The following is a 221531-nucleotide window of genomic DNA, read 5'->3' as shown; positions in this document are numbered from 1 at the left end:
TGGCGACGACCAGGTCGGCGCAGTCCCGGAGCCCGTGCCAGGCGCCGGGGCGGAGCACGATGACCTGCCCGCGCCGCAGCGGGTGCTCGCCCTGGCTGGTCACGTGCCGGCCGCGGCCGGTTCCGATCACCGCGATCTCGAGGAAGTCGTGCGCGTGCGACTCGATGTCGAGATCCAAGCGGTGGACACCTGCCAAGACCGGGCCCCCGGCGAACAGCGCGTGCTCGTGCAGCGTGGCAGGCATGTCGGGATCGTACGACTGCTCGCCGGGATCGGCCTAGCCCGGAGCGGCACGCCTCGACGAGGCTTGCAGTGTCCCAACGGCAAGAACCTTGGAGGTCAGCGATGGCTACGACCACGACCGAGCAGTCCGGCAGCGACGTCGATGCCGACGGCCGGGTGCCGGAGGAGCTTGTGGCGGCGTACCGCGAATACGGTTTCGTCCGAGTACGAGGCGTTCTTGAGCCCGACCAGGTCGAGCGCTTCCGGGCGAGCGCCGAGGCGTTCCTGGAGGCGCATCGCTCGGAGAGCCTGGAGAAGCAAGGCGTCTTCAGCCAGCTGGTCAACGTCTGGCAACGCGACCAGACGCTGCGGGAGCTCACGTTCGATCGGCGGCTCGGCCGGATCGCCGAACAGCTCGCCGGGTTCCCGCTGCGGCTGTGGCACGACCAGATGCTGGTCAAGGAGCCGCACAACAACGCCGCCACGGAGTTCCACCAGGATCGTCCGTACTGGCCGCATGCGGGCGACCGGCTCCCGCTGTCGGCGTGGACAGCGCTGGTCGACGTTCCGCCGGAGCGGGGCTGCATGACTTTCCTGCCCGGCACCCAGGATCGCACCGGCCTGCGCCCGCAGGACCTCCACCACGAGGACGACCTGTTCGGGATGGACCCGTCTTTGCGCTGGATCCCTCGGGTCACCGTGCCGCTCCGCGCCGGCGACTGCACCTTCCACAGCGGCTACACCGGTCACATGGCGCTGCCCAACCGCACCGACCAGGCCCGGCTCGCGCACGTCACGATCTACATGGACGAGGCGACCCGCTACAGCGGGACCCGGCACATCGTGACCGATCCTCTCGGACTCGCCGCGGGCGATCGGTTGGATGGCGACACATTCCCCCGCCCCTGGGCTTAGGTGGCTGACGTTGAGCTTGTTCCGCTTTGACGGACACTGCCAGATCGGCATCGACGGTCAGGAGGAGCTGGATCACGGGTGCCCACCTGGGGAAACGCCCCGTGATCCATCCCGCGCATGATCGTGAGGCCATAACGTACCGGCTCCTACTCCCCTGCAGCGGCTCGTCCAGATAGGGGCCTCTTCGCGCGGTTGGCCACAAGCTTCGCCTAAGAAAGCTGCCAGGAGCCTCGGAAGATCCCCTCCGGGTCGTAACGGTTCCATAGGCGGCCGACCCGATCGCCCGTCGCGTCCGGGTAGATCCGTTCGAAGGCGCTCTTGTCCGGGCGGCTCTCGAAGCCGGTATACGCACCGTCGACCCGTTCGGCCAGCGGACGCCAGGCCGCGTCCAGTTCCACACCGCGCCGCGGCGGGAACGTCGAGGCGATCACCAACGTGCCGTGGTGCCGGTGCGCGTACGCGGTCGCGTCCGCCGGCATGTCGTTGACCGCCCCACCCATGGAACGCATTTGGATCAACGGCTGGTGCGGCCCGGTTGCGGCGGCCGTGATCGCCGCCGCGTCGTCGTCGGTCATGGACGTCAGCAGGCCGTTGGTGGTCGTGCTGGGCTGCTGGCCGACGTTGGCGTGCAGGTGTGCGGTGGAGACCAGGGCAGGGTACGGGGCCAGCCGGGCGTGATGGTCGAGCAGCCCGCTGCCGATGGACAGCAGCGGCTCGATCGCCGCCCGCACGCGCTGCTCGCTCGCATCGGCGACCACGGCGGTGATCGAGGCCACCAGAGCGCGGCCGTGCGGCAGCAGGGTGACGGCGGTGGACAGTTCGCGCGGGGCGGAGGCCATGTAGTCGGCCCATTGCCGCAGTGCGCGGCCGCCCCGGTCGACCTGCACGGCGATTTGCGCGTATCCCACATCGCGCAGTTCGATCGCCTCGATCTCGAAGGCCACCACGATGCCGACTCCGGCGCCGGCACCGCGCACGGCCCACAGCAGCTCGGGTTCGTGGTCGGCGCCGGCGCGCACGACGGTGCCGTCGGCCAGGACGACCTCGGCCGCACGGATGTGGTCGATGGTCAAACCGTAGTGGCGGACCAGCCAGCCGATGCCGCCTCCGGTCGCCAGGCCGCCGACGCCGACGTTGCCGTGGTCGCCGGAACTGATCGCCAATCCGTACGGCGCGAGCGCCTGCGCGACCTGTGCCCACCGCGCGCCCGCCTCCACCCGGACGATCCGCGCTGCCCGGTCGATCACTTCGACGTGGTTCATCGTGGACAGGTCGATGACCACGCCGCCGTCGTTGGTGGAACGCCCGGACAGGCCGTGGCCTCCGCTCCGGACGGACAGGGGCAGGCCCTGCTCGCGAGCGAAGCGCAGCGCGGCGACCACCTGCTCGGTGTTCTCGGGAAGCAGCACGGCAGCGGGACTGGCCACAGTCGTGTACGTGGACCGCAGGAGACGGTAGCGGCGGTCTCCGGGAACGACGATCTTGTCCTGGAGCGCGGTCGGGGCCGGGGACAGCTTGAGTGTCATCGCTGCCCCCGAATCCGGCCGACCCGCTCGCGGACCGCCGGGACGACCTCGGCGGCGAACACGTCGAGCTGGGCTCGCTGTGCAGTTACCGGCCAGAAGATGAACGTGTCGAAGCCCAGGTCGACCGCCCACTCGGTGAGCGTGTCCGTCCACAGGCGCACGTCGCCGACCAGTCCGGGGCCGCCGCGGAGATCACCGATCGCGCCGATCACGTTGTAGATCCGCCGGATCTCGGCCGGGTCGCGCCCCGCCGCCCGAGCGGAGTCGTCGATGATCTTCTGCTTGGCGGGAACCTCGTCCGGCGGGACGTAGATGTTGAGGGGTGAGATCCAGCCGTCGCTGGAGCGGCCGGCGACGGCGAGCATCCTGGGCCCCTGGCCGCCGAGCCACAGCGGGATGGGAGCGGGCGGCACGGGACCTGCCGCATAGCCCTCGATCGTGTGCTGGTCGCTGTGCAGCCGCACGCCGCCACCGCTCAACGCAGCACGCATGACATGCAGGGACTGCTCGGTGTACGCGACCATCTCGCCACCGTTACGCCGTCGGCCGCCCATGCCGGCTATGGCGTCGGCGAACGCCCCTCCACCCACCCCGAGGACGACCCGCCCCTCGGCCAAAACCCCGAGCGAGGCCGCGGCCTTGGCCAGCATGGCCGGTGGACGTAACTGCAGATCCGCAACGTCGGTGAGGAACGAGATGCGCCTCGTCTCCGCGGTCAGACGGGTGATAAGCGTCCAGGCGTCGAGGTGCCCGGGCTGGTAAGCGTGGTCCTGGACGGCCAGGTAGTCCAGTCCGCCCTCGTCGGCAGCCTTGGCCGGCCGCCTGGTCTCGTCAAGCCGGTCCACTTCGGGGTCGAGACTCAGCCCGAAGCTGAGGGAGCGTCCGTAATCAGCCATGAGTCAATGCTCCGCAAACCCATGCCATTAGGCAAAGGCGAGGTTAGTGACTAATCTTTAGTAAGTGACCATCCAATCACCACAGAGCGCCCACCCCGCCCGCCTGACCATCCACGAGCCGAGCTGCCGAAGCTTCCAGGACATCGTCGAACTCGTCGGCCGCCGGTGGACCAGCGCGATCCTGCTCGCCGGCCAGCGCGGCGCCCGCCGATTCGGCGAATACCGCCTGTCGGTGCCAGGGATCTCCGACCGGCTGCTCGCACAGCGCCTGAAGGAGCTCGAATCCGAGGGCCTGATCTCGCGCACCGTGATCCCCACCACCCCGGTACAGATCCGCTACGCCCTCTCCCCCGACGGCGAGGAGTTGATGTCCATCCTGCAACCCCTGGTGGACTGGGGCTACCGGCGCAGCAGGCCCGATGAGGACCGCTCCACAGTCACCACCAGACCCTGAGTCGCCCAGCCCGCTCATCCGTGGCCTACCGGAGCCGGTGCCGGTGCGTCGGTGAGCATGCCCCCAGGATCAGACGTCGCGCTCCTCCGCGGCAGGCAGCGGGCTCTCCCCCGCAGCGGGCGGCCTCTCTGCTGGTGCCAGGCGCTTCTCCTCGGCTGGAGCCAAGGTCTCCTCCTTGGGCAGCGGCAGCCTGTCGCGCCGGCCCATCACCCACACTCGGTGCGGATCGAGAAAGTCGATCAAGTCAATAAGCGCATTGTGGATGGCGGTAAGTCGCCTGAGTCCTCCGGCAGGATTCTTCGCAAGGCTCGCGTCGATATAGGCAAGCACTGGCTGAAACCGCCGTGCGTATTCACGATCGTTGTCGAGTTTCGCACGGAACTCCATGTACCCCAGACAACGCCGGCGCCCGTTGTCAGAGCCGTCGGCGACAACCATCAGCTCTCCGATGACCTGTTGTTCGCCGCCCTGCAGCACTCCGGTTTTTCCATGGTCGTCGTGCCCCGCTATCGCGCCGTTCACGCCGGAGAGCAGTTTCACGAGCCGGCGGTTGCGTCGGCGGCTACCCAAGTCGAGGAAACCCGCCTCCTGGAAGAGGATGTGCACCCAACCCTGATACACAGCAAATCGATAGAGGCTTTCGTACCGGTTGTACTCATCCCGACGAGCCTGATCGTCGCGGGCCACCTCGGTAACCGGCAAGTCGGATAACAGCCTCACCGCGTTGCCAAGCCGCGCCTGCAGAGCGGCCGCCGCCTGCAGCAGAGGGTCTCGGTAGCGACCCACGTGGTCGCGACGGGCATGCTCGCGGTCGGAATGCCGGCGACGCCACTCGAACAGCGCACCTAGCGTCACGGTCAGGACCGCACTCGTCACGGAGACTGCTGCTGAGATCAGCGACACAGCGTCCATCGCTGGCACATCCCCATCGGTATCGATCGCGAGATTCGCCCAACCTATCGCGGACCACTCCCCTGGTTCATTCTGAAACGATCAGTGAATCCGTTCCATCCTCTGGCGATCTCGTTGCTGACGACGCATACCGTCATCGTCTCTGGTGGCAGGTGTGACTTGTTCGCCGAACCCGCGGGAGTCCTCGCCGCAGCGCTGCGGCTGCGCGGCCGAGCCCACGCCGGCTGGCAAAGGCCGGTGGTGGCCCCTTCGGCCGCTGAGACGGCCGAGAGCCGTCAAGAGGCGAGGACCGCAGCCTCACGCGCGGAACGTCCGGCGGTAGGCGTCCGGCGGTACGCCGATCGTGCGGTGGAAGTGGCGGCGCAGTGTCGTCGCCGTGCCCATGCCCGCCGCCGAGGCGATGGTGTCGACGCTGTCGTCCGTCGTCTCCAGCAGCTCCTGCGCGCGGCGGATCCGCTGCGTCAGCAGCCACTGCAGCGGGGTGGTGCCGGTTGCCGAACGGAAGTGGCGGGCCAGGTGGCGCGAGCTCATGTTCGCCTGGCGGGCCAGGTCCTCCACGGTGAGCGGCTGGTCCAGCCGCCGCATCACCCAGGTGAGCAGCTCGGCCAGGGGATGGCCGTCCTGGGCGGGCACCGGTGTGGAGACGAACTGGGCCTGGCCACCGGCCCGGTGGGGCGGCACGACCAGGCGGCGGGCGGCCACGTTGGCGATCGCCGAGCCGTGGTCGCGGCGGACCAGATGCAGGCACAGGTCCATCGCTGCGGCCTTGCCCGCAGACGTGAGCACGCTGCCGTTGTCGACGTAGAGCACGTCCGGGTCGACCTCCACCCGGGGATAGCGCGCGGCCAGTTGCTCGGTGTGGGCCCAGTGCGTGGTCGCGCGCAGCCCGTCCAGCAGGCCGGCGGCGGCGAGCACGAACACGCCCGTACACAGGGAGACCACCCGCGCACCCGACTCGTGGGCCGCGCGCACCGCCTCGACCAGGTCGGCCGGCGGGTCCTCGTCGACGTCCGCCAAGGCAGGAACGATCACGGTGTCGGCGTGCGCCAGCCAGTCGAGCCCGCAGTCCGGCTCCAGCAGGAACCGGCCGACCCGGACGGCGTGCGTGCCGCACACCCTGACGTCGTACCAGGGACCTGGCACGGCGTCCGGGGCGGAGCCGAACACCTCGTAGGCCAAGGCCAGCTCGAAGTGCAGCATCCCGTCGGTAGCGGCGAGCGCGACGGAGCGCGGGACAGAACTCATGTCGGGAATTGTACGGGTCATGTCGTTCCGGACACTGGCACCGATGGGCCGACGGGGACAGGATTGCCGCTGTGGATCACTTCGAACACGCAGGAGCAGGCATGGGATCGGGTCGGAACGTTGCGGTGTTCGGCGCCTACGGACACACCGGGCGGTTCGTGGTCGCGGAGTTGCGCGAGCGCGGATACGTCCCGCTGCTCCTCGGTCGCGACCAGGACAGGCTGCTGGCGCTGGCGCAGGCCCAACCGGGGCTGGAGGCGCGGCAGGCGTCGGTCGACGATCCGGCCTCGCTCGACCGCGCGCTGAACGGCGCGGCCGCCGTGATCAACTGCGCCGGGCCCTTCGCCACGACCGCCGCCCCGCTGGTCGAGGCGGCGCTGCGCGCCGGCATCCCGTATGTCGACGTGGCGGCCGAGATCGAGGCGAACGTTGACACGTTCGCGCACTTCGCGGAGCGCGCCCGCGCCGCGGGCACCGTGGTGGTCCCGGCGATGGCCTTCTTCGGCGGCCTCGGCGACCTCTTGGTCACCACCGCGATGGACGACTGGACGGCGGCGGACGAGGCGCACATCGCCTACGGCCTGAGCAGTTGGCACCCCACCACCGGAACGCTCGCTGCGGGCGTGGTCTCCGGGCAGCGACGGAGTGGCCGCCGTGTCCGCTACACCGGTGGACGGCTGGAGTACCACGATGACGCTCTGCCGGCCCTGGAGTGGTCCTTCCCGGCTCCGCTCGGCCCTCAGAGCGTCATCGGAGAGTTCACCATGGCCGATGTCGTCACCGTCCCCAGCCACCTGGCCATCCCAGAGGTGCGCACCTACATGACCGCCAAGGCGGCCGCGGACCTGTCCGCGGCCACCTCGGCACCGACCGCCGTCGACGAGCGCGGCCGCTCCGCGCAGACCTTCGTCGTGGACGTTCTCGTCCGCTCCGGCGGCACGGAACGTCGCGTGGTCGCCACCGGTCAGGACATCTACGCCATCAGCGCGCCGCTCGCGGTGGAGGCTGTCGACCGCATCCTCACCGGCCGGACCAGGACCACCGGCGTCGCCTCCGCGGGCGCGGTCTTCGACGCCCCGGACTTCCTCCGCGCCCTGTCCTCGCACCTCTCGCTGCACGTCCCGCTCGACACCCGCGGCTGACCGGCGACGCGTGCCGGGATCCAGACCGTGGTCAATGCGGTCGATGAGCAGGCCGGTCGCCCGTGCGGGGCGGCCGTCCCGGCTGAGCACTGGTGGCCAGCCTTCCACACGCGGCGGCGTGCTGCGGTGCTGCCGCGTGCCCTGGCCGTGCGCTGCCAGTGGGCCGCGCGCCTGGCCGACGGGATGCTCGAATGGCGGCCGGCCGACCTTCCGGTAGCCATGCGACCGCGTTTTGACAGGCCTTCGCCCGGGTCGTGCGAACAGGAGGCGGCCGTTCAGTGCGGCCTGCCTTCAAGCGCACGTCGAAAGACGCCTCCCACGATCGCGTTGGTCTGCAGGAAGGGCGACGGATGACCCGGGCGTCGTAGTCTGAAAATTCTAGGCCGAACGACCTGAAATCAGGCCGATCGGCCTAGGATGGGGTCATGCGGTCGGAAAACAAGAAGCCGCGGAGCGGTTCGTTCACTGAGGCGGCGCGGAGAGCGCAGATCATCGAGGCCGCCATCCGGACCGTCAACGAGCTCGGATACGCGCGAGCGTCGCTCGCCGAGATCGCCCGCCGGGCCAAGACGTCCAAGAGCGTCCTGTCGTACCACTTCGACGGCAAGGAGGAGCTTCTGGAGCAGGTCGTCGCGCACGTCTTCGAGGACGCCGGGCAGCGCGTCGTCGACGCCGTCGAGGCCGAGAGCACCGGGGCGGGCAAGCTGGCCGCCTACATCCGTGCCGAGTTCGCGTACATGCGCGCGAACCGCGACCCCATGCGGGCCGCCACCGAGATCCTCGTCTCCCACCGGGACGAGCAGGGTGTGCCGCTCTACCTGAAGAGCGGCGACGACGACACCGCGCTCCTTGAGTCGATCATCGAGCAGGGATGTCGCGCGGGCGAGTTCGCGGCCGTGGACGCGCGGATCGCGGCGATCACCGTGACGCATGCGATCGACGGCGCACTCACCCGCTCCCAGAGCCATCCCGCGACCGACCTGGTCGCCTACGAGAGAGAAGTCGTCCGGATGATGCTGCGCGCGCTGGGGGCGGAGGCGCCCGATGGCTGAGTTCACCTGGCGGGGGATCGGATACGACGCCGGTGTCGACTACGCGCCGGACTTCCCGTCCCGTCCCGTCTGGCGACCGGACGACGTGCGGCGAGATCTACGCGCCATCCACGAGGACCTGCACGCGAACTCCGTGCTGATCACGGCTACAGAAACGGAGCGGCTGATCGAGGCGGGTGCGATGGCCCGCGAGGTCGGGCTGGAGGTGTGGTTGCAGCCCCGGCTGTTCGAGGCGCGACCCCAGACGGTCGTGGCCAACCTCGCGGAGGTGGCCGGGCGTGCCGAGGAGCTTCGCTCGGCGTACGGGCGAGTCGCGCTGAACGTCGGCTGCGAGCTGACGCTGTCAGCGCGGGGGCTCATGCCGGGCCCGAGCTTCGCTGTCCGCGGCATGCTGCTGCCGTGGCTGGCGCCGCTCCTGCCGCTGGCCAACCTGCGGTTACGGCGGTTACTCGGCGAGCTGGCCCGGGTGGCGCGAGGGCGATTCGCCGGGCCGCTCAGTTACGGGGCCGGAGAGTGGGAGCGGGTCGACTGGTCGATGTTCGACATGGTTGGACTGGATCTCTACCGAACGGCGGGCAACGCCTGGCGGTTCGCCGACGACGTCCGGGCGCACGTGCGGCGGGGAAAGCCGGTCGTGGCGTTCGAGTTCGGCTGCTGCGCCTATGCGGGGGCGGCGGAGAACGCCTCGCAGGCGTTCGGGGTGCTGCGGCAACGCGGCGGCGAGTGGCGCGTGCCCCCGCGGCTGGTACGCGACGAGTCGGTGCAGGCGCGTTACCTGGCCGAGCTGTTGGACGTGTTCGCGGAGGCCGGCGTGGCCGGGGTGTTCGTGTGGGGGTTCAGCGAGCCCGTGCTCACCCGGTCGCATGAGCCGGGGCGGGATCTGGACCTCGCCAGCTACGGGATCGTCGCCGTCGAGCCGGGCGACGGCCCCGAGCAGTGGACACCGAAGCTGGCCTTCCACACGGTCGCCGAGCGCTATGGGGAGGGAACGTGACGGCCGCATGGCGGATCGCCACCGCACTCGCCGCTTACGCGATCGTCCTTCTGCTTGGCCGGGCCGCCGTCGCCGAGTTGGGCACACCGCCGGCGGCGGTGGCGCTCGGCGTGGCCGTCCTGATCGCGCTGACCATCGCTGTCCTGGCACGCAAGGCGGACGGGCGTGGGCTGCGCGAACTGGGGCTGCCGTCGCCGCGTGCCGGGTGGCCGATGGCCGTGGCGGGGCTCCTGGCCTGGGTGCTGCCGGCCGGTGCCGCGCTCGCCGTCGCGGCTGCTCTCGGGATCCGGCCGATCGCCGTGGCGACGGCCGGCGCTCTGCTTCTGGTGCCGGTGTCCCTGCTGAACGTCCTCGCCGAGGAGCTCGTCTTCCGCGGCTACGTCATCGCCGTGCTCGCCGACCGGGTACGGGGATGGACGATCATCCTCGGTCAGGCGGCGGTCTACACGGCGTTCGGCATGGCTCTGTCAGGCTGGGAGACCGTGCCGCAGCTGCTGGGGGTGGCGGTCGGCCTCGGCTACGTGCGCATGCTCACCGGCAGCGTGTGGGCGTGCATGGGATTCCACCTGGCCTTTCAGACGGTCACGCAGGTGTTCGCCGGGCATCCGCTGACCATGGTCGTCTTCGGGGTGGTGCCGTTCACGGTCGGCATCGTGCTCGTGGAGAGGATGGTGCGATCGCGGTCCCTGGCCCGATATGCCGGCTCCTTGTCATCCTCGTGAAGGTCCTCGGCCAGTGCCGGATTCCAGCCGGGCACGGCGCCGCGGACGCGATCGCCTGGTGTGCCGGGCTGGCGCTGATCGGCTACCTGTGGGCTCGTGCGACGTTCACGAAGCGAGCGCGATCTCGGCCAGCTCACGCCAGTCCCGTCGCTGGCCGTCGCGGCTCGCCTCGGCGAACGCAGTTTCGCCGAGGCGATTCCGCGTCTCCGCGGCGATCCTGGCAACGTCCGGTTGCGAACGATCCGGCGTGCCGCGCACGCCGTCGCTCGCCGCGAGCAATCGCACGGCCTGCTCGTACTGTCCCTGGCGCAGTGCGAGATCCGCGATCCCGATCAACACGTCGGCGACCAGCGGTGGATACGTGTGCTCCACAGCCGCGCGGAACGCCTCGGTCCGGTACGCGCGAGCCTTCTCGAGATCCTCGGTGAGGTAGCCGTACAGGTCCATGGTCTTGGCGCGGATGACGTCGCCCATTTTCGCGTTGTCCAGCAGCGCGCGCGCCGCGGCCAGGTGCTCGTGTGCCTTGTCCGGCTCGCCGCGCCGGCGCGCCAGCTGCGCCTTGGAAAGCGCCAGCTCGGCAAGCGCGTCCGGCGAGGTGATCCCGCCCGCGTGCCGCTGCGCTTCGGCCATGGCGGCCGTGCTTGATCGCTCATCTCCGAGCAGCCAGTACAGCAGAGCCTGCCGCGTCCGGAGGCCGACCACGTCCTCGGTCGCGCCTACCTCGGTCAGCGCCGTGACCGCTTCTTCGTAGTGCTCACACGCGCGTGCGAACTCGCCGCGCATGGCAAGCCGATCGGCCAGGAAGGCCAGCGCCAACGAGATCCCCCACCGGTCACCCAGCGTGCGGTACTCGGCAAGGGCGATCTCGGCGTCGATGTCCACGTCAGTCTCGTCGCCGCCGAGCGTGAGCCGCAATCGGCCACGGGCGAGCCTGGCCTGCGCGCGTACCCATGGAACATCGTCGGCGATGAGCGGCTCGAACGCGGGCAGGAACTCCGTCGGCTCCCGCAGCATCCGCTCCAGCGGCGCCACGAACCCGAGTATCGGCTGGCGAGACCCGCTGCGCTGGGTGAACCGGTGCGCCTCCTGGATCCACTCCCGCGCCTGATACTGATCGCCGCCGGGCCCGGAGGACAGGAACACTGTCACGGTCATGCACGCCAGCGCCCGCACCTCATCGGACACCTCACCGGGCAGCGAGGCCGCCGCGATGCTCAACTCGGTGCCCTCGGTCCTGTGCCCACTGAGGAAGTAGTACCAGCCCGCAGCTGCGACCAGCCGCATCGCCTCCTGGGCCCATCCCTCGGCGATCGCCCCGCGCAGGGCCGCACCGATGTTGTCGTGCTCGGCCTCGAGTGTGGACAGCCATTCCAACTGCTCGGCCCGGCGCAGGTGCGGCTCGGCCGTCTCGGCCAGCTCGGTGAAGTAGGCAAGGTGCGCCCGGCGCGCCCGCTCGGTTTCCCCGGCTTCGGCGAGCCGGTGCGCCGCGTACTCCCTGATGGTGTTGAGCATCCGGTAGCGCGGCATGCCCTCACCGTCGACGAGCAGCAGCGACTTCTCGATCAACGCGGTCAGCAGGTCGAGTATCTGCTCCCCGGTGAATGCCTCGTCCCCGCACACCCGTTCGGCCGCTTCCAGGCTCGCCCCGCCGGAGAACACCGAGAGCCGCCGCAGCACACCGCGTTCGGCCTCGGTCAACAGATCCCAGCTCCAGTCCACGACCGCGCGCAGCGTCTTGTGCCGGGGAAGCACCGTACGGCTGCCGCCGGTCAACAGACGGAATCGGTCATCGAGCCCACGCGCCAGCTGATCGATGGACATGGTGCGCAGCCGTGCCGCGGCCAGTTCGATCGCCAGCGGCATCCCGTCCAGCGCCCGGCAGATCCGCGCCATGGCCGCCAAGGTGTGCGCGTCGGAGCCGATGTCCTTGCGCACCAATTCTGCGCGCTCGCGCAGCAGCCGCACCGCGGCTGAGGACTCGACCGCGGCGGGGGCCGCTCCCTTCGCGGGCAGCGTGAGTGGCTCGACCTGCCACAGCACCTCCCCGGTGATACCGAGCGGTTCCCTGCTCGTGGCCAGAATCCGCAGCCTGCGGCACTCTCCCAGAAGCCGATCCGCGAAAGCCGCGGCCGCCTCGATCACGTGCTCGCAGTTGTCCAGGATCAGCAAGATCGCGCGCTCCCGGAGCGCGGCGATGAGCCGATCCATCGGTTCCCCATCCCGCGCATCACCGAGCAATGGCTGGTCACGCAGGCCGATCGCGGTGAGGGCGGCCTGCGCCAGGTCACCACCTGCCTGCACCGAGGCCAATTCGACCAGCCACGCCCCATCCGGCACCTCGGCGAGCATCGCCCGCGCGGTCTCCGTGGCCAGCCTGGTCTTGCCGGAGCCACCCGGCCCCGTCAAGGTGACTAGCCGGTAGTTGATGGCCAGACCGGCTACCGCGCCGACGTCAGCGTCCTTGCCGACGAAGCTCGTCAGCTCGGCGCGCAGGTTCGTCCTGTGGATATCCGCACGCTCGCCCAGCTCTCCCCGCAGCAACGCGGTGTGCAGCGCGGAGAGCTCGGCCGACGGATCGGCGCCCAACTCCTCAGCGAGCCGCTCGCGCGTCCGCTGGTACACGGTCAACGCCTCGTTCCCACGCCCCGCCTCGGCGAGCGCTCGCATCAACGCCGCCACGAACCCCTCCCGCAGCGGGTGCGTGGCGACCAGCTCGGTCAGCTCGGAGACCAACTCCGAGCCACGGCCGAGGCGAATATCCGCATCCACCCGATCCCCGAGTGCGGCAACGTGGAGTTCGTCCAGCCGCGCGACCGCGGCGTCGAACGCATCGCTGTCTTGCAGTGCGATGTCCGCCATGGCCTTACCGCGCCACAATGCCAAGGCCGTGTGCAGCAGATCCGCCCGCGCCGCAGGCTCGGCGGCACGGGCCTGACCGACCAGGTGCTCGAACCGGCACACATCCACGGCATCAGGAGCCACGGCCAGCCGGTACCCGCCGGAATTCGCCTCGATCACACCGTCCGGCAACACCCTGCGCAGCCTGGACACCAACGCCTGCAAGGCATTCACTTCGTCCGCGGGCGGCCGTTGCCCCCAAATCCAGTCCACCAGCCTCGAACGCGTGACGATCCGGCCAGGTTCGAGGGCGAGTGCGGCGAGCAGTGCGCGCAACCGAACCCCAGGAACCTCCACCACGGCCCCATCGCGGTTCCGGACCTCGAACGGTCCGAGCAATCCAACTCGCACATCGGTCATTGTGCCGAACCGCGGCAACGACCGACCAACCGCCACTGCACGCACACCGCCGGCCTTCGTCGGAGCTGGTGCGTCTTCCTGTGGCGAGTGCCTCGCCAGCGCCGCTGCGACGCGGTCGCGGTCGGCGTCCGAGGCCCGCCGGGCGGGATCGTCGGTCACGGTTGGACATGGTATGCGCAATCGCGATATGTCGCGACCGACCCCCTCGCTCCGGATGGATGGCGCCATCGCATCCAGGGTGGTGTAGCCCGGTAGCTCAGAGCGGGCACGCACCAGCTCTTCCAACGCCACATTGATCAAGTCGGCGGGATTGCCCTTGGTCTGCACCGCCGGCTCTGTTATATTGTTACCATGGTAACAGTGGAGCGCACGCAGACAGGCCTGCGGCTCGAGAAGAACGTGCTCAAGGTGCTCAAGGGACTGGCCGAATACCTCGACATCTCGCTCGGCGACCTGGTGGAGGGCATCGCGCTGCACGCCTTCGACGGCAAAGCGCCGTTCACCCCCGCGACCCTGGACAAGATCGAGCAACTCAAGGTTGTGTACGACCTGACCCTGACGTCCGCCGACGCGCACCGGCTGACCGAGCGATGAGCGGCGCGCAGCACACGCTCGTCGGGCAACTGCCGGTCGCGCTGCCGCCCGACGAGACGTTTGGGCTGTTCACGCCACGCGGTGAGGAGCGGTGGGTGGCAGGGTGGCGGCCTCGTTTCCCGGTGGGGACGGGCGACGACTCCGCCCCCGGCACGGCCTTCGAGACCGATTCGCACGGCGAGCGGACCATTTGGGTGGTGGTCGGGCGGGAGCCGGGCCGACGGGTCTCGTACGCGAGGGTGACGCCCGGCTCCCGGGCCGGGATCGTCACCGTCGAGGTGAGCGGTGACGGGCAGGGCGGCAGCACGGTGCGGGTGACCTACGAGCTGACCGCGCTCACGCCGGAGGGCGAAGGGCCGCTGCGCGAGTTCGCCGTGGGCTATCCGGACTTCCTGCGGTCGTGGGAGGCGGAGATCTCCCGCCATCTCGGGTCCCGGCCGCCGAACGCGGCCGCTCGATAGTGGACGGGCGTGACCGGCAACCCGACTATGGGCTCTACCTCGACTACCGTTGGCGGGCCGTCGTGGGTCCACGATCACCTCGACTGGCCCGGCTTCGGCGGTCGCTGACGCCCCGGCGTTCGCCGTCCTCGCCATCCTCACCGGCCATGCCGCTAGCGATGCGGTTGCCTGGGTTTGTGGCAACTACTGCCCGGAAGCTGTAGAAACCGCTGTCCAGGAAGCCTTCATCGAACCCTGGATTGTCGATCCCCCAAGTAAGTACGGTGGCCGGCCACACCGTGACCGGCCGTAAGGGCTGCATCTGTGCGGCGGCAGGGCAACTCGGCCGGAGCGTTCGGTCAGTGTGGCGCCCCAGAGCCGAACTGCCCTGCCGGAGGCGATTGTTTCTATGAGGCGGGATGGAGTCTGTTTCTATGAAGTGGGACGGAGTCGTAGATAGCGATCAAGGGCGTTCCAGTTTTACCGCGAGGAAAGATGGCGCGTGGTGAAGCTTGTTGTAGGCGGCTTCGTCGATCTCTCGGAGGTCATCCGTGGGGCGCGGTTCGATCAGCTGCTCCAGCACGAACCCTGCGGCCAATAGCTCGCCCAGGAAGGTCTCCAATGACATGCGTTGGTAGTGGATCGAGAGCTTGCTGTCTCCGAGAGGAAGGTCTCTCCAGTCGTGGCTGAAGTACGAGCCTCCGAAGTGGCGCCAATCGGCTGTGGGATGGGTGGTCGATACCAGGAGCCATCCACCTGGCCGCAAAACGCGGCGTAGTTCACCCAGCAGTTGCACACGGTTCCTGACGTGCTCGTATACGAGGGCGCAGACGACCCCGTCGAAGGATGCGTCCGCGGCGAAACGGAGTGGCTCTTCGAGATCATGGAGAAGTAATTCTGCATGGCCGTTCACGCGTGCTCGCGCGTGGCGCAGTAGTGTGGCGCTGCCTTCAATTCCGACCACCTGGGCACCGCGGGCCAAGAGCTCGGCCGCGTAGTGGCCTGCTCCACAGCCGACATCCAGGATTCTGGCCCCAGAGACATCGCCCGCGAGTTGAAGCATTGCGGGTCTGTCGGTGTAGGCGTTGTAGGGGCTCGTCTCTGCATGTTTAGCGAAGTGATCGCCGAGTGCGTCATGGTAAGCGGTCGCCTTGTGCATCGGGACATCATGGCGTGGCCGCAGTTCCGTCGCCGTTGAGTTCCAGGTGAGACGGTGGATGGTGTCCGGGTCCCTGGTGAGTCGCTTGCGCGGCCCGTGGCGGAGCGGCCGTCGGGGCGGTTTCGTGATCACTGCCCAACAAGGCGCCATGCGATGGCGTTTCGAGCTCACCGCGGCCGCCGGCCGGCCGATCGCTACCTTCTCCGGCGGCATGCGCCGCCGCCTGGATCTGGCCGCCAGCCTTGTCGGCCGGCCGCGGATCCTCTTCCTGGACGAGCCGGCCACCGGCCTGGACCCGCACACCCGCAACGAGCTGTGGAGGGGTGGTCCGCAGCCCGGCCAGACGCTCGCTCAGCGGGTGGCCCCCGGCCAGCGACTCCAGGTCGGCCAGGACCTCGGCATGCCTGCCCAGGTGAAGTTCGGCGTCGATGCGGTCCTCAGCGGCCGCGTGGCGGAGGTTGTGCAGCTTCGTGGCGACCGGGTCGGCGAAGGGCGCCTCCTGCACGTCGGCCAGGGCGGCGCCCTGCCACAGGCCCAGGGCCGCGCCGAGCGTGGCCGCGGCCTCCTTGTGCGTGCCCGCGACCAGCTCGCGCCGTCCCCGGGCGACCAGCTCCTCGAACTCGTAGGCGTCGACGTCCTGAGCTCGCACGGGCAGCCGGTAGCCACCGGCGACCACCTCCAGGGGCGCGGCTCCACTCAGGACCTTTGCGCAGCCGTGCGACGAGGCCATGCAGGGCGGCGGAGGCTCCCGCGGGCGCCTCCGCGCCCCACAGGTCGTCGATCAGCGTCTCGGCGGAGACGGGTCGGCCGGCCTAGAGCACGAGCCGAGACAGCAGCATGCGGAGCCGTACTCCGCTGATCTCCACGGGCTCGCCGCTGTCCAGATACGCCTTGACGGGGCCGGGAACCTCAACTCGCACTGGCCCAAAATGCCGGAAAGGTTCTACTTGACCCAAATAGCTGCGTACTCGCCGTCCTCGGTGAAGGCTTCCAACGCCTGGCCGCTGTACAGGTCGTGGTCCTTGTAGGCGCCCACGATCGGGAGTCGGCCCTGCCCGATCACGGGGTGACTCCGGACTGGCCGACCTGGTCGCGTCGTTCACCGTCACTGACATCACCGCCGACCATGCGCTGCCGTGTCAGCGGCCGCGTCAGCACGGCAACAGCCCGGCATCAGAGCGGTCGGCGACGGTGAATGCCGTGACCACGCCGGGCTCACCCCCGATCCCCGTGCGTCGCTCATCGAAGCTATGAGCGCCACGCCTGCGGCGGGTCTCGCAGGATCGAAACTGTATGCAAGGAGATTCATGATGGAACAAGGCAATGGCGGCTTCTCCGAAGCAGGGCTGCGCAGATTGCGCGAGGTGCTGGCACGGCATGTCGAGTCCGGCAAGATTCCTGGGCTCGTCGCCCTGGTCAGCCGGGGCGGTGCGACGCACGTCGAAGCGATCGGGACGATGCGCCATGACGGTGGCGCGCCGATGCGCCGGGACACGATCTTCCGGATGGCCTCGACGTCCAAGCCGGTTGCGATCGCGGCGGCGATGGTCCTGCTCGACGAGTGCAGGCTGCGACTGGATGACCTGGTAGAGCCGTGGCTGCCCGAACTCGCCGACCGGCGGGTGCTGAAGCGGATCGACGGCCCGCTGGACGACACCGTGCCGGCGCGGCGACCGATCACCGTACGGGACGTGCTGACCTCCACGTTCGGGCTCGGCATGGATCTGACGTCGCTGGGCACTCCGATCATGAACGCGGTCTTCGAGCAGGGGCTCACGCCCAATCTGCCGGTGCCGATGCCCGGGCCGGATGAGTGGATGCGCCGCCTTGGCATGCTTCCGCTGATGCACCAGCCCGGAGAGCGCTGGCAGTACCACATCAGCAACGATCTGCTCGGCGTGCTCGTCGCCAGGGTCACGGGCCAGTCGTTTGAGACGTTCCTGCGCGAACGCATCTTCGACCCCCTGGGCATGAAGGACACCGGTTTCCACGTGCCCGCCGACAAGATCGACCGGCTGCCGACCCTCTACGCCCCCGACCCTCAGACCGGACAGTTCCTCGTGTGGGACGAAGCCAAGGGGGGACGCTGGAGCCAGCCTCCGGCGTTCCCGGGCGGCGGCGGTGGGCTGGTCTCCACCGCCGACGACTACCACGCCTACTTCCGGATGCTGCTGAATCACGGGATGCACGGCAACCAGCGGATCCTGTCCCGGCCCGCCGTCGAGTTGATGACCACCAACCGCCTCACGCCCGAACAGAACGCCGCCCGCAACGCCATGGCCACCAACAACGTCCATATCTCGCACGGCCAAGGCCAGCACGGCGGCTGGGGCTTCGGGATGGCCGTGCGCACCTACCGCGGCGACTACGCGCCCATCGGCCAGTTCGGCTGGGACGGCGGAAGCGGCACCGCGACCTACGCCGACCCGGCCAACCAGCTCACCGGAATCCTGCTCACCCAGGTCGGGGCGTCCACCCCGGACTCGACGCGGCTCATCCACGACTTCTGGAGCACGCTCTACCAGGCCATCGACGACTGACTCTGAGCCCGCGCCCGGTACGCCCGCGCCCGGTACGCCCGCCCTCAACCCATGACCCCGACGGGCAGCCCTGGCGGCCGAACCGCCCGAGGGTGCGATCCCTCGGGCGGCCCTACCTGAGCAATCGAGATACCGAGGGCGCCAACAGGACCGCATTCGGCATCAGTCCGCTCAATTTGAATTCCGTCACAGATTTAAGGAGCACACCACCATGTCCATCACCCTTGCCGACCAGGACACGCTCACCCTGCGGACCGCCGCGTGGGGCGCCGTCTCGCTGATGGCCGCCGCCGGTGCCGCCGGCTCGCCCCACAAGGCCGCCACCGAAGGCTCCATCGCTCTGACCTCCGCGACCGGCCTGGCCGGGCACGTGCTCGCCAAGCCGCCCAAGGGCGTCAAGTACGGCAAGTCCGTAGCCGAACTCGCCGACCAGGTGCTGCCGGCCCTGACGGCATCCATGAGGCTGCTCAAGCAGCAGGATCCGGCAGAGGCCGACAACTTCCGCCGCACTGTCCTCGTCGCCATCGAGGCAGCCGCCCGGATCCAGAAGGGCGAGCCCAGCCCCACCATGACTGAGATGGCACGCAAGATCACTGAGGCCCTCGACGCCGCTTGACGGATGTGAGGGAAGGATCCCATGAGTGACAGCGATCGACTTGTGACCAGCGATAATGGCTTGATGGCCTGAGTTGGGGTTGACAAGCGCAAGACTGAGACCGCGATGACCTTCTCGGGGCATGGAGCGGATGCTGGTGAGCTGACCATGAAGATCGAAGGCGACGAGAACCCGTTGGATCGTCGACTTGATGCGTACCGCGGTCGAGTCGCCCATCTCTCCAAGGATGGCGAGCCGGTGGGCTTCCTTCGCATCACGGTTGAGAGGTGGTGGGAAGTGAAGGGACCCTTCTGGAGGCGCCGCATGGTCAACGGCCGCGAACTGCCCCACTGGCACATGGTCACCCGGAAGGAGGACGGCTCATGGGAGTACGAGGACACGATCAGCTTCGCCATGAGTCCCGAAGAGCTCGATCAGGAGCTGGCCGAGCTTGAGAGTGGATACTGCGATTGCCGCGGGGGGCGCCTGCACATGGAGTGGCTGGACGGTGACGAGGCGAAATCCATTACGAATGAGCATTTCCCCGAGTAGACGCAACGTCACGGTCAAATTTCTCCGGAGAAGAAGACATCAGCGATAGCGCTGTCAGCCTGGGCAGCCTGACCCCTCGTCACCCCTCTTAAAAGAACCTCTAACTCATATGGCCCGGATGGCGCGCGGCCTCGATGAGACGCACCGGCGCAACTCCGTGCGCGCCTACCGCAGGCACGGCGGCTTCTGGATGGCGCTCGGCGCGACCGCGGGGCTCTCCGGGCCGCTCGCCTTCCTCTGGGCGGTCGCTTAGGCCGGCCGGCCCGGCGGCACCTCGCGACGCCGTCGAGCCCCGATCGGGGAGGTCACGCATCGTCCGGCAGCGGTTCGCCGGTCTCCAGCAGCGACTTCAGGCTCGCCACCACGTTCGGCCAGCCGTGGCTGACCATCTCGGCCATGCTCGATCCGGGCTCGAAGCCGTCGTGCACGACGGTGAGCTTCACGACCTGCGCGGCGGCCTCCTCAATCGTGAAGGTGACCTTCGAGCGGGCCTCGCCGGACAGCCGGGCGAGCAACTCCTCGTCCCAGCCGAAGCGCTTGGCGAGCTCCGGGGTGATGGCGTGCCAGGTGTAGGAGAGCCGACTGCAGGGTTCGGACTCCAGCACGACCTGCTCCGGGTCGCTGATCAGCACGCCGTGGTTGTCCCAGGTCATCGGCGAGCCGACGGACCAGTCCGTAGTGAACTCCGTGGCCCAGTAACGGCGGGTGAAGGCGGGCTCGGTCAGCGCCTGCCAGAGCTTCTGCGGGGTGGTGCGGATGTAGGTGGTGTAGACGAAGGTCGGCGCATCCATTGAGGTCTCCTCCAGGGCGAGTTTCAGGTCCGCCAGGGCTTGGACCCTGGCCCGGTCGTAGCGGCTGATCCACCGGTCGGCGATCTCGTGCACGGGTGCGGCGTTGAGGTAGTGCAGCTTCTCCCGGCCCCGCCGCACGGTGGCGACAAGCCCGGCCTCCTCCAACACCGCGAGGTGCTTGCTGACGGACTGCCTCGCCATGTCGAGTCCGGCGCACAGCTCGCGCAGCGTCTGCCCGTTGCGGGCGTTGAGCGAGTCGAGCAGCGCGCGCCGGCTCGCATCGGCCAGCGCCTTGAACACCTCGTCCATGCCCGCCCCCCGTACCCAGGTTGCCGCCTATCGATATGCAGCCTTCCGGCTGCCTTTAATTTAGGCAGCTGGATGGCTGCCTGTCAAGACGCGCGGCTACGACGGGCGGATGCGGGAGCCGATCATCCTCGGCACGGCCTCGCAGGCGCCGACGCGCACGCGCACACCCGCCGGTCATCGAACTTCGGTCGATACAGGTTCGCCCCGACTTCGTTCACGGGCGTTCCGTGCGCTTCACTCGGTATCTCTTCGAACAGCAATCGTCCCCCTTACGTATAGAAGTGACCGACGCGCACGGCTCCCACGTGTGGCCAGCACCTCGTTCAGGTGGCTGCCCTCGGGCCAGCCGTTGACGACCACCACGTAGCGCGGCTGATCGAGGCCCATCAGGTCGAGCTCACACGGCACACGCTTAGACGGTGACTCATGTGGAGATTGATCGTTAGATCGTTCGTGGATGCGTTCCTTCGACGGCTTGTCACGACGACCACGGGCTTGGCGTCGGCATGCGCAGCTCACTCGTCGTAGAGGAAGCTGCGAACCTCTCGTGCGAGATTGGTCAAGGCCTCTCCGGGGAGAATCGGGGTGCGAACTGTGGCGGACCACATGTCGTCCCGATCTTCGCTCGGATTCGGAGAGCGGAGGGTCCAGCTGAGATCGACCCAGTGGCCAGAGTGGATGGCTTCCAGTCGAAGATCAGCTCTATGGGACGTCCATGTCCGTGTTCCGCGCCACCCTCTGAAGTCGGTTACCAGGTTCTCGAGGAAGTCGGCGAGCCCGTCTCCCATGATGGTCTCCACGGCGACCTCGGCGCGAAGCCCAGGTGACGCAGCCTGAGCGAGGAAGAACATCAAGGCGTCGTCGTGTGGTCGCTCGCACTGCGCGAGCCTGATGAAGGTCACTCCTGGGCCTGGTATTTCGACCTCCGGAGTTGGACGTTCATCTGCCAAGCGCTCCACGATGACTGCTCCGACTCTGGTTTCACGACAGGCGATCAGTTCGTGTGCCTGCACGAGATCACAGTGTTGTGCACCTTCGCACAGTTCGCCTGCACTGAGATCATCCCGTCTGCTGTCGGCCCGCCCCGCAGGGGGAAGGGGGCCAGGGCGACCCGGATCCATCGTGCATCGTCGGTACCGCGCGGAAAATCTTGCTTCGGGGCCGACGCGTGGGAGCGAAGACACCCGGGAATGTGCGTGCCCCACAGAGCCTCTATTCATCAGGTTCCCGGCCTCGGGCCTCGGCCCATGGCCCCCACCCGGCGGTACATGACGCGGAGCGACGACCACGGAGCCGCGTGTTAGGGGCACCTCGACGCTCATCTACGCGCCGATGGCGGGCGTCGGAAGGGCAGCGAGGGCGGCGCCGCTCGCGAGCGCGCGTTCTGTTCGGCCGCTACTCGTATCCCATGGTTGGGATGACATCTGCGAGTGCTCGTTCGATCAGCGCGCGGGTGTCGCTGTCGAACTGGTCGTTGCGGTGGTCGAGGCTGCGTGCGCGGAACGTCGACGTGGTCGCGAAGTCGTCAACGCCAACGCTCTCGAAGAGCGCCTTCCGCTGGGCCGGCCAGTCCGCAGCGAGATCCTCGGCTCTGACCTCAACGTATCGCTTGGTGTCGAGATCGGCGTTCGCCTTCCAGGCGAGCCATCGGTCATAGACCGGCTTGAGCCAAGCGAGCGCGCCGTCGACCGTGGACGGTGCCCATGGCTGGTCGACGTGCGACGCAACCACCGCGACCGGGTGGCGCTTGATGTGGACGATGGTCGCCTCAGGGACGAGTTCCCAGAGGAAGTCCATGCACAGAAGGTTGAACGGTGTCTTCTCGCACCAGGTCGGCTTTTCCGCGTCGGCAGCTGCCCCGCCGAACATTGTGTCGACTGCGCGACGAAGAATTTCGAGCAGTTCGCTCCGATCGCTGAAGTACCTAGGGATCGCCCGCCGGTAACTCTGATGCTCGAACGGCCCGGCCGCCCAGTCGGCATGGCCGAACCCCGCCGCAGGCACGACCTCGTCGAACGTGCTCGCGACGAGCTCCGACCACAGCCGTCCCACCGCGTCCCAGTAGTGCCGCTCGCCGATGGCCTCAGGAACGGTATAACCACGATCGATGTCTCTCCTGCCGACCAGTCGCACCGTAAGGATGTCGCTCAGCCTGCGGAGGGCGTCGTCCCCGACGTAAGGGTCGTATCGAATCGTGAGTGCATCCGCCAAGTCCCTAAAGCCGCCCGGGTCGACAATGAACCTGGTCTCGATCGGAATCCTGTGGATCTGCGGGTGTTCGCCGAGAATGTTCGCGAGCTGCGATGTTCCCGACCGACCGGTGCCAGCGACGAAGATCGGCGACGGATAGGCCATGGCGACATACTCCACTCGCGACTCGCCGATGTGTCAACTGAATTGCCGCTGGCCCCTCGGGCTGGCTCCCGCGAGCCTCAAGACGCGCCGTTCGGCTTCGCCGCCGACACGTCGCTACGACAGCATCTGCACGCCGCCATCGGCGTCTCACCGCTTGCCTACCGGCGCACCTTCCGGGGCGCTCTGTCATCGAACCGCTGAGCATCACCGCAGGCACCGCTCCTCAAACGCGGTGATGAACTGGGGTGGCATCGGGGTCGCGCCGCAGACCGCGAGGGGATTGACCTCGCCGAGGCCGCGTGCCCGGGGCGGGTGGCTTTGAATGCGCTGTCCTGCCCACCGTTGCAGGTCAGCGGTGTATCCGTGAAAATTCCTGCAGTCCGGGACCGGGAGCGATCCGATGGAGCGGGGCACGGCGGTTCCGCGGGCGTGTCGCCGTCGGGTGATGCGGCGCGTCAGCTCTGCTGTGTGGCGTCCAGCAGCGTGAGGGCGTTGTGGATGCCCTGCTCGAGGACGGCGTCGGCGAGTTGCCGGTCGGCCAGGGCGCGGGAGAGTTGCAGTGTCCCGACCATTCCTGCGTAGACGGTGAGCGTCTTGACGCGCGCCGACTGCGGATCGTGCGGCTCCAGACGCGCGGTGAAGTCGTCGATGATGTCCAGCACACCGTCGGTGTAGGCCTGCCTGGTCACGTCCGTACAGCGGCCGATCTCGTCGAGCAGGGCGGCTGACGGACAGCCTTCGCCGGGGTTGTCGCGGTGCTCGGGCGACAGGTATGCACGCACGATCTGCTCGACTCCGGCGCGGCCGGGCGCCACCTCGCTGAGGTTTTCGCGCTGTTCGCGGAGCTGGTCCGCGACGGTGGTGGCGACCAGCTCCTCCTTGGATGCGAAGTGGGCGTAGAAGGCGCCATTGGTCAGTCCCGCGTCCGCCATGAGCGTGGCGACTCCGGAGCCGTCGATGCCGTCTTTCTTGAGCCGGCGGCCGGCGGTCTCGATGATCCGCTGCCTCGTCGCCTGCTTGTGCTCCTTGCTGTACCGGACCACGCGCTCCTCCTCCCGCCGGGGAGGACCCTCGCGCCCTCCCCGTCCCCCATCTTCGTACGATCATAATCTAAATTCGGCGGAACCCTTGTGCTCGGACTGTGTCTCATTCTATGGTCGTATGGTCATAATCTAAAGGCGGTACACGAGCAGCGTGCGCAGCGCTGAGCAGGAGCGTCACCATGGGAGTAAGCCCTCAGGCACAGCGGTTCGCGCAGTTCCTCGAGAGCGTGAGCGCGAAGTCCTCGACGCCGGGCCTCGACCTGGTCATCGTCCGCGACATCGTCGAGACAAACCATCGGGCGTCGACCGAGCCGGAAGGCGTGACCTACGCCGAAGTGGAGGCGAACGGCGTCCCCGCCCTCTGGTGCATCCCCGAGGGCGCCGACCCCGACCGAGCGCTGCTCCACTTCCACTTCGGCGGGTCGGTCACCGCCTCGATGCACTCGGACCGCAAGGCCGCCGGCCACATCGCGAAGGCGGCCGGCGCCCGCTCCCTCGTCGTGGACTTCCGCCTGGCGCCCGAACATCCCTACCCGGCGCAGCTCGACGACGCCGAGACGGCCTACCGGTGGCTGCTCTCACAAGGCTACGAGCCGCGGAACATCGGCAGCACGGGCCACTCGATCGGCGGCACCCTCGCGGTCATGCTGCCACTGCGTCTGCTCGCCAACGGCGAGGCGACCCCAGGCGCGATCGTCAGCGTCTCGCCGTGGGCCGACCTCACCCTCCGGAACGCGTCGGTGGACGAGAACGAGAGAACGGACAAGATGCTCAGCAGGCGCACGCTCGAACTCTTCCGAGGAGCCTGGCTGCAGGACCCCGCCCTGGACTTCGCCGACCCGCGGATCAGCCTCATCAACGCCGACCTGACCGGCCTGCCGCCCACGACCGTCCACTACGGCGAGTACGAGACCCTCGCCGACGACGGCGCTCAGCTTGGCCGCCGGCTCGCGGACTTCAAGGTCACCTCCGAGGTCCACCCGTTGCCCGAAGGGCAGCATTCGTTCGTCCTGGGCGCCGGGCGCGTACCCGAGGTGGACCAGGCGATCCAGCAGATGGGTGCATGGCTCCGCCGCCACCTCGGCACCTGAGCGAAAGAACGACTCGTCGCCCGCCGGCGCGGCTCATGGACAGCTCTGGCGTCAGAAGAAATACCCCGATCGGTTTACCAGGAGAAACCATGAGCATCACGCACAAGGACGCGCCCACCAAGACGGTCGATGTCGGTGGAACGAGTTTCGCGTACCGGCAACTCGGAACGGGCAACGGCGTGCCAGTGATATTCCTCAACCACTTGACCGGGGTTCTGGACAACTGGGATCCCAGGATCGTCGACGGCATCGCCGCCAGACATCGAGTGGTCACCTTCGACAACCGAGGCGTCGGCGCGTCACAAGGCAGGACACCGAACTCAGTGGCCGCGATGGCGCGTGACGCCATCGCCTTCATCCGGGCGATGGGCTTCGAGCAAGTCGATCTTCTCGGTTTCTCCCTCGGCGGCATGGTCGCTCAGGTGATCGTGGAAGAAGATCCGAAGCTCGTTCGCAGGCTCATCCTCGCCGGCACAGGCCCCGCCGGAGGCCGAGGCATCGACAAGGTCACCTCTCTCACCATCCGCGACACGATAAAAGGCGCGCTGACCTTCAAAGATCCGAAGCAGTATCTCTTCTTCACTCGAACAGCAAGCGGCCAGGCGGCGGCCCGGCAGTTCTTGGAGCGGCTGAAGGAGCGTACGGACAACCGGGACAAAGCGATTTCGCTAACGGCTTTCCGTTCCCAGCTCAAGGCCATCCACGCCTGGGGGTTGCAAGATCCCTATGACTTGTCGGACATTCAGCATCCTGTCCTGGTGGTCAATGGCGACAACGACAGGATGGTGCCCAGCAGCAACTCTGTCGACATGGCTCGAAGGCTGCCGGACGCCCAACTCGCACTGTATCGTGACGCCGGACACGGCGGCATATTCCAGTATCACGAAGAGTTCGTCAAGAAGGCTCTGGAATTCCTCGCGCCATAATTTCTTGTCGGATCGGATCGGATCGCCGAACAGGTGAGCGCTGCGTACGCCAAGCCGACCGGCCCGGACTGGGGTGCGCCCGGGGTGTCCGACGCCGAGTTCCTGACCATGGCCGTTGCGCAAGTTCTGTTCGGATCCGCGCTGAGGCCCACTGGCGCATACAAGGGCTCCCTGTTGCCACGTCTCGGCACTTGCCTCGGACACTTCCTTTCATTCTCATTCAGCAAGAAATCGGGAACAGAAATATCATGAAAGCATTCATCCTCGACCGTTACGGAAACAATGATGGCGTGCGTGCGGGCGTAATGCCGGACCCAGAGGTGCGGGAGAACGATGTCCTGGTCCAGGTCCACGCCGCAGGTGTGAACCTTCTCGATTCCAAAATCAGGGACGGAGAGTTCAAACTCATTCTGCCCTATCACCTGCCGGTCGTTCTGGGCCATGATGTGGCCGGCGTCGTGGTCCGGGTCGGGTCTCGGGTGCGGCGATTCAAACCCGGCGACGAGGTCTACGCACGGCCGAACCAAGATCGAATCGGTGCTTTCGCGGAACTCATCTCGATAAAAGAAGACGACCTGGCGCTGAAGCCGACACTCCTCACCATGGAAGAAGCGGCCTCCATCCCACTGGTCGGCTTGACCGCTTGGCAAGCGTTGATCGAAACAGCGAAGCTGAAGAAGGGACAGAAAGTTCTCATCCAAGCTGGTTCCGGCGGCGTCGGAACATTTGCGATCCAGTTGGCCAAGCATGTCGGCGCGACCGTGGCTACGACAACCAGCACGGCGAACATCGATCTGGTGAAGCGCCTCGGCGCAGATGTCGTGATCGACTACAGGAAAGACGACTTCGAAAAAGTTCTACATGGCTACGATGTGGTCCTGCATAGCCTGGACGACGAGACGCTCAAGAAATCCCTACGAGTGCTGAAACCCGGTGGAAGGCTCATCTCGATCTCCGGCCCACCTGATCCCGATTTCGCGAAAAAGGTCGGATCGCCATGGATTTTGCGGCCGGTGATGCGCGTTTTGAGTTATCGGGCCAGGCGGGCGGCAAAACGTCATCACGTCAGCTATTCGTTTCTGTTCATGAGGGCAAGCGGAGATCAGCTGCGCGAGATCAGCTCTCTCATCGATTCGGGGATCATACGCCCGGTCGTGGATCGGGTCTTTCCGTTCGAATCAACCAACGAAGCCATGGCTTACCTCGAAACGGGACGCGCTAAAGGCAAGGTCGTCGTCAAGGTGAGATGAACATCCGGCCGCGGGCTCTGGAGGTTGCACCGCATCGCCCTCGCCCCGACCCGTGACAAGCAGATCCGCATACTCAACCGGATGGCCGGCTGACAATCCGGCCCTCGACCCGCAAACACACCGACAAGCAGGAGAAGCACATCATGAGCACGTATATGGCAGACGCAGCCGAGAACCGTTATGTAGAAGGTCCCTCCGCCCGGTTCACCTACCGGCGGATGGGACAACGGCGCGGTGTCCCGCTGGTCCTGCTGCACCGCTTCCGCGGCACCATCGACTGGTGGGACCCGGCGTTCCTGGACTACCTGGCCGCCGAGCACGACGTGATCGTGTTCGACAATGTCGGGATCGGCTACACCACCGGCGAGCCGCGCGACTCCTTGGAGGGATTCGCCGAGGGCGCCATCGAGTTCATCGAGGCACTCGGTCTTGCGCAGGCCGACCTGCTCGGCTGGTCGCTGGGTGGCATCGTGGCCCAGCACGTGGCCCTGCGACGCCCCGAGTTGGTGCGCAAGCTCATCGTGGCGGGCAGCAGCCCGGCCGCCTGGGTGCCCGGGGCGCCGCCCATGAGCGAGAAGGTCCTGGGCATCATGTCCAAGCCCGACGGCGGCGACCTGGACGACGCGACGTACCTGTTCTATCCCGAAACCGACGCGGGCCGCGCCGCCGCACGCGAGCATTTCGCCCACGTCTCGACCCGGCTTGCCGCCGGCGGCCCCGACATCTCCGAGGCAGCCGCCAAGGGCCTGCTCACCGCGGTGGCCAAGCTCCTGGAGCGCCCCTTCGACCAGGCGCGAGCAGAACTGGAAGCCATCAAGCACCCCGTCCTTTACGCCAACGGCCTGCACGACGTGATGCTCCCCGCACACGCTTCCTACGTCGCGGTCCAGCACCTCGACTCGGCCACCCTCATCCTCTACAGCGACGCCGGCCACGCCTTCCTGTTCCAGCACGCCGAAACGTTCGCCACCGAGGTGACCAACTTCCTCGCCGCCTGACCTCGCCGACGCCACCGCCACCATCACCGACCTAGCCGGCAGGCCCTCCGGCCGAACGCCGGCACCAACCGATGGGGATCTTGCCCCTCGATGACCAACGGCCCCGCGCACCGGTCACCACCCTGCCCGCCCACGGAACCGGTCCGGCCACCTGACCACGCGGCCTGACACGGAACCCCGGCCGACCCATCAGACGCGATCAACGCGCCTTTCTCATTTCACCAGGAGCCTTCCATGGATCTGTCCACCAGCACCGTTCTTGTCACCGGAGCCAACCGGGGGTTCGGCCGCGCGCTCGCCGCCGAGCTACTCGGCCGCGGCGCCTCCGTCTACGCCGGTGCCCGCAACCCCGACCACGTCGACCTGCCGGGCGCCAAGCCGATCGCGCTCGACGTCACCGACCCCGCCTCCGTGGCGGCCGCCGCCCAAGCCACAGGCGACGTGACGGTCCTGATCAACAACGCCGGCTCAGCCACCGGCAGCGACCTGCTCGCAGGCGACCTGGACGACATCCGCCTGGAGATGGACACCCACTATTTCGGTACTCTCTCGGTAATCCGCGGCTTCGCACCCCAGATCGCGGGCAACGGCGGCGGCGCGATCCTGAACGTCCTGTCCGGCCTGTCCTGGGTCAGCTTCCCGGAGATCGGCGCCTACTGCGCCGCCAAGTCCGCGCAGTGGTCGCTCACCAACGCCCTGCGCGTGCAGCTCGCCGACCAGGGCATCCGAGTGGCCGGACTGCACGTCGGCTACATGGACACCGACATGGCACGGACGGTCACCGCGGCCAAGTCCGACCCCGCCGACATCGCCCGGATCGCCGTCGACGGCATCGCCACCGGCGCCTACGAAATCCTCGCGGACGATGTCAGCCGCCAGGCACAGGCCGCGCTGGCCCTAGGCGTCACGGCGCTCTACCCGCAGCTGGCCTGAGGATCAGGCCACGTCGAGCTCCTCGATGTGCTGCGGCTCGAGCTCGGTGAGGCCGATCGGTACCCCTGACTTCTCCCGCTCCGTGTTGACCTTGGCGAAGAATGGTGTGCACGGAGCACGAGCAGTTTTCGTCGGAGGCGGACACGGCCGGCCGTCGGTTCCATGCCATCGTGTCGCTCCGGCTCGCACTTGGTGGTCTTGTCGCGGAACGCGAGCCGCCCTCGTCAGGGGGCCACCGGAATACGGGCACAAACGGGCCGCGGATCCGATCGCCGCAGGCGAGCAGTCACAGCGGTGGCGGGCGGCCCGTACGCGCTCTCGCCTGTCATTGGTTCGTGGTCACGCGTCCCAGGTGACCGGGAGGCTCTTCACCCCGTAGATGTCGGCGGTCTCCGGGCGCAGGGCGACCTCTTCGGCGGGTACGGCCAGGCGCAGCGTGGGGAAGCGATTGAGCAGCGCGGGGAGCGCGACGCGCATCTCGACGCGGGCGAGCTGCTGGCCCAGGCACTGGTGGATGCCGTGGCTGAAGGCCAGGTGTCCGCCGTCCTGCCTGCGCACGTCGAGCACGTGGGGGTTGGGGAAGCGGTCGGGGTCGCGGTTGGCGGTGTGGAGAGACAGGATGACCGTCGTGCCGCCCGTGATGGTGTGGCCGCCCAGCTCGATGTCCTCCAGCGCGACCCGGAAGAACTGCTTGGCGACGCTCAGATACCGCAGCAGCTCTTCCACGGCCTGGTCAGTGAGCGCGGGCTCGGCGCGCAGCGCGGCAAGCTGGTCCGGGTTTTGCAGCAGCGCGAAGGTGCCCAGCGCCAGCATGTTCGCGGTGGTGTCGAACCCGGCCGACAGCAGGATCAGGGCCATCCCCTGCAGCTCCTCGTCGGTCAGGTCGCTGTCGAGCAGGTCGCTGAGCACGTCGTCGGTGGGGTTCGCGCGCTTGGCGGCCACCAGCTCGGCGAGGTACTGCTGGGTCGCGGTGTAGGCCGTCATCAGCTCCTCGTCGCTGACCTCTCCGCCGAGGAACTTGTCGATGTTCTCCTGGAAGAAGCCCCGGTCCTCGTACGGCACCCCCAGCAGCTCGCAGATCACGATGGCGGGGATCGGCTTGGCGAACGCGGTCACCAGGTCGGTCGGCGGGCCGGCTTTCTCCATGGCGTCCAGGTGCTCGGCGGTGATCTGTTCGACGCGTTCGGTGAGCTGCCGCATCCGCCGTACGGTGAACTTGCCCACCAGCGGTTTGCGGTAGCGGCTGTGCTGAGGCTCGTCCATGAGCAGGAACTCGCCAGGCGGTGCCGGGGGGACCTCGATGTCGCCGTAGTCGATCAGCGGGTGGTGGCGCATGAGCTCCCTGCGCGAGCTGAACCGAGGGTCGGCCAGGACCGACCGGACCAGGTCGTAGCCGGTGACCAGCCAGCCCTGGTGTCCGTCGGGGAAGGGAAAGCGGCTGATCGGGCTGTGCTCGCGGGCGTCGATCAGCTCTGCCGGCGGGTCGAAGGGACAGCCGGGCTGACGCGCCGTCGGCATCGTCGTGACGGTGTGGAGGGATTCAGTCATGATCTTTCCTTGTCTCGCGATAGGACGTGTTGTGTGGAGCTCGAAGGGTGCGTTGCAAGGAATGGCAGCGAGCCACATGCTCTGGCGGGTATGCCGATCCCTGTCGGCGGCGGTGCGGGTCGCTCCGGTCCACGGCATCGGGGCGACATCAGTACCTGGTGGGGGGCCACGGTGGAGGCCGGTCGTCACTCGCACCGGCAAGGGTCAGCGGCTGCCGCACGTGTTCCGGGTGGTCCGCTCACGACCCGGTGCTCATCTCGCGCAAATCTCCTGGAAGCCTCCGCTCGGCGGCGGAGAGAAGCCGGGGAAGGGCTGTTCTGGTTCACGGCAACCGCGCCGCGATCTGCCTGTCCGCCACGCTCATCGGGATCAAGACAAGCCCGGCCGATACGGCCTAGGAGATCTTGCGGCGGTAGGTGTTCATGGCGAAGACGTACGCGACGATGAGGATGCCGACACACCAGGCGAGGGCGATCCAGATGTCGGTGCCGACCGGCTGCTGGCTGAACAGGTTGCGAATGGCGTTGACGATAGAGGTCACCGGCTGGTGCTCGGCGAAGACGCGCAGCGGGCCGGGCATGGTGTCGGTGGGCACGAACGCCGAGCTGAGGAAGGGCAGGAAGATGAGCGGGTAGGAGAACGCGCTCGCGCCGTCCACGGACTTCGCGGTGAGACCGGGGATGACGGCGATCCAGGTCAGCGCCAGAGTGAACAGGATCAGGATGCCGGCGACCGCGAGCCATGCCAGCACTCCCGCCCCCGAGCGGAAGCCCATGAGCAGGGCGACGAGCACGACGACCACGAGCGAGATCAGATTGGCGACCAGCGAGGTCAGCACGTGCGCCCACAGCACCGACGAGCGCGCGATCGGCATGGACTGGAAGCGCTCGAAGATGCCGCCCTTCATGTCCATGAACAGCCGGAATGCGGTGTAGGCGATGCCCGAGGCGACCGTGATCAACAGAATGCCGGGCAGCAGGTAGTTCACATACGAAACCGACTCGGTGTTGATCGCGCCGCCGAACACGTAGACGAACATCAGCATCATGGCGATCGGCATGATCGCGGTCGTGACGATGGTGTCCACGCTGCGGGTGATGTGGCTCAGGGAGCGTCCCAGTAGGACGGCGGTGTCGCCGAAGAAATGCTTGCTCATCGTTGTTCCTTACTTGCGTACCGAGATGCGTGTTTGCCGGCGTCGCCGTCCTTGCCTCCGTCGGCACCGACGAGCGAGAGGAAGACGTCCTCCAGGGTCGGTTGCTTCTCGACGTATTCGACCTTCGCGGGCGGGAGTAGCTGCTTGAGCTCGGCGAGGGTGCCGTTGACGATGATCCGGCCCTCGTGGAGGATCGCGATCCGGTCGGCGAGTTGTTCGGCCTCGTCCAGGTACTGCGTCGTGAGCAGCACCGTTGTGCCCTGGGCGGCGAGCTCCCTGACGGCCTGCCAGACCTCGATGCGCGCCTGGGGGTCGAGCCCGGTCGTCGGCTCGTCGAGGAAGACGACCGGCGGGTTGCCGATGAGGCTCATCGCGATGTCGAGGCGGCGGCGCATGCCACCCGAATACGTCGACACCTTCCGCGCGCCCGCGTCGGTCAGCGAGAAACGCTCGAGCAGGTCATCGGCGATCTTGCCGGGGTTCTTGAGATGCCGTAACCGGGCGACCAGCACGAGGTTCTCCCGCCCGCTGAGGATCTCATCGACGGCGGCGAACTGTCCGGTGAGGCTGATGGACTCCCGCACGTCCGCCGCCTGCGCGGCGACGTCGAAGCCGTTCACGCGGGCCGTCCCCGCGTCGGCCTTGAGCAGCGTGGACAGGATCTTCACGGCCGTGGTCTTGCCCGCCCCGTTCGAGCCGAGCAGGGCGAAGATGCTGCCCCGCGCCACGGTGAAGTCCACGCCGCGCAGTACCCGCACCTCCTTGTACGACTTCTCCAGGCCCTGCACCTGGATCGCCGGGGCTTGCTGTGTCGTCATCAGTCTGTCCTGTCCTTTCTTGCGGTGTCTTCGCCGGCGGCGCGCCCGATGGCGCTGGTGAAGCGGTTCCGCTCCCGGGCTCTGTACTGCCCGATCGGGTAGTTGGCCATGAACGCCTCCACGAACTCCACGGGGTCTTCCCCGAAGATGTCGCGGATCGGGGTGCCGTCGGCCGCGCTCTGTTCGAAGAGATCGGCGAGGTCTTCGAACATCGCCATCGCGCCGGCGCCGTCCGCCGGCCCGAAGTGCATCAGGTACCGCTCCAGCGCTTCGACCGCCGTGCGGTAGTTCTCGGGAAGCTGCTTGATGCGCGCCTTGTACTGCCGGTAGCGCCGCTTGTCCTCGAGCGAGCCGGTGATGATCTCCAGGTAATGCAGGAAGCGGCTCTTCGGCTGGCCTGACTCTGTGGCCATGTCTAGTTACCTCCTTCGCGGAGCTGTTCGAGCCGTTCTGCGAGGAAGCTCCAGGTCCTCCAGAACTCTTCGAGGTACTCCCGTCCTTGAGCGTTGAGGGAGTACACCTTGCGCGGCGGCCCCTTCTCGGACGGGACTTTCTCCACGTCGACGAGGCCGCGCTGCTCGATCCTGACCAGCAGCGCGTAGATGGTGCCCTCGGCGATGTCGGAGAAGCCCTGATCCCGCAGCCACGCCGTGATCTCGTAGCCGTAGGCGGGCCGGCCGGACAGGATCGCCAGGACGATGCCCTCCAGCGTTCCCTTGAGCATCTCGGTCATCTGCTTGCCCATGGAACACCCCCTTTCAGCTACTCGGTATCGCTAACTACTGGTACAAAGTAACACTGACTACAGGTACTTAGCAACACCGAATAGCTGAGGTGCAGTCGGGATCGCAAGCGTGCGGGTGCGGGCGGCCTGATCGCTGCTCGTGAGCGAGCCCGCCGCCGCCCCCTCAGGGGAAGACGGGCGGCGTCAACGCACCGGAGAGTTCGATCCTCGGCTTCGCCGTCGCGGACGCGGCGGGAGCGCCGGCGGCGACGAGTGCGGCCGCGAGCGCCGCAATCGCTGAACTGTTCATGGCATCCACCATCGCCGGCCGCGCTGATACCGGGCTGTTGCCGTGCTGACACGACACCGCGGCAGACCTGATCGCCGCCGGGACCTCCGCCGGCCTGGCGCGCCTCCCTATGCGGCAGCGCGCAGCACGTGCAGCGTCTTGTCTACTTCTCCAGACCCCTGCACGCGGGTCGCGGGCCCGTCGTCACGGCTCGTCGCCCGTGACGCGATCGATGGCGTTGGTCAGCCGTTCCGCTGGCGGCTGATCCACTGACCCTCGGGGTGGTTCGGCGAACTCCACAGGGTTCTCCCCGACGACTTCGCGGATCGGGGTTCCGCTCGCCCGCGCTCTGCTACGGCAGGTGCGGCCTCGGGAGGGTGTTCCAGCGCCCTCTCGGGGTCCGTCCAACCGGACGGCGCCTACTCGCAGAAGACACGCAAGTGGCCATCGGGCTGCTCGAGCTCCACGATGGCCTCGTCGAGGTGCTCCACGAGCGCCTCAAGCTGTTGAGGCTTCAGTTGCGTCAGGTCGAGCGGCACGCCCGACTTGCTCAGCTCGGCGTACAGACTGTCGGTTGCAGTTGAAACTGTCGGTGTCCGCGTGCTGTTGTCGGTGTTCAGGTTGGGTTGTCGGATTCCACCTCCGGCTCCGATCTTGGTGGTGCAGAAGGCTCAGCCATGACGGCTTGCGTTCGCCGGCCGGGCGGGATGGACACGGCACCCCGGGACCGGCAGTTCGAGGTCCGGTACGTCGCTGAGGGCGACAAGCTGCGTCGCATCTCGCTGGATGAGGCGAGTGCGGTGCGGTACGAGACGGCATCGCCGGCGCGGGGCCACCGCTCGTTCTGCTAGTCGTCCGCCTCTGTGATCTCGACGCACCCGAGCAACTGTGGGACACCCTGCACGTCGCCTGGATCACCCGCCGCGTCTACCGTTTGGCGCATCCGGAGGCAGCCCGGACATGAGTAGATTCAGCTGGCGGGCATGTTCACCGTGGCTCTCAAGATGGGTAGCCATCGGCCGGGAGCGACCTCTCGTTCCCCGACGCGCTCAGCCCCCATCCGCAGGTAAAACGCTTCGGCGTGCGGGTCGGACTCGAGGGTCAGGGTATGAAAGCCAGCGCTGCACGCCGATTCGACGGCGTGTTCCCAGAGCTTACGCCCCAGACCGGTGCCGATAACCTCAGGTTCGAGGAAGAGGTCCGCGAGTTCGCCGTGCGGGGGTTCGCCAGAGATGTGGTAGTAACCCGCCAGCACGCCGTCCCGCTCCGCGACGACGACACGACCGTCACGAATGGTGGCGGAGCTTATCGTCAGCATCTCCGCCCACCGGTCAAGCATCGCCTGCGGGTAACCCCAGTACGCCTTTGAACGCCGAGTAAGCGCGGTGAGCGCGTCCGCTTCACCCGGCTCGGCAGCTCGCAATATGATCTCGTTCACCGCCGCAGTATCGCCCTCATCGTCCATCCGAGGCGAACGATCAAGTGGTCCTGCACGGTGCCGTAACGCTGCGAGCCGTTCGTGATGACCGTGCACTACCAGTCACAGAGCCCAGGATCAGGCTCATCGGTGCTGCCCGGACGTTCGAGTTTCTCTCGCCGACACGAAGATCTGAACAACTCCGCTAGGAACTGTCCAGACCAAGGTGTCGTGCCGCAGGTCAGGACCTATCCCGGCCGTCGACTTCATCCGGAAGGGACACAGACAGGCCGCTCATCCTGGGGAAATGCAGTGGGGACGTCGCCACGAGTCCCGTACGACTCGCCAGTTGGTGCAGGTGAAGGGCTGGACAGCTGAGGCAGGGCGTGAGAGAAGATGGATCATGTTCGCCAGAAGGCCTGACGATCCTTGGGACGCGCCGGATCCCGCGCTCGCCTACGCGCTGCGTCAGCAGAACTGGTGCGCCACACATCGGGACCGGGCACGGCGGCTGCACTTGGGGCACGGATCCTCATCCTGCTGACGACGGCCGCCACCACGCTGGCAGCCGCTCTCCAGGCGCCGGCGTGGGTGACGGCGGGCCTGGGCGCTATTGCGCTTACCTTCGTCGGTCTGCGGAGAATCTTCGACTGGCACGAGAACCGGCTGTCCTTTTCGAGCGCGCGGGCGAAGCTCGGGAGGACGATCCATGCCTACCGGCTGTTACCGGAAGAGCGCCGGAGCGAAGCGGCGAAATCAGCACTGGTGGTACAGGTCGATGACATCGTCATGGCCGAAACGACGGCATGGACGGAGCATCGGAGAACTATGAGAGATGGTGAACAAACTCCCTAGGGGCTGCAACCTACTCTGAGCAACGAAGCTGCTGATCAGCTGGGCCGCTGACATGCTTCATTCCTTAAAGAGGTGAGCATAGGTGCGGCATCAACTGCCAGCGGCTTACAGCTCGTGACCTTCCCCGGCTCCACTGCGCTCTTGACCTGCGCCGAAGCCCACCCCGGTCTCGGCCGACAAGATCATTGCACGCATATGCACGGCTCGGAATCGATCAGTTCCAGCGCGTAGAATCAGAGTCATGACGGCTGCTGCCCCTGAAGAGTACGAGGATCTGCATCGGCTGGTCGACCAGCTCACCGGAGACCAGCTCCGGCAGATCCGCGCGCACACGCTGCGGCTGGTTCACTCCTCCGAGCACGCCGAGAGCGAGTCATGGCCTCCGGCGTTCTTCGGCTCCGTCCGTGCCGGCCGTTCGGATGTAGCCGCCCGTACCGAGGAGATTCTTGCTGAGGGCTTCGGACGCGAGGAGTGATCGTCGTCGATACCGGCCCGCTTGTGGCCGCCACGCTCTCTGACGATGCGCCCATCATGAACGCTGTGTCCGCGAGTTCCAGCGCCTCCACGACGCCCGCAGTGAGCTCCTCGTCCCCAGCTTCGTCGCAGCGGAAGTGTGCTGCATGATTTCTCGATTCGGCGGCGCTGCGCCGGAGGCTGCGTTTCTCCGCGCTCTCGAGTCGGACATCTTCACCCTCGTCGAGTTGACAAAGCGTGACCTCTCCAGAGTGGCCGCGCTGGTCGAGCGGTATGCGGACTTCCCACTTGGCGCAGTCGATGCCTCGGTCGTCGCCATAGCCGAGCGCTTGAAGGTCAACGAGGTGTTCACGCTCGACGTGCGCCATTTCGCGGCGGTCCGGCCGGCTCACGTGGGCGCCTTCACTCTGCTTCCTGCATAGGAGCCCATCTGCCGGTGCAACACCACCACCAAGTCCTCGGTCCGGGCAGCCCCGACGTCATGACTAGCCGGGCGCCCACCAGCAGTAGAGCAATTGATCCCTCTCCTTGGCCCTGCGCGCCAGCGCGACGAACTCCTTTACCAATTCGAGCACGTCGTCACCCTCGTGAGAGCTCGAGAGAGGTTCAACCGTCCACCCCTGGGACTCTGCCCATCGCTGGGCCACTTCGGGTAGACGGGCGTCATCCACCTCGGCGAGCATGTCGCGGGCGCTCACCGATAGTTCGTCGATTTCTGGTCCCTCTCGATAGGGGGAGTCCTCCGGCAGGGCCAGCCATTCGTCTTCGGTCTTCGGCTCCCCTTCTGGCGGCGGGTACAAGGTAACGGTCTCGACCAGGTCGCCGGAGTAGGGGACGCCCTTGATGACGGCCACGAGGTCGCCGAGGGCCCCGCTGGGATCGATCCACTTGGTTTCCACGACGTCGAACACCGGAGCGTCGGGCAGGGGCTTGCCTGGTGCCCGTAGCTGGGATGGTCGCCAGGTTGCGGTGGCGCGATCGGGGGGCGCGGTAGTAGTCGTGCGTGGCGCTCATGCGTGCGCTCCTGCGGGCGAGGGCAGATCGTGAATCGGGCCGGTGACAGGTTACGGGTACGGGGTTGCGCGTAGAAGCGGCGAGGTATCGGCGCGAGTCGATGCTGTCAGCCGGTACGCCTCCGCGGCCGCTACCGCCCCATGGACGCCCGGCTCCAAAGGTCTCCAGCCGCCTGCGTCGCCCGGCTACAGCCAGTTCTCGCCATGGACGATGTAGTACTGGATCGCGGTGAGCGTGCGGTGGCGAAGGTAGTCGCCGTTCTCGTGGCTCAGCCGGGTGGCCGCCGCTCGGTCCAGTGCGTTGGAACCGGCCTTCCCCAGATCGGGCCGGGCATCCACGCCGGCGTCCGGGCAGGACGAGGCCGGCCAGGATCCTGGCCGGGCGCCCGTAGGGATCTTCACACTTCGTGGCACGCCGGGTTGCCACCCTCCGCCTCGGTCAGCCTCAATCCTCGGCCATCGCCGTCGCCGCCTCCCGTGCTGCTGCGGGGTTCATCAGTCCTTCACCGGTCGGCTCGTAGGTCAGAGCCAGGACTCCTGAAGAGAAGGCCTGCGACGCAGTCAGGCGGAGGACCGTGGAGTCCACCGACTCGTCGAACAGCCGCGCGCCCTTGCCGGCCACGACCGGGTACGTGACCAGGCGCAGCTCGTCGATGAGCTGCTCACGCAGCAGCCACCGGACCAGAGCGGCGCTGCCGAAGATCAGGATGTCGCCCTCGATCTCCTTCTTGAGCTGCGCGATCCGCTGGGCCGGGTTGTCGCGGATGACGGTGGTGTTGTTCCAATCGCCCTTGTCCAGGGTCGTCGTGATGACGTACTTGGGCAGGGAGTTCATCCTGTCGGCGTAGCCGGCCTCATCGGTCATGCTCGGCCAGGCTGCGGCGAAGCCGTCGTAGGTTACCCGGCCGAGCAGCAGCGCGTCCGCGGCGCGAATCTGGTCGAGCCCCGCCTTCATGGCATCCGGGCTGACGAACTGGAAGGTCCACTCGTGCGGGTTCTCGATGACGCCGTCGACGGTGGTGAAGATGGAGAGAACGACTCGTCCCATGATGATGCTCCATTTTCCGGTGCTCTTGCTGGTTTGCTCATCGTCGCAATGCGGGATGGTGCGCACATCCGGGGTCGGTACCTGGTTCACCACTCAAAGGACCACGCAAAGGATCACCTATATCCTGGGGCTGGGGCATGATGGGCCCGTGTCTGTCGCGTACTCAGGGGCTGTGTCCAAGCGTGAGGCAGAGGTGCTGGCCTTGATCGGCGCGCAGTTGTCCAACGCGGAGATCGCCGATCACCTGCACCTGTCGGTCCGCACGGTTGAGAACCACGTGTCGTCGCTGCTGCGCAAATGCGGGGTCGCCAACCGGCGGGAGCTCAGCAGACTGGCCCTGCAGGGGTCGGCCGAGCAGCGCGGCATCGCCGGCCTGCCCGCGCCGCTCACCACGTTCATCGGCCGCGAAACAGAGCGGGAGCGGCTGCTGGAGGCGCTGCGGGCCGCCCGACTGGTGACGCTGGTGGGTCCGGGCGGCGTCGGCAAGACACGGCTGGCGACCGAGGTGGCCGGCGCCGCCCAGGGCTCCTTCGCTTCGGGAGGGGCGTTCGTCGACCTGGTGCCCGTGGGTGAGGCATACGTTGCCCAGGCGGTGGCCGCCGCACTGGGCGTCACCGAACGTCCGGACCAGCACCTGCAAGAGGCCATCGCCGAACGGCTGGGCGACGGGGAGGCGCTGCTGATCCTCGACAACTGCGAGCACGTGATCGACACCGTCGCCCAGTTCGCCGAGCGGACGCTCAGCCGCTGTCCCCGCACCCGGATCCTGGCCACCAGCAGGGAACGCCTCGGCGTGCCCGGCGAACGCGTCCTCCCGCTGTCACCCTTCTCCCTGGCTGCGGCCACGGCTGCCCCGGTGCCGCTAACCTCCCATGCCGAGCTGCTGTTCCTCGACCGCGCCGCCGCGGCGGATCCGGGTTTCACCGCCGACCCCGCCACGCTCACGTTGCTGTGCGCGCGGCTCGACGGCATGCCGCTGGCCATCGAACTGGCCGCGGCCAGAGTTGCCGCCCTGGGGACCGATGGCCTCCTCGCCGGCCTGGACGACCACCTGCGCCTGCTGGCCGGCGGCCGGGGCGTCGACGAGCGGCACCGTTCGCTGCGCGCGGTCATCGGGTGGAGCCACCAACTGCTGGACGAGGAGGAGCGGGCGCTATTCCGGCGGCTGGCCGTCTTCGCCGGTTCGTTCGACCTGGACGCCGTCGTGGCCGTCACCCCCGACGTGGCTAGGAGCCAGGCGGCCGATGTACTCGGCCGCCTGGCGGACAAGAATCTGATCACTCTGCATCGCCGCCCGGGCCCGACCCGGTGGAGGTTGCTGGAGACCGTGCGCGCGTACGCTGCCGAGCGGCTCGCCGCCGACGGCGAGACGGAAACAACCAGGAAACTCCACCTCGAATGGGCCGTAAGCGCAGCGACGACACTGGAGGCCGCACTTGGCGGGCAGCTGACCGGCAAGTGGCGGAACGACTTCGACACCGTGGCCGACGACCTGCGCTCCGCGCTGGCCGGCGCGCCGCATGGGGCAGGAACCGCGCCGCACCGGCTGGCCAGGGCACTCGGCCACCTGACGTACGCGAGAAGGTTTCTCCTGGAGGCGCTCGGCCACTTCGATACGGCGGCGCGGCGGGCGCCGACTCCCCAGGAGGCGGTCGCCGACTTGCGCGCAGCCGCCGATTGCACCTTCGCGATCGGTGACGCCGGGCAGCAGCCCTACGAGCTGCTGCTCGAAGCCGCCGACCGGATGCGCGAGACGGGTGACGGCGACCTGACGGCGATCACGCTGGCCTTCGCCGTCAGCACCGCCTGCCGCCACCACGCCGGCTTCGAGGAGAGAGTGCCGTACGCGCGGAAACTCGAGTTCCTGGCGGAGGCACGAGCCGCCGGCGACACAGCGAACCCGACGGTGGCGGCGCACCTGGCGATCGCGTCGGCCTTGATGGCGAGCGAGGACGAATCCTTAGCCGACGCCCCGGCGTCATTCGGGCCGGTCGCAGACGGGAACGGCGACTGGGCGGAACCTGAGCCGGTCCCGGATGGGAACGGCGACTGGGCGGAACCTGAGCCGGTCGCGACCGCGGTGGAGGTGGCACGGGCGACAGGGGACCCGGTGCTCATCAGCGCGGCACTGGACGCCGCGACCGTCGCCGCACTCCGGAGAGGGCGCCGACGCCACGCGAGGCGAGTCACCAGCGAGCGCCTGTCCCTGCTGGAGAGCCTGCCACGGCACGCCCTCGTCGCGTGCCCCGAGATCGTGGACATCTACAGGATGGCGTTGCACGGCGCTCTCAGCGTGGGAGATCTCCCCGCCGCCCTGGACGTCGCACGCCGGGCGATGGACGACGACCTGGTGGGCGGCTCCTACGTGGCGGCCGCCCAGCTGATCACACCGCTGGTGCTCACCGGCCGGTTCGACGAGGCGCTGACCCTGGACGCCGCGGTGTGGGACGGCTGGTTACGGGCGGGTCGGCCGTTCGGCGCACAGCTCCGCGCCCCGGTCGCGGCCCTGTCGCTCGCCGCAGGACTACGCGGCGACGACGACACCGCGAGGCTGTGGCGGTCGCGGGCACTCAACCCACCCGACCCGCAACGCTACGGCCGCTTCATGGCGTTCGTCGACGCCAGGCTGGCGCTGCACCACGAACGGTACGAGGCGGCGGGCGAACTCGTCGAGGCCGCCGTGATCGGCCACTCGACTTCGGCCACAGCGCCGTACCGGGAGGCGATCGCGGCGGAGCTGGCGGTGGCCGCCGGCCTCCCAGGAGCGGCCGACCGGCTGGCCGCCACGGATCCGGGCGAGAACGACTGGGCCGCCGCCTGCCTAGCTCGCGCCCGGGGCCGCCTGTCCGGGGACGAAGACGAGCTGCGCAAGGCCGTGGCGGGATGGGAGCGGATCGACGCCCGTTTCGAACGCGCCTGCACCCTGCTCCTCCTGCCTGGCCGGGCGGACGAGGCCATCCACGAACTGGGCGAGCTGGGCTGCACCGCGGCGCTCAAGTAGTGACCTGGCGCCTGGCCGCCTCCCAGAAAGCCGGCCCAACGCCGCTCACGTACAGGCTGCGCGCACCAGGCGAACGCGCCGACGCACAGCTAAAGACCTGGCGCATCCAGCACAACGTGGCAATGTCCTCGGCCGCACCGCCGGCGACCCGCCCCGTCATCCGATGGCAAGGGGACCCGTATCGCAGAGCCACCAGGCCCCGAGGAGTGTCGATGTCCTTGCGGCGTTCGGGTCGAGGCCTGCTTCAGCGGCTTGCCGGTCCAGATCGCCGATCACTTCGCCGGTGCGGTCGTGGAGGATCTTGTGCGGGCGAGCGGCGACCCAGACTTCGGCGCCGGGTCGCCGCTCTGGTGCAGGCTCCAGGCGGTTTTCGGGACGTACTCGGCGACGTGGGAGAAGTCGATGACGATGTGAGTTGTTCACACCACGTCGATCGGCCTCCGGCGCGGATGAGGTCGAGTTGATGCGGAGCGCGTCGACCAGCACGATCCACGGCCGGCGATGGTCGGGATCACGCTGTTCGGCCTGGCCGAAGACAGCGGCACTTATTGCTCGCTGCTGTGATCGATCAATCCGGTCAGCCGCTTGGCAGTGGCGGCAGGGCCCCCTGCGCCGCGAGGTTGAGGCACTGTCACACCCCGCGTCATCGGTCCGCTTGGCCGGCGCCGGCGTCGCCGCCGGCGCCGGATGGGCAGGGCGATCACGGCGTGTGGGTGCGGATGGCCGCGACGGTGTCGTGGACGCCGCCTGACAGCCGCATAGCTCTACAACCTCATTGGGACCCCAAGCTCGGCCATCGTCAGCCGGTGCCGAGCAGATCTAGCCGCATCTGTCCTTCAACGCGGGCACGGAACGGCCGACGTTCCAGCGCCTCCACCATGGCCCGCAACATGTCGGCCAGCGGCACCGGCAGTTCCTCGTCCAACTCCCGCATCGCCTGCTCCGTCGCTGCCCACTCGGCCTCGATCGCGGGCAGTGCGGCGCGGGCCTTCGGAGTGAGGTGGACGATGCGTTGCCGGGCGTCCGCGCCCTTCTCCAGGGTGACGAAGCCGTGGCGACGCATCTGGATCACCGTCTGGCTGGCTGCCGAGTGGGTCACGCCGATGATCTCGGCCAGGTCGCGAATGGCCATCGGCCCCTGGGCCACCAGCGTGCGCACCACAGGGGAGAAGCGCGGCCGGTATTCGGGCATGCCGAGATCCGCGTAGATCTCGGCGATGGCACCGTCCATCATCTCGTGAACGTGGCGCATCAACGTGCTCATGGTGAATACTCTAACAGCGCTGTTATATTGTCGGCATGTATCCGACAGGAAAGCCGTACGACAAGGGGCTGCTCGACGCCGGCGACGGAAACCTCGTGTACTGGGAGGTAGGGGGCAACCCCGAGGGTAAGCCGGTCGTAGTGGTGCACGGCGGGCCTGGATCGGGGGCGTCGCCGGGGTGGTACCGGTTCCTCGATCCGGAGGCGTACAAAGTAGTGCTGTTCGACCAGCGCGGGTGCGGCAGGAGCACGCCGAGCTTCAGCGACTGGGCGGTGAGCCTCGCCGCCAATACCACGCATCACCTGGTCGCGGACATGGAACTGCTACGGGAGCACCTCGGGATCGAGAAGTGGATGCTGTTCGGCGGCTCCTGGGGAACGACGCTGGGACTGGCATACGCCGTCCGGCATCCGGACCGGGTCTCCGAGGTCGTCATGTTCGGGATCGGGACCACCACCAGGCGCGAGGTGGAGTGGATCACCCGTGAGATGGGGCGGGTCTTCCCCGAGGAGTGGGAGCGGTTCAGGGACGGCGTACCCGAGCAGGAGAGAGACGGGAACCTGGCCGACGCCTACGCCAGGCTGATGGAGCATCCCGATCTCGCGGTGCGGGAGAAGGCGGCGGCCGACTGGTGCGTGTGGGAGGACCGGCATGTCCGGTTGCGCCCCGGCCTCGAACGGGACACCAGCTACGACGACCGGGATTACCGCGTCACATTCGCCCGCCTGGTCACCCACTACTGGCGGCACGCCGCCTGGCTCGGCGACGACGAGCTGCTGCGGGGCGTGGCGGGGCTGGGACACGTGCCCGGAGTTCTGGTGCACGGACGGCTGGACGTGAGCACGGCGCTGGAGACCGCATGGCGACTGTCGCGTGCGTGGCCCGGCTGCGAGCTGATCGTCCTGGACGACGCCGGCCACGGCCCAGGGATGGCGGATACGCTCGTGGCCGTGACCGACAGGATGGCCGACCGGACTTAGCTTCCGGCAGCGGAATCCACTTTGTGCGCCCACGTCACCAGCTGGCCCGGTATGGGCCGCAGCTCCTGCCGCTCCAGGGCGGCCCGCGGCGGAGCCGGCAGCCGCGCCGCGGTGCAAATGCAGCCTCACGATCGCCACCGCATGGCTCGCCGCCATGCGTACTTGGGGGCGATCGACGAGCCAGGGAGCATGGCTGATCATCTCGAGTGATGCGGGCTGTCCAGTGAGGTCGAGTACGAACTGAAGGTGGTGATCGCCGAGTGCCCTCCGACCAGTGGCACGCGAGAGTGCGGTGCCGCCGACTGCCGAAAGGTGAGGATGAACATGGACGAATTGGAACTGACCGAGCCGTGGGAAGGCGTCTTGATCACGCCAGGCCCCAGCAGTCACACAGGCGTGCTTGTCCTGGCGGGGTCGAGCGGTCGTATCGAACGGGAGAGGGCTCGCATCCTCGCCCAGGAGGGGATGACCGCGATGTCGATTCGATGGTACGGCGGTCCCGGACAATCACCGGGCATCTGCGAGATTCCTCTGGAGACGTTCGTGTCCGCCATCGATCTGCTCGAATCCACCGGAGTACGCCGCATCTGCCTGCTGGGGTCGTCCAAGGGGGCGGAGGCCGCCCTGCTCACCTCCATCCATGACCCGCGGGTCGACGGCGTCGTGGCGATGTCGCCTACCTCGGTGGTATGGGGCAATATCGGCCCAGGGCTGGATGGGCAGCAGCACCCTTACCGGTCTTCCTGGACCTGGAAGGGGCAGCCGCTGCCCTTCGTCCCCTACGACGATGACTGGAGGGCTGCCGAACCTGCGAACGGTCCGAAAGCCATCCGCGGCTGGTACGAGCGCAGCGAACGGACGTTCGCCGACCTGCTGCCCACCGCCGGGATCCCCATCGAGGAGACCAGGGCTGACGTGCTGCTGGTGGCAGGCGGGGACGATGCGATGTGGCCGTCCCTGCCGTTCGCCGAGCGACTTGCCGCCCGTCGCCGCGCCGCCGGTCGTCCAGCTCGCCTGATCAGCAGCGCCGAAGCCGGCCATCGTCTACGTCTTCCCGGGGAAGGTCCTGCCCCCGCATCGCCGCAGTTCCTCTACGGGGGTGACGCTGTCGCCGACGCAGAGCTCGGAGCCGCCGCCTGGCCGCACATCCTGGATCTGCTTCGCGGCTGACATGATCGGCCTCTAGGGGCTCCCAGGCGACCCTCCAGATCGGTCCGTTGACCGGTCGTAGGTGGTCAGGATGAGGACGCGCGTGCCACCAGTGTGGCCGCGACGATCCGTCCGGTGGCCCCGATGCCATCCATCTCAGGCATGCGGATGTCCATCAGGACCACGTCAGGGGCGGTCCGCCGGACAGCGGCGAACTGGTCGGGGGCGGGAGATGGAGCCACGTTGATACCACCGGGACATCGTCCTCTATGTCCTACAAGCACCGCTATGTCCTACAAGCACCGCGTCTGTCTGTGCAACTACATCGCAAGGATGCCCCTGCCGGAGATATCGGTACGACAGCCGATGCGGCACGGCGTCGCCTGCGCCCAGCGTCGTCGACGCTCATCACCGAAAGGCGAATTCATGCGTCATATGGCCATCGCGGCTGGATTGCTCGTCATGACGATCACCACCTCCTGCGCGCCGGCATCCGCCCCCGCGACCGGGAGCGCCTCCACGGACCGCCCGTCACGCAATCCCTCTCCGAACGCCTCTGCCGAGCCGCCCAAGACGGCGCGCAACGTCACGCTCGCGCTCCCGGACCCGACCGGCTCCCAGCCTGTCGGCACCACATCGCTGCACCTCACCGACACCTCGCGCCCCGATCCCTGGGATCCCGGTTCGAAGGCCAGGGATCTCATGGTCTCGCTGTGGTACCCGGCCGCGAAGGCGGGCGGGCGGCTGGAGCCGTACATGACCGTCAAAGAGTCGGAGCTCACCCTTAAGGACGCGGGGATCACCGGTGTCCCGTCCGACCTGCTCGCCCGGACGCGGACCCACGCCTTCAGCGACGCCCCACCAGCGGGAAAGGAGCGGGAGCTTGCCCTGGTCGTCCTCTCCCCAGGCTTCAGCAAGACACGCAGCTCGCTCACCAGCCTCGCCGAGGACCTGGCGAACAAAGGCTACGTCGTGGCCGCCATCAGCCACACCCACGAGAACGTCGCCACAGTCTTCCCCGACGGCCGCGTGGCCACCTGCACGGCCTGCCAGGTCGAGCCGCACGACCAAGCCTTCTGGGACAAGGTGGGCGCTACCCGGGCCACCGACGTCTCCTTCGTCCTCGACCAGCTGACGGGCCTGCGCCCCAGGTGGAAGGGGTCCCGGCTCATCGACCCGGCCAGGATCGCAATGGCCGGCCACTCGGTAGGCGGCGCCAGCTCGGTGGCGGCCCTGCTCAAGGACCCCAGGATCAAGGCCGGGATGAACGTCGATGGCCTGGCCGTCGTACCCGTGCCGGCGAGCGGGCTGGGCAAGCCCTTCCTTTTCCTCGGTGCGCAGGCCACGCGCACCCCGGGCGGCCAGGAGGCCGCCTCGTGGGAGACGGCCTGGCAGCACCTCACCGGGTGGAAGCGCTGGCTCGTGGTGGCCGGCGCCGAACACGCCTCCTTTACCGACACCGGCCTGCTCGGCGAGCAGGCCGGCCTGGACATCGGCGCCAAGCTGCCCGCCGTCCGGTCGATGGAGATCACCCGCGCGTACGTGGCGGCATTCCTCGACCTGCACCTGCGCGGCACGCCCCAGCCCCTGCTTGACCAGGCATCGGCGAAATATCCAGAAGTCAAGGTCTGCGCGGTTGAGCAGAAGAGCTGCGCCTGACGTCTTGGCAACGAGCGTCAGGTGTGCGAACACCACGCTAGGCGCTGCGAAGGACGCGTACTGAAGGCGTGGGCGGAAGTACTTAAGCATGTCAGATTCCCCGTTGTTCTCGGATCCCTAATTTGGTGGTCACAAGAGAGCACGACCACTGAGGAGAGAGACATGAGCGACATGAACGAGCTGGTCCAGCGCTACCTCGCCGCGTGGAACGAGACCGACGCCGCCGCGCGTCAGGCCGTTCTGGCAGAGGTCTTCGCCGAGGACGCGGTGTACACCGACCCGCTGGTCTCCGTTCAGGGCCGGGACGGGCTCGACGCCACCATCGCGGCGGTCCAGGGCCAGTTCGGCGGGCTGGTCTTCAGCCTCGGCGGCGCCGTGGACGCCCACCACGACATCGCGCGGTTCACCTGGCACCTGGGACCTGAGGGCGCCGAGCCGGTCGCCATCGGCTTCGACGTCGCGGTGATCGGTGAAGACGGGCGGATCAGCCAGGTGCTCGGCTTCCTCGACAAGGTGCCGACCGGAGCCTGAACACCTCGGGGCCGACCGCTGGGCCGGCCCAGTCGTCCATAGAACAGAGGAGGAACCATGAGCGCCTACGTCATAGCTCACCTGCAGGATGCCGCTCCGCACCCGGAGATCGCTGACTACATCGAACGCCTCCCCGCTACCTTCGAGCCGTACGGCGGCCGCTACCTCGTGCACGCCACGCAGCACGAGGTGAAGGAGGGCAACTGGCCGGGGGCCGTCGTGATGATCGGCTTCCCTGGGATCGACGAGGCGCAGGCCTGGTGGGACTCACCCGCATACCAGGAGATCGCACCGCTGCGCTCGCGGCACATCAAGGGCGACATCATCCTGGTCGAAGGCGTCCCCGAGGGCTACGATCCGACTCCCGCCGCAAACGCGGTGCGGGAGGCGCTGGATGCCGAGTAGCCCTCCGTTCGGGCGCGGCTCAGCAGCGCCGGGTCCGGCAACTGTCATCCGTTAACACTTGACGTGGGCTCCAACCGCGGCCCGGGCACGTCATCCGCCGGTGACGGCCTCCATTTGCCATCCGCCACGCCTGGGCCTCGGCGCCGCGGTTGCGTGGCCGGCCACGTCGTCCCCGGTGACTCGGGCGCGGCGGGCGTTGTTGAGCCGGCGGATCGCCGTGGCGCTGGGGGTCCTCGTCGGCGGGCTCGACGACCAGGGCGGCCGGGCGTTCGCACAGGCCGGCCAGCCGTTGCACGGCGGTGGCGGCGTAGCCCGGGTGGCGTTCGTCCAGCAGACCGACGACACTCCGAGGCCCTACTGGACGCGATGATCGCGCGGATCCGGGACGGTCGCCCGAAGTGGCTCTACAAGGAGTCGCCGGCGGCGAGCCACGGACTCTTCGCGAGCCGCCAGGACCGGCTCAACGCCGATCGTCTGGATTTCGTCAAGCGGTGACGTCGTAGTTGAAGCCGAAGGCGCGCACACCGGTCTCTGTGCGGGGCCGGTGGCTCGTCTTGGGGCCGAAGGCGACATAGGCGCCCGGGCCGTGGGTGCGGTCGCCCTCGACGAGTTCGCCGCGCACGACGAAGTACGCCTCGCCGTAGGTCTCGTGAACGTCGAGGTCCGGCCATTCAGCGCCTGGGGCGAGGTCGATCACCCACGTCCTGATCCCGGGCATGCCCGGGAGCATCCGTACGTGGATGCCGGGAGCCGGCTCGAGAGGCGGGACCTCATCGACGTCCACGGGGAGTATTTGTCCAGGTAGTACCTGTTCCGGAGTGCTCATCGATGACAGAATCTCACAGCCCCAGTTGATCGGCGAAATCCCTGAGCTCGCCCCGGGAGGCGACGCCGAGCTTGGGATAGGCCTTGTAGAGGTGGTAGCCGACCGTCCGGTGGCTGAGGAAGAGCTGCGCGGCGATGTCGCGGTTGGACAGGCCCTGCGCGGCGAGCCGGGCGATCTGCAGTTCCTGCGGGGTGAGTCCGGCGGCCACGCCTTCGGCCGGCCTGGAACCCTGGTCCTGGGCGCCGGTCGCGGTGAGCTCGCCGCGGGTGCGTTCCGCCCACGGCCGCATGCCGAGCCGGTCGAAGACCTCCAGGGCATCGTTCAACCATCCGCGTGCCTCGGCCTTGCGCCGAGCCCTGCGCAGCCACTCGCCGTAGAGCAGCGCGGTCCTGGCGAACTCCAGCGCACGGCCGTCCTGGTCATGGAGTTCGAGGGCCGCCGTGTAGAACGCCTCGGCCTGGTCGTCGCCGGCGAGCAGCCCACGGCAGCGCAGCACAAGCGCGGCGGCCCACGGCTGCCGGACCGACCCTGCCCACCGTTCGAGGCGCGCCAGAGGCTCGGCGGCGCGTTCCGGCGCCCCCACCCGTACGGCCGACTCCACCAGGTCGGGAGTGGAACGGGTAGCGCAGATGTGATGGCGCATCGGCTCGCGGGTCAGGCGCTCGAAGCGGGCGAGCGCCGCCTCGGCGCGGCCGAGGCCGAGGTCCAGCAGCCCGAGCGACCAGTGCGCCCACGGCGCGCCGGGGGAGACGGCCCCGGCGGTGGCCCCCGCCAGCCCCTCCTCGGCGTTGCGCCGACAGGCCGCCTCTTCTCCCTTGGCCGCGTCGAGGTAGGCGAGCACGCTGCTGAACTGGCTGACCCACTGCTGCTGGCCGGTGTCGTGGGCGAGCCCCAGCGCCTCGGTCGCCGTAGCGAGCGCGTCCAGGTGCCGTCCGGTGAACACCTCGCCCTCGACCATGAAGAACAGCACCGTCGGCAGCCGCCCGGCGCCGCCCCGGGCGCGGTGTTCGGCGGTGAGCGCGGTCGCCAGCTCGTAGGCGTCGGCGTCCTGGCCCAACGCGAGTGCTGCTCCGCAGAGAATCATCAACACCTGGTCGGGGACCCGGCCCCGCCCCCGTACCACCGCGAGGGTCTCGCCCAGCGGAGGCGGACGCTCGGAACGGCCCCGGTGGAGGTGAACGAGGTAGGACCCCACCGGCGTGAGTGGATCCGCATCTTCCAACGGGAGCGCGGCCAACTCGTCCAGCGTCGCCGCGAGCTGCCGTTCCCCTAGGTACCAGGAGGTGTGGACGGCCTGGATCAGCAACACGGCGGCCTGGCCCGGATCGGTGTCGCGGATGAGCCCGGCGCCGTCCAGCAGCAACCGGTGGGCGGCGGGGTAGGAGCCCTGCCAGAAGTCCGCGAGCGCCTGCACTTGGGCGATCCGCGCTTTCACCGCCGGGGCATCGTCCAGCCGCCGGGCCGCGCGGGCCCCGAAGGCTCTGGCACGCGCCAGATCACCCGCCTCCAGCGCCGCCTCTGCCGCCAGGGCCTCGCGGTGAGCCCTGTTGCCGGGCTCGCTGCTCAGTCGGGCGGCCCGTTCGTACGCCGCCGCGGCTGCCTTGGGGCCGCTGCGTTCGCGGGCGCGGGCGGCGGTGCGTTCCAGCGCGGCGGCGACCTGCTCGTCGGCTCCCGTGGTGGCGGCGGCCAGATGCCAGGCCCGGCGGTCGGCGTGCTCGGGCGAGCCGAGGGCGTCGGCGAGCGCGCGGTGGACGGTGAGGCGTTGTCCGAGCGGCGCCCGATGGTAGACGGCGGCGCGGATCAGAGGATGGCGGAAGCGGATCGTGGTGCCGTCGGCGTCGCCGCGGAGCACCAGGCCGGCCCGCTCGGCGGGGGACAGGTCCTCGACGGCCACCCCCAGCGTGGCGGCGGCAGGCAGGATCACGGCGAGCTCGCCGGTCTCGTCCGCCGCCGCCACCAGGAGCAGGGTCTGGCAGGCCTCCGGCATCCGGCTGACCTGGCCGTGGAAGGCCAGTTGCAGGCGGCTGGTGAGAGGGAGCGCCCCCGGCGAGAACGCGCTGCCGCCTTCGGCGGCCAAGGCGGCCGGCAGCTCCAGCAGAGCCAGCGGGTTGCCGCCGGCCTCGGCGAGCAGGCGGTAGCGCACGGCGGGCGCGAGCGAATGCCGGTCGAGCAGGGCCGCGGCCGCCTTCGGGGCAAGCCCGGAGAGGCGCAACTCCGGGAGGCCGGGGGCGGGGAAGGAGCCCTCGCCGTCCCGGGCGGCGAAGATCATGACCACGCCCTCGGCGTGCAGGCGCCGGGCGGCGAACAGAAGCGCGTCCCGCGACGCGCGGTCGAGCCACTGCGCGTCGTCGACGAGGCACAGCAGCCCCGTCTCGTCCGCGTGCTCCGCCAGCAGGGAGAGCACCGCGAGCCCCACCAGCATCGGCTCGGAACCGGCCGCGGGCCCGAGCCCGAACGCCGCCTCCAGAGCCTCACGCTGGGGGCCGGGCAGCGCGCCGAGGGATCCGAGCGCCGGGCGCAGCAACAACTGCAGTCCCGAGAACGGCAGTTCCGCCTCGAACTCGACCCCCGTAGCGCGGACCAGTCGCATGTCCCCGGCCGCCGCAGCGGCGTGGTCGAGGAGCGCCGTCTTGCCGATCCCGGGCTCGCCCCGTACCACCAGCGTGCCGCTGCTCCCGGCGCGGAGCCGGTGCAGCAGCCGATCGACGGCGGAGATCTCCGCTTCGCGGCCGTAGAGCATGGTGAACGCTACCTATCCACGTCAATGAGATTGCTTAAGGACGACAGATTCACGAGCGAATCATCCGCTCCTACCGTTGCGGGGTAACCGAAACCCTGCGACGGAGGACGCCATGAGCGACATCAACATGCTGGTCGCCCGCTACATCGCCAGCTGGAATGAAACCGACCCGGTTGCCCGCCGCGCCGCGATCGACGAGATCTGGGCCGAAGACGGCACCTACACCGACCCGATCGCGGTCGCCGAAGGCCGCGACGCCATCGACGCCACCATCGCCGCAGTGCAGGGCCAGTTCCCCGGCCTCACCTTCGCTCTGGCCGGCCCGGTGGACGCCCACCACGACATCGTGCGTTTCACCTGGGAGCTCGGTCCTGAGGGCGGTGAGGCCCTGGTCGTCGGGTTCGACGTCGCGGTCTTGACCCCAGGCGGCCGCATCGCCAAGGTCCACGGGTTCCTGGACAAGGTGCCCGCTGGGGTCTGACTCCGGCGCCCCAACGGGCCGCATGTTCTTGGGCGAAGAGCGCGTTGGACGCCCTTGCGTCGCCCACCTCGCTGGCGCCTCGGCGGTGTAGTGCATAAAATCATTATATAAATCTCTTATGTACTTGCTGGGCGAAGAACGGAGGAACCCAGTGACGGCATCCGCGCCGGCTCCCCCACCACGGGCGCCTGTTCACCTCGAGGTGCTCGCGTACCCGGAGCGGTTGGCGCGATGACCGCACCGCAAGCCCGGGCCGCCGAAGTGAGCGTCGCCGAGTTGACCTCTGCGCTGGAGGAGTTCACTCGGATGTTCATCCGGCTGCCGAGGGTGCAGCAGTTGAGCTTCACGACGCTGTCGGTTCTGCACACGCTGGCCGGCCGCGGGCCACAGCGGCTCACCGTGCTCGCCGCCGGCGAGCAGGTCACGCAGCCGGCCATGACACAGATGGTGACCAAGCTGCAGCGTGACGGCTTGGTGGAGCGCCGGCCGGACCCGTCGGACAGCCGTGCGGTGCTCGTGCACATCACCGCGGCAGGTGCGGCCATCGTGGAGGGACGGCGGGCCGACCGCATCGCGCATCTCACAGAACTCGTCGGCCACCTGACGCCGGCGGAGTGGGCCGCCATCGTGGCCGCCCTGCCCGCCCTCGGACGACTGGTGGACGTCGACCGGCAACATGAACAGGAGAAAGGATCTTGACGTTCCCGCTGGAACCGGTAACCATCCATGTGCCCGACGAGGTGCTCGCCGACCTCCGGCAGCGACTGGAGTCAACTCGCTGGCCGGATGACGCAGGCAACGAGGACGGGCACTACGGCGTGACCCGCCCCTACCTGGAAGAGCTGGTCGAGTACTGGCGCGACGGCTACGACTGGCGCAAGGCCGAGGCGGCGATCAACGTCTACGAGCACTACCGCGTCGAGGTCGACGGCGTCCCGGTGCACTTCATGCGCAAGCCCGGAGCCGGCCCCGACCCCACGCCCTTGATCCTCACGCACGGCTGGCCCTGGACGTTCTGGCACTGGTCCAAGGTCATCGACCCGCTGGCCGACCCGGGGACCCACGGCGGCGACCCCGCCGAGGCGTTCGAGGTGATCGTTCCCTCCTTCCCCGGCTTCGGCTTCTCCAGCCCGCTGCCCGACCACCCGGACATGAACTTCTGGAAGGTCGCCGACCTGTGGCACACCCTCATGACCGGCATCCTCGGACACTCCAGGTACGCGGCGGCCGGCTGCGACGTCGGCGCCCTGGTCACCGGCCAGCTCGGCCACAAGTACGCCGACGAGTTGTACGGCATCCACATCGGCTCCGGCCAGAAGCTCACCCTGTTCAACGGCGACCGGGCCTGGGACCTCACCGGTGGCCTGCCCCTTCCCGACGGCCTCCCCGCCGACATCCGTGCCCGGCTCCTGGCGCTGGAAAAGCGGTTCGCCGTCCATCTGGCCGCGCACGTGCTCGCCCCGAGCACACTTGCCTACGGACTGACCGACTCGCCCGCCGGGATGCTCGCCTGGATCCTGGAACGCTGGGCGAACTGGAGCGACAACGGCGGCGACATCGAGACCGTCTTCACCAAGGACGACCTGCTCACCCACGCCATGATCTTCTGGGTGACCAACACGATCGGCACCTCGATCCGCACCTACGCCAACAACAACCGCTACCCCTGGACCCCGTCCCATGAGCGGCAGCCGGTCGTCGAGGCGCCCACCGGCATCACCTTCATCGGCTATGAGAACCCGCCCGGCGTCACCACCGACCAGCGCGTCCAGCACTTTCTCGGCAGCGACCGTGCCGGCTGGTACAACCTGGTCAACCTCACCGCCCACGACCGCGGCGGCCATTTCATCCCTTGGGAGATCCCCGACCAGTGGGTCGATGACCTGCGGCGAACCTTCCGCGGACGCCGATAGCCGAGCCGCGCCGCGGGTTCCGCTTTCGATCAGAAACCTGAAGGCAAACGGAGGTTGTCGATGAGTGGAGTGTCCGTGACGTGCGACCCCGCGAAGGTGGGATTCGATCCCGGGCAGCTGGCCAGCATCGATGACTACTTCGCCGCCGGCGTGGTGCCATGCTGCCGCTTGTAGGAGATCAGGATGGGGACGTCGGCCGGCGGGAGCGATGGGCTCGGCTCCAGCGCGAGTTCATCTCCAACCTCTCAAACCCGGGGCTCAGGCTGGAGGAGATGCAGCCATCGTCCATGGATCGCTGCCTATGGCGATGTTCGAACGCCGGGTGCGGGTATGCTTGGTCGGCGATCTTGCAGTTGCGGACCCGGCGCAACCCGACGGGCGGCCCGGAATGCTGGCGGAAGCGGAACCGCGCAAGCAGATGTGCTCACGCACCTCATCATTGATCGTCTTGGGGCGCCCCCCGCTCTATTTTGGGTCCCACGCGTCGAAACCCCCCGCTCGTTGAAGGCGTGGATGACATCGCGGACGTAGTCCTCGCGGACCTGGCATCAGCGTGGTGATGTCCTTGACCGTCTGGCCCTGGACGGACATCAGCACCACGATCGCCCGGCGGAGTTTCACCGGGTTCTTCGCGGTCCGGCTGATCCGTTGCAGCTTCCGGCCCTCCTCCATCGTGACCCACCGGACGAACACAGCCACTAACTGCTTGGCCTCGCCCGGCACGTAGGGCGGCGCCCTACCGACTCCTCTCGGTTAACGAACACACCGTCTCATGCTCCGGACGACCGATTTTAGATGGTTTACAACTCTTTGACCGTTTCGTTAGAGTTCGTCCCGCCTAATCCACTCACCGTTGTGTGGAGCCGGGGACCCAAGTTCTTTCTGGGGCGAATCGGCATCGCCGTAGGGCCACTTCCAGGCCCGAGCCCGTCAGCTAACCCGGTAGGCCGCATGGAAGGACAGCAATGTCTCGCATTGCCATCTGCCTGGCGGCAGCCATCGCCGGGATCACTCTGGCCGCTCCGGCCCAGGCCGCCCCCCACGACCCCACCACCCTGACCGGCCCCCAGGTCAAACGCATCCTGCAGAAGCGGCAGCCCACTCCCGCCTGGAAGGTCGCCCTCGACTTCGCCATGAAGAAGCGCGGCATCCCGTACGTCTGGGGAGGGACCAGCGACAGCGGCTACGACTGTTCCGGGCTCATGCTCAGGGCGTACAAGCACGCCGGGATCGAGTTGCCGCGCACCGCGGCGCAACAGTACAACGCGTTCTCCAGGAAGATCTCCTGGGACGACCTCAAGCCAGGTGACCTGGTCTTCTTCCACGGACTCGGGCACGTGGGGATGATCTCGAAGCCCGGCTACATGGTGCACGCACCGCGCAGCGGAGACGTGGTCAAAGAGGAACGGCTCTCCGACTGGCGCAGGGAGTCCTTCGTAGGCGCCGTACGGCCAGACCCCAAGGGCGTGCGGCTCTCCATCCAGCAACGCAAGACCCCCGCACCCTCGATGCTCACCGCCACTGTGTGACAACGGCGGCGGGGCGCGGGCCGACCGGCGTGCGGCTGGTCATCTCCGGCCGGCACGCCGGCTTGGTCGCCGCGCTCAAGCGCTCGTTCCAAGGCACGCCCATTAGCGCTGCCGGTCCACTTCGCTCGCAACTTGTCGGCGCACGTGCCCAAGACGCCGGTCCTGGTGCCGATCCTGTGCTCGTACTCCGACATGACAGCCCCCTGTGCGTAACGCACACGTATGTGCCTTTGTAGGCCGTTCAATCGCCGCCCGAGCAGATCGCCCGCCTCGACAAGGCCCTTACCGAGGCCGGGGAGCCGGGCCTGCTCACCGAGATCTGGCTCGTGGTCGATCCCAGCACCGGTCTGCCTCATGCCCAGGTGCCGTGCCTGACATTGCCAGCAAGCTGGTCATCCCGACAGGCAAGTACAAGGGCCAGCATCCCTCGGTGGCGAGCGTGTATCGCGTCCTGGCCGATGCCAACCGCGCCGGCGACGTAGCACCGACCGCCGACCGCGCCCTGATCGACCCTCGTGCGGTGGTGGTTTACTGGCCGAGATCAGCCGCGGGCACCACGGCGATCGTTACTTCGGCGGAGGTCCCGGCACCAGGCGAACGGTGTCGCCCGGCTGAGCTGGGGCGAGCTCGTGGGGATCGGCCGGGCGGGCGCTGTGCTAGAGGACGTCGTCTCAGTCAGCGTTGATCAATGACCGCGCGTGCCGAATCCTGACGCGGACGTGGCTGCCGATCGGTGGAAGCTCGGTGGCGAGCACGTCGCCGGGGTGCAGGCAGGTCAGCGGGCCGGTGGAGGTATCGACGTCGACGCGGGTGGCGATGCCGAGTGCGACGGTCCGGCGCAGCGTTCCGGTCACCACCTGTACATCATCGGTTTGGTCAGCGGGACCGTCGGATGGGTCGAGGACGAGCTGTGTGTGCTCGGGACGCGCCGCGAGTGTGTGCGTTCGGCCGGTGAGAACCGCTGGGAGGAGGTTGGTGAAGCCGAGCAGTCGGGCCGTGTCGGCGTCACTGGGGTGGTCCAGCACCTCGGCAGTCGGCCCGTGCTGGCGGATCCGGCCGTCGATCAGCAGCGCGGTGTCCTCAGCCAGGGCGAGGGCCTCCTGCCGGTCGTGGGTGACCAGGATCGTGGCGGTGGGCTGCCCGGTCAGCGCGGCGCGCAGGTCGGCGAGCAGGTCGGCGCGGGTAGTGCTGTCCAACCCGCTGAACGGCTCGTCGAGCAGCAGTACCCGAGGTCCGACCGCGAGTGCGCGGGTGATGCTGACCCGTTGAGCCTCGCCTATGGACAGGCTGCGGGCATCCCGGTCGGCGAGGGGCGCCAGGCCGAGCGCCTCGATCCACGGCCATGCGCGGATTCGGGCCTCGCGGCGGCTCATGCCGCGAAAACGCAGTCCGCTGATCACGTTGGCGGTCACCGTGCCGCGGCGCAGGATCGGCCGTTGCAGCACGGCCGCGATCGCGTCGCGCATCAGTGAACGCGTCGCGGGGCAGCCGTCGAGCAGGATCTGTCCGGTGACGCGGTGGCTACTGAGCAGGCCCAGCGCGCGCAGCAGGGTGGACTTGCCGGCGCCGTTGGGGCCGAGCACGGCCAGCGTGCGTCCCGACGCGACGTGCAACTCCGGGACGCTGAGCAGTTCCCGGCCGCCGGCGTGCACGCGCAGGTCTCGGCACCCGATCCCGGTGCTGAGGCCGCTCACCGCAGCACTGTCCGTCGCTGTTGCATCAGAGTCAGCGACAGATTCACGGCGAACGCGATCAGCAGCAAGATCATGCCGAACGCTATCGCGAGCGAGAACTGGCCCCGGCTGGTGGCCAGTACCGCAGCGGTGGTCAGCACCCGGGTCTGTCCAGCCAGGTTGCCCCCGACCATCTGCGCGGCCCCGACTTCACTGACCACCGCGCCGAACGCAGCCATTGCCCCGGCCAGCAGCGGCAACCTGGCCTCGCCCAGCAGTGCCGCGAACGCGCGGATCGAAGTCGCTCCCAGAGCCTGCATCTGAACCCGGAAGTCGGGATCGACCTGTTGCAGCGCGGCCGCGACCAGTGCAACCACGATCGGGGTGGCGATCGCGGCCTGAGCGATGACCATCGCGGTCGGGGTGTAGAGCAGCCCGAGCCCGCCCAGCGGCCCGCTGCGCCACAGCAGCACGGTGACGAACAGGCCGACCACTACCGGCGGCATGCCCATCCCTGTATTGGCTGCCGCCAGGACGATCCGCCGGCCCGGGAAGCGTGCCAGCGCCAGGGCCGCGCCCAGCGGCAATCCGATCAGCAGGGCGATCGCGGTTGCGGTCAACGAGACTCGCAGGGTCAGCATGATGATCGACCAGCTGTCCTGATCCCCGGAGAGCAGCAATCCGATCGCGTCTATCAGCCCGTCGAGCAGCACGTCCATCAAATAGCTCCCCGGCCAGGCTCACTGGCCCAGTTTCGCCTCGTCCGCGCCCGCGTCCGGGGTGAACAATGGTTGGCCGAACTTCGCTCCCCCGAACGCACCGATGAGCCGCTGCGCGGGCGGGGAGACGATCCAGTCGGCGAATGCCTTCGCTCCGTCGGGCTGTACCCGATCGCCTGCTTTCTTGGTCATCTCGATGACGTGGTAGATGTTGAGCAGGCCCGGATCGCCCTCGCTGAGCACCTCCAGCGCCAGGGTGCCGCGCTGGGTGAGATAGGTGGCCCGGTCCGACATGGTGTAGGCGGCCTTCTCGCTGGCGATCCGCAGGGTCTCGCCCATGCCTTGCCCGGTGGACTGGTACCAGGATCCGCCTGGGGTCACCGCGGCCTTGGACCAGAGGTCCTTCTCCTTGGCATGCGTACCTGACTCATCGCCCCGGGAGATGAACGCCGCCCGTGCGGCCGCGATCTTCTTCATCGCCTCTACGCTCTTCGTGCCTCGTATCGTGGCCGGGTCGGCCCGTGGACCGATCAGCACGAAGTCGTTGTGCATCACCAGCCGTCGCGAGCCGGCGCTGCCCTCGGCCACGAACTTCGCCTCCGCTGCGGGGGAATGCACCAGTAGCACGTCGGCCTCCCCGCGACGGCCCAGTTCGATGGCCTGGCCACTACCGACCGCCAGGGCCTTGACCTGCCAGCCGCTGTCGCGGGTAAACGCCGGCAACAGCTCATCGAGCAGCCCGCTGTCCTGAGTGCTGGTCGTGGTGGCCAAGATCAGCGACTTCTCCGCCGAAGGGTTTGACACTGGCCCGCTGGAGGAGGGGACGGTCCCGCAGCCGGCCAGTAAGACCGTCCCGACCCACGCGCAAATGACCAAGAGCCTGCTACTTATCACTGTGGCCCTATCTGTGCTACTTCAGAGCAGTGCAAGTGTAAATTATCCAAGCGTGACCCGATATCGGGAGATTTGCATTGACCTCGCCCACCGGATAAGCGCGGGGACCCTCCACCCTGGCGACGAACTGCCAGGGGTCCGCGATCTCGCCCAGCAGTGGCACACCACGGCCTCCACCGTCAGCCGGGCACAGCGCCGGCTGGCCGACGCCGGAATGCTGGAGCTGGCCGACCGCCGCCGCGCACGCATAGCCCCCGGCGCTGCACTCGCTGCCCGGCGTTTCCTGCACGCGGACTCGGTTTTCACCCTCGCCGGCAGCGACGATCCCGCTCTCGACGTCCTCGCCGGCGCGCTGGACGGGAAGCTGAAAATCGTCACGCGCGAGGGCAGTGTCGCCGGCCTCAGCGCGGTGCGTCAGGGCCACGCTGACGGCGCCGCGATCCATCTGCTGCACCACACCGGGGTCTACAACGCGCCTTTCGCGCTCGGCGTGCTGCGCGGCCTGGAACCGCACCTGATCCACCTCTGGCGACGCGAGCAAGGGCTGATCGTGCCGCCCGGCAACCCCCACCGCATCACCGGCATCGCCGATCTCGCAGAGAGGCGGGTCTCGACCCGACGCCCAGGCACCGGGACTCGAATCCTTCTGGACCGGCTGCTCCTGGCCGCCAGTCACGACCCGGACAGACTCCGGGGACCACAGGTCGGCTCCCATCTCGAGGTTGCCCTGGCCGTCGCCACCGGCACTGTCGATGTCGGCCTCGGAGTCCGCTCGGCTGCTACCGACCTGGACCTCGAGTTCATTCCTCTGGCGTGGGAGGACTTCGACATCGCGCTGGTCGGGCACGCCCTCGACTCGGCTGCTCATCTCATCGCCGCACTACGCACGCCGGCCCTGCGTGACAGGATCTCGTCACTGGGCGGCTACGACACCTCAAGGTCTGGCGACGTCACGGAACTAGCGGTTGCCGGTCCAGGAGTCGAGGCCTAGGGCAAGGCCGTCGAGGGTGCCTGATTGGCTGACGAACGCACATCGACAGCGCCCTCGGTTTGGGCTGAGCTTCCCCCCGTAGCACAGACACCTGAGGTGAGGTCACTCAGCGGTGTCTGACGGCCTGTAGAGGCCCTCGAACGTGACAGGGCTGTGCATTCCGATGCTGGAATGGCGTCGGTATGGATTGTACCAGCATTCGATCCATTCGAAGATGGCGTTGGCCAGTTCTTCGCGGGTTTTCCAGATTCTGGCATCGAGAAGCTCGAGCTGCATCGTTCCCCAGAACGATTCCATCATCGCATTGTCGTAGCAATCGCCCACTGTTCCCATGGAACCGAGCAAGCCCGCATCCCGCAGCCGCTTGCCAAAGACCCAAGACGTATATTGCGTGCCGTGATCGGAATGCAGAACAGTCGAGCGGGCGTCCGGCTTTCGCCGAGCCACGGCCATCGCCAATGCGTTCACCACGAGATCCGTATTCTGTCGTGCGTCGATGGACCAGCCGATGACGCGTCGTGAATAGGCGTCCATGACGGCGGCGCAATACACCTTCCCTCCGCCGGTGGGATGCTCGGCGATGTCGGTCAACCAGAGCCGATCGGGCGCCTCGACGTCGAAGCGGCGCTGCACCAGGTCCTCCTCGGTGGCCTGGTTGACCAGGTTGCTGCGGCCCTTGCGCCGGTAGACGCCCTGCAGGCCGGCCTCGCGCATGAGCCGCTCCACGCGTTTGCGGTTGACCTTCTCACCCAGCCCGAGTGTGAGCTCGGCATGCACCCGCGGCGAGCCGTAACTGCCGCGCGAGTCGGCATGTATCTGCCGGATTACTTTGGTGAGTTCCTTATTACGGAGTTCCCGCGGCGGCTCGGGCCGGCCGAGCCACTCGTAATATCCCGAGGTCGACACTTGGAGCACTCGGCAGGCCACCGCGACCGGAATGCGGTCGTCGGCGAGTTCGCGGACCAGCGAGTAGATTACTTCGGGAGGACGTTCTCCCGGGCGAAGTACGCCGCCGCCCGCTTGAGAATGTCGTTCTCCATCTCCAGCTGCTTGTTGCGGCGGCGCAGCTCGGCGAGTTCCTTCTTCTCCGCGCTGGTCAGGCGGTCACCGGTACCGGCGTTTTCATCGGTGTCGGCTTGTCGCAGCCAGTTCTGCAGGCACGACCGGCTGACGCCCAGGTCCTTGGCGAGCTGGAGGAGCGGTTTGTCACCTTGGCGTGCGAGCTCGACCGCGCGGCGCCGGAACTCGGGAGGGTGTGGCGAGGGCATGAAGGACATCCTTCCTGATGATCACGGGTGACCTCAGGTCAAGTATCCGGAGAACAGGGGGAAGCTCACAGCATGTCCGACGCCCTCTCAACGATCCTGCCCGCCCTGACCAAGGACCGCGCAGGCCGCCCGGACGCTCGTGCGCTTCGCACGGTCCTCCGTAAGTAGCTTCTCCTGCCTGAGGCCAAGCGGCCGGACGTGCCGCAACAGCACGCCGCTGCGGTGGCCTGGCTGAAAGCCGCCTCGCTCGACCTGGCAAGCTTGGAGGAGGCCAAGACGGTACGGCTCGCCCTCCACGCCCTGACACTGTGCCTCGACGGCAAGGCGGCGGCCTCAACCACGATCGCCCGCAAACGTGCCGTCTTCCATGCCCTTCTGGAGTACGCGGTAGAGCTGGAGGAACTTTCGGCAAATCCGCTGCACAAGATCAAGTGGAAGCCGCCGAAGACCACCGAATCAGTAGACCCTCGCGTCGTAGTGAATCCTCGCCAGGCACAAGAGCTGCTGACCGCGGTGAGCTACGTAGGATGTCGAGGCCGTGGCCGGCGGCTGATGGCTCTCTTCGCCTGCATGTACTACGCCGCCCTGCGCCCGGCCGAAGCAGTCGGCCTTCGCATCCAGGATTGCCACCTGCCCAGCTCTGGCTGGGGACGGCTAACGATCGACGTTTCCCGGCCAGAGGTCAACACCCAGTGGACCGACAGCGGGGATGCCCACGAAGAACGCGGCCTCAAGCACCGGGGCAGACAAGACGTCCGACCGGTGCCCATCCCTCCCGAGCTGGTCAAGATCCTCCGCGAGCACATCGCCGAGTACGGAACGGCCAAGGACGGACGGATCTTTCGCAGCGAACGAGGTGGTGTCGTCGCCTCCACGGCCTACACCGAGGTCTGGCAGGCCGCTCGGCTCCTGGCCTTCGCGCCCGCCCAGGTCTCCTCTCCGCTCGCCAAGCGTCCATATGACCTCCGACACGCGGCGGTGTCCCTCTGGCTCAACGTGGGCGTCTCAGCGCCCGACGTAGCTGAAAGAGCCGGCCACAGCGTCGATGTCCTGCTGAGGGTCTACGCCAAGTGCATCGACGGCCAACAGGAGATCGCCAACAAGCGGATCGGTGATGCGCTGGCCGCGTGAAGCGTGACCACATCGATGACAAGGTCCCGGACACTATCCGGGACCTTGTGCTGTTCAGGCGGCCCGCCGATCAACGAGGCGACACGTCCTGCAACACACCGAGGTGCGGTTATCGATGTACCGTGAGCCGAATCATGATCAACGACTTCGCTCGGAGGTTTCCATGAGCTATGACCTTGCGGTCTGGGAAGGGCGAAGGCCGGCAACCGATGAGATCGCCGGAGACGTCTACCAAGCACTCATGGAGCTGATGGATCAAGATGGGGAGACATCCCCAACTCCTCGAATCAGCACCTATGTGCAGGCCGTTCTCGAACGATGGCCCGCCCTCGAGGAGGTCGACGACGTTGATGAGGCCCCTTGGTCGGTGACTCCCGAAGCCAGTGGTTCGATCGTCTACCTCTGCATGATGTACAGCAAGGCCGAGGAAGTCTCCGAGTTCGCCGCTGACCTCGCTCAAGAGCACGGCCTGGTCTGCTACGACCCCCAGATGAGATGCCTCCGTCCATGACCAGCAGACGGATCACGTCCACGCAGGGCGCTACGGTTGATGAGGCCGCGACGCCTGAGAGGGCCAGATCCCTTGGCTCACCTGGGGAAACGCGTTCAAGATCATTGCACGTATATTGGTGGACCAGCGACAAAAGGCTGGGCAGAGCGGCATCCGGCTGCACACCCCTGAAATGCAGAAGAGGCCCCATAGGGCCTCTTCTGCATTTACTGCTGGTGGCAGGTGCAAGGTTCGAACTTGCGTAGGCTGAGCCGACGGTTTTACAGACCGCTCCCTTTGGCCACTCGGGCAACCTGCCGTGTCTTCCGCTCTCGCGGCGACACACAGAAGGATAGCGGACTTCCGAGGTGTACGTGACACCGGTTTGTCCCGTGCCGGATTGTGGCGTCACGCTCAACCGGAAACCTGCCCGGGAACGATCCCCAACCCGCCCACAGGGCAAAGCGGTGCTGTTCTGGCGAGGGAGGGGGAAGGGTGATCATTGGTGTAGACGGGCGGCGTCCTGCACGGCGGGCCGATGCTGGCTAGGCTCGTTCGCTGGGTCCGCTCGTTCGATAGTTCGCGCTTCGCGTACGCCGGGGAAGCAGGATCCGCGTAGTGCTTCGCAGCTGAGAGGGTGGGTGTTTTGGCCGATTCGTCTTTCGACATCGTTAGCAAGATCGACCGACAGGAGGTCGACAACGCTCTGAACCAGACGGTCAAGGAGATCGGGCATCGGTTCGACTTCAAGGGCACCGGGGCGAGCATCAGCTGGTCCGGGCAGAACAACATCGAGATCAAGGCGAACAGTGAGGAGCGGGCCAATGCCGCGCTCGACGTGTTCAAGGAGAAGGTGGTCAAGCGAGGGCTGTCGCTGAAGATCCTCGATGCGGGTGAGCCCAAGCTGTCCGGCAAGGAATACCGCATGCTGGTCAGCCTCAAGGAGGGCATCGACCAGGAGCACGCCAAGAAGATCTCCAAGCTGATCCGCGACGAGGGGCCCAAGGGGGTCAAGGCGCAGATTCAGGGTGAGGAGCTTCGGGTCAGCTCGAAGAAGAAGGATGAGCTGCAGGACGTCATCTCGCTGCTCAAGGGCAAGGATCTGGACATCGCGTTGCAGTTCGTCAACTACCGATAGCGGCACGTGGTCGACGCCTCCGAGGCGGCATGCGGTCGTGAACACCTCCGAGGCGGCATGCGGTCGCGAACACCTCCGAGGCGGCACGCGGTCGTGGGGGTCGCGGGTGCCCGCGAGAGGTGGGTTCCGACGTCTGACAGTGACAGCATGGCCGGACGTGGTTAGTCAAAACGCGGGCGGCCATGCGCCTTCTCCGGGTGACCGGGGGCTTCTCCTGGTGACCGGTGGTTTCTCCTGGTGACCGTCGGCTTCTCTTGGAGCCATGTGGTCATGGTTGCTCGGCCCCGTAGGGTCGGGGATGTGACGAAGATTCCGTTGCGTCGCTTCACGGCGCGGGCTCTGCCCATCGATGATCAGGACCGGGTGCTGCTGCTGCACGGATTCGATCCCGAGCGGCCCGAAAGTCCGTTCTGGTTCACCATCGGCGGGGGCTTGGAGGACGGTGAGACGGCGGCCGAGGCGGCCGCGCGGGAACTGTTCGAGGAAGCCGGGATTCGGGCAGGCGTCGAGGAGTTCAGCGGGCCGTACGGGACGAGCACGATCGAGTTCTGCTGGGCCGAGTACGCCATCACACAGGACCAGGTCTTTCTCGCGGTACGGGTCGGCGACGCGGTCGTGTCGTTCGAGCACATGGAGCAGATCGAGAAGGACACGACGATCGCTTATCGGTGGTGGAGCGTGGAGGAGCTCGAGAGCACTGAGGAGGTGTTCTTTCCGGAGGATCTGGCGGCCATTCTGCGGAAGGTCACTGCGGGCGGCGCAGGATTCGCGTAGCTCCCGCGATCAGCGCCGTTGCCAGGATCCAGCCGGAGACGATCAGCGCGTACGCCAGCCACTGCGTCCACCCGCCCGCGTCGAAGTGCTCTCGTTGCCCGAATGCGGGCAGGGGAAGCAGTAGGTCGAAGGTGTATGCGAATGAGTTGAAATCGGGGCTCTCGGCGGGTTTGAGGGCTCTGGGTGGGTTGAGGCCGAAGACGACCGTGCCGATCGCCAGCAAGAGCGTGAACCATATGCCTGCCAGCCAGGGGCGGTAGCCGTATCCGACCGCGACGTCGAGCAGTCGCCCCCATAGCCGGCCGCCTAACCCCTGGGTCTGGCGTCTGGCGCGGAGTTTCGCCAGCTGGGTGCGGCGGGCGAGCGCGTCGTTGCCGTCGCTGATGTACCAGGCGGCCAGTTGCTCGTACGGCTGCGGGCGGAAGCCCTCCGGGTCCCGCGTGATCCATTCGACCCTCCGGGCGACGCCGGAGCCGCGCAGGCGGTCGTACGTCAGCCCGTTCAAGCGGAGGTTCTCCGGCCACGTCTCGGGGTCGTCCTGCAGGATTCCTACCTTGGAGTGCGCGAGGGTGACGACGCCGTCGACGGGCTCGGCGGGCTTGAGGTGGAGCTCGCGGACCTCCATGTGGCTCATGTGGAGGGCATAGCGGGTGTCGGGGCTCTTTACGGTGCCCCTGAGGGAGAACGTTCCGTTGATGCGGGCGCCGCGGACCCGTACGCAGCCGTCTGCGTGGAATCCGTCGGTGCAGCGCATGCTGTCCTCGACGACCATGTTGTCGGCGGTGAGGGCTTCCTTGCCGGGATTGCGGAGTGTCGCGCCCTCCAGGAAGAACCCGCCGTTCAGACGGGCGCCGACCAGGCCGACTCCGCCGGTGAGGTCGGCGTTGCGTAGGTAAAGACCCGAGTCCACGACGGCGGCGTTCGCGTATAAAGCCCATTCGCCGTCGTCGGCGACGATCTTGGTGCCGCCGAGCCACATGCCGCTCTCGAACTGCGCGCGGGCGACGCGGACGGTCCCGGTGACGTTGGAGCCGGAGAGGCTGAGGTGGCCGGCCACCCGCATGCCGCCGCCGCTGAGGCCGGGGAATGTGCAGTCGGTCAGGCGGATGGAGCGCGTGGTGGCGTTGGTGAGCTGAACGGGTTCGTCCAGGTGGCAGCCGCTCAGAACGAGTTCGTGCTGGATGGCGCCGCCCACGAGGGCGAGTCGGCCGGTGATTCGGGCACCGCGTACCCGTACCGCGGGGACCGAGCCGGCGCCTGCGTCGCGGGCGCCGAGCAGCAGGGAGGAGACGACCTTGGCGCGGATCGTGCGCTCGGGACCCCAGGTGTCGCCGTCCTTCGGGGCATTCTCTCCGGCCGGGCTGCCGGAGGCGCAGGTGACCGGGCCCAGGTCGACGAAATCGCCTGTGGGGAACGCGTTCCATAGCTTGCGCTCGGCCTCGGTCAGCCGGGGGGTTCGGCCCATGCTCAGCGGCGGTAGCCGGCCATGCGCTCGAGGCGGGCGACGCGCTCGGACGTGGGCGGGTGGGTCGAGAAGAGGCGGCCGACGCCGGAGCCGCTGAACGGGTTCGCGATCATCATGTGCGAGGCCGAGGTGAGGCGGCTGTTCTCGGGAAGCGGTAGCCGGCGGGCGCCCATCTCGATCTTGCGGAGGGCGGAGGCCAGGGCGAGCGGGTCGCCCGTGAGCCTGGCGCCCGACTCGTCGGCCTGGAACTCTCTGGTACGGGAGATCGCCATCTGCACCATCCCGGCCGCCACGGGGCCAAGAATCATCATCAGCAGCGCGCCCACGAAGCCTGGGCCCTCGTCGTCGTCGGAGCCGCCGAAGAACACCGCTACGTAGCTGAGCCAGGTGATCATCGTGGCCAGCGCGCCGGCCACGGACGAGACGAGAATGTCCCGGTTGTAGACGTGCGACAGCTCGTGGCCGATCACGCCGCGCAGCTCGGCCTCGTCGAGCAGCTGGGTCAGCCCGTACGTGACGCACACCGCGGCCTGGCGGGGGCTTCGGCCGGTCGCGAACGCGTTCGGCTGGGCCGTCGGTGAGATGTAGAGCCGTGGCATGGGCTGGCGGGCCTCGGTCGACAGCTCACGGACGATCCGGTAGAGCGTGGGCTGCTCGACCTCGCTGACCGGCCTGGCCCGCATGGCCGACAGCGCGATCCGGTCGGAGAAGAAGTAGGCGACGCCATTGCTCACCAGGGCGAGCACGAACGCGATCTGCACACCGGTGCCGCCGCCCAACCACGCGCCCACCGCGACAATCAGCGCCGACAGGCCGCCGAGTAGCACGGCTGTGCGCAGACCGTTGTGGTGCACGATTCCCCCCCTTCGTGGTCTGGGTTCCACCACGTCCAACGACCATCACCCGGTTCTTCGTTCCCCGCCGTGCTCAGCTGAGGGCGGAGCGCGACATGCGCGTTCTCATCGGGTGGACAGCGCGGTCATGTCCAGGACCAGTTGTGGTGCGATCGAGAACAGGATCGCCGCCGCCACGGCCACGCCCATCGCGGGCCAGATCGCTGGTGACGGGCGGTGCAGGACGGGCGCCCTGCCTGCCTCCGGGGTGAACAGCCGTGCCGTCCAGACGGCGTAGTAGTAGAGGCCGATCACGGTGTTGACGGCCATGACCAGGGCGAGCCAGCCGGTGCCGCCCTCGACGATCTCGCGGAAGACGAAGACCTTGGCGAAGAGGCCGGCCAGGCCCGGCGGCAGCCCGGCCAGGCAGACCAGGCAGAAGGCGAGCGCGATGCCCGCCGCCCGGCTGCGGTGGACGAGGCCGCGGTAGTCGTCGAGCTCATTGCGGGGGGCCGTTCTGGAGACGAGCATGACGACGGTGAACGCGCCGAGGTTCATGGCCGCGTAGATGACGAGGTAGGCGGTGGACGCGCCGATCGCTCCCGGCGCGGCGATCGCGAGCGGGGCCAGGATGTAGCCGGACTGGGCGACCGAGGACCAGGCCAGCAGGCGTACGGCCGAACGCTGGCGCAGGGCCAGCAGATTGCCCACGGTCATGGTCAGCGCGGAGATGATCGCGATGATCGGGGTCCAGGTGGCGGCCTGCCCGGCCAATGCCGTGACCAGGATGAGGATCAGTCCGGCGAACCCCGTCGCCTTGGAGATGACCGACAGCAGAGCGGCCACGGGGAGCGGGGCGCCCTGGTAGACGTCGGCGGCCCAGGAGTGGAACGGCACGGCGGCGACCTTGAAGGCGAACCCGGCGACGACGAGGACGACGCCGACCGTGACGACGGCGGGCATTCCCTGGTCGGCGGGCAGTGCCGTACCCGGTGCCGGGATCTGGCCGCTGAAGACGGCGGCCAGCCGGGACAGGAAGACCGTGCCGGCGATGCCGTAGAGGAGGGAGACGCCGAACAGCATGATCGCGGTGGACACAACGGACACCACGAACAACTTCACGGCGGCCTCGGAGGAGCGGCCGTCGTAACGCTTCAGCGCGGTCAGGGCGAACACCGGGAGCGAGACCAGCTCCAGTGCCACCACCAGCATGATCAGGTCTCGGGAGGCGGGCAGGGTCACCGCGCCTACGAGGGTGCAGAGCAGGAGGAAGTACCACTCGCCGATCGGGATGCCGCCACCTGCCAACTCGGTCATCGACATCAGGATGACGACCACGGCGGCCACCAGCATCAGGCCCGCGAAGACCAGCGTGAACCCGTCCGCGACGAACGAGCACAGCGCCCCATCAGTGGCGAGGTTGGGAGGGACGCAGAAGGTCTGGCCGCCGCCCCTGACCGTTTGGGCGATGACGAAGCCGAGGGAGATCAGGACGCCGGCGAGCGTGACCGCGCCCAGGGTGGTCTTCGTGCTCGGGCGGGCGGGCAGGAACGCGTCGAGCAGCAGCACCAGGCCGGCGACGACGGCCAGCGCCAACGGGGGTGCGATGACGAAGTAGTCGATCTGCTGGATCATGAGATGGCTCCCAGCAGGGTCTGGACGGCCGGCGTGGTGAGAGAGAGCAGGAGGCCGGGCCAGAGGCCGAAGAGGAGGATCAGGACTATGAGTGGCGTCCATGCCAGCAACTCGTAGGTCCTGATGTCTCCTGCCGGCGCCAGTGGCTGCTCCAGGACGGCGGTCGCCGTTGCCGCCTGTCTCTCGGGTGGCGCGCCGAGCGGGACGACGGGGCGTTCGTCCGGGGTTTCACGGACCAAACGGTCGTCGGCGGCTTCTGGCGGCATACGGCCGTCGGTGGCTTCGGACGGCGTACGGCCGTCGGTGGCTTCGGAGGGCGTGCGATCGCCGTCCGCGGCCTCGGGCGGGAGGTCCGTGGCCGGCTGAGGGGGGCGGCCGTGGGTGACGCGGGAGAGCATGACCAGGAAGTACGCGGCCGTCAGGACCGCGCCCAGGCCGCCGATCACCATGTAGGTGAGGAACAGGCCGCGGGGCAGGCCGCTCGCCGGCTGGTACGAACCGTAGAGCGCCAGCATCTCGCCCCAGAACCCGGCCAGCCCCGGCAACCCGAGCGAGGCGATCGACGCGTACGTGAGCACCGAACCCAGATGCGGCAGTGTGGTCAGCATGCCGCCGCCGAGCGATGGCATGTCAGCGGTGTGATAGCGCTCCTTGACCGCCCCGGCCAAGAAGAACAGCAGGCCGGTGATCAGGCCGTGGGCGACGTTCGCGAAGAGTGCGCCGTTGATGCCGGCCGGGGTCAGCGTGGCGAAGCCGAGCAGCACGAAGCCCATGTGGCCGACGGAGGAGTAGGCGATCATGCGTTTGAGGTCACGCTGGGCCAGGCACGCCAGAGCCCCGTACACGATCCCGACCACCGCGAACGCGCCCAGCCACGGCGCCACCGCCGTCGCGCCTTCGGGGAGGACGGGGATGGCGATCCTGGCGAAGCCGTACGTGCCCATCTTCAGCAGCACCCCGGCCAGCAGCACCGACCCCACGGTGGGGGCCTCCGTGTGGGCGTCGGGCAGCCAGGTGTGCAGCGGCCACATGGGGGTCTTGACCGCCAGGCCGATGCCGATCGCCACGAACGCCAGGATCTGCACCGATCTGGCCATGCCGCTGCCGTGGGCCGCGGTCAGCGCCTCGATGTCGAGCGTGCCGGTCTGCGCCCACACGAGCAGCAGGCCGAGCAGCATCACCACTGAGCCGAGCAGCGTGTAGAGGATGAACTTGATCGACGCCGCCCGCCGGCCCTCGCCGCCCCAGATGCCGATCAGGAAGTACATCGGGATCAGGACGATCTCGAAGAACACGAAGAAGAGCAGCAGGTCGAGGGCGAGGAACGTGCCGGTCATCCCGACTTCGAGCACGAGCAGCGTGAACACCAGCGCCCTCGGCCTCGTCCCCATCAACTGGCCCGGGGCGCGGGCGCTGCCCCAGCACAGGTAGACGAAGCACAGGAACGTCAGCAGGGCCGTCAGCGCGATCAGCGGCAGCGAGATCCCGTCTACGCCGAGGTGGAAGCGCAGCCCGAGTCCCGGGATCCACGGGATGTCCACCTCGAACTGCTGCCGCGCGGCCTGCCCGTAGTCGAACGCCGCCACCAGTAGGGCGGCCAGGACCAGCGTGATGCCCGAAAGGATCAATCCGTACGTCCGCAGCGCCGGGCGCAGAGCGTTCGGGGCGACGACGAGCGCCAGCGCACCGAGCAGCGGCACGGCCAGCAACGCGACAGGAATCCAGCCCATCATGCGAACATCACCGCCCCCACCGCGATCAAGAGCACACCGGCCAGGAGGCCGCTGACGTAGAGCTGGACGTTGCCGTTCTGGGCCAGGCGCAGCACTCCGGACAATCCGCGGGCCGACCTGCCGGAGCCGCGTACCGCGCCGTCCACGACCACGTCGTCGGTCCTGACGACGAGCCTGGCCAGGGCCAGGACGGGGCGGACGAACAGGGCGGCGTAGAGCTGGTCCGCATAGAACGCCTGCTCACACGGCACCCGTAGCGGGCCCAGCAGGCGGGCGGGGTCGGCGATGGGGTCGCTGCGCCAGAACGCGTAGACCACCCCTGCGCCGAGCAGTGCGAGCACGACGCTGATGACGGCCACGCCGAGATCCACGTGGAGCTCGCCGGCGAAGCCGAGGAGGAGTGCGGGGACGGCGAGGAGGATGACGGGCACGAGCATCGTCCGCGGGGCCTCGGTGACGTCCACGACGTGGGCCGTGCCGGGTTGGGGCTCGGGCAGCGCCACTGCCCGCGTCTCGCCGAAGAACGTGCGGAGCCAGGCTCGAGTGGCGTACGCGCCGGTGACGGCCACGGTGGCGAGCGCGCAGCCGTACAGGAGCAGGGCCGCCGCGTCCGTCAGCGTGCCGGTCGCCAGGGCGTCGTCCATGGCCGCCAGGATGGAGTCTTTGCTGAAGAAGCCGCTGGCGGGAGGGATGCCCATCAGGGCGGCGAAGCCGATCGTCATCGTCACGAACGTGATCGGCAGCTCCCTGCGCAGGCCGCCCATCTGCGTCATCAGGTTGGAGCCGACGTGGTGGATCACCACGCCGGCGCAGAGGAACAGCAGCGCCTTGAACGCGCCGTGCGTCAGCAGGTGGAAGATGGCCGAGGTGTCGGAGCTCGCGGCCAGGCCGCCGGCCATGTAGGCGAGCTGGCTGACCGTGGAGTAGGCGAGCACCCGTTTCAGGTCGTCCTGCGCCAGCGCGGCCAGGGCCGCGCCGAGCATGCCCAGTGCCGCCATCACGGCCAGCACGTCCAGCGTGGGAGGGGCGGCGCGGAACACGTCGAAGAGCCTGGCGACGATGAAGATCCCGGCGGCGACCATGGTGGCGGCGTGGATCAGCGCGCTGATCGGCGTCGGGCCCGCCATGGCGTCGGGGAGCCAGGTGTGCAGCGGGACCTGGGCGCTCTTACCTGCCACACCGGCCAGGAGAAGCATGGTGGCGGTCACGACAGTGGCCGTGGACATCTCCGGCGCCTTCGCCAGGACGTCGGCAATGCGGAAACTGCCCGCCGCCTGGCCCAGCGCGAAGATGCCGAAGAGGAAGCCGACGTCGCCGAGGCGGGTCACGAGGAACGCCTTCACCGCGGCGCGCGAATTGCCTCTGTCCTCCCACCAGTGGCCGATGAGCAGGTATGAGCAGAGGCCCATGATCTCCCAGCCGACGTAGAGGACCAGGAGGTCGCCTGCGTATACAACCAGGAGCATCGCGCTGGTGAACAGGCTGATGAACGCGCTGTAGGACGGGTAGCGAGGGTCGTCTTTGAGGTATCCGACCGAATAGACCTGTACGGCGAGGGCGACGAGGGTCACCAGAACGCCGATGAGGGCGGACAGGGTGTCGGCCTGGAGAGTGAGCGAGATCGGGATGGCGCCGGTGGTCACCGTGCCGTAGGTCTGGCCTGTGGGCTGGGGTGATGTGGTTTCGCCTGCGAGGAAGGCGAAGCCCGGATCCCAGGCCAGCCAGGCCGCCAGCAGTGCTGAGGCGGCGGTGGGGAGAATGGCCAGCCAGGCCGCTCTTGCGTTCGCCCGCTCACCCGCTGCTCGTGGTGGCGTTTGGGGTGATCGGGGTGCTGTGGGGGGTTGGACGGCTGCGGGTGGTCGCTGATGGGGCCAGCGTGAGAGCAGTAGGCCGGCGAAGGCGGCCGCGAAGGGCAGGAGGACGGCCAGCAGCGGGAAGGTCGTCATCGCCTGCCACCTCGCTTCACCGGCTGCTCGCCCTTGGTGTCGTCTCGGCCTTCGTGGCCGCTCTTGGCGTCTTCCTGGGCTCGACGGTTTTCGTGCGGGTCTGACGTGACACCTGTGCGGTCCTCATCGGAGGCAGGCCCGTCGTGGGACGACTGGCCCGGATCCAGCGCGGCGCCGGACGCGGGAACGACGTCGGGATCAGTGATGCTGCCTGGACCGGCGTCAGGTGCTGACGGGGTGGCCGTGGCAGCGGGGTGGTCCACCGTGAGGCCCGACTGGGCTCGTACAGAGGCTGTCCGGTTGCCGGCGTCAGCGGGGAGGGCGACCGGGGGGTCGTCGGTGGGTTCGGCGAGGTCGCGGAGGTGGTCGATGTCGACCGTGCGGCGGTTGCGGTAGAGAGCGAGGACGATCGCGAGACCCAGCCCCACTTCGGCCGCCGCGATGACGATGACGAAGAGGGTGAGCACCTGGCCGCTGTGCAGACGGTCGCGGAGCCACACGTCGAATGCCACCAGGTTGAGGTTGACGGCGTTGAGCATCAGCTCGACCGACATCAGCACGAGGATCGTGTTGCGGCGGGCGAGCACGCCGTAGACGCCGATCGAGAAGAGGAGCGCGGAGACGACTGCCGGGTAGACGATATGCACTAATGACCCCCGGTTTTATCGGGTGCCGAGCTGCCGCCGGTCTGATGGAGTGGGTCCACGGTCTGGTTGGGTGACGCGGGACTTGGCGTCTGGTCGGGTGGTGAGGGATCGGCTGTCCGGTCAGATGGTGAGCCGCCCGGGATGTCCGTACGGGACAGGACTATGGCGCCGATCAGTGCGGCGAGCAGCAGCACGGACAGGGCCTCGAAGGGCAGCACCCAGGTGGCGAACACGCTTGCGCCCAACTCCTTGGCGGCGCCCGGGCCTGGGGTGAGCGGTGTGTAGGCCGTGCGGAATCCGTCGATGACCACCGTGACCAGGATGGCCGCCGTCGCCAGGGCCACCAGGGCCGAGACGAGCCGATTGCCGCTGTCGAGGTCCGCAGAACGCCCAATGGGGGCGCGGGTGAGCATGATGCCGAACAACAGCAGCACGACCACAGCGCCCACGTAGATCAGCACCTGGACCCAGGCCACGAACTCGGCCGTCAGCACCAGGTAGCACCCCGCCAGGGCGCCGAAGCAGACCACCAGCCAGAGAGCGGCGTGGACCAGCTGTTTCGTCGTGACGACAAGCAGCGCCGATCCAACCACTACCGCGCCCAGCAGCAAGAAGACGATTTCTTGCCCTGTGGGTGACAGGTAGGAGGGCACCGCCTCGGTCACGACTCCTCCTCGGACTCCCTTGTCTTGTCAGGGTCGAGCCGTCCGGGCGGGCGGATGGACCGTGGGTCGGCCATCTTGCGCCTGCGGGGGCTCGCGGCAGAAGTCTGCTCCTCCGGCTCGGGTCGCGGTTGCGGATCGGCCGAGGCTGTGGACAACTCTTCTGAGGTTGGGCCGCCTGTGGATGAAGCTGCTCCCTGCGAGTGCTCGCCATCCTCGGTTGCGCCCTCTGCCGGCCTGGAAGCCGGTTCGGCTGCGGAACTGCTGGGGGCGGCTCTGTCTGGGGAGGGGGTGGCGTCTTCGGCTTGCGGCGGGACGGCCTGGCCCTCGGAGTCGGTGGGGAGGATCCCGGGTGGGCGGATTCCGCGTACGTTCGACATCGGTCGGCGTTGGCGCTGGGGTCTGGCTGCGGCGTCTGATGCCGCTGCGGGGCCTTCGCCGGGCGTCTGCGTCGTCGGTTGCGCGTCCTGCGTGCGAGCCGCGGGTTCCGCCTCTTCGACGTGGTCGGCCGCTTCCGTTCCTGTGGGGGCGATTGGTGCGCCTGCGCCGGTCTGCGTCGGAGCGCCTTCGCGGGCGGCGGTGTCTGGTGTCTGGGAGGCCGGCGAGTCCGCTGGGCGGACGGCGCGGTCGGCGGCTCGGCCCGAGGCGAGCGGTTCGGCACCTGGGCCAGTCGGTTCGGTACCCCGCCCTGTCGGTTCGGCACCTGCCGGGCCAGTCGGTTCGCCGCGCAGGCTGGTGCGCTGTTCGGCGTCCGGACTGGTGGGCTGGTCGGCTGCAGGGACAGCGGAGGTTTCGGTGGCCGGGTGAGAGGGGTGGCCGGGCTCCAGGCGGGCTGGGTGATCGGTGGACTGGCCGGCCGCGCGATCGGAGGGCGGGGGTGAGGGACGTTCGGCGCCCTGACGCGATGGGCGGTCCGCGCCCTGACGCGATGGGCGGTCCGCGGCCTGACGCGCTGGGCGGTCGGTGGCGGGGCGGGATGGGCGGTCCGTGCCCTGGTCGGTGGATGTGCGGGGTCCGCGATCCCCGGGCGGGCGGGGTGAACGGTCGGGCGCCGGGCGGCGGGGGGCGGCGGTGAGCTCCTTGGGCGGCTCGGCGCCGGGGTCGTGAGCCGGGGGCGCGGGGACGGTCTGGGTCCAGGCCGCCAGTTTGTCCTTTTCGTGCACGAGGTTACGGATGTCGCCCTCGGCGTACTCGAACTCCGGTGACCAGAAGAGCGCGTCGAACGGGCACACCTCGATGCAGATGCCGCAGTACATGCACAGGGAGAAGTCGATGGCGAAACGGTCGAGGACGTTGCGCTGGCGGGGGCGGCCGCCCTCAGGCGCCGGGATGGTCTCCTTGTGGGAATCGATGTAGATGCACCAGTCGGGGCACTCCCGGGCACAGAGCATGCAGGAGGTGCAGTTTTCCTCGACCAGGGCGATGACGCCTCGGCTGCGGGGCGGCAGGGCAGGCTTGACCTCGGGATATTGCTGCGTCACCGATCGGCGCAGCATGTGGCGAAGGGTGATGGACAACCCCTTTGCCAGTCCGACTCCCGGTATCCGCCCCATAATCAACATCATGTCGCACTTGGCCGCGCACGTGAATGCGCAAGCGCACTGTCCCCAGTTTTTCCACAGCCATCCACAGGTTAGCGCGAGGTTATCCACAAGCTGAGGACATGCCCGGTATGAACCGCGGTAGGGCGATAGTCTCTCGGCCATGCAGCACAGCCATCCGCTCCGTCCCGGTGGCGGGGCGTGGGCGGCCGCCGTCGCGTGGGCCTGCCTGCCCCTGTTCACGTGCGGGCTGGCGACCCCGTTCACCATCGGGTTCGCGGCGTTCTGGCTGCGCAGCGTGGTCCAGGCCGTCGCCGCCTGCGCCTACCTGGTGGCCATCGGCTCGTTCGTCATCCCGGTGATCTCGTACGACGACGTCGACAGCATTCCTCAGCCGCTGGATGCGGTGGCGACCGTTGGGCTGTTCGTCAGCTGGATGGGCGGTGTCATCCACTCCGGGATCCTCGTGCCGATGATGGTGCGGGCGCGGTTCAAGCCACCTGTGCACATGCAGCACATACAGCACAGACAGCACGGACAGCATGGACAGCACCAGCGGCCCATGCCGCACGTGGATCTGCGGCAGCGGACCACCGCGCCCACCTACCAGCGGCGGCCCGGGGAGCCTGAGTGGATCGGGCACTATCGGGTGCTCAAGCCGCTCGGACGTGGTGGGCAGGGGGCTGTCTACCTGGCCGCGGCGCCCAACGGGGCGCGGGTCGCCGTGAAGGTGCTGCACGATCTGGTCGACGAGACGGCGCGGGCGAGGTTCGCACGGGAGGTGGAGGCGGCCCGGCGAGTGGCGACGTTTTCCACAGCCCGGGTGCTCGATGTGAACATCACCGGCCAATACCCCTACATCGTCAGCGAATACGTGGAAGGACCGTCGCTGGAGCAACTCGTCAGGAAGTACGGGCCGCGCGACGAGGACGGCCTCACTCGGCTGGCGTTATCCACAGCAGGGGCGCTGGCGGCCATCCACAAGGCGGGCATCGTTCACCGCGACTTCAAGCCGAGCAACGTGCTGATCGGGCACGACGGGCCACGGGTGATCGACTTCGGGATCGCGCGGGCGCTCGACCAGATGACCATGACGTCCGGGAAAATGGTGGGGACGCCGCCTTACATGTCGCCCGAGCAGTTGTCCGGGGAGACGGTGGGGCCGGCCTCCGACGTGTTCAGCTGGGCAGTGACGATCATGTTCGCGGCCACGGGGCGGCCGGCGTTCGGGGAGGACTCCGTGCCTGCGGTCTTCAACCGAGTGCTCACGGTTCATCCTGATCTGTCGCCGTTGCCGCCTGCGTTGCGCGGGATTGTGGGGACTTGCCTCAACAAGCGGCCTGAGGAGCGGCCGTCGGCCTCCGATGTGATGCTGGCGATCATCCACTGACCCTCGCGTGTCACGGCCATCGTCACTGGTTGGCCTCGCTGCCGTGAGCGCCGTCACCGTCCAAAGCGGGAGCGCCCCGGCTCGGGCGGCGGGCCGCTCTGGGCACCAGGAGGAGACGACCTCGCCGCAAAAGCTGACCTGGCCGCGCCCACCCCGCCGAGCAGCGCGTAACCGACGAGGGTCATCGGGTTGTGGCCGGCCTGGTGTTCAGTGACGAGTGCCGTATGTGGCGAGGGTGACGTCATTGGTGGCGGGTCAGGGTCACTGATGGCGGCAAGAGGGGGCATTGCTGCGGAGCCGATGAGCCGAACGATGTAAACAAGTGGCGAGTACGGCTTCTGGACGGCGATCGACCTTGGTACGGGCGAGTTGGGGTTCGGCGGACGCTACGGGGTAGCCGTTCTCGCCCGCGTGACCAAGTCCAGATACTCCTCGCGCGACAACCGTTCCACGACCAGAAGCAAGTCGTGGCGCTTGGCGAAGCGGTCCACGTCGTTCGGGGGCCAGCGGCCAGGGAGGTGGTGGAGGAGGTGCTCCATCCTGTCGAGGACGGCCAGACCTGTCAGGTCCTCGTAACGGTAGAGGAGCAGGCTGAACGCCTCGTTGATGTCCATGCCCAGGCGGAGATCGGCGACGACGACGTTCCTCTGGATGATCTGGAGCTTCCGCGGACGCTTTCCGACCAGGTACGGGCCGTTGGGCGGGCCTACGATACTGCCCTGATTGACGCGCCATCGGTGGAGTCTCGCTGCGACCGGGCGAATGACCAGCAATGCGGGACTGACGGCTACGACCAGCCATTTCGCATCGACGAAGTCCAGGATCAGCCGGCCGATTGAGGCGACGCCACGCCAGGCGACCCACAGTCCGGCGTAGGCCAGATATGCCATGACGCCCAGGCCGACGACTCCCCCGCAGATCGCCACGGTTTTGCGCCATTTACTGAATGACGGGCGTAAGAGGCCGTGTAGGCGTGTCCAGCCGGGGGCGCGGCCGGCGAGCACCCTGCGCACCTGGCGCTCGGGCCTGCCGCGGGCCTCCACCAGCGGGATTCCGGCCCGCCCCGCGAAGGACCGCAGGTGGGGCGTATGCCAGTCGCCCGGCAGGTCGAGCATGACCAGGCCGTCGGCGTCCAATGCGGCCAGGCCCTGTACGGAGGAGTCCCCCTGGTCATATCTGTAGTGGTAGAGCTGGGCCGGCCTCAGACGTACCGAATGGCCTGAAGCATTATCGGTGACCGTCAGCGAATCCCCGTCGGTGGTCAGGATGGTTTTGGGACAGCGACTGCCCTTTGTCGCGCCTGCCACCGGAAGAAGCTTCTTCATTCGTCATCCCCCATTGGCCCCTGTCCGGGTACGACGAATAAAGCAGGTGTAAAGTTTCCGCCCCGAAACTCAGATGAGAACTTTGACGACGCCGGTGAGGGCCAGTTGAAGGAGCGCCAGGGGGACGAGCCCGGCCCAGGCGAGCTTCTGGAGCTGGTCCTCGCGCAGCCGCGGATACGTCACCCGCAACCAGATCACGACGAACGCCAGCACGAACACCTTGACCAGCGTCCACAACCAGCCGGGCAGGAACGGGCCGTGCCAGCCGCCCAGGAACAGGACGGTGGTCAGGAAGGACAGCACCACGATCCCGGCGTACTCCGCGAGCATGAACAGCGCGAAACGCATGCCGGTGTATTCGGTCATCGGGCCCATGATGATCTCGGACTCGGCGATCGGCATGTCGAACGGCGGCCGCCGCAGCTCGGCCAGGCCGGCCAGGAAGAAGACCACGCCGCCGATCGCCTGCCACGGCAGCCACCACCACTGCCACGCCTCGACGATCCCCGGGATCGACAGTGTGCCGGCGGCCATCGCCACCGAGGAGGCCGCCAGCACCAGCGGCAGCTCGTACGACATGAGCTGGGCGGCCGAGCGCATGCCCCCGAGCACCGAGTATTTGTTGGCCGAGGCCCACCCGGCCATGATCGAGCCGAGCACGCCGATGCCCATGACGGCGAGGACGAAGAAGAGGCCCAGGTCGAGGTCGACGGCCACGAGGCCGCGGTCGATGGGGATGGCGATCAGCACGACCAGGTACGGGACCAGCGCCACCCCGGGGGCGATCATGAAGATGCGGCGGTCGGCCGCGGCCGGGATGACGTCCTCCTTCTGCGCGAACTTCACCCCGTCGGCGATGAGCTGCGCCCAGCCGTGGAAGCCGCCGGCGTACATGGGGCCGAGCCGAGACTGCATGTGGGCCATGACCTTGTGCTCGGTCTGACCGATGATCAGGGGTAGTACCAGGAACACGATGAGGATGACGGCGAAGCTGAGCACCACGTCAAGCATCGGGCGGCTCCCATCGGTCGGCGTTCATTCGGCGGTCAGGGCGCCGCAGGCGCTGGCTCGGGCGCAGGCGCCTCAGGCATCTGGGGTCCCCCAGTCGGCGGGCACGCCAGGGGGAAGGGTTTTGCGGCGGCTCGGGGCGCCGTGACCGGACTCGCCGGGCTCCTTGGCGCCGGGCCAGGGCTTGGCCACGCGGGCGGCCAGGATGAAGTCCTTGCGTAGCGGGTGGCCCTCGAAGCCGTCGGGCAGCAGCAGCGGCACCAGGTAGGGGTGGCCGTCGAAGATCACGCCGAACATCTCGTACGTCTCTCGCTCGTGCCAGTTGGCACCCCGGTAGACCCCGACGGCGGTCGGCAGGTGCGGGTCGGCGCGCGGCACGCGGGTGCGGAGCAGCAGCCGCTCGCCGGCGGCCGGGTTGTAGACGTGGGCCACGACGAGGAAGGCGTCCGGCGGTTCGTCGACGCCGGTCAGCCAGTCGAAGAAGGCGTAACCGAGGTCGTCGCGGACGAACGTCAGCAGTTCGATCCAGTCGGAGGGGGCGACATCGATCGTGGTGTCGCCGTACGACTCGGAGACCTCGGCGCGGTCGCCGAAACGTGCGGAGAGCTCGGCGGTGTTCACGCCTCCTCCGAGTGGGAGCGGGACAATCCGTAGCGGTCGCTGAGCTTCTCCTGGGCGATCTTCTCCTGGAGCTTCATGATGCCGTAGAGGAGGGCCTCGGGTCTGGGCGGGCAGCCGGGCACGTAGACGTCGACGGGGATGATCTGGTCCACGCCGTTGGTCACGCAGTAGGAGTCCCAGTAAGGACCGCCGGTGTTGGAGCAGGCGCCGAACGAGATCACGTATTTCGGGTCGGGCATCTGCTCGTAGAGCCGTTTCACGGCCGGGGCCATCTTGTCGGTGACCGTGCCGGACACGATCATGAGGTCGGCCTGGCGCGGGCCGTTCGCGAACGGGATCACGCCGAACCGGATGAAGTCGTGCCTGCTCATCGACGTCGCGATGAACTCGATCGCGCAGCAGGCCAGCCCGAAGTTGAACACCCACAGGGAATAGCGGCGACCCCAGTTGAGCACGAAGCGCATCGGCTTGGGTGCCAACCGGGAGACCGGCCCCACCGTGGGCATCGGGAGATCCGTTGCTGCCATGATTCCATTCTTGCGCGGATCGCAGGTCAGGCAAAGAACGCCGGCCTATGTCCAGGTAAGGACCCGTTTGCGCCAGGCGTACACGATGCCCAGGGCGATGAAGCCCAGGAACACGAACATCTCCACCAGCGTCGTCAGCCCGTAGCCCGGCGCGTCGAAGACGGTGGCCCAGGGGAACAGGAAGACGGCGTCCACCGCGAACACGACGTAGAGGTACGTGAAGACGTAGTAGCGGACCTGCGACTGGGCCCAGCCTTCCCCTACCGGGTCGACCCCGCATTCGTACGTGGTCAGTTTGTCGGGCGTGGGACGGCTCGGCCGGAGGAGGCGGTTGGCCGTCAGGGCCCCGGCCACGATGGCGACGCCGATGGCGAGCAGCGCGGCGACCAGCACGTAGGACCCGAAATAGCCGTCCATGGAATCGATCGTAACTCGATCTCGAACCAAAGGCCCGTCAGCGGGGTCATAAACCAAGGATGGGTCAAAGCCTCTTCCCCCATCCCCCAAAATCGGGGTAAACAAGAAGATCAACCCCATAACCTGACAGACATGCATAAACCGCGATTCTTTTCCGGAATCGCTCTGCTGGCCCTCTCAGCCGCGGGGTGCGGTCTAACCGGCTCTCCTCAGGGGCGGGACGTCATGATCCCGGCAGAGCCGACACTGATCGACTTTGTCGACCCGGCGACCGTTCCCGCCTTGTCCACCAGGACGATGAGTGAAGGCGACTCCCCCGGCGGGGCCCGCTACGTGCACATCAACTACCCCGAGCTCGCCACCGCGCCCGCGCTCAACCGGGCGCTGCGGGCACAGATCCAGCGGCAGCTGCAGGACTTCCGCCGGCGCACCCAAGACGGCGGCGTCTACCCGCGCCCCGAGCTCAACGTCACCTGGCAACTCGCGGCCGCCTCATCCCAGGCGATCGGAGTACGGCTGCGCACCGGCGAGTACCTCGGCGCGAGCTGGGGCAATTCCACTCGGACGCTCTGGTTCGATCCCCGCAAGGGCAAGGCGGTCGGCTCCACCGGGCTGCTTGCCGGGCAGGACGCGCTGCGGCGGCTCGCCGAACTGGTCAGGGAGCAGCTCAAAGGGCGCGGCGAGCAGGTCGAGCGCGACGAGGTGACGGCCGACGGCGGTCAGCTCGACTCGATGGCCTTCAACCGGAGCGGCGACCTGGTGGTCGAGTTCGACGACTGCCAGATCGGGCCGTGCTCGCTGGGGCGGCTGGCCGTGGCGGTGCCGGCGGACGAGGCGACGCCGCTGCTGTCCGATCTGGGCAGGCAGGCCCAGGAAAGCGTCCGCGGCGCGACGGGCCGGGGCGTGCGGGACCACGATGAAGAGAGCGGTCCGCCCTACTACGTGAGGAGCACGCCGCACGACGTGTCCGCGAGCAGCCCGCCGGCGGCCAGCAACCGAGCCGGCACGGTGGACTGCGCCAAGGCCAGGTGTGTTGCGCTGACGTTCGACGACGGGCCAGGACCGTTCACCGGCAGGCTGCTGGACGTGCTGCGGGAGGCGCAGGCGCGGGCCACGTTCTTCCCGGTCGGCAGCAGCGCCGCCGTGCAGACCGGGCTGCTGCGCAGGATGAGCTCGGAAGGTCATCTGATCGGGAACCACAGCTGGGTGCACAGGGACCTGTCGAAGCAGGCGAGCAGCAAGGTCGCCGACTCGCTCGGGCGTACCGAGGACATGATCGCGGCGGCCATCGGGCAGGCGCCGACGCTGGTGCGTCCGCCGTACGGCGCGGTGAGCGGGGAACTGCGCGACATCGCGCTCCAGAAGGGCTTCGCGGTGGTCACCTGGGACGTGGACGCGGGCGATCAGGAAGGCGGCAAGCCGGCCGACATCACCGATCGTGTCGTGCGCGCGGCCCACCCAGGTGCGATCATTCTGATGCACGACATTCATCGGGGGACCGTTGACGCCGTTCTGGACATCCTCAAAAGGTTGCGCGGGAAGGGTTACAGATTCGTCACCGTTCCAGAGTTGTACGGGTCTGCTGGAATGCAGGCCGGACGCCTGTACAGGTCAGGGAGCGAGCCGTCCCGTAAGCAGCCCCTGACGTAGCGCACGTGTTGGGGGGACGTATAGTTGGCGATCGTGACCCGAACCGTCCTGTTCGCCCGCCTGCATGTAGACCTCTGCAGGCTCGCGTCCGGGCTGTGTCGTCGTTGTTCTCCGACCTCACCCTGAGACCGACCGCGTTTACCCGCTTTACGCGGGCTGCAAACGCGCGACCTTCCGAGGATCTAGCATGGAAACAGAGAACGCGCCTAATGCAACCGCGCCTTGGCGCGTCGAGGAGGACTGAGCTGTGACGAAGCAGGTCCAGCAGCTCGACCGCGTGATCATCCGGTTCGCCGGCGACTCCGGCGACGGCATGCAGCTCACCGGCGACCGCTTCACGGCGGGCACGGCGGAGTTCGGCAACGACCTGTCGACGTTGCCCAACTTCCCGGCTGAGATCCGCGCGCCTGCAGGCACCCTGCCGGGCGTGTCGAGCTTCCAGCTCCACTTCGCCGACCACGACATTCTCACGCCCGGCGACGCGCCGAACGTGCTCGTGGCCATGAACCCCGCGGCCCTCAAGGCCAACCTGGGCGACCTGCCCCGGGGTTCCGACATCATCGTGAACACGGACGAGTTCACCAAGCGCAACCTGCAGAAGGTCGGCTACGCCGCCAACCCGCTGGAGGACGACTCGCTCAACGAGTGGCGCGTCCACGCGGTGCCGCTGACCTCGCTCACCGTCAAGGCGCTCGAAGGCTTCGACCTGTCCAAAAAGGACGCCGAGCGGTCCAAGAACATGTTCGCCCTCGGCCTGCTCAGCTGGCTCTACCACCGGCCGACCGACCACACGATCAAGTTCCTCGAGCAAAAGTTCGCAAAGAAGCCGGAGATCGCCAAGGCCAACATCGCGGCCTTCCAGGCGGGCTGGAACTACGGGGAGACCACCGAGTCGTTCTCGGTGTCGTACGAGGTCAAGCCGGCGCAGCTGGCGCCGGGTGTTTACCGCAACATCTCCGGCAACCAGGCGCTCGCCTACGGACTGATCGCCGCCAGCGTGCAGTCCAAGCTGCCGCTGTTCCTGGGCTCCTACCCGATCACCCCGGCCAGCGACATCCTGCACGAGCTCAGCAGGCACAAGAAGTTCGGCATCCGCACCTTCCAGGCGGAGGACGAGATCGCGGGCGTCGGCGCGGCGCTCGGGGCCGCGTTCGGCGGCGCGCTGGGCGTGACCACCACGTCGGGTCCCGGTGTGGCGCTGAAGGCCGAGACGGTCGGCCTGGCGGTCACCACCGAGCTGCCGCTGATCATCGTGGACGTGCAGCGGGCCGGGCCGAGCACCGGCATGCCGACCAAGACCGAGCAGACCGACCTGCTGATGGCCATGTACGGCCGCAACGGCGAGTCCCCCGTGCCGATCGTGGCGCCGATGTCGCCGAGCGACTGCTTCGACGCGGCCATCGAGGCGGCCAGGATCGCGGTCAAATACCGCACCCCGGTCATGCTGCTCTCGGACGGTTACCTGGCCAACGGCTCGGAGCCGTGGCGCCTGCCCGAAGTTTCCGACTTGCCGGATATTTCACAAGAATTTACGACGACTCCGAACGGTGACGACGGCCAGTTCCTGCCCTACAAGCGGGACGCCGAGACCCTCGCCCGCCCGTGGGCCATCCCCGGCACCGCCGGGCTGGAGCACCGCATCGGCGGCATCGAGAAGGCCGACGGCACCGGCAACATCTCCTACGACCCCGACAACCACGACCTGATGGTCCGCAGCCGGGCTGCCAAGATCGCCGGCATCGACGTGCCCGACCTCGAGGTCGACGACCCCGACGGCGACGCGAAGGTGCTGGCCATCGGATGGGGCTCGACGTACGGGCCGATCGCCGCGGCCATCCGGCGGATCAGGAGGAACGGCGGCAAGGTCGCCCAGGCGCACTTCCGCCACCTCAACCCGCTGCCGGCCAACACCGGCGAGGTGCTCAAGCGCTACGACAAGGTGCTGCTGCCCGAGATCAACCTGGGCCAGCTGGCCCTGCTGCTGCGGGCCCGCTACCTCGTCGACGTGATCAGCTACAACCGTGTGCGCGGGCTCCCGTTCAAGGCCGAGGAGCTGGCCGGAGTCATCCAGGACGTGATCGACAGTGACTGAGCTAGTAAATGGAAAGGGCCTGTCGCTCGTTCCCAAGACCGACGTCAAGCAGAACCTGAAGGACTTCAAGTCCGACCAGGAGGTCCGCTGGTGCCCCGGCTGCGGTGACTACGCGATCCTCGCCGCGGTGCAGAGCTTCCTGCCCGAGCTGGGGCTCAAGCGCGAGAACATCGTGTTCGTGTCGGGCATCGGCTGCTCGTCGCGGTTCCCGTACTACCTCAACACCTACGGGTTCCACTCGATCCACGGCCGCGCGCCGGCGATCGCGACCGGGCTCGCCGCCTCCAGGCCCGACCTGTCGGTGTGGGTGATCACGGGTGACGGTGACGCGCTGTCCATCGGCGGCAACCACCTCATCCACGCGCTGCGCCGCAACGTCAACCTCAACATCCTGCTGTTCAACAACAGGATCTACGGCCTGACCAAGGGCCAGTACTCACCCACGTCCGAGGTCGGCAAGATCACCAAGTCGACGCCGATGGGGTCACTGGACAAGCCGTTCAACCCGATCTCGCTGGCCATCGGCGCCGAGGCGTCGTTCGTGGCCCGCACCATCGACTCCGACCGCAAGCACCTGCAGTCGGTGTTGCGCGAGGCCACCGCGCACCGCGGCACGTCGCTGGTGGAGATCTACCAGAACTGCAACATCTTCAACGACAACGCCTTCGAGCCGCTCAAGGACCCCGAGGTCCGTGACGACATCACGCTGCGGCTGGAGCACGGGCAGCCGATCGTCAGCGCCTCCAAGGCCGTCGTCCGCGCTTCGTCCGGCGGTATCGAGGTGGTGGCCCGCGAGGGTGTGAGCGAGGACGAGATCCTCGTGCACGACGCGCACAACCCGGACCCGTCCATCGCCTTCGCGCTGAGCAGGCTGGACGAGCCGGCGTTCGAGCACGTGCCGATCGGCGTCTTCCGCAGCGTGGACCGGCCGTCGTACGAGGTGGCCATGGCCGAGCAGATGGAGGAGGCCGCGCAGCAGAAGGGTCCTGGCGACCTGAGCGAGCTGCTGCTGGGCGGCGACACCTGGCGCATCGGCTGAGCCGCGCCCGGCTGAGCATCCGGCGCCGCCGTCCCCATGGGGCGGCGGCGCCGTCGTCGTAACGGCCGCCACCCGGAGAGGGATACACAAGAGCTGATCCACATCCGGTCGGAGAGGGGCGCTCGTTGGGCTGGGAAGGCAGGCGGGCCCTGGTGACCGGGGCATCGGGCTTCATCGGCGGGCACCTGGCCAGGCGGCTGGCCGAGCTGGGCGCCGACGTCCACGCGGTGAGCCGCGGTCCGGCCGCCGACCCTGGGATGCGCTGGCATCGGGCCGACTTGCGCGAGCCTGACGCCACGGCGCGGCTGCTCGCCGAGGTGTCGCCGGAGGTGATCTTCCATCTGGCCGGCGAGGTCAACGGCGCCAGGGACCCGGGAATGGTGGCGCCCACGCTGGCCGGCAACCTCCAGAGCACGGTCAACGTGCTGACGGCCGTGGCGTCGCGGGAGTGCAGGGTGGTGCTGGCCGGGTCGATCGAGGAGCCGCGGCCCGGCAACGGGCACGCCGCCGCGCCGTCGCCGTACGCGATGGCCAAGAGCGCGGCCGCGCGCTACGCCGACCTGTATCACCGGCTGTGGGGGGTGCCGTACACGATCGTGCGTCCTTCGATGGTGTACGGGCCGGGGCAGCGTGACACCACCAAGCTGGTGCCGTACGTGACGCTCGCGCTGCTGCACGGCGACGAGCCGCAACTGACCAGCGGCGCCAAGGTGGCCGACTGGGTGTACGTGGACGACGTGGTGTCGGCGTTCCTCGCCGCCGCGCTCAGCGACAGGGCCGTCGGCCAGGCCTTCGACGTGGGCACGGGCGTGGCGACGTCGGTGCGGGAGGTGGTCGAGCTGCTCTTCGACATCGCCGGCTCGACCTCGAAACCCGGTTTCGGCGCCGTCGCCGACCGGCCGCTGGACATCACCCAGCTGGCCGATCCCGGGCCCGCGCTCGACCTGATCGGCTGGCGTCCCGAAGTCGCGCTGGGCGACGGCCTGCGGCGCACGATCGCCTGGTACGCCCAGCGGGCGATCTAGCGGGCGTCATGCGCGTGGCCGTGGTGATCGTCACCTACAACAGCGTCGGCGTGCTGGAAGACTGCCTGGCGTCGCTGCCTGCGGCCGCGGCCGGAGTGGAGCCGGCGGCGGTCGTGGTCGCCGACAACGACTCGGCCGACGACAGCCTGGCCGTCGCCCGGCGGCGCGGGGCCATCACGGTCAGCCTGGGCAGGAACGCCGGCTACGCCGCGGCCGTCAACGCCGGACTCGACGTGCTCGACCTCGACACGCTCGACGCCGTCTACGTGCTCAATCCGGACTGCCGGCTACGACCGGGCTCGATCGCGCCCCTGGCCGAGGCGCTGCGGACGCCTGGGCGCGGCATCGCGGTGCCGCACCTGGTCAACCCCGACGGCTCGCTGCAGCCGTCGCTGCGCCGGATGCCGACCGTCGGCAGGGCGTTCGCCGAAGCCGTGCTCGGCGGCACGCTGGCGGGCCGGCTGTGGCGGCTGGGCGAGCTGATCACCGACCCGCGCGTGTACGAGCGGCCCGGAGCGCATGCCTGGGCCACGGGCGCGGCGATGCTGATCTCCGTGCCCGCGCTGCGCGCGGCGGGCCGGTGGGACGAGTCGTACTTCCTCTACAGCGAGGAGACCGAGTACTGCCTGCGCGCCGCCGACCTCGGCTGGACGACCTGGTACGAGCCGCGCGCGGTGGCCGAGCACATCGGCGGCGAATCCGGCACCGACCCCGCCCTGACCGCCCTCCTCACCGTGAACAGGGCCAGGCTGTTCAGGCGGCGGCACGGCCGGCTGCCCGGCGCCGTCTACCACGCGGTGCTGCTGCTCGGCCAGGGCGTGCGCGCGCTGGCCGGCCGGCCCGTCGCCCGCGCCTGCTTCGCCGCGCTGCTGCGCCCCCAGCGGGTGAGCCGACCCTGATCAGCCGGCCGGGATCCGGTACACGTGGTAGGAGTGCTCGGCCTGGAAGGTGTCGGCGAACTCGCCCGAGGCGTCGATCGGGACGGTACGGCCCTCGAAGAGCACCTCCGCCTTGTCGGCGCGGATGCCGGGCGGCAACTCCAGCGTGTGGGCGCCGGGCTGCGCACCGCGGCCCAGCATGGCGAAGACGTAGTAGGAACCCTGGTGGTACTTGAGCATGGTGTCGAGCCGCTGGTTGAACGTGTGCTTGTAGGACTGGCTGTTGAGCACCGGGGCGAGCTGGCGGATGCGCTTGTTGAGCTCGACCACCGTCGGCCTGATCCGGTCGCCGCACTCGTCTCTCAGCACGTGCTGCGACTGGCAGGGACCGCCGAAGTTGTGGTTGAAGTAGATGATGCCGCGGGCCTCGTGGATGAGCGAGTTCATCACCGCGCCCGCGAGCTGCTGGGGCTCGATCTCACGCTTGTCGTCAGCGCCCGGCCAGCCCACTTCCACGATCCCGTAGATGGGCTGCAGGCGCCCGTCCTGGGCGTCCAGCCTGCGCAGCTTGTCGATGAGCGCGCCGTAGTTGGCCGACAGGCGGCACTGCTCGACCGGCAGGTTGAGGTAGGTCTTGGCCTCCTCGCAGATGCCGTTGGAGGTGTACCAGTAGACGTCGGCCGAGATGATGTCGGTGTAGCCGTTGACGAACTTGCCTGCCTCCGGCTCGGTCTGCCAGATCATGACGCCCTTGCCGTAGTTGGCGTAGTGGGGGCGGTCGTCCTTGGGCAGCTTGCCCTTCTGCTCGGCCATCACGGTGTAGCCGCAACCCTGGTCCTCGGGGTCGCACAGCGGACCCTCGCCCGGGTGGTTGCCGGTCCATTTGGCGTCGCCCGCGCCCGCCCACATGTCGGGCTCGTCATCGATCACCCAGCCGACCGTCTCCTGCCCGTATCCGGCCAGCGGCTTGTGGGTGAGCGCGGCCATGCCGTTGTCCCGCACCATCTGGGCGCTGCTCGTGCCGGTCAGGCCGATGTACGTGTTGAAGCCCATGGCCTTGTCGTCGGGGGCGTCCTGCGGCTCCACGACGGACTCCAGCCAGACGCCGATGGGGAAGAACGACGGGTCGGACCAGCCGGCGGTGGCGGCAGCGCCGAAACGGGCGTAGTAGGACGGCCCGCCTTCCCACGGCACTCGTTGCAGGTTCAGCCCGGACGACTCGCCCCGTGACGGGCTCGGCCGGGACGTGCCGCTCGCCGACGGGCTCCCGCGCCATATGTCACTCGGATAGCAGGAGATCAGGACCAGCAACAGAGCGAGGAACCCGACGCCGAAGACGGCAACCCGGGAACGCCTTCTCCTCATCGTTTCCCCTCACCCGCGCCTGGCGGCGCTTCCGCCATGGCCATCAGTGTGGCAGCGCGGGAGGCCCACGACGCGCCGAGCACGGATGCGCGTAACACTTCAGGAGGCTGCGGGCCGCCGTCGTCCAGCGTCGCGCGTACGGCCGCGACGAACGCCGCCGGGTCCGCGGCGATCCGCACCCTTTCGGAGTACGCGGCGAGCTCGGCGAAGTCGGTGCTCACCACCGGGAGCCCGAGCGCCAGGTACTCCTTGAGCTTGATCGGATTCGCGTGCCGGATCCACGGGTTGTCCAGCCACGGCATGATGGCGACGTCGAATCCCGAGCCGTAGGCGGGGATGTCGTCGTAGGGGCGGAAGCCCAGCCAGTGGACGTTCGGATACTTGGTGAGCCGGTCCATGGGCACGTCGGCGTCGCCGATGAGCACGAGCGAGACGTCTGGCAGCTCCGCGGCCAGCCGTTCCAGCAGGTCGAAATCCACCAGGTAGTCGTCGAGCGCGCCGAAGAAGCCCACCCGCGGGCCCGGGATGCCCGCCAGGTCGGCAGGCAGCCGGTCGGTCCTGGTGAAGTGCTCGATGTCCACGCCGTGGTCGAGGTAGTGCGCGCGATCGCCGGTGAGCGCGCGTTCCTCGTCCATCAGCGCCCTGCTGACGTAGAGCACGTGGTCGGCCCGGCGCAGCAGCGCCTGCTCCAGTTCCTCGATGGTGGCCGTGTCGGACTCGGGGAAGGCGGAGTGCCGGTCGGAGCGGTTGAACAGCAGCGAGCGCCGGCGCATCGGGCGGACCACGTCCCAGGCGGTGGGGATCGTGGTCATGATGACGGGTTCGGTCAGGCCGATGAGCCGGCACACGACACGTACCTGGGTGCGGACCAGCACGGCGTTGAGGCGGCGCATCAGGGACGAGCCGTAGAAGGGCAACGGCAGCGGTGACATGACGTAGAAGCCGGGCATCGGCCTGCGGACGAACTTGGCCACGCTGCGTAGCTTCCGGCTGATCCGCCTGAGCACCTGAGTCGATCTGCCCGGCATGGGCATCCGCATGCCGATGCTGTTGACCACCAGCACCTTCCTGTGTGCGGCCACCGAGCGCATGAGCTGGAAGTCGGAGTGCGCCCGGTTGTGGTACCACCAGTCCTGGGCGGAGAAGCAGACGTAGCCGGGCCCGTCGGCCTGTCCCGGCCAGTCGGGCAGGGCGAGCACGGCGGACAGCGCGGCCCTGTGCCGCTGCCCGGCCGTGCGGCCCTTGGCGAGCGCGCGCAGGCCCTCGTTGAGCATGACGGCGCCGCGCATGGCGAGCCCTCTGAGCGCGCCGTGGCGCTCGCGGTGCAGCCGCACCCGGTTGGCCGCCGACAGCGCCCAGAGCGTGCTGGAGGTCGACTGCTCGCCGCCCAGGTGCACGGCGCGGGCACGCGGCTGGTAGCGGACGGCGAACCCGTGGTCGCCGGCCCGCAGCATGTACTCGGTCTCCTCCGAGTACAGGAAATAACGCTCGTCCAGCGGGCCGAGCACGTCCAGGCAGGCGCGGGAGATCAGCCAGGCGGCGCCCGTGGCCCAGTCGACCGTCCGCTCGGCGGCGTACTGGCCGGGGTTGACGACCAGCTCGCCGAGCGGCGCCAGCAGACCGGCGCGGTGGCCGCCGAGCAGCGCTTCGCCGATCGCCCGCAGCACGGTGGGGCGCCGGCGCAGCGAGTAGTGCAAGGCGCCGTCCTCGCCGGTGAGTTCGGGCACGGCGATGCCGGTTCCCGGCGTGGCCAGGGTCTCGCGGAGCCTGGCGATGGCGTCGGGTTCGAGCCGGATGTCGGGGTTGAGGACCAGCACGTCGCAGCCGGGGGCCGCCGCGACGCCGGCGTTCACCCCGGCCGCGAACCCGGCGTTGCGGCCCATCTGTACGACCTCGGCCTCGGGGTCGGTCCGGCGGACCAGCTCCACCGTGTCGTCGCCGGAGGCGTTGTCGGCCACGACGACCTTCGCGGGCCCCTCGCCCTGCAGGGCCACGCGTACGGACTTGAGGCAGTCCATGATCACGGCACTGCTGTGGTACGTGACGATCACTACGGCGAGCATCGTTCACCTCTCCTGCAGGCGGATGCGTAACGCCTGGGCCAGCAGGCGCAGGGCGTAGGGCGCGTCGTGCAGCAGGTAGCGGCGGGCCAGGCGGCGCGGCTCCAGCGCGAGCCGGTGCAGCCATTCGCCGCCGCTGCGCTGCAGCAGTGCCGGGGCGCGGCTGAACTGCCCGGCCGCCATCGGGATGCCCGCGCCGCAGCCCAGGTACCAGGCCTGTGGCAGGTGCGGGCGCAGCTCGACGATCATGCGTTCCTGCTTGGGGAAGCCGAGCCCCACGAGCACGAGATCAGGGCGAACGGCCACGACCCGCTCGACGACGTCCCGCACCTGGCCCGGGTCGGTGTCGAACCCGTACGGCGGCGAGTACGCGCCCGCCACCCGCAAACCTTCGTAACGTTCCATAAGCACCCGCCCCGCGGCCTCGGGCACACCCTCGTCACCGCCGAGCAGATACACCGAACGATCCTCCGCAGCGGCCCTGGCCGAGAGGGTGAACACGAGGGAGGCGCCGGTCACGCGCTCGCCGATGGCGCCGCCCGCCAGCCGGCCCGCCCACACGACGGGCATGCCGTCCGCCACGACCACCTCGGCCTTCGCCACCAGGGCGGCCAGTTCGGGGTCGCGGGAGGCGGCCCTGACGATGTCCACGTTGGCCGTGACGATCCAGCCGCCCTGCCCCGTCCGCCAGCCTGCCGCCATCCGGTCGGCCAGTCCGGTCTCGGTGATCGTGGATACGTCGATCCCACCGACCCGAACTCGCGTGCATGCCGCCGTCATGGAGTGATCTGCGGAAATATGACCGCCCCCCACGAGCTCGCCTCACCCGGATACCCCGTTCCATCGGGTAATCGGGATATTTGGGGACCTTGTTACGCAAGCGGATCAGCTTTGAAAAAAGAGCGAGAAGCCGCTAATTGCCGGAAATTCAAGGAATATATGGCCATGAGAGTAGAACGCGGTGCGCTCGATGGAGTGCTGCTGTTCATCCCCGCCCAGCACCACGACGACCGGGGGTTCTTCACCCGCACCTTCGACGCCGCGGTGGCCGAGAAGCACGGGCTGAACCCGGCGGCCTTCATCCAGGACAGCCAGTCGCGTTCGCGCAAGGGCACCATCAGGGCGCTGCACGGCCGCTCGGGCAAGGGCGAGGCCAAGCTCGTGCGCTGCGCCCGCGGAGCCGTGCACGACGTGCTGGTGGACGCCCGGCCGTCGTCGCCGACGTTCGGCCGGCAGATGACCACGGTGCTCGACGACGAACTCTTCGCCCACCTGTACGTCCCGCCGGGCCTGCTCCACGGCTACCAGGCGCTGACCGACCAGGCCGACGTCTGCTACCGCATCGACAGGGAGCACGACCCGGCGGAGGACATCGCGGTCCGCTACGACGACCCGGACCTGGCCATCGCCTGGCCGCTGCCGGTCACCGCGATCAGCGAGCGGGACCTGGCGGCGCGGTCGTGGGCCGAGGTGCGGCGGCGGCTTCTCGCGTCACCCTGAGCACGGCGCCGGACACGCCCATCAGCAGGAACGACAGCCCGGTCACCGTGGCGAACGAGCGCAGGTCGAACGTTGCAGAGCCGAGCAGCGGGACCACCAGGCAGGCGGTCAGCGCCAGGCAGAGGTCGCGGATCTCCGGATCGGCGGACAGGTACCGGGACCGCAGCACCGACCACAGGGCCGCCTCGAACAGGCCGACGAAGACCAGCAGGCCGAGGACACCGGTCTCGACCAGCGAGGAGATGTACTGGTTGTCGAAGATCAGGTGTTTGGGCGCGTACCACGTGCCCAGACCGCGGCCGAGCCACGGGCTCTTGGCGATCTCGTGGGCCGCCACCGTGTAGTCGTGGGTGCGGTAGCTGATGCTGCTGTCGCTGTTGAGGTTGGCGAACAGGTCGACGATGGTGCCGAGCACCCCGGGCGCGGCGATCTTGACGGCGACCAGGAACCCGGCCACCGCCCCCAGCCCTATGAGCCTGCGCTGCTTCGACCAGCCGATGAACAGCACCAGCCCGACCGCCGCCAGGCTGAGCACCGCTGAGCGCGACACGGAGAACAGCAGCCCGGCGGCGATCAGCCCGCAGCACAGCCACCAGCGCAGCAGCCGCTCGCGGAAGGCGTAGTGCAGCGCCAGGGGCAGCACCATCGAGCAGACGACGCCGTACTCGATCGGGTGCCCGGTGGTGGCCGCCACCCGGTTCAGCCCGCCCCGCTCCAGGATGGCGGGCGCCTCCTGGGTGAACCGCAACCCGGGCAGGGTGAGGTAGTTGGCCAGGTCGAAGTGGAGCACGAACTGGAACGCGCCGACGATCCCGATCAGCGCCCCGGTGACCGCGACCGTCTTCAGCACCAGATCCAGCCGCTCGTACGAGCGCACGCCGTCGCACACCACCAGCGCGATGCCGACCGACGCGACCACCAGCACCATGCTCCGGTCGGCCAGGTTCATCTCGTCGCCGGGCAGGTACGTCGACGCGGCGTAGAAGTAGGTGGCGACCAGGGCGATCGTGTAGGCGAACAGCGCGGTCCGCATGGGGGTGGGGCCCTTTGCCGCGCCGAGCGTGGTGGTGAAGTGCGTGAAGAGCCACAGCAGGGCGCCGAGCAGCCCGATCGCGTCGGCCGGTGTGAGGGAGAACGGCAGGCCGCGGAAGACCAGCCTGGCCGGGATCATCATGAGGATCACCGCGAAGATGGCGGCGATCGTGGCGCCGTCGGCCCGGTGCGGCTCTGCCACCGGCACGGCCCGCTGGAGCGTGACGCCGCTCATGAGCGCGACACCAGGCGCCCGCCGGACTCGGCGTCCGGCGCCGCCGCGGGTTCACCGGACTGCTCCACTGTGGCGTGGTGCTCTTCGGCGTGGCGCCGTCGGCGCCTGCGGAGCGCCTGTGCGGCGCTCTCGGTCGCGAACGCCGAGGCCAGGGCGCACATCCCGCCCAGCAGCCCGGCTCCGGCCGCCGCCCGCAGCTTGCTGGTCCGCTGCGCCTCGGCGACCGTGGGCCGGACCATCTCGTTGGCGCGGATGTAGGTGGAGACCGGCGCGTTCAGCCAGCGTTGCCGCTCGAGCAGCTCCACGTCCGCCTGCGCGATGACCCGCCGCACGACCGACTCGGCTTCCTGCGGGGTGGACCCCTTGCCCTCGATGAACACGAACGGCCCGGTCGCCAGCGTCTCGGGGTTGGTGTTGCCGTTGCTGACCACGTAGGTCACCTCACCCCCTGGAACCACGCCCAGCCTGGCCGTGGTCTCCGGCGTGTTCAGCGCCTGGATGAGGATGGTGGCCGTCATGTTGAGCCCCCAGTCGAAGTTGAGCAGGGGGTTGGTCTGGGCCAGCCTCTTGCCGGGCTCGGCGGGCTGCGTGCCGCCGGTCGTGGGCATGGTCAGCACCAGCACCGCGTTGGAGACGTACAGGGTCGGCACGGATGCGTAGATGCCGTACGTCGCCGCCAGCGTCAGCAGGAACATCGGGAACGTGACATACCAGCGCCGGAACAGAACGAGGACTGCCCCCCAGAAATCCACGACCTTCCTCCCCTGAACTCGCTAGGCAATCGTGACGAACCGTGTGGCGCGTTACCCTGCGGCGGTAACGATTGGACCGGTCCCGCGATAGATCTTCGTGAGCACCTTGGCGGTCATCACGCCCAGTTACGCGCCCGACGCCGGCCTGTTCGCCGAGTTGCACCGGTCGGTGCTGGAGTTCACCCCGGACGACACCGTGCATCACGTGATCGTCCCGCGCGCCGACCGCGCCGCCTTCGCCGCGTACGAGGGCCCGCGCTGCCGGGTGCTGACCGAGCCGGAAGTGGTGCCCCGGCACTACGTGCGCCTGCCCCGCGGCCTGTGGGGCAACCTGCGGCGGCCCTGGCCCCCGGTGCGGGGCTGGGTGATCCAGCAGGCGATCAAGATCGCCGTAGCCGGCTCCGTCGACGCCGACGTGGTGCTGATCGCCGACTCCGACATCGTGCTCGTCCGGCCCACCACGGCCACGCGCTTCACCACCGACGGAGAGCTGCGCCTGCACCGGGTGAACGACGGCGTGCACGCGGGCATGCCGAGGCACGTGCGCTGGCACCAGGTGGCCCGTGAGCTGCTCGGCCTGCCGCTCGCGCCGGAGCCGCCCCTGCACGACTACGTGACCTCGCTGAACTTCTGGGACCCCGTGATCGTGCGCGCCATGCAGCAGCGCATCACCGAGACCACGGGCCGGTCCTGGTTCGACGCCTTCACCGCGCGACTGCACGTCTCGGAGTTCATCCTGTACGGCGTCTTCGTCGACGAGGTGCTGGCCACCCACCCGCACTCCGACACCACGATCTGCCACAACAGCTGGGACGACGTCCCGATGGACCGCGAAACCGCGCTGGCCTTCGCCGACGGCCTCGGCCCCGAGGCCATCGGCATGATGATCTCGGCCAAGTCGAAGACGCCGCCCGACGTGCGTCAGGCGGCGCTGGAGCGCTGCTCGGAGATCGTTCAACGGCAGGAGGCGGGCTAGTCGGTCGACGACCGGGGAGCGCCGACCCGGATGACCTCGATGGGCCCGGTCGGCATTCCGTCGTCGCTGACCAGCAACGCGCCGGAATCCTCCATCTCCGCCGCACCGTTCTGGCTCGGGTCTACAGCGGGCGCTGCGCCGTTCTGGCCCGGGTCCCGAGCGGGCGCTGCGCCGTTCTGGCCCGGGTCCGGAGCGGGCGCTGCGCCGTTCTGACTCGGCTCCGGATCCTCCTCGGCCGACGGGCCGTCCTCCTCGGGCTCGGAGGAGCTCAGGTCCACCACGGGCGGCTCCTCCTGCGGCTCCCCTGAGGCCGCAGCCGCCGCGGCGCGGCGCCGTTCGAACAGCCCGCGCCGCTGCGCCAGGTACGCGATGCCGAATCCCAGCACCACCGTCAGCACGAGCCCGACCCCGGCCATCTGCACCTTGCCCTCGATCTCCGCCTTGGGCGCGGTCGGCGGCACCACGTCCAGGATCGAGATGTGCGTGGACGTGGGCGCCCGCAACATCCGCTGCCGCTCCACCAACTCGGCGCTGATGCGCTGCCGGGCACGTTCCAGAATCATCCGAGCCGTGGTGGCGGAGTCGCTGTCGACCTTCACGTAGATGAACGGCCCGTTGCCGCTGATGCCGAGCAGGTCCGGGTTGGAGCGGCCGTCGTCGATCGTGACCTCGGCGGGACCGCCCTCCACCACGCCTAAGTCCCGTTGCACCTCAGGCCCGTTCATGGCCAGGATGAGCATGCCGGACGTGGTCCGCAGCCCGTCGCTGAACTGCAGGAGCGGGTTGGTCAGGCCCACGGGGACGTCGGGGTCGGCGTTGAGCGTGCCGCCGGCCGCCGGCGTCGTGAGCAGCATGGACGTGGTGACCACGTAACGCGTGGGCGTGAGCAGGTAGGCGGCAGCCGCGACGGCCAGCGCCAGCACGATTATCGGTGGTCCGATCAGCCTGCGCCGTGCAAGGTCAAGAATCGACCTCCAAAAATCCACGTTTCGTCCCCCTTGACCGCGTGGCGCGCACATCGAACGGCTGCTGTTCAGCCTCTGATAATCGGAAAAATCCCAGTTCTCGTTACCGATTGAGGGCCATCCTCAAGAGCTTGCGACTGCGGTGCCGCACGGTCCGCTTGTGCCGGGTGACGTACAGCCCGAGCACCGCGCGGCGCGCCCGCCTGCGCTGCTCCGCCGTCAGCGGGAAGTCGCCCAGCCCGCGCAGGATCTCCCGGCACTCCACCAGAGTGGCGAACCTCGCGCCCCACGGCCCTATCCCGATCTTCCTGGCGACGCTGGAGAGCGACTGGCTCTCCCAGCCCCTGCCGCTCAGCACCTCGGGAATGTGCCCCCAGGGTCCGGCCAGGGCCAGCTTGGCGGCCAGGATCTGGTCCTCGTGCAGCACCACGCGCCGGTCCATGGCGGCCGCGGGCTCGCGGCGCAGCAGCCCGTAGAGCGGGTCGATGAGCAGGTGACTCTCGTTGAGCAGGCGGAGCAGCTCCTCGAAGCGCACGATCGGGTCGTCCGAGCCCAGCGCGTCGCCGTCGTAACCGTCGCGCTGCCTGCTCCCGTCCGGACCGGTGTACTCCATCTGGCTCGTGACCAGCACCAGCCGCTCGTCGCGGTCGAACAGCTCCAGGCAGCGCGAGGTGTACGACGGCAGCAGCCAGTTGTCGTCCCCCACCCAGCGGAAGTACGTGCCGGACGCCAGCCTGAGCGCGTACGTGAAGTTGTTCACCAGCCCGATGTTGTGCGGATGGCGGTGGTAGCGGATCCGGCTGTCGGCGGCGGCCAGCGAGCGGGCCAGCTCCTCGGTGCCGTCCGTGGAGGCGTTGTCGCAGATCACCAGCTCCAGATCGGCGTGGTCCTGGGCCAGCACCGATCGCACGGTCGGCTCAAGCCGTGCCACGCCGTTGTAGACGGGCAGGCCGAAGGACACCAGCGTCATGGGGAGACCTTCCTTCTGGTGAGCTGCTTGAGCACCGCCCCGGGCACCGCGAGCAGGGTGAAGACGATCATGCCTGTGCCGCCCACGACGATGAGCTCGACCAGCGGGTCGAAGTCGAATGCCGTGGTGAGCGCCACCATGGTCACGCCGGCCGCGAGCGTGGCCAGTCCCGGCCGCACGAGCCCAGGAAGCACCGGCGCCAGCCGTACGCCGTGGCGGCGCAGCAGCAGCAGGCCCAGCGGGAGCGCGACGAACAGCGCCGCGGCGGCGTTGCCCATCGCCGCGCCCCGGATGCCGCCGGCGTACGCCCCGGCCACCAGCGCGGGCAGCAGCGCGGCCGCCCAGCCGAGGTTGAGCCAGATCGTGCTCTTGGTGGCGCCGACCGAGGTGAGGATGTCCACGGTCAGGAACGACGTGATCATGCGGACCACCATGAGCACGGCCAGGAAACGCAGCACGCCGGCAGCCTGGTCCCACTCCGCGCCGTAGAGCAACGCGACGAGCGGGTGCGCGAGCGTGGCCATGACCAGCGCCACCGGCAGCACGAAGGACACCAGGGGCCGCAGGGTCCTGCGTAAGCCCTCGGTCAGCGCGTCCGCGTCCGGATCCTCGGCCAGGCGGGAGAAGCCGGGGATGGAGACGTACCGCAGCGCGGTGCCGATCAGCCCGGGCACCCAGCTCGAGACGTTGAAGGCGAGCAGGTAATACCCGAGCTGTACCTTGCCGAGTATCGCGCCGACCACGATGAAGCTGGAGTTCATCAGCACCGCCTCCAGCCCGAAGCCGGCGGCCGAGGGCAGGCCGAAGCGCAGCAGTTGTCCGGCGACGGCCCTGTCGTAGCCGAGCTTCCACGGCATCTTCGCCAGCGCCAGGACGATGACGCCCGTGACGACGGCGGCGGCGAGCTGGCCCCAGGCGAAGCTGTAGGCGCCGGCGCCGCCCACGGCCAGCGAGATGGCCAGGGCGGCGTTGACCGCGAAGCCCGACAGGTTGGCCACGGCCAGCTTGTCCTGCGCGAACTCGCGCATCAGCGCGGCGCTGCGGACCGCGGTCACGGCCTCGACCAGGATGACCGCGGTGAGCAGCCGTACGACGCCCGTCGCCTCCTCGCTGCCGGCCAGGGCGGAGAAGGAGGGCGCGCCCACCCAGAAGATCCCGTACAGGCCGGTGGCGAAGACGAAGGCGAGCACGGTCGCCGTCGGCGCGATGTCGTCGAGCCTGCCCCGCCACTGGATGACGGCGGCCATGACGCCCGCGTCCTTGACGACCATGACGAACTGCGTGGCCGCCAGCGCGACCGCGTATATACCGAAATCCTCCGGCGCGAGCACACGGGCGAGAACCAGGCTCATCACGAAGGAAGCCGCCTTGGTCACCGTGTTGCCCAGGAGGCTCCAGCGCAGTCCCCGGCCCGCCTTGCGGCCGATGGATTCCACTTTTTCGTTCATTCCCGCCTTTTCACCCAGCACGCTCCAGCCAGATCTCTCGCCAGAACGGGACGAACTCACGTGGACAGTTGAGGCTGTGCACCCCCTGGCAGACGACCTCGTCCAGCACGATGCACGGGTTCTTCATGTGCAGCATCCGCCCCGTCTTCTCGTCGATGCACTTCTCCACCCGCGCCCGGACCCGGGCGGTGCTCCCGCAGTAGCGGGACATCTCCTGCTCGAATCCCATGCCGCGGTTGAGCAGGTCGCTGTTGAGCGTCCGGAGGATCTCCTCTTTCGGCTTGACCCTGACGAGCTCGCCGGGGCGCAGGTCGAGCTTCTGCGAAGGGGTCGGTCCCGGCGCGTGACCCTTGAGAAAGCCCCAGGGCAGCCCGTCCTTGAGCCACAGGCGCCGGGGTAACAGCCGCCTGGTCCGGTTCTGCAGCCGGTCGAACAGCCCGATCGCGATGCTTTTCACGGTTCGCCGCAGATCGGCGTTGCCGGAGCGCACGTCGATGACGTACTGGCCGACGTCCCTGAAGGAGAGGCGCGTCGGCGCGGCCCGCAGCAGTTCGGTGGCCTGGCAGGAGTAGCGCACCTCGTCGCCGTCAGTGGGCGGCTTGCGCGTGTTGGCCTCCAGCAGCGGCAGCAGCCGGCGGTCCGGGGCGGCGGGCCGAGCTCCGGCGGGCTCGGGTCCCGGCTCGACGCGTTTGATCCACGCTTCCTTCCAGTACAGGGAGCACGCCGTCTGGCAACCTCCGTGGGCCGACCCATCGCAGCGGGCGCCCGTCAGATGCACGGCGCTGTCCATCTTGCGCAGCCCGGAGCGGGTCTGGGTGTCGCAGAGTTTGTGCGCCACTTTGTGAACGGTGAGCCGCCGGCCGCTGTAGGCCAGCATTTCCGGCATGAACGGCAGACCGTCGAGCTCGCCCCGCTCGTCGAGCGTGGCCAGGATCTCGGCTTCCGTACGTACTTCCACCACGTCCCCGACCTTGAGGTCCATCACGCCAGCTCCTTCACCAGTCCGGCATCCTGCAGTGCCCTGGCCGCCTCCTCCACGGCCATGAACGGGAGGTCCGCGCGTCGGGCGATGTCGAGCAGGCTGTGCTCCCCGTCGGACAGGTTCAACACCCATAACATCGCCAGCTGCGCCTGTTTCGTGTCACTCCGACCGCCGAGTGAGCCGTACAGGCCGCGCCGGCCGAGTTGCGGTTCCCCGTAAGGGCTCAGGTTGAGCAAGGTGCGATCGCCCTCCAGCACCCTGGTGACCTGCCAGAGCGTCTCCAGCGTGTCGGCCAGGGCGGCCGGGGTGACGAACTCCGGGTTGTCTCCCGAGGTGTGGTATTCCGGATATCCGGCGTACGGCGTCCTCGTCAGGCTGCCGAAGGGCAGGTTGAAGCCGGGTGAGCAGAACTGCCGCTCGTCGTAGCCGTACGGCGAGAACGGCACCACGTCGTGCGGCCGGTCCTTGAGCACATGCGTCACGGCCCGGTCGATGCCGGCGTCGCCGCGCCTGCTGCGCTTGTACGTGAGCCGCCCCGGGTCGCCCGCGCAGGCCAGCGTGAGGCCGTGCGCGATGCGGTCGACACGATCCCGGTTCAGCGCCAGCCAGGTGATCGCACCGATCGTGCCGGGCATGAAGAGGAACCGGCAGGTGTGGCGGGGCCGCTCCAGCCGCCGCGCCAGGCCCACCGCCACCGCGATCCCGGCCAGGTTGTCGTTGGCCAGCGACGGATGGCAGGTGTGGCAGGAGATGACGATCTCGTCCTCGATCTGGCCAGGGACGACGTGCTCGGCAATGGTGAGCGAGCCGTGCCGGAGCGTCGAGTCGATCAGCACCTCGTACGGGCCGTCGTCCATCGCGTCGAGCGTTTCCTGGCGCAGGCAGAAACCCCAGGTCTCCGCGTAGTAGCTGGTCCGGTACGGGATCAGGTCCGGCTGCTCGGGCAGCGTGTGCAGGCGCGGACGCAACTCCTCCAGCGTGTACGTCCCGGACACCGGCACGCTGTAGCCCACCACGTGCAGGTTCGACTCGCGGAAGTCGATGACCCGGCGCCCGGTGGCGTCCCTGACGTAGGCGTCGCGGATGTTCCACTCCGTGGGCACCGTCCAGTCGAGCACCTGGGTGCCGGTGGGCACCTCGGTGATCTTCAGCGGCACGTGCTCACCGATGATCTCCAGCGTGGCGCGCACGCCGTCGCCGGTGATGCTCCTGCAGATGGGGTAGAGCCGCTCGACCAGGGCGTGCAGCTCCGGCCCCGTCATAGGGCTCGTCATAGGGCTCGTCATGGGCGCAGATCTTCGCTGATCGTCCCCTGGTCCTTGCGGTCCGAGAGCCGGGCCAGCCGGGTGAAGCGGCGCTCGAAGTCGTGCTTGGTCAGCCCGTGTGCGCGGTAGGCGTCGACCAGCTCGGCCGCGCCCGCCTTGACCGTCCAACGGGCCTCGTAACCGGGCAGCGCCCGGCGTACGCGGGCGAAGTCCACCCGGTAGGAGCGCGGATCGTTGCCGGCCTCACCGGTGATCAGCAGCTTCGCGCCCGGCACGGCCTCGGCCACCTCGCCGGCGATCTCGGCCACGGTCACGTTGTTCCGCTCGGTGCCGATGTTGAAGGCCTGCGCGTGCACGGCCTCCCGCGGCGCCTCCAGGGCCAGCAGGAACGCCTCGGCGATGTCGCGGGCGTGCACCAGCGGCCGCCACGGCGTGCCGTCGGAGAGCACCCGCACCTCGCCGGTCAGCACGGCGTGCCCGACCAGGTTGTTCAGCACGATGTCGGCCCGGAGCCTGGGCGAGAAGCCGAAGGCCGTGGCGTTGCGCATGAAGACGGGGGTGAAGTCGTCGTCGGCCAGCTTCACCAGGTCGTCCTCGACGCGGACCTTCGACTCCGCGTACGGGGTGACGGGCTTGAGCGGCGCGTCCTCGTTCACCAGGCCGTCACCGCCGGAGGCGCCGTAGACCGAGCAGGTCGAGGCGTACAGGAACCTGCGCACCCCCGCCTCCTTGGCCAGCCGGGCCAGCCGCACCGAGGCGTGGTGGTTGATGTCGTAGGTGAGCTCCGGCGCGAGCGAGCCGAGCGGATCGTTCGACAGCGCCGCCAGGTGGGCGACCGCGTCGATGCCCGCCAGCAGGTCGGGGGTCACGTCCCGCAGGTCCACAGCGTGGCCGGGCGGGTCGGCGGGCGCGGGGCCGAGCACGCAGTCGGCGAACAGCCCCGAGTCGAGGCCGATCACCTCGTGCCCGGCCGCCGACAGCACGGGGGCCATCACGCTGCCCAGGTAGCCCTGGTGCCCGGTCAGTAAGATCCGCAAGGTCATTCTCCAGCCAGATCGATGGTCAGCTTGGTCGTGTGGAAGGCCTCGGCGTAGCACGCGCCGCACTCGATGCCGCGAATGCGGGCGAGCCCGAGGAAGGCCTCCCGGTCGTACCAGGGGCGATGCCTCTGTGAGGGGTAGTGCTCCTGCAGCAGCCGCACCTTGGCCTCGGCCACCTCCTCGGCGAGCGGGTGGTAGACCGCGGGGCGGCCGAGGTCGCCGTCCCACTTGACGATCTCGTAGCCGAGCGCGAGGTGATCGCGGTAGACGGTGGGCACCAGCTTCGCCAGGCCGCGGTGGTCCTGGTGCGCGTCGCCGCGCCACGGGGCGAGGATCAGGTCGGGTGCGGGCTGGGTGGCGCGCAGGTCTTCCAGGGCGTTCTTGGCCTCGTCCCAGTGCGCCGGCAGGCGGCCGTCGGGGATCTTGAGCACGGTGACGCGGAGGTCGGCGCCCGGGCAGAACGCGCCGAGCGCGGCGCGTTCCTCCTGCTCGCGCCCGGTGCCCCCGCCCGACAGGACCAGCGCGTCCACGCGCAGCCCGGGGCGGGCCGCGCAGAGCGTGAGCAGGCTGGCGCCGGCGCCGATCGCGATGTCGTCGCAGTGCGCGCCCAGCGCCACGACGGCGTTCGCGCGGGCGGGCCGCAGGCCGATCATGTTTCCCACAACGCCCACGGGCGCTCGCCGCGGGCCCACGAGCGGTCCAGCTCCAGGCGCTGGTTGACGGTGTCGCTGGGCCGCCAGTAGCCGCGGTGCGGGTAGGCCATCAGCCTGCCGCGTTTGGCCAGCTCGGCGCAGCCGTCCGCGACCAGGTCGCCGTTCTCCGGTATGTGGTCGAAGACCTCCTGGCGCAGCACGAAGAAGCCGCCGTTGACCCAGAGCGGCATCTCGCTGACCGGGGTGATGCCGCCGACCAGGCCGCCCTCGCTGACGTCGATGACGTGGAAGGTGTTGGTGGGCGGGACCACCATCATCGAAGCGCCGGCGTCCGAGGCGGCGAAACGCTCGATGATGTCGGGCAGCGGGGCGTCGGTGAGCACGTCGGCGTAGTTGGCCAGGAACATCGCCTCGCCGTCCAGGTACGGGCGTACCCTGCGCAGGCGCTCGCCGATCGACGAGTCGAGCCCGGTGTCGATCAACGACACCGACCAATCCGAAATATCTGTGGATAACAGTTCGATCTGGCCGTTACGCAGGATGAAGTCGTTCGACGCCGCCTCCTGGTACGTCAGGAAGAAGTCCTTGATGTGCTGCGCTCCGTACCCCAGGCACAGGATGAACTCGTTGTGACCGAAGTGCGCGTAGTACCGCATCACATGCCAGACCAGCGGGCGCGGGCCGACGAATTGCATCGGCTTGGGCAGGTCGCCACCGGGCAGGTCGCTGCGCATCCTGGTGCCACGACCGCCGCAGAACAGCACGACCTTCATGACACGACCTCCAGGCTCGGGATCGGGAAGACCAGCCGGCCTCCCCACTCGCGGACGTAGGAGAGCTGCTTGACCAGCTCGTCACGCAGGTTCCAGGGCAGGACGAGGACGTAGTCGGGCCGGTCGGCGGCGATCCGTTCCGGCGCGAAGATCGGGATCCGGGCGCCGGGCGTGAACCTGCCGTGCTTGTACGGGTTGCGGTCCACCGTGTACGCGAGCAGGTCGGGCCGGACACCGCAGTGGTTGAGCAGCGTGTTGCCCTTGCCCGGCGCGCCGTACCCGACCACGGTCTTGCCCTGCTCGGCGGCGTCGATCAGGAACCGCAGCAGGTCGCGGCGGACCTGGGCGACCCGGGCGGCGAAGCCGGCGTAACCCGAGAGCTCGTGCAGTCCCGCCGCCTTCTCCAGCGCCAGCACGTCGGACACCCGCCGCGAGGGCCTGCCCGCGGTCTCCGCCGGCTGGGCCCACAGCCGGATGGAGCCGCCGTGTGTGGGCAGCTGCTCGACGTCCACCAGCCTCAGTCCGCCGCCGGCCAGCGCCTGCTGCGCCGAGGCGACGGTGTAGTACTGGAAGTGCTCGTGGTAGATGGTGTCGTACTGATTGCCCTCGATCAGCGTGAGCAGGTGCTGCACCTCGATGGAGACCAGCCCGTCGGCGGCCACCAGCGTGCGCAGCCCTTGGGTGAAGCCCACGACGTCGGGGATGTGCGCGTAGACGTTGTTGGCCACGACGTAGTCCGCCGGCCCGTGCTCGCGCACCACGGCCCGCGCGCTCTCCGGGGTGAGGAACGCCGTCACCGTCGGCACCCCGTGCAACCTGGCCGCCGCCCCCACGTTCACCGACGGCTCGATGCCCAGGCAGCGCACGCCCTGCTCCACCACGTGCCGCAGCAGGTAGCCGTCGTTGCTGGCCACCTCGACCACGAAGGAGTCGGGAGCCAGCTCGAGCTCGGCCACGAAGGACCGGGCGTGCTCCACCCACGAGGTGGAGTAGGAGGAGAAGTAGGCGTAGTCGGTGAAGGTGTCCTCAGGGGTGATCAGCGGGGGGATCTGCGCCAGCCAGCACGAGGTGCAGACCCGCAGGTGCAGCGGGTAGGTGGGCTCGGGCTCGTCGAGCTGCTCGGCGCTGAGGAACCGCTCGCACGGCGGTGTCGCTCCCAGGTCCACGACGCCGGTCAGATCGGCGGAGCCGCATAAACGGCAGACGGTCATTCGCACGCTCCAAACGCGAAGATGGGTATTTCGCCGGGGCCGGTGATCTCGTTACTGTGCGGCTCATGGATCCCCTCGGCATCGACGGTGCCTGGTGCCACACGCCACGTATCCACGCCGACCCCCGTGGCTCGTTCCTGGAGGCCTATCGGGCGGCCGAACTGCCGCGGCCGTTCGGCCTCGCCCAGGTCAACTGCTCCGTCTCCCACGCCGGTGTGCTGCGTGGGGTGCACTTCGCGGACGTGCCGCCCAGCCAGGCCAAATACGTGATGTGCGTGTCCGGCGCCATCCTGGACGTCGTCGTGGACATCCGGGTGGGCTCGCCCACCTTCGGCCGCTGGGAGGCGGTCACCCTGGATGACGAGACCCGCCGCGGCGTGTTCGTCGCCGAGGGCCTCGGGCACGCGTTCATGGCGCTGAGCGAGCAGGCGACGGTCGTGTACCTGTGCTCGGAGCCGTACAGTCCGGGCCGCGAGCACGGGATCCACCCGCTCGACCCGGCCCTCGGCATCGAGTGGCCGGCCGGGGTGGAGCCGCTGCTGTCGGAGCGGGACGCCAAGAGCCCCTCGCTGGAGGAGGCGCTCGCGGCCGGGTTGCTGCCGGACTACCAGCGCTGCCAGGAGTTCTACGCCACGCTGCACTGAGGGCTCCTGTTCAGGATCGGCCATGCGGCGTGCAGGGCCGTGCGCCAGTGCCGGATGGGCTCCCACCTGGTGTGGGCCAGCACGCTGTTGGCCGGCCGCCGTGCCGGGCGGGGAAAGGCCGAGGTCGGCACTGGGCGAACGCGCCCCGGGTCCTCGCCCAGCAACGTGAAGATCTCCTTGGCGAACCCGCACCAGGTCGTCTCGCCCGCGCTGGTGCCGTGGTAGACGCCCGGCCGCAGGTCCGACTGCGCCAGCCTGACCAGGAAGTCGGCCAGATCCGCCGTCCACGTCGGCTGCCCGCGCTGGTCGTCGACCACGTCCAGCGTCGGCCGCTCCCCGGCCAGCCTGATCATGGTCCGCAGGAAGTTCGCGCCGTGCGCGCCGTACAACCAGGCCGTGCGCACCACGTAGTGGCCGTGCTCCAGCGCCGCACGCTCGCCCGCGAGCTTGGTCCTGCCGTACGCGTTCACCGGCCCGGTCGGGGCGTCCTCCGGGTACGCCACGCCGCCGGCGCCGTCGAAGACGTAGTCGGTGGACACGTGTACGAGCCGCGCGCCGGCCAGTTCGCAGGCCTCGGCCAGCCAGTGCACGGCGTGCCCGTTGACCGCCAGCGCCTCCGCCTCATGGGTCTCCGCGTCGTCGACCCTGGTCCAGCCGGCGCAGTTGATCACGACTCGGGGGCGGTAGGCGGACACGAAGTCGCGTACCGCTCGTTTGTCGCATAAGTCCAGCTCCGACCGGCCGAGCGCGAGCACGGGCTCGCCGGTCAGCGCCGTCCTGTCCAGGACGTCGGCGGCCAGCATGCCGCCGGCCCCCGTGATCAACCACCTCATCGGCTCCACCAGTCCCGGTGCTCGGCGTACCAGCGGACGGTGCTCTTGAGCCCCTCGTCGAACGGGATCTCCGCCCGGTAGCCGAGTGCCCGCAGCTTGGAGTCGTCCAGCGAATACCTGCGGTCGTGTCCCTTGCGGTCCTGGACGTGCGCGACGAGGTCCCAGTCGCGGCCACAGGCGTCCAGCAGGTGCCTGGTGAGCTCCTTGTTGGTCAGTTCCGCCGTCCCCGCGATGTGGTAGACCTCGCCCGGCGCGCCCTTCTCCGCCACCAGTCGGATGCCTGCGCAGTGGTCCTCGACGTGGATCCAGTCCCGTACGTTGCCGCCGTCCCCGTACAGGGGCACCTTCTCGCCCCGTAGCAGGCGCGTGACGAACAGCGGGATGATCTTCTCCGGGTACTGCCGCGGGCCGTAGTTGTTGCCGCAGCGGGTGATGGAGACGTCCAGCCCGTACGTCGTCGCGTACGCCTGGGCGATCAGGTCACCGCCCGCCTTCGACGCCGCGTACGGCGAGCGTGGCCGCACGGGTGCGGACTCGTCCCACGAGCCGATGTCGATCGTGCCGTAGACCTCGTCGGTGGACACCTGGACCACTTTGGGGACCTCGGCCTCCAGGCACGCCTGCAGCAGCGTCTGGACCCCGAGCACGTTGGTGCGCACGAACTCGGCCGCGCCCTCGATCGACCGGTCGACGTGCGACTCGGCGGCGAAGTTGACCACGACGTCGTGCCCGGGGACGACCTTCCTGAGCAGCTCGGCGTCGCAGATGTCTCCGTGCACGAACTCGTGGCGCACCCCTTCGAGGTTGGCCCGGTTGCCGGCGTACGTGAGCTTGTCCAGGACGGTCACGTACATGTCGTGAAGGCTTCGGGCGAAGTGCGAGCCGATGAAGCCGGCACCGCCCGTCACCAGGACTTTTGTCATGTAGAGATCTGTACCTTGCTGTGATCGCCCAGCACGAGGCGGTGGGCTCTGGGCGTGTTGGGCGCCGGCGTGACCTCGACGTCGTGGCCGATCAGCGACGACTCGATGCGGCCTACCCCGGCGATGGAGGCTCTGGGCAGCACGATCGAGTACTCGATCTCGCTGGCGGTGATGGCGCAGCCGGCGCCGATGGAGGTGTAGGGACCGACGTAGCTGTCGCTGATCCTGGCGCCGTCGCCGATGATCGCCGGGCCGACGATGCGGGAGCGCTCGACCACCGCGCCCGGCTCGACGACGACCCGGCCCACCAGCTCGCTGGCCGCGTCGACGCGACCTCGTACGCATGGCTCGACCGACTCCAGGACCAGCCGGTTGACCTCCAGCATGTCGGTGACGTTGCCGGTGTCCTTCCAGTAGCCGGAGATCACCGAGGACTCGACCCGCATGCCTTCCTCGATCAGCCACTGGATGGCGTCGGTGATCTCCAGCTCGCCCCGCCACGAGGGTTTCAGCTCCGCCACCGCCGCATGCACGGCCGGGCTGAACAGGTAGACCCCGACGAGCGCCAGATCGCTCTTGGGCCGCTCGGGCTTCTCCTCCAGCCCGACGATCCGCCCTGCGGTGTCCAGCTCGGCCACGCCGAACTGGCGGGGGTCGCCGACCTTGGTCAGCATGATCTGGGCAGCGGGCTGCTCCTTGGCGAACCTGTCCACCAGGTCGCCTATGCCGCCCACGATGAAGTTGTCGCCCAGATACATGACGAAGTCGTCATCGCCCAGGAAGTCGCGGGCGATCAACACGCCGTGCGCCAGCCCGAGCGGCGCCTCCTGCCGCAGGTACGTCACCTGGAGCCCGAACGCCGACCCGTCGCCCACGGCTGCCTCGATCTCCGCGTGCGTGTCCCCGACGACCAGGCCGAGCTCCTGGATCCCGGTCGCCGCGATCGCCTCCAAGCCGTAGAACAACACCGGTTTGTTGGCCACGGGCACCAACTGCTTGGCCGAGGTGTGGGTGATCGGCCGAAGCCGTGTGCCCGATCCCCCGGCGAGCACGAGTGCTTTCACCGCTAGTAAGCCCCTTCTCCACGGGTGACGACGGCCCAGGTCTTCCAGAGAATCTGGAGGTCCAGGATGAGCGACCAGTTCTCGACGTAACGCAGGTCGAGCCGTACGGACTCCTCCCACGTCAGGTCGGAACGCCCGCTGACCTGCCAGAGCCCGGTCATCCCCGGCTTGACCACCAGGCGGCGGCGGACGTCGGTGCCGTAGGCGGCGACCTCCTCCGGCAGCGGCGGTCGGGGGCCGACGAGCGACATCTCGCCGCGCAGGACATTCAGCAGCTGGGGCAGCTCGTCGAGCGAGTATTTGCGCAGGAAAGCGCCTACCCGGGTGATTCTTGGATCGTTCCTAATCTTGAAGAGCACCCCGTTGAACTCGTTCTCCTCGAGGAGGGCGCCCTTGAGCTGTTCCGCATCAGCCACCATCGTACGAAATTTCACGACACGGAACTCTTTGCCGCTTTTGCCGACTCTCGTCTGGTAGAAGAGCGCGGGCCCCCGGCTGGTGAGGCGGATCACCAGCGCGATCGCCAGCAGCGGCAGGGCCAGGAGCAGCAGCGCGCACGCCGCCACCAGCCGGTCGAAAACGTTCTTGACCGCCCCTTTGGCGCCGTCGAACTCGGGATGCTCCACGTGGAGGAGCGGCATCCCCGCGACCGGCCGGATGCTGATGCGCGGCCCGGCCACGTCGAGCAGCGCCGGCGCCACGAAGAGGTCGGTACGGGCGTGCTCCAGGCTCCACGCCAGCCGCCGCAGCGCCGCGCCGTCCAGTTCGGGGCAGGCCAGCACCGCCACGGCGTCGGCCTGGGCCCGCTCGACCACGCCGGCCACGTCCCCGAAGGAGCCCAGCACGGGAATGCCGTCCAGGTCCACGTCCATCGCGTGCTCGGGAAGGCAGGCTCCCACCACCTGCATTCCGTGATAGGGCTGGCGCCTGAACTGCATCACCAGGTCGAGAATCGACTCCCGGTGCCCGACCGCGATCACCTGGCGCAGATAGTCCCCGACCGCTCTCTTTCGGTGAAGACGTTTACGCATTCGGTAGCGGTAGTAGAGCGTGGCGAGCAATGCCAGCGGCAACATCGCCATCACGAAACTCCGCGCGACCGCGGTTTGCGTGGCATAAGCCAGGATGGCGACGGTGGCCATCAGGCCGACGCCGCCGTTGAACACCGCCTTGAACTCTTCCGTTCCCTCGCCGTTGGCGCGCTGGCGGTACGCGCCACCCATCATGAGCGCGATGGGCCAGGCGATGACCAGGCCGAATCCCAGCAGGTATTCGACCCAGGGAATGTACACGCCGGCGATCAGCCGGATGCCCAGCACGCACACGCATGCGAGCAGCGCGCACATGGTGTCCCCGTATAACAGAAGCCGTAGGTACGCCCTCGTCCAGATGCTGGACGGACGGCGCGGCACGGCCTCGAGGAGCACAACAATGGACTCCCCAGTCCCCACCCTCATAGCACCACCCTGTGACCACTCCCGTGCACCGCGATAACTTGACGTTCCTTGAACCACATGGGTTGACAAGTCCCACGCACTTAAAGGGCGGCGGCCCCCACTAAAGAGTAAAGATCGATTCCAGCGGGGGGAATAACGTGAAACGTCCACAATCGGACGTGTGATGAGTAAGCTCAGGGCTTGACGGAACGGTCCATCGGTGCAGCGTCGCGCAGAGGGAAATGTGGGGTTTACGGCGATATTTCAGCTGGTTGCCGCTCCGTGAACTGTTTAGTCATACTCCAGGTCGGGCAGCGCGGAAGGCGGATCCGGGCTACGCCAGACCACGACCACTCCGTCGTGCGTGGAGTCCGCGGCCAGGGCCAGCCGGTCGAGGTCGAAGTCCGGCAAATAACGCAGGCGGGCGAGGAACGTGGCGTCCGTGGCCGATCGCGGCACGACGCAGCCCTCGCCGTCGCGGTCGAGCAGGATGAAGAGAACGTCTTCCCCGGATGCGGTGACGACACGGACCTCCACCACGTCCTCCCACGCAAGGGCTTCGACGCTACCGTCCGCGTAGTGACGGGTGACGCCCTCTTCCGTGACATATACGTAGGAGTCCGGCATCGGATTGCCGTGCATGGCCGCGATTCTTGCGAGTTCCGGGCCTGTCCCGCAAGGGTTCGCGCTCAATGGTGCGTATGTGCGGGATCCTCGGGGCCCCACGAGTGGCTCAGATGCGCCGCCACCGCCGCCCTGGCCGCGTCCTCCGGCCCGTCCGCGATCGCGTCGAGCAGCTCGCGATGCTCACGCACCAGCACGTCCCTGTCCTGGTAGACCTCCCGCAGCCGCACCAGGCCCAGCCTGGTCTCTGCCGCGAGCACGCCGTAGAGGCGTTCGAGCCGCGGGCTGCCGACGGCCTCGATCAGCGCCTCGTGCAGCGCCATGTGCTCGGCCACGGTCTCCGACCACGGCGCGTCGGCGGGCAGCGCGGCCATCCGGTGCAGCGCGGCCTCCGCCTGGGGCGCCCGCCGCCCGGCCATGGCCTGCGCCATGAGGTCCTCCAGGGGCCGGCGCACGTACATGAGGTCGTTGAGGTCTGAGATCGTCACCTCGGGGACATAGGCGCTGCGGTTGCGCTCGCGCCTGAGCAGTCCTTCGTGGACCAGGATCGCCAGCGCCTCGCGCACGGTCGGCCTTGCCACCTGGTACGACGCGGCGATCTCCTGCTCGGGCAGCGGGGTGCCGGGCTTGATCTCGCCCGAGAGCACCCTGCTGCGCAGGGCGTCGGCCAGCGCCCCGACGGTGGAAACAGGTCTGAGCGGCAACGTCACGCCTGCGACTCTAACGCTCTTTCCCGCTCCGGTACGGCCACGGCGACCAGGCTGAGCGCGAGCATCACGAGACCGGCGACCGAGATCGGGGCCAGCCGCTCACCGAGCACCACCAGGCCGAGCAGCGCGGCGACGGCCGGCTCGGCCAGCGCCAGCGTGGCGGCCGTGGCCACGGGGGTGGTCCGCAGGCCGCGCCCGTACAGGAAGTAGGACAGGGCTGTGGTCCCGAGTCCGAGGTAGAGCACGGCGATCAGGCCGCGCGGCTCCCCCAGCCAGCCCACGCCACCGAGCAGGAGAACGGGTAGCATGATCAGGGCCGCCCCGCCGAACATCGTCCCCATGACCGCCGTGGACTCTCCGCCGTCCTCGATCGCCCGAGCCGCCGTGACGGCGTAGAACGCGTAGAGCAACCCCCCGAGCAGCGCGAAGAGCACCCCCGACACGACCTGCCCGCCGGCCTGCGCCCCGCCGCCCACGATCAGCGCCGCGCACCCGCAGACGGCCGCTGTGGTCGCGACCGTCCACCGGCCGCTCGGCCGCCGCCCGTGGAGGATCCAGGACAACATGCCCGTGAAGACCGGCCCGCTGCCGATGGCCACCACAGTGCCGATCGCGACGCCGGTGCGCCCGACGGCGGCAAAGAAACACAGCTGGTAGGCGGCCACCGCCACGGCGCCGAGCAACAGCCCGGGCCTGATCGCCTGCCTGATGCCGGCGCCGGCGAGCAGCGCGAGCACCGCACCCCCGATGACCAGCCGTGCGGCGGCCAGGGCCACGGAGTCGGCGGAGACAAGCAGTCCCGCCGTGCCGGCCGTGCCCCAGAGCACGGACGCGCCGACGACAGCCAAGGGTCCATTCCTCATGGAGGCATTGTCTGACAATTAGACAATTTCGTCCAGTAGCTGGTCGATCAGCCGCACCGCCGGGGCCGCCACCTCCGCCACGTAGTCGTTGAACACGGCCAGGCCGTCGTGGACGCTCGGCATGCTCTTGCGCGGGAGTTCGAGCAGCACGTCGCTCTCCGCGGTGATCGCCCCCTCGACCAGGAAGGCGGCGGCGGAGGCGGTGATGGAGACCTCGAAACGCACCTCGCGGCCATCGGGCAGCGTGAACGTGGTGCCGACGCGGGCGCCCGCGTCCGGCAGGAAATAGGAGAAGAGCTCGCTTCTTACGAAGGGATGACGCAAACCCGCGAGAATCTCCGACGCCCGGCTCAGGGCCTCCAGCACCCTGGCCGCGGCCAGACTCTCGCTGTCCACCCAAGAAAGGGTAGATCAGCACTCAGTCGCTGACCAGGCGAGCGTGGCGTTCCACGTCCTACTGGCCAGGCGAGCGTGGCGTTCCACGTCATAACGGACGCCGTCGTAGGAGAGTTTGCCCCGTTCGATGCCTTCGGGGCGGAATCCGGCCTTGGTGGCGACCCGGCACGAGGCCGGATTGTCGGTCCGGTGCCCCAGCTCCAGCCGGTAGAGCCCGAGCTCGTCGAACGCCCACCTGGCCAGCTTTTCCGTGGCCGCCGCCGCGATCCCCCGGCCCCTGGCCTCCGGCACGACCCAGTAGGACACCCATCCGTTGTCGTGGGTGTCGATCCCGGCCACCGCCACGTTGCCGACCACCTGCTCGCCGACGGTGACGGCGAAGGCGTGTCCGACCCCCTCCCAGGAGGCGATCCACCCCTGGGCGTCCTTGAGCGTCACGATCGGAAAGGCTGCCTGCCGGCGCAGATCGACGGCCTGGAAAGCTTGGAGGACGGCGGGCGCGTCGCTCTGGCGCCACTCCCGCAGTCGTAGGTCCATAAGCGCCACGCTGCCCGAGATCACCCGGGATGCACCTGCTGCCTGATCTGGCCGATCTCGTGCGCGGCCTCGAAGTCGGCCACCATCTGCTTGGGCGCCGTCAGGCACCAGGCCTCCGCCACGAGCTCGAACAGCTCGTCGGCGTCGATCTTGTCGAGATGGACCACCACCCACCCGAACCGCCCGGCCGTGAACTGCACCTCGAACACCTCGGGCCGCTCGGCCACGAGCGCGATCTGCTCCTCGATCGTGGCCTTGAGCCCGACGGTCTCGGTCGCCTCCCACAGGTAGCCGAACCCCTTGTCCCGCACCTTGAGGCCGATCCACTCGCCGCCGTGGCTCATCTTGACCTCGGGCAGCTCGTCCAGCATCCCCAGGAACTCATCGACGCTCACACCCATGCAGCCCTGTGTACCAGACCGGACCGACGATTCCGAGCGCTTGAGCGCTCGCTCAAATCGTTCTATCGTGTAGTTGAGCAGTCGCTTAAAAGGCGGGATGTCATGCACGTTTACGTGGAGACCCGGATCAGGGCCGATCTGGAGGACCTGTGGCAGGCCACCCATGACACGTCCCAGCACCAGCGGTGGGACCTCAGGTTCGGCCGCATCGACCACCTCGACGGCGGGCTGTTCCGCTATGCCACGTTCGGCATCAGCGGCACCGGCGTGAGCACGGGAACCCGGCACGCTGCCGATGGGAGCAGCACGTCGGCGCTCCGCTTCGGCTCGCGCCATCCGCTCTCCCCCATTCGCTCCGGCTCCGGCTATTGGCGCTACATCCCGACGGCCGATGGTGTCCGCTTCCTCACCTCGTACGGCTACCGCCCGCACGTGCTTCCCACCCGGCTGATGTGGTGGGCCACCGCGTGGTCGTTCGACAGGTTGCGGTTGTGGCTGGAGACCGGCAGGACACCCCGGCGGTCGCTGTGCCAGGCCCTCGCCGAAGTCTTCGTCAGGGCCGCCGCGACCCTGCTCGCGGCCTCGACCCTGCCGCCTCTCGCCGCCGTCGCCGTGTCCGCGGCCGCGCTGGCCCTGCCGCCCCTCCCCGGCACCCCCGCGGCCCGCCGATGCCTGCGCCGTCCCCCTCGACCCTTGGAGAAGCCATGCCCTCGATCTTCCAGCGTGCCCTCGGCGACGCCGCGTTCGCCCGCCTCCATCCCCAGCTCCAGCGCCGTTTCGGAGTCGGGCTCGACAGCGGCGAAGCCTGCATAGGCAAGGGCGTCATGAGCCGCGTCTGGAACGCCGGCCTGCTGGTCCGCCCGTTCCTGTCCCTCGGCAGCCGCAGGAACATCCTGGTCAAGGACGCGGGCAGGGACATCCCCTTCCAGATCGAGAACTATCCGTACGTCGACTCCTACGGCCGCGAGACCGTCACCTTCGTCCGCACCTTCCCCGGCGGCCGCTTCGACGCGACCATGATCTACAACGACGCCCGAGCCCTGGTGGTCGACTACTTGGGCGACCACCAGCACATCGCGACCCCGCTCGCGCTCTCCGTGGACGACCAGGGCGGCCTGATCATCCGTTCGGGCCGTCAGCGCTTCCTCGAAGGCCCGCTCGCCTTCCCCATCCCGCCGGCCGCCACGGGCACGGCGACGGTCAGCGAGCACTTCGACGACCGGACAGGGCGCTTCGCCATCGCCGTCACCGTCTCCAACCCCTGGCTGGGCCGGATCTTCGGCTACTGGGGCAGCTTCACGGTGGAGTACGTGGACGTCGCGGACCATGGCGTTCCCGCTAACGTGAAGCCGAGGCGCGAGGACGCCCGCTGCTGACCCGTGAGGAATTTCGGTGCCCGACACCCGTACCAAGCTGCTCGACGCCGCGCTCGAAACGCTGAAGAAGCAGGGCATCGCCGGCGTCTCCGCGCGTACCATCGCGGCGGCGGCCGGCGTCAACCAGGCCCTCGTCTTCTACCACTTCGGCAGCGTCGGCCAACTCCTCGCCGCCGCCTGTGAACACGGCTCCCAGCAGCGCATCGCGCTCTATCGCGCCCGCTTCGCCGCCGTGACGTCGCTGCGCGAGCTCCTGGACCTGGGTCGCGCGCTGCATGCCGAGGAACGCGCGGAAGGCAGCGTCGCGGCCCTCGCCCAGCTCCTCGCCGGCAGCCAGACCGACGCCGAGCTCGCCCCCGCCACCACCGCCGGCCTCAACCTGTGGATCGGGGAGGTGGAGCAGGCGCTCGGGCGGGTGCTGGCCCGCTCCCCGCTGGCCGAGTTCGTGGACGTGCCCGGCCTGGCCAAGGCCGTGGCGGCCGCGTTCGTCGGCCTGGAGCTGTACGAAGGCGTGGACGCCGAGGGCGCGACCCAGGCGCTGAACGCGCTCGAAGAGCTGGCGGTGCTCGTCACCGCCATGGAAGACATGGGTCCGCTCGTCCGCCGGGCCGTGCGGACCCGGCTGCGCCGGCGTCACTCGTAATAGCGGACTTCCAGCACGTTGCCATCCGGGTCCGGGAAATAAATGGCCTCGGGAGCGATGCCCTGGGCACCGAAGGAGTTGGTCCCTGACCCCGTGACCTCCACTCCGTGCTGCTTCAGCCGGACCTGGAGCGCGTCGAAATCCTCCCTGCTCACGGCCAGGCAGAAATGGTTGATCGGGTGCCCGCCGCTGCCCTTCACGCCGGTGCCCTCGTCGACCCCCCTGGCGCTTTCGTACGCCATCAGATCGAGAATGGTCTCGGGCGAGACCCGCACGCTCGGGAAGCCCGCCTTTCCCTCGCGAAACTCCTCGGCCCGTACCCCGGGGAGCCCTACCACCTGCTCGTAGAAACGTAGCGAGGCGAGCTGATCGGCGACCCAGCAGACGAGATGGTCGAGGCGTGCGTCCATGGAGAACCTCCTATCTCTCCAATATCTGCCGCACAAATCCACCTGTCCACCAGTGATTGCATCCGCCTGCCAATCGCCGCCTCCGCGAAACGGCCGGTTAACGCGGAGTTCGCGGCAATGACCTGCTGCGTCGCCCGTTTCCGCGTACGGCCCGGCACCATGACCGATGTGACGGAATCCATGGGACGGACCGCATTCCGGCAGTCGTGAAAACGGCCAGATTCATCATGACGCTCGATGTCGCGTTCAGCTCGTAGGGCTGGCTGCCGGCTCGCCGGCCGACGCGCCGGAAACGGCTGGTCTGGACGGCCATGCTCCTGCCCGTGAGCGGACGCCGGTTCGACCGTTGACGTCCCTAGGCGCCCATCAGGGATACCAGTCGGTGGAGATCAGGGTCGGCTGGACACCTTGTGCCGGCGCGACGGTGACGAGGAGCGGCGACTCGGCAGGCGCACGGAGGCGAAGCTCGGTGCTGTCGCCCGCCTTCGAGTGCGCGACGGGCACCTCATCGCCACTGTGGATGCTCAGGACCTGCCCCACGTTCGGAGCCCCTGCCGTGCGGCGTTCCCGCCTTCCCCGGTGCCACGCCATCCGACGCGGCCACGTTCTCGGCTCTCGGCACGCCGAGGTGCCCGTTTTCTGGACGAGCCGGATCGTGAGGTCGCCGCCGGATCCGAAGACGCCCTGCGGAACGGGATTGACGACGAACATGCCGGTGCTCAGGGAATGGCTGCCGCGTCCCTTGAGGTTGACCAGGCCGCCGGAGCTGATCAGGGAGGCGCGCTCGCAGCGCGAGGCGTCCAAGGTCGCGGGAGCGGGATCGGAGACGCCGTCGTCCGGGATCTCCTGGAGCCTGACGCGGTCGATGCGCAGCCCGGCCACGCCGTCGTCCATGACGGACCCCGCGACGGCTCCCCGGAGTGTCTCCGGGACGCCGCTGCCTTCCGTGACGTCCAGCACTTCGATGCAGAGCAGGCCATCAGCCGGCAGCTCGTCGGGCATCAGGTCGAAGACGACGGTGCCCCTCTTCATTCCGCCACCGCTCTCGAGAAGCAGGCACTGGCGCAACCGCCCCTGGGCACGGACCTGGATGAGCCGCGGCAGCGCCTTGTCGTCCACGCCCGTCTCTTGCTGGAGATGCCAGCCCTGCGCCGAGAGGTCGTCCACCGACAGGGTGACGTTGACGCGCACGGCGTGGCCGGCCTCCGCCACCTTGAGTCCGACCAGGCCCGAGCGCTCGAACCGGCCCACGATCTGCACTCCACGCCGGAAATGGTCCGCCGCCTGCAGCTCTGCTGCCTGGCCGCTCGAGATCTCCGCGGGCACCTGGACGGGCGCGACGGCCGTGTCGAAGCCGGTAGCGGTGCGCATTGCCGGTGGAGCGTGGGTCACGGCGCGTACGGGAGTGCCGAGGGCGCGGTCGATTCCGGTGGTATGTCGGAAGTCCAGCCGGGTGAGGACCGGCTCACGCCTTTCCCACATGCGGCGTACCGCGCAGTGGAAGGGATCGCCATCGCGTTCCACGTGCCGCATGGCAATGGTGAGCGCATGCGCGTACGTGTCTCCCTCGCCCATTTCCCAGTGCGGCAGCAACGGTGACGGCACGTCGGCGCCGCTGCGGTAGAGCCACAACCAGAGACGGGCCCGCTCCCGTTGTGCCTCCGTCACCATGGACGCGCCTTTGGCATGCAGGGCGATGGCCTCGCCGAGCAATCGCCAGTAGTCGTCCCGGTCCTCGGCGACGTACGACAGGCCGCATCCGCTCCATTCCGACCAGCCGGCCTGGATGACCGGAATGCCGAAGGCGGGAAGCTCGTTGGAGACGCTCCCGCGCACGGTCACGCCCAGGTCCGTCATGCTCCACAACATGTTCTTCGACAACGCGAGGCTGGGCATGAAGGCCATGTGCCGGCGCCCGGCATGGCGTGCCGTCACCGCGTCGAAATGACCGGTCGTGTCATAGAGCGCCTGGCTGGGATGGTCCAGGAAAAGCCAGTTGACCGAGTCCTGTCGCGCGGCGAAGTCCGCGGTCTCCTCGAACCACTGGGCCAGATCGTCGAACACCTCTCTGTTGGTGCCCAGGGCGTCGGAAATGGCGTGGTTGAAGACCGCGAACACCGGGCGGTCCGGATCCAGCCCGAAACGTTGACACCCCAGTCGGCGTAGCTGCCGCCGCTCCGTTTCTGACTGCAGCTCGAACTGGCTGGTGCCGCCGGCCCGCCACCAACTCGGCCGGCCGAGATTGCCTTTCGCGCGGGAGGCCACCAATTCGGCGTTCGCCTTGATGGCACTCCTGTGCGGCCATACATGGTCGTGGAAATGCTCGGCGATGAGACCGGTGAGCTCCTCTCTGAACGTACGCAACCCCTTGCGCCGCTCTGGAAAGAGCGCATATGCCTTCATGCACCCGGTGCTCTGAACATGGACGACCGGTATCTCCCGGCGCATGGCCGCATCGACCGCCAACCCCCACTGGTCGTAGTCGACGTGGCTGGTGACGAGGGCGGCAGCGGGCAGGTCGGCGAACAATCGTTCGTAGACGGCGGAAAAGGCCCTGGTGCGGGCGCGGCGCGCTCGATACCGCTGGTCCTCGGTCTCCGGCAGGCGCGGCACGCGGGCCAACCGGACGAGCGTCGCCCGCTCCACGGCATCGAGACCCTCCGGAGCTGCGCTTTCGCCCTCACCCGCCAGGTGACGGTCCACGAGATCGTGCACGTTGACGACCTCGGCCGCCCCGAACGCCTCGGCCAGTTGCCGGGCCCGCTCGATGTCGTACTGCTCCCAGAGCGCCTTGCTCCACTCCTGATCCGTGCCCGTGAGCACGACCAGCCGGGCCGACAGCAGGTCGCACAGCGCATTCGCCATCAGCAGGTTGCGTACGACGACCCGGATGTCCTGATGCAGCGCCTCGGTGACGACACATTGATCGCCGCCCGCCCGAAAGGATCGACTACCCGCCCAATAGGCGCGCGCCGCGTCCAGCAAGCGATCGAATTTCTGGTCATCTCCGACAAGGCGCATGAGCCCTCCGCCTGGTTTTGTCTCCGAAAGACCACATCAAGCCTGCCAGTCCGGCATGCGAGCCGACCGGGCCGACGCATTCCTTGGTGACGACTTCGCCGCGCCTTTACCCTTCGCTGCCGCGCCCGGCGCGCGGGGGTTTCTGCCCTGCCGTCATCCGGCTGATCGCCAGGACTGCAGGCCCGCTGGAGTGTGGATGCGCGGCGGCGACCGCGTCGGTGGAGCCCGCGATCATGCATGATGTCCGAATGATGGCGATCGAGACGGCGTGGGGAACCTGGGAGGCGCCGCCGCTCGGCGAGGTGGTCGCATTACTGAGCGGGCTGACGGTTCAGCACACCCCACATCCCTGGCGCGCGCGCCTGCGCGCAGATTCCGGCGTGATCAGAAAGGCGACCGGACGACGATGAAGCGCTACATTCTCACCGGCACCCCAGGCGCCGGCAAGACCACGATCCTGCGCCGCCTGGCGGCTCTCGGATACGCGACGGTCGAGGAGGCAGCCACGGCGGTCATCGCGGACCAGCACGCGCGCGGCGACGTCGAGCCGTGGACCCGGCCGTCCTTCATCGACAAGATCGTGGCCCTGCAACGACGGCGACAACTGCAGTCGATCACGACCGCGCAGCACGTGCAGTTCTTTGATCGCTCCCCCATATGCACCCACGCTCTCAGCACCTATGTCGGGCACCCGATCTCCTCGGCCCTGTCCGCCGAGATCGACAGGATCACCAGAGAGCAGATCTACGACCGGCACGTGTTCTTCGTCCGCAATCTCGGCTTCTGCGAGCCTACCGCGGCCCGCCGGATCAGCTTCGAAGACTCGCTGACGTTCGAACGCCTCCACGAGGAGACCTACCGCGCATTCGGGTACCACCTCGTCGAGGTTCCCGCCGGACCGGTCTCCGAGCGAGTAGCCACGATCCGTACCTTGATCTCCCAGCTCACGGACGTGTGAAACAGGTCAGACCGGCTCGCAGACACAGACCTGGCGGACGCTGGTGGCCGTCAGGTCGCCGCCCGTCAGATCACCGTCACGGCCCAGCAGGCGAAAACCGTTGGCCGCGAGCAGCAAGGGCAGCTCCTGAGGGAAGATCATGCGTAGCTGCACGGGCATGACCCAGGCGTCGGGGCGGCCGTTCGGCCCGGCGGGCGGCCGCCTCCAGCATTCGGGGCGAGTGGGCTCACCTCATCTCTGCGTCTTCCTGAGCGTCCACCACTCGAATGACTCGTCCCCCGGCAGCACCCAAGCGTCCGCATCAGGCCTGGCAACCGTCCGCAGCAGCGTCACCTTGCCCGTCGCCTTCGAGACTCGGTAGGTCGCCACCCCCGTCTTGGTCCGCGATCGGACGATCAGGCGTCCCGCCTGGTCGAAGTCCAGGTCGTCGATGTACTGCCCGCGCGGCAACTGAAGGGTCACCGTGCTGCCCACCCGGCCGGTACGCAGGTTGAGCAGGCGCAGCTTGCGGTACTTGTCCGAGGTGCCGACCGGCTCCGCCGCCGTGACGTAGTCATTCGCCAGCGCCCACGGCGACAACCGCGTCTTCAGCCGCATCCGTGCGCGCAGGCCCCGGTCGAACACCGTCAGCCGGTCCCCTGACAGCAGCAGCCGCTTGCTGTCCGGGGTGAACCCATGGAAGCCCCACGTATCCATCTTTCCCGGAGGCCGGATCACCTTGCCGTTCCTCAGGTCCACGAAGATCCCCAAGCCCGGACCCGAGGTCGTCGTGACCACGTAGCTGCCGTCGTCCGACACCAACGGCCACTCCTCGTCGATCCCGACCCCCGTGATCTTCCGTGACACCACCCTTTCCTTGCCGTTCAGGGTCCGCGTGACGAACAACCCATCCGATTTCCGGTAATAGAAGAAATGCCGCCCATCCCCGCTGATCAGGAACGGCGCCTCTTCACCGCCATTGGCCCAATCCTTGGGCGTCTTGACGAGCGCCTCCGGCACCTCGACCACGTCTCCGTTGGTCAGCACCAGTTGCCAGGTCTGCGTTGCCTGCGCGTACGCGATCGAGCCCGGCGTGGCAGCCGCCGCAGGCTGCGCGATCAGTGTGACGCCGGCCAGAAGGAGTGCCCCAAGAGTCATCCGAAATCCCATGCGTCATTGGATGCCTGAAGTGCTCGGAATGTTGCTGGTTTCTTCTCCGAGCCTGGCGAGCTCCTGATCCGTGAGCGTCAGACCAGCCGCGGCGGCGGAGTCCCGGATGGAGGCCGGGCGGCTCGCGCCGGGGATCGGGATGACATGCGGGCCGGCCGCGAGCAACCAGGCGAGGCACACCTGCTGCGGGCTGACGTTCCGTTCGCCGGCGATCGCGTGGAACGCGGGGTGCCCGGCCGGCCGTGCCTCCTCCGCTTCGAGCGCGCTCCGCGAGATCCCGCCGAGCGGGCTCCACGGCAGGAACGCGATCCCGAGTTCGGCGCAGAGCCGCAGCTCGGGGTCGCTGTCGCGGACGGCGGGCGAATACCGGTTCTGCACGGAGACCAGCCGTCCGCCGAGTTCCCGCTGCGCCTGGCGGATCTGCGGCACGTCCACGTTGGAGATCCCGACCATCCGGACCTTGCCTTGGTCGTGCAGCTCGCCCAGCGCGCCCACCGATTCCGCGAACGGCACCGCCGGATCGGGCTTGTGCAGCTGGTACAGCCCGATGGACTCGACACCCAGCCGCTTGAGCGAAGCCTCGCACGCACGCCTGAGGTGCCTGGGATCACCGTTCACCGTCCAGGAGCCGTCGCCCGGACGGCCCCGGCCGCCCTTGGTCGCCACGAGGACTTCGCCTGTGTCATCGCCGTAACTCGCCAGCGCACGCGCGATGAGCAGTTCGTTGTGCCCGACCTCGCCGGCGTGCCAGTGGTACGCGTCCGCTGTGTCGATCAAGGTGACTCCCGCGTCCAGCGCGGCGTGGACCGTGGCGATCGCTCTGGCCTCGTCCGGCCTGCCCTCGATGGACAGCGGCATGGCGCCCAGCCCGATCGCGCCGACCCGGACGTCGCCGATCACACGCATGCCAGCGCCTCCGAGATGACGTGCGGCAGCCAGTCCGCGGTGTGTGAGAACACGAAACCGAGCCGTACGGCACGCCCGTTGTCCATGGCGTACGCACGGTCGAAGGAGAAGGGTGAAGTGTCACGGCCCGTCGTGTACGTCACCGGCCCGGCCCCGGCCGCCGCGGACAGCGTGTCGCACAGGTAGGTGACGTCGAACGGCCCGTGTGAACAGGCGTTCACCGGCCCCGTGAAGCTGGATTCCGCAGTCCATACCAGGAAGTCGGCGATCTCCCTGGAGTTGATGAACGACGACGGGCGCGGCTCCCGGTGCACGACGACGGGGAGGCCGTCGCGGATCCGCGTCGTGTAATGGTCGAGGCGCCCGGTGAAGTCCGCACCGCCCATCACGTGTCCCGTACGGACGCTCACGAAGTCGAACACCGGCTCACGAGCGAAGACCGCCTCCGCCTGAGCCTTGCCCGCGCCATAGTGCTCCTCGACGAAGTCCGGTTCGTGCCACGGCAGGTCCATCCGTACCGGCAGGGTGGCGAGATCGATCACGTCCTCGGTGACCGGCGCATTGGTGTCCAGCGCGGAGTACACCTCGATCGTGGAGGTCATCACGTACCGTCGCGTGCGTCCCGCGAAGACCCTCCGCGCTGCGGCGGCCTGCGGCGGCGTGTAACAGACCTGGTCGATCACCACGTCGAAGGAGCGATCTGCGAGGGCTTCACGCAGGCCGTCCTCGTCGTCGCGGTCGGCGATGAGGTGCCTCACCCCTTCCGGCGCCGGTGAGGAGCCACGATTGATCACGGTGACGTCCGTTCCCGCGTCGCGCAGTCGCTCGATCACCCGTCTTCCGAAGTACCGATTGCCGCCGATCACACACACGCTGTTCATGGCCACAGCCTGGCCGCTCTATAGTCCTAAGCGGTAGTGGCGATCTGCTTATCCAGTCGACAGGAAAACTAATGATCGACGTCCAGCGCCTCCGCGTGCTCCGCGAGGTGGCCAGGCACGGCAGCTTCAACCGGGCCGCCGCCGAGCTGCGCTTCACCCCTTCGGCCGTCTCGCAGCAGATCGCCGCGCTGGAACGCGGTCTCGGCCTGGCCGTCGTCGAGCGCAGCACCCGAGGCGTGACGCTCACCGAAGCAGGCCTCCTGCTGGTGGAGACGGCGGAGGCCATCGCCGCGGAGCTGACCGACGCCCAGGAACGCATCGACCGGCTCGCCTGCGAGCGCACCCGATGCACGGTGGCGACGTTCGCCAGCGGAGGCCGGAAGCTGCTGCCGTCCGCGCTCGCGCGGTTCGCCGCCGCCCACCCCGAGGTGGAGCTGACCATCCTGGAGCGGGAGCCGGAGGACAGCATCCCGCTCCTCAAGGAAGGACGGGCGGACCTCGCCCTGGCCTACCACTTCGACGGACCCCCGCCGGCCAGTCCCGGTGACCGGTCCGGTCTCGTCTGGACCCCGCTCAGACCCGACCCGCTCCGGGTCGTCCTGCCCCGCACTCATCCTTACGCCGGCCGGGAAAGCGTTCATCTCGCCGAGCTGGCCGGAGAGCGGTGGGTGCTCGGGTGCCTGAAGACCGTCGACCTGCTGCGGCGCTACGCCGCTCTGGCTGGATTCGAGCTGCACATCTCCTGCAGCGCGACCGACTACATGTTCGCCCAGTCCCTCGTCTCGGCGGGGATAGGCGTCGCCCTGATCCCGGAGATCGCCCTCATGGAAGCCCCCGACCTGGTCACCGTCTCCCTCCAGCCGCCCAGCCCGTCCCGCCACATCGGCGTCGCCACCACGCGCCGCCACCGCGGCCCCGCACAGCCGTACGTGGAATCCCTGCTGGAGCTCCTGTCCGCCGGCCCATGACCCACGCCCGCCGCAGGGCCACGCTCAACGTGCGCCGGGCGGTCCTGAACCCAGGCCGGCGTCGCGGGCTCGGGCCACCGCCGCGGCGCGGTCGGTGACGCCGAGCTTGCCGTACACGGTGCTGACGTAATTGCGGACCGTCTTGTCGGAGACGTAGAGCCGGGAGGCGATGGCGGCGTTGGACAGCCCGCGCGCCATCAGGTCGAGGATCTCCACCTCTCGCTCGGTCAGCTCGGGCAGCACCGGGTTCGCGACGGTACGCCGGGACTCCGCCCCGACGAGCCCGGCGAGTGCCCGGGCGGCGTTCGGGCCGAAGTACGCGCCGCCGTCGCGGCAGACCTCCAGCGCCCGCACGATCTCGGCCCGGCCTGCCCCCTTGAGGAGGTAGCCGCGGGCGCCCGCCCGTACGGCCGCGGCCAGCGAGTCGTCGGACTCCAGCATCGTCAGGACCACGATGGCGACGCCCGGCAGCTCGGCCATCAAGCGCCCGGTGGCCTCGACGCCGTTCATGACCGGCATGTGCAGATCCATCAGGACGATGTCGGGAGCGAGCCGGACGGCCAGCTCGACGGCTTCCGCCCCGTCACCCGCCTCGCCCACGACCGTGACGCCGGGCTGGCGAGAGAGCGTCGCGACCAGCCCCTCCCGGTACATGGGATGGTCGTCCACGATCAGCACACGCATGTCACACCTCGACTCTCGGCAACCGCACGCGGACCTCGGTGCCGCCGCCGGCTGCAGCAAGAATCTCGCATTTCCCATCAAGCTGGGCGGCGGCCTCGGCCATCGACTCCAGGCCCACGCCAACGCGCCACCCGGCGCCGGTGCCTGTTACGCCCACGCCGTCATCTCGTACCGAGAAATGCAGGGCGTCCGGCGCCAGCTCCACCTCTACGTCGCAGCCGCTGGCACGCGCGTGCCGGGCGGTGTTGGCCAGCGCCTCGCCGACGATGCGCAGGACCGCCGCCTCGGTGGCGGCCGGAAGCGGAGGCAGGCCCTCCTCGGGCAGGCGCAACCGGACCGCCAGTCCGGGCCGGCTGAAGCCCGCCGTCTGTGCGCGGAGCGCCTCCGCCAAGCCGAGATCGTCCAAGGCGGACGGGCCGAGACCGTCCACGATGCGCCGAACGTCGCCCACGGCACCGGCCAGCCACGTGGCGCACCGGTCGGCAAGGGCGCCGGCACCGGCCGGATCGGTCGCCACCATGTCGCGGAGGGTTTCCAGCTGCAGGTGTACGGCCGACAGGCTCGGCCCGAGCTGGTCGTGCAGGTCCCGGCGCAGCCGGCGGCGCTCCTCGGCACGCGCGGTCACCAGCGCCCGCCGCGACCGGTCCAGGTCCGCGGCAAGCCGGGCGGCGTGCGCGGCCGCACCCGCCTGCCGGGCCAGAACGTGCAACAGCCGCGCCTCGGCGGGACGGAACTCCCCGGCGCGCGGCCGGGTCAGCAGCAGCTCTCCCACCGCCTCCCCGGCATGCACCAAGGGCACCCGTACCGGGTCCGCGCCGAGCTCTTCTCCGTGGCGGGACTCCGGCCCGTCCAGCACCAGAACCCACACGGCCGGAACACGGAGGATCCTGGCCACATCGCCCGCCAGCCGTTCGAGCGCCTCCGCCGGGGCCGCGGCCGTCTCCAGGGTGGCGCCCAACCGCCCCAGCGCGTCGTACGGGTCCGCGGCGTCGCCGTACAACAACCGCCGTACCCCTCTCTGCAGGAGCCTGTGGACGGGAGCCACGCTGATGGCCACCACCGCCGCGGCGACGAGGGGAGCGCCCACACTACGCCCGAGGAGGTCTCCGAGCAGCGCGACGACCACCGCGTAGCAGAGCGCGATCTCCGCCGACATGAGCGCCCAGACCAGCCCGCGGCGCAGGACGGTCTCCATGTCCCACATCCGGTACCGCTGGATCGCCAGCACCACGGAGATCGGCAACGGCAGGGCGGAGGCCGCCAGCAGGACCCCCGCACCGCGGGCCTCGACCGTCTGGGCGGCGACCAGCAGGAGCACAGTGCCTGCCATGCCCGCGCCCACCCAGGCCAGCTGGCCGCGTTCGTCGCTCTCGGCTCGGCGCAGGCGGACGCCCAGGGACGCGAGCCCGCCCAGCGCCGCGACGGCGACCATGACCAAGCAGACGGGCAGCAGCGCCTCCGCTCCCGCGACGCTCAAGGGGCTGGCCAGCCCGCTGTCGGCCAGCGCCGGATCGTCGCTGTGCTGCCACGGCAGCAGCGCCCACGCGGCCGATCCGGCCACCACAGAGGCACACCCGAGGTACATCAGCGGGCGGAACACCCCCGTCGGCCGCTCACCCGAGGGGAGCCAGTAGGGGACGACGGCGGCCACGATCACGTAGGCGGGCAACCAGCTCCACACCGACAGCCAGAGCATGATCAGGTGGCCGGGCCAGCCCCGGCCGGCCGCGGCGGTGGCGTACTCGCCGGTGAAGGCGCTCGTGGCGGCGCTCGCGCTCACTGCGACGAAGAGCCAGCCCAGAATCGTCCGGCCGCGCCGGATGAGGAACGCGCCGGGCGCGCCGTACACCATTGCCGTGACGGAGATCCACAACCAGTAGTCGTCGGCGAACCCCGCCGATGACTGCAGCCGCAGCACGAATCCGGCCAGCGTCGCCGCGGCGGCGGCACCCGCGACCGAATCCCCCATCATCACCAGACGCGAACGCATAGGGAGAATTGTCCGCTATGCGATGTCCCAACTACACGGGACATTTTGTCCTTGTTCGAAGGGGAGACTGCCGGCTCAGGCGGCCCGGGACAAGACTGCGCGATTGTTCTCGGCATGCGGCGAATGGACCGCGATCTACCGAGGAGTACCAACCATGAGCACGTCCCCCACCCCCCGAAGGCCCTTCCTGCTCACCGCGGCGATCATCGGGGGCCCGCTCGCCGGCGCAGTGTGGCATCTCGTCGAAAAGGTCGGCCTCCCCAGGACCGAGGCGGCGGACTACCTCGCCCAAGTGGCCGCCAACCGGAGCAACTTCGCGATCAGCACGCTGCTCTACATGGTCTTCGTCGGCTGCTTCATCCCCTTGGGCCTGGCCGTGATGCGGGTGCTGCGCGGCCGGGCACCGCTGGCCGCGACGATCTCCGGTCTGCTGTTCGGCCTGGCCGGTGCACTCGGCCTGGTCGTGTCGGGCATGCGGCCGCTCGTCCTGGGCCTGGCCCCCGAGGGCCCGGTCATCGCCGAGGCCGCCGCGGCCTACCAGCGGTACCAGAGCTCCCCGTGGTTCGACTTCGTCATGCTGGCCATGCTGGCCTCAGTCCTGATCGGCCTGGTCGTGCTGGCCGCCGCGATCCTGCGTACCGGCGTCCTTCCGCGCTGGACGGCCGCGCTCCTGGTGGGCGGTTTCGTCCTGTCCAGCGGAGAGTTCCCCCCGGCCGTCACAATCCTGGGCGGCGTGGTGCAGTTGGCGGGCTTCCTGCCACTGGCCGGCCGGCTCGTCGCCGAGACCGAGGCAAAGCCTGCCGTCCTCATCTGACACCGGTCCCCCGAGCCCGCCGAGAAGACTCACCATGGCCATGTGCCGGCACGCAAGCCGGCAGCCGCCGCAAGCAACACCCCTGCGAGTACCAGCCCCCTCCGGGAGGAGAGGGCTGTGGCTCACGTCAATCCATCACCGACTCCCCGCCGGGGTAGGTGAAGGAAGATCGGGGCGAGTAGAAGCCCCACACGATCTGCAGGGGGTCGGCGGGGCGCAGCGCGTAGACGGAGTGACTCGGATCCAGGAACTCCAGCGAGACGATCTCAAACGGATCGACCGGCTCCGCCACGAACGGGTAGATTCCGCTGATCCTCTGCCCGCCCACCTCGGTGATGTACCGCAGTTGTCCGCGGCTGACCTCCGTGCCGGTGTGCCCGACCCGTGCGGTTGTACGGATCACCGGCACACCGTCGGACTCGGTCGTCGCAACCAGTGTCTTCCCTTCGACCTCGATCGTCGTACGACCGGGGGTGGCGGGCACACCTCGTGCGGCCGCGTACTCGCGTACCACCGCGCTCGAGTTGAAATAGTGCGTCCACCAGCGGCCGGGGGTCACGCCGTCGGGCGCGTAGGCATCCTCCAGATCGGGTCCGATATACGTCAGCGAGTACGCACCGAACCCGGAGGTCTGCTCGGGCCGGTCGACGACGTACTGGTTCATGAAGACCTGCCGATTGGCCATCGGCTTCAAACCGTCGGGCACGAGTGCCGCGACGGCATCGGGTTCGGCCGGCACCCACCCGAAGTAGATCATCCGGCTGTTGACGACGAGCTGAGGTGCCACGAGTTCGGGCACGATTCCCCCCTGCTATCGACGACGCATAGCCGGAACTTACGTGACGTCTTCAACGCGAACAATGACACAAATAATGACTTTTCCCCCGGTTCGCAGTTACTCGTCCGCTCGAAAACGAACTTCCTGGCTCCAGGGGAAAAGCGTGGCCCCCGCGCGCGACCGGGCCGGCCAAGCGGGCCATGGCCGGGGCGCGCTCGGGCCTCAGCTCGCCGCCCGCTGCACGAGCGCGCCGATCCTCGCCTCGTCCTCGTCGGTCAACTCCGTCAGCGCGAAGGCGGTCGGCCACATCGTGCCGTCGTCGAGGTTCGCCGGGTCGTTGAAGCCGAGGGTCGCGTACCTCGCCTTGAACTTCGTCGCGCTCTGGAAGAAGCAGACGACCTTGCCGTCCTTGGCGTAGGCGGGCATCCCGTACCAGAGTTTCGGCGACAGGGCCGGCGCGCTGGCCTTGACGATGACATGGATCCGCTCGGCGAGGATTCGGTCCTCTCCTTCCATCTCGGCGATCTTCGCGAGCACGTCATGCTCCCCGTCGGCCTTGGTCGCGCGCGAGCCGCGGCGCGCGGCCGTCTTCAGCTCCTGGGCGTGCTCCTTCATCGCGGCTCGTTCATCGTCGGTGAATCCGTCGAACGTGCTGTTGGCCTTCTTCGTGTCCATCACTGTGGGTTCCTTCCGTTATGCGGCTTAATGGTGAGGATTGTCATGCGAGGGCACCGCTGCGGCGGCTTCTCCGGCCCCTCAGCCCCAGGCGCCGGCGATCTGGCGGGTCGTGGCGTTGAGCCGGTTGAACATGTTGGTGACGCCGATCATCAGGACGATCGCGGCCAGCTGCTTCTCGTCGAAGTAGGTGGCGGCCGCGTCCCAGATCTCGTCGTTCACCGCGTCGGGACGATCGGCCAGCCGCGTCGCGGCCTCGGCCAGCGCGAGCGCCGCCCGCTCCTCCTCAGTGAAGTACGGGGCCTCCCGCCATGCGACGACCGTGGCCAGCTTCTCGTCGCTCACTCCGGCCTTGCGGGCCGTCTTGGCGCCGCCGTCGACGCAGGCGCTGCAGCCGTTGATCTGGCTGACCCGCAGATGCACCAGCTCCAGCGTCTGCCCGTCCATCCCACCGGAGTGCACGGCCTTGAAGATCTCCTGGATGGGCTGCATCGCGCCGGACAGGACGAAGGCGGGGTTCTGCATACGGGACTGCATCTCGGTGTTCTCCTCTTCCGGGTCTTCCGGGTCGGCGCCCCGTTCTCTCGGGGCGTGACTCCATCACAGCGGAGCGGGCTTACGATGACGACGGCGGTGGGACACCGTGGGACAACCGAAACAGGCTTGACCAGCGGCGACCCGGCCCGGGAAGTTTCCGCCGGGACGGGACAGGGAGGCGGGGATCTGTGGTTGTGCAGCAGCGAACGGCGAAGGCCGATCCGCAGGACGAGCTGGCCGCCCGGCTGCGTATGCTCCAGGAGCTGTCCGGGCTCGGCGTACGAGCCCTCGCGCGGGACACGGCTCTCAGCTCGTCGTCGCTGTCGCGCTACCTCAGCGGCCAGACGGTGCCGCCCTGGTCCGCGGTGATCGCGCTCTGCCGCCTCGTCAAGCGCGACCCCCGACCGCTGCGCCCGCTCTGGGAACGCGCCTCCAACCCGCTGCCGGCGCCCCCGAAGACCAGCCGCCAGGTTCAGCCGCCGTCGCCGCCCGCCGGTGCCCCGCGCCCGTCGCGCAACGATCTGCCGCGCGACGCGCCCGATTTCACCGGACGCCAGTCCCAGCTCGCCGCCGTGCTCGCCACGGTGGAAAGCAGCCGGGTGGTCGCCATCGACGGCATGGCCGGCGTCGGCAAGACCTGCCTGGCGGTGCACGCCGCGCACCGGCTGGCCGCCGACTACCCGGACGCCCAGCTCTATCTGGACCTGCACGGCTTCACCGAGGGGCGGGAACCGCTCGATCCCGATCCCGCGCTGCGGACCTTGCTCGCCGCGCTCGACGTCCCCTCAGAAAAGATCCCGCAGGAGGGCGGCATCGAGCCACTGGCCGCCTGCTGGCGGTCAGAACTGGCGAGCCGGCGGGCCGTCGTGGTCCTCGACAACGCCGCCGACGCCGACCAGGTCCGCCCGCTGCTGCCCGGCGCCGGCGCCTCCGTCGCCCTGATCACCAGCCGCAACCGGCTGCTGGGCCTGGACGAGGTGCCCCCGGTGTCGCTGGACGTGCTGACCCCCCAGGAGAGTGCGGAATTGCTGGCCCGCGCCAGCGGCGACCCCAGCGGCCCGGACGGCCGGCTGGCCCGCGACCCGGAGTCCGCGGCCGAGGTCCTACGGCTGTGCGGCCATCTGCCGCTGGCCTTGCGGCTGGCCGCGGCCCGGCTGCGGCACCGGCCGGGCTGGACCGTGGGCATCCTCGTCGAGCGGATGCGGGAGGGCGCGAACGAGTTCGACACCGCGTTCGCCATGTCCGTACGGCAGCTGGACCGCGGCCAGCGCCGCTTGTTCCGCCTGCTGGGCCTGCTGCTCGGTTCCTCCTTCGACGAGTACGTGGCGGCGGCGCTGGCGGACGTGCCTTTGCGCAGCGCCCGGGCGATGCTGGAGGACCTGCTCGACGCGCACCTCGTCCAGCAGCCGGCGCCCGGCCGGTACCGGTTGCACGACCTGGTGCACCAGCACGCGCGCCGAGCCGCTGAGGAGCAGGACTCTGCGGCGGAGCGGGAGCAGGCGCTGGGCCGGGTGCTCGACTACTACGTGCACGCGGCGGCCGCCGCCGACGCCGCGATGCCGCTCCTGTCGCGCAGCCGGGCGGCCTCCGCGGGCCGGCCCCCCGCCGAGCTGCCGCGGTTCACCGACAAAAAGGCGGCCCTCTTCTGGTTCGTCACCGAATACTCGAACCTGATGGCCGCCTTCGAGGTGGCCGCCGCCACCGGAGCCGACGCCCATGCGTGCGAGCTGCCGCGCTTCATGCGGACCTTCTTCGCGCGGCGCTGCGGCACCACGCACCTCAATGTCCTCTTCGAGCGGTCACTGGCCGCCGCGCGGCGCCTGGGCGATCCGCTGCAGCTGGCCGAGGCGCACAGCGACCTGGGTTTCGCCCGGTACAACGCGGGCCGGATGGCGGAGGCCGAGGCCGCGTACGAGGCGGCGGCACCGCTGGTGTCCCAGGCGGGAGACACCCGGTTGGAGGCCGAGCTGATCATGCGCCGCGGCTACCTGAAGTGGGACGAGGGGTACGTCGAGGAGCCGCTCGAGCTTTTCCGGCTGGCGGGAAAGCTGTACACGGAGGCCGATTGCCCGATGGGCGCGGCCCATGCGACCGCGTACGAGGCCTGGGCGATGCTGCAGCTGGGACACCGCGAGGAGGCGGCGCGGCTGGCCCGGCAGGCGTTGGACATCCCGCACACCGACCCGGCGTCGGGACTCCCGCTGACCGCCCGGATCACCCTCGGCGTGGCGATCGCCCATGAGGAGCCCGGCGAAGCGGTGGAGCACCTCCAGGAGGCGCTGGCGCTGGCCCGCGAGGACGGGCACAAGCACAACGAGGCCTGGTGCCTCAACTGCCTGGGCGTCGCGCTGCGGCAGATGGGCCGCTACGAAGAGGCGCTGGCCAGCCATCGGCAGGCGTTCGCGCTGCTGGACGAGCTCTTCGAGGAACATTGGAAGATCCACTTCCTCAACAGCTACGGCGAGACCTGCCGGCTGGCGGGCCTGCCCGAGGAGGCCCTGCGGCTGCACCGGCAGGCGCTGGAGGTGGCTCCGAAACTGGGCAACCGGTACGCGGAGGCCCTGGCCCACGAGGGGATCGCGATCGTGCTCGACGGGACGGACCCGGCCACGGCCGCCGAACACCGCGCAGCGGGGCAGGCCCTCCTGCATGAGCTCAATCCCGGAGCCTACTGATCACACCGCCGGTCGGGACGCCGCGGGTCCGCCCTGAGGCCGCCGCGGATCTTCCAGAGCTGCCGGCGTCAGTGCTTCACTCCCGGCAACAAGTCCTTAGGACTGGAAGTCGTTGGAGAGGTTGATCCGGATCTCCGTGTTGCGGTATCCGGCGCGCCGGAACGCGGCCGCCATCGGCGCGTTGCCCACGTCGGTGGTGGCGGTGATGCGCGACTCTCCGTTGGCCGCGTGGAGGCGGGTGATCTCGGCAAGCACCTCGTCCACGTACCCGCGCCCCCGGAACTCCGGGACCACCCCGAGATACCCCACGTTCACGCTGTACGGCGTCGCCGAGGGGATCGCCATGCCCGCCACCTCGCCCTCCTGCGTGTAGGCGATCCGCCACCACGCCCGCTTGCCCGGCGCCCCGAGATAGAAGTCCATCTCTTTGCGCGCGGTCGCCTCCACTCCCTTGGCCGCCACGCTCGCCCGGGTCTGGGCATCCAGGCTGCCCTCGGCGATTCTCGTGAACACCGCCAGGAACTCCTCGTCGGACGCCTCGGCGAACCGCAGTGCGCCGGTCGCCGGAGGCACCCCGTCGGCCGGCGCCCACTCGAACTGCAGCCGCTCCACCTCCCGGGTGAGGCCGGCCGCATGTGCTGCCGCTCGCCGCCATTCCACGGCCGCCGAGGTGGCCGGATCGTCGCGCCAGCCGCCGGCCGCCTTGATCGCGTACTGCACCGGCCGCGGGAACCCGGCCAGCGCGGCCCTGATCAGCTCAGCGGCGACGGCCGTGCGCTCACCCACGGCGGGATCCACGTCGAGGCAGTCGAGCGCGACCGGGTACGCGCTGTCCCTGGGCCCCCACCACAGAGCCCGTCCCACGACCCGGTCGCCCACCTCGGCGATCCACGTCCATTCCGGCCGGTACATGTTCTCGGCCAGTTCCGCGAGGTAACGGTCGGCGGCGATCCAGCCGACGGGCTCGGTCACGACCCAAGCGGTCACGCGGTGGAGGTCCGCAGGGACGATCGCACGGTAGGAGATCACCCGAAGAGGTTAGCGAACCTTTTGTCCACCACTGCAGCTAAATATCCGATGTCAGCCAGACTGGAGTCGCCTCGCCGGGGCTCAGGCCCGGGCGATCATGCCTCACCCGACGTCAGGCAGACTGGACAGGCCACGCCCGTCCCGCCGATCCCGCAGTACCCGTTCGGCACTTAAAAAGATATTGCTGTGGTAGCGCTTCGCTTCACGCAATAGCAACGGGGCTTCACACGGTATTCGGCCCACAAGTCGACGGGCTCTTGAAGGTCAAGAGCAGCAACGTAACCGACCGCGCGAGCACAAGCGCCAGGTCACGCAAAATCAGCCGCCGCTTCTTGCAACTCAGCTCCGGGGAACCCCACTCGACCTCAGCGAGAGCATTACTCGGTCGTACTACGATCAAGCCTCATTGTGCGCATATACCGTTTGGCGGCTTCTGCCTCCTTAGCCATCACCCTCGGTTCGATCATCCTCAGCCTGGTGATCGGCACCGCGACACCCGCATGGCTGGCCACCATGTGGTACCCGCCCGACGAGATCGTCGGGAAGTCTCCTCTGGTGCCGGTGCTGGGCGGCTTGCTGCTGCTTGGGCTGGTGAACTCGTGGATGCTGTGGCAGGTTTTGCGGGGACCCGCGCCTACGGCCGTGCCGATGGGTCGGGCGGCCACGGGGCTACGGCTGCTGCTGTACGTCAACGTGCTGTGGCTGCTGATCCCCTCCTTCCTCCCAGGCCTGGTCGAGACGGTCATCGGGCTGGCACTCTGGGTGCCTGCGCTCGTGCTGCTCACGGTGGTGCTCACCGGGTCAGGTCGGCCCTTCCGACTGGCTCTGCTCCTGCTCGGACTGGTGGAACCGGCCATATCGCTCGCGAGCGGCCTGGCGGACGATTCAAAGCTCCAGCTCTTCGTGAGTCCGGCTTACCGAGCGACTCTCATGGCCGTGGGGGTGGCCACGTTCGTCGTGATGGTGATGCTCCTGCTCGCTCAGCGGCGCGACGGACGCTGGAGCCGGGTGACGCTCCTTGTCGGTCTGGGCACATTCGCAAGTGCCTTCCTGGTAGAGCTCGTAGACGGCCTGACGAGGGGCAGCACGATCGAGTCGATCGCCGAGGCGATGGATGTGCTCTACGTCGTCTGGCTGGCGCGCACGGCGCATGAACTGAACCGTGAGCCGAGGCAGAAGGCGCCTCTGCGAGTGCCCACAGCGGTCGCGGCTGTGGGCGCGGTCCTCCTGCTGATGGTCGTCGGACCCGAGGGCGGTCCACGTCTCACCTACACCTGGCAGAGCGATCAGCTTTTGGATTGTTGGGCGTGGTCGGAACCGCCACGTGTCGCGGATATCCCGGCCCACGAGCGCGATCGGGCCTACCTGTGCAGCGTGAGCAAGCCTGATCGGTATGTCTCGGACCAGGAACTGCTGGGCAAGGGCAGAGATGCGTGCACCAGGTTCGCAGCCGGGGAGCCGGTCAAGGCTCGGCCTGCGCTGCTCGCGCTGCTCTGCCCGGAAGTGATCGGACGGAAATATCCGGATCTGTTGCTGTCGTCCGCTCAGATAGACCAGCAGCAGGCAGAGAAGGAGAACATCGAGCGCGAACAGTTGGCGCGCGAGGCGCGCAAGGAGGACGCCCTGTGCCGCGACCCGTGGCCTGCGCTGCGTACTCGATTCCAGGCGACCGCGTCCTATTACGACTGGGATGCCCAGCCCTACGGCATCTGGGACCCGGAAGCGGACACCGAGGAAGATTCCGAGGTGATCTGGAATGCGGAATCGTTCGACACCCTGGGAACCAGCGGTCAGCTGGCCCTGATCTTCACACCCAGCCAGGACTGGGCGACCTGCGTCACGGCGAAGGCGCTACGCTCGGCCCCGCCGCCCCTACGACGCAAAGGCTGGGACGAGGTGGTCGAGGCGGACATCGTCAGCGATTCGGGTCACCTGGTGATGCAGATGCTGTCGGCGAGCAAGGTGCGCTTCCCCAATCTCGCGCGCAGCGGTCCTGGCATCTACCGGCTGCGCCTGTATACGCGTCCAGGCGAGGATCTCATTCTCATCTATCCGGCTAAAAGAGCGGCGTAGCGATGGCCGTCGGTTACGCCGGCCGCCAAAAATCCCGCCATGGTTGATCGCATGCACCCGCGTCGATCGAAGTGGCGGCAGGCTTACGCGGTCATCTGTGACCGGATCCGTACCGGCGAGCTCGCCGCCGGTGACAGGGTGCCGACCGTGCACGAACTCATGGCCGAGTTCGAGATGAGCAACACCGTCGCTCAGAAAGTGCACCGGGCGCTCCGCGAGGCGGGCCTCGTGGAGACGGAGCCCGGCACGGGGAGTTACGTACTTCCGGGAGCTGCAGAGAAGCTCCAAGCCGCCGCCGAGAGTGAAGCGGGCGGCGAGTAGGGGGCGCAGCGGCCAGTGCCGGATGTTCCGATGCCCCTTGTCCACCTAACCGATGGGTGAAGTGGTCTTGAGCAGTAACTGATCTTGTCGGTCTCCGGTCTGCGTCAGACCTGTCGGACAAGCATTGGACCACTCGGACGAGTCACTTATGTTGACACCGGTACCGCCGATGCCGCAGCAGCCGTTCGGCACTTTAAAAATATTGCTGGTGGTAGCGCTTCGCATCCCGCAGTAGTTCATGAGCACGATCAACGATCAGCCGTTCCAGCTCGTCGACGACCGCGGTGCCCATCCGGGACTCGCCGCCTCCGCTGCCCCTGCCCAAGTACCCGGCCCAGCCAGAGTACGAGGGCGCAAAGACCCGCATGGAAGAGCTGCGCGTGCGGTGGACGGCGAGCAACATCACGAACGAGTTGTTCTTCTCAACAGCTCCGGACCTCAAGAAGCGGATCTCCCGCCTTCGCACCAAGAGCGCCCAAGGCGTTACCGCTGCCGCACAGCGCCCTCAAGCCCGCTCCGCTGGATGACTACAGCTTGCCGAACACCACTTCTGGATAGCCGCCCTCATCGATCTCGATGGGCCGAACCTTGCCCGTCCTCACGTCGATCAGCCGATAGCCGCCGTGGTGCATGCTGACAATCACCGCCGATGACCCGACCCACCGCTCCACGCCAAGCACATTGTCATCCTTGAGCGTGATGGTGCGATCCATTCCGTCACCGTCGAGGCTTCCCAGGTACACCTCAGGTTCCCGATCGTCCGCGTGGGCGTACATAGAGCCGTCGCTCGACACCAACACAGGGTCCGCAAGGTAGGTGTCGATCCGTTTCTTGGAGCCGTCCGGTCGCCTCAGCCAGCCGTTCTCCCGGTCATCGTCCATGGTCATCAGGCCGCGCGAGGTCCAGCTCGTGATCATTTCGTCCGGGTACGTGACCAGCTTTTCGGGATGGCGGAGATCCATCACGGCGATAGGGTCTTCGTCAGCCTGAAACGCGACGTAGCGGCCATCCAGGGAGAAGTCCAGCGTCAGGCCGCCGAACCTGTCCGCTTGGAGGGGCAGCCTCTTGGTCCACCCGCTCGTCACGTCCATGAGCGTGAGCTCGCTCTTTTCGCTGTCATGGTGAGCGATCTTGCGACCGTCGTGGCTGACCTTCAGGAGGTCTCCACGCAGGCCGGCCAGAACCCTGCGTTCGCCGGACGCGGTAACGACCGCCCACGAATCCTGGTACCCAGTCTCGTTATAGCGATCGACAAGGCGGTAAGCGTACCGGACAGCCACGCCGGGTCCCGTCGGGAGGTCTCTGGCCAGGGTGGGTCTCACGTACGGCTCGGACGGCGGCGGGTACTCAGCTCTCCGGGGTGCCTCCGGCGACAACAGAAGCGCGGCAAGGAACAACGCTGTGACGGTGCCCACGACTCCTGCACAAGCTGCGGCGAAGCGCCTTTTCCGGTAGCTCTCCACGAGCTCGCGAATCGGACCTGTTTCAAGCCCTTGTGGCGTCTCCTCGACCACCGAGGCCGAGGCAGCCGAGGCATCTGCGGCGAGCCGCCCGACCTTGGCGACTCGCCACCCGAGCAGGTCAGCCACATTCTCGGCCGACCACTCGTCGTGACGCAGGCCAACCGCGGCAGCCCACTCACGCCGTGAACGCCTCCCAGCCACCACAGGTCGGCGCCAGCGGCGGAAGGGGGACAGGAAACGCCTGTAGAGGGTGAAGTACGCGTCGCGCGAGTCACCGTGACGCGCGAGAGCCTGAGCCGTCAGGCGGTGGGCCTGGGCCGGATCTCCAGTGAGCGCGAGGGCGGTCCGCCACAGCGGTTCCATCCAGGAACCGTCGACCGGCTCTACCACAGCAGCCTGCCCGAGCGGTGCCTTTCCACGAACTCCAGCCCGGGAGCACTCTCACTGTCCAACTCATCCTGGGTCCCGTTGACGATGTCCACCACGTGGAAGCGCTCTCCCTCCTCGGCCAGGACATGACTCCCGTCCAGCCACGCGACGGCGCGCGACGATGGCGGAAGGAGCAGGGGCCCGAGTCGTTCGCCGGTTTCGACGTCGTAGAGGTTGCCGCCCGCGGAAAAGGTCACGCCATCGGGTGCGAGACCGATATCCACATGCTCGTTCTGCAGGTCGTCGAGCGGCTTGACCGACCCATCCTCGCGCACGACCACTCGGTTCGGTATGCCGCCTTCGCCGTGACGGCACCACTGATTTCCCACCAGCAGCTTCGCAGTGAGCCCGTGAACCACGCAGACGTTCGGAATCTCCCGCGCTTGACCCGTATCGAAGTCGGTCAAGATGGTTTTGGCATTTCCCATCAACGAGACCGTGAACCAACGGCTATCAGGGGAACTGGCGAGGTTCACCCATTTCCCCAGTTCCTCGCCGCTCAGCGGGGGAGTAAGCGCTCGGGTCTTTCTCGTACGCAGGTCCATCGCAACGAAGCGATAGCTCGGCGCATCCAGATAGACCACGCGATGACCGTCCCGGCTGATCGCGAACTCGACTTTGTCCTTGTCACCGTCGATCCCGAAGATCTCGGTCGCGGCCTGCGCGATGGTCACCACACCACTGTCAGAGCTGAGCTGCAGCTTCAACCCCGTACACAGGACCGTTCCAACAGGCCGAGTGCCTTCAGGGTCGGGGCACTCTTGGCGCTCGCCGGACAATACCGGCACCGCCGTGGGCAATGAGGGCTTCACCCACCACCCTCTGACGTGACCCACAAGGATCGTCGCGACAACGAGAACGATCAAAGCTGTAACGCGAAACCGCACCCTGCGGGCGCGGCGCGCCAGCCGTTGCCAGTGGCGGATCACAGGCCGACACTGTACAGATTCTGGACACCATGCGATAGATCGTTTATCTACCGGTATTCCCCTTCTTTTGGCTTACGTGCGGACGACCAGGGCATCGGTAGCGGACAGCGCCGCGCCGGTGTCCTGCCACTCGTCAGAGTCACGGTGGCCGATTAACGCTGCGGCCCGAGGGGTTACCAACGGCCGGCCACGGCCACGTTCGCGATCACGTCCGCACCGTGGCCGAACGCGAGATACATCTCGGAATCCGACGCCTGACCTGTCGGCGACTCGGTGGGCGGATAGAAGTCGATGTGCGCGTCGAGAAACACCAAGCCGTAAGCGCCTCGCCGACGCAGCGCCAGCAAACTACCGAAGATCACGCTGTCGTCCCCACCGAGAACCACGGGCAAGCGGCCGTCCTCGATCGTGTCCGCCACCACGTCGGCCTGGCGCAGCGCCACCTCGGCCATCGCCTCGGCGTTGAGCAGCCGACTCGGGTGCACGCGGTCTCCCGAGTACGGTGGCGCCTCCACCACCGGCCCGACGCTCGCGCCGACGGCCTCGGCCAACCCCTCATCCGGCAGCGCCGTACCGAGCCGTTCGACACCGGGTACCAGGCCCAGATTGGTACGTACGTGAATGACTTCCGGGCGATGCACCATCCGAATTCCTCTCTTCCGGCCGGCGACCCTCACCCGGTAGATGCCCCGCCAGATTCCATCCCCCATCAGATGGGAGCCGATGCGGTGGTGGAGTCGATCGGCAGGCCGACAACGTGGCCGCGCGGATGAGGGCGCGGTGGTGGCGGGCTCGGTGCAGGAGGTGACCGACCGGCTCGCCGGGTTCCTCGGCCTGGGTTTCACGTCGATGAACTTCACGCCCATCGGCCCGAACCCGCGCGAACAGGCCGAACGCTTGGCCAGGGATGTCCTCCCTGTTCTACGCGCCGCCGCCACTTCGTCCTGCGCACCCTCCGCATGAGGGAGCGGCGAAGTCCCGCGTAGCGGCAAGCAGGGACGACTCCGGATCACGGTGAATCCCTCAGAACGATCACGAACTCGATGGGACCGCCGATCGTCCAATCCCACATGATCATGATCCTTGCAGTGTCCCTCGCCCTTGCCCCCGTCCAGATCCCCAAAGATTTCCTGCTGAGCGAGAAAGCCGCCCGTGCGCCCCTGTCGGAAATACAGAAAGCCGAGGAGTGGTGGCAGATCAGCGACAAGCTGAACGAGCCCTTGGCGCTGAACCCGTGCGGGCGCAAGCGCGCCACGACGGCAGACCGGTCGGCGGCACGCACTGTTGTCCACAACACAACCGCGCCCTCGTACTACGGCGAGCAACTCGTGATCTATCGGAACGCCAAGGCGGCCACGACCGCCATGAGAAAGCTGCTCGCCGACGCCAAGCGGTGCGTGGCCCATCCGCATGGCAAGCCCTACAGCTGGTCCGATGACGGGAAGACCCGATGGGTGGTGAATCGCACGCGGCTCGGGAACGAGGCTGCGCTGATGCGCCTCATGATGTACGACAAGCTGAACAAGAAATGGGCTCCGCTGTTGTCCGGCATCGTGGCACGCAAGGGTCGTGCGCTGATGATTTACACCGGTGATTTGGAAACCCTCGGCCACCCGCAGAAGCGAGCCCTCAAGACCCTGCATCGTACTGCCGCCAAGATGGCGGCGAAGGTGTGCACACTGCCCGCCGTCTGCTGAGTTTGTACAGGCCTACGCCTGGTCGGACGTCCAGGCCGCCCGGACAGCCCGTTCGGGATCAGCTGACCTAATGGGGCTTCGAGCGGTGCTCAGCCCACAGTCGACGGCCCCTTGGAGATCAAGAGCGGCAACGTCCTCTCGAGCCATCCCGACCGTGTAGATCAATCGGTCCGCAAGCCAATCTGGAACGGGTTCTCTAGGGGGTGCTTCCCCCACCCGAAGGCGATCGGCCAGCGTGCCAAGACGCTCGATTACCTGGCCGAGCCGAACGATCTCCGGACGGTCGGCGGCCGCCTCGCGAACCCTCGCCGTCGTCTCCGCGTACACTTCCGCGTCGGCTCGCTCTCCAACGGCCCGCACCTCACAGATCTCCACCGACTTGTCCTCGGTGATGCGGTAGACAACACGCCAGGTGTTACGGCCCACCACAAGCTTCCGGAAGCCGGTCAGTTCCCCTCCAAGCGGGTAACCGGCCTCCGGGTTCTCCAGTTGGAGAAAGATCTTCTTGAGTACCTCGGACACCGCGTCAGGGCCGATGCGTCGGAGGTCGTCGACCGCCGACGCCGTGAAGACTACGTCGGACACGACTCACTCGTCGTCCGGGATCGCGGCCAGCGACTCGCGAGTATGCCCGAAGGCGGCGAGCACCTCATGGAGCGAGACCCGCCCCCCTGTGTCCGTGACCGACCGAGCGAGCACAAGCGCCAGTTCGCGCAGATCAGCCGCGGCCTCCTCCAGCTCATTGAGCCGGCGGATGCTCACCACAGCCGTCACCGGCTGATGCCGACGGGTGACCACCAGATCTGTCCCTTGCTCCGCATCAGCCACCAGGCGGGCAACCCCTCGCTGGGCCGCCTCAGTGACGCTCAGCTCAGTGGCGTCGTGCAGAACAGACATACATCGACTGCACATCTTTCTATACAGACCTGCGATCCCGAAGGGAACATCGACCCACGGCTATCCGGATGTGAGGCCCACCGGACAGGCCACCCCCGTGCCGCCGATGCCGCAGTATCCGTTCGGAACTTTGAACAGGTATTGCTGGTGGTAGCACTTCGTTTCGCGCATCAATAGTCGGCTATTCGGTGTCCTTGGGATGTCGAGGCGATGCATAGATCACCCAGACAGTACGGGCGGCGTCATCGATGGCATAGCGCACACGCCCGCCGCTGGTGACTTCGAATTCCCACTGCTCCAAGTCCCTGCCGTTGTGGCGATGAGTCGCGAGATCGCCGCGCAGGCGATGCTGACGGTCATGGCTGGAGCGTGAACGGGGATCAGCCCGCAGCACCTCGAAGCATCGGCGCGTATTGGCCAAGGCGTGACGGCACAGCTCTTCCCAGCCCCTGACCGCGTCGCTGGTACCGAACCGGACATCCCACTCGTCATCCGGCGGTGGCACCGTGACTCGGTCTCCGCGCTTCGGGCTCATGCCGAAACCTGCACCGGCCCGAAGTCACCACTCGTGGGCTTGCGAGCCTCGGCATGGTGCGCAGGGTCGGCCTTGATTCTGGCGCTAGCCCGCCAGCCCGCGATGACCTCCTGGGCGGTCGCATCGACATCCAACTCGGCCGCATCGGAGAGCGCTTCAACCAGTTCCAGAGTGAAGGCACGCAGTTCGTCCGGGGACAGGTGGCGAACCCAAGGGAAGACCTCCGGCATGGCTACGACCAGCGCACGCGCGGTGGGATCATGCTTGATCAAGGCAAGGAACAGCCGGGACGCGGTGGCCAGCGTCCGTTCGCGCTCCTCTTCACGGTCCGCCGCGGTCAGGTAGAAGTCTGGAGCGTCCCGATGTGTGACACGCACGCGTCCCAGGCGTGCGGCGCGCTCGGCGACCGCTCGGGGATTTCTCGACAAGTCAGAAAAGGTCACTGCGTCGGCATGGCTGGTGCTCACGCCATGAGTGTATGTCAGAACACGTTCTGATGTAATCGACTCGACCACGCTATACGCCAGACCGCCGGTCAAGTAGCCGTCCACGTACCGGACAGACGGCCTTCCGCTATCCGATGGGGCGACCAGCTCGACATTCGACCGGTCTACCCAGCCAGCTTGCGCATGCCATCCGCGCCCCTCCTAGAGTTCGGGTTCCGAATTGACGTTGCGGAACAGCTCCGCCGCCTCATGCCCATTGACTGCGGGATCGGCCCGGATACGGCCTCAATGGCTGAAGCGCTTCCTCCAGGAGATCCCGCTCGATCTGGCGCTGCACTGCGGTAGCAAACATGCGTGCTCCCGCAGTAGGGGTGTGGTGATCTCCGCAGCAGTCCGGTGTCAGCGATGACCTGTGCTGACCTCTTGGGCGCTCGTTAGGCTGGGCGTTGTAGCCGCTGACGGATACGTTGGATGCGCGCCGCCCCCTGGGTCTCACTTTCGATGCCCAGGCGTATTCGGCGTTCATCTCCTCACTACGTTCCGCAAAAACCGGCTCAGCCGCCAGCGCAGTAGAGGCGCGACCTTTTCCTCGAGGAGCCGCTCCACCAAGTGACGAAGCTCCTCGTGCATCACGGTCATGGTATTTGAGTGTGCAGACAAGGCGTCCCAGAGCTGGGACGCCGTGTGACATCTCCAGGGAACGCCGGCGTCTTGGCCGGGCTCACGCCTCACCGGACGTCAGGCCGACCGGGCAGGCGACACCCGTGCCACCGATCCCGCAGTACCCATTGGGAACTTTGTGGAGATATTGCTGGTGATAATCCTCCGCGAAGTAGAACGGCCCCGCCTCGGCGATCTCCGTGGTGATCTCGCCATAGCCCGCCGCCTGCAGCACCTTCTGGTACGCGTCCCGCGACGTCTCCGCCGCCTTCTGCTGCTCCGGCGAGTGGTAGTAGATCGCGGACCGGTATTGGGTGCCCACGTCGTTGCCCTGGCGCATGCCCTGGGTGGGGTCGTGGGCCTCCCAGAAGACCTTCAGGAGCTCCTCGTACGAGACCTTGGCGGGGTCGAAGACGACCCGCACGGCCTCCGTGTGGCCCGTGAGGCCGCTGCAGACCTCCTCGTACGTCGGGTTCGCCGTGTAGCCGCCCTGGTATCCGACCGCCGTCGTCACGACCCCCGGGGTCTGCCAGAACTTGCGCTCGGCGCCCCAGAAGCAGCCGAGGCCGAAGTCGGCGACCTCCAGGCCCTCCCCGTACGGCGGGGCCAGCGGGGCATCCAGGACCGCGTGGCGGGCCGGGACCGGCATGGTCTCCGCGCGGCCCGGGAGTGCGTCCTCGGGTCGGACCATCGATGTCTTGTTGCCGCCGAACAGCCAGCCCATCGCACTACCTCCATAGCTCTCTGCCAGCCTACACAGGCAGCAACACTTAAGGACGTCTACACATTTCCGTATAGTGGACGGAATTTGTGGTTAAAGGTGGTAATGGGCGAAGATGGCATACATGCCTGACCTTCGGCGCGGTGTCTTGTACGGGGTCGCCGCCTACACCATGTGGGGCCTGTTCCCCCTCTACTGGCCGCTCCTCAAGCCCTCCGGAGCCGTCGAGATCCTGGCGCACCGGATGGTGTGGTCGCTGGTCGCCGTCGCCGCCGTGCTCGTCGTCCGCAGGCATTGGTCCTGGATCCGCGAGCTCGCCAGGCAGCCGCGCAAGCTGGCGCTGCTGACCCTGGCGGCCATCGTCGTGACGATCAACTGGGGGACCTACATCTACGCGGTCAACACCGGACACGTGGTGGAGAGCGCGCTCGGATACTTCATCAATCCGCTCGTCAGCGTGTTGTTCGGCGTGGTGCTGCTGCGGGAGCGGCTGCGGCCGCTGCAGTGGGCGGCGGTCGGGTTCGGGGCGGTCGCGGTGCTCGTGCTGACCCTCGACTACGGGCGGTTGCCGTGGATCGCGCTCACGCTGGCGGTGAGCTTCGGCGTGTACGGGCTGGTCAAGAAGAAGGCCAACGTGGCGGCGACCGAGGGCCTGGCCGTGGAGACGTTGGTGTTGTTGCTGCCGGCCCTCGGATATCTGGTCTTCCTGCAGGCGAGCGGGGAGGCGACCTTCCCGCATCAGGGGGTGGGGCACGCGGTGCTGCTGGTCGGAGCGGGGATCGTCACGGCGGTGCCGCTGATCTGCTTCGGGGCGGCCGCCATCAGGGTGCCGCTCAGCACGATCGGGCTGCTGCAGTACATCGCGCCGATCCTGCAGTTCGCGTGCGGCGTGTTGATCGCCAAGGAGACCATGCCGCCCAGCCGGTGGATCGGGTTCTCGATCGTCTGGCTGGCCTTGGCGATCTTCACGTACGACAGCATCAGGGCGGCTCGCGCTGCCGCGCGGATCAGGAGATCAGCCCGAACGCTGGACCACGTAGTCACATAGCGCCAAGAAGGCGTCCCGCGCCGAGATGTCCGGCAGACCGGAAATGTCACCACGCGCCCGGTCCACCCATGCCTCCAGCTCCGCCCGCGCCCGGTTCATCGCCGGGTGAGCACGGAGCAGGGTCAGCGCCTCGTCCACATCCGACTCGGCCACCGGGCCGGACAGCAGCTCGGACAGCCGGGGCGAGTCGTCGGCGGCCAGGGCGTACAGGACCGGGAGAGTCTTGACGCCCTCGCGCAGATCCGTGCCCGGCGTCTTGCCCGACTGCGCGCCCGATGAGGCCACGTCCAGCAGGTCGTCCCCGAGCTGCCAGGCCACGCCGATGGCCTCGCAGGCGCGGCTGAGCCGCTCCTCGACGTCCGCGGGGGCCCCGGAGAGCAGGGCGCCGAAACGGCCGGAAGCGGCGATCAGAGAGCCCGTCTTGTCGGCCAGGACGTTGAGGTAGTGCGCGATCGGGTCCTCGCCGTTGCGCGGGCCGACCGTCTCGCGGATCTGGCCCTGGACCAGGCGGGAGAACGTCTGCGCCTGGATGCGGATCAACTCCGGGCCGAGGTCGGCCAGGATGTCGGAGGCCTGGGCGAACAGATAGTCGCCGGTCAGGATCGCCACGGTGTTGTCCCACCGGGCGTTGGCGGACGGGGAGCCCCGGCGTACCGGGGCCTCGTCCATGACGTCGTCGTGGTAGAGCGAGCCCAGATGAGTCAGCTCGATGACCACCGCGCCGGGCACGACGCCCGGCGCCGAAGGGTCGCCGAACTGGGCGGCGAGCAACACCATCAGCGTGCGGAACCGCTTGCCACCGGCCTCGATGAGGTGCTTGGACGCCTCCGTGACGAAGGCGTCCTCGCTCTCCACCGACGAACGCAGGAGCTTCTCCACCGCGGCCAGTCCGGTGGCCACGTCCTGCGCCAACCGTTCGTCCTCAATGGGAAGGTCAACCACGGGTGGCGCAGACATACGAGATCCCCTATCTAATGAACAGGCTGCGAGCAGCGTCGTTGGCAACACCGAGCATGGACTCCGGGTAGAGCCCCACCCCTACGGTAACCAGCAGCGCGACGGCGATCACCGCCACGGTCCCCATACTGGGCACCGCGATCGCCGGGCCGTCGGCCGCAGGCTCGCTGAAGAACATCAGCACGATCACGCGCACGTAGAAGAACGCGGCGATGGCCGAGGCCACCACGCCCACGACGACCAGGCCGGCCATCCAGCCGCCCATCGAGTCGCCGGGCTGCGTCCCGCTGTTGAGCGCGGCGGCGAAGACGGCGTACTTGCCGAAGAAGCCGCTCGTCAGCGGGATGCCGGCGAAGGCCAGCAGGAAGAAGGCGAACACCCCGGCCAGGATCGGAGCCCGCTTGCCGAGTCCGGCCCAGCGCGACAGGTGCCCGGCCTCACCACCGGGATCGCGCACCAGCGTGACGATCGCGAACGCGCCGACCGTCGTGATGCCGTAGACCGCCAGGTAGAACAGGATCGCCTTCAGCGAGACCGCGTTCTGCTGCGCGGAGCCGAACGTGGCCATCACGCCGACGAGCAGGAAGCCCGCGTGCGCGATGGAGGAGTAGGCGAGCATGCGCTTGATCTCGGTCTGCGTGATCGCCAGCACCGAGCCGACGACCATGGTCAGCGCCGCGATGACCCAGATGACAGGCCGCCAGTTCCAGTCGAGGTTGCCCAGACCCACCCAGAACACCCGCAGCACGGCACCGACGGCCGCGACCAGCGTGCCCGACGCCATGAGCGCGGTGATCGGGGTCGGCGCGCCCTGGTAGACGTCCGGCTTCCATGCCTGGAACGGCGCCGCGCCGATCTTGAACATCAGGCCCACGCCGAGCAGCGCCAGCCCGATCATCAGCAGCGGGTCGAGGGCCGCGCCCGCCGACAGGGCCTGGTTGATGCCGGGCAGCGTGACGGTGCCGGCGTACCCGTAGACCATCGCGGTGCCGTACAGGAAGAAGGCCGAGGAGAAGGCGCCCAGCAGGAAGTACTTCATCGACGCCTCCTGCGACAGCAGGCGACGCCGGCGGGCCAGGCCGCACAGCAGGTAGAGCGGCAGCGACATGACCTCGAGGGCCACGAACATCATCAGCAGGTCGTGCGAGGCCGGGAAGAGCAGCATGCCGCCGACCGCGAACAGCACCAGCGGGTACACCTCGGTGTGCCCCACGCCGCCGCTCGCGACCTCCGCCTCTTCCTCGTCGGCGCTGCCCGGTACGGCCGCGGCCGAGGCGACGAAGTGGCCCTCGTCGTTGATCAGCAGGACGCACACGAACGACAGGACGAGAATGACGCCCCAGATGAACAGCGAAGGCCCGTCCACCGCGATCGCGCCCATGGCCGAGGCCTTCGTGGACACCTGGCCGCGCAGCACCTGCACGAGCACCAGCGCGAACGCGCCGAGCAGGCTCAGCAGGGTGAGCGGTACGTGGATCGCCTTACGCAGGTAACGCGGCGCGAACGCCTCGACGAGCACGCCGATGACGGCCGCGCCGAACACCACCAGCAGCGGCGCCAGCGTGCCGTACTCGATCGTCGGCGCTGGAATGGAGTTCACTGACCTGTCCCCTTCTCAGCGATGGTGGAGACCGGCACCTTCACGTTGGTCAGCGTCTGGTGCACGGACGGGTTGATCACGTCGAGCAGCGGCTTGGGGAAGAAGCCGAACCCGATGATCAGGGCGACCAGCGGGGCCAGCACCCAGACCTCGCGGGCGTTCAGGTCCTTGAACGCCTTGACCGGCTCGGCGGTCGGCCCGTTCATGACCCGCTGCACCATCCACAGGATGTAGACGGCCGCGAGGATCACGGCCACCGCCGACACGATCGCGGCGGCGGTCAGTGCCCCGGAGCCGTGAGCCTCCGTCGAGTACGTCCCGATCATGACCATGAACTCGCTGACGAAGGACGACAGACCGGGCAGCGAGAGCCCCGCCAGACCGGCGACCAGGAAGAAGCCCGCCAGCACCGGCGCGACCTTCTGCACGCCTCCGTAGTCCTCGATGAACGGCGAGCCGCGCCGGGCGATGAGGAAGCCCGCGGCCAGGAACAGCGCGCCGGTGGCGAAGCCGTGGTTGACCATGTAGAGGGCGGCGCCGGACTGGGCGACGTCCGACATGGCGAACACGCCGAGCACGATGAAGCCGAAGTGCGAGATCGACGTGTAGGCGATGAGCCGCTTCATGTCGTTCTGCCCGATGGCCACGATGGCGCCGTAGATGATGCTGATGACCGCCAGCACGACGACCGGCATCGTGAACGCCTTGGCCGCGTCCGGGAACAGCTCCAGGCAGAAGCGCAGCATGCCGAACGTGCCGACCTTGTCGAGCACGCCCACCAGCAGCACGGCGGCCCCGGCCGGCGCCTGCGCGGCCGCGTCGGGCAGCCACGTGTGCACCGGCCACAGCGGCGCCTTGATCGCGAAGGCGATGAAGAACCCGCCGAACAGCCACTTCTGCATGGTCGGGTCCTGGATGGCCCCGACCAGTTCGGGGAACATGAACGTGCTCTTGCCGGCCACGAAGTAGAGCCCGATGACCGCGACCAGCATGAGCAGGCCGCCGAACAGCGAGTACAGCAGGAACTTCACGGCCGCGTAGGACCGCTGGGCGCCGCCGTACGAGCCGATCATGAAGTACATCGGGATCAGCATCGCTTCGAAGAAGACGTAGAAGAGGAAGATGTCGGTCGCCGCGAAGACGCCGATCATCATCGTCTCCAGCACCAGCAGCAGCGAGAAGTACGTCTTCACCGACCGCTTGGGCGCGATCACCGTGCCGTCGGCGCTCTTGACGCCGTCGGCGTCGTGCCAGGAGGCCAGCACCACGATCGGCACCAGCACCGCCGACAGCGCGATGAGCACGAGGGCCACGCCGTCGACACCGACCCCGAACTTCACGCCGAAGCTGGGGATCCAGTTGTACTCGGCCACGAACTGGAACCGGTCGCCGTTCGGCTTGAACCCGGCGGCCATGACGCCCGTGAGCACCAGCACCAGCAGCGAGACCAGCAGCGTGACCTGCTTGGCCAGCTTGTCACTGCCCTTGGGGAGCAGGGCCACCACGATGGCGCCCACCACGGGCACCGCCATGAGTATCGGAAGCCAGGGTGACATCAGATGGTCCCAACGAGGAGCAGGGCGCCGGTCAGCAGGGCGGCACCGATGAAGATGGACAACGCGTACGTTCTGGCGAAGCCCGTCTGGATCCGCCGGAGGCGCCCGGAGCTGCCGCCGATGCCCGCGGCCAGACCGTTGACCAGCCCGTCGATGCCGCGGTTGTCGAAGAACACCGCGATCCGGGTCAGCCACTGGCCGGGACGCATGAACAGCGACTCGTTGAGCGCGTCACCGTAGAGGTCGCGCCGGGCGAACGTGGTGAGGAACGACCCGCGCGGCTGCACGGCAGGCACCTCGACCCGGCCGTACTTCATCCAGGCGTAGGCCGCGCCCACCGCGACGAGCGCCAGCGTGACGAGACCCGGCGTGCTGGTGAAGTGGAACTCCGGCAGCTGCGCGGGCAGTCCCACGGCCGGGCCCAGGAACTTCATGAGCGTGTTGCTCAGGATGAGGTAGCCGCCCAGGAAGACCGAGCCGATCGACAGGATGATCAGCGGCCAGGTCATGACCGCCGGCGACTCGTGCGGGTGTGCGCCCTCGGCCCACCGCTTCTCGCCGAAGAAGGTCATGAAGACCATCCGCGACATGTAGAAGCCGGTGATACCGGCGCCGAGCACGGCAAGCCAGCCCAGGATGGGCTGGTGGTGCACCGCGGTCTCGATGATGCCGTCCTTGGTGAAGTAACCGGACAGCAGCGGGAACCCGATGATCGCCAGATAGCCGACGAAGAACGTGAAGAAGGTGACCTTCATGTACTTGGCCAGGCCACCGTACTTCCGCATGTCGACTTCGTCGTTCATGCCGTGCATCACGGATCCGGCGCCGAGGAACAGGTCGGCCTTGAAGAAGCCGTGCGTGATCAGGTGACCGATCGCGAAGGCGTAGCCGGCCGGGCCGAGGCCCGCGCCCAGCATCATGTAGCCGATCTGCGACATCGTCGAACCGGCCAGGCCCTTCTTGATGTCGTCCTTCGCACAACCGATGATCGCACCGGCGAGCAGCGTGGCCGCGCCGACGATCGCCACCGCGAGCGCGGCGCCCGACCCCTCGGGGAAGAAGTACGCCCCGGACCGGACCACCAGGTAGACACCGGCGGTCACCATGGTCGCGGCGTGGATCAGGGCCGACACGGGAGTCGGACCCTCCATGGCGTCCAGGAGCCAGGACTGCAGCGGTAGCTGCGCCGACTTACCGCAGGCGCCGAGGAGCAGCAGCAGGCCGATGGCGAGCGTGGTGCCGTTCTCGGCCTGGATCGGCTTGAGCTCCGCGAACGACAGCGTCTGGTACGTCGTGAAGATGACGAACATGCCGACCAGCAGGCCGAAGTCACCGACGCGGTTGACGACGAACGCCTTCTTGGCCGCGACCGCCGCCGACGGCTTGAACTGCCAGAACCCGATCAGCAGGTACGACGCCAGACCGACGCCCTCCCAGCCGATGAACAGGCCCACGTAGTTGTCGGCCAGCACCAGCAGGAGCATCGCGGCCACGAACAGGTTCAGGTAGGCGAAGAACCTGCGCCGGTGCTCGTCGTGCGCCATGTAGCCGATCGAGTAGATGTGGATCAGCGAGCCCACACCGGTGATCAGCAGCGCGAAGCTGATCGACAGCGGGTCGATCAGCAGCCCCATGTTGATGTCCAGGTTGGGGATGAACTCATAGAGGTGCACCGCCCGCCGGCGCTCGTCCTCCCCGAACCCGATGAGCTCGAAAAATGCCAGCACCGCCACGACGAACGAGGCGAGGGACATGGCCACGCCCAGCAGATGGCCCCAGCGGTTCGTGAACCGGTTGAACACCAGCAGGATGAACGCTCCCAGCAGCGGGAAGGCGATCATCAGCCAGGCGTTACCGATCACGCCGCCGGTGTGCTGGGCGATCTGAGCGATTTCAGATTCCACCAGTCACCTCTTAGTACTTCAGCAGGTTGGCGTCGTCGACGGACGCGGACCTGCGGGTTCGGAAGATCGTCACGATGATGGCCAGGCCGACCACGACCTCGGCCGCGGCCACCACCATCACGAAGAACGCGATGATCTGGCCGTCCAAGTTGCCGACCTGCCTGGAGAAGGCTACGAACGCGAGGTTGCAGGCGTTGAGCATGAGCTCCACGCACATGAACACCACGATCGCGTTACGCCTGATCAGCACGCCCATGGCGCCGATGGCGAACAACAGGCCGGACAGTACGAGGTAGTGCGTCGTCATTTGTTCACCTCGTTGGTGGGCTGCTCGGCGTCCTGCTCCTTCGCCTCGTCGCGCGCGTGGATGTCGCGCTCTTCAGCGTCCTCCTCGGCCGTGTGCCTGATGGCCGCGGCGAGCCGGGGGTCGGCGGGCAGGTGGTCGTGCTCGACGTCGTACCGGGCGATGTAGCGGTTGACCGAGGACTCCGCGACCGTCCCGTCGGGCAGCAGCGCCGGCATGTCGATGGCGTTGCCGGTGGCGTACGTGCCGGGGCCCGGCAGCGGCGACGGGTGGTCGCCGAGGAACCTGGCCCGGGCCAGGTCCTTCTGCGTGGGCTTGTCGGTGAGTCGCTCGCGGTGCGCCAGCACCATCGCGCCAAGCGCCGCGGTGATCAGCAGCGCCGAGGTGATCTCGAACGCGAACACGTACTTGGTGAACAGCAGCAACGCGATCGAGCGGATGTAGCCGCCCGACGCCGTGGCCTGCGCCAGCCCGACCTCGGGAGCGAAGACCGCGTTGCCGACGGCCAGGATGATCAGCGTGGCGAATCCGATGCCGGCGAGCACTGCCCAGAAACGCTGTCCCCTGATCGTCTCGACGAAGGAGTCGGAGGAGTCCACGCCCACGAGCATGAGCACGAACAGGAACAACATCATGATGGCGCCGGTGTAGACGATGATCTGCACCGCGGCCAGGAACGGCGCGTCCTGCACCGCGTACAGGACCGCGAGGCAGAGCATCACCGTGCCGAGCATCAGCGCCGAGTACACGGCCTTCCGGTTGAAGACCATGCCGAGCGCGGCGCCGACGGACACGACGGCGAGCACCCAGAATGTGACGGTCTCACCCATTGGTCCGCCCCAGCCGGTAGTAGTCCTCTTCCGTCTCACCGAGCCGCATGGGGTGCGGCGGCTGCTCCATGCCCTGGGTCAGCGGCGCGAGCAACATCTCCTTGGTGTAGATGAGGCCCTCGCGGGTGCTGTCGGCGAGCTCGTACTCGTTGGTCATGGTGAGCGCGCGGGTCGGGCAGGCCTCGATGCACAGGCCGCACAGGATGCACCGCAGATAGTTGATCTGGTAGGTGCGCCCGTAACGCTCGCCCGGCGAGAAGCGCTCCTCCTCGGTGTTGTCCGCGCCCTCCACGTAGATCGCGTCGGCCGGACACGCCCAGGCGCACAGCTCGCACCCCACGCACTTCTCCAGCCCGTCCGGCCAGCGGTTGAGCTGGTGACGCCCGTGGAAGCGAGGAGCCGTCGGCTTCTTCTCCTCCGGGTAGTTCGTCGTGACGGGCTTCTTGAACATCGTATGGAAGGTGACCCCGAAGCCTTTGACGGGGTTCAGCCAATCAGTTAGTCCCACTGGGAATCTCCTTGTGCTGCACCCCGTGGTAGTGCGGCAGATCGAGCGGCGGCACCGGGAAGCCACCGGCCGTCGGCTCGTTGGACAGTTCCTCGAACTCGGCGTCGACCTGGGCTTTCTTCTCTTCCTTGCGTCGCTGGTTGACGGTGTCGAAGCGCATCCAGATGGCCAGAGCGGCGACCACGATGAGCAGGCCGAGGGCGACGTTGAGCACCCTGTTGTCCTGGTTGAGCATCACGTTGCGCACCCCGGCCACCAGCAGGATCCACGCCAGGTTGACCGGGATCAGCACCTTCCAGCCCAGCGACATCAGCTGGTCGTAGCGCACGCGCGGCAGCGAGGCCCGCACCCAGATGATGAAGCTGAAGGTCAGCACGAACTTGATGAGGAACCACAGGACCGGCCACCAGCCCGTGTTGGCGCCCTCCCAGAGCGAGATCGGGAACGGCGCCCGCCACCCGCCGAGGAACAGCGTCACCGCGATGCCGGAGGCGGTGAACGTGTGCAGGTATTCGCCCATCATGATCAGGGCGAACTTCAGCGACGAGGAGTATTCGGTCTGGAAGCCGCCGACCAGCTCGCCCTCGCCCTCCGGCAGGTCGAACGGGATACGGGCGGCCTCGCCGAACATGCAGACCACGTAGATCAGGAACGACGGGATCAGCAGCACCACGAACCAGGTGTCCTGCTGCGCCGCGACGATCTCCGAGGTGGACAGCGTCCCGGCGAAGATGAACACCGCCACGAACGACAGACCCATCGCGATCTCGTACGACACCACCTGGGCCGCCGACCGCAGGCCACCGAGCAGCGCGTACGGCGAGCGCGACGACCACCCGGCCAGCACCACACCGTAGACGGACACCGCGCCCATGGCCAGCATGAACAGCACCGCCACCGGCAGGTCGACCAGCTGCAGCGGCGTCTGCTCGCCGAACAGGTTGACGACCGGCCCGAACGGCACGATGGAGAAGGCCAGGAACGCCGGGACCACCATGATGACCGGGGCCAGCAGGTAGAGCACCTTGTCCACGGTCCGCGGGAAGAGGTCCTCCTTCAGACCCATCTTCAGGCCGTCGGCCACGGACTGCAGCAGGCCGAACTTGCCGGCCCGGTTGGGGCCGTAGCGGTTCTGCATCCGCGAGATCAGCTTGCGCTCGAACCAGACGCCGAACAGCACGCCCAGCATCAGGACGACGAACAGCATCACGGCCTTGATGATGTGGATCCACACCGGGTCGTCGCCGAAGTCGGCGAGGGTGGGATTGGCCGCGAGAACGACGTGGATCATGAGGCGCTCCCGATGGTGACGATGTCGCCGGCGACCGCGCGCAGGTCGCGCGTGACCGAGCAGCCGCCGGAGTTCGCCGGCACCCAGACCACGCGGTCGGGCAGGTCGGCTACACGCACCGGCAGCGTCACGTTACCGCCGACGACGAGCTTGTCGCCGTCGGCGACGCCCAGCTCTGCGGCCGTGCTCTCGGAGACCAGCGCTTCGGCGGTGCGGGCGGTGCCCGCGAGGTAAGGCTCGCCGTCCTGCAGCCTGCCGTCGTCGAGCAGCAGGTGCCAGGTGGCCAGCAGGGCCTGCCCCAGCTCGGGCACCTCCTGGGTGCGGGTCAGGGCGTTGGGGGCGCTGACCCGGCTGCCGCGCCAGGCTCCCAGGGCGGACAGCTCGCGCCGGGCACTCTTGGCGTCCGGCAGGCCCAGGTGCACGTCCATCCGGTCGGCGAGGTTGCCGATCACGGCCAGGTCGCTCTGCAGACCGGGAACCCGCAGCGGCGCTTCGAACGAGCGGCCGCGGCCCTCCCAGTTGACGAACGTACCGCCCTTCTCCTGGACGGCGGCGACGGGCAGGACCACGTCGGCGCGGTCGGTGACGGCGCTGGCGCGGATCTCCAGGCTGACGATGAACGGCGTGTGCTCGAGCGCGTCGAGCGCCGCCGCCGGGTCGGCCAGGTCGTATGGGTCGACGCCGGCCACGACCAGCGCCTCGATGTCCCCGTCGCGGGCGGCCGTGAGGATGTCCGCGGTCTCACGACCGGGGGTCGCGGGCAGCGAGGACACGTTCCACGCCCGGGCCACCTCGGCCCTGGCGGTCTCGTCGTCCACCGGGCGGCCGATCGGCAGCAGGTTGGGCAGCGCGCCGGCCTCGACCGCGCCGCGCTCGCCGGCCCTGCGCGGGATCCAGGCCAGCTTGCCGCCGGAGGCGGCGGCAAGGCGCACCACAGCGGACAGAGCGCCCGGCACGGTGGCCAGCCGCTCGCCCGCGAGGACGATCGTGCCCTCGGGCAGCGTGCCCACCAGGTCGCCGATCGCGTCGGCCTCGGCGCCGGGCACGGTGCGGATGAGCGTGCCGCCCACCTTCTCCAGGCCCGGGGAGGCGAACGGCGCGATCGAGCTGACCTTGAGCCCCTTCTTCATCCACGCCTTGCGCAGGCGCAGGAAGACGATCGGGGACTCCTCCTCGGGCTCGAAGCCGACGAGCAGCACGTGCGGGGCGTTCTCCAGGTCGCTGTAGCGGACCTCGATGCCCTTGCCGGCCACCGCGTGGGCCAGGAACTGCGCCTCCTCGACGGAGTGCGGCCTCGCGCGGAAGTCGATGTCGTTCGTGCCCAGCGCCAGCCTGGCGAACTTGGCGTAGGCGTAGGCGTCCTCGACCGTCACCCGGCCGCCGACCAGCACGCCCGCCTTGCCGCGGCTCTTGGACAGGCCCTCGGCGGCGACGGCCAGCGCCTCCGGCCAGGAGGCCGGCACCAGCACGCCCTCCTCGTTGCGGACCAGCGGCGTCTTCAGCCGGTCGGGCTGCGTGGCGTAGGTGAACGCCCAGCGGCCCTTGTCGCAGTTCCACTCCTCGTTGACCTGCGGGTCGTTGCCGGCCAGGCGGCGCGTCACACGGCCGCGCCGGTGGTCGGTGCGCTGCGCGCAACCCGAGGCGCAGTGCTCGCACGCGCTCGGCGTGGACACCAGGTCGAACGGCCGGGCGCGGAACCGGTAGGCGGCGCCGGTGAGCGCGCCGACCGGGCAGATCTGCACCGTGTTGCCGGAGAAGTAGGAGTTGAACGGCTTGCCGTCGGCCGTACGCACCTGCTCTTTGGCCCCGCGCTCGAAGAACTCGATGAGCGGGTCGCCGGCGATCTGGTCGGAGAAGCGGATGCAGCGCGCGCACTGCACGCAGCGCTCACGGTCCAGCAGCACCTGCGTGGACAGCGGCAGCGGCTTGGGGAAGGTGCGCTTCTGCTCCTGGAACCTGGACTCGCCGCGGCCGTTGGACATGGCCTGGTTCTGCAGGGGGCACTCGCCGCCCTTGTCGCAGACCGGGCAGTCCAGCGGGTGGTTGAGCAGCAGGAACTCCATCGCCGACCGCTGCGCCTTCTCCGCCACCGGCGAGGTCAGCTGGGTCTGCACGACCATGCCCTCGGCGACCTCGATCGCGCACGACGGCTGCGGCTTGGGGAAGCCGCGGCCGTTGCCCGCGTCGGGGATGTCGACCAGACACTGGCGGCAGTTGGCCGCCGGGTCCAGCAGCGGGTGGTCGCAGAACCTGGGGATCTGGATGCCCAGCAGCTCGGCGGCCCGGATGATCAGGGTGCCCTTGGGGACACTGACCTGGAACCCGTCGATGGTCAGGGTCACCAGGTTCGTTTCTGTTTCTACGACGGTCACTGCTCACCCCAGAGAGTGGACTTCTTCGGGTCGAACGGGCAGCCGCCGATCTCGAAGTGCTTGAGGTACTCCTCGCGGAAGTACTTCACGGAGGAGTGAATCGGGCTGGTCGCGCCGTCGCCCAGGGCACAGAACGAGCGACCGAGGATGTTGTCCGCGATGTCGGTGATCGTGGTCAGGTCCTCCTCGGTGCCCTGGCCCTTCTCAAGGCGCTTGAGCACCTGCTTGAGCCAGTACGTGCCCTCGCGGCACGGTGTGCACTTGCCGCACGACTCGTGGGCGTAGAACTCCGTCCACCGCAGCACGGTGCGGACCACGCAGGTGGTCTCGTCGAAGATCTGCAGCGCGCGGGTGCCGAGCATGGAGCCCTTCGCGCCGACCGCCTCGAAGTCGAGCGGCACGTCGAGGTGCTCGTCGGTGAAGATCGGCGTGGACGAGCCACCGGGGGTCCAGAACTTGATCTGGTGCCCGGCGCGGATGCCGCCGGCCATGTCGAGCAGTTCGCGCAGCGTGATGCCGAGCGGCGCCTCGTACTGTCCGGGGCGGGTGACGTGGCCGCTGAGCGAGAAGATGCCGAAGCCCTTGGACTTCTCGGTGCCCATGCCGGCGAACCAGTCGGCGCCGTTGGCGATGATCGAGGGAACACTGGCGATCGACTCGACGTTGTTCACGACAGTAGGCGAGGCGTAGAGGCCCGCCACGGCCGGGAACGGGGGCTTGAGCCGCGGTTGACCTCTGAAGCCTTCCAGCGAGTCGAGCAGCGCCGTCTCCTCGCCGCAGATGTACGCGCCCGCCCCGCTGTGCACCACCAGCTCCAGGTCGTAGCCCGAGCCGAAGATGTCGCTGCCGAGGTAACCCTTCTCGTACGCCTCCCGCACGGCCGCGTGCAGCCGCCTGATCACGTGCAGGACCTCGCCGCGCACGTAGATGAAGGCGTGGTTGGCCCGGATGGCGTAGGACGTGATGATGATGCCCTCGACCAGCGCGTGCGGGTTGGCCATCATCAGCGGGATGTCCTTGCAGGTGCCCGGCTCCGACTCGTCGGCGTTGACGACGAGGTAGTGCGGCTTGCCGTCGCCCTGCGGGATGAAACCCCACTTCATGCCGGTCGGGAAGCCCGCGCCGCCGCGGCCGCGCAGGCCCGAGTCCTTGACGGCCTGGATGACGGCGTCGGGGTCCATGCCCAGCGCCTTCTTGGCCGCCTTGTACTCGCCGTAGACGTCGAGGGTGAAGGAGTTGGGCTGGTCCCAGTTGGCCGTCAGGACCGGTGTCAACGTCGTGCTCATGCCTCGGGGGCCTTCCATCCGTTGGCCTTGGCGACCTTCAGGCCCTCCAGGGAGGGGCCGGCCGCCGACGGGCCGTCGCCGGCCTGGTCGTCGGGCAGGCCCGCGAGCACGCGGGAGGCCTCCTTGAAGGTGCACAGCTTCTTCGGGCCGCGCGTGGGCCGCACGTCCTTGCCGTCACGCAGGTCGTCGACGAGCTGCTTGGCCGACTCGGGCGTCTGGTTGTCGAAGAACTCCCAGTTGACCATCATGACGGGCGCGAAGTCGCAGGCCGCGTTGCACTCCAGGCGCTCCAGCGAGACCTTGCCGTCCGGGGTCGCCTCGTCGTGACCGACGCCGACGTGCTCCGTCAGCTCTTCCCAGATCTGGTCGCCGCCCATGACCGCGCACAGCGCGTTGATGCACACGCCGACGTGGTAGTCGCCGGCGGGCTTGCGCTTGTACATGGTGTAGAAGGTCGCCACGCCCGTGACCTCGGCCTTGCTGATGCCCAGCATCTCGGCGCAGAACTCCTGCCCGTCGTCCGAGACGTAACCGTCCTCGGACTGCACGAGATGGAGCAGCGGCAGCAGCGCCGACCGCGTCTTCGGGTAGCGCCCGATGATCTCCTTGGCGTCCCGCTCCAGACGCTCACGGATCTCCGGTGAGTAAGTCATGAGCGCACCTCCGGTGCCCTCATGACTTGATAAGCGCTGTGTCCAATTGTTCGCTCGCGGAGCTCGCTCACCTGTCCACACCTCCCATGACGGGGTCGATTGAAGCCACCGCGGCGATCACGTCGGCGACCTGGCCGCCCTCCGCCATCGCGGGGAAGCTCTGCAGGTTGCAGAAGGACGGCTCGCGGAAGTGCACGCGGTACGGCCGGGTGCCGCCGTCGCTGACCACGTGCGCGCCGAGCTCGCCCTTGGGGGACTCGATGCTGGCGTACGCCTGCCCGGCCGGCACCCTGAAGCCCTCGGTCACCAGCTTGAAGTGGTGGATGAGGGCCTCCATGGAGGTGCCCATGATGTGGGCGATGTGGTCGGGCGAGTTGCCGAACCCGTCGGGGCCGAGCGCGAGCTGCGCGGGCCAGCCGATCTTCTTGTCCTCGATCATCACCGGGTCGCCCTTGAGCGGACCGGCGATGCGGTCCAGGGCCTGCTCGATGATCTTGAGGGACTCCTCCATCTCCTTCATCCGCACGAGGTAGCGCGAGTAGACGTCGCAACCGCGCTCGGTGGGGACCTCGAACTCGTACGTCTCGTAGCCGCAGTAGGGCTGCGACTTGCGCAGGTCCCACGGCAGGCCGGCGGCACGCAGGATGGGGCCGGTGACGCCGAGCGCCATGCAGCCGGTCAGGTCGAGGTAGGCCACGTCCTTGGTGCGGCGCACGTAGACGGGGTTGGCGTCGAGGAGCTTGCGGATGTCCTTGATCCGCTTGGGCATCTCCTTGAGGAACTCGCCGACCTTGTCCACCGCGCCGGCCGGCAGGTCCACGCTCACGCCACCGGGGCGGACGTAGGCGTGGTTCATGCGCAGGCCGGTGATGTACTCGAACAGGTCCATGATCATCTCACGATCGCGGTACCCGAAGAGGAACGGCGTGGTCGCGCCCAGCTCCATGCCGAACGTGCCCATGGCCACCAGGTGCGAGGCGATGCGGTTGAGCTCCATCATCATCACGCGGATGGCCTGCGCCCGCTCGGGGATGCGGTCGGTGATGCCGAGCAGCTTCTCCACGCCCAGGCAGTAGGCGGTCTCGTTGAAGATCGGCGAGAGGTAGTCCATGCGGGTCACGAACGTGGTCCCTTGGGTCCACGTCCGGAACTCCATGTTCTTCTCGATGCCGGTGTGCAGGTAGCCGATGACGCCGCGGGCCTCGGTCACCGTCTCGCCGTCGAGGGTCAGGACGAGGCGGAGCACGCCGTGGGTGGACGGGTGCTGGGGGCCCATGTTGACGACCAGGCGCTCTTCTTCGGTGTCGCGCGCCCCGGCGACGACCTGGTCCCAGTCGCCGCCGTTGACCGAGTAGACCTTGCCCTCGGTCGCCTCGTCATAAGCGGTGCTCATGAGTAGCTTCTCCTCTGGTCCGGCGCGGGGATGGTGGCGCCGCGGTATTCGACCGGGATGCCGCCGAGCGGGTAGTCCTTACGCTGCGGGTGGCCGTCCCAGTCGTCCGGCATCATGATCCGGGTGAGCGCGGGGTGGCCGTCGAAGACGATCCCGAAGAAGTCGTACGTCTCCCGCTCATGCCAGTCGTGACCAGGGTAAACGCTCACCGTCGATGGAATGTGCGGGTCGGCGTCCGGTGCGCTCACCTCCAGGCGCACGCGCCTGTTGTGGGTGATCGAGCACAGGTGGTAGACGGCGTGCAGCTCCTCGCCCACCAGGTGGGGGTAGTGCACTCCGGACACGCCGAGCGACAGCTCGAAGCGCAGCGCCGGGTCGTCACGCAGCTTCTGGCACACCTCGACGAGGCGCTCGCGCTTGACGTGCAGGGTCAGCTCACCGCGGTCCACGACCACGCGCTCGATGGCGTCGTCGAGTGCCAGGGTGTCGACGATCTCGTCGAAGTAGCTCCCGTACGGGCGCGGCGTCGAGATCTGCGGCGCCCGGCGCACGACGAGGCCGCCGTAGCCGGAGGTGTCGCCGGTGTCCTGCGCGCCGAACATGCCGTGCCTGGCGACGGGCGCCTCGGGCACCGCGACCTCGGCGACTTCGGGGGTCTCGCCGCTGTCCGGGCTGCCGGGGAGGTTGTCGGGCGAGGTCACTTCACGGCCCCCTGGTCGATCAGCGGGAGCGTGCGCAGCGCCTGCAGCTCGAGCTCCTCGATCTGCTTGGCGCGGTGCGCGCCGAACTTCATGTTCTGGATCTTGTCGTGCAGCTTGACGATGGCGTCGATGAGCATCTCCGGCCGCGGCGGGCAGCCCGGCAGGTAGATGTCGACCGGCACGACGTGGTCGACGCCCTGCACGATGGCGTAGTTGTTGAACATGCCGCCGCTGGAGGCGCACACGCCCATGGAGATGACCCACTTGGGCTCGGCCATCTGGTCGTAGATCTGGCGCAGCACGGGGGCCATCTTCTGGGAGACGCGCCCGGCCACGATCATCAGGTCGGCCTGGCGAGGAGACGCCGAAGCGCGCTCCATGCCGAAGCGCGCCAGGTCGTAGTGGGGGCCGCCGGTGGCCATCAGCTCGATGGCGCAACATGCCAACCCGAACGTGGCCGGCCATACGGAGTTCTTGCGTGCCCATCCCGCGGCCGCCTCGACCGTGCTGAGGATGAACCCGCTGGGGAGTTTCTCTTCAAGTCCCATTTTCAGTCCCAGTCCAGACCCTTGCGGCGCCACACGTACGCGTAGGCGACGAGCACGGTGACGATGAACAGCAACATCTCCACGAGCCCGAACAGCCCCAGGCCGGAGAAGAGCACCTGACCGGCGTCGTTCGTCTCGGGCGCGAACGTGACGGCCCACGGGTATAGGAAGATGATCTCGATGTCGAAGACGATGAAGAGCATCGCCGTGACCATGTATTTGAGCGGGAACCGTCCGCCACCGACGGGCTGGGGCGTCGGCTCGATGCCGCATTCATAGGCGTCAAGCTTGGCGCGGTTCCAGCGCTTGGGGCCGGTGAAGGGAGCGATGGCGACCGAGAAGATCGCGAAGCCCCCCGCGAGAACGGCGAGCACCAGGATGGGCACGTAAAGGTCCATCGCTACGCCTCCTCTGGAGTCGCCGCGCGCGCGGGCGCGCAGCCGGATCTGTTAATTGCGGGATTCATGCTGGTGGGGCGACCTTTGAGAGTGCGTTGATGATCTTGTCTGACGCATCGCCTCGCCGGTCGGTGAGATTACCAAGGAGTTTGAGAGCGAAGCGCATCAGCCTCGGGTGAGGGAGCCCGTGCCTGGTGCCGAAGCTCATCACACCCGGCTTCCCAATCGCCTCGACGAACAACCTGCCGAGCGTGAAATATCCGCCGTAGGCGTCCTTCAGCGTCTTGGGATAGGTCCGGAGGGTCCGCTCGCGCTGCGCGGGCGTGGTGCCCTTGAGCGCCTTGGCGATGACCTCGGCGGCAATCTCACCGGTCTCCATGGCGTACGCGATGCCCTCGCCGTTGAACGGGTTGATCGACCCGCCCGAATCGCCGACGAGCACGAGCCCGCGCGTGTAGTGCGGCTGCCGGTTGAAGGCCATCGGGAGCGCGGCGCCGCGGATCGGGGCCGTCATGTTCTCCTCGGTGAACTCCCAGTCGGCCGGCATGGCCTTGCACCAGCGGCGCAGAAGATCCCGGTAGTCGATGTTCTTGAACTGGGCGCTGGTGTTGAGCAGCCCGAGCCCGACGTTGGCGGTGCCGTCGCCGACGCCGAAGATCCAGCCGTAGCCGGGCAGCAGCGTGTCGCCGTCCCACAGCTCCAGCCAGATCTCCAGGTAGTCGTCGTCGTGCCGGGGGCTCTGGAAGTAGGTGCGGACGGCCACGCCCATCGGCCGGTCCTCGCGCTTGTGCAGCCCCATGCCCACGGCCAGCCGGGTGCTGTTGCCGTCGGCGGCCACCACGAGGCGGCTGCGGTAGGTGCGCCCGTCCTTGGTCGTCACGCCGACGATGTGGCCGCTGCGGTCGTCGAGCACGGGCCCCGTGACGGTGACGCCTTCCATCATCCGCACGCCGTTCTTGACCGCGTTGGCCGCGACGATCTCGTCGAAGTCCAGGCGGGTGCGGACCAGCCCGAAGTCGGGGAAACGCTCGAGTTGCGGCCAGTCGAGCTCGAATCGGTGGCCGCCGCCGACCACGCGCAGGCCTTTGTTCCTGACCCAGCCGGGCGCGTCGATGTCGACGCCCATGTTCTGCAGCTGCTTGACCGCGCGCGGGGTCAGACCGTCGCCGCAGACCTTCTCGCGGGGGAACGTGGTCTTCTCCAGGACCAGCACGTCGAGCCCGGCCTGAGCGAGGTAAAAGGCGGCTGCGGAACCGGCGGGACCGGCGCCGACGACGATGACGTCGGCGTCAGCCTGATTGGCTGTTGGCACGGTCACTGGACCTGTCCTGTCCTACAACGCGAAGGCCGTGGGGTGTCGCGCCTTCGTTCCTTTGTGAACCCCTTCACAAACTTGTCGGCCCGCAGTCTACTGCTTTTCCTGTACATAGTGGCAGTCGGGGTGCTGTTCTGTGATCCAAGAGGAACGGTGTGTCGCCCGTGACATCACAGTGGCTTGAACCCCCTGTGCAGGGCGACGATCCCCATCGTGAGATTGCGCCAGGCCACGCGTTCCCAGCCCGCCTGCTGAATGATCCCCGCCAGCGTGGCCTGGTCGGGCCAATCCCGGATCGACTCGGCGAGATATTCGTAGGAATCGTCATTGGATCCGAAGACCTTGGCCACTTTCGGCAGCATCTTCATCAGATATTCGCGGTAGACCAGGTCGAACGCGGGCACGGTCACGTGCGAGAACTCCAGGATCACCAGCCGCCCGCCCGGTTTGGTCACCCGGAGCATCTCCCGGAGCGCCTGCGCGGTGTCGTGGACGTTGCGCAGCGCCACCGAGATCGTCACCGCGTCGAACACGTCGTCGGCGAACGGCAACCGCAGCGCGTCCCCCGCGATGAACGGCACCCCCTCACCGCTCAGCGCGTTGCCCCCATGGCGGCGCACGCCGGTGCGCAGCATGCCGAGCGAGAAATCGGAGGCGATCGCGCGTGCGCCGAGCGTGGTGAACGCGTCAGTGGACGTGCCGGTGCCGGCGCCCAGGTCGAGGACGAGCTCGCCGGGCCCCACGTCGACGGCGGCGGCCACCGCCTTGCGCCAGAGCCTGACCTGCCCGAGGGAGATCACGTCGTTGACCAGGTCGTAGCGCCGGGCCGTGCGATCGAACATCGCGGCGACCTCGTCCGGCTGTTTGTCCAACTGAGCTCGCGTCATGCCTGAAAGCTTATTGCTATCCAGGACAATCAACAGAAAGTAGCCACCACATTACCGACCGTCTGCTAGAAGTTGGGGAATGCTTGCCCGTGTCGCCCTTGCGGCGATCATCGCCTCGGCCCTCGTCGCGGAGGGGCGGCCGGTGGCCGCCGCCTCCGTCGCCCACACCCGCGTCGTGTCGGCCGACCCGATCGACAGCACCCCTCACGTGCTCGACGGCATTGTCAACGCCATCGCCGTCGTCGGCCACACCGCCGTGGTCGGCGGCGCGTTCAGCGAGGTGGCCGACGCCGCCCGCACCACCGTCCTGCCTCGGCACAACCTCTTCGCCTTCGATCTGCGCACCGGCGGGATCCTGCCCGACTTCGCGCCCGTCGTGACCGGCACCGTCTACGGGCTGGCCGCGGGCGATCGCGGCACCGTCTACGTCGGCGGGGAGTTCTACGGCGTCAACGGCACCCGTTCCAGAGCGCTCACCAAGCTGCGGCTCTCCGACGGCGCGGTGGTGCCGGAGTTCCGTCCGCGCCTCGTCGGCGGGTCGGTGACCGCGCTGGCCAGGCAGGGCGGCAAGCTCTACGTCGGCGGTGACTTCGTCGGCCCGCGCGAGGCGCTGGCGAGACTGGACGCGACCACGGGCGCCGCCGACCCGGGCTTCGCCATCACGCCAGGGGCGCCGCTCACGTCCGCGGTCAAGGTCTACTCCCTGGCCGTCTCGCGTGGACGGCTCGCCGTGGACGGCACGTTCACCACGCTCGACGGCCACTCCAGGCCCCAGCTCGGGCTGATCGACATCAGCGGGCCGGTGGCAAAGGTCGCACCATGGCGGACCGCGGCGTACGCGCGCAAATGCGCCTCCGCGTTCCCCTCCTACGTCCGCGGGCTGGACTTCGCGCCCGACGGCAGCTACTTCGCGGTCGTCACCACGGGTGGCGCCCAGGGCGGGATGTGCGACACGACTGCCCGGTTCGAGACGTACGCGAAGGGCTCGAACATCCGGCCCACCTGGGTCAACGCCACGGGTGGCGACTCCCTCTACGCGGTCGCGGTGACCGGGACGGCCGTCTATGTCGGTGGGCACCAGCGCTGGCTGGACAATCCGCGGGGGCGCGACTCGGCCGGGCCTGGAGCGGTCTCACGCCCGGGGATCGGCGCCATTCATCCGCGTACCGGAAAGGCCCTCAGTTGGAATCCGACGCGGGAGCGTGGCATCGGGGTCAAGGCGTTTTCAGCGCACCCCGGCGGACTACTTGTCGGAAGTGACACAACGAGGCTCGGACGGGAGTACCATGCCCGGATTGGCATGTTCCCTCTGCCCTAGTCGTCCTGCGGCTTCGGCCGGTCGAGCTTGTCGCTGATCCGTGCGCTCACGGCGTCGCGCTGGTTGGCCAGCAGGACGTAGCTGGCTATGCCACTGACCAGGACGGCACCACCGATCACCAACAGCGGAGGCGTCGGCAGGTGGAACAGCGCAAGGAGCAGCCAAACCACTGGGAGGGCCACGATAAACAGGCCGATCCGCGACAGTGTGTAAACGAGAACGGGATGCACGTGTTCGAGGTTACTCGGGCTCGTGGAGCGGTCGCTCTTCGCATCGGACGCGCGCGCTGCTACTGTTCCCAGTTAGGGAGTTTCGTAAAGAAACACCCACGAGAGCCCCAAAGAGGCTCTATCATATAACAATCGGGCAGTCAGCTGATAACAACCCGTGATCTTTGTAGAAAACCACGGATAAATCAGGCTTCGCTCGACACACTGGTTACCTGTCCGCCCGCTGGCAGGAAGCGGGATGCGAGGGGGAGAGATTGGTGGAGAGTAGCAGCGAGCGTCTGCTGACCCCAGGAGAGGTTGCCGCCCTCTTCCGGGTAGACCCAAAGACGGTTACGCGCTGGGCTGCGGCAGGCCGCATCAGCAGTATCCGCACCCCCGGAGGGCACCGGCGCTTCCGCGAGTCGGAAGTCCACGCCCTTCTCCGAGGCGAGGACGTTCTTACGGCCGACAGGCCAGCAGGTGAGTCCCCGCGCGTCTGACGATCCGCGCAGACGGTGATCCTGTGATCATGGCAGGGTCACCGCCGGCGGACGCAGATGGCCACTGTTCGCGTGCTTCCCGGCACACTTCCGTACGGCAAGCATGGGGCGGCGCCAACCGCCGACCGTGGCTGGCGCCAGTCCCTCTGCTTGATCAGGCGTCTTCTCCCTGCTCCGCCTTGAATGCCAGGAACTCGCGCTCCAGGTCGTCGTTCTCCTCTTCCCAGCGCCGGCGGTGCCGCGCCGCCTCCTCCTCCGTCAGCGACTCGGCCAGCCACTGCTCGTAGTCCGCGTCGCCGGGCTGCAACTCCACGTACGCGTTGCCGATCAGGCGCCCGTCTTCGCTGGTCAGGCTCTGCGGTACGCGCAAGGTCCCGTCCGCGAGCCGGATGACGTACATGACCGAACCACCTAGATTCCGTAGCGCCGGTTGAAGAACAGCATGACGTTGAGCGCCATCCGCGTGTCACCCCCGAGCATGTCGACGAGCGCGGGGCGCTGCCGGGCGGCGATGGCGGCGAAGGCGTCGGCGAAGAACTCCTTGCGCCCGAGCCCCCCGCCCTGGCGGTGGAAGGCCGAGGCCAGGATGGGCCTGGCCTTCTCGTAGAGGTCGACGAACTCCGGTGAGTCGGAGACCCAGTCGCCATAGGCCGAGTCGATGTCGTCGATGGCGTGGCCGACCTCGTGCATCATCACGTCGGGCGTGGGCGAGGGGCGGTCGCCGACGACGATCTTGCGATCTCCGTACGCACCGGCGCAGATGTCCCACGTCGCGCGGCCCGACGGTAACGGGGCGCCGCGTAAGTAGCCCATGTCGTCGAGGTCGGGGACACCGCCCGGGCCGACGTAGATGCCCTCCAGGCCGTTCGCGAGCTTCTCCTTCAGCCGGTCGGGCAGCCTGGCGAGGCTCTCGACGGCGCGTACGACGTCGGGTGGTGGCGGGCCCTGCCTGGCGTCCCACTGGCGGTGCAGGATCCGCTCCAGCTTCCCGCAGTGGCGCAGGCCGTCGCCCATGGACGGCACGTCGGGCCGGTGCGGTTGCGCCCTGAGTGGCCGGTCGTCGAGCTCGAAGTCGTACCAGGTGTAGCGGGGGCGCTCCATCACGGCCGCGGACAGCTGCTCGTGACGGTGTTCTCGCACCGCGAAACCATCCCAGGTCGTCTTCTGGACGTCCGGGCGGGCGGCTTCGCCGGGCCAAGCCGGCCGCCCGCGCGCGTCCTCGCCGGGCCTGATCGGCCATCCGCGCGCGTCCTCGCCGGGCCTGAACGGCCACTCGCGCCGCTCAGCGCCGGGCCAGGCCGCCCGCTCGCGCCGCTCAGCGCCCGGCCAGCGGCGCCGCTTCGCACCGTTGACCCCTTGACCCTCGGCGGGACCGCCGGAGGCCTCCTGGAGCCTCTCACGGGCGTTGGACCAGAACGAGCGCTCCGCCCCCCGGGGGGCCTCCGCACGGCGCGAGAAGAGGTAGGACCCGCGCCGCCACCAGCGGCCACGACGATGGCGGCCCTTGTCGTTGGAAAAGGCCATCGCACCCCTCAACGCCCGTGGCAGCCTGCGGACACTCCACGGTACGACGGGGATCTTCTCCTAGTCACCCGAAATGGGACATCAGGAAGCACGATCACGTCGCGAATGGCTTACAGTTCGGGCATGGCAGGTGTTCTGATCGGCCTGGCGCTGCTGGCCTTCTGGCTCTTTTCCATCTTCGACGTGATCACTTCCCCTGAAGACGAAGTCAGGAACGTGCCAAAGGCGCTGTGGCTCCTGGTCGTCGTGCTGGTCCCGCTGCTCGGTGGCCTGGTCTGGCTGGCGCGCGGCCGCCCGCGGGCCGAGCGGCAGGCCTGGCCGGTTCCCCCCGGCCCGGGCATGCCGAAGGGGCCCGACGACGACCCCGACTTCCTCCGCGACCTCGAGCGCCGCATGCGGGGTGACGATCTGGGCTAGATCACACGTCGGCGTAGCTGTGCAGACCGCTGATGAAGATGTTGACGCCGATCAGGTTGAACAGCAGGCAGGCGAACGCCACCAGCTGCACGATCGTCGCGGACCGTCCCCGCCATCCGGCCGTCACCCTGGCGTGCAGATAGGCGGCGTAAGCGACCCACGTGATGAACGACCAGACCTCCTTGGGGTCCCAGCCCCAGTAGCGGCCCCAAGCGCGGTCCGCCCACAGGGCGCCCGCGATCACCGCGAACGTCCACAGGGGGAAGGCGAACACGATCGCCCGGTGCGCCACCCGCTCGAGGTCCTCGCGTGCCGGCAGCCGGGACATCCCGTCCCCGCGCACCAGGTAGAGGACGCCGGCGACGCCGGCCATCGTCAGCAGGCCGCTGGCGACGATCGCCGCGGTGACGTGGATGGCGATCCAGTAGGAGTTCAGGGCGGGCACGACCGGGCCCGCGGCCGTGTAGAAGACCTTGGAGGCGAGCCCGAGCCCGAGCGCGGCCGTCACCATGACGAACGCGCCGAGGAAACGCACGTTGTGGCGGATCTGGGTGCCGAGGAACGCGGTCACGGCGGCGAAGGAGATGGCCACCACGAACTCGTACATGTTGCCCCACGGCCACCGTTCGACGGCCAGCCCGCGCGTGACGATGGCGCCCAGGTTGGCGGCCCAGCCGATCCAGGCGAGCACCAGCGCCACCGTCCCGGCCCTGGCCGCCCCCCGCGGCTGCTCGCCCGCGTCCTGCGCATCCACCGCCCCGTCCTCTGCGACGGGCGTGCCCGCGGCGGAGACGTCGGACGCGTCCGCGGCGCCGGCGTCGAGGGCGTCACCCGCACCCCCGGCTCCGACCGCGGCCGGCTGCCTGACGAGGGATCGCTCGGCGCCCTCGGCCGCCGCCTTGCCCGGCCGGAAACGCCCGAAGGCCAGCTCCGTCGCGAAGCCGACCATGGCGAAGACGTAGAGCAGGACCGCGGCGACGACGAAGAAGTCGCTCAGCTCGGCGAGTTGCTCAGCGGACATGCTTCTCTCCTGCTGATAGAACCTTGACGATGTCGGCGAACTCCTCGGCGAAGCCCGCCGCGGAGCCCTCGGTACGGGTCAGGCCGCCCACCTCGACCGTGCCCTCCCTGGCCCGCACGAAGACCCTGCGCCGCCGGATCATGAGCGAGAGCGCGATGGCGACGACGGCCGTGCCGGCGAACACCAGGGCGGGCACCCGCCCCGGGTCATGGGCGACCTGGAGGGTGATCCACTGCTTCACCCCCACGAACTCCAGCTTGCCCGCCCCCTTGGGCAGGTCGACCGACTGCCCGACGGCGAGCGGCTTGGGCACGTTCGTGCCCATGACGAGCGGGGTGAGCTTCTTCATGACCTCGGGCGGCGCGAGCTCGTAGACCGACTGCGGCTTGCCCGAGCGCAGGCCCAGGTCACCGGTGAAGGCCCCGATGAGCTGCACCTCGGGGTTGAGCTCCCCGGGGAACGCGGAAGCGTACGTGCCGTCGGTCAGCGGCACGCTCGTGGGCAGGAACCGCAGCAGGAACCCCAGCTGCTCAGGCTGCGCGTCCGGCGCCTTGACCACGCATCCCGACGTCATCGTGGCCTTGTCCTCGATCAGGCACGGCACCGCACCCTCGAACGCCACCTGTCCCTTGCCGTCGGTGACCTTGAAGACGGGGGCGTAGCCGTTGCCGATCAGGTAGGTCTGCGTGCCGTTGACCTCGAGCGGCGTGTTGACCTTGAGCTCGAAGTCCCTGGCTGGCCCGTCCGGCGAGTCGTTGACCTTGAGATAGGCCGAGTAGTCGAGAGCCTGCCCCTTCTTGTCGCCCGTGACCTGGTAGGAGACCTTGAAGTCGGTCAGCTGGAACGAGAACGGCTCCAGGGACTCGGCCGACACCTGGTTGCCCGGGATGTAGCGGTCGTAGGCGGCCACGGTGTTGGCGAAACCGTCGCCCTCCACGACCAGGACGTTGCCGCGGTAGCCGTACAAGGAGCCGGCGCCGATCGCGAGCAGGATGCCGAGCAGGGCGATGTGGAAGAACAGGTTTCCCGTCTCCCGCAGGTAGCCCTTCTCCGCGGAGACCCAGCCGTCCCCGGTCTCGACGCGGAAGCGCAGCTTGCGCAGCCGCCTGGCGGCCTTCTCCACGTCCAGGTCGCCCTCGAACGAGGCGAAGTGCGGCAGGCGCGAGAGGTTCTTCGGCGCGGCGGGCGGCCTGCGGCGCAGCTCGCGCAGGTAGGTCGCGGTACGCGGGATGATGCAGCCGATCAGCGAGGTGAACAGCAGCAGGTAGACGGCCGCGAACCAGGTGGAGGTGAACACCTCGAACAGCTGGAACCTGTCGTACCACTCGGCCAGCGTCGGGTTCTGCTCGTAGAGCCGCGCCACCTTGTCCGGCTCGACGCCGCGCTGGGGCACCAGCGAGCCGGGCACCGAGCCGAGCGCCAGCAGGAACAGCAGGATCAGCGCCGTCCGCATCGAGGTGAGCGTGCGCCACCCCCACCGCAGCCAGCCCGTCAGCCCGAAGGCGGCCTGCTTGGGCGCCTGCTCCTTCTCCAGCTCCTGAACGCTCATCAGATCACCGGCTCGAACGCGCCGATCAGTCCCTGCATGCCGGCGATCAGCTCTCCCCAGACCCCGGTCACCAGCAGCACGCCGACGGCCACCATCATGCCGCCGCCGATCCTGGTGATCAGGCGTGAGTGCTTGCGGATGGCCCGGAACGTCCGCAGGGCCTTGCTGTACGCCAGCGCCGCCCCCACGAACGGCAGCCCGAGACCCAGCGCGTACGCCATGGCCAGGAGGGCGCCGCGGGCGGCGCTGCCCTCGTTGAGCCCGAGCGCCAGCACCACGGCCAGCGTGGGCCCGATGCACGGCGTCCATCCCAGCCCGAACACCACCCCGAGCAACGGCGCCCCGGCCAGGCCCGCGGTGGGCAGCCGGTGAATGCGCACGTCCCGCATCAACCCGGGCACGACACCCAGGAACGCCAGCCCGAGCAGGATCGTCAGCACCCCCAGCACGCGCGTGATGATCTCGGCGTTGCCCAGCAGCACCGACCCGAGCCCGCCGAACAACGCGCCGCTGAGCACGAACACCACACCGAACCCGGCCACGAACAACGCCGTCCCGAGCACCAGCCGTCCCCGCTTGGGGTCGGCGCTCATGCCCGTCACGTACGACAGGTAGCCCGGCACCAGCGGCAGCACGCACGGCGACAGGAATGACACCACCCCGGCCAGCACCGCGATCGGCACGGCCAGCAGCAGCGACCCGGAGGCCACGACGTCATTCATCGCGCACCTTGGTCACCGTGTCCATCAAGTCGGTGTATTTGACCGCGCCCAGCGCCCTGGCCGCGATCCTGCCCTGCTTGTCGATGATCAGCGTGGACGGGATGGCCGCGGGCGGAACGGTGCCCTGGAAGGCCAGCGCCACCTTGCCCGGCTGGTCGAAGATCGAGGGGTAGCCGGTCTTCTCGGTGCGCTCGAACGCCAGCGCGTCGGCCTGGCGGTCCTTGAAGTCGATGCCGAGGAACTCCACGCCGCTGCCCTTGGTCTTGGCCGCGACCTCCTTGAGCACCGGCGCCTCCGCCCGGCACGGGCCGCACCACGACGCCCAGAAGTTGAGCACCACGACCTTGCCCTTGTGCGCGGCCAGCGAGGCGGTGCCCCCGTCGAGCGTCGGGCCCTGGACCGCCGGCGCGGGCTCACGCTCGGCCGCGGCGAACACCTGCATCTTCCCGTCGCCCGCGACGAACCGGGTGTCACCCGCCTGCGGCTGCCCGCTCTGGTTGCCGGCGCAACCCCCGGCCAGTACGGCCAGGAGCACGAGGGAGATGGACTTGGCGCGCACGGAGGAAGATCTCCTTGTACTACAACCGGTAGAGCTTGCAACTCTACCGGCGGGGTCGTACGCCCCGGACATCGGGTGACATCGGGCTCATGCGCCGGGCACGGACGGCCCGGCGTCCAGCGTCCCGGCGGGCTCGCTGTAGCCGATGCTGATCAGCCGGTTGCCGTCGAACGTCAGCGTGGTGAGGCTGGCCAGCGCACACTGCCTGCGCCGCGGATCGTGCCAGAGCCTGCGGCCCTCGGCGGCCATCCTGATCGCCCAGATCGGGAGCTGGTGGCTGACGAGCACGGCCTCGTGCCCGCGTGCCGCCGCCCTGGCCTCGTCGACCATCGACTTCATGCGCTCGACGATGGCCGGGTAGGCCTCGCCCCACGACGGGCGCAGCGGGTTCCAGAAATAGCGGTAGTTGCGCCAGTCTCGAAACAGCGCCATCCCCTGCCCGACCGGGCGGCCCTGCAGGAGGTTGCCGGCCTCGATCAGGCGGATGTCCTGCTGGATCTCCAGGCCGAGCTTGTCGGCGAGCGGGGCCGCGGTCTCCAGGGCGCGCTCGAGCGGCGAGCTGTAGAGAGCCACGATGTCACGGCCGCCGACCGCCTTGGCGACCGTCTCAGCCATGAGCTGACCTGTCTGGGACAGGTGGTATCCGGGCAGCCTGCCGTAGAGGATGCCGCTCGGGTTGTGCACCTCACCGTGGCGCAGAAGGTGGACGACGGTGGTTTCAGCCATGGTGTGGGACAGCCTATCCGCTGGATCGGGTCAAGCGGTCAGCTGACCGCCCACGCGTTCTCCTGTGCCCTGCTCGCCTCCGCGAGCGCCTCGACCAGCGCCCTGATGGCGGGACGGCGCGCCGCGTCGGCCCGCCACACCGCGTAGATGCGGCGCGACTGCCGCGGGCGGATCGGCACCAGCCGCACGCCGGGGGGCACGCAGTCGCGGCCGAGCCGCGGCACGATGGCGCAGCCCAGGCCGGCCGCCACCAGCGCGAGTTGCGTCGGGTATTCGTCGGCCATGCACGCGATCTCCGGCTCCAGAGAGGCGTTGCGCAGGGTGAACACCAGCCAGTCGTGGCAGACGGTGCCGGGTGAGGAGCTGATCCAGCGCTCGCCGTGCAGCTTGGCCAGCTCCACTTCTTTGGCGTCGGCCAGCGGATGGCCGGCGGGCAGCGCCACGTCGGCGATGTCGTCGAGCAGCGTGGCCTTGGACAACCCGTCGGGCAGCGCCATCGGCCTGTTGAGCCAGTCCTGGATGACCCCCAGGTCCAGCTCGCCCCTGGCCACGTCGCGCACGACCCGCTCGGGCTCGCGCTCCATGAGCTGGATCCACAGGTCGGGGTGGCGATCCCGGAGCGCGGACAGCGCCTTGGGCATGATGCCGCGCGTGGCGGTGGGGAAGGCGGCGACGTTGAGGCGGCCGACGACCTCGCCGCGCAGCGCCTCGAAGTCCGCCTCGGCGGTCTCGACCAGGGCGAGGATGCGCTCGGCATGCTCGGCGAGCAGCCCGGCGGCGTCCGTCAGCCGCACGCCGCGGCCGTTGCGCTCCACGAGCCTGGCGCCGGTCTCCCGCTCCAGCTTGGCGATCTGCTGGGACACGGCGGACGGCGTGACCATGAGCGCGTCGGCCGCCGCGCCTACCGACCCGTAGACGTGCACGGCGTGAAGGGCCTTGAGCCGGTTCAAGTCCAACATGTAAGCCAGACTAAAGGGTTTAGCGTAGAAAGTCTCGCTTGTCCTTCAATCTGAAGCAGATGAAAATATATGCATGAGAATCCTTAAGTCGAAGAAGCAGCAGTCGGGCTCCGTCTCGTATCTGAAGGCCCTCGCCGAGCAGGCTCGCGAGCAGCGCATCCGGTACCAGAAGCCCACTCGCTGAGTGCGCCCCCGCCACCTCGCCCTCGCCGTCGGCCTCGCGGCCGTCTGGGGCTTCAACTTCGTCGTCATGCAGGTGGGCCTGCGACACTTCCCGCCCCTGCTGTACGCGGGAATCAGGTTCGCCATGGCGGCCTTCCCCGCCCTGCTCATCGTGGGGCGTCCCGGAGTTGCCTGGCGCTGGGTCGCCGGGGTGGCGGCCACCATCGGGGTGGGCCAGTTCGGTTTCCTGCTCGTGGGCATGCGAGCGGGCATGCCGGCCGGGCTCACCTCACTCGTCCTGCAGATGCAGGCACTCTTCACCGTTGTGTTCGCGGTGACGCTGCTCGGTGAGCGGCTCACCGCCCGCCGCGTGCTCGGGCTGGCCGTCGCCTTCGGCGGGCTGGCCCTGGTCGCGCTCGACTTCGGCGTGTCCGGACCGATCGGCGCCTTCGCCCTGTGCGTCGCCGCGGCGGCAGCCTGGGGCCTGGGCAACGTCGTCCAGCGGCGAGCCGCGCCGCCCGACTCCCTGCGCTTCATGGTCTGGGTCAGCGCACTGTCCGCGCCGCCGCTCCTGCTGTTGTCGTTGTGGCTGGAAGGCGTGCCGACGCTGGCCTCTCCTCTGGAGGGCTGGCTGTCTCTCCTCTACGTCGCGTTCATCTCCACGCTCGGCGGCTTCGGCGTCTGGGGATGGCTGCTGCGCCGCTACGACGCCTCGACGGTGGCGCCGTACACGCTGCTCGTGCCCGTGTTCGGCATGTCGTCGGCCGCACTGGTGACCGGAGAGCCGCTCACCTGGCTCAAGCTCCTGGCAGCGGCCCTCATCGTCGCCGGCGTGCTCTACGCCGGCACCCGGGCTAAAGAACGGCGGCAGCCGCCTTCGCCGCAGCCGGAAGCGCTTCAGCCACGCGGTTGATCGCCTCGTCGTCGTGCGCGGCCGACAGGAACCACGCCTCGTACGCCGACGGCGGCAGGTAGACACCCTGGTCCAGCATCGCGTGGAAGAACGCGGTGAACGCGGCGGTGTTCTGCGTCTTGGCCTCGTCGAAGTTGGTCACCTCGGCGTCGGTGAAGAAGATCGAGAACAGGCTGCCCGCCCGCTGCAGCCGGTGCGGAACCCCTGCCGCGGTGAGGGCCTCCGAAGCCGCCTGCCCCACGGCGAGCGCCGCGGCGTCGACCCGCTCATAGGCCGCGTCATCGAGCGCGCGCAGCGTGGCCAGCCCGGCCGCGCAGGCCAGCGGGTTGCCCGACAACGTCCCCGCCTGATAGACGGGGCCTTCCGGCGCCAGATTGGCCATGACGTCGGCCCGCCCGCCGAACGCCGCCGCCGGCAGCCCACCCCCCATGACCTTCCCGAACGTCATGAGGTCCGCCTCGACCGGGTCCAGCCCGTACCAGCCGGCGGACGAGACCCGGAAGCCCGTCAGCACCTCGTCCACGATGAGCAGCGCCCCATTGGCCGTGCAGAGCTCGCGCAGCCGCGCGTTGAACCCGTCGCGCGGCGGGACGACCCCCATGTTGGCCGGGCACGCCTCCGTGATCACGCATGCTACGTCGGCCGCCGCGAAGGCCTCCTCGACGGCCTCGATCGAGTTGTACGGCAACACGATCGTGTCCGCCGCCGACGCCCCGGTCACGCCCGGCGTGTCCGGCAGCCCGAACGTCACCACCCCGGACCCCGCCGACGCCAGCAACGCGTCCACGTGCCCGTGGTAACACCCCGCGAACTTGATCACCTTGGACCGCCCGGTGAAGCCGCGGGCCAGCCGCACCGCGCTCATCGTCGCCTCGGTGCCCGAGCTGACCAGCCGCACCTTCTCGACCGGCGCCACCCTGGCGACGATCTCCTCGGCCAGCTCCACCTCGCCCTGCGTGGCGGTGCCGAACGAGAACCCGTGGGCGACCGCCCCGGACACGGCCTCGACGACCGCGGGGTGCCGGTGCCCGAGGATCATCGGCCCCCAGGAGCACACCAGGTCCACATAGCGGTTGCCGTCCACGTCCGTGATGTAGGGCCCCTGGCCTGAGGCCATGAAGCGCGGCGTCCCCCCGACCGCGCCGAACGCGCGCACCGGCGAGTTGACGCCCCCTGGCACGATCTGGCGGGCGCGGGCGAACAGGTCCTCGGAGTTCTGTGTACGGCTCACCCGACCCAGGTTAGCTCCGCCCCCTGCCGCTTCATCTGCCACCCTCCAGCGCTGCACACGCTATGATGGCTATGTACATGATGTTTAGTTGCCATCAACATGAAGAGGATATATGTCTGTCACCCAGATCGACCTCGATGATGACGCCCTCAGAGAGGCCATGCGCATGATGGGCACTACAACGAAGAAGGAGACCGTCAACCTCGCGCTTCGCGAGTACGTCGCGCGGGTCAGACGGATTGAGGCATTGGAGAAGCTCGCCGCGCGCGCGCAACGAGGCGAGTTCGACGAGGCCTCGGCGGCGCGTGACGCAGCGAGGGCAGCCTGGAAAGAGGCCATTTCTTGATGTCCTACCTCATCGACACATCCGCGCTGTGGCATCTCCTTCGGAACGCGGACGTGCTTGAGACATGGGCCGACCGGATCACCACACAGCCGCTGCGCATCTGCGAGCCCACACGCACGGAGTTCCTCTATTCAGCCACCGGACCTGCTCACCGGGACGAGCTGGAAGACGAACTCAATACCCTGTGCGAACTGGCGCCGGTTCCGAAGAGTGCCTGGCGCTGGGTGGAGAGCGCCCAATACAAGCTCACGCAAAGAGGACAACACCGCTCTGCTGGGGTCGTCGACCTACTGCTGTGCGCCACCGCCGTGCATCACGGCCTCACAGTGCTGCACGTGGACGACGACTTCGCCACAGTCGCGAAGGTCATGACCGAGGTCGAGCAGCGCGACATCCGCCGATTCTGACTCAGTCGGCGAGCCACTCCAAGACGCGCAGCGGATCAGGCAAGGGCCGGCCGTCCGGGGGCCGCAGCCACGTGACCTGCCCGTTGGGAAGTGTCGATGGCGGCGCCAGCACGTAGCTGTCGCGGCAGTGCCACCGCAGCCCCGGCGTGTCCTCGATGGTCGCCGGATCGCAGTCCAGCTGGCAGGACCACCACTCGTCCTCGTCCTCCGGATTGCCGCGCGTGGCGACATAAAACAAGACCCGGTCGCCTCTGGCGGCGACCGGGCCTGGGTGCGCTTCGGCGGTGTCGATCCGGGTGAGGGCCGACAGGCCGACGGCGAGCGGTACGTCGAAGACGTCGAACACACGTCCCGTGGGCAGAATCACACCGGCCTCGGGCTCGGCCTGCCACCACCGGGTGAGCTGCGCGGGGTCCGTCGTGGCCTGGAGCGACCAGGCGGGAGACAACGGATGCGAACCCGGGTCGGGACAGCCGAGCCGGTCACAGGAGCACGCGCGCGGACCGTTCCGAAGCGGATAGGCGCCGGGCACCACGGGCCATCCCATGGCCGCGTATTCGAGCACAGCGCTGATGCGCGTCGGCCGCGGCCGCTTTTTGGTACGCCGAGCCAGTGGTACCCCCACCATTGGTGTCTCCCGTCGATTCCCGCGCCTGAGGAGGTCCCGGCTCCGGGCGGCCTTAGGCACACGCGGGACACACCAGCACTTGTTATCGCACTCTAACGCACACGCCACAGGAGTTGACGGGAAACCCCTTGGTTAGAGCCGCCGTGCCACTTCGGTTGCCCAGTACGTCAAGATCAGATCGGCCCCGGCCCGCTTGATCGCGACCAGCGACTCCATGATCATCCGCTCGCGGTCCACCCAGCCGTTGGCCGCCGCGGCCTCGATCATGGCGTACTCGCCGCTCACCTGGTAGGCGGCCACCGGGACGTCCACCTCGTCCCGGAACCGGGCGATGATGTCGAGGTAGGCCAGCGCGGGCTTGACCATGACGGCGTCGGCACCCTCGGCGAGGTCGAGCCGGACCTCGCGCAGCGCCTCCTCCAGCGGCCCGGCGGGATCCTGCTGGTGGGTGCTGCGGTCGCCGAACTGCGGCGCGCACTCGGCGGCGTCGCGGAACGGCCCGTAGAAGGCGGAGGCGTATTTGGCGGTATAGGCCAAGATCGGGATATTTCCGTAACCGGCCCCGTCGAGCGCCGAACGAATCGCCCCGACCTGGCCGTCCATCATCCCGCTCGGCGCCACCATCTGCGACCCGGCCTCGGCCTGAGCCACCGCGATCGAGGCGTACCGCTCCAGCGTGGCGTCGTTGTCCACGTCACCGGACGGGGTGAGGATCCCGCAGTGCCCGTTGTCGGTGAACTCGTCGAGGCAGGTGTCGGCCATCACCACGATGGAGTCGCCGACCTCGGCGTTCACGTCGCGCAGCGCGACCTGCAGGATGCCCTCGGGGTCGTCGGCGGCCGAGCCGCGGGCGTCCTTCACCGCGGGGATGCCGAACAAAATCAGCCCGCCCACGCCGGCCGCCGCCGCGTCGTGAGCCGCCTTGCGCAGCGAGTCGCGCGTGTGCTGCACCACGCCCGGCATGGAGGCCACCGGCTGCGGCTCGGTGATGTTCTCCTTGACGAACACGGGCAGGATCAGGTCGGCCGCGTGCAGCCGGGTGCCCGCCACCATCCGCCGCAACGCGGGGCTGCGGCGCAGCCGCCGCGGCCGGGCGACCGGGTATCGCGCGCTCATCAAGGTCTCCTTCTCCTGGCGCCGCGCCGGTTCTGCGAGGGCTTGCGCGGCGTGTCTCCCGCGGCCAACGCCGCCTGGCGCTGCTTGGCTCCGTACTCGGCCAGGGCGGCGGCCAAGGCGGATGCGGATGGTTTGTCGGACATGACGTCGACCCGGAGCCCGAACTCCTCGGCGGTCTTGGCCGTCTGCGGCCCGATGACCGCGATCACGGTGACGTTGTGCGGCTTGCCCGCGATGCCGACCAGGTTGCGCACGGTGGACGACGAGGTGAAGAGCACGGCGTCGAAGCCACCTCCCTTGATCGCCTCGCGGATGGGCGCGGGCGGCGGGGCGGCCCGGACGGTGCGGTACGCGGTGACGTCGTCGCACTCCCAGCCCAGCTCGGTGAGCCCGGCCACCAGCGTGTCGGTCGAGATGTCGGCCCGCGGCAGCAACACCCGGTTGATCGGGTCGAGCATCGAGTCGTACGGCGGCCACTCGGCCACCAGCCCCTCGGACGACTGCTCGCCCGACGGCAGCAGGTCCGGCTTGACGCCGAACTCCACCAGGGCCCGCGCGGTCGCATCGCCCACGGCCGCCACCTTGAGCCCGGCGAAGGCCCGCGCGTCGAGCCCGTATTCCTCGAACTTCTCGCGCACCGCCTTGACCGCGTTGGCGCTGGTGAAGGCCACCCACTCGTAGCGGCCCGTGACCAGGCCCTTGATCGCGCGGTCCATCTGCTGCGGCGTGCGGGGCGGCTCGACCGAGATGGTCGGCACCTCCTCCGGCACCGCGCCGTAGGCGACGAGCTGCTCGGACAGGCTGCGCGACTGCTCCTTGGTACGGGGAACCAGCACCCGCCACCCGAACAGCGGCTTGGTCTCGAACCACGACATCTTGTCCCGCAGCCCGACGGCCTCGCCGACCACGATCAGCGCGGGCTCGGTGAACCCGGCGTGCTTGAGGTCGGCCTGGAGCCGGCCGAGCGACGACACGACGGTGTATTGCTCGGTGGTGGTGCCGCCGCTGCTGACCGCGACCGGCGTGGTGTCCGGCTTGCCGCCGGCGATGAGCGCCTTGCCGATGGCCACGGCGTCGCCGATGCCGTTGTAGATGACCAGCGTGCCGCGGCAGGCGGCGTGCTGAGCCCAGTCCTGCTCCTGCGCGGCGTCCACGATCCGGAACTCGGGCACGGCCGTCGCCGGCGGGATGCCCGCGTACGTGAGCACCGCCGTCGCGGGCGGCACGCCGGGCACGATCTCGAAGTCCACCTCCGCCGCGGCGCAGCCCGCGACCTCCTCGGTGATCGAGGAGAACAGCATGGGGTCGCCCGCGCACAGGCGCACCACGACCTGCCCGCTCTTGGAGCGCTTGACGATGTGGCCCTTGAGGTCGTCGTCCTCGACGACCTGGACGCCTTCGCGGCAGTGACGCAGCAGCGGGCGGTGCGCTTCCTCGCCGAGCACCACGGCGTCGGCCTTGGCGAGGAGCTCGGCGGCGCGGAGCGTGAGCAAATTGGGATCGCCGGGACCCGCGCCCACGAACGCGACGAAACCGGAGGTTGGACTATCGGAGCTCAATGGGAATGCTCCCCCATCAATCTGTCGGCCCCTTCGGCGATCATCTCGGCCGCTAGGCGGCGGCCCAGGTTAACAGCCTCCGAAGGAGAGCCGGCGGCGGACTTGCGGACCGCCTCACGGCCGTCGATGGCGACGACCGTGGCGGTCAAGTTCAGAGTGTGCCCGTCATCGACCGCGAAAGCACCCACTGGAGCAGCGCAGCCGGCCTCAAGGGCGGACAGCACGGCACGTTCGGCGGTCACCGCGGAGCGGGTGCGCGGGTCGTCGAGCACGCTGAGGAACTCGATGAGGTCGGGGCGGTCGGCTCGGCACTCGACGGCCAGCGCGCCCTGGCCGGGCGCTGGCAGGACTTCCTCGATCTCGAAGATCTGGGAGACGTCCCCGACGCGGCCGATCCTGTTCAGGCCGGCCGAGGCCAGCACGACCGCGTCGAGCTCGCCGGAGGCCACCTTGCCGATGCGGGTGTCGGCGTTGCCGCGGATCGGGACGTATTCGAGGTCGGGGCGGAGGGCGCTGAGCATGGCGATCCTGCGCGGCGATCCGGTGCCGACCCGTGAGCCGGGCGCCAGATCGGCGAACTTGTGCGGGCCGACCAGCGCGTCGCGGTGGTCGTGCCGGGCCGGGATCGCGGCCAGCGTGAAGCGCGGGTCCTGCTTGGTCGGCAGGTCCTTGAGCGAGTGCACGGCGAAGTCGATCTCGTCCTCGATCAGCTTGTCGCGCAGCGCGCTGACGAACACGCCCGTGCCGCCGAGCTGGGCGAGGTGGGCCTTGGTGACGTCACCGAAGGTCGTCACGCCCACCAACTCGATCGAGCGACCTGTGCGCTCGGTGTAGGCGTCCGCCACCATCTGCGACTGCGTGGTGGCCATCAGGCTCCTGCGGGTCCCCAACCTCACAGCTCCACCTCCCTCACGGCTTCAGGCATCTTCGGATCCAGATTGAACAACTCACGCAGCGCTTCCGCATAATGATCGCCGCCGGGGCAGGTGGCGAGCTGCTTGACACGCACGGTCGGCTCGTGGAGCAGCTTGTCCACGACCCGCTGCACGGTCATGGCCACCTCGTCCCTGGCCCGCTCGTCGAGGTCGGGCACGCGCATCAGCAGGCGGCCCAGCTCGGACTCGACCACGCCCGCGGCCTTGCTGCGCAGCGCCACCACCGTCGGGGTGACCTTGGCGGCCCGCTCGGCGTCGAGGTAGGCCCGCAGCTCCTCCGCGACGAGAGCCCGGACGGACGGGACCGCGTCGCCCTCCCGCGAGCCGATGCCGGACTCCTGGATCGTCTCCAGGTCGACCAGCGTGACGCCGGGCACCTGGCGCACGGCGGGGTCGATGTCGTGCGGCAGCGCCAGGTCCAGCAGGAAGACCGGCCGGCTCAGCATGTCAGGCGTGATGAGGTGGCGGCCCGCGCCCGTGCAGGTGATCACGATGTCGGCCTCGGCCAGCTCGCGCGCCACGGCGGAGAACTCGACCGCGCGCCCGCCGACCTTCTCGGCCAGCCGGGCGCCGCGCTCGAAGGTACGGTTGGCCACCACGATGTCGGTCACGCCCGCGCGTACGAGCGTGGCGGCGGCCAGCGAGCTCATGGAGCCTGCCCCGATCACCAGCGCCCGTCGCCCGGCCAGCTCGCCCGCCAGCGCGAGACCCGCGGTGACGAGGGAGGCCCCGGCTTGGTCGATGCCCGTGTCGGTGTGCGCCCGCTTGCCCACCCGCAGCGCCTGCTGGACCAGATCGTTGAGGGTGGCGCCCACGGTGCCCTGACGCTGCGCCAGCCTGAGCGCCTGGCGGACCTGGCCGAGGATCTGGCCCTCGCCGACGACCATGGAGTCGAGCCCGCACACGACGGAGAACAGGTGCTCGACCGCCTGCTCCTCGTAATGCACGTAGAGGTGCGGCGTCAGCTCCTCGAGAGGGACGCCCGAGTGCCGGCCCAGCAGGCCCGTGATGGCGGTGACGGCGGCGTGGAAGCGGTCGACGGTGACGTAGACCTCGACCCTGTTGCAGGTCGAGACGACCATGGCCTCCGCCACGCATGAGTCGTCCTGCACGTCGTGCAGCAGCTTGACAAGCGCGTCACCCGTGATCGAGACGCGCTCGAGAAGGGCCACCGGAGAGGTCCGGTGGCTGAGTCCGATCGCCAGAACACTCATTGACTGTCCACCGCCATGAGTGGCCCCCCAGCTTTGCGTTGCTCGTGGAACGCGAGAATCTGCAGTTCGATTGACAGGTCGACCTTACGGACATCGACACTATCCGGGACGGAAAGCACAACTGGGGCGAAGTTCAGGATGCTGGTGACGCCTACGGCGATCACGCGTTCGCAGACTTCCTGCGCCGCCTCCGCCGGTGTCGCCAGCACCACGATCGAGACTCCTCGCCGTTTGATGACGGCTTCCAGTTCGTCGATGTGCTCCACATTCAACCCCGCGATGGTGTCGCCCACGACTTCGGGGTCGGCGTCGACCAACGCCGCCACACGGAAGCCTCTGGAGACGAAGCCACCGTAGTTGGCCAGCGCGCGGCCGAGGTTACCGACTCCGACGATCGCGACCGCCCAGTCCTGCGTCAGCCCGAGCTCGCGGGAGATCTGGTAGACGAGGTACTCCACGTCATAGCCTACGCCCCGGGTGCCGTATGAGCCGAGATGGGACAGATCCTTCCGAAGCTTGGCGGAGTTTACCCCCGCCGCCACGGCCAGGTCCTCGGAGCTGACGGTGGCGACACCCCGCTCGGCCATCCCGTTCAACGCCCGCAGGTACAGCGGGAGCCGGGCGACTGTCGCCTCGGGGATGCCGCGGTCACGGGGCTGGGACGGGCTCTTCACGTGCGGGAGCTCCAGGGGACGGGCGGCTTGGGGACCGCGTGAATGGAATCGAACCGTCTTTCAGGTTAATCCCTTTGTGAACCGATGCACAAAGTAACCGGAGTACCGTTGCCGTATGCATCGCATCACGTTGATCGGCAAACCCGGCTGTCACTTGTGTGACGACGCGCGCGAGGTCATCGCCAGGGTGGCCGGCGAGCTCGGCGTGCCCTGGGAGGAGGTCAGCATCGAGACCTCCGAGGAGCTCAGGGAGAAATACTGGGAGATGATCCCGGTGACGCTGATCGACGGCGTGCAGCACGACTTCTGGCGGGTCGACGAGAGCCGCCTGCGGGCCGCGCTCACTGCCTGAGGCGTCAGAACATCACGGTCGGCAGCGGCACCACCTTCGCGGCGTTGACGTTCAGCTCGATGACGTTGGTGGCCAGCACCATGGACTGCCGCTCGTTGACGAACCTTTCGACGTGCGGCTGCCGCTGGTGGTCGCGGTAGGCCACCTCGTCACGGTAGAGCTCGTAGACGATGCGCTGTAGTGGGGCCGACTTGACGGCGTGGCAGGCGTACACGAGCGTGTCGGGCTCGCCCCTGCGCACGGCCTCCACGGTCGCCTCGGCGAGCCGGTCGAACGCCTCACCGGCGCCATCCATGATCGTGAACACGGTCAGCAGGCCGTAGATGTTCGGCGACGGCTTGCCGCCGCCTGCCTGCTGCTGGGGCTGGGGTTGGGGCGGCGAGAACAGGTCAGACCCGCTGTAGAGCATGCCTGTCGCCGGGCCTGGCGGCGGCGGCGTGGGCGGCATCGCATAGTCGGCACGCTGGGAGGGCATGCCGCGATCGGCGCGCTGCGGCGGCGCCCCCTGGGGCTGGGGCGGGGCCTGGGGCTGTGGTGGCGCCTGCTGGGGAGGGGCGCCGTTCATGATGTAGCCGGTCGCGGGGCCCGCGTCGGCGGGCGGCACCATGCGGGCGGCGTAGTCGACCTGCTGGTCGCCCGCCCGGTATTCGGCCACCAGATCCCCCAGCCCCGTCGGCCTGCGTGGTGGAGCCGGCGGCAGATCCGCGGCCGGCACAGGCTCGGGCACGGCTCTGCGCCCGCGCGGGACCCGCTCGCCGACCGGCATAGGCGACTCCTGCCGCACAGGGGCTTCCTGCCTCTCGTCGAAGTCGTCCTCGTCGTCGTCCTCGTACGGCGCCAGCGGCCGCAGCACCACGTACCAGATCGCCGCCCCGGCCACGGCCAGCAGCACCGTGGTGAACAGCGGCGGCACCGTGAACCTCATCGCGCCGACGAGCGCGATCCCCGACGGGACGATGACCAGGGACGCGTGCAGATTGTCGGTGTCGTACTCATCGCCGCTGCGCCACTTGAGCGCCGCGACCACCGCCATGGCCAGCATGATCAGCACCGCGATCGCATGCACGCCGATCAGCAGGTAGCCGACGGGGACCGTCTGCCAGAGCGCGGAGCCCGCGGGCAGCACCTTGCCCATCTCGGTGGACTTGAGCGGGTCGAAGATCATGATCGTGCCCGCCACGATGGTCAGCGCGATGCCCATCAACCACGCGAGGAAGCGCGGCGGCACCCGCTCCGCCAGCAGCTGGATCATGCCGACCGCGAGCCAGAGCGGCGCCAGCATCGACCCCGTCACCTGATAGAGCCGGAACGTGACCGGCCCGAACCCCATGAGGTAGCCGACGGCGATCACGCCCAGTGACAAGCACACCGCCACGGCCGCGACGGTCCAGGCGATCAACCACCCCTCTGGCTCGTCGCGCAAGCGTCTGATCAACGCACCGGCCGCGAAGGCGGCGAGGAGCGCACCGGCAAGACCTATGACAGCAACGAGGATCTCCATGGTGACTCCAATGCTGCCGGAGGATGCCTCCCAGCCGGTAGCCGATGACGGAACGGGTACGACGACATGAGCCGAGTTGAACGGTTCACCGCCGGTGGGGAACTGCGCGCCTACACGGTATCCGCCGATTACACGTAGTCATGCACGCACTCAGCGGATTGTGCAATTTCCGGTTGATTTCTAGAGTGTTCGAGCACGCCGCACCCCTTACCCCTAGGGATACCGGATGCCTGACTCGCCGCCGTTCGCCGGGCTGCTCGCGCCAGCGGTCGCTGGACCTGCCCCGACGGGCGAGCTCGCCGTGCGCTCAGAGGAGTCCAGCGCGGCAGCGCCCGGCGACGGACGAGCGCCCGACGACGTGCGCACGCTCGTGATGCACGCCAAGGACGGATGCACGGAGTCCTTTGGCACGCTCTACGACCGCTATGTGGACCTGGTCTACCGCTACATCTACTTCCGGGTCGGCTCACACCAGCTCGCCGAGGACCTGACCAGCGAGACCTTCCTCCGGGCATTACGCAGGATCGCCGACTTCACCTGGCAGGGCCGGGATTTCGGCGCTTGGCTCGTGACCATCGCCAGGAACCTGGTGACCGATCACTTCAAGTCGGGGCGGTACCGGCTCGAGATACCCACCGGAGAGATCATCGACGTTCCGCTCGACGGCTCGCACATTCCGGAGAACGCCGTGGTCACGGCCATCATCAACGACCGGGTGCTGCGTGCCGTCCGAGATCTCAATCCTGAGCAGCAGGAATGCGTGGTGCTGCGCTTCCTGCACGGCCTCTCGCTCGCGGAAACCGCGCTGATCATGGGGAAGAAGAGTGGAGCGATCAAAGCGCTGCAGTTCCGTGCCGTGCGCGCGCTCGCCCGAGCGCTCAAGCACGACCTGGCGTAACCTCCCCCGTCCACCCCTCGTTAGGCAGGTGTCACGGCCATACGGGAGCTGCCATGGGTAGGGCGCGCAGGCGGCGGGAACGCGTGCTCGAGCACCTCACGGAGCTGCGGCGCCTGCCCATCGGCGGCGCGCCGGAGCCGGCCTTCCGTACCCGCCTGCGCGCGGAGCTGCTCTCCGGCGCCAGCGCCGCGGAGCAGGCGCGCCCACCGGGGGACCAGGCACACCCGGCAGCCCCCAAGCACGCGCGCCCACGTCGTGCACGCAGACGGCCGCTGCTGTCCCATCTGGCCACGTTCGGGCTGGCGACGGCCATGATGGTCTCGGCGTTCGCCACCTACCAGGCGGTGCCGGGAGACTCGCTCTACCCGCTCAAGCGCGCCGCCGAGAGCACGCTCGTACGTCTCAGCTCCGACGACGCCGAACGCGGCGAGCGGGAGCTGGACTCGGCCAAGACCCGCGCCAAGGAGGTCGCCACCCTGCTCGGCTCGTCCGACGACGGCCCGCTGGTCAGCGAGACGCTCACAGAGATGGAGAAGTCCACGCGGTCGGGCATCAGCAGGCTCGAACGGGCCGAGCCGCGCTCACCGAAGATCAAGAAATTCGCGCGGGACCAGAAAGAGGTCGTCGGGCCGATGCTTTCGCAGCTCAGCGAGGATCATCAGGCCCAGGCGGAGGACTATCTCCACTACATCGAAGGTCTGGCCGCACCTGGCTAGGTTAGTAAGCTGGCGCTCATGTGGCGGCTAATGCGACGACGACACGAGGTGGCGCCCGAGGCCGCCGGCGAGGCCGCGGCGGAGGCTGCGGTCACCGTCGCCCCGGTCGAGCCGGACCTTCAGGCGGCGGCCTTCTTCGACGTCGACAACACGATGATGCGCGGCGCCTCCATCTACCACTTCGCCAGAGGGCTGGCCACCCGCGGCATGTTCACGACGTCCGACCTGTTCAAGTTCGCCGTGGGCCAGGCGGTGTTCCGGCTGCGGGGCAACGAGAACCCCGAGCACATCGCGGTGGCGCGGGAGACCGCGCTGGCGTTCGTGGCCGGCGCCAAGGTCGACGACGTCGTACGCCTCGGCGAGGAGATCTACGACGAGGTCATGGCCGACCGCATCTGGGGCGGCACCCGCGCGCTCGCCCAGGCCCACCTCGACGCCGGCCAGCGGGTCTGGCTGGTCACCGCCACACCCGTGGAGCTGGCCAGGGTCATCGCGCAACGCCTCGGGCTGACGGGGGCGCTTGGGACGGTGGCCGAGACCAGCAACGGCATCTACACCGGCAGGCTCGTCGGCGACCTCCTCCACGGGCCGGCGAAAGCCGAGGCGGTCCGGGCGCTGGCCCGCCGCGAGGGCCTCGACCTGACCCGCTGCACGGCCTACAGCGACTCCGCCAACGACCTGCCCCTGTTGTCGCTGGTGGGGCAGGCGGTGGCCATCAACCCGGACAGCGAGCTGCGTGAGCACGCCAGGAGACACGACTGGCCCATCAAGGACTTCCGTACCGGGCGCAAGGCGACTTTGACCGCCCTGCCGATCGCCGCCGGCCTGGGCGCCGTAGCCGGCGGCGTCGCCGCCGCCGTGGCCCTGCGCCGCCACTACCGCACCCAACGCTGACCCGCCCCCACCCCACCACTGTGGTGCGGGCGGGCAGGCGCGTCACTTCAGCGACTTGAACAGCTCACCGGTTTCCGGCTGCTTCCACCGCAGCAGGCGGCGGTCGTCGCGTGCGTACGACTCCGACGGGATCGTCACCACCTCCATCTTGGTCTTCGACAGCTCCCCGGCCAGCTCGTACATCGCCTCCACGCTCAGATCGGTCTTGACCGCCTTCCGCATCTCACCGAGGAAGGTCTTGAGCCGGCCCGCGTCCGCGAAGGCTCCCTTGGCCTTCTTCAGCATCGCGAGCACGAGCTGCTGCTGGCGCTTGATCCGCGCGGTGTCCGACCCGTCTCCTACATACCGCAACCGCGCGTACCCGAGCGCCGTCTCCCCGTTCAGCATGACCTTCCCGGCCGGCAGCTTCAGTTTCGACTTCGGATCGTCCACGGCCCTGGCCACGGTGATCTCCACACCCCCGAGTGCGTCCACCATGCCCTTGAAGCCCGCGAAGTCCACCTCCACCGTGTGCTGAATCGACAGCCCGGTCAGCTTCTCCAGCGTCTTGCGCAGGCAGGCGGCCCCACCCGAGTTGTACGCCGAATTGATCATGTCCGTCCGCCCGGGGTGCCCAGAGCAGGCGGGAATCGCCACCATCGAGTCGCGCGGCACGCTGACGGCCGTGGCCCTGCTCCGGTCGGCGGGCACGTGAATGATCATGATGGTGTCGGATCGCGCGCCGCCGCCACCGGGCATCCTGGCCGTGTACGGGCCGTATTCGGCGTTCTCTCCCTGACGGCTGTCCGAGCCGATCACCAGCACGTTCCTGGTGCCGCTCACGTCCACGGTCTGCGACCCGGCGGGCGGCGCGGCGGTGTGGCGGGCGGCGATCAGGACGGTGGGCACGGCGACCGCGGCGGCCGTGGCGACGGCCACGAGCCCGGCGGTCCACCAACCGGCCCATCGGCGTCGCGGGCGGGCCCGAAGCAGGCGATCACGCTGTCGGACGAGCGTCGCGGGCGGTTCGTGCTCCAGCTCCCCGCCGAGGTCGCGGAGCAGCTTCAGGTCGTCCATCGTCACTCCTCCTCCATAGGGTTCGCATCGCCGAGCGCGGCACGTACCTTCCGCCTGCCCCTGTTGAGGCGGGAGCGTACGGTTCCGACGGGGATGCCGAGCGCCTGCGCGACCTCCTCGTACGTGAGATCGCCCCAGGCGATCAGCAGCAGGACGTCGCGGTCCTTGGCGGGCAGGGCGGCCAGGGCGCCGGCCAGCTCGGCGCGTACGGCCTGAGCGGTCACGCCGGCGGCCACCCGGTCGGCGGGCGACTCGATGTCGGAGTCGACAGGGGCACGTAGGAGTGCCCGGTAGCGGGCGGCCTCCTTGCGGTGGTGCCGGGAGATGAGCTTGGTGAGGATGCCGAACAGCCATGGCCGGGCGTCCTCGTACGCCAGGTCGTAGCTCCTCCTGCGGGAGAACGCGACCAGGAACGTCTCTCCGACGAGGTCTTCGGCGGGCTCCGGGCCGAGCCGTTTGGAGACGTAGCGGTAGAGCATGGCGGAGTAGCGGTCGAACAACTCGGCGAACACCTCGGGGTCCTTCCACGAGGCGCACACGAGCTCCGAGTCCGCACCCCGGGTGGCGGGTTGCAGGATCATCTCCGCCCTTCTGTAGGGGGATGGGTCACCGATGTCTTGCCACAACCCGCCACAAGGGTTCACGGTGGGCCGCGTTCAGCGGCCCACCGCAGGCAGCGGTCTCTGCGCCTACGGTGGGCCGCGTTCAACGGCCACCGTGGACAGCGTCGTCCGCGTCTACAGCTCCTTGCGGAAGCCTCCGTCGATGGCGAACTCGGCGCCGGTCGTGCTGGCCGAGCGCGGCGAGGCCAGCAGTGCGACCATGTCGGCGATTTCCTGCGGGTGCACCAGACGTCCGGTGACGAGCCTCATCATGTCAGGCGCGACCTGGGCGATGACGGCCTCTTTGGAGGCCCCTGCCATGCCCCCGATGACCTCGGCGGCCCCGCCGTCCTTGGTCCACCAGTCGGTGAGCACCGGCCCCGGCGCGATCGTGTTGACCCGGATGCCCCGCGCGCCGAACTCCTCCGACACGGCCTTGCTGACGTGGTTGAGCGCCGCCTTGGCGGCGCCGTAGTCGACGTTCATGGCCCCGGGCTGCCGGGCGGAGCCGGTGGAGATGTTGATGATGGAGCCGCCGCCCCGCTCGATCATGACGGGTACGGCGGCGCGGATCATGCGTACGACCGCGAACAGGTTGAACTCGAACATCGCCTGCCAGTCCGCGTCGCCCGGCGTCATGAACCCGACCCGCGGCAACGTCACCCCGGGCGGCGGCCCACCGGCGTTGTTGACGAGGATGTCCACGCCCCCGAACTCCTCGACCGCACGCGCGATGACCTGCTCCGGCGCCTGCGGGTCCATGAGGTCGACCGCGACGTGCGCGGCCTTGACGTCGGCCTGCGTGCGGGAGGCGGCGACCACGTACGCGCCCTCGTCGGCCAGCGTACGGGCGACGGCGAGGCCGATGCCCTTGGACGCGCCCGTCACGACGGCGACGCGGCCGGAAAGCTCGAGATCCATGAGGTTGTCCCTTCGGTGTCACGGCATATCGCTCGAAGGAACACCGGGGAGACCTCACGGGTTGCAGCGGCTCACAAGAACGGCGGGAAGGCGTGGCCCCTGCGCAGCCGCAGCTCGTTGAGCATCTGCTGGATCACCTCGCGCACGTGGTCGGTGAGGTTGAACACCAGCATCGGATCGTCGGCCGCCGACGGCTCGTATTCGTCGGTGCGGATCGGCTCGCCGAACTCGATCAGCCACTTCGACGGCAGCGGCACCAGTCCGAGCGGCCCGAGCAGCGGGAAGAACGGCGTGATCGGCAGGTAGGGCAGGCCGAGCGTCCTGGCCAGGAACTTCAGATCGCCGATCTTGGGGTAGATCTCCTCGGCGCCCACGATCGCGGTGGGCACGATCGGCACGCCGGCGCGGATGGCCGACGCCACGAACCCTCCACGGCCGAACCGCTGCAGCTTGTAGCGCTCGGAGAACGGCTTGCCGACACCCTTGAAGCCCTCGGGGAACACCCCGACCACCTCGCCCTTGCGCAGCAGCCGGTCGGCGTCCTCGCGGCAGGCCAGTGTGTGGCCGGTCTTGCGAGCCAGGTGACTGAGCAGCGGGAGCTGGTAGACCAGGTCGGCGCCGAGCAGCCGCAGCGGCCTGCGTACGTCGTCGTGCATGGCCACCTGGAGCATCAGCGCGTCGACCGGCAGCGTGCCCGAGTGGTTGGCGACGACCAGCGCGCCGCCCTCCTCGGGCACGTTCTTGACCTGGAGGGTCTCCACCCTGAACCAGCGGGTGTAGAGAGGCCTGACCAGCTCGAGCAGGACCTTGTCCGTCAGCTCGGCATCGTAGCCGAACTCGTCGACCTCGTAGTCGCCGCTGACGCGCCTGCGGAGGAAGACCAGGAGCTTGGCCAGTGGCTCGGGATCCTGCTGTTCGAAGGACGGCGCCGCGCTGATCGGGATCACGCGCGCGTCGCCGTCTTCAATGGGAACGCTCAACTCGGCACACCTCCGAACGGGTGCAGGCCACGCGAACGCAAGAAGTCTTCGTAGGCCGCCCCGGTCGTGAACTTGGGCTTCCAGCCGAGCTCGGCCTCCAGCCTGGAGGTGTCGACTGCGCGACCGTGGCTCATCAGCCTGAGCTGCTCGGGCGAGTATTCGACCAGCCCGATCCGGCGTGCGCTGTTGCCCAGCAGCTTGAACGCGGGCGAGAGCAGCGGCAGTGGCAGCCGCCCGGCCCGCCTGGCGCACTGCGACAGCAGCAGCACGCCGGCCCCGGCCACGTTGAACGTGCCGGGGTGATCCTCGGTCGCCATCCGGCGCAACACCTCGACAGCGTCGTCCTCGTGGACGAACTGCAGCCGCGGGTCGAAGCCGAACACGGTCGGCAACACCGGCTGGGTGAAGTAACGCGTCAGCGGCGAGTCGACGCCTGGACCCATGAAGTTGGCGAAACGCAACAACGACACCGTCACGTCGGGACGGCGCCGCGCGAAGCCGCGTACGTAACCCTCGACTTCGCAGGCGTCCTTGGCATAGCCGTGGCTGGGGCCGTCGTGCGGCTCCAGGTCCTCGGTGAACACCGCGGGATCCCGCGGCGACGAACCATAGACGGCGGTGGTGGAGCGGACCACCACCCGCCGCACGGTCGCCGACCGCTGGCAGGCCCCGAGCAGCTGCATGGTGCCGATGACATTGTGCTCTTTCATGGCAGCCCTGCCCCCGCTCCGCGAGGGAGCGCTGACCAGGCTCATGTGCACAACGGTGTCGATGTCCGCGGCCGCGATCACCTGAGCGATGTCGGGGCTACGCAGATCCACTCGGACAAACTCCGTCCGGCCGAGGGAGATGCCGCCGTCCCGCGTCAACGAGGGGGGCGGGACAGTGTCGACTCCTATGACACGGCTGATGTCCGGGTCCGCAGCAAGAACACTCGCCACCCGGGCGCCGATGTGGCGCGAGACCCCGGTGACGAGCACGGTGTGGGTCATCAGCGCCTCGCAGCTGCGTTGGTTACTTCTTGTTACGCCGCTGGATGCGCGTCTTCTTGAGCAGCTTGCGGTGCTTCTTCTTGGCCATCCGCTTGCGGCGCTTCTTGATAACAGAGCCCACGGGACCCCCTGGTGCTGGTAGCAAGTCTGATCGGAGTGCGAGCGCACACCGGCTCACAGACTACCGGCGATCCACGGTAGATCGCCCCTTGGGGGGGTGAGAGCCCGGCCGTGTCTCTCGCCGCGGCCAGGCCTCTCCCGCGACAGCACTCACGGCGTGACCATGCACGTCGCTACGTCAACCTGCCTCGATGTAGGCCTCCCGAAGATAATCGTGTACGGCCTGCTCGGGCACTCTGAACGACCGGCCTACCCTGATGGCCGGGAGCTCACCGGAGTGTACGAGCCTGTACACCGTCATCTTGGACACCCTCATGACCGTCGCCACTTCTGCGACGGTCAGGAACTTCACCTCGCTGAGAGGTCTTTCGCCTGCACCCATCGGACGCCTCTTCCGCACGTGTTTCCGGGTTATCCCCACTGGTGCCATTGCTCACGCACGTGTACTGCCGTCAGCGTAAGTCGCGACTCCGACTCGGCAAACCCCCTATTTTCTCTCTGGACGGAGCCACCTGTCAGCCGAACCAGCAAAATCGCTGGCCAGCAGCCGGGCCGAGCACCTCGCCTGGACGTTGGAACTGTCCAAGTTGCCACACATAAGAGTCGCCGGAGCACCATCAAAAGTTGGCAAAGGGACAGCGAGCCTCTTGGAATGCAGGCGCGAAAAGACGGTATCGGGAGGGCCGAATTCGACTCAAAGGGCTCGTGAGACTCCAGTGACGAGCCGCTCCGTCAGCGGAGCGTAATAGCGTGGTAGCACATTGTCATCGAGTGGCACGACCACGTCAATCTTGCCCTCCGCCTCCCCGACGAACAGGCCGGGATCGTTGGAGTCGGCGAACGCCACCGTCGACACGCCCGCCTCACCGGCCGCGCCCGCCCAGCCGTGGTCGGCGATCACCAGGTCGGGCAACTCCCCGTCGAGCTCGCCGAGCATGTACTGCATGGGCGTGGCGTCGTGGGTGTGCACGAAGCCGCCCTTGTCGTCGAGCATCGCGACATCCTGCAGGTAGCGGATGCGGCGTGGGCGGCCGAAGGCCGACCCGGCATACGCCCATCCTTCGGCCGGCGTCAGCAGCAGCGCGCCACGCTCGGCGCACAACGCGGCCAGCGGCAGATGGATGGCGAGCAGCCCGGTCGGGTGTCCGGTGGCGAAGAGCACGCGCGGGCTCGGCCGCGACAACACCGCCGCGATCCGCTCGGCCATGGCGTCGATCGCGTCGATCGTCAGGTCGGGATCGATGGTGTCCTGGCCCCAGCGGTGCCCGGGGTCGGCGACCACGCCGGCGGACTTGGCCATGAGCGCCAGGATGTCGCGGTAGGACCACGGCTGATCGAACGTCAGGCCCAGCCGGTAGTAGTCGTCGCCGTTGGCCAGCGAGCTGTAGTGGTCGAGGTTGTTCTCGCGGGGGGTCGCGACGTCGCCGGCGATGCGGCTTTGGACGAGGTGCTCGCGGAGTTGGTCGCGGCTCAGCACAGCTTTTCCTCGCTAGGGGATCGGGTCGAGGCCGTGCAGGGGGAACACCGCGTTACGCGTCGCCATGACCGCACGGTCAATGGGGTCCGCTGGGTCATAACCACCAGATAGGTGGTGAAATTCCGGGTTTCGACCATCCGTCATGGTCAGCGGCGGGGTCTCGCCCGTACGCTCCCTGACGAACCTGCGCCACTCCTCGCTGGTCGGCGTGGCCGGATCGATGGGGTGCCCGGCGAGCTCGGCGATGAGATGCGTCCACGCCCGCGGCACGACCTGGACCAGCTCATATCCACCGCCACCTGTGGCGATCCACCGTCCGCCGGCCGTCTCGTGGGCCAGGCGGTGCAGGGCGGCGTACGCGGCGCGCTGGCCGTCCACGCTCAGCATCAGGTTGGCGAGCGGGTCGAGCGCGTGGCTGTCGCAGCCGTGCTGGGTCACCAGGATGTCGGGCCTGAACTCGTGCAGCAGCGGCGGCACCACGGCGTGAAAGGCCCGCAGCCAGCCGGCGTCGCCGCACCCCGCGGGCAGCGCCACGTTGACGGCCGTGCCGTCGGCGCCGGTCTCGTCGGGGAACCCGGTGCCGGGGAACAACGTGCGCGGGCTCTCGTGCAGGCTGATCGTCAGAACCCGGGGGTCGTCGTAGAACATCGCCTGTACGCCGTCACCGTGGTGGACGTCCACGTCGACGTACGCGATCCGGCCCGCCCCCTGGGCCAGCAACCATGCGATGGCCAGCGCGGGGTCGTTGTAGACGCAGAAGCCGCTGGCCACGGCCCGCATGGCGTGGTGCAGGCCGCCGGCGATGTTGACGGCGTGCTCCGCCGTGCCTTCCCAGATCGAGCGGGCGGCGGCCAGGGAGGCGCCGGCGATCAGCGCGGAGGCCTCGTGCACGCCCGCGAAGGCGGGGTTGTCGGGTGTCCCGAGCCCACAGCCGAGATCGGGCAGGCCCGAGACGGACACGCGCTTGACGGACTCGATGTAGCCGCGATCGTGGACCATGGACAGCTCGTCGTCGCTCGCGGAAGCGCAGCCCGCCATCTCGACCTTGTCCAGGACGCCGAGCGAGCGGGCCAGCGCCATGGTGAGCTCCACGCGCACGGGGGCGAGCGGATGGCTGGGGCCGAAGTTGTAGGAGGTCAGAGCGTCGTCCCAGATCACCCGTGCCGACCGGCTCATGCCCAATCCCTCCACGCGTCCCCTGCCTTGCGCCGACGTTACCGCAGCGCAGACGCCTCGTTGTAGCCCGGGTGCTTTAGGGTCGTAACGTGCGTGTGGCACGAACCTTCATGAAGATCGTGCGCTGGTTCCGCCGACCGCGGGTCTTCGACACCACCCTGGTGATCCTGATCTCCCTCCCGGCGGCTCTTGCGATCATCTCCATGGTCCCCCGGGGCGAGGTGGAGACGCCGCTCAACGCAGCGCACTACCTGGCAGGCGCCCTGCTCCTCCTCATGCGGCGCCGCCGGCCGATCCTGACCACCGCACTGGTGACCGCCCTGGACGTCGTGGGCATCGTCACGCAGCTCATCACCGTCACCAACGTGTCCTCCGCGATCGCCTACTACAGCCTGGGCCGCTACACCACTGGGCGGGCGACCGTCATCAGCGCGGTGGCCGGCGCCGTGGTCTACGCGACGGCGAATGAGCTGTTCTGGCGGGCGACCGAGGGTGGCTGGGTGGCGGCCCTGTTCTCCGTCGGCGTGCCCGTGAGCATCGGGCAGCTGGTCCGGGTCAGGAGCGAGCTGAACGAGCGCAGCAGGCGCGAGGCCGCCGACGCCGCCGTACGCGCCGAGCGGCGGCGCATCGCCAGGGAGCTGCACGACGTGGTCGCCCACCACATCACCGTCATCAACGCCCTGGTCGGCGGCGCGCGGGCCACGCTCCCGCCCGAGCAGGAGGTCACCAGGAACGCGCTGGAGAGCGCCGAGCAGACCGCCCGCCAGGCGATGTCGGAGATGCGCCGCCTGCTGGACGTGCTGAGAGCCGACGGCAGTGACGGCCCCGACGCCGCGACGGGGGTGGGCGCGGCGCGGTTGCCCGCGCTGATCAAGGAGGCGAAGTCGGCGGGGCTGCCCGCCAGCCTGACAGTGGCGGGCGAGCCCGTCGAGCTGCCCGCGGCGGTGGACCACGCCGTCTACCGCATCGTTCAGGAGGCGCTGACCAACACGCGCAAGCACACGGTGAGCGCCAGGGCCAGCGTGCGGCTGGCGTACGAGCCGGAGGCCGTGGAGGTCGAGGTGATCGACGACGGCCTGGCGACGCAGGACGGCGCGCCGGGGTTCGGGCTCGGCGGCATGGCCGAGCGAGTGGCGTTATGCGGCGGCCAGCTGTCCACAGGGCCGCGACCGGAAGGCGGGTTCCGCGTCCACGCCCGAATCCCCCTGGAGAGAGCATGAAGATCAGAGTCCTGCTGGTGGACGATCACGAGCTGGTGCGCAGGGGTTTCAAGCTGATGCTCGACGCCCAGCCCGACCTGAGCGTGGTCGGCGAGGCCGCCGACGGGGCGGAGGCGGTGGACCTGAGCAGGCGGCTCACACCCGACGTGGTGCTGATGGACCTGCACATGCCGAACCTGGACGGCGTGCGCGCGACCGAGCTGATCACCGCGGAGCTGCCCGAGGTGCGGGTGCTCGCGCTGAGCACGTTCGACCTGGACGAGAACGTGGTCGCGGCGCTCAGGGCGGGCGCCGACGGGTTCCTGCCCAAGGATGTCTCCCCCGAAGAGCTGATCGAGGGCGTGCGCGTGGTGCACCGCGGCGAGTCGGCCGTCGCGCCGCGCCTGCTGACCAGGCTGATCGGCACGTTCGTCCGCGCCTCCCGCCCCCGGACGGTGCCCGCCCGGCTGGCCGGGCTGACCGACAGGGAGCGGGAGATCCTCGTCCTGATCGCCCGCGGCCGGTCGAACCCGGAGATCGCCGCGGACCTGTCCGTCTCCCCTTCGACCGTCAAGAACCACGTGACCAGCCTGTTCGCCAAGATCGGCGTCAGGGACCGGGCGCAAGCAGTGATCGTCGCCTACGAGGCGGCCTTGATCCACCCTGGAGAGTAGGACCAGGGTCCTAGAGACCGCCGCCGAGAACAGTCCTGGGGCATGACGAAATCGGCCGCCCACGACGGCACCCTGGGACCATGACCGCGATTCGAGCAACGAACCTGAGCAAACGCTACGGCGGCACCGTCGCGGTGGCGGACCTGTCGTTCGACGTCGAGCCCGGTCAGGTGACCGGCTTCCTCGGGCCCAACGGGGCAGGCAAGTCCACGACCATGCGGATGATCCTGGGCCTCGACCGGCCTTCCGGCGGCTCCGTGCTCGTGGACGGGCAGCCGTACCACGAGCTGCGGCACCCCTTACGAAAGGTGGGGGCCCTGCTGGACGCCAAGGCCGTGCACGGCGGGCGCAGCGCACGCAACCACCTGCTCGCCATCGCCCAGAGCAACGGCATCCCGGCGAGCCGGGTGACCGAGGTGCTGGAGACGGTGGGGCTGGCGGACGTGGCCAAGCGGCGGATCGGCGGGTTCTCGCTGGGCATGTCCCAGCGGCTGGGCATCGCCGCGGCGCTGCTCGGCGACCCGGAGATCCTGCTCTTCGACGAGCCCGTCAACGGGCTCGACCCGGACGGGATCCTGTGGATCCGCACGTTCATGCGCAAGCTGGCGGCCGAGGGGCGGACGGTGTTCGTCTCCAGCCACCTCATGAGCGAGATGGCGCAGACCGCCGACCACCTGATCGTGATCGGCAAGGGGAAGCTCATCGCCGACACGAGCGTGGAGGAGTTCATCGGGCGCAGCTCGCAGGGCTACGTACGGGTGCGCTCGCCCCGGCTGGCCGAGGTGGCCGAGCTGATCAAGGTGGGCGAGCTGCATCCCGACCACCTGCGGGTGACCGCGATGAGTCCGATCGAGATCGGCACGCTCACGGCGCGGGCCGGCATCCCGCTGGAGGAGCTGGCGTACGTGCAGCCCTCACTCGAAGCGGCCTACATGGAGCTCACCAAGGACAGCCTGGAGTTCACGTCATGATCGACATCCTCAGGTCCGAATGGACCAAGATCCGCTCGGTGCGCTCGACGATGTGGACGCTGGCCGTCACGGCGCTGCTGATGGTGGGACTCGGCGCCCTTGTCACCGCCGCGGCCAAGAGCGACTACAACCAACCCTTCCCCGCTTTCGAGGCCATCTCGTACAGCACGATCGGCAGCATGTTCGCCTCGATCTCCATGGCCACGCTGGGTGTCCTGGTGATCTCCAGCGAATACCGCACGGGAGGCATCCGGACCTCGCTGATGGCCGTGCCGAGGCGCATGAAACTGCTGACCGGCAAGATCGTGGTGTTCACCGTGACGTCCCTGATCGTGTGCACGATCGCGTCGGCCGTGACGCTCCTCGTCGGCCTGGCGATCACGCAGCCGCCGTCGGTCGGTACGGGCATGGTCGTGCAGGCGGTCGTCGGGGGCGGCCTCTACCTCACCGCCTGTGGTCTGTTCGGGCTGGCACTGGGCGCGATCGTGCGGCACACGCCTGGCGCCATAGTGTCGGCCATCGTGTTGATGATGGTGCTGCCGCAGGTGGTGGGCGTACTGCCCGAGCAGTGGGGCAAGACCGTGCAGGACTACTTCACCACGAACGCGGGCGCGCAGGTGGTGATCGCCCAGGGCGACAGCTCGCTCGGCCCGTGGAGCGGGTTTGGTGTCTACCTCGTGTGGATCGCCGTGGCCATGGTCCTGGGCGGTGTGCTGATGCAGCGCCGTGACGCCTAGGCCGTCTCCTTGCCTACTCGGCGCGGAGTGCGATGACCGGGTCCAGCCTGCCCGCTCTCCGCGCCGGCGCCACGCCGAAGAACACGCCGACCGCCGCCGACACGCCGAAGGCCAGCGCGATCGACCACCACGTGATCGACGCCGGCACCTCCGTGAACGCGGCGATGGCCAGCGAGCCGCCGACCCCCAGCAGGATCCCGATGAGCCCGCCGATCGTGGTCAGCAGCACCGCCTCGATGAGGAACTGGGCCAGGATGTCGCGTTGCCTGGCTCCCAGCGCCTTGCGCAGCCCGATCTCGCGGGTGCGCTCGCGCACGCTGACGAGCATGATGTTCGACACGCCGACCCCGCCGACCAGCAGCGAGATGCCCGCGATGGCGGCCAGCACGCCGGTGAGCATGCCGAGCACGCTGCCGATCGTGCCGAGCAACGCGGTCTGCGTGACCGCCGAGAACTGCTCGCCCGGATAACGGGCCCGCAGCGCGGCCGTCACCTTGTCCGACAGCGGGTCGATCTCGTCGGGCCCGGACGCGCCGACGGCCATCCCGTTGATCCGCTCCAGCCCCAACAACCGCTGCGCGGTGGTCACCGGAATGTGGATCTCCTGGTCGCGGGAGAGCCCGAACGTCTGCCCGACCTCGGCGTACACCCCGACGACCCGGAACCTCGCCCCGGAGATCGTCACCTGCCGCCCGATCGGGTCGAGGTCGCCGAACATGCGGTCGGCCACCTCGGAGCCGAGCACCGCCACCCTGCGGCGGGTGTCGACGTCGGTCTCGCTCAGCGGGCGGCCCTTCTCGAGCGGCCGCTCGAAGATGTTGACGAGGTTCTGGTCGGTGCCGACCACCGTGACGAACGCCTCGGCCCGGCCCACCCGCACGGTCTCACCCGACTGCAGCGAGACCGTCACCTTGGCCGGATCGCCGACCACACGCCGCACGTAGGCGACGTCGGCCAGGTTGAGCTTGCTCTGCGTCGGTGCCGCGCCCAGGCTGATGCGGCCGGGGACGACCAGGATGATGTTGGTGCCGAGGCCGGAGATCTGCTTCTCGATCTCGTCCTTGGCGCCGGTGCCGATGGCCACCAGGATCACCACGGCCAGCACGCCGATGATGACCCCGAGCATGGTGAGCACGCTACGCAGCCGGTTGACCCTCAGCGCCTCGAGCGCCATCGCGAGTGCCTCGCGCGGTCTCACGAGGTGTCCTTCTCGATCAGCCCATCCCGTACGTGGATCTGCCGCCGGGCGTGGGCGGCGACCTCGGGCTCGTGCGTCACCAGCACCACGGCCACACCCCTGTCGCTGTTGAGCCGGTCGAGGATGCCCATCACCTCGGTGCCGTTGGCGGTGTCGAGGTTGCCGGTGGGCTCGTCCGCCAGCAGCACCTTGGGCTCGCCGACCAGCGCCCTGGCGATGGCGACCCGCTGCTGCTCGCCACCGGACATCTGGGACGGCCGGTGACCCATGCGGTGCCCCAGCCCGACCGACTCCAGCGCCGCGCGTGCCCTGGCTCGCCGTTCGGACCTGCCGACACCCCGGTAGACCAGCGGCAACGCCACGTTGTCCAGCGCGGTGGTCCGGCCCAAGAGGTGGAAGGACTGGAAGACGAAGCCGATCGTCTTGTTGCGCAGGTCCGCCAAGGCAGTGTCCGACAAGCCCGACATCTCCACGCCGTTGATCCTGAGCGTCCCCGAGGTGGGCCGGTCGAGGCAGCCGAGCAGGTGCATGAGCGTGGACTTGCCGGAGCCCGACGGCCCCAGGATGGCGGCGAACTCGCCCTGCACGATCGTCAGCGAGACGCCGCGCAGTGCCTCCACGGCCACACCGTCGAGCTGGTAACGCCTGGTGAGGTCCACCGCCTCGATGGCCGGCGTCATGGCAGGCGCTGCCCTTGCCGTACGGAGTCCGCCCCCTTGACGACGATCCGGTCACCCACGGACAGCCCGCTCAGCACCTCGACCACCGCGTCGCCCTGCGCGCCGAGCTTGACCACGCGCCGCTCGGCGGCGCCGTTCCTGACCACCCAGACGACGCTCTCGCGCCCGCTGGAGACGATGGCCGAGGCAGGCGCCGAGACGGCGGACGGCGACTCGCGCACGGTCAGCCGCGTCACCGCGCTCATGCCCGGTTTGGGGGTGGGCGCTTCGGAGCCGTCGTCGAACGCCCCGGCGCCGAGCGTGAGCCGCACGGGATAGCTGACGCCGCCCGTGGTGCCTTCCTTGGGGGTGACGCCGATACCGGTGACCACGGCCGTGTACGTGGCCCCGGGGACCGCGTCCAGCTCCACCGCGGCCTTCACGCCCTTCTTCACCAGCAGCACGTCCGTCTCGTCGACGTCGGCGTCCAGCAGGAGCGTGGAGACGTCGGTGACGGTGACGATCGTGTCGCCCGCCGAGACCGGCACCCCCGTCGCCACCGGAGTCCCGCCCGAGGAGCCGCCCGAGGGCAGGGACGGCAACTGCTGCCCGCCTCCGCCGGGGAGCTGGCTGAGCAGGCCCTCGACGCCGCCGCCTCCGCCACCGCCGGACACGCGGCCCAGCGTGACGACCCCGCCGAACGGCGCCTTGATCGTGAGCGACTTGACCGTGCTCTCCGCCGCCTTGACCGCGGCCTTGGCCTGGGACTTCGAGGCGGCCTGGAGCGAGGCCATGGAGCTCGACAGGCCGCTGGTCACGCCGGACAGGACGCCGTTGATCGAGCGGTTGAGCTGGGCGGTGATCGTGCCCAGGGCCTTGGTCTGCGCCTTGTGCTGCTGCTGGGCCAGCTCGATGGCCTCGAGCAGTTGTTCGCGCACCCTGGCGTCCTCCACCTTCTTCGCCTCTTTGCGTGCCTTGGCGAAGTGCGCGGCCACCTTGCGATCGAAGGCCCTGGTGTCGAACGACGGCAGGCGCACGCTCGGCATGGCGACCCCGGCCGGGGAGGCCATCTTGGAGGCCTGGCGGGCCTGTTCGAGCTGGCTCTGGGCCTGAGGCGAACGGATCTTGGCCAGGATGTCGCCCTTGCGGACGCGGTCGCCCTCGCGGACGTACAGCTTGGCGACCGTGCCCTGGGCGGGGGAGCGCAGCGTGGCCGAGGCCCGCGCGCCCACCGTGGCGGGAGCCTCGACGACCTCGGTGACCGGGGCCCGCCTGACGTCGCCGAGCTGGACGCTCGACGGCTCCTCGGAAGTGCAGCCGGTCAGTGCTAAGAGGACGAGCAGCGGCGCGATGCCGCGACGTAACGTCACCCGAGACATCGTATGAGCCGGTGCCGTCGGGCCGCCGACCGGCTCTCAGCGAACTCCGAGCTCTTGGGCTCAGCCGGAGGCGAGCTGGCGGCCGCGGTCGCGGGCGGCCTCGATGGCGGCCAGGAACGCCGCACGCACGCTGTGCCGCTCCAGCTCGGCGATCGCCGCGATCGTCGTGCCGCCCGGCGAGGTGACGGCCTCCCGCAGGATGACCGGGTGCTCGCCCGAGTCCCGCAGCATGACGGCCGCGCCGACGATGGACTGGGTGACCATGTCGAGCGCGGCGGCCCTCGGCATGCCGAGCAGGATGCCCGCGTCCACCATGGCCTCCACCAGGTAGAAGAAGTAGGCGGGGCCGCTGCCCGACAGCGCCGTGGCGGCGTCCTGCTGGGACTCCGGGATGCGCAGCACCTTGCCGACGGGCTTGAGCAGGTTTTCCGTCAGCTTCAGGTGCTCCTCCCCCGCGTGCGCGCCCGCCGAGATCACGCTCATCGCCTCGTCGAACCTGATGGGCGTGTTGGACATCACCCTCACCACGGGCACGTCCACGCCGAGCCGCTGCTCGACGAACGACGTCGTGATGCCGGCCGCCGCGCTGATCACCAGGCGGTCGGCGGGGACGTAGGGGGCGATCTCCGCCAGGAGCGTGGCCATGTCCTGCGGCTTGACGGCCAGGATCAGCGTGTCGGCCGCCTTGGCCGCCTCGGAGTTGGAGACGGTGCGCACGCCGTAGGTCTCGCGCAGCGCCTGCGCCCGCTCGGGTCGGCGGGTGGTGGCCATGATGTCGCCCGGCTTGAATCCGGCCCGCAGCAGACCGGACAGCAGAGCCTCGCCCATCTTGCCCGTGCCCAGAATCGCAATCACGCTCGCAGCCTACTAACACCCCACCGGTGTTCGGTCGCGGGCGGGTGCCAGGTGGCCGTCCCTTCGACCGGGCTCGGGAGCGCCGCCCAACGTGCCGCCGGCCCGGGCCGGTGCCGGGTGCCGCCCTCCGGCGGGACCGGGTGCAGGCGGGGTGGACGGACGCGGCCGCCGGTCCTGGCCGTGGGTCAGCGGCGGGACAGCAGTGATCTGAGGAAGAAGGTCAGGTTGCGGGGCCGCTCGGCGAGGCGGCGCATGAGGTAGGCGTACCAGTCGGCGCCGTACGGGACGTAGACGCGCATCTGGGCGCCCAGGCCGGCGAGGCGGGCCTGCTCGTCGGGGCGGACGCCGTACAACATCTGGTATTCGAAGCCTGTCACGTCCCGCCCGGAGAGCACGGCGAGCGTGGAGGCGATGCGCACCAGCCTGGGGTCGTGCGTGGCGACCATGGGATAACCGGTGCCGGCCATCAGGACCTTCAGGCAGCGCACGAACGAGCGGTCGATGTCGGCGTCCTTGGTGTAGGCGCCGGGAGCGGTGTAGGCGCCCTTGCACAGGCGTACGCGGGCGCCGCCGAGCTTCTCACAGCGTTCCAGCGACTCCGGCAGGTACGCCTGCACCACCACGCCCACGTCCGGGTGTTCCCTGCGCAGCGCGGCGTGTACGGAGTGCAGTCCCGGGATCGTGTCGTGCTCCTCGGCGTCGAACGTCACCGTGACGTTCTTGTCCGCGGCGGCCCGGCAGATGGCGGCGGCGTGGTCGAGCGCGAGCTGCTCCGACAGCCGCAGCCCGAGCGCGGTGAGCTTGACCGACACGTCGGCGCCCGCGGGCAGCAGGTCGAGCAGTGACAGGTATTCCCTGACGGTGTTCGCGGCCTGCGCCGGGTCCGTCACCTCCTCACCGAGGTGGTCGACGGTGACGAGCAGCCCTCTGCGGGTCAGCTCGTCGATCACGGCGCCGACGTCGTCGGCGACGTAGCGCCTGACCACGTCCCTGGTCAGCGGCAAGGTGGAGATCACGCGCTCGGCGCGTTCGCTCTTGGAGACGGCGAGCAGGGCCTGACGGAGCACGGGACCCACACTAACTCCGGTATGACGCTGAACCGGGGACGGGCCGTATCCGTCACATGAGTATGCGGACAATGACGAAAGCGACTCTTCTGGCCGGATCCGTGGTGCTCGCGACGAGTTGTGCCGCAGCGCCGTCCGCGAAGCAGGCCGCGTCCTCCACACCGGACGCGCCGGTCGCCGTGAGCCCGGTCACCACCGCCCCTACGAAGGGGCCGGAGCCGGTCAAGCCGACAGGCAACGCCATCAACGTCCACAAGGTCCGATGGACCAAGGCCAAGCCGGTCGCCAAGGGCAAGAAGATCCAGCTCATCTGGTCGTCCGGCGTCGCCCCCTGCACCGTGCTGCACAAGGTCAAGGTCAAGGAGACCGGCAAGAAGGTCACGATCACCCTGTACGAGGGCACCGCGCCCAAGGCCAGGAACGTGTCCTGCATCATGATCGCGGTGGAGAAGACCACGACGGTGACGCTGAAGAAGGCGCTCGGCAAGCGCAAGATCGTGGACGGTGCCAAAGCCTGAGGCATAGCTCGTCAAACTGTGACATGTCCATTTACGGACAACCCCAGTGACAACTGATCGATTTGTTGCAATACATCGATCAGTACGCGCGGGCGACGGGGCGCCGGCGGTTATGTCACGCTCCAATGGGGGGATCCGTGAGACGGCTCTTACGCTGCCTGGTTTCCGCTGCCCTGCTTCTCGCCGGCTTGACCGCGCTGTCGTCGCCGGCGGCGGCGCTGCCGCAACGCTTCCACAAGCAGACCATCTTCAGCGGGCTGATCAGCCCGACCAATATCGAGTTCGCCGCCGACGGCCGGGTCTTCGTGGCCGAGAAGGGCGGCTACATCAAGGTCTTCGACTCGCTCTCCGACACCACGCCCACCCTGTACGCCGACCTGCGTACCAAGGTGCACGACTTCTGGGACCGCGGCCTGCTGGGCATGGCGCTGCACCCGAACTTCCCCGCCGACCCGCGCGTCTACGTGCTCTATTCGTACGACGCCGAACCCGGCGGCACCGCGCCACGCTGGGGCCAGGCGAACGAGGACTACGACGAGTGCCCCTCTCCTCCCGGACCGACCGGGGACGGCTGCCGCATCACCGGCCGCCTGTCCGTCATCTCGCCCTCCGGGGCGGAGACCCCGTTGATCACCGACTGGTGCCAGCAGTACCCCAGCCATTCCATCGGCGACCTGCAGTTCGGCCGCGACGGCATGCTGTACGCCTCGGCCGGTGACGGCGCCAGCTTCGAGTTCCCCGACTACGGCCAGGACAACCTCACCAGTTCCGACATCGTGCCGGACAACCCGTGCGGCGACCCGCCCGGCGCGGTGGGCACCGCGCTCACCCCGCCCAGTGCGGAGGGCGGCACGCTGCGTTCCCAGGACCTGCGGACGAACGGCGACCCGACCGGGCTCGACGGCACCATCATCCGGATAAATCCGGACACCGGGGCTGCCGCCCCCGGCAACCCGAACGCCGGTAGCTCCGACCCGAACACGGCCAGGGTCGTCGCCTATGGCCTGCGCAACCCGTTCCGGATCACCCACCGTCCCGGCACCGACGAGATCTGGTCCGGCGAGGTCGGCTGGGGGGCGTACGAGGAGCTCAACAGGATCGCGAACCCGACCGGCGGCGTGGCCAACTTCGGCTGGCCCTGCTACGAGGGCCCGGGGCTGGAGGACGGCTACGACGCGCTCAACCTGACGCTCTGCGAGAACCTTTACGCCGCCGGCCCGTCCGCGCACCAGCAGCCGTACTTCAGCTGGAACCACGACCAGCGCCTCTACACCGGCGACCCCTGCGCGCCGGGCAGCCAGTCCTCCTCCAGCGGCGTGGCCTTCTACAACGGCGGGCCGTACCCCGACGCCTACGACGGGGCCCTGTTCTTCTCCGACTACAGCCGGCGCTGCGTCTGGGTGATGTCCAAGGGGACCAACGGCCTGCCCGACCCTGCCACGGTCTCCTCGTTCGACACCGGCATCGGCACCGTCGAGCTGGAGACCGGCCCGAACGGCGACCTGTTCGCCGTCGACTTCGACAACGGCGCGATCGTCCGCTACATCTACGACAACTCCCCGCCCACGGCGGTGATCAGCGCCACCCCGACCTCCGGCCACGCCCCGCTGACCGTCGCCTTCTCCGGCACCGGGTCGAGCGACGCCGACGGCGATCCGCTGACCTACGCCTGGGACCTCGACGGCGACGGGGAGCTCGACGACTCGACCTCGGCCACGCCGTCGCGCACGTACACGGAGATCGGCTCCTATGTGGTCAGGCTGCGGGTGCGAGACAACCAGGGCGGCCAGGGCGACGCCACGGTCACCGTCAACGTGGGCAACAGCGCCCCCACCGCGGCGATCTCCAGCCCGTCGTCCGCCACGACGTGGGCAGTCGGCGACACGATCGGCTTCTCCGGCACGGGCACGGACCCGGAGGAAGGGGCCATCCCCGGATCCCGCATGACCTGGGCCCTGATCATGCACCACTGCCCCGGCGCCTGCCACGAGCACGAGATCACCAGGTACACCGGCGCGTCCGGCTCCTTCCAGGCGCCCGACCACGAGCACCCGTCGCATCTGGAATTACGGCTGATCGTCACGGACGAGCACGGGCTGACCGACACCAAGAGCGTGCTGTTGCAGCCGAAGACCGTGAACGTGACCTTCCAGACGAATCCGCCGGGCCTCCAGCTCGGCTTCAACCAGGAGCAGACGGTCACGCCCTTCACCCGGACGGTGATCGTCAACTCCAGCAACTCGATCACGGCGCCCTCGCCCCAGAGCGACTACGTGTTCGACGCCTGGTCCGACGGCGGCGCGGCAACGCACAACTTCGCGGCGCCGGCGAGCGCGACCACGTACACGGCGACGTACAAGCCCGCGCAGACCCCGGCCGGACTGGTGGCCGCCTACGGCATGAACGAGGGCGCGGGCACCGCCGTCGGCGACGCCTCTCTCTACGGCAACCCCGGCACGACCACGGCCACCACATGGTCGGCGTCCGGCAAGTACGGCAAGGCCTTGTCCTTCAACGGCTTCTCCAGCTGGGTCACCGTCAACGACGCACCCAGCCTGCGCCTGACCACCGGCATGACCCTCGAAGCCTGGGTCAGACCCACCACCGTCGACAGCTGGCGCACCGTCATCATGAAACAACACACGGGCGGCCTCGCCTACGTCCTGTCCGCCGGCAGCGACACCGACCGACCCCACACCGTCATCCACACCGCCGGCGAAGCCGACATCGGCGGCACCGCCTCACTCCCCCTCAACACCTGGAGCCACCTCGCCGCCACCTACGACGGCACCACACTCCGCCTCCACGTCAACGGCACCCAAGTCAGCCAACGCACCGCAGGCGGACCCATCCGCACCGACAACGGCGCCCTCCGCATCGGCGGCAACAGCATCTGGGGCGAATACTTCACCGGCCTCATCGACGAAGTCCGCATCTACAACCGCGCACTCACCGCCCTCCAGATCCACACCGACATGAACACCCCGATCGGCGAGGAACCGCCGCCCGACATCCAGGCGCCGACCGCGCCCGGGTCGCTCGCGGCGGTCGGCGGCGCCGGCAACGCGCAGCTCACCTGGAGTGCCTCGACGGACAACGTGGGCGTGGAGGGCTACACGGTGCACCGGTCGACGACGCCGGGATTCACGCCGTCGGGAGCGAACCAGGTCGGCTCCTCGCAGACCACCACGTTCACCGACGCGGGGCTCGCCGCGGGGACCTATTACTACCGGGTCCGCGCGTTCGACGCCGCCAGCAACCTCAGCCCCTCGTCGGCCGAGGTGTCCGCCGCCGTCACCGCGCCGCCGGCCAATCCGGGCCTGGTGGCCGCGTACGGCATGAACGAGGGGACCGGATCCACCGTCGCGGACCTCTCCGCCACCGGCAACACCGGCACCCTGACCAACACCTCGTGGTCGGCGAGCGGACGACACGGCTCCGCCCTGGCCTTCAACGGCTCCTCCAGCTGGGTCACCGTCAACGACGCACCCAGCCTGCGCCTGACCACCGGCATGACCCTCGAAGCCTGGGTCAGACCCACCACCGTCGACAGCTGGCGCACCGTCATCATGAAACAACACACGGGCGGCCTCGCCTACGTCCTGTCCGCCGGCAGCGACACCGACCGACCCCACACCGTCATCCACACCGCCGGCGAAGCCGACATCGGCGGCACCGCCTCACTCCCCCTCAACACCTGGAGCCACCTCGCCGCCACCTACGACGGCACCACACTCCGCCTCCACGTCAACGGCACCCAAGTCAGCCAACGCACCGCAGGCGGACCCATCCGCACCGACAACGGCGCCCTCCGCATCGGCGGCAACAGCATCTGGGGCGAATACTTCACCGGCCTCATCGACGAAGTCCGCATCTACAACCGCGCACTGACCACCACCGAGATCCAGACCGACATGAACTCGCCCGTCAGCTGAGCGAACCCGCCCGCAGACCCCCGATGTACGCGCACCACATCGGGGGTCTGCTTTGTCATGCAGAATCGGGAATGCAGCCGCACTCACGAGGGTTGAGTCGAGTAGGCTCAAGTCGTTTGACAAAGACAACAGGCATCCGTAGCTTGAGTCTGACCGACTCAACTTTGACTACAAGGACGTACTCATGGCACGTGCGGTAGGTATCGACCTTGGGACGACCAACTCCGTCGTCTCGATCCTCGAGGGCGGTGAGCCCACCGTCATCGCCAACGCGCAGGGCTCGCGGACCACGCCGTCCGTGGTCGCCTTCGCGAAGAATGGCGAGGTCCTGGTCGGCGAGGTCGCCAAGCGGCAGGCCGTCACCAATGTGGACCGGACGATCCGCTCGGTCAAGCGGGAGATGGGCACCAACTGGTCCCAGGAGATCGACGGCAAGAAGTTCTCGCCGCAGCAGATCAGCGCCTTCGTGCTGCAGAAGCTCAAGCAGGACGCCGAGGCGTACCTGGGCGAGAAGATCACCGACGCGGTGATCACCGTCCCGGCCTACTTCAACGACGCCCAGCGCCAGGCCACCAAGGAGGCCGGCACGATCGCGGGCCTCAACGTGCTGCGCATCATCAACGAGCCGACCGCGGCGGCCCTCGCCTACGGGCTCGACAAGGAGCAGGACCAGACCATCCTGGTCTTCGACCTCGGCGGTGGCACCTTCGACGTGTCGCTGCTCGACGTCGGCCAGGAGGACGGCCACGGCTTCGTCGAGGTCAAGGCCACCTCCGGTGACAACCACCTCGGTGGTGACGACTGGGACCAGCGCGTCGTCGACGAGCTCGTCAAGCGTTTCCAGAACGCGCACGGCGTCGACCTGGCCAAGGACAAGATGGCGCTCCAGCGTCTGCGCGAGGCGGCCGAGAAGGCGAAGATCGAGCTGTCCAGCCAGTCCGAGACCAACATCAACCTGCCCTACATCACGGCGTCGTCCGAGGGCCCCCTGCACCTCGACGAGAAGCTCACGCGCAGCGAGTTCCAGCGGCTGACGGCCGACCTGCTCGAGCGGACCAAGGGCCCGTTCCACCAGGTCATCAAGGACGCCGGCATCAAGGTCGCCGACATCGCGCACGTGGTGCTCGTCGGCGGCTCGACCCGCATGCCCGCCGTGACCGAGCTGGTCAAGGAGCTCACCGGCGGCAAGGAGCCCAACAAGGGCGTCAACCCGGACGAGGTCGTCGCCATCGGCGCCGCCCTGCAGGCCGGCGTGCTCAAGGGCGAGGTCAAGGACGTCCTGCTGCTCGACGTGACCCCGCTGTCCCTCGGCATCGAGACCAAGGGCGGCATCTTCACCAAGATCATCGAGCGCAACACGACGATCCCGACCAAGCGCTCCGAGGTCTTCACCACGGCCGAGGACAACCAGCCGTCGGTGCAGATCCAGGTGTTCCAGGGCGAGCGCGAGATCGCCGCGTACAACAAGAAGCTGGCGACCTTCGAGCTGACCGGCATCGCGCCGGCGCCGCGTGGCATCCCGCAGATCGAGGTCACCTTCGACATCGACGCCAACGGCATCGTCAACGTCTCCGCCAAGGACCTGGGCACGGGCAAGGAGCAGACGATGACGATCACCGGCGGCTCGGCGCTGCCGAAGGACGACATCGAGCGCATGATGCGCGAGGCCGAGTCGTACGCCGAGGAGGACAAGAAGCGCCGCGAGGAGGCCGAGGTCCGCAACAACGCGGACGGGCTGGCCTACCAGACGGAGAAGTTCCTCCGCGAGAACGACGACAAGGTCCCCGGCGACATCAAGACCGAGGTCAACGACGCCCTTGCCGAGCTGAAGAAGGCTCTGGAGGGCACCGACACCGACGCCATCCGCACCTCGGCGGAGAAGCTCGCCACTGTCAGCCAGAAGATGGGTTCGGCGATCTACGCCGCGAGCCAGGGCCAGCAGCAGGCCGGCGGCGAGGGCGCCCCGCAGGACGCGTCCTCGGGTGACGGCCAGAAGGCCGACGAGGACGTGGTCGAGGCCGAGATCGTCGACGACGAGCCGAAGAAGGACAAGTGATGCCGGCGCGTGAAAACGGGCATGAGGAGCCGGTGATCCGCGACAAGCGCAAGATCGACCCGGAGACGGGGCAGGTCAGGGAGACCGCGGCCGCCGACCAGGCGGCCGGGCAGCCGTTCGCCGAGGCGCCGGCTGCGGTCTCCCCCGACGGCGAGCTGGCCGCCCAGCTCGCCGAGCGGACCGCCGACCTGCAGCGGCTCCAGGCCGAATACGTGAACTACCGCAGGCGGGTCGAGCGCGACCGGGCCGCGGTCAGGGAGCAGGCGGTCGCGGGTGCGCTGGTGGAGCTCCTGCCCGTGCTCGACGACATCGGCAGGGCCCGCGACCACGGAGAGCTCACCGGGGGCTTCGCGAAGGTGGCGGAGTCGCTGGAGGCGGCCGTCACCAAGCTCGGCCTCAGCTCCTTCGGACAGAAGGGCGAGCCCTTCGACCCGACCGTCCACGAGGCGCTGATGCACAGCTACTCCCCGGACGTGACCGAGCCGACCGCGATCGAGGTGTTGCAGCCTGGATACCGGATGGGTGACAGGGTGCTCCGCCCGGCGCGCGTGGCCGTGGCAGAGCCCGCCGAGCCCGACGACGCCGCCCCCGCGGCGCCCGACGGTGACGCACAATCCGAAGAAGACAACTGACGAGGACGAAGGGCCCTAGATGAGCACCAAGGACTACTTGGAAAAGGACTACTACGCCGTCCTTGGTGTGCCCAAGACCGCCACCGCCGATGAGATCAAAAAGGCGTACCGCAAGCTCGCCAGGCAATACCACCCCGACAGCAACCAGGGCGACGCGACCAAAGAGGCCAAGTTCAAGGAGGTCTCCGAGGCTTACGACGTCCTGTCGGACAGCAAGCGCCGCAAGGAGTACGACGAGGCGCGCACGCTGTTCGGCTCCGGGGTGGGCGGCCAGCGGCCCGGCGGTGGCGGTTTCCCGTTCGACTTCGGTGACCTGTTCGGCGGGACCGCGCAGCAGGGCCACGGCGGCGCGGGCGAGCGGCTCGGCGACCTGTTCGGCGGGCTGTTCAACCGCGGCGGCTCGACCCGCACGACCACCACGTCCAGGCCGCGTCGCGGCCAGGACATCGAGTCCGAGGTCACGCTGTCGTTCACCGAGGCCGTCGAGGGCACCACGGTGTCGCTCAGGCTGACCAGCTCGGCCGCCTGCGCCGCGTGCACCGGCACCGGCGCCCGGGCGGGCACGACCCCCAGGGTCTGCCCCACCTGCGAGGGCACCGGGGCGGCCAGCCGCAACCTGGGCAACTTCGCCTTCTCCGAGCCGTGCCGCGACTGCAAGGGCCGCGGGCTGATCGTGGACGACCCCTGCCCCGTGTGCGAGGGCAGCGGCCGGGCCAAGAGCACCCGCACCATCCAGGCCCGCATCCCCGCCGGCGTGGCCGACGGCCAGCGGGTCAAGCTCAAGGCCAAGGGCGCCCCGGGCGAGAACGGCGGTCCGGCGGGCGACCTCTACATCCAGACCCACGTCAAGCCGCATGCCGTGTTCGGCAGGTCGGGTGACAACCTGACCATCACCGTACCGGTGACGTTCACGGAGGCCGCGCTGGGCGCCGAGATCAAGGTGCCGACCCTCAAGGGCATGCCGGTCACGTTGCGCATCCCCGCGGGCACGCCCAACGGGCGCACGTTCCGGGTGCGCGGCAGGGGCGTCACCCGCAAGGACGGCACGAAGGGCGACCTGCTCGCCACCGTCGAGGTGACCGTGCCGAAGACGCTCGACGACAAGTCGCGCGAGCTCCTGACCGAGTTCAACACCGCGACCGCGGGGGAGGACCCGCGCGCTGATCTGATTCAGCGAGCCAGAAGCGAGTAGCCGATGGACGCCAATTACTTCGACCTGTCCGACGACACACCCGTCTACGTGATCTCGGTGGCCGCGCAGCTGTCCGGGCTCCACCCGCAGACCCTGCGGCAGTACGACCGGCTGGGCCTGGTCAGTCCTGGCCGGACCGCCGGCCGCGGCCGCCTCTACTCCACAAGAGACATCATCCAGCTCCGCGAGGTGCAGCGGCTCTCCCAGGAGGAGGGCATCAACCTCGCGGGCATCAAGCGGATCCTCGAGCTCGAGAACGAAACTCTGCGGCTGCGTGAGGAGGTTCACCGCCTGCGTGCCGAGATGCGGATGGTCAGAGCGTTGATCCGCTATGAGCTGCCACCGGGGGCCTAGAAGTAATGGACTACAAGCTCACCCAGAAGAGCCAGGAAGCGCTCTCGGGGGCCATGCGGCGTGCCGCCGCTGAGGGCAACCCCGAGATCGCACCGGCGCACCTGCTGACCACGCTGCTGTCGCAGACGGGCGGCACCGCCGTACCGCTGCTCGAGGCCGTCGGCGCCGACTGGCGCACGCTGCGGGCGCGGGCCGAGGAGCTGCTCGCGACGCTGCCGAAGGCGCAGGGCGCGACGGTCGGGGCACCGTCGAGCTCGCGCCAGCTGCTCATGGTGATGAACACCGCGGCCCAGCACGCCAACCGTCTCGAGGACCTCTACGTCTCGACCGAGCACCTGCTCGTGGGCCTGGCCGCCGACGGCGGCCAGGCGGCCGCGCTGCTCAAGTCGCAGGGCGCGACACCGCAGGCGCTGCTCGACGCGTTCGAGAAAGTACGCGGCCACGCCCGCGTCACCAGCGAGACCCCTGAGGACACCTACCAGGCGCTGGAGAAGTACGGCGTCGACCTGACCGAGCGTGCCCGCGCCGGCAAGCTCGACCCGGTCATCGGCCGCGACTCCGAGATCCGGCGCGTCGTCCAGGTGCTCAGCCGGCGCACCAAGAACAACCCGGTGCTGATCGGCGAGCCCGGCGTCGGCAAGACCGCCGTCGTCGAGGGCCTGGCCCAGCGCATCGTGGCCGGCGACGTGCCCGAGTCGCTGCGCAACAAGCGCCTCATCTCGCTCGACCTGGGCGCGATGGTGGCCGGCGCGAAATACCGCGGCGAGTTCGAGGAGCGGCTCAAGGCCGTGCTCTCCGAGATCAAGGAGAGCAACGGGCAGATCGTGACGTTCATCGACGAGCTGCACACCGTGGTCGGCGCAGGGGCGGCCGAGGGCGCGATGGACGCGGGCAACATGCTCAAGCCCATGCTGGCCCGCGGCGAGCTGCGCATGATCGGCGCGACCACGCTCGACGAATACCGCGAGCGCATCGAGAAGGACCCGGCGCTGGAGCGCCGCTTCCAGCAGGTCTACGTGGGCGAGCCCACGGTCGAGGACACGATCGCGATCCTGCGCGGGCTCAAGGGCCGCTACGAGGCCCACCACCAGGTGCAGATCGCCGACAGCGCGCTGGTGGCCGCCGCCGCGCTGTCCGACCGCTACATCACCAGCCGCTTCCTCCCCGACAAGGCCATCGACCTGGTCGACGAGGCCGCCTCTCGGCTGCGCATGGAGATCGACTCCCGTCCCGTGGAGATCGACCAGCTCCAGCGCAACGTCGACCGCATGAAGATGGAAGAGCTGGCCCTGTCCAAGGAGACCGACGAGGCTTCCGTCCAGCGGCTTGAGCGGCTCCGCAAGGAGCTGGCCGACCGCCAGGAGGAGCTCAACGCCCTCGTCGGCCGCTGGGAGCACGAGAAGGCCGGACTCAACAAGGTCGGCGAGCTGAAGAAGCAGCTCGACGAGGCCCGTGGCGCCGCCGAGCGGGCGCAGCGCGACGGCGACTTCGAGGCCGCCTCGCGGCTGATGTACGCCGAGGTACCGCGGCTGGAGCAGGCGCTGAAGGCCGCCTCAGAGGCCGCGCCACCGGAGAACGCCATGGTCAAGGAGGAGGTCGGGGCCGACGACATCGCCGAGGTGATCTCGTCGTGGACCGGCATCCCCGCGGGGCGCCTCCTGGAGGCTGAGACGGCCAAGCTGCTGCGGATGGAGGAGGAGCTGGGCCGGCGGCTCATCGGCCAGCAGCAGGCCGTACAGGCCGTCTCCGACGCCGTACGGCGCAGCCGGGCCGGCATCGCCGACCCCGACCGGCCGACGGGCTCGTTCCTCTTCCTCGGCCCGACCGGTGTGGGCAAGACGGAGCTGGCCAAGGCACTGGCGGAGTTCCTGTTCGACGACGAGCGGGCGATGGCCCGCATCGACATGAGCGAATACTCCGAGAAGCACAGCGTGGCCAGGCTCGTCGGCGCGCCTCCCGGTTACGTCGGCTACGAGGAGGGCGGCCAGCTCACCGAGGCCGTGCGGCGGCGCCCGTACACCGTCGTGCTGCTCGACGAGGTGGAGAAGGCTCACCCCGAGGTCTTCGACATCCTCCTCCAGGTGCTCGACGACGGGCGGCTGACCGACGGCCAGGGCCACACGGTCGACTTCCGCAACACGATCCTGATCCTCACCTCCAACATCGGCTCTCAATACCTCATCGACCCCAAGCTGGAGAACGGCGCCAAGCGGGAGGCCGTCATGGGGGCGGTGCGCACTTCCTTCAAGCCGGAGTTCCTCAACCGCCTCGATGACGTGATCCTCTTCGACGCGCTGGGGACGGAGGAGCTGGCGCAGATCGTCGACCTGCAGGTCGAGCGCCTGGCGCGGCGCCTGTCCGACCGCAGGCTGACGCTGGACGTCACGCCGGCGGCGCGCGAGTGGCTGGCCCTGACCGGCTACGACCCGATGTACGGCGCCCGGCCGCTGCGCCGCCTGGTCCAGTCGGCCATCGGCGACAAGCTGGCCAGGTCCGTGCTGTCGGGGGAGGTCGTGGACGGCGACAAGGTCATCGTCGATCTCGGCGACGACGAGTTGCTCATCCAGCGAGCCGCCTGAGCCCGCCTGACACTGCCGGAGCCCGGAGATCTGATTGCGATCTCCGGGCTCCGGCGTGTCACGGCACGGTCATCGGGGCCGGTTGCTCGGTAAGGTTCGGCCCACTCTTCGGACAAGCCCCACTCGGGCCGCCTCGGCTGCGACTACGTTCGGCGTTCGTCAGAGCACCGACATCGATCAGGGGGCGTGCGGTGTCATCCCAGAAGATCCGAAGCGTCGCCGCTGCGGCGGCCCTGGCCGCGGGCGTCATCTGGCTCGCCGTCGCAGCCCCGCAGGCGTCGGCCTGCAACGGGCTTTCCGTGGCGACGTCGGACTCGGCCGCTCGGGACTGCCGCGAGGGCCGCGGGCTGCACCTTCACGATGGCCCTCCAGGCGCCGGCATGCGCTCCCCGGAAACGGTCCCCCTCAGCACCGCCATCGGGCGGCTGGCCAGGCAGGCCGGCCTGAGTGGCCTGGCCGCCGGGAACCCCGCGCCCGGCCTGGCCGACCTCGGTGGGATGGTGGCGACCTGGGGCATGCCCTCACCGGCCTCCGCCTCGCCCGAGCTGTTCCCCTTGAAGAGGGGCCCGGCCGGGATGGAGGACCTGTCCACCGCGGCCCACGTCCCGGCGCTGCCATCCCTTCCAGGCAGGCCGCTGATGGAACGGGTCTCGAACGAGATGCCGATCGGCCACGGGCCGCAGCATGGCACTGCCCCGGCCACCGAGGGTTCGAGGGGCCCGGAGAAGCCGACGCACGCGATCGGGACGGAGGCCATAGGCGAGCTGTTGCCCAAGGCCGTGCCGGGCCTCGGGAACACCTCCGTACTGCCGGGCGCCGCGGGGACGGATGGCCTCTCGGTCCTGGTCAACGGCGTCAGCCTGCGGTGAGCAGGCTGCGTCCCAGCCGCCTCGTCCGGGCGCGGGCCGTGCCTGCCGCGCCCGGCGCCCCCTAGCCGGAGGGGCCGCGTCAACCCGAGACCGCGGCCCCTCCGGCCCCCTGCACCCCGGCCCGACCCGTCCCGACAACCCCGCCTTGGAACGCCGGCCTCCCACAGAAACCGCTGTGGGAGGCCTTCGGTGTCTCTGGGCGCCGGGACCGCCGACGTCCTGGTCCACCGCTGGGCAAGCCCCACCGGGCCGGCGAGGCACGCAGTGTCGCGGAGAAGCCCAGCGCCCCGGCGAGACGCCCCATGGCCCGCCCCAGACTCCCGGCCACCCGGTGAGGCGCTCAGCGGGCCAGCGAGCCGCACAGCGGGCCGAGGAGGCGCGTAGCAGGTCGAGGAGGCGCGTAGCAGGTCGAGGAGGCGCGTAGCAGGCCGGTGAGACGCCAGGCGGGCAGGGAGGGCAGGGAGGCGCCAGAGGGTCGGGGAGGCGCGACGGAGCCGGTGTACGTGCGCATGCGCTGCCCCTAGAGGCCTGCACCATCTCGCCAAGGCCCGTCAGTCCGAAAGAACGGGGCGCGTGGTCACAGCGGTCTCTTGAGGCGCAGCCGTCACTTGAAGGGGCATGCCGACATGGACCACGTGCGCGGATGGACGATCGCGCACGCCTAGGGTCGGTCCAAGCCGACCGGCCGCAACCGCTCGTCAGTGGACGAGCGCGTCCAGTTCGTCCTCCGGCAGCCCCAGATCGACCCTGATGCGGTAGCGCGTACGCAGCGCTGCCACATGCTCCGGATCGCTCTCGTCGGATCCCAGCGCGGCCTGGGTGGCCCACTCGAGCCCGCCCTGCAGATCCCCGTACGCCACCAGCGTCTCGGCGATCGTGTGAGCGGTCGCCGTGGACACGCCGCCCTCCGCGCGTATCGTCTCGATGATCTCCCTTGCCTCATCGGCCCGGTTGAGCTCGAACAGCGTGTCGGCGATGCCGGCACGCGGATCGAAACCCGCCTCGCCACCGTCCTCGACCGCGCGCTGGAAGCACTCCATCGCGCGTGCGGGCTGGCCCGCCGCTCGCCATTCCTCGGCGGCGAGGACCAGGATGGACGCCCTGGAGACGTCGCCGGACGAGTAGTCGAGCGCGACGTCGTAGAGCCGACTGGCCAGGGAACTGTGGTCGTCGTCCAACAGGGCCTGGTCAAGCAGACGATCAAGGTGCTCACGGGTCACATGCGCCACACCGCGAGACTACCGAGCCACCCGGCGGTTTGCCCGGTCAATGCACATCGCCGGTCAGTACGAAATTCGGTAACGACTCGTCCAACCATGCTCACAGTACGCGTGTTTGTGCAGCTCATAGGGCATATATCGGTTGCTTTGCGCCTTGCGAGCGGAAGGGGCTGTGATGGGCATGTCCAAGCAGATGACCTTCGCGCTGGCCTGTCTGGTCGTGCTGTCGGCTGTCGTCCCCGGTGTGGCCGGTTACCTGTCGGCCCGGCTGGAGGCCATCGAGGCCGCCGAACGCAACCTGCGGGCCCTCGAAACGAGGCTGGATCTCCGCGAGGCCCGGGACGCGCGCCCGGTGTCGTTCCCGGCGCCTTGCCTGCGCACGCCTCCTGGGCCCCACCTTCAGCAGGTGCCGGCGACCGCGCTCGGTCACGGCAAGCACTGGCCCCATGACGTTCCTTCCTGGCTGCCGGGGCTGCTGAAGCAGGTCCAGGACGCCATGGAGCACTGATCTCCGGCTCACCCTCCGGCCCGCCGTGCACGCGAACGCCGGCAAGCTCGCGCTCACGGCCCTCTGACGGCTGCACGGCCCTATGCCGGCGGCGACCAGGATTTCAGCTGGCGGGACAGGAAGCTGCGGATCAGCTGCTTGGCGGCGTCGATGATCTCCGGAGCACCGTCGGGGTCGCGGCGGAAGGCCAGCTTCAGCACGGCGTCCCCGGCCTCGACCGCCACCAGCACGGCGAGGTCCAGCTCTGGGCTGTCGGCCAGCCCGAACTCCTTCAGGAACAGCCCGCGCAGCCGCCCCGCGATCACCGTGTTGTTGTCGGAGTCGGAGTCGAGCATGTTGAGGTCGACGGCATCACCGAAGTGCAGGCTCTTGAAGCCGGCGACCGTCCTGTGCATGTCGACGTATTCGTCGATGATCGCGTCCACCGCCTCCCACCAGCCGCGATGGTCCTCTTCCAGGAACCTGTGGCCGACCCTGCGGACGAACTCCTCGACGTTACGCCGGGCGACTTCCTGGGTGATGGCCCGCTTGTCGGGAAAGAACTGGTAGACCGAGCCGATCGCCACGCCCGCGCGCTCTGCAATGCGGGTGGTGGACAAGGCCTCGTATCCGGTCTCGTCGAGCAGCTCGGCACAGGCGTCGAGCATGCGCTCGACCCGCCGCGCGCTGCGGCGCTGTGCGGGCTGCCGCCTCAGAGTCTGGGGCTGGGCACAATCGTCATCCATTTGCGGCGAAGACACGGATTCATCTTCTCCCGCGCGGGCGATCGTTACCTGAAAGTTTATGGATTTCTTACCGTCCCGCCCAGCCGGGCCAGCCCGCGCATCGCCCGCGGCGAAATCCTCGACAGGACGTAGCCTATTTTGCCTTCCAGATTGACCGGTACGACCGCCTGATTCCGGTGCACCGCCCGCAGGATGTGGGCGGCCACCCGCTCGGGCGGGTACCGGCGCCGCGCCAGCCCGCGTACGGCCTCTTCACGCAGGTCCCGCCCCACGTACGTGGCGTGCCGCGCCAGGGGCGTGGACACGAAGCCGGGGCAGACGGCGCTGACGCCGATCCCGTGCCCGGCCAGTTCGGCCCTGAGACAGTCGCTGAGCATCTTCACGGCCGCCTTCGAGACCGAGTACGCGGGCAACATCCTGGACGGCGCGAACGCGGCCAAGGAGGCGATGTTGACGATGTGTCCCCCCTGGCCGCGCTCCACCATGGCGGCCCCGAACAGCAGGCAACCATGGACGACGCCCCAGAGATTGACGTCGATCGTCCTGCGCCAGTCGGCAAGCGTATGGTCGAGGATCGGCCCGGCGACCGCGATCCCGGCATTGTTCACCACAATGTCCGGCACCCCATATTCAGCGATGATATTTCGCGAAAAGTCTTCCATTTGATCGATATTCGCGACATCCACCTGCTTGGCCCAGGCAGTGCCCCCAAGGTCCTCGACGATCCCGCGCGCGACCCGTGCGGCGGCGTCGGCGTCGATGTCCGCGCAGATCACCTCGCCCCCGTGGGCGGCGAACGCCCGCGCCGTGGCCAGCCCGATCCCCGACCCGGCCCCGGTGACCACCACCAGCCGGTCCTCGAACGCGCCGCGCCGCGCCCCCGCCCGCGCCCGCCGCAGCTCTCTGGACGCGGGTGCGCCCTCCACGTGGGCGGCGAACTCGGCGATCATTCCTGCGACGAGCTCGGGATGGCTGCGCTGCGCCCAGTGGCCTGCCGCGATCTCGCGGTGCCACAACCTGGGCACCCACTGACCGATCGAGGCGAGCAGCGCCGGTGTGACGAAGTCGTCCCTGGTGGGCTCGATGAGCTGCACGGGAACGTCTCCGACGGCCGGGCTGAGATCAGGGTCCGCGACCGTGACAGGCATGTTCCGCCGGTACAGCCACAGCCCGTTGTGCCCGTCCTTGACCAGCGTCTCGGCGGGATGGCCGGCCCGCGCCACGACCCCGTCGCCGAAGCCCCGCGCGATCAGCCGGGGCAGGATCGTCTTCCACACGAGTTCCGGCGCCACGGGGACCAGGAACCCGCCGATGTACCAGGACCTGATCAGCTGCGCGGCGACCTCGCGCCGCCTGCCGTGCCGCAGGAAGTGCGCCGCCTGACGCAACCCCGGCCCGCCGACGCTGGTGAACGAGGCCACCCGCGCCGTCATCCCGGGCCGCGCCAGCACCTCCCAGCCCTGCAGCGACCCCCAGTCGTGCCCGACGAGATGCACTGTGGGCTTTCCCAGGGCGTCGAGCACGGCCGAGAGATCGTCCATCAGCCGGTCGAAGCCGTAGTCGCGGCGGTCCCGCGGCTCGGTGGACGCCCCGGCCCCGCGTACGTCGTACCGCACCACATGGAAGCGGTCGCGCAGGAGCGCGACCACCTCGTCCCAGACCCGATGCGTGTCCGGATAACCGTGCAGCAACAGCACCGTCGGCTGGGCCGGATCACCGTCCTCGAAAACCGCCAGCCGCACGTCACCGGACTCGACCCACCGCATCGCGACCTCCTATTGGACGAGCTGTCCAAAATATAGATCGGTCAGGGCCGGGCTGCCAGCCCGGTGCAGGAACGCAGCGCCTTCCAGTCCGCCACCGCCTGGGTCCTCGCGGAGCCGGTCATCGGCACTGGGACACCGCCCTGGATGGTGGCCGGCGTCCAGCTGTCCTTCAGCACCTTCCGCCCGTTGATCGTCAACGTCAACACCCCGGTCCTGCCGGTGGTCGCCGGATTGGAGTTGTAGAAGACGAAGTTGCCCATGCCGTAGTTCACGTACGCCTTGCCGAGATATCCGGACCCGAGCAGGATGTGCGCGTGCCCGCCGACGATGACGTCCGCGCCGGCTTTGACCAGCTTGGGGGCCAGCGAGAGCTGGGCCTGGTTCGGGCACTTCTGCATCTCGGTGCCCCAGTGCAGGTGGACGATCACGGTGTCGGAGTTCTTACGTGCCTGCCGCACCGCCCGTAGCAGGCTGGCCTCGTCCTTGGCCGAGGCCAGCCCGCCCTTGTCGGCCGTCGCCGTCCACGACTGGATGAACTCCGCGTCCATCACCTGAGTGGCGCCGATGATCGCCACCCGGTTCCCGTTCACGACCTTCCTGTACGGCTTGTACGCCTCCGCCGCGTTCTTCCCGATCCCCACCACGGGATACTTGCTGCGCTTGATCGCCGCCAGCGAGTCGGCCAGCCCGCTCTCCATGTAGTCCATGCCGTGGTTGTTCGCCATCGACACGACGTCCACCCCGGCGGCCTTCAACGCGGTGAACGTGCTCGCGGGCGCCCGGAACGTGTACTGCTTGCCCGGCGCCGGCGTGCCCGCGGTGGTGATCGCCGTCTCCAGGTTCACCATCGCTAAGTCGGCCCGGCGCAACACGCTCGCGATGGGCCCGAGCGCGGTGCGCGGGTTCGCCAGCCTGGGCCGCAGAATCCCCTCGAAGTGCACGTCCCCACCGAAGGAGATGGTGTACGGCCGCCGCTCCGGCGTCGGCTTCTCCGTCGGCGAGGCGGCCGCCTGCTGATCGACCTTCTTGCTCTGCAACTCCTGCTCAGGCGCCGATGAACACGAGGCAAGCAAGGCGACAGCGAACAACGGGAGGGCATGGGGGAATCTCATCTGCCGCCATTTCCGCTCGAATCCTGACTTTCAGGGATCGAGCATGCCATGTACGGCAGATTAGTGGGCAGACCCCACCAATTTGCTCATTGCGGACCTGGTCGCGTCGTCCATCGGCGTGTACACGATCACCCGGATCTCCGGGACGGCCGTGAGGCTGGTCGTGCTGAACCGCAGCTGCCCCAGCTCCGCGTGCTTGAACGTCTTCGCCCTCGGCCCGGGCTCGGCCACGTCCTGCCTGGCCCACAACCGCGCGAACTCGGCGCTCTCGGCACTGAGCCGGCGGACGAAGTCCTGCCAGCACGGGTCGTCCGCGTGCCGGCTGTAGGCGCTTCTGAAGACGGCGACCGCTCGCGCCAGCTCCTGGTCGCGGTTGAGCAGCATGGCGGACAGCGCGGGGTTGAGGCAGGTCTGCCAGAGCGAGTTGCGCTCCGCCTCGGGCGCGTTGACGAGTTCGGGGAACAGCGCGGCGTAGGCGTCGTTCCAGGCGAGGGCGTCGCAGCGGCCGTTGGAGACGACGGCCGGCATGTCGCCGAGCCGGTCGAGTATGCCCTGGAGCTCGGGCGTGACGTGCCCCGAGTCCACGGTGACAGGATCCTCGGCGTGGCCCGCCAGTCGGTAGAGGTGTTGCCGCTCGGCGCTGTCGAGCCGCAGCGTACGCGCGATCGCGTCGAGCACCTGGGTGCTGGCGTTGATCGGCCGCCCCTGCTCCAGCCACGTGTACCAGGTCACGCCCACCCCGGCCAGCTGGGCGACCTCCTCGCGCCGCAGGCCAGGGGTGCGCCTGCGCGGGCCGGGCGCCAGATCCACCATCTCCGGGGTGATCCGCTCACGACGCGTCCGCAGGAACGCCGACAGATCCGCACGTTTCGCCGTCGCCACCGCCATATAGCCACCTGTTATCCGGTTACCGTCAGTACCAGTATAAATGGGCTCTCGTTACTGGTACTGAAACACCGGCAGACTGAGCAGCATGACACAAGCTGCTGCTTTCACCTCTACCGTGGACACAAACCCACAGAGAGGGACCAGAGCCAGCGGCCTGCTCCTTGCGATCATCCTCGTGGGGCAGTTCCTGGCCATCCTGAACGTCAACATCGTCAACGTGGCCACCCCGACCATCGAGGCCGACCTGCACTCCTCGGGCGCCGGCCTGCAGATGGTCGTGGCCGGCTACACCATTGTCTATGCCGTCTTGTTGATCACCGGAGCCAGGGTCGGTGACCTGCTCGGCTACCGCAAGGCTTTCTTGGGCGGCCTGGCGGTGTTCACCGCCACCACGCTGGCCGCGGGTCTGGCGCCCTCCACCGGCTGGCTGGTGGCGTTCCGCCTGCTCCAGGGCGCCGGCGCGGCGCTGATGATGCCGCAGGTCCTGACGCTGATCCAGCGGAACTACCAGGGCGCGGCACGAGGGCGGGCGATCGGGTTGTGGTCGCTGACGATCAGTGGCGGCATCGTGGTCGGCCAGGCGCTCGGCGGGATCCTGCTGGGCTTCGGCGCCGGCTGGCGCATCGTGTTCCTGGTGGTGGTGCCCATCAGCGCGATCCTGCTGGCGGCCGGGCTCAAGGTGTTGCCCGTCGACGAGGGCGGCGGGCGGACCGGGCTGGACCCGTGGGGTCTGGTGACGTTGTCGGCGGCGGTGCTGCTGTTCGTGGTGCCGCTGGTGCTCGGCCGCGACCTCGGCTGGCCGCTGTGGGGCTGGGTCTCGATGGGGCTGAGCGTGGCGATGTTCGGGGCCTTCGTCAGGGTCGAGCGGTGGGTGACCGCGCGCGGCGGCCGCCCTCTCGTGGACGCGCGGGTGTTGCGCGCGCCCGGCATGCGGCCAGGCCTGGTGATCCTGCTCTTCGGCCCGGCCACCTGGGGCGCCTTCCTGTTCACCTCGGCCCTGCACCTGCAGGGGGAGCTGCACCTGTCGCCGCTGGCGTCCGGCATGATGATGGTCCCCTGCGCGCTGGCCTTCGGCCTGGTCGGGCTCCTCTGGCCGCGCCTGCCGATCCAGTTGCAGCGCCCGCTGGTGCCCTTCGGCTACGTGGTGGCCGCCCCCGCCTACCTCGGCCTCGGGCTGGCCGCCGGCGGCGGGCTCGCGTATGCGATCATGAGCGCGCTCATCGGCGCCGGGCTCGGCGTGCAGGTCGCGGTGACCAACATGGCGACCGAGCGGGTGGACGGCGCGTACGCGGCCGACGCGTCGGGCGCGCTGCTCACCGTGATGCAGCTCGGCCAGGTCATCGGCGTCGCCACGGTGGGAACGTTGTTCATCGCCCTGAGCCAGGGCCACGGCACCCTGTCGGCGTCCCTGGGCGCCGCGCTCGCGATGGCCGGCCTGGCCGTGCTCGCGGGCCTGAGCTCGATCTTCCTCGTACGCGGCCGCGTGCCGTCACGTGCCTGAACTTGTGGAAATCCTTTACTCGAATCATTCAGGTTGAGTGCATAGCGTGTCTGGCATGGGGGACGACGACCTTCTCCGCCAGGCCGGGCTCCGGGTGACCGCCGCCCGACTGGCGATCATGCAGACCGTGCGCGACGCCGACCACCCGGACGTGGACGACGTCTATCACGGCGTACGCGAGCGCGTGGGGCAGGTCTCACTCCAGGCGGTCTACGACTCGCTGCACGCGCTCAACGAGGCCGGTCTCGTACGGAAGATCGAGCCCATGGGCAGCCCGGCGCGCTACGAGGCACGCGTGGGCGACAACCACCACCACATTGTCTGCCGGGAGTGCGGCACCGTGGCCGACGTCGACTGCGTGGTGGGGGTCGCCCCCTGCCTCGAGCCCGCCGACACGGGCGGTTACGTCGTGGACGAAGCCGAAGTCACCTTCTGGGGCGTCTGCCCGCACTGTCAAAGATGATCAACTGATCCAGAAGGACGCGCTGTCCGGGCCGCGCCCACCTGGTGAGCAACATCGTCGGCCACACCTCGGCTCCCGAGGTCACCGCCGACATGAAGAAGAAGGTCGTGGACTACTGGCGCCACGTCCACAAGGACCTCGGCCAGGGCCTCGGTCTCGCCTGACCTGAAACCAGTGCGGCGCGTCCAGGAAAAGGACGCGCCGCACTTTCATGTCAGCTGGCTGACCGCCCAGCCGATCGCTCCGAGAATCGCGGTGACGATCACCCCTGCCACGATCTCGCGCAGCAGATCAGCTCGAAGCCACCTCCACAGGCGTTTCGGCCAGGGCTTTCGTGTATCCGGCAGCGCGTACGGGCGGATCTCCTTGGAGATCGCGTCCCGGACCTCCTGAGGGACACTCCCATATCCGGTGACCTCGATGGTCAGCGGCGAGGACTCGAGATCCGCATGGATGCATATCCGGTAACCCGCGTCGAACACGCTCATTTTCACACCGCGGGCATGAGGGTGCGCAAAGGCGCTGCGCAGGTCCGCGGCGTGGATCCGGCCGGCATCCGCGAGCTCGATCTCAATCTCTATCTCCTTTGCGGCCGGCTTGAGAAGTTGTTCCACGTTGAACATGGCGCGGACCACGCAATCGCGATTGGGGAGGACCCACCGATGGTGATATTCGCGCGGAAGAAAGGTCATTACGGGGCTCCTGGTAACTGACCAGAAATAAACAGTCGTTTATGCGGCTCGCCCGTACGAGATTCTGGATACGCGCAGTCCCTGAAGGCTCAACACAAATGCGACCGTGCGCACGCTCGCGCCGCGTCCCACCCGCCTGTCGCGGCGCGGTGCGGCAGAGCCCCGGCACACGCCCGCCGCCGAAGTCCCTGCGACGGGCGCCGTGTCAAAGGTTGATCATCCGGGGGGATGCTGTGCCATGATGTGTACGTGTTCTACGCTCGCTCGCTCGCGAGGCGAGCCGGAGTT

General features: G+C 68.7%; 225 protein-coding genes, 1 tRNA gene, 8 pseudogenes and 1 riboswitch (1 of these 235 only partly in view). Of the genes and pseudogenes, 91 read left to right on the top strand and 143 right to left on the bottom strand.

Features of this window, described 5'->3' with window-relative positions:
* A protein-coding gene (locus EDD27_RS47200) for a helix-turn-helix domain-containing protein (protein ID WP_127939158.1) crosses the window boundary here: on the bottom strand, positions 1-244 show its 5' portion. 671 nt of this gene lie to the left of the window's left edge; the window shows 244 of its 915 coding nt (coding positions 1-244); it begins with the start codon at positions 242-244; the stop codon falls past the left edge of the window.
* Positions 245-345: 101 nt separating this feature from the next.
* Here EDD27_RS47200 and EDD27_RS47195 point away from each other — a divergent pair, with 101 nt between their 5' ends.
* Entirely contained in the window at positions 346-1137 is a 792-nt protein-coding gene (locus tag EDD27_RS47195; protein WP_127939156.1) for a phytanoyl-CoA dioxygenase family protein, read from the top strand.
* 209 nt (positions 1138-1346) lie between these two features.
* Here EDD27_RS47195 and EDD27_RS47190 read toward each other — a convergent pair whose 3' ends face one another.
* Together EDD27_RS47190 and EDD27_RS47185 are read right to left on the bottom strand one after the other, a co-directional pair.
* Positions 1347-2663, bottom strand: a complete 1317-nt coding sequence (locus tag EDD27_RS47190) for an FAD-binding oxidoreductase (RefSeq protein ID WP_127939154.1) — start codon at positions 2661-2663, stop codon at positions 1347-1349.
* Positions 2660-3559, bottom strand: a complete 900-nt coding sequence (locus EDD27_RS47185) for an LLM class flavin-dependent oxidoreductase (RefSeq protein WP_127939152.1) — start codon at positions 3557-3559, stop codon at positions 2660-2662. The genes EDD27_RS47190 and EDD27_RS47185 overlap by 4 nt, the downstream gene beginning before the upstream one ends.
* A 64-nt stretch (positions 3560-3623) precedes the next feature.
* Between EDD27_RS47185 and EDD27_RS47180 the strand changes: the two genes are divergently transcribed.
* The gene (locus EDD27_RS47180; RefSeq protein WP_127939150.1) at positions 3624-4013 is read left to right on the top strand and encodes a winged helix-turn-helix transcriptional regulator; all 390 of its coding nucleotides are present in this window, start codon (positions 3624-3626) and stop codon (positions 4011-4013) included.
* 69 nt (positions 4014-4082) lie between these two features.
* On the opposite strand, the gene EDD27_RS47175 is transcribed toward EDD27_RS47180, so the two are convergent.
* Together EDD27_RS47175 and EDD27_RS47170 are read right to left on the bottom strand one after the other, a co-directional pair.
* Complete coding sequence (locus EDD27_RS47175) at positions 4083-4925, bottom strand: hypothetical protein (RefSeq protein WP_127939148.1); 843 nt, start codon at positions 4923-4925, stop codon at positions 4083-4085.
* Positions 4926-5222: 297 nt separating this feature from the next.
* On the bottom strand, positions 5223-6170 hold the full coding sequence (locus tag EDD27_RS47170; RefSeq protein ID WP_127939146.1) for a helix-turn-helix domain-containing protein: 948 nt from the start codon (positions 6168-6170) through the stop codon (positions 5223-5225).
* Positions 6171-6271: 101 nt separating this feature from the next.
* Here EDD27_RS47170 and EDD27_RS47165 point away from each other — a divergent pair, with 101 nt between their 5' ends.
* From EDD27_RS47165 to EDD27_RS47150, 4 genes are all read left to right on the top strand, one after another.
* The gene (locus EDD27_RS47165; protein WP_127939144.1) at positions 6272-7312 is read left to right on the top strand and encodes a saccharopine dehydrogenase family protein; all 1041 of its coding nucleotides are present in this window, start codon (positions 6272-6274) and stop codon (positions 7310-7312) included.
* A gap of 425 nt (positions 7313-7737) precedes the next feature.
* The gene (locus tag EDD27_RS47160) at positions 7738-8364 is read left to right on the top strand and encodes a TetR/AcrR family transcriptional regulator (protein ID WP_127939142.1); all 627 of its coding nucleotides are present in this window, start codon (positions 7738-7740) and stop codon (positions 8362-8364) included.
* Positions 8357-9358, top strand: coding sequence for a hypothetical protein (locus EDD27_RS47155; RefSeq protein WP_127939140.1), 1002 nt, complete (start codon positions 8357-8359; stop codon positions 9356-9358). The genes EDD27_RS47160 and EDD27_RS47155 overlap by 8 nt, the downstream gene beginning before the upstream one ends.
* On the top strand, positions 9355-10080 hold the full coding sequence (locus EDD27_RS47150; protein WP_127939138.1) for a CPBP family intramembrane glutamic endopeptidase: 726 nt from the start codon (positions 9355-9357) through the stop codon (positions 10078-10080). Before EDD27_RS47155 ends, EDD27_RS47150 begins: the two co-directional genes overlap by 4 nt.
* Positions 10081-10185: 105 nt before the next feature.
* Here the strand turns inward: EDD27_RS47150 and EDD27_RS47140 are convergent, their stop codons facing one another.
* On the bottom strand, positions 10186-13329 hold the full coding sequence (locus tag EDD27_RS47140; protein WP_164904110.1) for a BTAD domain-containing putative transcriptional regulator: 3144 nt from the start codon (positions 13327-13329) through the stop codon (positions 10186-10188).
* 360 nt (positions 13330-13689) lie between these two features.
* Between EDD27_RS47140 and EDD27_RS47135 the strand changes: the two genes are divergently transcribed.
* Complete coding sequence (locus EDD27_RS47135) at positions 13690-13932, top strand: hypothetical protein (protein ID WP_127939134.1); 243 nt, start codon at positions 13690-13692, stop codon at positions 13930-13932.
* Complete coding sequence (locus EDD27_RS47130) at positions 13929-14393, top strand: SRPBCC family protein (protein WP_127939132.1); 465 nt, start codon at positions 13929-13931, stop codon at positions 14391-14393. The genes EDD27_RS47135 and EDD27_RS47130 overlap by 4 nt, the downstream gene beginning before the upstream one ends.
* A gap of 442 nt (positions 14394-14835) precedes the next feature.
* Here the strand turns inward: EDD27_RS47130 and EDD27_RS47125 are convergent, their stop codons facing one another.
* Complete coding sequence (locus EDD27_RS47125) at positions 14836-15531, bottom strand: class I SAM-dependent methyltransferase (RefSeq protein WP_127939130.1); 696 nt, start codon at positions 15529-15531, stop codon at positions 14836-14838.
* Between the two features lie 157 nt (positions 15532-15688).
* Here EDD27_RS47125 and EDD27_RS47120 point away from each other — a divergent pair.
* A pseudogene (locus EDD27_RS47120) lies at positions 15689-15850 on the top strand (ATP-binding cassette domain-containing protein); the annotation flags it as partial.
* A gap of 75 nt (positions 15851-15925) precedes the next feature.
* Here EDD27_RS47120 and EDD27_RS57475 read toward each other — a convergent pair.
* Positions 15926-16261, bottom strand: a pseudogene (locus tag EDD27_RS57475) (AfsR/SARP family transcriptional regulator); the annotation flags it as partial.
* Between the two features lie 580 nt (positions 16262-16841).
* Between EDD27_RS57475 and EDD27_RS47110 the strand changes: the two are divergent.
* From EDD27_RS47110 to EDD27_RS58175, 4 genes are all read left to right on the top strand, one after another.
* Positions 16842-18071 carry a serine hydrolase domain-containing protein gene (locus tag EDD27_RS47110; protein WP_127941427.1) on the top strand — a complete coding sequence of 410 codons (1230 nt, stop codon included), beginning with the start codon at positions 16842-16844 and terminating at the stop codon, positions 18069-18071.
* Between the two features lie 211 nt (positions 18072-18282).
* Complete coding sequence (locus EDD27_RS47105; RefSeq protein ID WP_127939128.1) at positions 18283-18687, top strand: hypothetical protein; 405 nt, start codon at positions 18283-18285, stop codon at positions 18685-18687.
* Positions 18688-18834: 147 nt separating this feature from the next.
* The gene (locus EDD27_RS47100) at positions 18835-19218 is read left to right on the top strand and encodes a hypothetical protein (RefSeq protein WP_127939126.1); all 384 of its coding nucleotides are present in this window, start codon (positions 18835-18837) and stop codon (positions 19216-19218) included.
* Positions 19219-19336: 118 nt separating this feature from the next.
* Positions 19337-19471, top strand: a complete 135-nt coding sequence (locus EDD27_RS58175) for a hypothetical protein (protein WP_277750812.1) — start codon at positions 19337-19339, stop codon at positions 19469-19471.
* Positions 19472-19523: 52 nt separating this feature from the next.
* Here EDD27_RS58175 and EDD27_RS47095 read toward each other — a convergent pair whose 3' ends face one another.
* From EDD27_RS47095 to EDD27_RS47075, 4 genes are all read right to left on the bottom strand, one after another.
* Positions 19524-20318 (bottom strand): ArsR/SmtB family transcription factor, encoded by a 795-nt coding sequence (locus EDD27_RS47095; RefSeq protein ID WP_127939124.1) that lies wholly within the window; start codon positions 20316-20318, stop codon positions 19524-19526.
* Between the two features lie 515 nt (positions 20319-20833).
* Positions 20834-21331 carry a DUF6228 family protein gene (locus EDD27_RS47090; protein ID WP_127939121.1) on the bottom strand — a complete coding sequence of 166 codons (498 nt, stop codon included), beginning with the start codon at positions 21329-21331 and terminating at the stop codon, positions 20834-20836.
* 382 nt (positions 21332-21713) lie between these two features.
* The gene (locus tag EDD27_RS47085; RefSeq protein WP_206641970.1) at positions 21714-22688 is read right to left on the bottom strand and encodes a sulfotransferase family protein; all 975 of its coding nucleotides are present in this window, start codon (positions 22686-22688) and stop codon (positions 21714-21716) included.
* 440 nt (positions 22689-23128) lie between these two features.
* Positions 23129-23716 (bottom strand): TetR/AcrR family transcriptional regulator, encoded by a 588-nt coding sequence (locus EDD27_RS47075; protein ID WP_127939119.1) that lies wholly within the window; start codon positions 23714-23716, stop codon positions 23129-23131.
* 179 nt (positions 23717-23895) lie between these two features.
* On the opposite strand from EDD27_RS47075, the gene EDD27_RS47070 reads away from it, so the two are divergent.
* The 5 genes from EDD27_RS47070 to EDD27_RS47050 all read left to right on the top strand — a co-directional run bounded on the left by EDD27_RS47070 (position 23896) and on the right by EDD27_RS47050 (position 28914).
* Complete coding sequence (locus EDD27_RS47070; protein ID WP_127939117.1) at positions 23896-24807, top strand: alpha/beta hydrolase; 912 nt, start codon at positions 23896-23898, stop codon at positions 24805-24807.
* An 89-nt stretch (positions 24808-24896) separates the two neighbouring features.
* The gene (locus EDD27_RS47065) at positions 24897-25733 is read left to right on the top strand and encodes an alpha/beta fold hydrolase (RefSeq protein WP_127939115.1); all 837 of its coding nucleotides are present in this window, start codon (positions 24897-24899) and stop codon (positions 25731-25733) included.
* 248 nt (positions 25734-25981) lie between these two features.
* On the top strand, positions 25982-26983 hold the full coding sequence (locus EDD27_RS47060; RefSeq protein ID WP_127939113.1) for an NADP-dependent oxidoreductase: 1002 nt from the start codon (positions 25982-25984) through the stop codon (positions 26981-26983).
* Positions 26984-27126: 143 nt separating this feature from the next.
* The gene (locus EDD27_RS47055) at positions 27127-27981 is read left to right on the top strand and encodes an alpha/beta fold hydrolase (protein WP_127939111.1); all 855 of its coding nucleotides are present in this window, start codon (positions 27127-27129) and stop codon (positions 27979-27981) included.
* 234 nt (positions 27982-28215) lie between these two features.
* Positions 28216-28914, top strand: coding sequence for an SDR family oxidoreductase (locus EDD27_RS47050; RefSeq protein WP_127939109.1), 699 nt, complete (start codon positions 28216-28218; stop codon positions 28912-28914).
* Between the two features lie 339 nt (positions 28915-29253).
* On the opposite strand, the gene EDD27_RS47045 is transcribed toward EDD27_RS47050, so the two are convergent.
* The 6 genes from EDD27_RS47045 to EDD27_RS58170 all read right to left on the bottom strand — a co-directional run bounded on the left by EDD27_RS47045 (position 29254) and on the right by EDD27_RS58170 (position 33470).
* On the bottom strand, positions 29254-30462 hold the full coding sequence (locus EDD27_RS47045) for a cytochrome P450 (protein WP_127939107.1): 1209 nt from the start codon (positions 30460-30462) through the stop codon (positions 29254-29256).
* A gap of 394 nt (positions 30463-30856) precedes the next feature.
* The gene (locus tag EDD27_RS47040) at positions 30857-31618 is read right to left on the bottom strand and encodes an ABC transporter permease (RefSeq protein WP_127939104.1); all 762 of its coding nucleotides are present in this window, start codon (positions 31616-31618) and stop codon (positions 30857-30859) included.
* Positions 31615-32436, bottom strand: coding sequence for an ABC transporter ATP-binding protein (locus EDD27_RS47035; RefSeq protein WP_127939103.1), 822 nt, complete (start codon positions 32434-32436; stop codon positions 31615-31617). The genes EDD27_RS47040 and EDD27_RS47035 overlap by 4 nt, the downstream gene beginning before the upstream one ends.
* Positions 32436-32849, bottom strand: coding sequence for a DUF1048 domain-containing protein (locus EDD27_RS47030; RefSeq protein WP_127939101.1), 414 nt, complete (start codon positions 32847-32849; stop codon positions 32436-32438). The genes EDD27_RS47035 and EDD27_RS47030 overlap by 1 nt, the downstream gene beginning before the upstream one ends.
* 2 nt (positions 32850-32851) lie before the next feature.
* Positions 32852-33181: a PadR family transcriptional regulator gene (locus tag EDD27_RS47025; RefSeq protein ID WP_127939089.1), complete on the bottom strand. Its 330-nt coding sequence runs from the start codon at positions 33179-33181 to the stop codon at positions 32852-32854.
* Between the two features lie 163 nt (positions 33182-33344).
* Positions 33345-33470, bottom strand: coding sequence for a hypothetical protein (locus EDD27_RS58170; protein ID WP_277750811.1), 126 nt, complete (start codon positions 33468-33470; stop codon positions 33345-33347).
* Between the two features lie 656 nt (positions 33471-34126).
* Between EDD27_RS58170 and EDD27_RS55080 the strand changes: the two genes are divergently transcribed.
* Positions 34127-34300: a hypothetical protein gene (locus EDD27_RS55080; protein ID WP_164904109.1), complete on the top strand. Its 174-nt coding sequence runs from the start codon at positions 34127-34129 to the stop codon at positions 34298-34300.
* A gap of 119 nt (positions 34301-34419) precedes the next feature.
* On the opposite strand, the gene EDD27_RS47020 is transcribed toward EDD27_RS55080, so the two are convergent.
* The gene (locus EDD27_RS47020) at positions 34420-34914 is read right to left on the bottom strand and encodes a GNAT family N-acetyltransferase (RefSeq protein ID WP_127939087.1); all 495 of its coding nucleotides are present in this window, start codon (positions 34912-34914) and stop codon (positions 34420-34422) included.
* A gap of 432 nt (positions 34915-35346) precedes the next feature.
* On the opposite strand from EDD27_RS47020, the gene EDD27_RS47015 reads away from it, so the two are divergent.
* The 3 genes and pseudogenes from EDD27_RS47015 to EDD27_RS47005 all read left to right on the top strand — a co-directional run.
* The gene (locus EDD27_RS47015) at positions 35347-35721 is read left to right on the top strand and encodes an SLATT domain-containing protein (RefSeq protein ID WP_164904108.1); all 375 of its coding nucleotides are present in this window, start codon (positions 35347-35349) and stop codon (positions 35719-35721) included.
* A gap of 241 nt (positions 35722-35962) precedes the next feature.
* A complete protein-coding gene (locus EDD27_RS47010) occupies positions 35963-36196 on the top strand; it encodes a hypothetical protein (protein WP_127939084.1) in 234 nt (77 codons plus the stop codon).
* A gap of 115 nt (positions 36197-36311) precedes the next feature.
* A pseudogene (locus EDD27_RS47005) lies at positions 36312-36617 on the top strand (type II toxin-antitoxin system VapC family toxin); the annotation flags it as partial.
* Between the two features lie 63 nt (positions 36618-36680).
* Here the strand turns inward: EDD27_RS47005 and EDD27_RS55075 are convergent.
* The 3 genes from EDD27_RS55075 to EDD27_RS46990 all read right to left on the bottom strand — a co-directional run bounded on the left by EDD27_RS55075 (position 36681) and on the right by EDD27_RS46990 (position 38256).
* On the bottom strand, positions 36681-37106 hold the full coding sequence (locus EDD27_RS55075; RefSeq protein ID WP_164904107.1) for a hypothetical protein: 426 nt from the start codon (positions 37104-37106) through the stop codon (positions 36681-36683).
* A 288-nt stretch (positions 37107-37394) separates the two neighbouring features.
* On the bottom strand, positions 37395-37622 hold the full coding sequence (locus EDD27_RS46995; RefSeq protein WP_127939082.1) for a hypothetical protein: 228 nt from the start codon (positions 37620-37622) through the stop codon (positions 37395-37397).
* 31 nt (positions 37623-37653) lie between these two features.
* The gene (locus EDD27_RS46990) at positions 37654-38256 is read right to left on the bottom strand and encodes a dihydrofolate reductase family protein (RefSeq protein WP_127939080.1); all 603 of its coding nucleotides are present in this window, start codon (positions 38254-38256) and stop codon (positions 37654-37656) included.
* A gap of 172 nt (positions 38257-38428) precedes the next feature.
* On the opposite strand from EDD27_RS46990, the gene EDD27_RS46985 reads away from it, so the two are divergent.
* Together EDD27_RS46985 and EDD27_RS55070 are read left to right on the top strand one after the other, a co-directional pair.
* Positions 38429-41257: an ATP-binding protein gene (locus EDD27_RS46985; protein WP_164904106.1), complete on the top strand. Its 2829-nt coding sequence runs from the start codon at positions 38429-38431 to the stop codon at positions 41255-41257.
* 252 nt (positions 41258-41509) lie between these two features.
* Positions 41510-41671, top strand: coding sequence for a hypothetical protein (locus EDD27_RS55070; RefSeq protein ID WP_164904105.1), 162 nt, complete (start codon positions 41510-41512; stop codon positions 41669-41671).
* Between the two features lie 385 nt (positions 41672-42056).
* Here EDD27_RS55070 and EDD27_RS46980 read toward each other — a convergent pair whose 3' ends face one another.
* The gene (locus EDD27_RS46980) at positions 42057-42521 is read right to left on the bottom strand and encodes a MarR family winged helix-turn-helix transcriptional regulator (protein WP_206641968.1); all 465 of its coding nucleotides are present in this window, start codon (positions 42519-42521) and stop codon (positions 42057-42059) included.
* Positions 42522-42556: 35 nt separating this feature from the next.
* Between EDD27_RS46980 and pip the strand changes: the two genes are divergently transcribed.
* Positions 42557-43501, top strand: coding sequence for a prolyl aminopeptidase (pip, locus tag EDD27_RS46975; protein ID WP_206641967.1), 945 nt, complete (start codon positions 42557-42559; stop codon positions 43499-43501).
* Between the two features lie 246 nt (positions 43502-43747).
* Positions 43748-44671, top strand: coding sequence for an alpha/beta hydrolase (locus EDD27_RS46970; RefSeq protein ID WP_206641966.1), 924 nt, complete (start codon positions 43748-43750; stop codon positions 44669-44671).
* A 54-nt stretch (positions 44672-44725) separates the two neighbouring features.
* On the opposite strand, the pseudogene EDD27_RS57465 reads toward EDD27_RS46970, so the two are convergent.
* A pseudogene (locus EDD27_RS57465) lies at positions 44726-44898 on the bottom strand (response regulator); the annotation flags it as partial.
* A gap of 178 nt (positions 44899-45076) precedes the next feature.
* Here EDD27_RS57465 and EDD27_RS46960 point away from each other — a divergent pair.
* The 5 genes from EDD27_RS46960 (at position 45077) to EDD27_RS58165 (ending at position 47740) form a co-directional block, all read left to right on the top strand.
* Complete coding sequence (locus tag EDD27_RS46960) at positions 45077-46309, top strand: alpha/beta hydrolase family protein (RefSeq protein ID WP_127939075.1); 1233 nt, start codon at positions 45077-45079, stop codon at positions 46307-46309.
* A gap of 162 nt (positions 46310-46471) precedes the next feature.
* The gene (locus EDD27_RS46955; protein ID WP_127939073.1) at positions 46472-46840 is read left to right on the top strand and encodes a nuclear transport factor 2 family protein; all 369 of its coding nucleotides are present in this window, start codon (positions 46472-46474) and stop codon (positions 46838-46840) included.
* A 57-nt stretch (positions 46841-46897) separates the two neighbouring features.
* Positions 46898-47245: a DUF1330 domain-containing protein gene (locus EDD27_RS46950; protein ID WP_127939071.1), complete on the top strand. Its 348-nt coding sequence runs from the start codon at positions 46898-46900 to the stop codon at positions 47243-47245.
* 100 nt (positions 47246-47345) lie between these two features.
* A complete protein-coding gene (locus EDD27_RS46945; RefSeq protein ID WP_127939069.1) occupies positions 47346-47615 on the top strand; it encodes a hypothetical protein in 270 nt (89 codons plus the stop codon).
* Positions 47612-47740, top strand: a complete 129-nt coding sequence (locus EDD27_RS58165) for a hypothetical protein (RefSeq protein WP_277750810.1) — start codon at positions 47612-47614, stop codon at positions 47738-47740. The genes EDD27_RS46945 and EDD27_RS58165 overlap by 4 nt, the downstream gene beginning before the upstream one ends.
* On the opposite strand, the gene EDD27_RS46940 is transcribed toward EDD27_RS58165, so the two are convergent.
* Both EDD27_RS46940 and EDD27_RS46935 read right to left on the bottom strand, forming a co-directional pair.
* Entirely contained in the window at positions 47730-48029 is a 300-nt protein-coding gene (locus tag EDD27_RS46940; protein ID WP_241564629.1) for a cupin domain-containing protein, read from the bottom strand. The genes EDD27_RS58165 and EDD27_RS46940 overlap by 11 nt on opposite strands.
* Before the next feature lie 55 nt (positions 48030-48084).
* Positions 48085-50811 carry an AAA family ATPase gene (locus tag EDD27_RS46935; RefSeq protein WP_127939066.1) on the bottom strand — a complete coding sequence of 909 codons (2727 nt, stop codon included), beginning with the start codon at positions 50809-50811 and terminating at the stop codon, positions 48085-48087.
* Between the two features lie 112 nt (positions 50812-50923).
* Between EDD27_RS46935 and EDD27_RS46930 the strand changes: the two genes are divergently transcribed.
* The 6 genes and pseudogenes from EDD27_RS46930 to EDD27_RS57455 form a co-directional block, all read left to right on the top strand.
* Positions 50924-51292 (top strand): nuclear transport factor 2 family protein, encoded by a 369-nt coding sequence (locus EDD27_RS46930; protein WP_127939064.1) that lies wholly within the window; start codon positions 50924-50926, stop codon positions 51290-51292.
* A 231-nt stretch (positions 51293-51523) separates the two neighbouring features.
* Entirely contained in the window at positions 51524-51991 is a 468-nt protein-coding gene (locus EDD27_RS46925) for a MarR family winged helix-turn-helix transcriptional regulator (protein ID WP_127939063.1), read from the top strand.
* Entirely contained in the window at positions 51988-53205 is a 1218-nt protein-coding gene (locus EDD27_RS46920) for an epoxide hydrolase family protein (protein ID WP_241564628.1), read from the top strand. The genes EDD27_RS46925 and EDD27_RS46920 overlap by 4 nt, the downstream gene beginning before the upstream one ends.
* Positions 53206-53363: 158 nt before the next feature.
* Positions 53364-53648 carry a zinc-ribbon domain-containing protein gene (locus EDD27_RS59120; RefSeq protein ID WP_127939060.1) on the top strand — a complete coding sequence of 95 codons (285 nt, stop codon included), beginning with the start codon at positions 53364-53366 and terminating at the stop codon, positions 53646-53648.
* A 382-nt stretch (positions 53649-54030) separates the two neighbouring features.
* Positions 54031-54168, top strand: a riboswitch (cyclic di-AMP (ydaO/yuaA leader).
* 2 nt (positions 54169-54170) lie between these two features.
* Positions 54171-54734 (top strand): C40 family peptidase, encoded by a 564-nt coding sequence (locus EDD27_RS57460; protein ID WP_127939058.1) that lies wholly within the window; start codon positions 54171-54173, stop codon positions 54732-54734.
* Positions 54722-54887 (top strand): annotated as a pseudogene (locus EDD27_RS57455) (transposase); the annotation flags it as partial. The gene EDD27_RS57460 and the pseudogene EDD27_RS57455, both read left to right, overlap by 13 nt.
* Positions 54888-55405: 518 nt before the next feature.
* Here the strand turns inward: EDD27_RS57455 and EDD27_RS46890 are convergent.
* From EDD27_RS46890 to EDD27_RS46880, 3 genes are read right to left on the bottom strand one after another with little or no spacing between them, the layout of a single operon-like run.
* A complete protein-coding gene (locus EDD27_RS46890; protein ID WP_127939056.1) occupies positions 55406-56428 on the bottom strand; it encodes an ABC transporter ATP-binding protein in 1023 nt (340 codons plus the stop codon).
* A complete protein-coding gene (locus EDD27_RS46885) occupies positions 56425-57126 on the bottom strand; it encodes an ABC transporter permease (RefSeq protein WP_127939054.1) in 702 nt (233 codons plus the stop codon). The genes EDD27_RS46890 and EDD27_RS46885 overlap by 4 nt, the downstream gene beginning before the upstream one ends.
* A 21-nt stretch (positions 57127-57147) precedes the next feature.
* Positions 57148-57930, bottom strand: a complete 783-nt coding sequence (locus EDD27_RS46880) for an ABC transporter substrate-binding protein (RefSeq protein ID WP_206641964.1) — start codon at positions 57928-57930, stop codon at positions 57148-57150.
* Between the two features lie 142 nt (positions 57931-58072).
* Between EDD27_RS46880 and EDD27_RS46875 the strand changes: the two genes are divergently transcribed.
* Complete coding sequence (locus tag EDD27_RS46875; protein ID WP_127939049.1) at positions 58073-59011, top strand: substrate-binding domain-containing protein; 939 nt, start codon at positions 58073-58075, stop codon at positions 59009-59011.
* 102 nt (positions 59012-59113) lie between these two features.
* Here the strand turns inward: EDD27_RS46875 and EDD27_RS46870 are convergent.
* Positions 59114-60279 (bottom strand): IS3 family transposase gene (locus EDD27_RS46870; protein ID WP_421917377.1). Its coding sequence is split into 2 segments (ribosomal slippage): positions 59114-59988 and positions 59988-60279, totalling 1167 coding nucleotides; the frame shifts between segments, so codons are not numbered across the junction.
* 198 nt (positions 60280-60477) lie between these two features.
* Between EDD27_RS46870 and EDD27_RS46860 the strand changes: the two genes are divergently transcribed.
* Together EDD27_RS46860 and EDD27_RS46855 are read left to right on the top strand one after the other, a co-directional pair.
* Positions 60478-61410, top strand: coding sequence for a tyrosine-type recombinase/integrase (locus tag EDD27_RS46860; RefSeq protein ID WP_241564627.1), 933 nt, complete (start codon positions 60478-60480; stop codon positions 61408-61410).
* A gap of 163 nt (positions 61411-61573) precedes the next feature.
* On the top strand, positions 61574-61921 hold the full coding sequence (locus tag EDD27_RS46855; protein ID WP_127939043.1) for a hypothetical protein: 348 nt from the start codon (positions 61574-61576) through the stop codon (positions 61919-61921).
* A 213-nt stretch (positions 61922-62134) separates the two neighbouring features.
* On the opposite strand, the gene EDD27_RS46850 is transcribed toward EDD27_RS46855, so the two are convergent.
* Positions 62135-62219, bottom strand: a tRNA-Tyr gene (locus EDD27_RS46850).
* Between the two features lie 327 nt (positions 62220-62546).
* Between EDD27_RS46850 and EDD27_RS46845 the strand changes: the two genes are divergently transcribed.
* Both EDD27_RS46845 and EDD27_RS46840 read left to right on the top strand, forming a co-directional pair.
* Complete coding sequence (locus EDD27_RS46845) at positions 62547-63038, top strand: YajQ family cyclic di-GMP-binding protein (protein ID WP_127939041.1); 492 nt, start codon at positions 62547-62549, stop codon at positions 63036-63038.
* 300 nt (positions 63039-63338) lie between these two features.
* Positions 63339-63812, top strand: coding sequence for an NUDIX domain-containing protein (locus EDD27_RS46840; protein ID WP_164904103.1), 474 nt, complete (start codon positions 63339-63341; stop codon positions 63810-63812).
* Here EDD27_RS46840 and EDD27_RS46835 read toward each other — a convergent pair.
* From EDD27_RS46835 to EDD27_RS57450, 8 genes and pseudogenes are all read right to left on the bottom strand, one after another.
* The gene (locus tag EDD27_RS46835) at positions 63784-65277 is read right to left on the bottom strand and encodes a hypothetical protein (protein WP_127939039.1); all 1494 of its coding nucleotides are present in this window, start codon (positions 65275-65277) and stop codon (positions 63784-63786) included. The genes EDD27_RS46840 and EDD27_RS46835 overlap by 29 nt on opposite strands.
* Positions 65278-65279: 2 nt before the next feature.
* Complete coding sequence (htpX, locus tag EDD27_RS46830; RefSeq protein WP_127939037.1) at positions 65280-66131, bottom strand: zinc metalloprotease HtpX; 852 nt, start codon at positions 66129-66131, stop codon at positions 65280-65282.
* Positions 66132-66236: 105 nt separating this feature from the next.
* Positions 66237-67745 carry an NADH-quinone oxidoreductase subunit N gene (locus EDD27_RS46825; RefSeq protein ID WP_127939034.1) on the bottom strand — a complete coding sequence of 503 codons (1509 nt, stop codon included), beginning with the start codon at positions 67743-67745 and terminating at the stop codon, positions 66237-66239.
* Complete coding sequence (locus EDD27_RS46820) at positions 67742-69475, bottom strand: complex I subunit 4 family protein (protein WP_127941423.1); 1734 nt, start codon at positions 69473-69475, stop codon at positions 67742-67744. Before EDD27_RS46820 ends, EDD27_RS46825 begins: the two co-directional genes overlap by 4 nt.
* On the bottom strand, positions 69475-71424 hold the full coding sequence (locus EDD27_RS46815; protein WP_127939031.1) for an NADH-quinone oxidoreductase subunit 5 family protein: 1950 nt from the start codon (positions 71422-71424) through the stop codon (positions 69475-69477). The genes EDD27_RS46820 and EDD27_RS46815 overlap by 1 nt, the downstream gene beginning before the upstream one ends.
* Positions 71425-71789: 365 nt before the next feature.
* Positions 71790-72071 (bottom strand): annotated as a pseudogene (gene nuoK / locus EDD27_RS46810) (NADH-quinone oxidoreductase subunit NuoK); the annotation flags it as partial.
* Entirely contained in the window at positions 72071-72736 is a 666-nt protein-coding gene (locus EDD27_RS46805; RefSeq protein WP_241564626.1) for an NADH-quinone oxidoreductase subunit J family protein, read from the bottom strand. The gene EDD27_RS46805 and the pseudogene nuoK (EDD27_RS46810), both read right to left, overlap by 1 nt.
* Entirely contained in the window at positions 72733-74124 is a 1392-nt protein-coding gene (locus EDD27_RS57450; protein WP_277750858.1) for a 4Fe-4S binding protein, read from the bottom strand. The genes EDD27_RS46805 and EDD27_RS57450 overlap by 4 nt, the downstream gene beginning before the upstream one ends.
* A 313-nt stretch (positions 74125-74437) precedes the next feature.
* Between EDD27_RS57450 and EDD27_RS46795 the strand changes: the two genes are divergently transcribed.
* The gene (locus EDD27_RS46795) at positions 74438-75664 is read left to right on the top strand and encodes a serine/threonine-protein kinase (protein ID WP_127939029.1); all 1227 of its coding nucleotides are present in this window, start codon (positions 74438-74440) and stop codon (positions 75662-75664) included.
* A gap of 386 nt (positions 75665-76050) precedes the next feature.
* Here EDD27_RS46795 and EDD27_RS46790 read toward each other — a convergent pair whose 3' ends face one another.
* The 5 genes from EDD27_RS46790 to EDD27_RS46770 form a co-directional block, all read right to left on the bottom strand.
* Complete coding sequence (locus EDD27_RS46790; protein WP_127939027.1) at positions 76051-76989, bottom strand: hypothetical protein; 939 nt, start codon at positions 76987-76989, stop codon at positions 76051-76053.
* Between the two features lie 69 nt (positions 76990-77058).
* Positions 77059-78000 (bottom strand): NADH-quinone oxidoreductase subunit NuoH, encoded by a 942-nt coding sequence (nuoH, locus tag EDD27_RS46785; RefSeq protein WP_127939025.1) that lies wholly within the window; start codon positions 77998-78000, stop codon positions 77059-77061.
* Between the two features lie 72 nt (positions 78001-78072).
* Positions 78073-78618 carry an NADH-quinone oxidoreductase subunit C gene (locus EDD27_RS46780; RefSeq protein ID WP_127939024.1) on the bottom strand — a complete coding sequence of 182 codons (546 nt, stop codon included), beginning with the start codon at positions 78616-78618 and terminating at the stop codon, positions 78073-78075.
* Positions 78615-79145 carry an NADH-quinone oxidoreductase subunit B gene (locus EDD27_RS46775; RefSeq protein ID WP_127939022.1) on the bottom strand — a complete coding sequence of 177 codons (531 nt, stop codon included), beginning with the start codon at positions 79143-79145 and terminating at the stop codon, positions 78615-78617. The genes EDD27_RS46780 and EDD27_RS46775 overlap by 4 nt, the downstream gene beginning before the upstream one ends.
* A gap of 45 nt (positions 79146-79190) precedes the next feature.
* Entirely contained in the window at positions 79191-79562 is a 372-nt protein-coding gene (locus tag EDD27_RS46770) for an NADH-quinone oxidoreductase subunit A (protein WP_127939020.1), read from the bottom strand.
* A gap of 225 nt (positions 79563-79787) precedes the next feature.
* On the opposite strand from EDD27_RS46770, the gene EDD27_RS46765 reads away from it, so the two are divergent.
* The 6 genes from EDD27_RS46765 (at position 79788) to EDD27_RS46745 (ending at position 86267) form a co-directional block, all read left to right on the top strand.
* Positions 79788-81212, top strand: a complete 1425-nt coding sequence (locus EDD27_RS46765; RefSeq protein ID WP_164904102.1) for a polysaccharide deacetylase family protein — start codon at positions 79788-79790, stop codon at positions 81210-81212.
* Between the two features lie 33 nt (positions 81213-81245).
* Positions 81246-81338, top strand: a complete 93-nt coding sequence (locus EDD27_RS59115) for a putative leader peptide (RefSeq protein WP_367804195.1) — start codon at positions 81246-81248, stop codon at positions 81336-81338.
* 121 nt (positions 81339-81459) lie between these two features.
* A complete protein-coding gene (locus tag EDD27_RS46760; RefSeq protein WP_127939017.1) occupies positions 81460-83304 on the top strand; it encodes a 2-oxoacid:acceptor oxidoreductase subunit alpha in 1845 nt (614 codons plus the stop codon).
* Positions 83297-84343, top strand: a complete 1047-nt coding sequence (locus EDD27_RS46755; RefSeq protein ID WP_127939015.1) for a 2-oxoacid:ferredoxin oxidoreductase subunit beta — start codon at positions 83297-83299, stop codon at positions 84341-84343. The genes EDD27_RS46760 and EDD27_RS46755 overlap by 8 nt, the downstream gene beginning before the upstream one ends.
* A 152-nt stretch (positions 84344-84495) precedes the next feature.
* On the top strand, positions 84496-85368 hold the full coding sequence (locus EDD27_RS46750; protein ID WP_164904101.1) for an NAD-dependent epimerase/dehydratase family protein: 873 nt from the start codon (positions 84496-84498) through the stop codon (positions 85366-85368).
* An 8-nt stretch (positions 85369-85376) separates the two neighbouring features.
* Entirely contained in the window at positions 85377-86267 is an 891-nt protein-coding gene (locus EDD27_RS46745; RefSeq protein WP_127939010.1) for a glycosyltransferase family 2 protein, read from the top strand.
* Here the strand turns inward: EDD27_RS46745 and EDD27_RS46740 are convergent, their stop codons facing one another.
* From EDD27_RS46740 to EDD27_RS46730, 3 genes are read right to left on the bottom strand one after another with little or no spacing between them, the layout of a single operon-like run.
* Positions 86268-87611: a hypothetical protein gene (locus tag EDD27_RS46740; RefSeq protein ID WP_127939008.1), complete on the bottom strand. Its 1344-nt coding sequence runs from the start codon at positions 87609-87611 to the stop codon at positions 86268-86270. It lies immediately after the preceding gene.
* Positions 87608-89674: a glycosyltransferase gene (locus tag EDD27_RS46735; protein ID WP_127939006.1), complete on the bottom strand. Its 2067-nt coding sequence runs from the start codon at positions 89672-89674 to the stop codon at positions 87608-87610. Before EDD27_RS46735 ends, EDD27_RS46740 begins: the two co-directional genes overlap by 4 nt.
* A gap of 3 nt (positions 89675-89677) precedes the next feature.
* On the bottom strand, positions 89678-90451 hold the full coding sequence (locus tag EDD27_RS46730) for a WecB/TagA/CpsF family glycosyltransferase (protein WP_164904100.1): 774 nt from the start codon (positions 90449-90451) through the stop codon (positions 89678-89680).
* Positions 90452-90616: 165 nt separating this feature from the next.
* On the opposite strand from EDD27_RS46730, the gene EDD27_RS46725 reads away from it, so the two are divergent.
* Positions 90617-91171, top strand: a complete 555-nt coding sequence (locus EDD27_RS46725; protein WP_127939005.1) for a dTDP-4-dehydrorhamnose 3,5-epimerase family protein — start codon at positions 90617-90619, stop codon at positions 91169-91171.
* On the opposite strand, the gene EDD27_RS46720 is transcribed toward EDD27_RS46725, so the two are convergent.
* Positions 91104-92438, bottom strand: a complete 1335-nt coding sequence (locus EDD27_RS46720) for an O-antigen ligase family protein (protein WP_127939003.1) — start codon at positions 92436-92438, stop codon at positions 91104-91106. The genes EDD27_RS46725 and EDD27_RS46720 overlap by 68 nt on opposite strands.
* Positions 92435-93190 (bottom strand): hypothetical protein, encoded by a 756-nt coding sequence (locus tag EDD27_RS46715; RefSeq protein WP_127939002.1) that lies wholly within the window; start codon positions 93188-93190, stop codon positions 92435-92437. The genes EDD27_RS46720 and EDD27_RS46715 overlap by 4 nt, the downstream gene beginning before the upstream one ends.
* A gap of 97 nt (positions 93191-93287) precedes the next feature.
* On the opposite strand from EDD27_RS46715, the gene EDD27_RS46710 reads away from it, so the two are divergent.
* Positions 93288-94166: a DUF6492 family protein gene (locus EDD27_RS46710; protein ID WP_127939000.1), complete on the top strand. Its 879-nt coding sequence runs from the start codon at positions 93288-93290 to the stop codon at positions 94164-94166.
* Here the strand turns inward: EDD27_RS46710 and EDD27_RS46705 are convergent.
* The 9 genes from EDD27_RS46705 to EDD27_RS46665 all read right to left on the bottom strand — a co-directional run bounded on the left by EDD27_RS46705 (position 94163) and on the right by EDD27_RS46665 (position 103473).
* Complete coding sequence (locus EDD27_RS46705) at positions 94163-95089, bottom strand: hypothetical protein (RefSeq protein ID WP_127938999.1); 927 nt, start codon at positions 95087-95089, stop codon at positions 94163-94165. The two genes, EDD27_RS46710 and EDD27_RS46705, sit on opposite strands and share 4 nt — an antisense overlap.
* 145 nt (positions 95090-95234) lie before the next feature.
* Positions 95235-96101 (bottom strand): glycosyltransferase family 2 protein, encoded by an 867-nt coding sequence (locus tag EDD27_RS46700; RefSeq protein WP_127938997.1) that lies wholly within the window; start codon positions 96099-96101, stop codon positions 95235-95237.
* Complete coding sequence (locus tag EDD27_RS46695) at positions 96098-97537, bottom strand: oligosaccharide flippase family protein (RefSeq protein WP_241564625.1); 1440 nt, start codon at positions 97535-97537, stop codon at positions 96098-96100. The genes EDD27_RS46700 and EDD27_RS46695 overlap by 4 nt, the downstream gene beginning before the upstream one ends.
* Before the next feature lie 22 nt (positions 97538-97559).
* Positions 97560-98531, bottom strand: a complete 972-nt coding sequence (locus tag EDD27_RS46690) for a hypothetical protein (RefSeq protein WP_127941421.1) — start codon at positions 98529-98531, stop codon at positions 97560-97562.
* Positions 98531-99793, bottom strand: coding sequence for a DUF4910 domain-containing protein (locus EDD27_RS46685; RefSeq protein WP_127938993.1), 1263 nt, complete (start codon positions 99791-99793; stop codon positions 98531-98533). Before EDD27_RS46685 ends, EDD27_RS46690 begins: the two co-directional genes overlap by 1 nt.
* A 20-nt stretch (positions 99794-99813) precedes the next feature.
* Complete coding sequence (locus tag EDD27_RS46680) at positions 99814-100833, bottom strand: NAD-dependent epimerase/dehydratase family protein (protein WP_127938991.1); 1020 nt, start codon at positions 100831-100833, stop codon at positions 99814-99816.
* Between the two features lie 2 nt (positions 100834-100835).
* Positions 100836-101507: a PIG-L deacetylase family protein gene (locus tag EDD27_RS46675; protein ID WP_241564624.1), complete on the bottom strand. Its 672-nt coding sequence runs from the start codon at positions 101505-101507 to the stop codon at positions 100836-100838.
* Entirely contained in the window at positions 101486-102262 is a 777-nt protein-coding gene (locus EDD27_RS46670) for a glycosyltransferase family protein (RefSeq protein WP_127938989.1), read from the bottom strand. Before EDD27_RS46670 ends, EDD27_RS46675 begins: the two co-directional genes overlap by 22 nt.
* Positions 102259-103473 carry a class I SAM-dependent methyltransferase gene (locus tag EDD27_RS46665; protein ID WP_127938983.1) on the bottom strand — a complete coding sequence of 405 codons (1215 nt, stop codon included), beginning with the start codon at positions 103471-103473 and terminating at the stop codon, positions 102259-102261. Before EDD27_RS46665 ends, EDD27_RS46670 begins: the two co-directional genes overlap by 4 nt.
* Before the next feature lie 65 nt (positions 103474-103538).
* On the opposite strand from EDD27_RS46665, the gene EDD27_RS46660 reads away from it, so the two are divergent.
* Positions 103539-104117 (top strand): dTDP-4-dehydrorhamnose 3,5-epimerase family protein, encoded by a 579-nt coding sequence (locus EDD27_RS46660; RefSeq protein ID WP_127938981.1) that lies wholly within the window; start codon positions 103539-103541, stop codon positions 104115-104117.
* Here EDD27_RS46660 and rfbD read toward each other — a convergent pair.
* The 10 genes from rfbD to EDD27_RS46610 all read right to left on the bottom strand — a co-directional run bounded on the left by rfbD (position 104099) and on the right by EDD27_RS46610 (position 111904).
* Entirely contained in the window at positions 104099-104950 is an 852-nt protein-coding gene (gene rfbD, locus EDD27_RS46655; RefSeq protein ID WP_127938979.1) for a dTDP-4-dehydrorhamnose reductase, read from the bottom strand. The two genes, EDD27_RS46660 and rfbD, sit on opposite strands and share 19 nt — an antisense overlap.
* Positions 104947-105873 carry a dTDP-glucose 4,6-dehydratase gene (gene rfbB / locus EDD27_RS46650; protein WP_127938977.1) on the bottom strand — a complete coding sequence of 309 codons (927 nt, stop codon included), beginning with the start codon at positions 105871-105873 and terminating at the stop codon, positions 104947-104949. The genes rfbD and rfbB overlap by 4 nt, the downstream gene beginning before the upstream one ends.
* The gene (locus EDD27_RS46645) at positions 105870-106937 is read right to left on the bottom strand and encodes a glucose-1-phosphate thymidylyltransferase (protein ID WP_127938975.1); all 1068 of its coding nucleotides are present in this window, start codon (positions 106935-106937) and stop codon (positions 105870-105872) included. The genes rfbB and EDD27_RS46645 overlap by 4 nt, the downstream gene beginning before the upstream one ends.
* A gap of 2 nt (positions 106938-106939) precedes the next feature.
* Complete coding sequence (locus tag EDD27_RS46640) at positions 106940-108394, bottom strand: sugar transferase (RefSeq protein WP_127938973.1); 1455 nt, start codon at positions 108392-108394, stop codon at positions 106940-106942.
* Positions 108395-108664: 270 nt separating this feature from the next.
* Complete coding sequence (locus EDD27_RS46635) at positions 108665-109015, bottom strand: hypothetical protein (RefSeq protein ID WP_127938972.1); 351 nt, start codon at positions 109013-109015, stop codon at positions 108665-108667.
* A gap of 47 nt (positions 109016-109062) precedes the next feature.
* Positions 109063-109707, bottom strand: coding sequence for a GntR family transcriptional regulator (locus EDD27_RS46630; protein ID WP_127938970.1), 645 nt, complete (start codon positions 109705-109707; stop codon positions 109063-109065).
* Entirely contained in the window at positions 109704-110570 is an 867-nt protein-coding gene (locus tag EDD27_RS46625) for a DMT family transporter (protein WP_127938969.1), read from the bottom strand. The genes EDD27_RS46630 and EDD27_RS46625 overlap by 4 nt, the downstream gene beginning before the upstream one ends.
* Positions 110571-110588: 18 nt before the next feature.
* The gene (locus EDD27_RS46620) at positions 110589-110966 is read right to left on the bottom strand and encodes a hypothetical protein (RefSeq protein WP_127938968.1); all 378 of its coding nucleotides are present in this window, start codon (positions 110964-110966) and stop codon (positions 110589-110591) included.
* Positions 110967-110981: 15 nt separating this feature from the next.
* Positions 110982-111503: a GNAT family N-acetyltransferase gene (locus EDD27_RS46615; protein WP_127938966.1), complete on the bottom strand. Its 522-nt coding sequence runs from the start codon at positions 111501-111503 to the stop codon at positions 110982-110984.
* Between the two features lie 20 nt (positions 111504-111523).
* On the bottom strand, positions 111524-111904 hold the full coding sequence (locus tag EDD27_RS46610; RefSeq protein ID WP_127938964.1) for an MmcQ/YjbR family DNA-binding protein: 381 nt from the start codon (positions 111902-111904) through the stop codon (positions 111524-111526).
* A gap of 102 nt (positions 111905-112006) precedes the next feature.
* On the opposite strand from EDD27_RS46610, the gene EDD27_RS46605 reads away from it, so the two are divergent.
* From EDD27_RS46605 to EDD27_RS46595, 3 genes are read left to right on the top strand one after another with little or no spacing between them, the layout of a single operon-like run.
* Complete coding sequence (locus EDD27_RS46605; RefSeq protein WP_206641962.1) at positions 112007-112717, top strand: hypothetical protein; 711 nt, start codon at positions 112007-112009, stop codon at positions 112715-112717.
* Positions 112609-113280 carry a DUF4166 domain-containing protein gene (locus EDD27_RS46600; RefSeq protein ID WP_127938962.1) on the top strand — a complete coding sequence of 224 codons (672 nt, stop codon included), beginning with the start codon at positions 112609-112611 and terminating at the stop codon, positions 113278-113280. Before EDD27_RS46605 ends, EDD27_RS46600 begins: the two co-directional genes overlap by 109 nt.
* Positions 113281-113296: 16 nt before the next feature.
* Positions 113297-113923, top strand: coding sequence for a TetR/AcrR family transcriptional regulator (locus tag EDD27_RS46595; protein ID WP_241564623.1), 627 nt, complete (start codon positions 113297-113299; stop codon positions 113921-113923).
* Here EDD27_RS46595 and EDD27_RS46590 read toward each other — a convergent pair.
* The gene (locus EDD27_RS46590) at positions 113914-114333 is read right to left on the bottom strand and encodes a VOC family protein (protein ID WP_127938957.1); all 420 of its coding nucleotides are present in this window, start codon (positions 114331-114333) and stop codon (positions 113914-113916) included. The genes EDD27_RS46595 and EDD27_RS46590 overlap by 10 nt on opposite strands.
* Positions 114334-114699: 366 nt before the next feature.
* Positions 114700-117354 (bottom strand): hypothetical protein, encoded by a 2655-nt coding sequence (locus EDD27_RS56100; protein ID WP_206641961.1) that lies wholly within the window; start codon positions 117352-117354, stop codon positions 114700-114702.
* Between the two features lie 248 nt (positions 117355-117602).
* On the opposite strand from EDD27_RS56100, the gene EDD27_RS55065 reads away from it, so the two are divergent.
* Together EDD27_RS55065 and EDD27_RS46580 are read left to right on the top strand one after the other, a co-directional pair.
* On the top strand, positions 117603-117764 hold the full coding sequence (locus EDD27_RS55065; RefSeq protein WP_164904099.1) for a hypothetical protein: 162 nt from the start codon (positions 117603-117605) through the stop codon (positions 117762-117764).
* Positions 117761-118312, top strand: coding sequence for an AAA family ATPase (locus EDD27_RS46580; protein WP_127938955.1), 552 nt, complete (start codon positions 117761-117763; stop codon positions 118310-118312). Before EDD27_RS55065 ends, EDD27_RS46580 begins: the two co-directional genes overlap by 4 nt.
* A 6-nt stretch (positions 118313-118318) precedes the next feature.
* Here EDD27_RS46580 and EDD27_RS58160 read toward each other — a convergent pair whose 3' ends face one another.
* From EDD27_RS58160 to EDD27_RS46565, 4 genes are all read right to left on the bottom strand, one after another.
* Positions 118319-118453, bottom strand: coding sequence for a hypothetical protein (locus EDD27_RS58160; RefSeq protein ID WP_277750809.1), 135 nt, complete (start codon positions 118451-118453; stop codon positions 118319-118321).
* Between the two features lie 90 nt (positions 118454-118543).
* On the bottom strand, positions 118544-119449 hold the full coding sequence (locus EDD27_RS46575; RefSeq protein WP_127938953.1) for a hypothetical protein: 906 nt from the start codon (positions 119447-119449) through the stop codon (positions 118544-118546).
* A 15-nt stretch (positions 119450-119464) separates the two neighbouring features.
* On the bottom strand, positions 119465-120367 hold the full coding sequence (locus EDD27_RS46570; RefSeq protein ID WP_127938951.1) for an aldo/keto reductase: 903 nt from the start codon (positions 120365-120367) through the stop codon (positions 119465-119467).
* Complete coding sequence (locus EDD27_RS46565) at positions 120358-121248, bottom strand: NAD-dependent epimerase/dehydratase family protein (protein WP_127938949.1); 891 nt, start codon at positions 121246-121248, stop codon at positions 120358-120360. Before EDD27_RS46565 ends, EDD27_RS46570 begins: the two co-directional genes overlap by 10 nt.
* 71 nt (positions 121249-121319) lie before the next feature.
* On the opposite strand from EDD27_RS46565, the gene EDD27_RS46560 reads away from it, so the two are divergent.
* The gene (locus tag EDD27_RS46560) at positions 121320-122216 is read left to right on the top strand and encodes a LysR family transcriptional regulator (protein ID WP_127938948.1); all 897 of its coding nucleotides are present in this window, start codon (positions 121320-121322) and stop codon (positions 122214-122216) included.
* Positions 122217-122240: 24 nt separating this feature from the next.
* Here the strand turns inward: EDD27_RS46560 and EDD27_RS46555 are convergent, their stop codons facing one another.
* The gene (locus EDD27_RS46555) at positions 122241-122900 is read right to left on the bottom strand and encodes a response regulator transcription factor (RefSeq protein ID WP_127938946.1); all 660 of its coding nucleotides are present in this window, start codon (positions 122898-122900) and stop codon (positions 122241-122243) included.
* Between the two features lies 1 nt (position 122901).
* Positions 122902-124890: a sensor histidine kinase gene (locus tag EDD27_RS46550; RefSeq protein WP_127938944.1), complete on the bottom strand. Its 1989-nt coding sequence runs from the start codon at positions 124888-124890 to the stop codon at positions 122902-122904.
* Between the two features lie 154 nt (positions 124891-125044).
* On the opposite strand from EDD27_RS46550, the gene EDD27_RS46545 reads away from it, so the two are divergent.
* On the top strand, positions 125045-125704 hold the full coding sequence (locus EDD27_RS46545; protein ID WP_164904098.1) for a DUF4386 family protein: 660 nt from the start codon (positions 125045-125047) through the stop codon (positions 125702-125704).
* Positions 125705-125831: 127 nt separating this feature from the next.
* Here EDD27_RS46545 and EDD27_RS46540 read toward each other — a convergent pair whose 3' ends face one another.
* From EDD27_RS46540 to EDD27_RS46530, 3 genes are all read right to left on the bottom strand, one after another.
* A complete protein-coding gene (locus EDD27_RS46540) occupies positions 125832-126503 on the bottom strand; it encodes an acetoacetate decarboxylase family protein (RefSeq protein ID WP_241564622.1) in 672 nt (223 codons plus the stop codon).
* 201 nt (positions 126504-126704) lie between these two features.
* Positions 126705-127157 (bottom strand): iron chaperone, encoded by a 453-nt coding sequence (locus tag EDD27_RS46535; protein WP_127938940.1) that lies wholly within the window; start codon positions 127155-127157, stop codon positions 126705-126707.
* An 81-nt stretch (positions 127158-127238) separates the two neighbouring features.
* Entirely contained in the window at positions 127239-127694 is a 456-nt protein-coding gene (locus EDD27_RS46530; protein ID WP_127938938.1) for a carboxymuconolactone decarboxylase family protein, read from the bottom strand.
* Positions 127695-127888: 194 nt separating this feature from the next.
* On the opposite strand from EDD27_RS46530, the gene EDD27_RS46525 reads away from it, so the two are divergent.
* Entirely contained in the window at positions 127889-130369 is a 2481-nt protein-coding gene (locus tag EDD27_RS46525) for a tetratricopeptide repeat protein (protein ID WP_127938936.1), read from the top strand.
* A gap of 96 nt (positions 130370-130465) precedes the next feature.
* Here EDD27_RS46525 and EDD27_RS46520 read toward each other — a convergent pair whose 3' ends face one another.
* A complete protein-coding gene (locus tag EDD27_RS46520) occupies positions 130466-131398 on the bottom strand; it encodes a GNAT family N-acetyltransferase (protein ID WP_206641960.1) in 933 nt (310 codons plus the stop codon).
* Positions 131399-131875: 477 nt separating this feature from the next.
* Between EDD27_RS46520 and EDD27_RS46510 the strand changes: the two genes are divergently transcribed.
* Positions 131876-133471, top strand: coding sequence for a hypothetical protein (locus EDD27_RS46510; protein WP_127938934.1), 1596 nt, complete (start codon positions 131876-131878; stop codon positions 133469-133471).
* A gap of 51 nt (positions 133472-133522) precedes the next feature.
* Positions 133523-133792 (top strand): GntR family transcriptional regulator, encoded by a 270-nt coding sequence (locus EDD27_RS46505; RefSeq protein WP_127938932.1) that lies wholly within the window; start codon positions 133523-133525, stop codon positions 133790-133792.
* Between the two features lie 527 nt (positions 133793-134319).
* On the opposite strand, the gene EDD27_RS46500 is transcribed toward EDD27_RS46505, so the two are convergent.
* The 3 genes from EDD27_RS46500 to EDD27_RS55060 all read right to left on the bottom strand — a co-directional run bounded on the left by EDD27_RS46500 (position 134320) and on the right by EDD27_RS55060 (position 137257).
* Positions 134320-135618, bottom strand: coding sequence for a hypothetical protein (locus EDD27_RS46500; protein ID WP_127938930.1), 1299 nt, complete (start codon positions 135616-135618; stop codon positions 134320-134322).
* A gap of 20 nt (positions 135619-135638) precedes the next feature.
* Positions 135639-136358, bottom strand: a complete 720-nt coding sequence (locus EDD27_RS46495; RefSeq protein ID WP_127938928.1) for a hypothetical protein — start codon at positions 136356-136358, stop codon at positions 135639-135641.
* Between the two features lie 428 nt (positions 136359-136786).
* Positions 136787-137257 (bottom strand): arginase family protein, encoded by a 471-nt coding sequence (locus EDD27_RS55060; protein ID WP_164904097.1) that lies wholly within the window; start codon positions 137255-137257, stop codon positions 136787-136789.
* 136 nt (positions 137258-137393) lie between these two features.
* Between EDD27_RS55060 and EDD27_RS55055 the strand changes: the two genes are divergently transcribed.
* Together EDD27_RS55055 and EDD27_RS55050 are read left to right on the top strand one after the other, a co-directional pair.
* Positions 137394-137576, top strand: coding sequence for a hypothetical protein (locus EDD27_RS55055; RefSeq protein ID WP_164904096.1), 183 nt, complete (start codon positions 137394-137396; stop codon positions 137574-137576).
* Positions 137577-137683: 107 nt separating this feature from the next.
* Positions 137684-138310 carry a hypothetical protein gene (locus tag EDD27_RS55050; RefSeq protein WP_164904095.1) on the top strand — a complete coding sequence of 209 codons (627 nt, stop codon included), beginning with the start codon at positions 137684-137686 and terminating at the stop codon, positions 138308-138310.
* 12 nt (positions 138311-138322) lie between these two features.
* Here the strand turns inward: EDD27_RS55050 and EDD27_RS46485 are convergent, their stop codons facing one another.
* From EDD27_RS46485 to msrA, 6 genes and pseudogenes are all read right to left on the bottom strand, one after another.
* Positions 138323-138895, bottom strand: a complete 573-nt coding sequence (locus EDD27_RS46485) for a type II toxin-antitoxin system RelE family toxin (protein WP_241564621.1) — start codon at positions 138893-138895, stop codon at positions 138323-138325.
* 3 nt (positions 138896-138898) lie between these two features.
* Positions 138899-139207, bottom strand: coding sequence for a hypothetical protein (locus EDD27_RS46480; RefSeq protein ID WP_127938924.1), 309 nt, complete (start codon positions 139205-139207; stop codon positions 138899-138901).
* Between the two features lie 60 nt (positions 139208-139267).
* A pseudogene (locus EDD27_RS57445) lies at positions 139268-139360 on the bottom strand (peptide-methionine (S)-S-oxide reductase MsrA); the annotation flags it as partial.
* A 28-nt stretch (positions 139361-139388) separates the two neighbouring features.
* Entirely contained in the window at positions 139389-139742 is a 354-nt protein-coding gene (locus tag EDD27_RS46470) for a hypothetical protein (RefSeq protein ID WP_127938922.1), read from the bottom strand.
* A complete protein-coding gene (locus tag EDD27_RS46465; RefSeq protein ID WP_127938920.1) occupies positions 139739-140209 on the bottom strand; it encodes a hypothetical protein in 471 nt (156 codons plus the stop codon). The genes EDD27_RS46470 and EDD27_RS46465 overlap by 4 nt, the downstream gene beginning before the upstream one ends.
* A gap of 700 nt (positions 140210-140909) precedes the next feature.
* The gene (gene msrA, locus EDD27_RS46460) at positions 140910-141572 is read right to left on the bottom strand and encodes a peptide-methionine (S)-S-oxide reductase MsrA (RefSeq protein ID WP_127938918.1); all 663 of its coding nucleotides are present in this window, start codon (positions 141570-141572) and stop codon (positions 140910-140912) included.
* A 121-nt stretch (positions 141573-141693) separates the two neighbouring features.
* On the opposite strand from msrA, the gene rarD reads away from it, so the two are divergent.
* Entirely contained in the window at positions 141694-142617 is a 924-nt protein-coding gene (gene rarD, locus EDD27_RS46455) for an EamA family transporter RarD (protein WP_127938916.1), read from the top strand.
* Here rarD and EDD27_RS46450 read toward each other — a convergent pair.
* The 17 genes from EDD27_RS46450 to EDD27_RS46370 form a co-directional block, all read right to left on the bottom strand.
* Positions 142585-143574, bottom strand: a complete 990-nt coding sequence (locus tag EDD27_RS46450; protein ID WP_127938914.1) for a polyprenyl synthetase family protein — start codon at positions 143572-143574, stop codon at positions 142585-142587. The genes rarD and EDD27_RS46450 overlap by 33 nt on opposite strands.
* A 10-nt stretch (positions 143575-143584) precedes the next feature.
* Positions 143585-145174 (bottom strand): NADH-quinone oxidoreductase subunit NuoN, encoded by a 1590-nt coding sequence (nuoN, locus tag EDD27_RS46445; protein WP_127938912.1) that lies wholly within the window; start codon positions 145172-145174, stop codon positions 143585-143587.
* A complete protein-coding gene (locus EDD27_RS46440) occupies positions 145171-146730 on the bottom strand; it encodes an NADH-quinone oxidoreductase subunit M (RefSeq protein WP_127938910.1) in 1560 nt (519 codons plus the stop codon). Before EDD27_RS46440 ends, nuoN begins: the two co-directional genes overlap by 4 nt.
* Positions 146730-148571, bottom strand: coding sequence for an NADH-quinone oxidoreductase subunit L (gene nuoL, locus EDD27_RS46435; RefSeq protein WP_206642308.1), 1842 nt, complete (start codon positions 148569-148571; stop codon positions 146730-146732). Before nuoL ends, EDD27_RS46440 begins: the two co-directional genes overlap by 1 nt.
* 73 nt (positions 148572-148644) lie before the next feature.
* On the bottom strand, positions 148645-148941 hold the full coding sequence (gene nuoK, locus EDD27_RS46430; RefSeq protein ID WP_127938908.1) for an NADH-quinone oxidoreductase subunit NuoK: 297 nt from the start codon (positions 148939-148941) through the stop codon (positions 148645-148647).
* Complete coding sequence (locus EDD27_RS46425) at positions 148938-149768, bottom strand: NADH-quinone oxidoreductase subunit J (protein ID WP_127938906.1); 831 nt, start codon at positions 149766-149768, stop codon at positions 148938-148940. Before EDD27_RS46425 ends, nuoK (EDD27_RS46430) begins: the two co-directional genes overlap by 4 nt.
* Positions 149761-150276: an NADH-quinone oxidoreductase subunit NuoI gene (nuoI, locus tag EDD27_RS46420; protein ID WP_127938904.1), complete on the bottom strand. Its 516-nt coding sequence runs from the start codon at positions 150274-150276 to the stop codon at positions 149761-149763. The genes EDD27_RS46425 and nuoI overlap by 8 nt, the downstream gene beginning before the upstream one ends.
* Entirely contained in the window at positions 150263-151567 is a 1305-nt protein-coding gene (gene nuoH / locus EDD27_RS46415; RefSeq protein ID WP_164904094.1) for an NADH-quinone oxidoreductase subunit NuoH, read from the bottom strand. Before nuoH (EDD27_RS46415) ends, nuoI begins: the two co-directional genes overlap by 14 nt.
* Entirely contained in the window at positions 151564-153939 is a 2376-nt protein-coding gene (locus tag EDD27_RS46410) for an NADH-quinone oxidoreductase subunit G (RefSeq protein ID WP_127938902.1), read from the bottom strand. Before EDD27_RS46410 ends, nuoH (EDD27_RS46415) begins: the two co-directional genes overlap by 4 nt.
* A complete protein-coding gene (nuoF, locus tag EDD27_RS46405; protein ID WP_127938900.1) occupies positions 153936-155225 on the bottom strand; it encodes an NADH-quinone oxidoreductase subunit NuoF in 1290 nt (429 codons plus the stop codon). The genes EDD27_RS46410 and nuoF overlap by 4 nt, the downstream gene beginning before the upstream one ends.
* Complete coding sequence (nuoE, locus tag EDD27_RS46400; RefSeq protein ID WP_277750808.1) at positions 155222-155959, bottom strand: NADH-quinone oxidoreductase subunit NuoE; 738 nt, start codon at positions 155957-155959, stop codon at positions 155222-155224. The genes nuoF and nuoE overlap by 4 nt, the downstream gene beginning before the upstream one ends.
* Complete coding sequence (locus EDD27_RS46395) at positions 155946-157271, bottom strand: NADH-quinone oxidoreductase subunit D (protein WP_127938896.1); 1326 nt, start codon at positions 157269-157271, stop codon at positions 155946-155948. Before EDD27_RS46395 ends, nuoE begins: the two co-directional genes overlap by 14 nt.
* Positions 157268-157972 carry an NADH-quinone oxidoreductase subunit C gene (locus tag EDD27_RS46390; RefSeq protein WP_127938895.1) on the bottom strand — a complete coding sequence of 235 codons (705 nt, stop codon included), beginning with the start codon at positions 157970-157972 and terminating at the stop codon, positions 157268-157270. Before EDD27_RS46390 ends, EDD27_RS46395 begins: the two co-directional genes overlap by 4 nt.
* A complete protein-coding gene (locus tag EDD27_RS46385; protein WP_127938894.1) occupies positions 157969-158520 on the bottom strand; it encodes a NuoB/complex I 20 kDa subunit family protein in 552 nt (183 codons plus the stop codon). The genes EDD27_RS46390 and EDD27_RS46385 overlap by 4 nt, the downstream gene beginning before the upstream one ends.
* 2 nt (positions 158521-158522) lie before the next feature.
* Positions 158523-158918, bottom strand: coding sequence for an NADH-quinone oxidoreductase subunit A (locus tag EDD27_RS46380; protein WP_127938892.1), 396 nt, complete (start codon positions 158916-158918; stop codon positions 158523-158525).
* A 64-nt stretch (positions 158919-158982) separates the two neighbouring features.
* A complete protein-coding gene (locus tag EDD27_RS46375; RefSeq protein WP_206641959.1) occupies positions 158983-160236 on the bottom strand; it encodes a geranylgeranyl reductase family protein in 1254 nt (417 codons plus the stop codon).
* 167 nt (positions 160237-160403) lie between these two features.
* Positions 160404-161120 (bottom strand): demethylmenaquinone methyltransferase, encoded by a 717-nt coding sequence (locus EDD27_RS46370; RefSeq protein ID WP_127938890.1) that lies wholly within the window; start codon positions 161118-161120, stop codon positions 160404-160406.
* A 79-nt stretch (positions 161121-161199) separates the two neighbouring features.
* Here EDD27_RS46370 and EDD27_RS46365 point away from each other — a divergent pair, with 79 nt between their 5' ends.
* Positions 161200-162438 carry a hypothetical protein gene (locus EDD27_RS46365; protein ID WP_127938888.1) on the top strand — a complete coding sequence of 413 codons (1239 nt, stop codon included), beginning with the start codon at positions 161200-161202 and terminating at the stop codon, positions 162436-162438.
* On the opposite strand, the gene EDD27_RS46360 is transcribed toward EDD27_RS46365, so the two are convergent.
* The gene (locus EDD27_RS46360; RefSeq protein WP_127938886.1) at positions 162435-162668 is read right to left on the bottom strand and encodes a DUF4229 domain-containing protein; all 234 of its coding nucleotides are present in this window, start codon (positions 162666-162668) and stop codon (positions 162435-162437) included. The genes EDD27_RS46365 and EDD27_RS46360 overlap by 4 nt on opposite strands.
* Positions 162669-162925: 257 nt before the next feature.
* Here EDD27_RS46360 and EDD27_RS46355 point away from each other — a divergent pair, with 257 nt between their 5' ends.
* On the top strand, positions 162926-163147 hold the full coding sequence (locus EDD27_RS46355) for a BldC family transcriptional regulator (RefSeq protein WP_026214226.1): 222 nt from the start codon (positions 162926-162928) through the stop codon (positions 163145-163147).
* A 154-nt stretch (positions 163148-163301) separates the two neighbouring features.
* Here EDD27_RS46355 and EDD27_RS46350 read toward each other — a convergent pair whose 3' ends face one another.
* Complete coding sequence (locus EDD27_RS46350) at positions 163302-163547, bottom strand: hypothetical protein (protein WP_127938884.1); 246 nt, start codon at positions 163545-163547, stop codon at positions 163302-163304.
* A gap of 11 nt (positions 163548-163558) precedes the next feature.
* A complete protein-coding gene (locus tag EDD27_RS46345; protein WP_127938882.1) occupies positions 163559-164671 on the bottom strand; it encodes a hypothetical protein in 1113 nt (370 codons plus the stop codon).
* A 123-nt stretch (positions 164672-164794) separates the two neighbouring features.
* Here EDD27_RS46345 and EDD27_RS46340 point away from each other — a divergent pair, with 123 nt between their 5' ends.
* On the top strand, positions 164795-165088 hold the full coding sequence (locus EDD27_RS46340) for a PLDc N-terminal domain-containing protein (protein ID WP_127938880.1): 294 nt from the start codon (positions 164795-164797) through the stop codon (positions 165086-165088).
* 1 nt (position 165089) lies between these two features.
* On the opposite strand, the gene ccsA is transcribed toward EDD27_RS46340, so the two are convergent.
* From ccsA to EDD27_RS46310, 6 genes are all read right to left on the bottom strand, one after another.
* Entirely contained in the window at positions 165090-166109 is a 1020-nt protein-coding gene (ccsA, locus tag EDD27_RS46335; RefSeq protein ID WP_127938878.1) for a cytochrome c biogenesis protein CcsA, read from the bottom strand.
* Positions 166099-167658: a cytochrome c biogenesis protein ResB gene (gene resB / locus EDD27_RS46330; protein ID WP_127938876.1), complete on the bottom strand. Its 1560-nt coding sequence runs from the start codon at positions 167656-167658 to the stop codon at positions 166099-166101. Before resB ends, ccsA begins: the two co-directional genes overlap by 11 nt.
* On the bottom strand, positions 167658-168380 hold the full coding sequence (locus EDD27_RS46325) for a cytochrome c biogenesis CcdA family protein (RefSeq protein ID WP_127938874.1): 723 nt from the start codon (positions 168378-168380) through the stop codon (positions 167658-167660). The genes resB and EDD27_RS46325 overlap by 1 nt, the downstream gene beginning before the upstream one ends.
* Complete coding sequence (locus EDD27_RS46320; protein WP_127938872.1) at positions 168373-168939, bottom strand: TlpA family protein disulfide reductase; 567 nt, start codon at positions 168937-168939, stop codon at positions 168373-168375. Before EDD27_RS46320 ends, EDD27_RS46325 begins: the two co-directional genes overlap by 8 nt.
* 87 nt (positions 168940-169026) lie before the next feature.
* Positions 169027-169665 carry a histidine phosphatase family protein gene (locus EDD27_RS46315; RefSeq protein ID WP_127938870.1) on the bottom strand — a complete coding sequence of 213 codons (639 nt, stop codon included), beginning with the start codon at positions 169663-169665 and terminating at the stop codon, positions 169027-169029.
* Between the two features lie 38 nt (positions 169666-169703).
* On the bottom strand, positions 169704-170624 hold the full coding sequence (locus tag EDD27_RS46310; RefSeq protein ID WP_127938868.1) for a LysR family transcriptional regulator: 921 nt from the start codon (positions 170622-170624) through the stop codon (positions 169704-169706).
* 184 nt (positions 170625-170808) lie between these two features.
* Here EDD27_RS46310 and EDD27_RS46305 point away from each other — a divergent pair, with 184 nt between their 5' ends.
* Positions 170809-171699, top strand: coding sequence for an EamA family transporter (locus tag EDD27_RS46305; RefSeq protein WP_127938866.1), 891 nt, complete (start codon positions 170809-170811; stop codon positions 171697-171699).
* Here the strand turns inward: EDD27_RS46305 and hemL are convergent.
* Positions 171641-172930, bottom strand: a complete 1290-nt coding sequence (gene hemL, locus EDD27_RS46300; RefSeq protein WP_127938864.1) for a glutamate-1-semialdehyde 2,1-aminomutase — start codon at positions 172928-172930, stop codon at positions 171641-171643. The genes EDD27_RS46305 and hemL overlap by 59 nt on opposite strands.
* A gap of 112 nt (positions 172931-173042) precedes the next feature.
* Here hemL and EDD27_RS46295 point away from each other — a divergent pair, with 112 nt between their 5' ends.
* Both EDD27_RS46295 and EDD27_RS46290 read left to right on the top strand, forming a co-directional pair.
* A complete protein-coding gene (locus EDD27_RS46295) occupies positions 173043-173276 on the top strand; it encodes a type II toxin-antitoxin system VapB family antitoxin (protein ID WP_127938862.1) in 234 nt (77 codons plus the stop codon).
* Positions 173276-173683, top strand: a complete 408-nt coding sequence (locus EDD27_RS46290) for a PIN domain nuclease (RefSeq protein ID WP_206641958.1) — start codon at positions 173276-173278, stop codon at positions 173681-173683. Before EDD27_RS46295 ends, EDD27_RS46290 begins: the two co-directional genes overlap by 1 nt.
* Before the next feature lies 1 nt (position 173684).
* On the opposite strand, the gene EDD27_RS46285 is transcribed toward EDD27_RS46290, so the two are convergent.
* The 6 genes from EDD27_RS46285 to EDD27_RS46260 all read right to left on the bottom strand — a co-directional run bounded on the left by EDD27_RS46285 (position 173685) and on the right by EDD27_RS46260 (position 179809).
* Complete coding sequence (locus EDD27_RS46285) at positions 173685-174311, bottom strand: bifunctional DNA primase/polymerase (protein ID WP_127938858.1); 627 nt, start codon at positions 174309-174311, stop codon at positions 173685-173687.
* A 132-nt stretch (positions 174312-174443) separates the two neighbouring features.
* On the bottom strand, positions 174444-175427 hold the full coding sequence (gene hemB / locus EDD27_RS46280; protein ID WP_127938856.1) for a porphobilinogen synthase: 984 nt from the start codon (positions 175425-175427) through the stop codon (positions 174444-174446).
* Positions 175427-176986, bottom strand: coding sequence for a bifunctional uroporphyrinogen-III C-methyltransferase/uroporphyrinogen-III synthase (locus EDD27_RS46275; RefSeq protein WP_241564620.1), 1560 nt, complete (start codon positions 176984-176986; stop codon positions 175427-175429). The genes hemB and EDD27_RS46275 overlap by 1 nt, the downstream gene beginning before the upstream one ends.
* The gene (gene hemC / locus EDD27_RS46270) at positions 176983-177855 is read right to left on the bottom strand and encodes a hydroxymethylbilane synthase (protein WP_127938854.1); all 873 of its coding nucleotides are present in this window, start codon (positions 177853-177855) and stop codon (positions 176983-176985) included. Before hemC ends, EDD27_RS46275 begins: the two co-directional genes overlap by 4 nt.
* 23 nt (positions 177856-177878) lie before the next feature.
* Positions 177879-179135 (bottom strand): glutamyl-tRNA reductase, encoded by a 1257-nt coding sequence (locus EDD27_RS46265; protein WP_127938852.1) that lies wholly within the window; start codon positions 179133-179135, stop codon positions 177879-177881.
* Positions 179132-179809 (bottom strand): redox-sensing transcriptional repressor Rex, encoded by a 678-nt coding sequence (locus tag EDD27_RS46260; RefSeq protein WP_127938850.1) that lies wholly within the window; start codon positions 179807-179809, stop codon positions 179132-179134. The genes EDD27_RS46265 and EDD27_RS46260 overlap by 4 nt, the downstream gene beginning before the upstream one ends.
* 115 nt (positions 179810-179924) lie before the next feature.
* On the opposite strand from EDD27_RS46260, the gene EDD27_RS46255 reads away from it, so the two are divergent.
* Positions 179925-180161: a glutaredoxin family protein gene (locus tag EDD27_RS46255; protein ID WP_127938848.1), complete on the top strand. Its 237-nt coding sequence runs from the start codon at positions 179925-179927 to the stop codon at positions 180159-180161.
* Positions 180162-180165: 4 nt separating this feature from the next.
* Here the strand turns inward: EDD27_RS46255 and EDD27_RS46250 are convergent, their stop codons facing one another.
* The gene (locus EDD27_RS46250) at positions 180166-181662 is read right to left on the bottom strand and encodes a putative quinol monooxygenase (protein ID WP_127938846.1); all 1497 of its coding nucleotides are present in this window, start codon (positions 181660-181662) and stop codon (positions 180166-180168) included.
* 226 nt (positions 181663-181888) lie between these two features.
* Here EDD27_RS46250 and EDD27_RS46245 point away from each other — a divergent pair, with 226 nt between their 5' ends.
* Genes EDD27_RS46245 through EDD27_RS46235 form a run of 3 tightly spaced genes read left to right on the top strand, consistent with a single transcriptional unit; the run spans position 181889 to position 184170 of the window.
* Entirely contained in the window at positions 181889-182560 is a 672-nt protein-coding gene (locus EDD27_RS46245; protein ID WP_127938844.1) for a sigma-70 family RNA polymerase sigma factor, read from the top strand.
* A gap of 53 nt (positions 182561-182613) precedes the next feature.
* Positions 182614-183276 carry a DUF5667 domain-containing protein gene (locus tag EDD27_RS46240; RefSeq protein WP_127938842.1) on the top strand — a complete coding sequence of 221 codons (663 nt, stop codon included), beginning with the start codon at positions 182614-182616 and terminating at the stop codon, positions 183274-183276.
* A gap of 30 nt (positions 183277-183306) precedes the next feature.
* On the top strand, positions 183307-184170 hold the full coding sequence (locus EDD27_RS46235) for an HAD family hydrolase (protein ID WP_241564619.1): 864 nt from the start codon (positions 183307-183309) through the stop codon (positions 184168-184170).
* A 42-nt stretch (positions 184171-184212) separates the two neighbouring features.
* Here the strand turns inward: EDD27_RS46235 and EDD27_RS46230 are convergent, their stop codons facing one another.
* The 9 genes from EDD27_RS46230 to EDD27_RS46190 all read right to left on the bottom strand — a co-directional run bounded on the left by EDD27_RS46230 (position 184213) and on the right by EDD27_RS46190 (position 191494).
* Positions 184213-185226: an LCP family protein gene (locus EDD27_RS46230; protein WP_127938828.1), complete on the bottom strand. Its 1014-nt coding sequence runs from the start codon at positions 185224-185226 to the stop codon at positions 184213-184215.
* Positions 185227-185228: 2 nt separating this feature from the next.
* Positions 185229-185807, bottom strand: coding sequence for an RNA polymerase sigma factor (locus EDD27_RS46225; protein ID WP_127938826.1), 579 nt, complete (start codon positions 185805-185807; stop codon positions 185229-185231).
* Between the two features lie 156 nt (positions 185808-185963).
* The gene (locus EDD27_RS46220; protein ID WP_127938824.1) at positions 185964-186749 is read right to left on the bottom strand and encodes an SDR family NAD(P)-dependent oxidoreductase; all 786 of its coding nucleotides are present in this window, start codon (positions 186747-186749) and stop codon (positions 185964-185966) included.
* A gap of 71 nt (positions 186750-186820) precedes the next feature.
* Positions 186821-187696: a lysophospholipid acyltransferase family protein gene (locus EDD27_RS46215; protein WP_127941413.1), complete on the bottom strand. Its 876-nt coding sequence runs from the start codon at positions 187694-187696 to the stop codon at positions 186821-186823.
* Between the two features lie 29 nt (positions 187697-187725).
* Positions 187726-188721, bottom strand: a complete 996-nt coding sequence (locus EDD27_RS46210) for an NAD-dependent epimerase/dehydratase family protein (protein ID WP_127938822.1) — start codon at positions 188719-188721, stop codon at positions 187726-187728.
* Positions 188722-188743: 22 nt separating this feature from the next.
* Positions 188744-188842 (bottom strand): 30S ribosomal protein bS22, encoded by a 99-nt coding sequence (locus tag EDD27_RS46205; RefSeq protein ID WP_018654693.1) that lies wholly within the window; start codon positions 188840-188842, stop codon positions 188744-188746.
* A 177-nt stretch (positions 188843-189019) separates the two neighbouring features.
* Complete coding sequence (locus EDD27_RS46200; RefSeq protein WP_026214222.1) at positions 189020-189223, bottom strand: helix-turn-helix domain-containing protein; 204 nt, start codon at positions 189221-189223, stop codon at positions 189020-189022.
* Positions 189224-189535: 312 nt separating this feature from the next.
* A complete protein-coding gene (locus EDD27_RS46195; RefSeq protein ID WP_127938820.1) occupies positions 189536-190318 on the bottom strand; it encodes a phosphatase in 783 nt (260 codons plus the stop codon).
* A 12-nt stretch (positions 190319-190330) separates the two neighbouring features.
* Positions 190331-191494, bottom strand: coding sequence for an acetoin utilization protein AcuC (locus EDD27_RS46190; protein ID WP_127938818.1), 1164 nt, complete (start codon positions 191492-191494; stop codon positions 190331-190333).
* 89 nt (positions 191495-191583) lie between these two features.
* On the opposite strand from EDD27_RS46190, the gene EDD27_RS46185 reads away from it, so the two are divergent.
* The 4 genes from EDD27_RS46185 to EDD27_RS46170 all read left to right on the top strand — a co-directional run bounded on the left by EDD27_RS46185 (position 191584) and on the right by EDD27_RS46170 (position 195075).
* Positions 191584-192714: a sensor histidine kinase gene (locus EDD27_RS46185; RefSeq protein WP_127938816.1), complete on the top strand. Its 1131-nt coding sequence runs from the start codon at positions 191584-191586 to the stop codon at positions 192712-192714.
* Positions 192711-193367, top strand: a complete 657-nt coding sequence (locus tag EDD27_RS46180; RefSeq protein ID WP_127938814.1) for a response regulator — start codon at positions 192711-192713, stop codon at positions 193365-193367. The genes EDD27_RS46185 and EDD27_RS46180 overlap by 4 nt, the downstream gene beginning before the upstream one ends.
* Before the next feature lie 80 nt (positions 193368-193447).
* Positions 193448-194338 carry an ABC transporter ATP-binding protein gene (locus tag EDD27_RS46175; RefSeq protein WP_127938812.1) on the top strand — a complete coding sequence of 297 codons (891 nt, stop codon included), beginning with the start codon at positions 193448-193450 and terminating at the stop codon, positions 194336-194338.
* Entirely contained in the window at positions 194335-195075 is a 741-nt protein-coding gene (locus tag EDD27_RS46170; protein WP_127938810.1) for an ABC transporter permease, read from the top strand. Before EDD27_RS46175 ends, EDD27_RS46170 begins: the two co-directional genes overlap by 4 nt.
* Positions 195076-195088: 13 nt before the next feature.
* Here the strand turns inward: EDD27_RS46170 and EDD27_RS46165 are convergent, their stop codons facing one another.
* The 5 genes from EDD27_RS46165 to EDD27_RS46145 all read right to left on the bottom strand — a co-directional run bounded on the left by EDD27_RS46165 (position 195089) and on the right by EDD27_RS46145 (position 200233).
* Positions 195089-196273 (bottom strand): ABC transporter permease, encoded by a 1185-nt coding sequence (locus tag EDD27_RS46165; RefSeq protein WP_127938808.1) that lies wholly within the window; start codon positions 196271-196273, stop codon positions 195089-195091.
* Positions 196270-196953 (bottom strand): ABC transporter ATP-binding protein, encoded by a 684-nt coding sequence (locus EDD27_RS46160; RefSeq protein ID WP_127938806.1) that lies wholly within the window; start codon positions 196951-196953, stop codon positions 196270-196272. The genes EDD27_RS46165 and EDD27_RS46160 overlap by 4 nt, the downstream gene beginning before the upstream one ends.
* Complete coding sequence (locus EDD27_RS46155; protein WP_164904093.1) at positions 196950-198302, bottom strand: efflux RND transporter periplasmic adaptor subunit; 1353 nt, start codon at positions 198300-198302, stop codon at positions 196950-196952. The genes EDD27_RS46160 and EDD27_RS46155 overlap by 4 nt, the downstream gene beginning before the upstream one ends.
* 69 nt (positions 198303-198371) lie before the next feature.
* Positions 198372-199166 (bottom strand): pyrroline-5-carboxylate reductase, encoded by a 795-nt coding sequence (proC, locus tag EDD27_RS46150; protein WP_127938802.1) that lies wholly within the window; start codon positions 199164-199166, stop codon positions 198372-198374.
* A 185-nt stretch (positions 199167-199351) separates the two neighbouring features.
* On the bottom strand, positions 199352-200233 hold the full coding sequence (locus EDD27_RS46145) for a proline dehydrogenase family protein (RefSeq protein WP_164904092.1): 882 nt from the start codon (positions 200231-200233) through the stop codon (positions 199352-199354).
* Between the two features lie 71 nt (positions 200234-200304).
* Between EDD27_RS46145 and EDD27_RS46140 the strand changes: the two genes are divergently transcribed.
* From EDD27_RS46140 to EDD27_RS46105, 8 genes and pseudogenes are all read left to right on the top strand, one after another.
* Entirely contained in the window at positions 200305-200751 is a 447-nt protein-coding gene (locus EDD27_RS46140; RefSeq protein WP_241564618.1) for a hypothetical protein, read from the top strand.
* A 137-nt stretch (positions 200752-200888) separates the two neighbouring features.
* A complete protein-coding gene (locus tag EDD27_RS46135; RefSeq protein WP_206641957.1) occupies positions 200889-204686 on the top strand; it encodes a LamG-like jellyroll fold domain-containing protein in 3798 nt (1265 codons plus the stop codon).
* Between the two features lie 184 nt (positions 204687-204870).
* A complete protein-coding gene (gene dnaK / locus EDD27_RS46130) occupies positions 204871-206742 on the top strand; it encodes a molecular chaperone DnaK (RefSeq protein WP_127938796.1) in 1872 nt (623 codons plus the stop codon).
* A complete protein-coding gene (gene grpE / locus EDD27_RS46125) occupies positions 206742-207374 on the top strand; it encodes a nucleotide exchange factor GrpE (protein ID WP_127938794.1) in 633 nt (210 codons plus the stop codon). Before dnaK ends, grpE begins: the two co-directional genes overlap by 1 nt.
* 19 nt (positions 207375-207393) lie before the next feature.
* Positions 207394-208566 carry a molecular chaperone DnaJ gene (dnaJ, locus tag EDD27_RS46120; RefSeq protein WP_127938792.1) on the top strand — a complete coding sequence of 391 codons (1173 nt, stop codon included), beginning with the start codon at positions 207394-207396 and terminating at the stop codon, positions 208564-208566.
* A 3-nt stretch (positions 208567-208569) separates the two neighbouring features.
* Positions 208570-208893: pseudogene (locus tag EDD27_RS46115) on the top strand (heat shock protein transcriptional repressor HspR); the annotation flags it as partial.
* 32 nt (positions 208894-208925) lie between these two features.
* On the top strand, positions 208926-211499 hold the full coding sequence (clpB, locus tag EDD27_RS46110) for an ATP-dependent chaperone ClpB (protein ID WP_127938790.1): 2574 nt from the start codon (positions 208926-208928) through the stop codon (positions 211497-211499).
* Between the two features lie 191 nt (positions 211500-211690).
* On the top strand, positions 211691-212368 hold the full coding sequence (locus EDD27_RS46105; protein ID WP_127938788.1) for a hypothetical protein: 678 nt from the start codon (positions 211691-211693) through the stop codon (positions 212366-212368).
* Positions 212369-213066: 698 nt separating this feature from the next.
* Here EDD27_RS46105 and EDD27_RS46100 read toward each other — a convergent pair.
* Positions 213067-213597 carry a tetratricopeptide repeat protein gene (locus EDD27_RS46100; protein ID WP_241564617.1) on the bottom strand — a complete coding sequence of 177 codons (531 nt, stop codon included), beginning with the start codon at positions 213595-213597 and terminating at the stop codon, positions 213067-213069.
* A 172-nt stretch (positions 213598-213769) separates the two neighbouring features.
* Between EDD27_RS46100 and EDD27_RS46095 the strand changes: the two genes are divergently transcribed.
* A complete protein-coding gene (locus EDD27_RS46095; RefSeq protein WP_127938786.1) occupies positions 213770-214096 on the top strand; it encodes a hypothetical protein in 327 nt (108 codons plus the stop codon).
* Positions 214097-214176: 80 nt separating this feature from the next.
* On the opposite strand, the gene EDD27_RS46090 is transcribed toward EDD27_RS46095, so the two are convergent.
* From EDD27_RS46090 to EDD27_RS46075, 4 genes are read right to left on the bottom strand one after another with little or no spacing between them, the layout of a single operon-like run.
* Positions 214177-214821 (bottom strand): TetR/AcrR family transcriptional regulator, encoded by a 645-nt coding sequence (locus EDD27_RS46090; protein ID WP_164904091.1) that lies wholly within the window; start codon positions 214819-214821, stop codon positions 214177-214179.
* 56 nt (positions 214822-214877) lie between these two features.
* Positions 214878-216587: an SDR family oxidoreductase gene (locus EDD27_RS46085; protein ID WP_127938784.1), complete on the bottom strand. Its 1710-nt coding sequence runs from the start codon at positions 216585-216587 to the stop codon at positions 214878-214880.
* Positions 216588-216628: 41 nt separating this feature from the next.
* On the bottom strand, positions 216629-217699 hold the full coding sequence (locus tag EDD27_RS46080; RefSeq protein WP_127938782.1) for a CapA family protein: 1071 nt from the start codon (positions 217697-217699) through the stop codon (positions 216629-216631).
* A 60-nt stretch (positions 217700-217759) separates the two neighbouring features.
* Positions 217760-218587, bottom strand: a complete 828-nt coding sequence (locus tag EDD27_RS46075; RefSeq protein ID WP_127938780.1) for a helix-turn-helix transcriptional regulator — start codon at positions 218585-218587, stop codon at positions 217760-217762.
* A gap of 175 nt (positions 218588-218762) precedes the next feature.
* Between EDD27_RS46075 and EDD27_RS46070 the strand changes: the two genes are divergently transcribed.
* Genes EDD27_RS46070 through EDD27_RS46060 form a run of 3 tightly spaced genes read left to right on the top strand, consistent with a single transcriptional unit; the run spans position 218763 to position 220715 of the window.
* Positions 218763-220088: an MFS transporter gene (locus EDD27_RS46070; RefSeq protein ID WP_206641956.1), complete on the top strand. Its 1326-nt coding sequence runs from the start codon at positions 218763-218765 to the stop codon at positions 220086-220088.
* Between the two features lie 55 nt (positions 220089-220143).
* The gene (locus EDD27_RS46065; protein ID WP_127938776.1) at positions 220144-220551 is read left to right on the top strand and encodes a Fur family transcriptional regulator; all 408 of its coding nucleotides are present in this window, start codon (positions 220144-220146) and stop codon (positions 220549-220551) included.
* 44 nt (positions 220552-220595) lie between these two features.
* Positions 220596-220715, top strand: coding sequence for a hypothetical protein (locus tag EDD27_RS46060; protein ID WP_241564615.1), 120 nt, complete (start codon positions 220596-220598; stop codon positions 220713-220715).
* Positions 220716-220760: 45 nt separating this feature from the next.
* Here EDD27_RS46060 and EDD27_RS46055 read toward each other — a convergent pair whose 3' ends face one another.
* The gene (locus EDD27_RS46055; RefSeq protein WP_127938772.1) at positions 220761-221243 is read right to left on the bottom strand and encodes a hypothetical protein; all 483 of its coding nucleotides are present in this window, start codon (positions 221241-221243) and stop codon (positions 220761-220763) included.
* Positions 221244-221531: the final 288 nt, after the last annotated feature.

The sequence above is a fragment of the Nonomuraea polychroma genome, from assembly GCF_004011505.1.
Classification (GTDB): domain Bacteria; phylum Actinomycetota; class Actinomycetes; order Streptosporangiales; family Streptosporangiaceae; genus Nonomuraea; species Nonomuraea polychroma.
This window is presented reverse-complemented; position numbering and strand designations above follow the sequence as displayed.

What these genes read in the sequence shown, in the direction of transcription:
- EDD27_RS46990 (WP_127939080.1), bottom strand. Translation starts at nt 38,256, where the DNA reads ATGGGACGAGTCGTTCTCTCCATCTTCACCACCGTCGACGGCGTCATC.
- EDD27_RS47020 (WP_127939087.1), bottom strand. Translation starts at nt 34,914, where the DNA reads ATGGACGATGAGGGCGATACTGCGGCGGTGAACGAGATCATATTGCGA.
- EDD27_RS46550 (WP_127938944.1), bottom strand. Translation starts at nt 124,890, where the DNA reads ATGCGTTCGCGTCTGGTGATGATGGGGGATTCGGTCGCGGGTGCCGCC.
- EDD27_RS47025 (WP_127939089.1), bottom strand. Translation starts at nt 33,181, where the DNA reads ATGGGCAAGCAGATGACCGAGATGCTCAAGGGAACGCTGGAGGGCATC.
- EDD27_RS46290 (WP_206641958.1), top strand. Translation starts at nt 173,276, where the DNA reads ATGTCCTACCTCATCGACACATCCGCGCTGTGGCATCTCCTTCGGAAC.
- msrA (WP_127938918.1), bottom strand. Translation starts at nt 141,572, where the DNA reads ATGGGCTGGCTGTTCGGCGGCAACAAGACATCGATGGTCCGACCCGAG.
- EDD27_RS47105 (WP_127939128.1), top strand. Translation starts at nt 18,283, where the DNA reads ATGTCCATCACCCTTGCCGACCAGGACACGCTCACCCTGCGGACCGCC.
- dnaK (WP_127938796.1), top strand. Translation starts at nt 204,871, where the DNA reads ATGGCACGTGCGGTAGGTATCGACCTTGGGACGACCAACTCCGTCGTC.
- EDD27_RS46395 (WP_127938896.1), bottom strand. Translation starts at nt 157,271, where the DNA reads ATGAGCACCGCTTATGACGAGGCGACCGAGGGCAAGGTCTACTCGGTC.
- EDD27_RS46265 (WP_127938852.1), bottom strand. Translation starts at nt 179,135, where the DNA reads ATGAGTGTTCTGGCGATCGGACTCAGCCACCGGACCTCTCCGGTGGCC.
- EDD27_RS46285 (WP_127938858.1), bottom strand. Translation starts at nt 174,311, where the DNA reads ATGGTGGGGGTACCACTGGCTCGGCGTACCAAAAAGCGGCCGCGGCCG.
- EDD27_RS47185 (WP_127939152.1), bottom strand. Translation starts at nt 3,559, where the DNA reads ATGGCTGATTACGGACGCTCCCTCAGCTTCGGGCTGAGTCTCGACCCC.
- EDD27_RS47045 (WP_127939107.1), bottom strand. Translation starts at nt 30,462, where the DNA reads ATGACTGAATCCCTCCACACCGTCACGACGATGCCGACGGCGCGTCAG.
- EDD27_RS58175 (WP_277750812.1), top strand. Translation starts at nt 19,337, where the DNA reads ATGGCGCGCGGCCTCGATGAGACGCACCGGCGCAACTCCGTGCGCGCC.
- EDD27_RS47155 (WP_127939140.1), top strand. Translation starts at nt 8,357, where the DNA reads ATGGCTGAGTTCACCTGGCGGGGGATCGGATACGACGCCGGTGTCGAC.
- hemC (WP_127938854.1), bottom strand. Translation starts at nt 177,855, where the DNA reads ATGGCCACCACGCAGTCGCAGATGGTGGCGGACGCCTACACCGAGCGC.
- EDD27_RS47125 (WP_127939130.1), bottom strand. Translation starts at nt 15,531, where the DNA reads ATGCACAAGGCGACCGCTTACCATGACGCACTCGGCGATCACTTCGCT.
- EDD27_RS46815 (WP_127939031.1), bottom strand. Translation starts at nt 71,424, where the DNA reads ATGACGACCTTCCCGCTGCTGGCCGTCCTCCTGCCCTTCGCGGCCGCC.
- EDD27_RS46960 (WP_127939075.1), top strand. Translation starts at nt 45,077, where the DNA reads ATGCGTCATATGGCCATCGCGGCTGGATTGCTCGTCATGACGATCACC.
- EDD27_RS46075 (WP_127938780.1), bottom strand. Translation starts at nt 218,587, where the DNA reads ATGGCGGTGGCGACGGCGAAACGTGCGGATCTGTCGGCGTTCCTGCGG.
- EDD27_RS46235 (WP_241564619.1), top strand. Translation starts at nt 183,307, where the DNA reads ATGCGACGACGACACGAGGTGGCGCCCGAGGCCGCCGGCGAGGCCGCG.
- EDD27_RS46240 (WP_127938842.1), top strand. Translation starts at nt 182,614, where the DNA reads ATGGGTAGGGCGCGCAGGCGGCGGGAACGCGTGCTCGAGCACCTCACG.
- clpB (WP_127938790.1), top strand. Translation starts at nt 208,926, where the DNA reads ATGGACTACAAGCTCACCCAGAAGAGCCAGGAAGCGCTCTCGGGGGCC.
- EDD27_RS46245 (WP_127938844.1), top strand. Translation starts at nt 181,889, where the DNA reads ATGCCTGACTCGCCGCCGTTCGCCGGGCTGCTCGCGCCAGCGGTCGCT.
- EDD27_RS46690 (WP_127941421.1), bottom strand. Translation starts at nt 98,531, where the DNA reads ATGGACCTCAAGGTCGGGGACGTGGTGGAAGTACGTACGGAAGCCGAG.
- EDD27_RS46080 (WP_127938782.1), bottom strand. Translation starts at nt 217,699, where the DNA reads ATGAGATTCCCCCATGCCCTCCCGTTGTTCGCTGTCGCCTTGCTTGCC.
- EDD27_RS47110 (WP_127941427.1), top strand. Translation starts at nt 16,842, where the DNA reads ATGGAACAAGGCAATGGCGGCTTCTCCGAAGCAGGGCTGCGCAGATTG.
- EDD27_RS47010 (WP_127939084.1), top strand. Translation starts at nt 35,963, where the DNA reads ATGACGGCTGCTGCCCCTGAAGAGTACGAGGATCTGCATCGGCTGGTC.
- EDD27_RS47175 (WP_127939148.1), bottom strand. Translation starts at nt 4,925, where the DNA reads ATGGACGCTGTGTCGCTGATCTCAGCAGCAGTCTCCGTGACGAGTGCG.
- EDD27_RS46140 (WP_241564618.1), top strand. Translation starts at nt 200,305, where the DNA reads ATGACGAAAGCGACTCTTCTGGCCGGATCCGTGGTGCTCGCGACGAGT.
- EDD27_RS46730 (WP_164904100.1), bottom strand. Translation starts at nt 90,451, where the DNA reads ATGACGGCGGCATGCACGCGAGTTCGGGTCGGTGGGATCGACGTATCC.
- EDD27_RS46295 (WP_127938862.1), top strand. Translation starts at nt 173,043, where the DNA reads ATGTCTGTCACCCAGATCGACCTCGATGATGACGCCCTCAGAGAGGCC.
- EDD27_RS46575 (WP_127938953.1), bottom strand. Translation starts at nt 119,449, where the DNA reads ATGACTCTTGGGGCACTCCTTCTGGCCGGCGTCACACTGATCGCGCAG.
- EDD27_RS46230 (WP_127938828.1), bottom strand. Translation starts at nt 185,226, where the DNA reads ATGGACGACCTGAAGCTGCTCCGCGACCTCGGCGGGGAGCTGGAGCAC.
- EDD27_RS46175 (WP_127938812.1), top strand. Translation starts at nt 193,448, where the DNA reads ATGACCGCGATTCGAGCAACGAACCTGAGCAAACGCTACGGCGGCACC.
- EDD27_RS46095 (WP_127938786.1), top strand. Translation starts at nt 213,770, where the DNA reads ATGTCCAAGCAGATGACCTTCGCGCTGGCCTGTCTGGTCGTGCTGTCG.
- EDD27_RS55065 (WP_164904099.1), top strand. Translation starts at nt 117,603, where the DNA reads ATGATGGCGATCGAGACGGCGTGGGGAACCTGGGAGGCGCCGCCGCTC.
- EDD27_RS46625 (WP_127938969.1), bottom strand. Translation starts at nt 110,570, where the DNA reads ATGAGGAATGGACCCTTGGCTGTCGTCGGCGCGTCCGTGCTCTGGGGC.
- EDD27_RS46450 (WP_127938914.1), bottom strand. Translation starts at nt 143,574, where the DNA reads ATGTCTGCGCCACCCGTGGTTGACCTTCCCATTGAGGACGAACGGTTG.
- EDD27_RS58165 (WP_277750810.1), top strand. Translation starts at nt 47,612, where the DNA reads ATGATCGCGCGGATCCGGGACGGTCGCCCGAAGTGGCTCTACAAGGAG.
- EDD27_RS46660 (WP_127938981.1), top strand. Translation starts at nt 103,539, where the DNA reads ATGGATCCCCTCGGCATCGACGGTGCCTGGTGCCACACGCCACGTATC.
- EDD27_RS46740 (WP_127939008.1), bottom strand. Translation starts at nt 87,611, where the DNA reads ATGAGGAGAAGGCGTTCCCGGGTTGCCGTCTTCGGCGTCGGGTTCCTC.
- EDD27_RS47040 (WP_127939104.1), bottom strand. Translation starts at nt 31,618, where the DNA reads ATGAGCAAGCATTTCTTCGGCGACACCGCCGTCCTACTGGGACGCTCC.
- EDD27_RS55060 (WP_164904097.1), bottom strand. Translation starts at nt 137,257, where the DNA reads ATGGTGCATCGCCCGGAAGTCATTCACGTACGTACCAATCTGGGCCTG.
- EDD27_RS46670 (WP_127938989.1), bottom strand. Translation starts at nt 102,262, where the DNA reads ATGAAGGTCGTGCTGTTCTGCGGCGGTCGTGGCACCAGGATGCGCAGC.
- EDD27_RS46600 (WP_127938962.1), top strand. Translation starts at nt 112,609, where the DNA reads ATGCCCTCGATCTTCCAGCGTGCCCTCGGCGACGCCGCGTTCGCCCGC.
- hemB (WP_127938856.1), bottom strand. Translation starts at nt 175,427, where the DNA reads ATGAGCGCGCGATACCCGGTCGCCCGGCCGCGGCGGCTGCGCCGCAGC.
- rfbD (WP_127938979.1), bottom strand. Translation starts at nt 104,950, where the DNA reads ATGAGGTGGTTGATCACGGGGGCCGGCGGCATGCTGGCCGCCGACGTC.
- EDD27_RS46365 (WP_127938888.1), top strand. Translation starts at nt 161,200, where the DNA reads ATGCTTGCCCGTGTCGCCCTTGCGGCGATCATCGCCTCGGCCCTCGTC.
- EDD27_RS47195 (WP_127939156.1), top strand. Translation starts at nt 346, where the DNA reads ATGGCTACGACCACGACCGAGCAGTCCGGCAGCGACGTCGATGCCGAC.
- EDD27_RS47095 (WP_127939124.1), bottom strand. Translation starts at nt 20,318, where the DNA reads ATGGACGAGGTGTTCAAGGCGCTGGCCGATGCGAGCCGGCGCGCGCTG.
- EDD27_RS47130 (WP_127939132.1), top strand. Translation starts at nt 13,929, where the DNA reads ATGAGCGGCGCGCAGCACACGCTCGTCGGGCAACTGCCGGTCGCGCTG.
- EDD27_RS46225 (WP_127938826.1), bottom strand. Translation starts at nt 185,807, where the DNA reads ATGATCCTGCAACCCGCCACCCGGGGTGCGGACTCGGAGCTCGTGTGC.
- EDD27_RS46700 (WP_127938997.1), bottom strand. Translation starts at nt 96,101, where the DNA reads ATGACGCTGGTGTCCTTCGGCCTGCCCGTCTACAACGGCGTGGCACGG.
- EDD27_RS46790 (WP_127939027.1), bottom strand. Translation starts at nt 76,989, where the DNA reads ATGAAGAAGCTTCTTCCGGTGGCAGGCGCGACAAAGGGCAGTCGCTGT.
- EDD27_RS46825 (WP_127939034.1), bottom strand. Translation starts at nt 67,745, where the DNA reads ATGATCCAGCAGATCGACTACTTCGTCATCGCACCCCCGTTGGCGCTG.
- EDD27_RS46065 (WP_127938776.1), top strand. Translation starts at nt 220,144, where the DNA reads ATGGGGGACGACGACCTTCTCCGCCAGGCCGGGCTCCGGGTGACCGCC.
- EDD27_RS47050 (WP_127939109.1), top strand. Translation starts at nt 28,216, where the DNA reads ATGGATCTGTCCACCAGCACCGTTCTTGTCACCGGAGCCAACCGGGGG.
- EDD27_RS46950 (WP_127939071.1), top strand. Translation starts at nt 46,898, where the DNA reads ATGAGCGCCTACGTCATAGCTCACCTGCAGGATGCCGCTCCGCACCCG.
- EDD27_RS46745 (WP_127939010.1), top strand. Translation starts at nt 85,377, where the DNA reads ATGCGCGTGGCCGTGGTGATCGTCACCTACAACAGCGTCGGCGTGCTG.
- EDD27_RS46775 (WP_127939022.1), bottom strand. Translation starts at nt 79,145, where the DNA reads ATGGCAGCAACGGATCTCCCGATGCCCACGGTGGGGCCGGTCTCCCGG.
- EDD27_RS46570 (WP_127938951.1), bottom strand. Translation starts at nt 120,367, where the DNA reads ATGCGTGTGATCGGCGACGTCCGGGTCGGCGCGATCGGGCTGGGCGCC.
- EDD27_RS46605 (WP_206641962.1), top strand. Translation starts at nt 112,007, where the DNA reads ATGCACGTTTACGTGGAGACCCGGATCAGGGCCGATCTGGAGGACCTG.
- EDD27_RS46735 (WP_127939006.1), bottom strand. Translation starts at nt 89,674, where the DNA reads ATGCTCGCCGTAGTGATCGTCACGTACCACAGCAGTGCCGTGATCATG.
- EDD27_RS57460 (WP_127939058.1), top strand. Translation starts at nt 54,171, where the DNA reads ATGTCTCGCATTGCCATCTGCCTGGCGGCAGCCATCGCCGGGATCACT.
- EDD27_RS46555 (WP_127938946.1), bottom strand. Translation starts at nt 122,900, where the DNA reads ATGCGTGTGCTGATCGTGGACGACCATCCCATGTACCGGGAGGGGCTG.
- EDD27_RS47030 (WP_127939101.1), bottom strand. Translation starts at nt 32,849, where the DNA reads ATGGCCACAGAGTCAGGCCAGCCGAAGAGCCGCTTCCTGCATTACCTG.
- rarD (WP_127938916.1), top strand. Translation starts at nt 141,694, where the DNA reads ATGCCTGACCTTCGGCGCGGTGTCTTGTACGGGGTCGCCGCCTACACC.
- EDD27_RS46370 (WP_127938890.1), bottom strand. Translation starts at nt 161,120, where the DNA reads ATGACGCGAGCTCAGTTGGACAAACAGCCGGACGAGGTCGCCGCGATG.
- EDD27_RS46480 (WP_127938924.1), bottom strand. Translation starts at nt 139,207, where the DNA reads ATGTCTGTTCTGCACGACGCCACTGAGCTGAGCGTCACTGAGGCGGCC.
- EDD27_RS57450 (WP_277750858.1), bottom strand. Translation starts at nt 74,124, where the DNA reads ATGCTCTGTGCCCGGGAGTGCCCCGACTGGTGCATCTACATCGATTCC.
- nuoH (WP_127939025.1), bottom strand. Translation starts at nt 78,000, where the DNA reads ATGCTTGACGTGGTGCTCAGCTTCGCCGTCATCCTCATCGTGTTCCTG.
- EDD27_RS46765 (WP_164904102.1), top strand. Translation starts at nt 79,788, where the DNA reads ATGATCCCGGCAGAGCCGACACTGATCGACTTTGTCGACCCGGCGACC.
- EDD27_RS47060 (WP_127939113.1), top strand. Translation starts at nt 25,982, where the DNA reads ATGAAAGCATTCATCCTCGACCGTTACGGAAACAATGATGGCGTGCGT.
- EDD27_RS46210 (WP_127938822.1), bottom strand. Translation starts at nt 188,721, where the DNA reads ATGACCCACACCGTGCTCGTCACCGGGGTCTCGCGCCACATCGGCGCC.
- EDD27_RS46385 (WP_127938894.1), bottom strand. Translation starts at nt 158,520, where the DNA reads ATGGGACTTGAAGAGAAACTCCCCAGCGGGTTCATCCTCAGCACGGTC.
- EDD27_RS47190 (WP_127939154.1), bottom strand. Translation starts at nt 2,663, where the DNA reads ATGACACTCAAGCTGTCCCCGGCCCCGACCGCGCTCCAGGACAAGATC.
- EDD27_RS46200 (WP_026214222.1), bottom strand. Translation starts at nt 189,223, where the DNA reads ATGGGTGCAGGCGAAAGACCTCTCAGCGAGGTGAAGTTCCTGACCGTC.
- EDD27_RS46470 (WP_127938922.1), bottom strand. Translation starts at nt 139,742, where the DNA reads ATGAGCCCGAAGCGCGGAGACCGAGTCACGGTGCCACCGCCGGATGAC.
- EDD27_RS46635 (WP_127938972.1), bottom strand. Translation starts at nt 109,015, where the DNA reads ATGCACGGCAATCCGATGCCGGACTCCTACGTATATGTCACGGAAGAG.
- EDD27_RS46610 (WP_127938964.1), bottom strand. Translation starts at nt 111,904, where the DNA reads ATGGGTGTGAGCGTCGATGAGTTCCTGGGGATGCTGGACGAGCTGCCC.
- resB (WP_127938876.1), bottom strand. Translation starts at nt 167,658, where the DNA reads ATGAGCGTTCAGGAGCTGGAGAAGGAGCAGGCGCCCAAGCAGGCCGCC.
- EDD27_RS46250 (WP_127938846.1), bottom strand. Translation starts at nt 181,662, where the DNA reads ATGGAGATCCTCGTTGCTGTCATAGGTCTTGCCGGTGCGCTCCTCGCC.
- EDD27_RS47165 (WP_127939144.1), top strand. Translation starts at nt 6,272, where the DNA reads ATGGGATCGGGTCGGAACGTTGCGGTGTTCGGCGCCTACGGACACACC.
- EDD27_RS46795 (WP_127939029.1), top strand. Translation starts at nt 74,438, where the DNA reads ATGCAGCACAGCCATCCGCTCCGTCCCGGTGGCGGGGCGTGGGCGGCC.
- EDD27_RS46725 (WP_127939005.1), top strand. Translation starts at nt 90,617, where the DNA reads ATGAGAGTAGAACGCGGTGCGCTCGATGGAGTGCTGCTGTTCATCCCC.
- EDD27_RS46325 (WP_127938874.1), bottom strand. Translation starts at nt 168,380, where the DNA reads ATGAATGACGTCGTGGCCTCCGGGTCGCTGCTGCTGGCCGTGCCGATC.
- EDD27_RS46615 (WP_127938966.1), bottom strand. Translation starts at nt 111,503, where the DNA reads ATGGACCTACGACTGCGGGAGTGGCGCCAGAGCGACGCGCCCGCCGTC.
- EDD27_RS46955 (WP_127939073.1), top strand. Translation starts at nt 46,472, where the DNA reads ATGAGCGACATGAACGAGCTGGTCCAGCGCTACCTCGCCGCGTGGAAC.
- nuoF (WP_127938900.1), bottom strand. Translation starts at nt 155,225, where the DNA reads ATGAGCACGACGTTGACACCGGTCCTGACGGCCAACTGGGACCAGCCC.
- EDD27_RS46855 (WP_127939043.1), top strand. Translation starts at nt 61,574, where the DNA reads ATGAGCTATGACCTTGCGGTCTGGGAAGGGCGAAGGCCGGCAACCGAT.
- EDD27_RS47170 (WP_127939146.1), bottom strand. Translation starts at nt 6,170, where the DNA reads ATGAGTTCTGTCCCGCGCTCCGTCGCGCTCGCCGCTACCGACGGGATG.
- EDD27_RS55080 (WP_164904109.1), top strand. Translation starts at nt 34,127, where the DNA reads ATGACGGCTTGCGTTCGCCGGCCGGGCGGGATGGACACGGCACCCCGG.
- EDD27_RS46170 (WP_127938810.1), top strand. Translation starts at nt 194,335, where the DNA reads ATGATCGACATCCTCAGGTCCGAATGGACCAAGATCCGCTCGGTGCGC.
- dnaJ (WP_127938792.1), top strand. Translation starts at nt 207,394, where the DNA reads ATGAGCACCAAGGACTACTTGGAAAAGGACTACTACGCCGTCCTTGGT.
- EDD27_RS46345 (WP_127938882.1), bottom strand. Translation starts at nt 164,671, where the DNA reads ATGGCCTTTTCCAACGACAAGGGCCGCCATCGTCGTGGCCGCTGGTGG.
- EDD27_RS46350 (WP_127938884.1), bottom strand. Translation starts at nt 163,547, where the DNA reads ATGTACGTCATCCGGCTCGCGGACGGGACCTTGCGCGTACCGCAGAGC.
- ccsA (WP_127938878.1), bottom strand. Translation starts at nt 166,109, where the DNA reads ATGTCCGCTGAGCAACTCGCCGAGCTGAGCGACTTCTTCGTCGTCGCC.
- EDD27_RS46425 (WP_127938906.1), bottom strand. Translation starts at nt 149,768, where the DNA reads ATGGGTGAGACCGTCACATTCTGGGTGCTCGCCGTCGTGTCCGTCGGC.
- EDD27_RS46500 (WP_127938930.1), bottom strand. Translation starts at nt 135,618, where the DNA reads ATGGAACCGCTGTGGCGGACCGCCCTCGCGCTCACTGGAGATCCGGCC.
- EDD27_RS46160 (WP_127938806.1), bottom strand. Translation starts at nt 196,953, where the DNA reads ATGACGCCGGCCATCGAGGCGGTGGACCTCACCAGGCGTTACCAGCTC.
- EDD27_RS46180 (WP_127938814.1), top strand. Translation starts at nt 192,711, where the DNA reads ATGAAGATCAGAGTCCTGCTGGTGGACGATCACGAGCTGGTGCGCAGG.
- EDD27_RS47100 (WP_127939126.1), top strand. Translation starts at nt 18,835, where the DNA reads ATGAAGATCGAAGGCGACGAGAACCCGTTGGATCGTCGACTTGATGCG.
- EDD27_RS46980 (WP_206641968.1), bottom strand. Translation starts at nt 42,521, where the DNA reads ATGAGCACGTTGATGCGCCACGTTCACGAGATGATGGACGGTGCCATC.
- EDD27_RS46820 (WP_127941423.1), bottom strand. Translation starts at nt 69,475, where the DNA reads ATGGGCTGGATTCCTGTCGCGTTGCTGGCCGTGCCGCTGCTCGGTGCG.
- grpE (WP_127938794.1), top strand. Translation starts at nt 206,742, where the DNA reads ATGCCGGCGCGTGAAAACGGGCATGAGGAGCCGGTGATCCGCGACAAG.
- EDD27_RS55050 (WP_164904095.1), top strand. Translation starts at nt 137,684, where the DNA reads ATGATCATGATCCTTGCAGTGTCCCTCGCCCTTGCCCCCGTCCAGATC.
- EDD27_RS46190 (WP_127938818.1), bottom strand. Translation starts at nt 191,494, where the DNA reads ATGAGCCGGTCGGCACGGGTGATCTGGGACGACGCTCTGACCTCCTAC.
- EDD27_RS46885 (WP_127939054.1), bottom strand. Translation starts at nt 57,126, where the DNA reads ATGGACGTGCTGCTCGACGGGCTGATAGACGCGATCGGATTGCTGCTC.
- EDD27_RS46380 (WP_127938892.1), bottom strand. Translation starts at nt 158,918, where the DNA reads ATGGACCTTTACGTGCCCATCCTGGTGCTCGCCGTTCTCGCGGGGGGC.
- EDD27_RS46580 (WP_127938955.1), top strand. Translation starts at nt 117,761, where the DNA reads ATGAAGCGCTACATTCTCACCGGCACCCCAGGCGCCGGCAAGACCACG.
- EDD27_RS46720 (WP_127939003.1), bottom strand. Translation starts at nt 92,438, where the DNA reads ATGAGCGGCGTCACGCTCCAGCGGGCCGTGCCGGTGGCAGAGCCGCAC.
- EDD27_RS47070 (WP_127939117.1), top strand. Translation starts at nt 23,896, where the DNA reads ATGGGAGTAAGCCCTCAGGCACAGCGGTTCGCGCAGTTCCTCGAGAGC.
- EDD27_RS46665 (WP_127938983.1), bottom strand. Translation starts at nt 103,473, where the DNA reads ATGACCGTCTGCCGTTTATGCGGCTCCGCCGATCTGACCGGCGTCGTG.
- nuoK (WP_127938908.1), bottom strand. Translation starts at nt 148,941, where the DNA reads ATGACGACGCACTACCTCGTACTGTCCGGCCTGTTGTTCGCCATCGGC.
- nuoL (WP_206642308.1), bottom strand. Translation starts at nt 148,571, where the DNA reads ATGATCGCCTTCCCGCTGCTGGGAGCGTTCATCCTGCTGGTGTTCAAC.
- EDD27_RS46835 (WP_127939039.1), bottom strand. Translation starts at nt 65,277, where the DNA reads ATGGGCCGAACCCCCCGGCTGACCGAGGCCGAGCGCAAGCTATGGAAC.
- EDD27_RS58160 (WP_277750809.1), bottom strand. Translation starts at nt 118,453, where the DNA reads ATGATCTTCCCTCAGGAGCTGCCCTTGCTGCTCGCGGCCAACGGTTTT.
- EDD27_RS46505 (WP_127938932.1), top strand. Translation starts at nt 133,523, where the DNA reads ATGCACCCGCGTCGATCGAAGTGGCGGCAGGCTTACGCGGTCATCTGT.
- EDD27_RS46440 (WP_127938910.1), bottom strand. Translation starts at nt 146,730, where the DNA reads ATGTCACCCTGGCTTCCGATACTCATGGCGGTGCCCGTGGTGGGCGCC.
- nuoH (WP_164904094.1), bottom strand. Translation starts at nt 151,567, where the DNA reads ATGATCCACGTCGTTCTCGCGGCCAATCCCACCCTCGCCGACTTCGGC.
- EDD27_RS46590 (WP_127938957.1), bottom strand. Translation starts at nt 114,333, where the DNA reads ATGGACGCACGCCTCGACCATCTCGTCTGCTGGGTCGCCGATCAGCTC.
- EDD27_RS46925 (WP_127939063.1), top strand. Translation starts at nt 51,524, where the DNA reads ATGACCGCACCGCAAGCCCGGGCCGCCGAAGTGAGCGTCGCCGAGTTG.
- EDD27_RS46530 (WP_127938938.1), bottom strand. Translation starts at nt 127,694, where the DNA reads ATGCAGTCCCGTATGCAGAACCCCGCCTTCGTCCTGTCCGGCGCGATG.
- EDD27_RS46085 (WP_127938784.1), bottom strand. Translation starts at nt 216,587, where the DNA reads ATGCGGTGGGTCGAGTCCGGTGACGTGCGGCTGGCGGTTTTCGAGGAC.
- EDD27_RS46930 (WP_127939064.1), top strand. Translation starts at nt 50,924, where the DNA reads ATGAGCGACATCAACATGCTGGTCGCCCGCTACATCGCCAGCTGGAAT.
- EDD27_RS47065 (WP_127939115.1), top strand. Translation starts at nt 24,897, where the DNA reads ATGAGCATCACGCACAAGGACGCGCCCACCAAGACGGTCGATGTCGGT.
- EDD27_RS46255 (WP_127938848.1), top strand. Translation starts at nt 179,925, where the DNA reads ATGCATCGCATCACGTTGATCGGCAAACCCGGCTGTCACTTGTGTGAC.
- EDD27_RS46685 (WP_127938993.1), bottom strand. Translation starts at nt 99,793, where the DNA reads ATGACGGGGCCGGAGCTGCACGCCCTGGTCGAGCGGCTCTACCCCATC.
- EDD27_RS46535 (WP_127938940.1), bottom strand. Translation starts at nt 127,157, where the DNA reads ATGGACACGAAGAAGGCCAACAGCACGTTCGACGGATTCACCGACGAT.
- EDD27_RS46565 (WP_127938949.1), bottom strand. Translation starts at nt 121,248, where the DNA reads ATGAACAGCGTGTGTGTGATCGGCGGCAATCGGTACTTCGGAAGACGG.
- EDD27_RS59120 (WP_127939060.1), top strand. Translation starts at nt 53,364, where the DNA reads ATGCTGCCGCTTGTAGGAGATCAGGATGGGGACGTCGGCCGGCGGGAG.
- pip (WP_206641967.1), top strand. Translation starts at nt 42,557, where the DNA reads ATGTATCCGACAGGAAAGCCGTACGACAAGGGGCTGCTCGACGCCGGC.
- EDD27_RS46560 (WP_127938948.1), top strand. Translation starts at nt 121,320, where the DNA reads ATGATCGACGTCCAGCGCCTCCGCGTGCTCCGCGAGGTGGCCAGGCAC.
- EDD27_RS46640 (WP_127938973.1), bottom strand. Translation starts at nt 108,394, where the DNA reads ATGAGGGTGGGGACTGGGGAGTCCATTGTTGTGCTCCTCGAGGCCGTG.
- EDD27_RS58170 (WP_277750811.1), bottom strand. Translation starts at nt 33,470, where the DNA reads ATGAACAGTTCAGCGATTGCGGCGCTCGCGGCCGCACTCGTCGCCGCC.
- EDD27_RS47160 (WP_127939142.1), top strand. Translation starts at nt 7,738, where the DNA reads ATGCGGTCGGAAAACAAGAAGCCGCGGAGCGGTTCGTTCACTGAGGCG.
- EDD27_RS47055 (WP_127939111.1), top strand. Translation starts at nt 27,127, where the DNA reads ATGAGCACGTATATGGCAGACGCAGCCGAGAACCGTTATGTAGAAGGT.
- EDD27_RS46090 (WP_164904091.1), bottom strand. Translation starts at nt 214,821, where the DNA reads ATGGATGACGATTGTGCCCAGCCCCAGACTCTGAGGCGGCAGCCCGCA.
- EDD27_RS47135 (WP_127939134.1), top strand. Translation starts at nt 13,690, where the DNA reads ATGGTAACAGTGGAGCGCACGCAGACAGGCCTGCGGCTCGAGAAGAAC.
- EDD27_RS46315 (WP_127938870.1), bottom strand. Translation starts at nt 169,665, where the DNA reads ATGGCTGAAACCACCGTCGTCCACCTTCTGCGCCACGGTGAGGTGCAC.
- EDD27_RS46310 (WP_127938868.1), bottom strand. Translation starts at nt 170,624, where the DNA reads ATGTTGGACTTGAACCGGCTCAAGGCCCTTCACGCCGTGCACGTCTAC.
- EDD27_RS56100 (WP_206641961.1), bottom strand. Translation starts at nt 117,354, where the DNA reads ATGCGCCTTGTCGGAGATGACCAGAAATTCGATCGCTTGCTGGACGCG.
- EDD27_RS46770 (WP_127939020.1), bottom strand. Translation starts at nt 79,562, where the DNA reads ATGGACGGCTATTTCGGGTCCTACGTGCTGGTCGCCGCGCTGCTCGCC.
- EDD27_RS46935 (WP_127939066.1), bottom strand. Translation starts at nt 50,811, where the DNA reads ATGCTCTACGGCCGCGAAGCGGAGATCTCCGCCGTCGATCGGCTGCTG.
- EDD27_RS46340 (WP_127938880.1), top strand. Translation starts at nt 164,795, where the DNA reads ATGGCAGGTGTTCTGATCGGCCTGGCGCTGCTGGCCTTCTGGCTCTTT.
- EDD27_RS47035 (WP_127939103.1), bottom strand. Translation starts at nt 32,436, where the DNA reads ATGACGACACAGCAAGCCCCGGCGATCCAGGTGCAGGGCCTGGAGAAG.
- rfbB (WP_127938977.1), bottom strand. Translation starts at nt 105,873, where the DNA reads ATGACAAAAGTCCTGGTGACGGGCGGTGCCGGCTTCATCGGCTCGCAC.
- EDD27_RS46220 (WP_127938824.1), bottom strand. Translation starts at nt 186,749, where the DNA reads ATGGATCTCGAGCTTTCCGGCCGCGTCGCCGTCGTGACGGGCGCGTCC.
- EDD27_RS46055 (WP_127938772.1), bottom strand. Translation starts at nt 221,243, where the DNA reads ATGACCTTTCTTCCGCGCGAATATCACCATCGGTGGGTCCTCCCCAAT.
- EDD27_RS46545 (WP_164904098.1), top strand. Translation starts at nt 125,045, where the DNA reads ATGAGCACGTCCCCCACCCCCCGAAGGCCCTTCCTGCTCACCGCGGCG.